This window comes from Pseudomonas lijiangensis, from assembly GCF_018968705.1.
GTDB lineage: Bacteria > Pseudomonadota > Gammaproteobacteria > Pseudomonadales > Pseudomonadaceae > Aquipseudomonas > Aquipseudomonas lijiangensis.
On record NZ_CP076668.1, the window covers coordinates 57,672 to 282,576 of the forward strand.

Below are 224,905 nucleotides of genomic sequence, written 5' to 3' on the forward strand. Positions count from 1 at the left end.
GGCCCAGGATCAAGGCCACGATGGCGACAAGGATGAATACGGTTTTCTGGGTTCGAGTCATGGTTTCAACAGTAGGTAGTGATCTGCGAGCAGGGCAACGAACAGCAGGAACAAGTAATGGACAGAGTACTTGAAGGTGCCGATTGCCGCGTGCGGTCGAGTGCCACGGTACAGCACACGGCTCCAGTGCAGGAAGCGCAAACCCAGCAGTGATGCACAAATCAGATACGCCGGGCCGCTCATGTGAATCGCATAGGGCAGCAGACTGACCGCGAACAGGATGCAGGTGTACAGCACGATATGCACTTTGGTGTAGTGCTCGCCATGGGTGATCGGCAGCATCGGGATACTCGCCCTGGCATATTCGGCCTTGCGATGGATGGCCAGCGCCCAGAAGTGTGGCGGGGTCCAGGCGAAGATGATCAGCACCAGCAACAGAGGCTCGGCACTCACCTGTCCGGTCACGGCCACCCAGCCCAGCAAGGGCGGCGAAGCGCCGGCCAGCCCGCCGATGACGATGTTCTGCGGCGTGGCCCGTTTCAGAAAGCCGGTGTAAATCACGGCGTAGCCCATCAGCGACGCCAGGGTCAGCCAGGCGGTCAGCGGATTGGTGAATGCCAGCAGCAGAAACTGCCCGAGCAGTGTCAGCAGCAAGGCCAGAACCAGGGCGTTTTCCGGCGCAATCCGTCCCTGGGCAATCGGTCGGTTATGAGTGCGAGCCATCAGCGCATCGATATGCCGGTCCACCACATGGTTGATAACGGCGGCACTCCCCGCGCACAACCCGATGCCCAGATTGCCGAACACCAGAATCGTCCAGGGCACGCTGTTGTGGCTGGACAGCAGCATGCCGACCAGCGAGGTCATCAACATCAGCGTCACGACTTTGGGTTTGGTCAGCTCCAGGTAATCACGCCATAGCGCCTGACGTTCCTGACTCAATACACTCATGGCAGTGTGTCCTTCTTCGCCGACAGCACATTGGCCCATGAGGCCGCCAGACGGGCTCGCTCAGGGTTGCGCCGTTCGCTGCCGAGGGCTGCACGTGTACGAAAATTGATCAGTGTCAGGGTCAGCAGCAAACCCGCGCCTCCCGCGTTGTGAGCCATCGCAACGGGCAGGTGCAGGTTCAGCAGCACATTGCCGAACCCCAGGCCGATCTGTATCCCGAGGGTCAGCACCAGCAGTTTTGCCAGCCCCTTGAGCCCGGCGCGTTTGAGCTGCCAGGCCAGGGTCAGCAGTGCGCAGGTCACCAGCAGTGCGCCGAAGCGATGGGTCAGATGAATTGCGGTGCGCGCTTCGTTGTCGAGTTTGCCGCCCAGATAATCGGGGCCGATGTGCTGGGTCAGGTGGAAACCGTTGGCGAAGTCCGTTTCCGGCCACCATTGCCCTTGGCAGGTGGGCAGGTCGGTGCAGGCCAGCGCTGCATAATTGGCACTGACCCAGCCGCCCAGGGCGATCTGTAGCGTGACCAGCCCCAGCCCCAGCGCCGCCAGGCGTTTCAGGCGCGTGGGCACGTGTGGCAATGGCGCGAAGGCACCACTCAGGCGCAGTGTCAGCAGGAACAGCAGACTCAAGGTGGCCACGCCTCCCAGCAGATGCGCCGTGACCACTTGCGGCCAGAGTTTGAGGGTCACGGTCCACATGCCGAAAGCCGCCTGAACAAAGACCACGGCCACCAGCAGCAAAGGCAGTTTCAGCGGTTGCCCGGCCAGATGGCGACGCTGCCAGGCTTTTATGGCCAGCCACAGAATCGTCAGGGTCAGCCCGCCCGCGAAATAGCGATGCGTCATCTCGCTCCAGCCTTTTCCTGCATGCACCGGAGCGTCTGGAAAGTGCAGTTGCGCATGAGCCAGTTGCCGCTCGGTGGCGGGCACGCCGATGAATCCGTAACAGCCCGGCCAGTCAGGACAACCCAGGCCGGCATGGGTGAGCCGTGTATAAGCACCGAGTAGCACCACGAACAACGCCAGCAGCGTGGCAAGCAAGGCGATACGAAATCCGGGTCGGGTCATGACGACCTCCCTTTATCCGATGTTCGACAGTTTCAGGAGTTGGCGCAGGTCGATCAGCAGGTCCTTGCCGTTGACCCTGGCGTCATAGCGCAGCACAAGGTTGCCGTGTGGGTCGACGATCCACAGCTGCGGCGCATCGTCGGGCGCCAGTTTCCGGTAGCGGACAACATCCAGCGGATAGCGCTGCAGTTGTGGATAGTCCAGGCGAAGCGTCTCGGCATACTCGTCACTGAGCGGTGCATTCGTGGCCAGGGCATGGCTGGCCCGTGTGGCATCGCGACCCAGGCCGATCTGGATCTGCCGCGCCAGATACACCAGTTGCTGGCAGTCGGCATTGCACTGCCCCGGCGCGCTGACCAGCAATTGCCAGCGCGGCTCATCGGCCTGGACACCCAGATCGGTGCGGCTCAGGCCGTTGCCGATCAACTGGCCGTGATAACTGCGACTGTCCGGCACCCAGAAGTTGAAGCGGTACATGCTGGTGGCCAGAATCATGGGGCCGACAGCCACCAGCACCAGGACCAGCAGTTGCAGACGTCCTCGTCTTCGCTTGCGAGAGTCAGGTGCGCCGACGGGGTTCATGGTTGCTCCCATGGGGCTCTTCCTCCGTTTTCCTGTTGCGCCAGCCCCAATACAGACTCAGACCGAGCAAGGCCGTGGCCAGGGCAAACCACTGCACGGCATAGCCCACATGTTTTTGCGGATCGATCGCCACCACCGGCCAGTCAACGCGATACGCCGCACTGCCCGGCTCAAGCCGCAATTCGTTTGGATAGCCCCGGCGATCCAGCGCAGCCCAGAGTGTTTGTGGCGTGACGGCGGTCACCAGTTTCGGCCACGAATCGCTCAGCGCATCGGCTTGCAGATGAAAGCTTTCGCCCAGAGGGACATGGACCCAGGCCGTCAGATCCTGCGGCTGGCTGGGGGTGGTGAATGCTGGCGGCATGCGCCGGTCCGGCCAGGGCAGCCAGCCACGATTTATCCACAGCCATAACCCGCTGGGCTGGTCCTGGAAGGGCTGGAGCAATTCGACACCGGCCTTGCCGTCACGGGTGCTGTTATCGAGCAGCAGGCTGTGGGCTGCATCGAAACGTCCCTGCAAGTGCACGCGCCTGTAGGCGGGGTCTTCGGCATCCAGCAGGCGGGCGATATCGACGGGTTCGGCCGCCTGGCGTTCGGCGTGATGAGCGAGAATCACGCGCTTCTCTTCGGCCCGGTTCAATTGCCAGAAACCGAGCATGAGCAGCAGCGGCAGCACCGCCAGAATCAGCAGCACAGGTCCCGAACGCCGGATCAAGCGGTTCATCCCGTCGCCCGTTCCGGCATCAGGGCCGTGCCTATACTCCATTGCATCATGGCGATTGCTCCTGGAGTTTTCTCATGCTCAAAGCAGCGATTGTTCTTATGTTGGCGGCCACCATCACCTGCCTGTTCAGTGGCCTGTTCTTTCTGATCAAGGACGACAACCAGTCGACCCGGCTGCTCAAGGTCCTGGCCCTGCGGGTCATTCTCGCCGCTCTCACCCTGGCGCTGATCACCTGGGGTTTCTACAGCGGTCAGCTGGTGTCACATGTGAGCTGGTAACGGCCTCACAAGACATACACAAAGGTGAACAGGCCGACCCACACCACATCAACGAAGTGCCAGTACCAGCTCGCAGCCTCGAAACCGAACTGATGCTCGGCATCGAAATGCCCGCGCAGAATCCGCATCAGCATCACAAACAGAATGATCGTGCCGATGGTGACGTGGGCGCCGTGAAACCCGGTCAGCATGAAAAAGGTCGCGCCATAGATCCCGGAGCCCAGAGTCAGGCCAAGCTCTTGGTAGGCATGGACGTACTCTTCAGCTTGCAGGATCAGAAAACTGCAGCCCAGCAGTACGGTGACGGCCAGCCAGCCTTTGAGTGCGCCACGATGGGCCTTTTTCAAGGCGTGGTGGGCAAAGGTAATGGTCACGCTGGAGCTGACCAGCAAAATGGTATTGATCAGCGGCAAATGCCACGGATCGATGACGCCCTTGGGCGGCGGAAACAGTTTCGGGTCAGGGTTTTCCAGCAGCGGCCACTGGAACTGAAAGTTCGGCCACAGCATGTTCGAGATGCCGTTGGAGCCCTCTCCGCCCAGCCACGGGCCGGTCCAGACCCGCACGTAAAACAGCACGCCGAAGAAGGCCATGAAAAACATCACTTCGGAAAAGATGAACCAGACCATGCCCCAGCGAAACGAGCGGTCCATCTGCGCGCTGTACATGCCGGCCCGTGCTTCCTTGACGACCGCACCGAACCAGCCAGCCATCATGTAGGCCACCAGCAGACCGCCCACGAAAAAGATCAGCGGTCCATTGGATTCGGGCCGTCCTGCCTTCAGGTCGTTGAACCAGGTGCCCAGGCCGAACATCGTGACCAGCAGGGCCAGCGTGGCAATGATGGGCCATTTGCTTTGCGCCGGAACGTAATAATGCTCATGGGGCGTAGCCATTTGAGCGTCTCCTTCAGCCACCGTTTTTCACGACAGGCAGAACGGGCGGCTGGCGTGCAGTGATATCGAACAGCGTGTAAGCCAGAGTCAGGTGTTTCACTTCCTTGGGCAGGTCGCGGTCAACGATGAAACGGACCGGCATTTCGATCTGTTCTCCCGGTTGCAGCATCTGCTGGGTAAAGCAGAAGCACTCGGTCTTGTGGAAATAGGCTGCCGCCTGACCGGGGGAAATGCTGGGCACTGCCTGGGCCGTCATCGCCTTGTCGGTGGGGTTGCGAGCGATGAAGATCATTTCGTTGACCGCACCGGGGTGGACTTCGACTTCATCGTTGCGAGGGTGAAACGCCCAGACCATGTCCACCGCATTGGTGGAGATGAACTGCACGCGCACCCGCCGCTGCTGATCAATCACCTGAGAGCCCTGATATTGCCCGCCGGTCTTGCCATTGATGCCAAATGCCCTGCACATCACGTCATACAGGGGCACCAGAGCGAAACCAAAGGCAAACATCACCACCACTATCAGCAGCAGGCGAGTGACGAGGCCTTTGATCGAATGCACGTTGCTCATGTCGGTACTCACTTCACTTCGGGCGGTGTGCTGAAGGTGTGATAAGGCGCGGGCGACGGCAGCGTCCACTCCAGCCCGTCCGCGCCATCCCAGGGCTTGGCTGGCGCAGGCGGGCCGCCGCGAATGGTCTTGATCACGATGAACAGGAAGAACACTTGCGTCGCCCCAAAGGTGAAAGCCCCGATGGACGACACCATGTTGAAGTCCGCGAATTGCAGGTTGTAGTCCGGGATGCGGCGCGGCATGCCCGCCAGGCCAAGAAAGTGCATCGGGAAGAACGCCAGGTTCATGCCGATGAAGGACAGCCAGAAATGCAGCTTGCCCAGGGTTTCGTCATACATGTGCCCTGTCCACTTGGGCAGCCAGTAATAGGCCGAGGCAAAAATGCCGAAGATCGCCCCCGGCACCAGTACATAGTGGAAGTGCGCCACCACGAAGTAGGTGTCCTGATACTGGAAGTCGGCGGGCGCGATGGACAGCATCAGCCCCGAAAATCCGCCAATGGAAAACAGGATCACGAACGCCACGGCGAACAGCATGGGCGTCTCGAACGTCAACGAACCCTGCCACATGGTACTGACCCAGTTGAACACCTTGACCCCCGTCGGTACGGCGATAAGCATCGTTGCATACATGAAGAACAGCTCGCCCACCAGAGGAATGCCCACCACGAACATGTGGTGCGCCCACACGATGAACGACAGAAAGGCGATGCTCGCCACGGCGTAGACCATTGAGGTATAGCCGAACAACGGCTTGCGCGAGAACGCGGGAATGATCGAGCTGACCGCCCCGAAAGCCGGCAGGATCATGATGTACACCTCGGGGTGGCCGAAAAACCAGAACACATGCTGGAACAACAGTGGATCACCGCCCCCTGCAGCATTGAAGAAGCTGGTCCCGAAATGGATATCCATCAGCATCATGGTCACGCAGCCGGCCAGCACCGGCATGACCGCGATCAGCAGAAACGCCGTGATCAGCCAGGTCCAGACGAACAGCGGCATCTTCATCAGAGTCATGCCCGGGGCCCGAAGATTGAGAATGGTCGCGACTACATTAATGGCGCCCATAATTGAGCTGATACCCATCATATGAATAGCGAGAATAAAAAACGTCACGCTTTCGGGTGCGTAAGTTGTCGAAAGAGGCGCATAGAAAGTCCATCCAAAGTTGGGTCCGCCGCCCGGATGGAAGAGTGTTGAAACCAATAACAGGAAAGCAGCAGGCAACAACCAGAAGCTGAAGTTGTTCAGGCGCGGCAAGGCCATGTCCGGTGCACCGATCATCAGTGGAATCATCCAGTTGGCCAGGCCGACGAAGGCGGGCATCACCGCCCCGAAGACCATGACCAGGCCATGCATGGTGGTCATCTGATTGAAAAAGGCCGGCTCGACGATCTGCAGGCCCGGCTGGAACAGTTCGGCGCGAATCACCATGGCGAACGAGCCGCCCAGCAGGAACATGGTGAAACTGAACCACAGGTACATCGTGCCGATGTCCTTGTGGTTGGTGGTCAGCACCCAGCGCATCAGGCCCTTGGCGGGGCCGTGGGCATGGTCGTGGCCTGTTCCGCCATGGTCATCGATCACTGCACTCATGTTTCAGTCTCCTGCGCGCTCATTGCTGTGACTGCTTGAGGGCCAGCACATCTTTGGGGCTCAGCATGTCGCCCTTGTCGTTACCCCACGCATTGCGCTCGTAGGTCACGACCGCTGCGATATCCACTTCTGAAAGCTGTTTGCCGAAGGCTGCCATGGAGGTTCCGGGCTTGCCGTTGAACACGATGTTCAGATGCCCTTCGAGGGGGCCGGTGGCGATCGGCGAACCCTTGAGCGCCGGGAACAGAGGCGGCATGCCCTGCCCTTCAGGCTGGTGACAGGCAGCACAGACGGTGTGATAGACCTTGTCGCCATGGGCGATGAGTTCTTCCCGGGTCCAGTTCTTGTCGGTCAGTTCCTTGAGCCGGGCGCCTTCTTCCTTGCGCTCGGCCAGCCAGGCCTGGTAATCCGCCGTGGACTTGGCTTCTACCACGATGGGCATGAAGGCATGGTCCTTGCCGCACAGCTCGGTGCATTGGCCGCGGTAGATGCCGGGCTTTTCGATGCGGGTCCAGGCTTCATTGACGAACCCTGGAATCGCGTCGCGCTTGACCGCGAAAGCCGGCACCCACCAGGAGTGGATCACGTCGGCTCCCGTCACCAGAAAGCGGATCTTCTCGCCAACCGGCAGCACCAGTGGCTGATCGACTTCCAGCAGGTAATGTTCGCCCTTGGTATCGCGATTCTGGATCTGGTCGGTGGAGGTCGCCAGGTTGCTGAAGAACTCCACATCCTGCCCCAGGTATTTGTAGTGCCACTTCCATTGATAGCCGGTGATCTGGATATCCACATCCGATTCGGTGGCGTCATACATGCTGATCAGGGTGCGGGTCGCGGGGATCGCCATGGCGACCAGAATCAGGAAGGGGACGAGGGTCCAGAGAATCTCGACGGTGGTGTTTTCGTGGAAGTGGGCGGCTTTCTGCCCAAGGGAGCGTCGATGCATGAGCATCGACCAGAACATGGCGGCGAACACCACCAGACCGATCACCACACAGATCCAGAAAATGGTCATGTGCAGATCGAATACCGCGTTGCTGACGACAGAAGCGCCAGGCGACATATTCGTTGTCCAGGCTGCATGCACCTGAACAGATATCAGCCACAACGCAAAGCCCATCCAGACGCATGGACGTCGCTTCATCGCGGGGTCCCCCCAGGCTCTTGTTATCCGACAGACTCGGTCTGCGGCCAAGGAGCGGCTTGCGAATTCACTGACATCATGCCCAGGGTAGCCAGGTCTACAGCGTTGCGGTCTCAGCCAACGTCCTTCACAGCCGAGTATAGACATAGCCCCGAAGTGCGCAACGCGAGGCCACTACCACTCATATAGATGTATGAAGACTGATTTAAAAAACGTGATAATGCGCCAAAACAGGGCTTTTAATAACCAATACACATAAATGTTACTTAGTTATGAAAAATGCGTCTTAGGGATTCAGCCAATCAGGCTAACGTATGACTTCCCCTAATAACTACCTGGTTTTAAGCCTTCAGGAGCCTTCATGAACACCGCCGCATTGCGCGAGCAGATTCAGCGTGCACATCAACACGAAGCCGAAACAGGCCAATTGCTAAAACAGCTGGAAACCCAATTACCTCATCTGCATCCCGCTATAGATCTACCGGATGTCGATGCAAAAGGTGTTCTGACACGCTTCGTATCTGCCTACATCGAACTGGTACCGGACCTGCTGGACGCCGCTCATGAGGTTGCAGTTCAGGCGGGTATCGAAGGACAGATCAAACCTGTCCTGAAGATTGCCGAACACTTTTTCACGACCCCGCCAGCCATCATGGACGGCCATGAAGGGCTCGACAGCCTGCTGGATGAAGCGTATCTGGCGCATCGTCTGGTGGAAGAGGTGAATGACCTCTACATCAAGCATTTCGGCCAGCCGCTGATTCCGTCGAATACAGTCGTTGCCAGCGTGATTGCCCATCAGTTGATCGGCGAAGAGTTTGCCAACCAGCTCGATGAAGCGGTGCATCATGCCGTTGACCAATTGCTCAATGAAGAGAGTTTTGCGCTGGAATCGGTCGAGACCTATCGGGATCGCCTTGGCAGCGCTGACACAGAAGCCGCCTGGAAACGCTGGCCATGCCTGTCACGCCAATTGGGCATCGGCCTGGAGCTTGATCGTCCCCAGGCCTGATGCTATCGGTCTTGATCGTAATGCCTTTACAGGCAAAAGAGGATTAGTCGGCAGGCGCTCCGCTGTTTCGCGAAGCCGCCCACCGCTGACGCGAGCTACCTGGCAGCAGCTCCGATTCCGGTTGTCGTATACACCCGCCCTTCCAGGCGACGCTTCAGGCCCCGTGACTCAATCATCAGTTTCGTCCCCTGAGCGGCATTGGCGCGCCCCCACTCTTCCAGCAATTCCAGGCAAGAGTGATCGATATAGGTCAGGTTGTTCAGAGGTACGTGCACGGTGCTGCCTTGAGGAATGCTGCCCAGTACTTTGGTCAGTGCCGGAACCTTGAGGAAAGTCGCCGCACCTACCAGACGCAATTCCATTTCACCCTCGGCCTCCAGTTGAACCAGGCTGATCTTCAGGCGCGAAGCCTTGAGTGCCAGCTTGACCAGAGTCAGACCGAAACCAACCAGTACACCGGTCAGCAGGTCAGTGAAGATGATCGACGAAGCCGTGGCTGCGTAGATGAACATCGGCATGCGTCCATAACGGCCCAGGCCACGAAATGCCTTCAGGTCTACCAGCTTGAGGCCCGTGTACACCAGCACACCCGCCAGACTCGCTACCGGAATGCTCTGCAGTACGCTCGACAGAATCAGTACGAAAGCCAGCAGCCACAGGCCGTGGAAAATCGCCGAGAATCGGGTCGTTGCACCTGCCTGAACGTTTGCCGAGCTGCGAACGATAACGCCGGTCATGGGCAGGGCACCCACCAGACCACACAGCATGTTACCTACGCCTTGTGCGCTCAACTCCTTGTCGAAGTCAGAGCGTGTGCCGCTGTGCATGCGGTCGACGGCAGCGGCCGAGAGCAGCGTTTCGGCACTGGCAATGAAGGCCAGGGCGATGGCGGCAATCAGGATCGTCGGGTCAGTGAGGTTCATGAGGTCCGCAGGGCGCAGCCAGTCGATGGCATCGGCCAGATTGTCAGGAACCTCTACGCGCTTTACATCCAGCGCCATGATGAGGCTGATGCCTGTTGCAAGACCGACACCCAGCAGTGCTCCCGGAATGAAACGCAGCGACTGTGGGCGGATTTTTTCCCAGGACCACATCACCAGCATGGTTCCCAGCCCCAGCAGGCCTGCCTGCATGGCCGAACCCGGTCCGATGGCCTGGACCAGCGTTGCAGGGAATGCCACCAGATTATCCAGCCCGGACGGTTTAGGACCGCTATCGAACATCACATGCACTTGTGAAAGGACGATCAGCACGCCAATGCCGGCCAGCATGCCGTATACAACGGCCGGTGCCGTGACCCGGAACCAGCAGCCGAGCTTGAAGCGTCCGGCCAGAAGTTGAAGCAGGCCGGCCAGCAGAAGAATCGGGCCAAGCATGGCCATTCCATGCTCACGTACCAGCTCGAATACCAATACGGCCAGACCTGCGGCAGGGCCACTGACCTGCAAGGGCGACCCCGCGATCCAGCCAACCACCAGACCACCGATGATGCCAGTAATCAATCCCTTGGCCGGAGGCATGCCTGAAGCAATTGCAATCCCCATGCACAGTGGCAGGGCAACCAGGAACACCACCACGGAAGCGAGGAGCTCCCGTGGTAAGACGGATTTCAGTTCTGTAGTACCCATGATGCTTCTCCGGGATCTCTTCAGACGTAACAAAGCCTGGCGGCGCGCATCCTGCGCAACCGCCATAGGCTCAAAGAGGGGGTTTACCGCCAGTCGTGAATCAAATCATGCGACTAGAAGCGTGGCTTCGGGGTAGCCATGGGTGTCGGACCCTCGCCATCGAGTGGCAGGAATGCATCCCGGTCCGAGTCGTAAGCCAGAATTTCACTGGTTTCGATGTTGTAGACCCAACCGTGGATGAACAACTGACCGCTGGCCAGTTTGGACGCAACAGAAGGGTGGGTACGCAGGTGTTGAAGCTGAGCGATCACGTTTTCCTGAGTCAGGACGTGCATGGTTTCCTTTTCGCTGCCGCAACTGCAATTGTTCTCTACAACCGTACGGGCAACTTCTGCATGACGCAGCCAGGCTTTGACCGTAGGCATTTTATCGAGGCTATCAGGGTTGAGCACGGCACGCATTGCGCCGCAATCGGAGTGCCCGCAGATGATGATGTGCTGCACGCCCAGAGCCGAAACCGCGTACTCAAGGGCTGTTGAAACACCGCCGTTCATCTGGCCGTAAGGCGGAACGACGTTACCGACGTTACGAGTGACGAAAAGATCGCCTGGAGAGCTCTGGGTAATGAGTTCTGGCACGATGCGCGAGTCTGCGCAGGTAATGAACATGGCGCGAGGCGATTGTGCCGTGGCCAGTTTCTTGAACAACTCTTCCTGCTGTGGAAAGACCTCATGACGAAAATGCACGAAGCCACTCACGATTTGCTGCAACGCTACCTCAGCACTATTCAATGCAGGCTGCTCACTGGCTGAGGTAGCCGACTGCTGTTTATCCATGTCTCTCATGTCTTCGTCCTCTGACGGATTGATGTGGATTATTCATGTTTTTTCTAACCGGAATCGGACCTGAGCCCTCTTGTCTGGCATAGCGAACAAGTCCATTGAACGCTATCGCGGGCATCACTCCGATTTACAGATTAGCGACTCAAGCTTAAGTGAAACTGAATGCGACAGCTCTAGAACGCCATTTCCTGCATTTAAAGGAGTGACATCTGCCCTCCCGGTGGGCAAAAAGCGTTGCAGTCCAGATGAAAACTCTCACGACGATTGAGGCCTAAACGTGCAGTCGCTATCGCGTAACGCCTTGCCAGGAGATCAGCAAAAGGCCCTTCGCCCCGCATGCGTGACCCGAACTCGCTGTTGTAGACCTCACCGCCACGGCTTTGACGTATCAGACTCATAACATGTTCCGCACGTTGCGGATAATGTGTTTTAAGCCACTCGTCGAACAACGGCGCCACCTCCAGAGGCAGGCGCAGCATCACATAGCTCGCGCTCTGTGCGCCGGCTGCCCTGGCTTCAGTGAGCAGGGCTTCAAGTTCGCTGTCGTTGATCATTGGAATCATCGGCGCGCACAACACACCTACCGGCACGCCTGCCTGGCGCAACACCCGAATCGCTCGCAAACGAGCCTTGGGTGCAGCGGCCCTGGGCTCAAGAATGCATTTGAGTTCGTCATCCAGCGTAGTCAGGCTGATGAACACCGACACCAGATTCAGCTTTGCCATTTCGGCCAGCAGATCGAGGTCGCGCAGAATCAGCGAGCCTTTGGTGATGATGGACACGGGATGACGATAGCGCAGCAAGACCTCAAGGGTTGCGCGGGTGATCCGGTGTTCGCGCTCGATCGGCTGATACGGATCAGTATTGGCCCCCAGCGTGATCGGCGCACAACGGTAGCCGGGTTTGGAAAGCTGCTGCTCCAGCAGGGCCGCCGCATTGGTCTTGACGATCAGCTTGGTCTCGAAATCCAGCCCCGGTGACATGTCCCAATAGGCATGGCTGGGTCTTGCGAAACAATAGATGCAGCCATGCTCACAGCCGCGATAGGGATTGATGGAACGATCGAAGGGAATGTCCGGCGAGGTGTTGCGGGTGATGATGCTCTTGGCCGTTTCAGGGATGATCTGCGTGCCCTGGGTCAGCGGAACCTCCTGATACCAGCCATCGTCCTCGGCGACGGACCGGCTGGGCGCAAAGCGGTTGTGCGGGTTGGTGGCGGTGCCACGGCCGCGGATCGGAGGTGTGCTGACCATGAGGAATGACTCGGATACTGTTTATTCATACAGTACAGCAAAATTCATTTCTGTCCTGAAAAAATCCTCCTTCGCTGACAGACGGGCGGTTTCAGAATCCGCTTCAAGGGGATGTGGACAACTTTTTAAATTCGATTTTAAAGCCTGTAACAATAAGCGGGTTTCACTGTGGATCTTATTCATTTATTAATTTGCGCCGTGGCCCTCATGAGGAGTGGCTCTTACAACCCTTGGGTCCATCTAGTTGGATCCTGAACATACTGAAAAGGATTTCAGTCTTGAATACGCTCTCTGCCTTTGCGTCCCTGATCGGGGCGTCACTACTACCACTGGCCATGACATCGGCTCATGCCGCCAACTTCTCGGACACCAGCAAGCCGTTCGATCAATACCACTGGGTTACAACCCATAACTCTTACGAGAAAATCAATCAGAACCTCGCGGAACTACCCCGTCAATTGTCCGATGGCGTCCGTGGTTTCATGCTGGATCTTTATACCGATAAAAAGCCCGGGTTCAACCGCATCAAAGTGTGTCATAAAACGATTGCGTGCTATGGGCCCTTGGGTAATCAGCTTAAAAACGAGTTCATTCCGTTTCTGAGGAATAACAAGTCAGAAGTTGTGACTCTATTTTTCGAAACTTATGTCAGCCGCGACGATATGCAGGAAGTCTTCAATGCAATACCCGAGCTTGCAGACTTCTCGTTCAATCCGGCGAATTTTGATAACTCGGGCTGGCCAACCCTGGCAGCCATGGCCCAGAAAAATAACCGCCTTATCATGATGACCGATAAGCGTGAAGTCAGTGGTCAGTATCGGGTCGGGGGCAAGACCATTACCGTCCTGTTCGATAAAGACTGGTTGACGCAGAACAAGTGGGACACCTTGGGAAGTGTGGCTTCCAGTATTTATGCGGCACACAACTTTTCCTGTCCCACACGCTGGTCAGACGTCCCTCTGGGTACCCAAAAAGTCGCCAACTCTACAGGCAAGCAGTGGAACCGCCTGTTTCTGATGAACCAGTTTCATACCGTCACTTCAACCATTCCTGACTCTGCCAAGTACGACAATAACCTGACGTACCTGATGCGGCGTGCAGCCAACTGCGGGAGTGAGCCGAATTTCATCGGCATCAATAATTACAGGAACGGCGACGCCTTTGCCTATGCGCGGACCTTGAGTCAGGGCGGCATTTATTTATGGGAAGGCTCTAATGCCGACAGGAAAAGAGACACCGTCTGCGCCATTCCAAGCGGCTCCCGGACTCTTATTCTCCCGACTCAAGGTTGTGAAAACGATGAGGCTCAATCCATGTCGCTATCGGGCGTCACCCAAGGCACCCGGATCACGGTATTCGATAATGGCGGTGGCAGCCGCGAAGATGATTACGCCATTATCGACGTGAAACGAGACATTGGAATCAAAGAACATGTTGTGGTTTCAGGCTTTGAACAGAATCGCAATAACGCTGACTATAAAATAATTTATGTTCGCAATAATGGCCTGAATGGAAGTATTTCCCGTATAGAAGTCAGTCGAACGCCGGGTGACTTCTCTGATGCGGCCATTGCATTTTATGAAGGCAATAACCTCGAAAAAAATCTCGACTGTACGGTCCCTTTCAATCGTGTGCATAACGTCAAGATGAAAAGTAACGGCTTTGGTTGTTCAAATGATGAATTTCGCTCTGCCCGAATCCTGAAAGCCAAAGCGGGCACGTCTTTTTCTCTGGTGGGGCATCCTTATGGCGATTTCTCTCAGGGCCGAACACTTATTACCATCAAACGCGATATTAAATGGCCTGTCACTATTCGGGGCTTCAATACCTCTTATGAAAACAACGATATAAAGGTTGAAGCCAGCAAATCGATTGATGGCAAAATCTCGTTTGGTTATTTCAATGGTAAACAATAAGGCGAAAGGAGAAGCGGCCCCCGCTCCCGTTTCAACGCCAGAAGCTTAAATGACACGGGAAGCACTTGATCAGGTGCTTCCCGTTTTGTCATCAGGCGTTCAACTCGGATCTACCGGCTTCTTCAACTTCGGATTCGGGAAGAACTGCACGCCCTGCACCTTTGGATCGGCAGGTTTTGGCGCAGCCTTGTTGACCCGTGTTCCCAGCTCTTTGGGAATCGACAGACCCTGCTCATTGAGCGTATCGCTGTAGCCGCAGCCCACGCATTCGCGATGGGGCACGTCGTCCTCGCTCCACATCTTCAGCTTGTCAGGCTCGCTGCACGCCGGGCAGACAGCCCCGGCGATGAAGCGCTTCTTGGTAATGACTACCGGTGTATCGGTCATGCTGCCGCTTCCTCACTCAAGCCACTGTGACGCAAGAGTGCGTCAATCGAAGGCTCGCGTCCGCGGAAATCGACGAACAACACCATCGGCGCCTGGGAGCCGCCACGGGCCAGGATGGCTTCGCGGAAGGCACGGCCAGTCTCGGCGTTGAGTACACCGTCTTCCTCGAATCGGGAGAACGCATCGGCGGACAGCACTTCGGCCCATTTGTAGCTGTAGTAACCAGCTGCGTAACCACCCGCGAAGATGTGCGCGAAGCTGTTCGGGAAGCGGTTATAGGCTGGCGGACGCATCACCGAGACTTCATCGCGGATGCCTTCAAGCACATCCAGCACGCCACGACCGTCGCCATGGGTAGCATGCAGCTCGAAGTCGAACAGCGAGAATTCCAGCTGACGGACCATCATCAGGCCCGACTGGAAGTTCTTGGCGGCGAGCATTTTTTCCAGCAGGTCCTGAGGCAGCGCTTCGCCGCTCTCGTAGTGACCGGAAATCAGGGCCAGGCCTTCAGGCTCCCAGCACCAGTTTTCCATGAACTGGCTTGGCAGCTCGACCGCATCCCACGCCACGCCGTTGATGCCCGAGACACCGGCATGTTCGACGCGGGTCAGCAGGTGATGCAGGCCATGGCCGAACTCGTGGAACAGGGTGGTGACTTCATCGTGGGTCAGCAAGGCAGGCTTGCCACCCACGGCTGGCGTGAAGTTGCACACCAGATTCGCCACCGGATTCTGCAGGCGGCCTTCGGCGGTACGGCGACGGTCGCGAGCGCCATCCATCCAGGCGCCGCCACGCTTGTTGGCGCGGGCATACAGGTCGAAGAAGAAACGCCCGACGTGCTGGCCGTTTTCCTTGATCTCGAAGAGGCGCACATCCGGATGCCAGGTATCGAAGCCTTTCTGTTCGGCGATTTCAATGCCGTACAGGCGCTGGACGATGGCGAACAGGCCGCTCAGCACTTTGTCGATCGGGAAGTAGGCACGCAGGATTTCCTGGGAAACGCTGTAGCGCTGCTCGCGCAGTTTTTCGCCATAGAAACCGCTGTCCCAGCTTTGCAGATCCGGGCAGCCCTGTTCGGCGGCATACGCCTTGAGCTGCTTGAGGTCCTGTTCGGCAAAAGGCTTGCTGCGTTTGGCCAGATCCCGCAGGAAGCTCAGTACCTGATCGCTGGACTCGGCCATCTTGGTGGCCAGGCTCAGTTCGGAGAAGCTGGCGAAGCCCAGCAGTTGTGCCAGTTCCTGACGCAGGTCGAGGATCTGGGCCATGACCGGGCCGTTGTCGTTCTTGCCGGCATTCGGGCCTTGATCCGAGGCGCGGGTGCAGTACGCCGCGTAGACTTCTTCACGCAGTGCGCGGTCTTCGGCGTAAGTCATTACCGCGTAATAGCTAGGGAATTCCAGGGTAATCAGGAAGCCTTCCAGATCCTTGGCCTTGGCGGCAGCCGCCATCTGTTGCTTGGCCGAATCGGTCAGACCCGCGAGGGCGGATTCGTCAGTGACCAGTTTGGTCCAGGCCTGGGTGGCGTCGAGCAACTGGTTGGAGAACTGGCTGCCCAGCTCCGACAGCTTGCTCTGCACTTGGGCATAACGCTTCTGCTGCTCAGGCGGCAGGTCGATGCCCGAAAGGCGGAAGTCGCGCAGGGACTGTTCCAGGATGGTCTTCTGGCCGACGTCGAAGTTGGCCGCTTCCGGGCTGTTGGCCAGGGCTTCATAGGCCTGGAACAGCGCGCGGTTCTGGCCCATTTCGGTGGAGTAGGCGCTCAGTGCAGGCAGGCACGACTCGTAGGCTTCACGCAGCTCGGCGCTGTTGCAGACGGCGTTCAGATGGCTGACCGGGCTCCAGGCGGCGCCCAGGCGGTCATTCAATTCATCCATCGCCAGTATCAGACCGGCCCAGGTGGGGGTCGAACCCTGCTTGGCAAGAATGTCGGCAATCGCGGCGCGGTTATCGGCCAGGATCTGCTCGATGGCAGGTTTTACGTGCTCGGCACGGATCGCCGAGAAAGGAGGCAGGTCGTACGATTGCAGAAGAGGGTTGTTCGCGCTCACGGTTTTGCACCTTGGCTGGAAGAAACACTCATGCATCTTAATTACAATCGACGCCGACCGCAGCACTCAAACCTGAATCGCGCCTCTATCACCCGTAAAGAAGGAGTCTATCGTGGCCATTCGCAAGTTCCAGGACCACACCCCAGCCCTTGGCGAGCGAGCATTCGTCGATCATTCGGCGGTGGTGATCGGCGATGTCGAGATCGGTGCAGACAGCTCCGTCTGGCCACTGACCGTGATCCGCGGCGACATGCACCGCATCCGTATCGGTGCCCGCACCAGCGTGCAGGATGGCAGTGTGTTGCACATTACCCATGCGGGACCTTTCAACCCTGACGGTTTTCCATTACTGATTGGCGACGAGGTAACTATCGGCCACAAGGCGATGCTGCATGGTTGCACCATCGGCAACCGGATTCTGATCGGCATGGGGACGACCATCATGGACGGCGCGGTGGTCGAGGATGAGGTCATCATCGGCGCTGGCAGCCTGGTGCCGCCCGGTAAAGTGCTGGAAAGCGGGTTTCTGTATGTGGGGCGTCCGGTCAAGCAGGCCCGGCCTCTCACTGAAAAGGAAATTGCCTTTTTCCCTTATAGTGCGAGCAATTACGTGAAGCTCAAGGATCAGCATCTGGCCGAAGGTTACGACCAGCCCTGAGTTATCCACAGGCCCTTTACGCACTACTGGCGAGACTTCATGCATTACCAGAATATTCTGTTCGACCTCGACGGCACACTGACCGACCCGCGTCTGGGGATAACCCGTTCTATCCAGTTTGCCTTGGCGAAGCTGGGGATCGACGAGCCGGACATCACTCGGCTTGAACACTTCATCGGCCCTCCATTGCTGCAGGCGTTCATGCAGTTCTATGACATGGACGAAGCCCGTGCCTGGGAAGCCGTGGGTTTCTATCGCGAGCGCTTCAAGGTGACCGGGCTTTATGAGAATCAGGTATTCGATGGCGTGCCCGAGTTGCTTGAAACCTTGAGTGGCCAAGGCCGAACGCTCTATATCGCGACCTCGAAGCCCTGGGTGTTCGCCCGTGAAATCGCCCGGCACTTCGACTTTGCCAAGTATTTCAAAGTGATTTACGGCAGTGAACTGGATGGCACCCGCACCGATAAAGTGGAGCTGATCGCTCATCTGCTGGAGCAGGAAGGCCTGGGCCCCAAACAGACCCTGATGATCGGCGACCGCAAGCACGATCTTATCGGCGGCCTGCGCAACGGTCTGGATGTGGCGGCCGTGGGTTATGGCTTTGGCAGCCATGAGGAACTGACGGCGCAGTCACCGACCTATCACTTTGTGACCATGGCCGAGATGCGTGAGGCCTTTCGCGAATGAATTCGCTCCTACGGCCGTTGGAGCGAATTTATTCGCGAATCTGAAGTCTCTGCAACCTGGCCTTGCGTTCTACGACAGGCAGCGAACCCAGCTTCTCCACCGCCTCAAAGAATGCTACCCAATCCCCATTCACCTGTCTGAACAGCGCCTCAAAGGCTGGCACCCACTGGTCATAGAGCCCGAAAGGCAGCAGCTTGGCGTTGTTCATCGGTGAATTGATCCAGCCGTCGAAGCGTTTGTCGCCGCCCCATTGCTCGTCACGCACCTGCCGGTATTCACGGCGCAAGCGCTCGAATTCGGTGGCTTTGCGCGCGCGCATGACCTCGGTTGTCAGCGGCTGACGATACAGCGCTTTGAGCCGTTCCCGTGTGTCGAGCACCAGGCGAATGAACTGATCCCGGCGTGTGGACTGCGAAACGTTTTCCGGCGGCAGACCCCGTGCTGCACGCCACTGGCGAGTGCCTTCCTGCTCCACGAAGCTGGCGTAGGACTCATTGAACTCGGTGTCGTCCTTCACATAAAAGCGCTGATGCGCCAGTTCGTGAAAGATCAGCGTTGCCAGTCGTTCATCACCCCAGCCCAGCATGGAACTGAGGATTGGGTCGTTGAACCAGCCAAGGGTCGAATACGCCTCGACGCCGCTCATGTACACATCCTTGCCGGCCTGACGCTGCAAGGCTGCCTCGCCACGTGCCCCGCCCTGGCTGTAATAACCGCGATAGGCCACGCAACCGGCAATCGGAAAGCAATGAATGACGGGGTCCAGCGAGAACTCATCGGTCGCGAATACGTTCCACACTACATAAGGACGGCCCAGATCGGCGTACAGGCGATAGCTCTTGTTGTCCGGCAGATGCAGGTGGGCGCTGGCGAAGGTGCGGGCCTGCTGGGCGTATGCCAGGCGCTGACGCAGTTTCGGGTCACGGCCGGGGTCGGCGATGATCTTCTCGACGGGCTCCCGCGCCTGCAACAGTTGCAGCTGACCACTGGCCAACTGGCCGTAATACGAGAGGCTGGAGCATCCACAGAGCAAAACCATCGTCGCTATCGGCAAACTGCGCCAGAGACGTACAACATCGAGTCGTGGCATACACGGCCTTCAATACAGGGATAGAGCGCGTTATGCAGGACAGCCAGGGTGTTACGCAACTATCATCTTCATCCGTCCATCTGCGGAGCCTGACATGCGCCCGATAGTCTTGATGCTCGCCTTCGGCACCCTTGTCGGGTGCATCACGCCTTTACCTGCCGTCGATCCTGCCATGGCCTGGGTCGATATGCGCACCACTACCGGCAGGCTGGTGATGGCGGACAAGCTCGATGGCAAGAATACCGAGGATGGCCGCTACTTTCAGGTTACTCCCGGCCGTCATGAGCTACAGATACGCTTCGATTATGAATATCGCTCAGGCGGGCTGGGCCTGATCAGTGACGACTACACTGATATCACCTGTTTCATCGATATCGAGTACGACCACTTTGCCGCCGGGCAGCGTTACATGATCGATGCCCGCGTCCTGGCCAACGACATCACGGCCAGGCTTTTCGACGCCGAGCGCAAGGTGGTGGCCGAGCAGGGTGATATTCACTGCATCTGATCAGCTGTCGTTTCTCTGGTAGATGATCTTCTGGGTACCGTTGTCGCAGCTCCCCACTACCATGTTCTGGTCGTGGACTTCCGCGTTGGGGACGATTTCCAGCGTGTAGGACGTGACGTTGTTGGCCTGGATCTTGGCCTCGATCTCGTCCTTGAGCTCTTCGCAGGATTTTGGCGCAGCCAGTGCGCTGGTCGTCAGCAGGATGCAACTGATGGTCAATGCAAAACGTTTCATGGCCGATTCCTTCGATAGGACGCACAGCGTTTTCTCTGTGCAGTGTCCTTCATACGACCGTCCGTCCCCGCATCTGGTTCTGGCAGGCAAAAAAATGACCCGCACAACCGGGTTGTGCGGGCCTGCGGGGTCACGCTATCGATCAGCCGAGCAGCGTGGCATCCAGGGTGATCTTGGCATTCAGTACCTTGGAAACCGGGCAGCCTTCTTTGGCTTGTTTGGTCAGTTCATCGAACTGCTGCTGGCTGGCACCAGGCACCTTGGCCTTGAGCACCAGATGCACGGCCGTGATGGAAAAACCGCCGCTGTCCTGGTCCAGCGTCACTTCGGCCTGGGTATCGATGCTTTCGGCTGTGAAGCCGGCGTTTCCGAGAATCATCGACAGGGCCATGGAGAAGCAGCCGGCATGAGCCGCGCCGATCAGCTCTTCAGGGTTGGTGCCTTTACCGCCTTCGAAGCGGGCCTTGAAGCCATAAGGTGCTTCGCGCAGGACGCCTGTTTCAGTGGAGATATGACCAAGACCGCTTTTGAGATCACCTTCCCAGTGCGCTGATGCTTTCTTGACGATGCTCATGATGCCTCCTGTTGAAATCGGTAATGTTCAAACGTAGCCAAGTTTCTGAGGATAGACGGCTTTGGAAAGTTCAACGGATAAGTCCTAGTGTTTTAGTAGGTCTTTTTTGGGGGTTGCCATTGAAAAGCAGCGCTTGCGCCCGCACTGCTGTTTCATCATGGGCTCAGCCCAACACATTTCGAGGAGAAGCAGCGGCCTATGAAACGTTTGCCGGATGTAAAGATTTCCACCCTGGACCTGGTGCCCGTGCGCCAGGACAAAGGTCCCGCAGACTCACTGCGCAATTCCCTGAACCTGGCTCAGCATGTCGAGAAGCTGGGCTATAACCGCTTCTGGGTTGCCGAGCACCACAACATGGACGGCATCGCGAGTTCTGCGACTTCTGTGCTGTTGGCCTACCTGGCGGGCGGCACGTCGACGATTCGCGTGGGGGCTGGCGGCGTCATGCTGCCCAACCATGCTCCGCTGGTGATTGCCGAGCAGTTCGGCACCCTGGCCAGTCTCTATCCCGGTCGTATCGACCTGGGCCTGGGACGCGCACCGGGCTCGGACCAGATGACGGCCCGGGCATTGCGTCGCGAGCGCTCCGGCAGCGCCGATGATTTCCCCGACGACGTCACCGAACTGATGGACTACCTGGGGCCGCGTACGCCTGATCAAAAAGTGATCGCTGTGCCGGGCTCAGGCACCAATGTGCCGATCTGGTTGTTGGGGTCGAGCCTGTTCAGTGCGCAACTGGCCGGGATGCGCGGGCTGCCTTATGCCTTTGCCTCGCATTTCGCGCCGCGCTACATGCATGAGGCGATTCGCGTCTATCGCAATCACTTCCAGCCTTCCGAAGTGCTCGACAAACCTTATGTGATGCTGGGTGTGCCGTTATCTGCCGCCGACACCGACGAGCGTGCCGAGTACCTGGCGACGTCGGTCTACCAGCGCATTCTGGCGCTGATGCGCGGGCATAGCCTGGTGCAGCGTCCGCCGGTCGAATCCATGGACAAACTGTGGTTGCCCCACGAGCGAGAGGCCGTTGCGAGTTTCCTGGGGCTGGCGATGGTGGGCGGTCCTGAAAAGATCCGCGCCAAGCTGGATGTGCTGCTGGAGCAGACCGATGCCGATGAGTTGATCTTCACCTGCGACATGTACGAGCACGAGGACCGCTTGCGATCGTATGAAATCCTGGCGCAGGTCGCGCAGGGATAAATGTGGGGCCGGATTTATCCGGGAAGGCGGTGCTGGTGATTGAATGACTTTGTGGGAGGCAGCTTGCTGGCGACTTCAGCGCACGACGCAGAATATCTGCCGGTTGCAGGCTTTTTTCGCCAGCAAGCTGCCTCCCACAAGTTTTGTATGTGCCTTGACTGTGTGCGGACCCGGGTCAGTTGCGGGTGTAGATGAGCTTGTGGGTGCCCGCTGCGCAGGTGCCTACGATTTTGCGATCCTTCACCTCTTCGTTCGTGACGATTTGCAGGGTGTAGGATTTCACATTGAGCGACTGGAGCTTCGCATCAACTTCCGCTTTCAGTTCTTCGCAATTCTTGCCCGCTGCCATGGTGGTTCCTGCAAAGCTCAGCAAGGCTGCTACCAATAGAAACTTCTTCATCAATGACACTCCCTCGTGTTGACAAATTCCAGGCACTCCAAAATGAAGCGCGCAATGGCAACTGCCACGCAGTGATGCGCGGCAGAGGTCTCTATCTGTAGCGGAATTTATGGCAAACGGCCAGTTAAAAGCTTCAGAACCTGTCAGCTATTGGCAATCCGAAAGCCGACCTTGAGGGTCACCTGATAGTGCGCAACCTTGCCGTTTTCGATGTGCCCGCGGGTTTCGGTCACTTCGAACCACTCCAGGTACTGAAGGCTCTTGCTGGCCTCTGCAATCGCATTGTTGATGGCATCTTCAATACTGGTGGTAGACGAGCCAACCAGCTCGATCTTCTTGTAGGTATGGTGATCACTCATGGCAGTTCTCCTTGGTAGCCTTCAGAGGCGCAGCAATGGCGGCGCTTAAAGGTTCTGTCAGGAAAAGGCAGAGAAAAGTTCAGCACTTTGCACAAATACCATCGCACTTTCCAAAAAGCCTGGAGTCGGAAACAACACACCTACTCACCACAGCAGGAGAAATACCATGGCTAGCAATTCACTTCGTAAAGCCTCGTTGCAAAGCATGGAAGCGGAGATCGAGAGCCTTCTCAAGTCTTTGGAAAGCCTCAAAGGTGATGCTTCCGAGGAATCGCGCAAGACGCTGAAAAGCCTCAAGGCCAATGCTGAAAATGCGTTGAGCCATTCGCGTCATCTGCTCAGCGATCTCTACGAGGACGTGAAGGTCAAGACTCGTGAAAACGCAATTGCCACGCGTGACTATGCCCAGGAACATCCCTGGACCACCGCGGGTGTTGCAGTCGGGGCTATCGGCCTGCTTGCTGCCTACCTGTTGATCAAACGCGGCGACTGATCATTTTTTGATCGGCTCTATGGAGCGCTCCAGCTCGTTTTTCAACCATTGAGCCAACTGCTGCGCCCGACCGTCTACAGCGCGTCGGGGCACCCAGAGTGCAAGTCGTGCCGGGGTTTCGCTGAAACCCCAGGGTGCCGCCAGGCGCCCGGCCCGCAGGTCATCCGTGACCAGCGGCTCGGGCGCAATGGCAATGCCCAGTCCTGCCACTGCGGCCTCCAGCAAATAATACAAATGCTCGAAACCCTGACCGTAACGTAGCGCCTGCGGATCGATCCCGTTTTGCAGCGCCCAGCTTGGCCAGGCTTGCGGGCGTGATGTGGTCTGCAACAGGGTTTCGCTCGACAGCGCTTGAGCCGGAGCCTGCCGCAATGCCTCGAAACGGCTGAAGCGTGGACTCAGCACCGGGCCGATACGCTCGCTGGCCAGCTCGAAAACCTGCATGTCAGCCGGCCATGGCGGTTCGGCAAAGACCAGCAGCGCATCCAGACCGGGTCGGCGTGGGTCCAGATCGCCCTCGCCTGCCGAAAGATGCAGGCGCAGGTCCGGCAACTCGGCATTCAGACGTCCCAGTCGCGGAATGAACCAGCGTGCCAGCAGGCTGCCTGAACAGCCCAGCACGAACGGAGCATCCGCACTGCCCTGGCTCAGCTCGGCGCACACATCGCGCAGGCGGTCGAAAGCTTCTCCGCTGACTTCGCGCAAACGTACACCGGCATCTGTGAGTTTCAGGCCGCGCCCGTCCTTGCTGAAAAGGCTGACACCCAAATGTTCCTCCAGCGCTTTCAGCTGGCGGCTGACCGCACCGTGGGTCACATGCAGCTGTTCTGCTGCCTGACTGACGCTGCCCAGGCGGGCGGTGGCTTCAAAGGCGCGCAAGGCATTGAGGGGAGGAAGGTCGCGGCTCATGGTATCTGTGAGTTTTCCTGACAGGTTGTGGCGATCTTATCGGTTTTCATCCGGGCGTGCGCTGGTTAAAGTGAGCCCATTGCCGATACGGCTCAACCCATTCGCCCAAGACTGCAACTGGAGCCCCCATGACCCAGACCCACTATCGCAGCGGCCCTGACGCCAACGGCCTGTTCGGCTCATTTGGTGGACGCTACGTGGCTGAAACCCTCATGCCGCTGGTGCTTGACCTGAACCGCGAGTACGAAGCCGCCAAGGCCGATCCTGAATTCGCCGAGCAACTGGCCTACTTCCAGCGCGACTATGTCGGCCGCCCGAACCCGCTGTATTTCGCCGAGCGCCTGACCGAGGCCTGCGGCGGCGCAAAAATCTACTTCAAGCGTGAAGAGCTGAACCACACCGGCGCGCACAAGATCAACAACTGCATCGGCCAGATCCTGCTGGCCAAGCGCATGGGCAAGAAGCGTCTGATCGCGGAAACCGGTGCAGGCATGCACGGCGTTGCCACGGCCACCGTCGCCGCCCGTTTTGGCCTGCCTTGCGTGATCTACATGGGCGCGACCGACATCGAGCGTCAGCAGGCCAACGTGTTCCGCATGAAGCTGCTGGGCGCCGAAATCGTGCCGGTCACTTCCGGCACCGGCACCCTGAAAGACGCCATGAACGAAGCCCTGCGTGACTGGGTGACCAACGTCGAAGACACCTTCTACCTGATCGGGACCGTGGCGGGTCCACACCCGTATCCGGCGATGGTTCGTGATTTCCAGTCCATCATCGGCAAGGAAACCAAGGCCCAGATGCACGAGAAGGAAGGACGTCTGCCGGACAGTCTGGTGGCGTGCGTGGGCGGTGGTTCCAACGCCATGGGCCTGTTCCATCCGTTCCTCGATGATGCCAGCGTGCAAATCATTGGCGTCGAGGCCGGTGGTCACGGCATCGGCACCGACAAGCACGCAGCCAGCCTCAACGGCGGCGTCCCCGGCGTATTGCACGGCAACCGCACTTACCTGCTGCAGAACGAAGACGGCCAGATCGCTGACGCCCACTCGATTTCCGCCGGCCTGGACTACCCGGGCATCGGCCCCGAGCACGCCTACCTGCATGAAGTGAAGCGCGCCGAGTACGTCAACATCACCGACGAAGAAGCCCTGCAGGCTTTCCATCAATGCTGCCGACTCGAAGGCATCATTCCGGCCCTGGAAACCGCCCACGCCCTGGCCGAAGCCATCAGGCGTGCTCCTACCCTGAGCAGTGACCATCTGATGGTCGTGTGCTTCTCCGGTCGCGGTGACAAAGACATGCAAACCGTAATGAGCCACATGGCCGCTGCTGAACAGAACCAGGAGAAGTCGGTATGAGCCGTCTTGAGCAACGTTTCGCCCAGCTGAAAACCGAAGGCCGTGCGGCACTGGTGACTTTCATCACCGCTGGCGACCCTGGCTATGACACTTCCCTGAAAGTCCTCAAAGGACTGCCAGCGGCTGGCGCTGACGTGATCGAGCTGGGCATGCCCTTCACCGATCCGATGGCCGACGGTGTCGCGATTCAGCTGGCGACCCTGCGCGCCCTGGACGCTGGCCAGACGCTGCTGAAAACCCTGCAGATGGTCAGCGAGTTCCGTACCGAAGACCAGACCACACCTATCGTGCTGATGGGTTACTACAACCCGATTCACCGCTTTGGTGTGGACGCTTTTGTCGCGGCTGCCAAGGATGCCGGGGTGGACGGGCTGATCATCGTCGACCTGCCGCCCGAGCACGACGCCGAGCTGGCCACGCCTGCCCAGGCTTCGGGTATCGATTTCATTCGCCTGACCACGCCCACCACCGATGACGCACGTCTGCCACGTGTACTGGAGCGCAGCTCCGGTTTCGTCTACTACGTGTCCGTCGCCGGTGTGACCGGTGCCGGTTCGGCCACCACCGAGCACGTCACCGAAGCCATTGCACGGCTGCGTCGCCATACCAGCCTGCCTATCAGTGTCGGTTTCGGCATCCGTACGCCGGAGCAGGCCGCTGCTATCGCGCGTCTGGCCGATGGCGTGGTGGTCGGTTCGGCGCTGGTGGACAAGATCGCTACAGCCAAATCGCCTGAAGAGGCTGTGGATGGTGTGCTGAGTCTGTGTGCCGCGCTTGCGAACGGTGTGCGCCAGGCTCGTCACGCCTGAAGGTAAAGTTCCTGATACAGAGGAATCAATACGCCATTAGCTATTCTATGTAGCGAGACACAAGGGTTCATGACCAAGGTCCTGAACCCTTTTTTGAGCCATTGAATACTGAGGTAAACCTTCATGAAACTGCCAAGCCGTTTTATTGCCGGTCTGGGTATCTTGCTGATCGGTGCCAGTCCGCTGTTGCAGGCTGCACCACCGGATCAGCGTGACGGTCGTGATGACAATCGGGGTGGTCAGCACCAGGGGCCGCAGAACAATGGCGGGCCCGGTGACCGTGGTAATGGCGGCAACAAAGGCAATGGTAATCCGGGCCATCAGGACAAGCGTGGCGGCAATCGCCCACCTCAGGACTTTGGTCAGGTTCGCCAGACCTTCCAGCAGCACCGTGATGTGATCGGGCGAGGCCAGCCGCTGCCGCCGGGTGTACGCATCGTCAAGGGTAAACCCCTTCCGCCCGGCTATGGCAAACGTCTGGACGCCCGTTCGTTGCAATACCTGCCGCGTTATGACGGTTACGAGTGGCGTCGCATGGGCACCGATGTGGTCTTGATCGCCGTGGGCACAGGTATCGTCTACGCTATCCTCGATGGCGTACTGAATTGATTCAGTAGCATATGCGAAAGGGGCTGCCTGCTGCTGACGGCAGCCCTTCAGGGTCATCAATCAGGGCTTGATACGCCTGAAATTCTTTTTCATGGAACTATCTGCCGTGACGTCTAAATTAGGCGCTCATCGTAGAAAAGGACCCTGAAAATGCTTGTCTTGAACAAGGAAGTTGGCCACTCGCTACAACGTGACAAGTTTGCAAATGTTCTAGGCAGCGATTTTAGTCTGTACGGTCATTTCGCCGATTTCATCCGGCTCACCAAGAGCTGGGAGAACATGGAAGAAGACAAGTACTACGGGCAGGCCGATGCAGGCATGCGGTTTCGCCGCTATAGCGACTTTGAGTACAACCCTGTCACTCGCGACCTGCGCCAACTCGAGCATCGAGCTTATGTCCAGTCCACTGCCCATAACCGCTACGTTGGCGGTATGGAGCGGCACTTTCAGGACTTTTCCGAAGAAGTCATCGCCTCACCGGTGGTGCGCAGCCTTATAGACCTGGATTTCGAAGTCTATAAGCACGTACTTCCGCCGGAGCTGCACAGCAAGGTCTGGCAATGCCAGATCCATCAGATCCGTATCGAGATCAAACCGGGCAAGACGCTGGAAATCACTCCCGAAGGCATCCATTGCGATGGTTACCCTTTCAGCGGCGTTCATTTCTGGGGCAAGCAGAACGTCGAGGGCGCCCAGAGCCGACTGTACAACACTCAGGAAGAACAACTGGCGGCACTCACCTACGATGAAGTGCTGGACACCACTTTCTTTCTGGACCGGGAAATGCGCCATTACGTAACGCCTGCCAGCAATCGCGACCCGCACAAAATGGCCTATCGTCAGATCATGGCTATTTCATTTTCCTTGCCGGGGACGTCTTTTGACATTGTTCGCTGAAAATCTCGAACCTGCAGAAATAGCCCTTCTCAAGCGAGCGACTTATCAGGATGCCGCACTGCTGGAGAGTTTTTTCCGGTCCTTCAAGGAAGTTGCTTTCTGCCAATGGCAGGACACCAAATGCCTGCAGCGGATCCTGACCCGCGAAACCACCATCGCCTATCTGGCCAAGGACGCCAAAGGTGATGTCGTGGGTGCGGTTCTGGGTGGGGTATTGGGGACTCGCGGAACCATCAATCATCTGGCGGTCAGCCCCGAGTATCGTGGTCAGGGCGTCGGGCAGTGTCTGGTGGATGCAGCCACCGCAGATATGAAGCGCCTCAATGTGCGACGCATGTTCCTGTTCGTCGACGGCGATAATCTGGTGGGGCGCAATTTCTGGAATAGCCTGGGTTTTCATGAACCCAAAGGCGAAATCACTTGCGAGAAAGACCTTTGAGCAAGCTATCGATCGATCAAACCATGCCGGTTCCCAAGCAGAAATCCAGTGCGTTTGCCGAAGCCAGCCCGGTCGTGGCCGGCTACTTTGCCGTGGCCTTCGTGTTCGGGCTCATGGCGATCAATGCGGGCTTTCCGCTCTGGCTGCCGGTCGCGATGTGTCTGTTCGTGTATGCCGGTGCTTCACAGTTCGCCGCCCTGGCGCTGATGAGCGCGGGGGCTTCGCTGCCGACCATCATCCTCACGACCTTCCTGATCAATGCCCGGCACATGCTGATGTCGGTGTACATGGCCAAGGCCTTGCGCGCCCTGAAGCTGAGCCGCCTGGAGCGCTTCTGCTATGGCGCGCAACTGACCGACGAGTCGTTTGCCTTCCACAGCGTGCGGCTCGGCAAGGACAAGCCGGTCACGGCCCGTTACCTGATCGGTTTCAACCTCTACTGCCACACCGCGTGGGTAGCCGGTGGCCTGATCGGTGCCCTGTGCGCGCAATATGCGGCGCATCTGGTGAGCTACAAACTCGACTACGCCTTGAGCGCCATGATGCTGTATGTGCTGGTTTCGCTGTGCGATACCCGCAAGAAGCTTATTGCGGCACTGGTGGCCGTGGTTGCCATGGGCGGGCTCAGCCTGCTGGGCGATTCTGCCTTTAACGTATTTATCGCCACACTTCTGGGTTGCGGAGCCGGACTATGCCTGAACAAACGTTCCTGATTCTGGCGGTGGCGGCGATGGTCGCCGTCACGCTGCTGCCACGCACATTGCCGTTGCAGGTCAATACCGAACACTGGCCGGACTTTATCGCCAAGGCGCTGGAATACCTGCCCGTGGCGATCGTTGCCGCCATTACCGTAACGCCGCTGCTGATCAAGAACCAGCAACTGCAACTGGATCGTCCCGAGTTTCTTGCCGCGATCCCGACGCTGTTATGCGCATACCTGAGCAGGAATCTGTTTCTCAGTGTGGCGCTGGGTGTGGCGGCCTACATTGCTATCAGCGCTGTCCTGTAATGCCGTGTGGACGACGTAATTCAGGGCCTGGCATGACAGGCTCGAATTGTTCACCACCAGATGCACTTCCAGCGAGTCCTCGAAGCCGGGCACGATGGTCAGGCCGCTGTGTTCGGCAACGCTCCTGGATACCAGGCCAATGCCGTCCAGCTGCCTGATCAGGGAAAGCGTCAGCGTTTCGCTGCCCGAGTACACAATACTGGGCGGCTTGCCTTTCTTGGGCGTGCCACCGGCAATGAAGCGCTGGAAGCTTTCGGAGTACGGGCAACTGCTGCTGGGGCGAACCTGGAGCTTTTCGTTGAGCGAAGACAGCGGCGTATCCTTCGGCCCGCAATGCACGCCCACGACCTGGACCTGCACGAAGGGTAGAAGAACGCTGGGCCTTATGGATTGCGGCCCGATCAGCACGGCCATGTCGAAGCTCTCGTGATTGAGCTTGCTCAGGTTCTCCACCGACTCGGCGTAGCTGAACTCCAGCTGGCAATCGTCGAAGGCCTCGATCATGCGCGCCACGATGCAGCGGTTGACCTCACTCGACAAGGTGCTGTTGAGCGCAACCCGCAGGATCCGCGAGGACGACACATTGAGCGCGGCCACCTTGTTGTCCAGTTGCCGGGAAGCTTCCAGCACCTGTTCCATGTAGGGTTCAAGTTCCTGGCCTGCACTGGTCAGGGTCAGGCCCTTGTTGGAGCGCTTGAAAAGCTTGAAGCCAAACTGCGCTTCGACCTTGTTCAACTGCGCGGCCAGTGCCTGGACACTGAGGCAGCAGATTTCGGACGCGGCGGTCAGGGAGCCGCACTGGGCGACTTGCATGAGATTTTTCAGAGTGCGAATGTCCATGTGACGACATCTCCACGGGATAGCGCTATTGGATTCAAACATTACCGACAAAACACTGCTGAAGCCATTTGCCTGAAGTGGAAGTCACCCTTCCATGACCTGGAACATCTTCACTGCTTATAGCGGAGCAGGTTATACACAGCACCGTGTTTCCATGAGCATGCGGTTCAGGCCTTGAATATGGAGACATCAAGGGGCCGGATTTCTCCCATCCAGATGGCGTGTTCGGTGTGATCCTTCAACTCATCGCCCGTGAGCGGGTGGACAAAGACCACCAGATCGTTTCGATTGAGTGCCAGCCACAACATCACATCGGCAAACTGCGAGTGCCCGAACGCCAGTTGGCAGCTCCAGTCCGGATGCGGCCCTACCAGTCGCTCGTGAACCCTTCCCATCTGCACATCAAACTTCGCCGTGGCGGCTTCGCACAAGGCCCGCGCCAGCCCGATGGTCCGGGCATCGAAATAAATGTGGGCGTGATAGCCCTGAACATCCTGCATTGCCAAGTCCTCCCTGATTCAAGATTGCTCCCAGTTATCCACAGATAAGGATCAAACCGCAATCGATGGTAGCGGTTTGCCAGTTAATGAGTCTCCACTAAGTGCCTGTTCACTGGCCAGCCAGTCGACAAACTGCTGCACGACCTGCAGCCGCCGCTTGCGCTGGGGCAGGACCACGTAATAGCCACAGGCGGAAATCGCCGTGGCCGCGATGGGGCGGCACAACAGGCCCTGATCCAGCAGATCGTCCACCAGATGCCGCCAGCCAATGGCAACGCCCTGCCCGGCAATGGCGGCCTGGATCAGCAGCGTGTAATTGTCGAAGCGCAATTGGCCGGGCGCCGGGGCCTGGGGAATATTGAGTGCCCGAAATACACCTGCCCAGTCGAACCAGTTGTTGCTGCCCTCGCTGCGCAAATGCAGCAGTGCAAACTCACGCAGGACTTCATTGGGCAAAGGAGTTGCCCGGCCGGCAAGCAGTTGCGGGCTGCACACCGGAAACACTTCTTCGCTGAATAACCAGCGGCTTTCACCCTGCTTGAAACGCCCGTCCCCGAACAGCACCGCCACATCGATATCCGCGCTGAGCATGCTGTGGCTGCGTTCGCTGGTCACCAGACTGACGTCCACATCCGGGTGGTGCTTGTGGAAGCGATGAAGGCGCGGCATCAGCCAATAGGAGGCGAATGCAAAGTCGGTCGCCACCTGAAGCACTTCGTTCTGCTGTCGTTCGGTAATCGCGACCAGCCCGCTTTCAATGGACTGCAACCCGCTCTGCACATGGCTGAAGAGAACTTCCCCGGCTTCGGTCAGTTCGATCCCACGATAGACCCGGTCGAACAGACGGATCGCCAATTGTTCTTCCAGACGCTTTATCTGCTGGCTGATCGCAGGCTGGGTCGTTCCCAGCTCCATGGCTGCCGCCGTGAAACTGCGCAGGCGGGCTGCTGCTTCAAAGGCTCGCAGCAGATCCAGAGAGAGGTCACCGAGGGCTTCAAACATAAGCTGTGCTTATCCTAGGCATTGTTTTGTGTGGGCTTTACCACAAATCTGCATATCTTCATCCTCGAATACAGCATTTTTCGTATAACCGCCAACTATGGGATGTCGCGATTACATGAAGCGCAAAAATATTCTGTTCATCATGGCCGATCAAATGGCCGCGCCAATGTTGCCGTTCTACGCACCGTCTCCCATAAAAATGCCCCACCTGAGTCGCCTGGCTGCCGAAGGCGTGGTGTTCGACTCGGCCTACTGCAACAGCCCGTTGTGCGCGCCCTCGCGTTTTACTCTGGTCAGCGGCCAGCTCCCGAGTCGGATCGGTGCCTATGACAATGCCGCGGATTTTCCGGCGGACATCCCGACGTATGCCCACTACTTGCGTAGCCTGGGTTACAAGACCGCGCTGTCGGGCAAGATGCATTTCTGCGGCCCGGACCAGTTGCACGGCTACGAGGAGCGGCTGACCAGCGACATCTACCCGGCCGACTATGGCTGGGCAGTGAACTGGGACGAGCCTGATGTTCGCCCAAGCTGGTATCACAACATGTCGTCGGTGCTTCAGGCCGGGCCGTGCGTGCGCACCAACCAGCTGGATTTCGACGAAGAAGTGGTCTTCAAGGCCCGCCAGTACCTGTTCGATCATGTTCGCCAGGACGGTGACGCGCCGTTTTGCCTGACGGTTTCCATGACCCATCCTCACGACCCGTACACCATCCCCAAGCGTTACTGGGATCTGTACCGCGACGAAGACATTCCGCTGCCGGTGGCCCATGCCGATCAGGAGGCGCTGGACCCGCATTCCCAACGTTTGCTCAAGGTTTATGACCTGTGGGACAAGCCGCTGCCTGTGGACAAGATCCGCGATGCCCGTCGCGCCTACTTCGGCGCCTGTAGCTATATAGACGATAACGTCGGCAAACTGCTGCAGACCCTCGAAGAAACGGGCCTGGCCGAGGACACCATCATTGTGTTCTCCGGCGACCATGGCGACATGCTGGGCGAGCGCGGCCTCTGGTACAAAATGCACTGGTTCGAGATGTCGGCGCGGGTGCCGCTGCTGGTTTACGCGCCGGGTCACTTCAAGGCGGGCCGCGTCAGCGCTTCGGTGTCCACCGCCGACCTGCTGCCGACCTTCGTCGATCTGGCTGAAGGCCAACTGGACAGCGGCCTGCCACTGGACGGACGTTCTCTGTTGCCGCACCTGCAAGGCGAAGGTGGCCACGACGAGGTATTCGGCGAATACATGGCCGAAGGCACCACCAGCCCCTTGATGATGATTCGTCGGGGCGCCTACAAATTCATCTACTCGGAACAGGACCCGTGCCTATTGTTCGATGTAGATAACGATCCAAAGGAACAGGAAGAACTGAGCCAGTCGCCAGTCCATCAACAGCTGTTCACTGATTTTCTGGCCGAAGCTCGCGCCAAATGGGACATACCGGCGATACACCACCAGGTGCTCGCCAGCCAGCGTCGTCGGCGTTTCGTCGCCCGCACACTGGCCATCGGCAAGCTGAAGAGTTGGGATCACCAGCCACTGGTCGACGCCAGTCAGCAGTACATGCGCAACCATATTGATCTGGACGATCTGGAGCGCAAGGCACGTTATCCACAACCTTGAACCCTGCCATCACCGAGAAAACCAAAAGGGTCACATCCATGAATAAGTTATCCACAGCACTGGCGGTCGGTGTCATGACGTTCGGCAGCCTGGCGGCGCATGCCGCTGACCAGAGTTGCAGCACGGTAAGAATGGCCGACCCTGGCTGGAGCGACATTGCTGCCACCAACGCCATTACCGGGTTGCTGCTCGATGGCCTGGGTTACAAGGCCAAGGTCGATACCCTGGCGGTGCCGATTGCCTTTGGTGGCCTCAAGGACGGTCAGCTGGATGTGTTTCTGGGTAACTGGATGCCGGCGCAACAAGGTTTCTACGACAAGTTCGTGGCCACCGGCGACGTGACCCAACTGGCCAAAAACCTGGAAGGCACCGAATTCACCCTGGCCGTGCCCGATTATGTGTGGGAAGCAGGCGTGCATGACTTCGCCGACCTGAACAAATTCGCCGACAAGTTCAGCAAGAAAATCTACGGCATCGGCTCCGGCGCGCCAGCCAACCTGTCGCTGCAGGACATCATCAAGAAAAACGAATTCGAGTTGGGCGGCTGGAAACTGGTGGAGTCCAGCGAACAGGCCATGCTGGCCGAAGTGAATCGCAACGTGAAGAGGAAAGCCTTCGTCGTCTTCCTGGGCTGGACACCGCATCCCATGAACGTGCAGATCAAAGGCATGCACTACCTCAAGGGCGGCGAGAAATACTTCGGTGAAACCGGTTCGGTCTACACCCTGACCCGTAACGGTTACGCCGAAGCCTGCCCGAATGTGGGCAAACTGCTGACCAACCTGAGTTTCACCCTGGAAATGGAAAACAGCATCATGGCCGAGGTGGCGAACAAGAAAGTCAGCAACGCCGAAGCTGCCAAAGCCTGGATCAAGGCCAACCCGGCTGTTCTGGACAAGTGGCTCGATGGCGTGAAGACCATTGATGACAAGGATGGATTGGCGGCAGTAAAAGCCAAGCTGTAACGCCCGTTTCAGAGCGTGGCTATCGAGCTATTCAATTGAGTGCGCAAGTGCCTGCGTACTCAATTTATCGGTCAAATATGTTGCTGAATGTATGGCCGATGACTCTCCCCTCTGGCCAGTCCCGGGCCGGTTTTTCCCACGGCCGAACGGCCTGTTTTCACACACCCAGACGACCGTCGATCCAATAATTTCGACGCAATTGCGCTCGACACTCCACTGGAGCATGCCCTTGCGACTTTTCCCCTTGCCAGGCTGGAGGCGACGTTCTAGCCACTTTGGGAGGCAATAGGGACAACTTTTTTGTGTCGTTATTAGATACGAATTCTCATTTACGTATGCCGATTCGGCATGAGGTAGTCGTTTATGGCATTAGACGTACCTGAGTGCCATGGGAATAGTTGCGCCTTTTTTCGCCTGCTATAGAGCATGAATGCTCGTTTGCAGGGACCTTTTCTGGGTGTTTCCGGTTTCGACACTGCCTCTGGAAAAAGCAGTTTCAGCATGTCGGTTCTGGATATGTCCAGCCACTAAAAACAAGGGTAAATGAATGAAGAAGGCAAAGCTGAGTCTGGCCTGGCAGATTCTGATTGGACTGGTACTGGGGATTGCCCTCGGTGCGTTGCTCAACCACTTCAGTGCCGAGAAGGCCTGGTGGATCAGTAATATCCTGCAACCAGCAGGCGATATCTTCATTCGTCTTATCAAAATGATCGTGATCCCGATCGTGATTGCCTCTCTGATCGTCGGCATTGCCGGTGTGGGCGACGCGAAGAAGCTGGGTCGCATCGGTCTCAAGACCATCATTTACTTCGAAGTCGTCACCACCATCGCGATTCTGGTCGGTCTGGTTCTGGCCAACGTGTTCCAGCCAGGCGCGGGCATCGACATGAGCACCCTGGGCACGGTCGATATCTCGAAGTATCAGCAGACCACGGCTGAGGTGCAGCACGATCACGCCTTCATCGCGACGATCCTCAACCTGATCCCTTCCAACATCTTCGCGGCCATGGCTCGCGGCGAAATGCTGCCGATCATCTTCTTCTCGGTTCTGTTCGGCCTGGGCCTTTCCAGCCTGCAGGCAGAAGTCCGTGATCCGCTGGTGAAGATGTTCCAGGGCGTCTCGGAAACCATGTTCAAAGTCACCCACATGATCATGAACTACGCCCCGATCGGCGTATTCGCTCTGATCTCGGTGACCGTCGCCAACTTCGGTTTCGCTTCCCTGCTGCCGCTGGCCAAGCTGGTGATCCTGGTTTACGTGGCCATCGCCTTCTTCGCTTTCGTGGTTCTTGGTCTGATCGCCCGCATGTTCGGCTTCTCGATCATGAAGCTGGTCCGCATCTTCAAGGACGAGCTGATCCTGGCCTACTCCACCGCCAGTTCCGAAACGGTCCTGCCGCGTGTGATCCAGAAGATGGAAGCCTACGGCGCGCCGAAAGCCATTTGCAGTTTCGTGGTGCCGACCGGCTACTCGTTCAACCTCGACGGTTCGACCCTTTACCAGAGCATCGCGGCCATCTTCATTGCCCAGCTGTACGGCATCGATCTTTCGATCGGTGCGCAGATGATGCTGGTGCTGACCCTGATGGTCACCTCCAAGGGCATCGCGGGCGTTCCGGGCGTGTCCTTCGTGGTACTGCTGGCTACTCTGGGCAGCGCGGGTATCCCGCTGGAAGGTCTGGCGTTCATCGCCGGTGTCGACCGCATCATGGACATGGCGCGTACTGCACTGAACGTGATCGGCAATGCCCTGGCGGTATTGGTTATCGCTCGTTGGGAAGGCATGTACGACGAAGCCAAGGGCCAGCGCTACTGGAATTCCCTGCCGCACTGGCGCAGCAAGGACCCGGTTCCTGCTGCCACTCCGCTCGCTGACTGATCGCTGATCGGTTGCACCGACAAACCCCGGACTTTCCGGGGTTTGTCGTATCTGCTGCTCCCGATTGTTATCATCGCCGCATCTTGTGAGGGACATATCCGATGCTCAATGGCTTGTGGCTTGGTTTTTTTGTCGTTGCGTGCGTATCTGCCATGGGGCAATGGCTGATTGGGGGCAACGCCGGTATTTTTGCCGCGATGGTCGAAAGCATCTTTGCGATGGCCAAGCTGTCGGTCGAAGTGATGGTGCTGCTGTTCGGCACGCTCACGCTCTGGCTGGGCTTTCTGCGCATTGCCGAAAAGGCCGGGATTGTCGACTGGCTGGCCAAAGTGCTGGGGCCGCTGTTCCTGCGCCTGATGCCGGAAGTGCCACCAGGCCATCCTGCGCTGGGCCTGATTACCCTCAACTTTGCCGCCAACGCACTGGGCCTGGATAACGCCGCCACGCCCATCGGGCTCAAGGCGATGCGCTCGCTGCAGGAGCTGAACCCCAGCCAGACAGTCGCCAGTAATGCGCAAATCCTGTTCCTGGTGCTCAATGCCTCGTCCCTGACGCTGCTGCCGGTGACGATTTTCATGTATCGCGCACAGCAAGGCGCGCCGGACCCGACGCTGGTGTTCCTGCCGATTCTGCTGGCCACCAGCGTATCGACCATCGTCGGCCTGCTGTCGGTGGCGTTCATGCAGCGCCTGCGTCTGTGGGACCCGGTGGTGCTGGCCTATCTGATTCCGGGCGCGCTGCTGCTCGGTGGCTTCATGGCTTTTCTGGGCACGCTGTCGGCGGCGGCACTGGCCGGCCTGTCTTCCATCCTCGGCAACCTGACGCTGTTCGGCCTGATCATGCTGTTCATGATCATTGGTGCGCTGCGCAAGGTGCAGGTCTATGAGGCCTTTGTCGAAGGCGCCAAGGAAGGGTTCGACGTTGCCAGGAACCTGCTGCCGTATCTGGTGGCGATGCTCTGTGCGGTGGGTGTGCTGCGGGCTTCCGGTGCACTGGACTTCGGTCTTGAAGGCATCCGCCATCTGGTGGAGTGGCTGGGCTGGGACACACGTTTCGTCGATGCCCTGCCGACTGCCATGGTCAAGCCTTTCTCCGGCAGTGCGGCACGTGCGCTATTGATCGAAACCATGCAGACCCAGGGCGTGGACAGCTTTGCTGCACTGGCCGCTGCCACGATTCAGGGCAGTACCGAAACCACCTTCTATGTACTGGCGGTGTATTTCGGCGCGGTGGGCATCCAGAGGGTTCGGCATGCGGTGGGCTGCGCCCTGCTGGCCGAGTTCTCGGGTGTCGTCGCTGCCATTCTGGTCTGCTACTGGTTCTTCGGCGCGACCGCGACCTGATTCGTCATTGCGCAGCCGGCGCTTCGGGTGCTGGCTCCGGTGCAGGTTTCTCCTGTTGCTGCTCCGGTTCGCTCTTCTGCTCTGGAGCCGGTTGCGGCTCAGGCTTTTCATCATCGCCGCCCGGTTTGAGCTTGATCAGCCTGCCGGTTGGCCGTGTAACTGCCGGTTGATCGGTATCGGTGACTTCAAAGCGCAGCACACCGATCATTTGCCCGTCTTCGGTGAGGACCCTGATCTGCCAGCGCCCCACCACGTCCTTCGGGAAGTTCTGCTTGTGGGTCCAGGCACGATAGCCTTCCTTGCGCCCGCCGTGGATATCCAGCGCGATGCGCTCCACTTCCTGGCCGTCACGTCGCCAGACATGGTAGATGCGTTCTTCAAGACCACGCGGGGCATTGATGGCGGTGTAGGCGTACAAGCCGTCACGGCGTAGCTGCGTGGCGCTTATCTGCTTGATGCTCTCGCCCGGTGTGCGGTTCTTGTTGTCGAAGTCGGTGCTGATGGCGACTTCGGTCAGCCACAAGGTGGCGGGCGGTACCCAGGAGCGCAGCAGCCAGCCTGCGCTGCCCACCGCCAGCGTCACGGCAATGACCGCCACGCCGCGTCGCCAGGTATTGATCGGAAAGCTGGAGGCCAGGCTGGGGAAGGACAGCAGCATGGCGATGCCCAGTGCCAGTTTGTAACTTTCTGACGTGGTCAGGTTGAGAATGATGGGCAGGGCCGTGAGCAGTGCCGCGAACAGCGTCAGGGTATGCAGGGCCATGAACAGCCAGCGGCGTGGCGCCAGCCATTTGTAGTACAGCGGGTCGATGATCGAGATCAGGCCTGCGGCGCCCAGCAAGGCCGTGAACACCAGTTGCCCGCTGTTCCAGGTCGTGGTGACGAAGAAGAACGGCAGCACGAAAAACAGGCTTTCCTGGTGGATCAACTGCGTACCGTAACGCAGCAGGCCCTGAGGTATTTCCCGGCCGAACTTCTTGCTGAACAGCCTCACCACGCTGTTTTCGATCATCAGCCACAGCCAGCTGATCAGCATGACAACCGCGATCCAGGTCGCCAGCCCCGCCTGACGGTCCACCAGAATGAAACTGCCGATCCCGGAGATGAAACCACCTGCCGCAATCACCCCCGGATAGCGTCGTATCAATCCCAGGGTGCGGGTTACGTAGGAGTTCCAGTCAGGCATCTTGGCAATTCACTTTCATCGGCTTTAAAACCCCGGCAGCATATCAATGCCAGTTTCTGTGTAAATACCGTGCTGCCTCGATCACTTGCGAAGACGCTTGCGCACTCGCCAGAACACCAGCAGCCCGATCAGGCCGACAACCAGCGCGGCCAGCCCATACAAATCGTCGTAGCTCAGCAATGATTTCTCGACCCGCCAGTAACCGGGTTTGGCCAGCAACTGGCGCATGGCGTGATTGGCGGTGTCCAGGCTCACGGCCTTGATGCGTTTGACCGGGTCGACAAAGCGCCCGTTTTCATAGTCATTGAGCGCGCCCCAGTAATAATCGGCCAGCGCACTGTTGCCCTGCACTGCCCACGCCTGCCTGGCGATGGCAGCCTGTTGCAGGCGGGCGAAGGTGGCCGGTTGCATGCCTTCCTTGTTCAGGCGCTTGATCAGGTTGCGGATGCTTTGCTCGGCCTCATTGATGTCATCGCGTTCAAGGTCGGCATTGAGGCTCATGAAGCCCACATCCCCGAACACTTCGCGATCGGCCGAAGGCCCATAGGACAGGCCGTGCTTGAGGCGCAATTCCGTGTAGAGCGCCCAGTCCAGATAAGCCTCGACCAGTTCCCATGTCTCGTCGTGCTGCTTCTCCAGCTGCGGCTCGGTGAAGGTCAGGTGCAGGCGTGCGCCCTCGCCCAGCCAGTTGCGTATCAGAGTGCCCGAAGCCTCGGCCGTGCCATTGCTTTCTGCAAGTGGCGGGTGCTCGATGGGATCGGTGGGGTTGAGTTGCCCGTACGTACGCTCCAGATAGGCGGGCAGCAACCGGTCGAGATCGCCCACCACGATCAGCGTCATATTGTTGGGGGCGTACCAGCTCGCGAAGACATCCTCGACCTGCTCCAGGGTGATGTCGTCCACCTGGGGGCGCTCGGCACATTTGAGTCCCAGTTCCACCGCCAGCTGGTTGCTTGCGCCGGTGCCGGACTCGCGACGATCGAGCAGGCGCTGCAGATGAGAAAAGTGGCCGCCGTCCTCGCGCTCGACGATGCGTTTGACCTCGTCGAAACGGCTTTGCAGCAGTTCGGTGTTGGTCAGCACCTCCAGCAGGAGGTCCAGCACCTTGCGCTGGTTGCTGGCTGGCGCCTCGATCACGAACGTTGTATCGGTGTTGCTGGTGAACGCATTCCATTCGCCGCCCAGAGCCTGCATGCGCTCCTCGAGGCCGCCTTCGCCGCTGTCGTCTATGCCGCTGAACAGCAAGTGTTCCAGCAAGTGCGGCAGTTCCTTGTCCTTGCAGGCGAAGTCATCGAAGCCGATGCCGACCACCAGCCGAATCGCCACATGACCTTTTTCATAGCCCGGTTTGAGCAGTACTTGCAGGCCGTTGGGCAACAGATAGCCCTCGACCTGAAGACGATCAAGGGCCAGCGAAGGGAGAGAACTCAGAAGCAGACAAGCGAACAGCAGGCAACGCATAAAGCAGCTTTCCTTGCGGGCCGGTATGTTTAACAGACTTCGCGTTGCCGGGTACGTTCACACCGATTGTTCTTGAATGCTCTCGCTCGACAAGGCTCCGGTATCGGCTGCTCCCAGCACCGCGTAGGCGCTGCTGCAGAATAGCGAGTTGAGGCGTTTCATGTCGGCGATGAGTTCAAGGTGCAGTGAGCTGGTTTCGATGCTCTGTACGACCTTGCGTTGCAGGCGGCTGACATGGGCATGGGCCAGACGACGCTCCAGCGCCCTGAAACGGCGTTTTTCCCTGAGCAACTGGCGGGCGCTTTCTTCGTCCGAACTGAGAAAGACCGACAAACCAAGACGCAGGTTGGACTGTAGCTGGACATGCAGGTCGGCCAGTTCTTCCAGGCCGACTTCCGAGAACGAGCGACGCTGGGAGGTCTTCTGCTGCTGGATCTTGCGCAGCATGCGTTCGATCAGGTCGCTGGCCAGCTCAAGGTTGATGGTCAGTTCGATGATTTCCGCCCAGCGCCGGTTGTCGTGCTCGCCCAGCTCTTCACGGGGCATCTGCGCCAGATACAGCTTGATCGCGCTGTAGAGCGCTTCCACGTCGTCGTTCAGGCGACGAACTTCCTGAGTGACAGCCGTTTGCGTGCCCCGCAGTACCGCAAGCATCGAGCCCAGCATGCTTTCGATCAGGTCGCCCATGCGCAGGGTTTCGCGCACGGCATTGGCCAGCGCCAGAGTGGGTGTCGACAAGGCTGCGAGGTCCAGATGCCGTGCCTTGGCCGGGCCGTTGGTTTCGGCCTGATAAGGCAGCAAGATGGCGCACAGGCGTGCCATCGGGCCAACGGTGGGCAGCATCAGCAGGCAGCGCGCGGTGTTGTAGATCAGGTGAAAGCCGATGACCAGTTCCTGAGCCCTGAAACCCAGGGAAGAAAGCCAGTGAACCAGCGGGTCGAGCACCGGAATGATCAGCAACAGACCCAGCAGCTTGTAGAGCAGGCTGCCCAGCGCCACTTGCCGACCGGCGACGTTCTGCATGCTGGTGCTGAGAAAGGCCAGCAGCCCACTGCCGATATTGGCACCGATCACCAGACCGATTGCGACCGGCAAGCCGATGACATCGGCACCTGCAAGCGTGGCCGTCAGCAACACCGCTGCCAGACTGGAATAGGAAATCAGCGCGAACAGAGCGCCCACCAGTGCATCTAGCATCAGGTCGCCGGTCAGTGAAGCGAACAGCACTTTTACCCCGGAGGCCTGGGTGATGGGCGCCGTTGCGCTGACGATCAGCTCCAATGCCAACACGATCAGGCCCAGGCCTATGGCGACCCGGCCCAACTGGCCAGCGCGTGTCTGCTTGCGCGACAGAAAGAAAATCACGCCCAGGAAAATCAGCAGCGGTGAAAGCCAGGACAGGTCCAGTGTCAGCACCCGGGACATCAGTGCCGTGCCCACATCGGCACCCAGCATGATTGCAAGCGCCGGTGTCAGGGTCATCAGGCCCTGGCCCACGAACGACGTCACCAGCATGGCGGTGGCGTTGCTGCTCTGGACCATGGCCGTTACCAGGATGCCTGCGATAAACGCCAGAGGTCGTTTGGACATGTTCTCGCTGAGGACACGGCGCAACTGGGCACCATACACCCGAAGAATTCCGGTACGCACGATATGCGTGCCCCAGATCAACAGGGCCACGGCGGATAGCAAATCGAGCAGGGTCAGCATACTGAGAGCCCCCTGAGACAAGCCCCATTCAGGGCAAAGGATTGAAGATGCAGCGTGTAGCGAGCGGAAATTTTCTATGACGCTCTACTAAAGCTTGTAGTCGGCCTTTGGCCTTGGCGCCAGCATCGCACAGGCACTGGTCCATTGAAATAAAACTGTCATAAATCAGCGGATTGACGTCGCTAATGGAACAGCGGCAGGAGTCTTGACGGTGGGGGCGCCGCCAGCGGTCAGGCTGGCGGCGAGGTGAAGCGGGTAATTAAACGCTGCTGACCAGCGGGAAGACACCCAGCAGCAGTGCCGCGATCAGGATGCTGATACAGACCAGGATCGCCCATTTCAGGGTGAAACGCTGGTGATCACCGAAGTCGATACCGGCCAGTGCTACCAGCAGATAGGTCGATGGCACCAGCGGGCTGAGCAGGTGAACCGGCTGGCCGACGATCGAGGCGCGAGCCATTTCCACCGGCGTGATGCCGTAATGGGCAGCCGCTTCTGCGAGTACCGGCAATACGCCGAAGTAGAACGCATCGTTGGACATGAAGAAGGTGAACGGCATGCTCGCCAGAGCAGTGATGACGGCCAGATAAGGGCCCATCGCTTCCGGGATCACAGCCAGCAGGCTTTTGGACATGGCGTCGACCATGCCGGTGCCGGTCAGGATGCCGGTGAAGATACCGGCGGCGAAGATCAGGCCGACCACCGACAGAACGCTACCGGCGTGTGCGGCAACACGGTCTTTCTGGTCCTGGAGTTTCGGGTAGTTGATGATCATCGCGATACTGAACGCGATCATGAACAGGACTGGCAGAGGCAGCAGGCTCATCATCAGGGCAACCATCAGCGCCAGAGTCAGGGCACCGTTGAACCAGATCATCTTCGGACGACGGGCATCCGGGAACTGCGAAACACTGATTTCGCTGTGATCGATTTCATCGCCTTGCAGGTGCAGTTCACCCAGACGGGCGCGCTCACGTTTGCCGTAGAAGTAGGCAATGACCAGGATCGCGATTACACCGGCGAACATGGCTGGAATCATCGGTACGAAAATATCCGAGGCATCGACATGCAGGGCGCTGGCTGCGCGAGCAGTCGGGCCGCCCCATGGCGTCATGTTCATCACACCGCCAGCCAGAATGATCAGGCCTGCCATGATGCGCGGGCTCATGCCGACACGGCTGTAGAGCGGCAGCATGGCGGCAACGCAGATCATGTAAGTGGTCGCGCCGTCACCGTCCAGGGAAACCACCAGCGCCAGTACGGCAGTGCCGACCGAAATGCGCATCGGGTCGCCTTTCACCATTTTCAGGATCTTGCGCACGGCCGGGTCGAACAGGCCCGAGTCGATCATCAGGGCGAAGTAGAGAATCGCGAACATCAGCATGACGCCGGTTGGCGCCAGCTTGGTGATGCCAGCCAGCATCATGGGGCCGATCTGCGGACCGAAGCCGCCGAACAGGGCAAAAATGATCGGTACGATAATCAGGGCAATGAGCGCGGTCATGCGCTTGCTCATGATCAGGTACATGAACGCAATAACCATGGCGAAGCCAAGGAAAGTCAACATAGGAATACTCCAGACGTAATACGGCTACAGAACGTTGAAACGAACGAATCAGCTCAGCAGAGGCAATACGTGGAGGGGAGGCGCAAGGAGGGTATGAATCGGGGTAGGAACAAGCATCGTAATCACCATTTATTTTTGTTAATTGGGCCGAAAACTGTGTTGAGCACGTTTCCTGGCTAGCCGGTCTTTTGCCGGTGGTGAGCTGATCCTAATTGCAGAAGCTTTCACTTACCTTTCAATGGTGAACGGGATTCGCGAATAAATTCGTTCTCACATACAGCATGTGGGAGCGAATTCATTCGCGAAAAAGCCGGTTACTGGGAGAACTGAGACGCCAGCTCACGCAACATGGCTTCGGCTTCCAGAACCTTTCTGACAGATTCGTTGGCCTTTTCACGGGTCAGGCCCAGGCGTTCGAACAACTCGTCCGGGATTTCCTGCTGAGGGCCCGAACCGACGCCGTTGGCACGCAGCAAGCGGACCGCCAGGAAGATCAGGTTGGCATATTCGCAATGCTTGCCCGCGTAGTGCGGGTCATGCTGGAAGCGCAGCGCCGTGGACAGTTCGTCCGGCATGTCCCAGTAGCGCATCAGCCAGGCACCGATCTGCTCGCGGCTGATGCCCAGCAAGTGATGCTCGACATAGCTGTGATGCAGATGCGGGTTGACCTCCAGTTGACGGCAGATCAGCGAGAAATGCGGCGGGAACACGTGTGCCAGCAGCAGGTAGCCGAAGTTGTGCAGCAGGCCGGCCAGATAGGTCAGGCCGCCTTCCGGGCGTTTGGCGCGTGGAATGGCGCGGGTCAGGCCTTCGATGACCGCAGCGGTGTAGATCGACTGTTGCCAGTAAGGCGTTGTCTGCTGTGGATGATCCTTGGGCAGACTAAGGGTCTTGCCCAGTGCCAGGCCCAGCGCCAGATTGATGACCAGATCGAAACCCAGCACGCGGACGATGGCGTCTTCGACCGAGCGAATCTTGCCTGTCGAGGCGTAGTAAGGCGAAGCGGCCCAACTCACGACCTGAGCGGCCAGCGCCGGGTCGGTTTCAACCACGCCGGTAATGTCATCGATGGTTGCGTCAGGGTCGACACGCAGCTTGATGATCTTCTGCGCAGTCCCAGCCAGCGGTGGAATTTCCAGCGTCGCTTCCAGACGTTGCTGGATGCGTCGTGCCGTGAAGGCATGCATGGCCTGGGTGATTTCCTCGCGGTCGTCATCGGGACGATCGAGGTTGGGATGGATGCCGCTCAACAGTTCGCCAAAATGCGCTGCACTGGCCTTGCTCAGCATGCCCCTGAAGTCTTCGCTGTTGATTTCCAGCAGAACGCCCGGTTCGCCGGAGCCAATCAGTAACGCAGGTTCCTGCAGGAGGCGATCGTCATACAGGCAGGGAGAACTGGTCAGGGCTGGCAAGCCCGGCAGGGCATGCAGGTTGTGCTTGGCGAGCATGCGCAGGAGGCGATCATGGGGCACGGCTGCCAACTGGCGACCGGTCAACTCGGTGATCCGGTTGAGGTCCAGCAACTGGCTCTGCGGGTACAGGATCAGCAGTGCGCCAACAGCGTCTTCGACCAGCACGGCCTGGACTTTTCGCGATGCCGACAGGCTCGCGTCATCCACGACTTCGTTATAGGAGATGGCCAGTTTTTCAAGCAGTTGCCGGATTACCGACGGGGCTTGGTGAGAGTCATCGACGTGGGCAACTTCTGTCATGGTCTTTGTCCGTTTTCCTACAGTGTCGGCAGTATAACCAGCTTATTTGTTTTGGGCCGCATGCGCTTCCCAAAGCGTTGCCTGCGTCACACCTGACCGTATTGTTGACCGTGCCTCAACCAGCGTTCGAGCAAGGGGCTGACATGCTGTGGCCAGCGCTCCAGAAGCGCGTGGGCCGCATCTCGCACGGCAGGTAGCAAATCGGCATCACGCATCAGGTCAGCCACCTTGAATTGCAGGAGGCCCGTTTGTCGGGTTCCCAGCATTTCACCCGGTCCCCTCAGTTCCAGATCCTTTTCGGCGATGACGAACCCGTCATTGGTTTCCCGCATGATGCCCAGGCGTTGCCGGCCGATTTGTGAAAGTGGCGGGTGGTAGAGCAGCACGCAATGGCTGACGGCGCTGCCGCGCCCTACTCGTCCACGCAACTGGTGTAGCTGGGCAAGCCCGAGACGCTCGGGGTTTTCGATGATCATCAGGCTGGCGTTGGGCACATCGACGCCGACTTCGATGACCGTCGTCGCCACCAGCAATTGCAGGGCGCCCTGTTTGAACTCGGCCATGATGGCCGCTTTTTCCGCAGGCTTCATGCGCCCGTGAATCAGCCCGACCCGCAACTCGCCCAGTGCACTGCTCAACTCCTCGAACGAAGTTTCGGCGGCCTTGCAGGTCAGTTCTTCGGATTCTTCGATCAGGGTGCAGACCCAATAGGCCTGGCGGCCTTCTGCACAGGCGGCTCGCACCCGCTCGATGACTTCGATGCGACGGCTGTCGGCCACAAGGACCGTGTTGACCGGTGTGCGCCCTGGCGGCAGCTCATCGAGGATCGAGGTATCCAGGTCGGCATAGGCACTCATGGCCAGGGTTCGCGGAATGGGGGTCGCGGTCATGATCAACTGATGCGGACACATCATGCCGCCCACGCCTTTCTTGCGCAGGGCCAGACGTTGCTGGACGCCGAAGCGGTGCTGTTCGTCGATGATGACCAGCGCCAGATTCTTGAACTGCACTTCATCCTGGAACAGTGCATGAGTCCCCACCACCATGGGCGTGCCGCTGGCGATCTGTTCCAGTGAGGTGGCCCGTGCCTTGCCCTTGAGCTTGCCTGCCAGCCAGGCTACGCCCACGCCCAGCGGTTCAAGCCAGCGCTGGAAGTTGATGTAGTGCTGTTCGGCGAGGATCTCGGTCGGCGCCATCAAGGCAACCTGATAACCGGCTTCCAGTGCCTGGAGTGCTGCCAGTGCGGCGACGACGGTCTTGCCCGCGCCCACATCGCCCTGAATCAGGCGCAGCATGGGCTCTGGCTGACTGAGGTCGTAGGCCACTTCCTTGCCGACCCGCTGCTGCGCGCCGGTGGGTGGAAAGCCCAGATTGGCCAGGAACTGTTTGGGCAGTTTCTTCGCCAGGGGCAAGGCCGGTGCATGCTGCGCACGCAGGCTTTCCCGCAGCCGTTGCTGGGAAAGCTGATGGGTCAGCAATTCTTCAAATGCCAGACGGTGTTGCGCCCAGTGGTGGCCCAAGGCGAGTTCTTCGATGTCGGCATCGGCAGGCGGGTGGTGAAGATAGCGAATCGCATCGTCCAGCGGAGCCAGCTGGTAGTCACGAGCCAGTTCTTCGGGCAGCCAGTCCGGCAGGCTTTTGGGGCCGAGCATCGCCAGACTTTGCTGGCAGAGCTGACGCAGGCGTTGCTGGGTCAGGCCTTCGGTGGTCGGATAGATCGGTGTGAGGGTCTGCTCGACAGGCGCGGGTTCGTCGCCGGTCAGCGCGCGGTATTCGGGGTGGTAGATTTCCAGGCCCGAAGCGCCGGGTCTGGCTTCGCCAAAGCAGCGCAGGTGAGTCCCGCGCTTCATGCTTTCCTTCTGGGCGTTGCTGAAGTGATAGAAGCGCAGGCTGACAACGCCTGTGCCGTCACCCAGTCGCACCAGCAGGCTGCGGCGCTTGCCCATGACCACATCGGCGCCGCTGACCACACCTTCGATCACCGCATCCTGGCCAGGACGCAGCGCGCCGATAGGGACAATGCGGGTCCGGTCCTGATAACGCAGCGGCAGGTGAAACAGCACATCCTGCAGGTTTTCCAGGCCCACCTTTGCCAGCTTTTCAGCCATGGCCTCGCCGACGCCCTTGAGCGCCGTGACCGAGACTTTGGAAAGCTCGCTCATTTTCTCTGCCTAGCTTGCTTCTGTTTTTGGACGAGCCACTGAACACAGGCGTACGGAGTCAGCAAGAATCTCGATTGCCTTGGGCCTTGGGAAACTGGCGCGCCATGCGATGGCGACCGTACGGAAAGGTACGGGGGCCGTCAGCGGGCGAACTTCGATGACGCCGGGAGCGTAATGGTGACTGTCCACTGCCGACAGCGGCAGGATCGAGATACCCAGCCCCGAGGCGACCATATGGCGAATGGTTTCCAGCGAGCTGGATTCAACGGTCGTATGCCGGGCGCCTTCGCCGCCCTTGGTCAGCGTCGGGCAGGCTTCCAGGACCTGATCGCGGAAGCAGTGACCCTCGCCCAACAGCAACAGGCTCTTGTCGTTGAGCGCCGAGGCATCGATGGACGTTTTCTGGGTCCATGGATGGTCGGCGGGCATCAGAACCGAGAAGGGCTCGTCGTAGAGTGGCAGGGTCAACACATCGGCTTCGTTGAATGGCAAGGCGATGATGACCGCATCCAGCTCACCGTTGCGCAGCTTGTCGCGCAGGACGTGAGTGAAGTTCTCTTCGATATACAACGGCATCTGCGGGGCGACCCGGTGCAGTTGCGGGATCAGATGGGGAAACAGATACGGGCCGACGGTGTAGATGGCGCCGACTTTCAGCGGTGCCGTCAGCTGGTTCTTGCCCGCCTGGGCCAGCTCGCGGATGCCTTGTGCCTGCTCCAGCACCTTTTGGGCCTGGGCAACGATGCCTTCACCGACAGGCGTCAGACGTACAGCACTCTTGCTGCGCTCGAAAATCAGCACACCCAGTTCATCTTCGAGCTTTTTAACGCCCACCGAGAGTGTGGGCTGGCTGACGTGGCAGCGTTCGGCGGCGTGGCCGAAATGCTGCTCTTGAGCAAGCGTAACGATATAGCGCAATTCTGTAAGGGTCATAACGTGCGTCCATGAAGTTGCGGCCCCAGCATAGCGGGTGCAATCGATAGACGCACGTTATCAGAAGCACTCATGAGTAACAAAAGCGTTATTCAGCGTTTATCCAGGGAATAAACGAAAGGTGCCAGGATCTCGATCGTGCCGTTGTTCAGGGTTTCCGCTGGCGGTTTCGGCAAGGGTTGAGCACGACGGATCATCTCCATGGTGGCTCGGTCCAGTGCCGGACTGCCTGAAGTGCTGGCAATCGAATAGGACAGGACATTGCCTTCCGCATCGACCACGAAGCGCAGACGGGCTACCCCTTGCATGCCGCGACGGCGGGCATCTTCGGGATACTTCTTGTACTTGCTCAGGTGCCGTAGCAGGTCGCTCTGCCAGCTTGGCAATGCCGTGCTGGGTGGAGACGGCGGGCTGGGCGGTGCCTGTGGTGCAGCCGATTTCTCGGGCGGAGCCGTTGTCGGCGGGGTGTCCACCGGTTTTTCGGCAGCCGGTTTCTCCTGTGGAGGCTCAGGCTTTTTCTGCGGCTTTGGCGGCTGCGGTTTTGGCTTGGGCTTTTCCACTTTTTTGGGAACCGCGATTTCCGGCTTTGGCGCCTCGACCAGATCCGGCAACGGGACTTCTTCTTCCGGTGCTGGCGGTTGCGGCGGCTGAACGACTTGGGGCGGTGGTGGCGGTGCGAGTTCGGGCAAAGGTGCCAGTTCGACCATCATGGCGGCCGGCGGCAGCTCGATGGCCTGGGATGCTGGCCAGCGGAGTGCGACGATCACCGCGATGGCATGCACAGCCAGCACCAACAACAGACTACCGCTATAGCGCGTCAGTGTTTGGCGCGTACTGATCATTTTTTACCAACCGTCTCAAGGCCAACCAAACCGACTTTCAGGTAGCCGGCACCGCGCAGGGTGTTCATGACGTCCATCAGATCGCCGTAATCCACGCCCTTGTCGGCCTGGAAGAAGATGGTGGTGTCTTTCTTGCCCTTGGTCCGTGCATCCAGTACCTGGCCAATCTGCTCGCGAGTGACTTTCTCTTCGCCCAGGTACAGGCTCTTGTCAGTCTTGACGCTGAGGAAGATCGGCTTTTCGGGCCTGGGTTGCGGTGTGGCGGTGGACGCTGGCAGATCGACCTTGATGTCCACGGTCGCCAGAGGTGCCGCTACCATGAAGATGATCAGCAGCACCAGCATGACGTCGATGAACGGCGTCACGTTGATTTCATGGTTCTCGGCGAGATCGTCGCCGCCTTCGTTAAGATGCAGGCCCACGTCTTAGCCCACCTTTACCATGTGCGGTTGCTGTTGGTTGCGGTCGGTTTCAGGCAGGTGGTCCAGGTCGCGGCTGACCAGCAGCAGAACCTGAGCGGATGCGTCGGAAACCTGAGCCTTGTAGCCAGCGATGGAGCGGGCGAAGACGTTGTAGATCACGACCGCAGGAATGGCGGCAACCAGGCCCAGTGCAGTTGCCAGCAGGGCTTCGGCGATGCCGGGTGCAACCACGGCCAGGTTGGTGGTCTGGGTCTTGGCGATGCCGATGAAGCTGTTCATGATGCCCCACACGGTACCGAACAGACCGACGAAGGGTGCGGTCGAACCGATGGTGGCGAGCATGCCGGTGCCGTTGCTCATGTTGCGGCCACAGGCAGCGACCAGACGCTCCAGACGGAAGCTGACACGCTCCTTGATACCTTCGCGCTCGCGGCTGTTGGCCGAAAGACGCATTTCTTCCAGGGCGTCATGGACCAGCAAGTGAGCCAGCGTGCCCTCCTTGTTGGCGCTCTGGCTGGCGTCGCTCAGGGAGCGGGCCTTTTTCAGGCCGGCGATTTCAACCCGCAGACGACGCTTTGCGCCCAGCAGCTCGAAGCCCTTGGCGATCCAGATGGTCCAGGTGATGATCGAGGCGATGACCAGACCGATCATCACTGCTTTTACGACGATATCGGCGTTCTGGTACATGCCCCATGGCGACAGGTCGTGAGCCATGCCCAGGCCGCCTTCTTCAGCGACAGGTTCCAGAGTGTCGGCAGGCGCAACGGCTTCAGGCTGGGCAGCAGGTGCGGTGGCTGGAGCTGCGGCAGCCGCTTGTGGTGCCGGGGTGGCCGGGGCTGTCTGGTCAGCGAGAGCGACAGGTGCGAGCATCAGGCTCAACACAAGGGCAGCCACACCACGCCATGCACGTGGCAGGCGAGGTAGCTTGGTTGGCGAAGCGGGTGATTGAATACGTGTCATGCTGGCCTGACCTGAAATGGAAATAGTGATTGTCCCGGGACGTCGTTCTGGAGGCTCGACGAGAGTGCGGGGACAAATGGACGGGTATTATTGCAAATCGTTCTTGTTAGCAGAAGTAATACTGTATCTTTTTTTCAATAAATAGCATCAGGCGCTCTTATTCCTGATTATTTTTCGGATTTATCCGTCGTTACGTGGAGGTATCAGGTGTCAGCTCCTTCTCTTCTGATCGCTGGTTGTGGCGATATAGGTTGTCGTCTTGCCACCCGATTGCTGCCTCTTGAGTGGCGGATCCATGGCTTGCGACGTGATACGTCCCAGTTGCCCGAAGGCGTGATTCCGGTGAAAGGCGATCTGTTCGACTGGCTGGAGCCACAGGACTGGCCGACAGAGTCCATCGACTATCTGGTGTATTGCGCCACGCCCACGCAAAGGGACGAATACGGTTATCGACGTGCCTACGTCGAAGGTCTGTCCCATGTCTTGAGCTGGATGAAGCAGCACGGCCAGCAACCCAAGCGGGTGTTCTTTGTCTCCAGCAGCGGTGTCTACGGGCAGCAACAGGGCGAGTGGGTCGATGAAACCTCGGTAACCGAGCCGTCAGGCTATACCGGCACGGTGATGCTGGAAGCCGAGCAGGTTGCCCTTGGCAGCGGTTGGCCCGCGACTGTGGTGCGCCTGACGGGGATTTACGGTCCAGGCCGCAACGACCTCTCCAATCGCGTGCGTCAGGGCCATAGCGTGCGTGTCGATCCGCCGGTCTATGCCAACCGTATTCATGCCGACGATGCGGCGGGGCTGCTGGCTTTTCTGTTGGAGGCCGATGCCAAGGGAGTGGCGCTTGAGGATTGCTACCTGGGCGTCGATGACGATCCGGCTGCGCTGGCCGATGTGGTGGCCTGGATCCGCGAATACCTGGGCGTGACCGAATGGTCTGAGGATGTGAGCGTGCAACGGGTGGGCAGCAAGCGATGCAGCAATGCCAGAGCGCGGGCGCTGGGCTGGGCACCGGAGTATGCGGATTATCGTGCGGGGTATGCGGCGTTGCTGGGGTAGTGCGAAGCAGGCCCGCTCATCTTGATGGTCGGGCCTGTCTTCACGGGTGCATCACTGCTGCTCAAGCAGCCAGCGACGCTCGCCTGGACGCAGTTGAGGCATCTCGCCTGCGCCAGCCGCGTTGACGGCCTGGAAGATTTCCAGTTGCTTGCCTTTGCGGGCAAATATCCACGGGCTGCCCTGCTCGTTCTTTTCCAGCCACATGCTGTCGTATTCGCCGCTCATGGCTGCACAATCGCCCGCCAGACACAGGGCGTAACGATCGTTTTCAGGAAGGCCCTGCACGCTGCCATCCGGCATGAACTGCACGACGCTGCCCTGGCCATCGCCACTGACGATGGTCCATTTGCCACCCATGTAGGCGCCATAAAGGGCTCTTTCAAAGCTGCTGCCTGATGGAGCGCCTTCCGGAGCCGGGTTTTTCGGCTTCTCGAAATGCTGTTCCGGGCCGGATTCGCTGGCGGCCTGAACAAGGTGGTCGCCCTTGATGCTCAGGTTCTCAGAGAAACTGCCGTAGAAATTGACGTTCAGCTTGCCGTCGGCAGCGCTGGAAATCTTGCCTTCGCCCAGCTCGAAACCGTTGGAATAGATGGCCTGATTGGCCTGGGTGTTGACCTGCCATTCCAGGTTCGGACCGTTGGCAAGTAGGGCTTCGCGCAGGTTGCCGCCTTTTACGGCAGCGTCGATGGCGCTCTGGTTGATCCAGGTACCGTCGGGGTTGCGGTCGGCATGGCTGGCGCAGCCAGTCAGGATGGCGGCCAGCAGTGAGATGGCGAGCGCGGAGCGCATAGCGGAGTCCTTCCTTTGCAGGGAGCGGAGCGGCTGGCGCTCCGCCGGGATGATTTATTCGATGACGAGAATCGCGTCCATTTCTACCTGGGCGCCACGTGGCAGTGCGGCAACGCCAATGGCGGCGCGGGCCGGATAAGGCTGCTCGAAGTATTTGCCCATGATCTCGTTGACCTTGGCGAAGTTGCCCAGATCGGTCAGGAAGATGTTCAGCTTGACGATGTCCTTGAAGGAGCCACCGGCTGCTTCAGCGACAGACTTGAGGTTCTCGAAGACCTGAACGATCTGGGCTTCGATGCCTTCGACCAGTTCCATGCTTTTTGGGTCCAGAGGGATCTGACCGGACATGTAGACGGTATTGCCAGCCTTGATTGCCTGGGAGTAAGGGCCGATGGCTGCAGGGGCCTTGTCGCTGGTGATGACAGTCTTGGTCATGAAGAACTCCTGATGATGGGGTGGCTAGGCGCGCATGCGGGTGATGCGTGTCACTCCTGCCAGGGCGCGCAGTTTCTTGATCACGCGGGCCAGATGCACGCGGTCGTGAACGCTGACGACCAGTTGGACAACGCTGATGCGACCATCGCGCTCGTCCATGCTGATCTTTTCGATGTTGCCGTCGGCGGCGTTGACGCTGCTGGCCAGCAGGGCAATCAGGCCGCGCTGGTGTTCCAGCTCCACGCGCAGCTCGACATTGAACTCGCCAGTGACGTCCTTGGCCCAGGACAGCTGGATGCATTTTTCCGCGTTATGGCGGATTTCGCTGATATTGCGGCAGTTGTCCAGGTGCACGACCATGCCCTTGCCTGCGGACAGGTGACCGACAATCGGGTCGCCGGGGATCGGTGTGCAGCACTTGGCGTAACTGAGTACCAGACCTTCGGTACCGCGAATCGCCAGCGGGCCTTCGGGGCTTGGCAACTGTTCGCCTTCGCCCAGCAGGCGGCGGGCGACCACATAAGCCATGCGATTGCCCAGGCCGATGTCTTCGAGCAGGTCTTCCAGCACCTCGACGCGGTATTCGTTCAGCGCCAGCTGGATGCGCTCGGGAGCGATCTTGTCCAGAGTGCTCTCGAAGCCGTTGAGTACCTTGTTCAGCAGGCGTTCGCCCAGGCTGATGGACTCGGAGCGACGTTGCAGTTTCAGGGCATGGCGAATATGGGTGCGTGCCTTGCCGGTGACCACGAAGTTCAGCCAGGCCGGATTCGGGCGTGCGCCCGGTGCGCTGACGATTTCGACGGTCGAGCCGCTTTGCAGCGGTTCGGAAAGCGGTGCCAGCCGACGGTTGATCCGGCAGGCGATGCAGCTGTTGCCGACATCGGTGTGGACCGCATAGGCGAAGTCCACTGCCGTGGAGCCTTTGGGCAGCTCCATGATCCGGCCTTTTGGCGTGAAGACGTAGACCTCGTCCGGGAACAGGTCGATCTTCACGCTTTCGATGAATTCCAGGGAGTTGCCAGCGCGTTGCTGCATCTCCAGCACACCTTTGACCCACTGACGGGCGCGGGCGTGGGTGCCCTTTGGCTGCTCGTCGTCGGTGGATTTGTACAGCCAGTGCGCGGCAATCCCGTTGTTGGCCATTTCTTCCATTTCCCGGGTGCGGATCTGGATTTCAATGGGCACGCCATGCATGCCGAACAGCGTGGTGTGCAACGACTGATAGCCGTTGGCCTTGGGGATTGCGATGTAATCCTTGAAGCGACCGGGCAGCGGCTTGTACAGATTGTGTACAGCGCCCAGCACGCGATAGCAGGTGTCTACCTTGTCGACGATGATGCGGAAGGCGTAGACATCCATGATCTCGTTGAAGGCGCGACGCTTGCCGCGCATCTTCTTGTAGATGCCATAGAGGTGTTTCTGCCGTCCGCTGACTTCGCCTTCGATTCCGTCCACGGCCAGACAATGGCTCAGGGACTCTTCGATCTTGTTGACCAGTTCCTTGCGATTGCCACGGGCGCGCTTGACCGCCTGATGGATGCGCGAAGAGCGCATGGGGTACATGGCCTTGAAACCCAGGTCCTCGAATTCGATGCGAACGCTATGCATGCCCAGCCGGTTGGCGATGGGTGCATAGATTTCGAGGGTTTCCTTGGCAATGCGGCGGCGCTTCTCGCCGGACAGGACTTCCAGCGTGCGCATGTTGTGCAGGCGATCAGCGAGCTTGACCAGGATCACGCGAATGTCGCGTGCCATGGCCATGGCCATTTTCTGGAAGTTTTCAGCCTGGGCTTCGGCCTTGGTCTCGAAGTTCATCTGGGTCAGCTTGCTGACCCCGTCGACGAGTTCGGCCACGGTTTCGCCAAACTGGAGGCTGAGTGCTTCCTTGGCGATACCGGTGTCTTCGATCACGTCATGCAGCATCGCGGCCATCAGGCTCTGATGGTCCATGTGCATGTCGGCGAGAATGCTTGCGACCGCAAGCGGGTGCGTTACGTAGGCTTCGCCACTGCGACGGCGCTGGCCGTCGTGGGCTTGTTCGGCGTAGTAATACGCTCGGCGGACCAGATTGACCTGGTCCTTGCCAAGATAGGCCGAAAGGCGGTCGGCGAGTGCGTCTATACTCGGCAAGGCGTTACTCCTTGCGCGTGGCTTTTACACTGCGTCGAACCACATCGCCCCGGCATAGGCTTAGACGGCCTCGCTGGACTCGTCCTCGAACGCTGCGAACAATGGTTCATCTTCAACGATTTCAGCTTCTGCGATGACAGAGTAATCCATCAGGCCAGCTGCGATTTCACGCAGGGCAACGACGGTAGGCTTGTCGTTTTCCCAAGCCAGCTTGGGTTCCTTGCCGCCAGTAGCGAGCTGACGCGAACGCTTGGTAGCGAGCATGACCAGCTCGAAGCGGTTATCGACGTGTTCCAGGCAGTCTTCAACAGTCACGCGGGCCATGGGTATTCCTCGTAGCAAATGCGTATGCGCGGTGCCCGGATGGGCGAGCGGACTCGGTAGTTTACAAGCGGTTAGCCACAAGCTTCAAGCGGCACGCCGAAGGGTGAACGTTGCGGGCAGGCGTCAGTGCATGCCCGCAAGGTCGGTTCAGGCCAGTAACTCATTGAATAACAGGCTGTATTTCTCTTCCTGATGCTCCAGGCTGAGCCGGTTGGCGCGGAAAATGGCTTTCAGGTCTTCCAGTGCATGGGCGAAGTCATCGTTGATCACGATGGACTCATATTCCTTGTAATGGCTCATTTCGCTGACCGCTTCGCGCATGCGGGCGTCGATGATCTCGTCGCTGTCCTGGCCGCGGTTGGTCAGGCGCTGGCGCAGTGCCTGCTGGGTTGGCGGCAGGATGAAGATCGAGCGCGCGTGGGGCATCTGCTTGCGAACCTGCTGGGCGCCCTGCCAGTCGATTTCCAGAATCAGGTCGTGGCCTTCGTCCAGAGTCTGCTGCAGATGGCTTTGCGACGTACCGTAGAGGTTGCCGAAGACTTCTGCCTGCTCAAGGAAGTCACCGTGCTCGATCATGCGCTGGAATTCGGCACGATCGACGAAGTGGTAGTTCACGCCATCGACTTCACCCGGGCGTTTGGCGCGGGTGGTGTGGGAAACCGAAACGCGGATCTGTTGCCCGGAGTTTTTTTCCGAGTCGTCGATCAGTGCCTTGACCAGGCTGGTCTTGCCTGCGCCGGACGGGGCGGAAACGATGTACAGGGTACCGGTACTGTGGGTCATGTCAGGTTCAGCCTTACTCAATGTTCTGCACTTGTTCACGCATCTGCTCGATCAAAACCTTGAGGTTGACGGCGGCTTGGGTACTGCGTGGGTCGAAGGCCTTGGAGCCTAATGTGTTGGCTTCGCGGTTGAGCTCCTGCATCAGGAAGTCCAGGCGACGGCCTGCCTGTCCGCCGGTCTTGAGCACGCGACGCACTTCCGTGACGTGTGTACTCAGGCGGTCCAGCTCTTCCGCGACATCGCTTTTCTGCGCCAGCAGAACCATTTCCTGTTCCAGGCGCTGAGGATCCAGCTCGGCCTTCATGTCGGCAAAGCGGTCCGTGATTTTCTGCCGCTGGGTGGCCAGCATCTGTGGCACCAGTGTGCGCAGGGTGGCGACTTCCTGGGTGATGGACGTCAGGCGCTCATCGAGCAGCCTGGCCAGATCCGCGCCTTCGCGACCGCGACCGTTCTTCAGTTCGGTCAGGGCTTCGTTGAACAGCTCAAGGGCTGCGCTGTTGAGGGCCTGCGGGTCCGTGGCATCGGCCACCAGCACGCCGGGCCAGGCCAGGACTTCCAGAGGATTCAGGGCGGCGGGCTGCTTGATCAGGCCCGCGACGGCTTCAGCGGCGGCAATCAGTTGCTTTGCACGGTCGCGATCCACCTGCAGCGGTTTGCCGGCGGTTTCCTCGACGAAGCGCAGGGTGCACTCGACCTTGCCACGGGACAGGCCCTGGCGCAGCGCTTCGCGAATCGCGCCCTCCAGGTCCCGGAAGGATTCCGGCAGACGCAGGTGAGGCTCGAGGTAGCGATGATTGACCGAGCGTAGTTCCCAACTCAATGTGCCTTGAGTGCCTGCCTGTTCGACGCGGGCAAAGGCCGTCATGCTGTGCACCATGGAAGTACCTCTTGTATTCGGTCCATGAACGCGGCCGCGCTGCAGTCATGGAAGTCGTGAAAGCCGACAGGTTGCAAAGGCGCAGGATTGTAGCGCAGTGCGGCGCAGGCTCCCAATCCGCGAGTGTGACAAGCAATGCAAGGCATTATCCTTTTCGTCGCTTCGCGCTGGAGAACCCGGTTCCAGAGCCTTTGAACCATTCGGTATCGGTATTGCGACTTTTAGATGTGCCCAGCCTTGGTTGTGACCTCTATAATGCTCGGCAGTTTTCCGTCCCAGTACAGGTATTCCAGATGAAACGTCCAAGTGGTCGCTCTGCCGATCAGCTCCGTCAGGTCCGCATCACCCGCAATTACACAAAGCACGCCGAAGGTTCTGTGCTGGTGGAGTTCGGTGACACCAAAGTGATCTGCACGGTCAGCGTCGAAAATGGCGTACCACGCTTTCTGAAAGGTCAGGGCCAGGGTTGGCTGACTGCCGAATACGGCATGCTGCCGCGTGCAACCGGTGAGCGTAACCAGCGCGAAGCCAGCCGTGGCAAACAAGGCGGCCGTACGCTGGAAATCCAGCGTCTGATCGGTCGTTCCCTGCGTGCTGCTCTGGACATGTCCAAGCTGGGCGACGTGACCCTCTACGTCGACTGTGATGTGATCCAGGCCGATGGCGGGACGCGCACTGCTTCCATCACCGGCTCCATGGTTGCACTGGCCGATGCCCTGAAAGTGATCAAGAAGCGCGGCGGCCTCAAGGGCGGTGACCCGCTCAAGCAGATGATCGCTGCCGTTTCCGTTGGTATGTATCAAGGCGAGCCAGTGCTCGACCTGGATTACCTGGAAGACTCCGCTGCCGAGACTGACCTCAACGTGGTCATGACCAGCGCCGGTGGTTTCATCGAGGTTCAGGGTACTGCCGAAGGCGCGCCATTCCAGCCAGAAGAGCTGAATGCAATGCTGGCGCTGGCTCAGAAAGGCATGACAGAGTTGTTTGAATTGCAGCGTGCCGCACTGGCCGACTGAATCGTGCAGTAACAAGGAGCCGCAAATGAGTGACAGCCAGTTTTCCAAACCTGCTCGTGAAGTACGTCAATGGGCCATGTTCTGTCATTTTTCGGCTTTCTTCGGGCTGGTCTTCCCGTTCGGCAATCTGCTGGGGCCGCTGATTATCTGGCAGCTCAAGAAGGACGCCGATTCGTTCCTGGATGCTCAGGGCAAGGAAGCGCTGAACTTCCAGATCACGGTTTCGATTGCCTCCATCGTCAGCATGCTGCTGTTCGTGGTGGTCATCGGGATTCCGCTGCTGGCACTGGTCTGTATCGGTGCGATGGTGTTGACGGTCATTGCGGGGATCAAGGCCAATGACGGTCGGGACTACCGCTATCCGTTTACCTGGCGTGCGTTGAAGTAACGATCCGGCACGAAACCCGTCAGTCGCTTCCTGCGCAGGAAGCGGCTGACGTGGCTGGCTTCATCAGATCTTGAAGCTGTCTACCAGTTGCTTCAAGCGTCCTGCCTGTTGCGACAGCGCCGCACAGTCCTTGAGGGTTTCATTGAGGTTGGCAACGCCCTGTTGATTGAGGCTGTTGATCTGGTTGATATCCACGTTCAAGGTTTCCACCACGGCGGTCTGCTCTTCAGTGGCCGCAGCGACTGACTGGTTCATACCGTCGATTTCGCCAATGCGCCGGGTAACGTCGCGCAGACGGTTGCCTGCCTGATTCGCCACTTCCACGCTGTCCTGGCTGGAGGTCTGACTCTCGTTCATGTTCACGACCGCCTGCTGCGAACCGCTTTGCAGCTCGCCGATCATCTTGTGGATCTCATCGGCGGACACCTGGGTGCGATGCGCCAGGTTGCGCACCTCATCGGCTACCACGGCAAAGCCGCGGCCCGCATCGCCGGCACGTGCTGCCTCGATGGCCGCGTTGAGCGCCAGGAGGTTGGTCTGCTGCGAGATACCCTTGATGACGTCCAGAATGTGCCCGATGTTGTCGGTGCTGGCATTGAGGGTTTCGATCCTGGAGCACGAGTCGCTGATCTTGCTCGACAACTCGCTCATGGAGCTTATGGTCTTTTCTACCACGATGCGGCCGTCTTCGGCCTGCTCACGGGCTTCGCTGGCCTGGACAGAGGCGTCGGAGGCATTGCGGGCAATTTCCTGAGTGGCAGCACCCAGTTCGTTGATCGCGGCGGCAACGCTGTTGGTGCGGGCGCTTTGCTCGTCGAAGCCTGTGATCGAGGCGTTGGAGGATTCCACCACACGTCGCGACAGGTCATGCACCTGAACCGTTGCCGACGACACTTCGGCAATCGAGGCATGGACACGCTCGACAAACTGGTTGAAGGCGCCGCCAAGCTGGGCGAATTCGTCCTGGCCCTGAATGTTCAGGCGACGAGTCAGGTCACCTTCACCCTGGGCGATATCTTCCATCGCACGGCCCATGTCGGTCAGTGGACGCATCAGCGCACGGATCAGCAGGCTCAGCAGCAAGGCAATCACGGCCACTGCAATGAGTACGGCGACCAGCGCAGAGCTGCGGAACTGGCTCAGAGGTGCATAGGCCTTGTTTCTGTCGATGCTCAAGCCGATATACCAGTCGGCCGACGGCAGGCCGGTGATCGGGGTGAAGGACAGGATGCGCTCCTGGCCATTGAGGGTCACTTCACGCAGACGCTTGTCCAGGGTCAGGGTCTGGCCTGGATAAATGTCCTTGAGGTTCTTGAGGACCTGATCCTTGTCCGGGCTGACGATGACCTGACCGTCGCCGCTCACCAGGAAGGCGTAGCCGATACCGCCGAACTCGACGGAGTTGATGATCTTGACCAGCGTATCGAGGCTCAGGTCGCCACCGGCCACGCCGGAAACCTGACCGCCTGATTTGATCGGGCTGGCGATAGTCACCACCAGGCCGCCTACCGAAGCGAGGTACGGCGCACTCAGGATGCTCTTGCCGGCGTCGATGGTGGATTTGTACCAGGGCCGTTGACGTGGGTCGTAGCCGGCCGGCATTTCGACATTTGGTCGTTGGGTGAACGTGCCCTTGCTGTCACCGACATACGTGAACTGGAAAGTGGACACCAGCGAGGACTGGGACACCAGACCGCTGAGGTCTGTCCCGACACCCTGGAAGGCAACGTCCTGAGCGAGGTTTTCCAGAACAAGAATGCGCCCGCTCAGCCAGTTCTGAACACTGCTGGCGGTCAACTCCCCGGCCTGCCCTACCGACGTCTCGAGATTCTGACGAATAGTCGTGCGTTGCAGGTAATCGTTATAAAGCGTGAACAATGCGAATGCCAATACCACGACACCCGATGCTGCTAACAGAATTTTATGACGGAACTTCAAGGTCATTACTATAAATCTCGGCAGAAACAATAGGTTGGATGTTCGGGTAGTTTGTTTTTATAGAGGCGTTCTATTCGCTATGCCTAAAGTACTATATACCCACATGCTAATGGTGGACTTTTTGGATCCATTATACGCAGATTTTTGACGTCTTTTTTATGACAGGGTATGACGAGTGCCATACTCTGAATGCCTTTATAACCGTGCTCTTGAGCGAATGAAAGCTTCGTGAAAGCCTGGCGAATATTTTTCAACTTTTATCGATTTTTTATTTCAGTCAGGCAGTGATCTGCCGATAGTGTCATTACGTATTGCCCTCGCTGCGGCCTAAAAGAACAACCTACCAGCGGCCACAATTTTAAACTTGACGATCCCGGAGAAAGTCGATGAGTAGCTGGTTTGCCAACATCAGCGTAAATATGAAACTGGCCCTCGGGTTCGGTCTGGTACTTGTTTTTACTGCCATTCTTGCCTTGACGGGCTGGACCAGCCTCAGCGGGCTGATCGCTCGCAGCAACTGGATGAGCGACATCACTTCGCTCAATTCCCAGCTGACCAAGCTGCGGGTGACGCGCCTGCAATACATGGTGGCCAACGGTGACGAAAAGGTCGCCGAAACCGTTCAGGTCTCCCTGGATGCTTTCAAGAATTATCAGGAAAAACTGCTCAAGAGCTTCAAGAGCCCTGAGAACGTCAAGCTGCTTGAAAAGCTGGGGGCGGTGATCAGCGATTATCAGAAATCCCTGAACAACATGCGCAATGGCTACAGAACCAGCATCGCAATGCGTGCGGAAATGGGCGTGCATGCGGTCAAGGGCGCAGCCCTGATCGATCAGATTCTGGCGGACGTCAAAAAGCTGGACCCTGCCGATGAAACCCGTTTCAGCCAGTATGAAAGCGTCGTCGCGACCAAGGAAGACATGATGCAGGTGCGGTATGAAGTCCGTGGCTATGCCGCCGACATCACACCTGAAAACGAACAGAAAGCCGTCGGCCAGCTGGACGACGCCATCAAGGGCCTGACTGGGCTCAAAGCCACTTTCAGCGACACCCATGGTGATGTTCTGAAGCAACTGGAAACGGCGCTGGGCAACTACCGCACCGCACTTCAGGGCTTCAAGACCGCCAATGCCGATATCACTCAGGCCCGTAAGGAAATGACCGTACAAGGCCAGGACATCGTCAAGATCAGTGAAGACATGTATCAGCTTCAACTGGATCGTCGTGACATGGAGAGTGAACAGGCTCGCAACATGCAGATTGGCTGCACGGTGCTGGCGCTGTTGCTGGGCATTCTGGCTGCGGTGCTCATCACCCGTCAGATCACCCGTCCTCTGCAGGAAACCATGGCTGTTGTAGACCGCATCGCTTCGGGCGATCTGTCGCAGACCATCGTGGTAACCCGTCAAGACGAGTTGGGCGTGCTGCAACAAGGCATCCAGCGCATGGGCACGACCCTGCGCACACTGATTAGCGGGATTCGCGACGGTGTGGCCCAGATTGCCAGCGCTGCCGAAGAGCTGTCGGCTGTGACCGAACAGACCAGCGCCGGGGTCAACAGCCAGAAAGTCGAGACCGATCAGGTGGCGACTGCCATGCATGAAATGTCGGCCACTGTTCAGGAAGTTGCCCGCAACGCCGAACAGGCTTCGCAAGCGGCTTCCAATGCCGACCGCGAAGCCCGCGACGGCGACAAGGTGGTGGGCGAGGCCATTGCGCAGATCGAACGTCTGGCCACTGAAGTGGGCCGTTCGGCTGATGCCATGAGCGAGCTGGAGCAGGAAAGCGACAAGATCGGCAAGGTCATGGACGTGATCAAGGCCGTTGCCGAGCAGACCAACCTTCTGGCCCTCAACGCGGCCATCGAGGCGGCACGTGCGGGTGAAGCCGGTCGTGGTTTTGCGGTGGTGGCCGACGAGGTTCGTGGCCTGGCGCAACGTACCCAGCAGTCCACCGAGGAAATCGAAAACCTGGTGGCAGGTCTGCAGAATGGCACTCGTCAGGTGTCGAGCATCATGCTCAGCAGCCGCGAACTGACCGCCAGCAGTGTTTCGCTCAGCCGCAAGGCCGGGGCATCGCTGGGCAATATCACCCAGACCGTGTCCAACATTCAGGCCATGAACCAGCAGATCGCCGCTGCTGCCGAAGAGCAAAGTGCCGTGGCCGAGGAAATCAGCCGCAGCATCATCAACGTGCGTGACGTTTCCGAGCAGACCGCTTCGGCCAGTGAAGAAACCGCGGCTTCCAGCGTCGAGCTGGCTCGTCTGGGTGGCCAGTTGCAGATGATGGTCAGCCACTTCCGCGTCTGATACATCCCGCTTCACTCTTGAGCCCGGCCTTTGCCGGGCTCAGTTCTTTCTGGCTCCAGCCTCTCTATCTCAAGCTTTTGCGCCCGCCTGCGTGAATGAAAATTTGCGCACTTATAAATGGCCTGTGGCCATCCTTTCTGTTATTCATGTAATCATCTGTATCAATTTACTGGTTCGATCCGCCCACTTACTGGACAACCGGTTGCGGTTCAACGCGCCCGGACGAGCGTTCAGGAAATCGAAGGAATGTCATGAATACATGGTTTGCGAACATCAGTGTGAAATTGAAACTGGCACTGGGCTTTGGTGCGGTGCTTGTCTTGACGTGCCTCATGGCCCTGACGGGCTGGAGTGGTCTGGGTAGCCTGATTGAGCGCAGCGATCGTGTTGCCGACATCATGGGGCTCAACGCCGACATGAGTGAGCTGCGCCTGAGGCGTTTGCAATACGTGACCGAGAACGGCGATGAAAAGATGGGCGATGTCGCTCAGGGCCTTCTCAACCATCTCAAGGAAAAGCACAACACACTGCTGGCGCTTTTTACCTATCCGGGTAATCAGGAAAAGCTCCAGGAGATGAGCAAACTCACCGCCGACTACCAGCAGTCGTATGACCGGATGCGTGAGGCTTACCGCGCCGATGCTGCGTTACGTAAAACCATGGGTGTCCACGCCGTCAAAGGTGCAGAAATCATCGGCAGGATCATCGACGACGTGCTCGCCATGTCGCCGGATGACGAGCGCCGCTTCGGGCGCTACCAGGCAATTCTGAAAGCCAAGGAAAACCTGGCCCTGATTCGCTATGAAGTGCGTGGCTACACCGGCAACCCCAACGAAACCACGGAAAAGAACGCCTATCGCCAGCTCGAGACGGCCCTGCAAGGCATGGAACCTCTCAGGGCTGCTTTCAATGGCAGTTATGGCGACGAGTTCAAGCAACTGGAAAGCGCAATCGTCAGCTATCGCCAGGCTGTGGATAACTTCAAGGCGGCGAATACGGCGATCAGCACGGCTCGCAAGGAAAACACCGCGCAAGGTGTGGAGATGGCCAAAGTCAGCGAGGCGCTGTATCAACTTCAGGCTGTTCGTGGCGCTGAAGACAGTGAGCATGCCCGCAACATGCAGATCGGCGGCACCGTGCTGGCTCTGGTTCTGGGCATTCTGGCGGCGCTGATTATCACCCGCCAGATCACCGGTCCCTTGCAGGACACGCTGGTTGACGTGGAGCGTATCGCGTCGGGCGATCTGTCACGCAACATTGCCGTGACGCGCCGCGATGAGCTGGGTGTTCTGCAACAGGGCGTACAACGCATGAGCGCTACCCTGCGCGACCTGATTGTCGGGATTCGTGATGGCGTGACGCAGATTGCCAGTGCAGCCGAGCAGTTGTCGGCAGTGACCGAGCAGACCAGTGCCGGGGTCAACAATCAGAAGGTCGAAACCGATCAGGTGGCCACGGCCATGAATGAAATGTCGGCCACCGTCCAGGAAGTGGCGCAAAACGCCGAACAGGCTTCCCAGGCAGCATCCAGTGCCGACCGCGAAGCCCGCGACGGTGACCGGGTCGTGGGTGAGGCGATTGCCCAGATCGAACGCCTGGCTTCGGAAGTGGGACGTTCGGCTGAAGCGATGAGCGAGCTGGAGCAGGAAAGCAACAAGATCGGCAAGGTCATGGACGTGATCAAGGCTGTGGCCGAACAGACCAACCTGCTGGCCCTCAACGCGGCCATCGAGGCAGCACGGGCCGGCGAAGCAGGCCGTGGGTTTGCGGTGGTGGCTGATGAAGTGCGCGGTCTTGCACAACGCACCCAGCAGTCCACCGAGGAAATCGAGAGTCTGGTGGCCGGCCTGCAGAACGGTACTCGTCAGGTGTCGGGCATCATGCTCAACAGCCGCGAGCTGACGGCCAACAGTGTCACGCTCAGCCGCAAGGCGGGTGCATCATTGGGTAGCATTACCCAGACCGTCTCCACGATCCAGGCCATGAACCAGCAGATTGCGGCGGCCGCCGAACAGCAGAATGCCGTGGCCGAGGAAATCACCCGCAGCATCATCAATGTGCGTGACGTGTCCGAGCAGACGGCTTCCGCCAGTGAGGAAACCGCCGCTTCCAGTGTCGAGCTGGCGCGTCTGGGCGTTCAGTTGCAGACGATGGTCAGCCGCTTCCGGGTCTGACAGGTATAGCCCGGGACTTGCGGGTCCCGGGACTTTTCAGCTGAGCCGGTTGATGGCCTCGACGTACTGGTTGACGGCTATCTGGTCGGCCTTGCGTCTTCCGGCTTCCAGAAAGGCCTGGAATTTCTCGCTCTCGAATAACTGATCGACGTCCTGACGGATCTTTTTCTGTGCGGAATAAGGTATCGCTGTAACGCCCTCTTCCACTTCATAGGCATTCTCCAGCACCTCGACCAGTTTGGAGCGAAGTTTCCCCATGCCCCGGCCACTGGCGACCCGTTTGTAAGTGGACAGGAAAAAGGTTTCGCCACGGCCCGGCCCCTTTTTCGGAACATAGGCGACGGCACACAGGCCAGCCCCACTTCTCTTGCGCCAATGTGCCGTTGCACTTTCGCTCAGTTGCAGGACGTCGTCCCGCATCCAGGCATGGCCACTGTGGATCAGGTGAATGATTGCAGCATCCAGGGCACGCCGTGTACCGCCAAACCGCAAATCGGTGAAGCGTGCCGAGACCAGTATCTTTTTATTTTTCAGGACGCGAACGATCCAGACCCTACCTCGTGTTTCACGAGTGATACCGCGTGGAACGCTATAGGTCACATCATCGACGATCTTGTCGTAACACCTGAGTCCTGAAATGTCGATTTCAGCGGGTGTATTCATGGGTGTGATCAGCTGTGCCAGTGGGAAGTTAAATGCCGAGAAGTAGATAAAATCATGCTCTAGTAACACTTTCATTACTGTCAGTAAAGTTAACAGTGTTTCATGTAGCCGTTAATTAACACTGCAACTTTCATGGGGCAGTCATTGATATGGAATTCTTCGGCCTGCTGAACTTTACTGTAGCGCATCAGCCGTGTCCGATAACCATTCTGCGACGCTCAGGCAAACTTCATGACGACTCACGATCTCATTACTCCTGTGCTCAGGACTGCTGTCGTTATCCCCAGCTTCAAGGTAAAAGACCACATACTGGATGTCATCGCCGGCGTGGGTGAAAGCGTCAGCCGGATTTATGTAGTGGATGATTGTTGCCCTCAGGGCTCCGGCCATGAAGTCGAACAGCACTGTGCGGATCGGCGGGTCAGGGTGATATTCAACCCCGTCAATCTGGGCGTCGGAGGCACGGTCATGGTGGGGTACGCCGCGGCTCTGGCAGACGGTATGGATATCATCGTCAAGGTGGACGGCGACGGGCAGATGGATCCGGCGTTGATTCCCGGCTTTATCGCGCCGATACAGAGTGGCGAAGCGGACTATACCAAGGGCAATCGTTTCTTCAATCTGGAAGAAATATCCCGCATGCCCGGCCTGCGTATTTTTGGTAACACCACGTTGTCCCTGATGAATAAACTCTCATCGGGATATTGGGACCTTTTCGATCCGACCAACGGGTATACCGCTATTCACAGTGATGTTGTCCGGCACTTGCCGATGAACAAGATCAGCCCGCGTTACTTCTTCGAAACCGACATGCTGTTTCGTCTTGGCACCCTGCGCGCAGTGGTGGTGGATATTCCAATGAGTGCCCGATATGGCGATGAAGTCAGTAACCTCAAGGTCTCTGCGATTCTGGGCGAGTTCATTGGCAAACACCTGCGCAATATGTTCAAGCGCCTGTTCTACAACTACTACTTGCGGGACATGTCACTGGCGTCCTTTGAACTTCCCCTTGGCTTGCTTCTGCTGATATTCGGTACGGTCTTCGGGATCTTTCATTGGGGGCTTTCCCTGCGCACCGGTATTGCGACGTCGCCCGGAACAGTCATGTTATCGGCGCTGCCCATACTGGTCGGTATCCAGTTCATCCTGGCCTTTGTCGGCTACGACATTCAGTCCGTCCCCAGGCGCCCGATTCATTTGCAGAGAAGATTCCTCGGTCGGGAGCTCTAGCATGGCGATCTATCTCGCGGCGCTGGCCTGTGTGCTGGGGATCTCCATCGGCCAGGTGCTCTTCAAGATGACGGCGCAGACGTTTCGTCAGAACGGTGACCTGCTCGACCCGGTCATGCTCGGCTGGTTTTTTCTGTCGCTGTTCCTGTACGGCATTACCACCATTGCCTGGATCTGGGTTCTGCAAAAGGCCGAACTGGGCAGGATCTATCCGTTGATGGCCCTGGCATTCGTGATTGTGCCCATCGCCAGCCACTTCATATTCGGTGAGCGGTTCCACATTCAGTATTTCGTCGGCGTGGCCACCATCATGACCGGGATCGTTATCACGGCCTGGGCATGAAGAGCGGGAGCTGAAGACAATGAACCTTACGTTGATCAAGCTCATCATTGTGGCGGCCATACTCGGGCTTGCACTTTGTTTCATCAGGACAGGGTGGCTCAGGCGCAACCTCAAGGCCCGGTTGAATACCGACCTGCCGGAGCACATGCTTTTCAGTGGCTGCGTACTGATCGTTTTCATGCTGTTCACGGCACTGGGGTTGACCGGCTCTTCCCTTGATCTGGGTGTGCGGCAGTCGTCTTTCATCGAGTCGGACATGACGAGGGTCTGGGGGCACGAGCAGCCGATACGCAGCGATGAGTGGCTGGTGCTCACGCCCATGGCCATCGCCCAGTCCCAACATGTGCCTCGCTATCCCGTGGTCAACGACAGGCTCGGGCTGGATGGTCAGAACATGCTGGTGACGGGGATGACCGGCCTGCCGGTTGCCCACGTGTCGTCCCTGGCCAAGCCGGCTATCTGGGGGTTCTTTGTCTTCGATCTCAAAAGGGCGCTGGCCTGGTACTGGTGGTTTCCGGTGTTTGGCTGTTTCCTGGCCCTTGCTCATGTCCTGCATACCCTTTCGCCGGGTCGCTGGCGGCAGAGCTTTTTGTTCAGTCTGTTGTTCGTCTCTGCGCCCTATGTCGTTGCCTGGTCGTTCTGGCCAGCCTATGCGGTGTTTTTCCCCTGTATTGCCTTGCTCTGCCTGCTGAAGATTCTCCAGCCGCGAAGGCGCTGGACGCTGGTGCCCCTGAGCATACTGGCGGGATTGGCCATCGCCGGTTTCGTCCTGCTGCTGTATCCGCCGTGGCAGGTGACGATCGGCTATGTGTTCATTGCATTGATCGTCGGTATCGCTATACGTGATCGGTTGCACAAGAACCTTACGCTCGAATCGATATTGGCGCTGGTACTGGCCTTGGCAGTGGCGGGTTTTCTCTTGGGAAGCTGGTGGCTGAGCGCACGCGAAGCCATCGAGGCCATGATGAATACCGTTTATCCCGGCCAGAGAAATCTGGAGGCGGGAGGCGATGTCACCTGGCAGGCTCTGCTCAAGGGGTATACGAATATCGTGACCCTGCAACGCAACGAGTCGCGGCCGGTCAATCAGAGTGAGATGGCCTCTTTCTACTACTTTTTCCTCCCCTTGGCCGCGCTTTTTATCCTGCGTGCCCGGCAACGATCCCTGACGGCTCTGGAAGTCGCCGTGGCACTCATGATCGGTTTCATCCTGTTCTACATGCTGGCGGGTATGGGGCAAACGCTGTCGACCTTTTTTCTGTGGTCATACGTGCCAGCCAAAAGAGCCGATCCTGCCTTGGGGCTGGCCTGCCTCATACTGACGCACTTGATGGTCCGCCCGGCTCGAAAACACTTCTCTGTTCTCGATAACACGGCTATCGCGATGTTCGGCCTGGCGCTGGTCTGGGCTGCCCTGGTTTATGCCGCCGTTCGTACATTCGATGAACCGCTGCTGTCAGGTGCGAATGCGCAGATTGTCATCGGTCTGATATTCATGGTCATTGCGTGCAGTTACTTCCTTCTGAACGGGAGGCAATACGCATTCCTCGGGCTTGGGCTAGGGCTGTCGCTGGCGACCACAGCAGGGTTCCATCCCCTCTCCATTGCGCCCCTTTACCTGAAAAGCCCGCAGGCTCAGGCCCCGATCCTCATCCTCGCCTCACAGGTCCCGGCGATGTTTTTATTCGCCTCGGGGCGTCAGGTGGTTAATGGCGTTTTCTACTATCCCCAGAACCGCCTGTGGCAACAGCTGGACCCTGGCGGGCGAGACGTGTCGCTCTACAATCGCTACCAGCACCTCATATTCACAGGCCAGACGGCTGTCGAGGATGTGCAGATAAGCGTGCCGCATCCGGATATAGTCAAGGTCCAGGTCAACCTGCAACATCTGGACTTCAACCGCACGGGCGCGGGTGTGGTCATCGCTCCGGAAAGCGAGCAGGTGTTGCTGAGTCAGAACCCCACGCTGTCGTTCGAGCGTACCGAAAAAGGCTGGTCGTGGTTTCGGGCAAGGCAGACACCCAAGTAGGAGTAATGCCGATCAGTCAAGGCATACTGAAGTCACTTGTGGGAGGGGCCTTGGCCGCGACAGCCAGTTTGAAGACGCTGAAAATGTGTTGTCTGTAAGTGAGGTCGCGGCCAAGGCCCCTCCCACGGATTGAGCGGAGCGCCGCCCGATTCCCACTGCTTAGATGTACTGATCACTCTTCAAGGCGTGGAGGCCAGGCCAGGCTGAAGTCCAGTTGGTCCAGTGTCAGGTTCGGGTTGTAGGCAGGATCGGTTTCTATCTCCGGCCAGCGTGTGTGCATGTAAGCCACTTCCTGGCTGAATCGCGCCTGCTTTTGCGGGGAGTCTTCAAAGCCACGGGTTGCCGATTCGTGGTGATACAACTCGGCAAAAGGCGTCCACAGATTCACATACCCGGCCTCTTTGACCCGCAGGCAGAAATCGACGTCGTTGAAGGCTACCTTCAGGTTGGCTTCATCAAGGCCCTTGACCTGCTCGAAGATGGATTTGCGAATAACCAGGCAGGCCGCGGTCACCGCCGAGAACTCCTGAATCAATACGGCACGCCCGAAATAACCATGTTCACCTCGGGGCAGGAATTTATGCGAGTGATTGGCTATACCGCCAATGCCCAGAATGACGCCGCCATGCTGCAGCCGGTCATCGGGAAACCATAGCCGTGCGCCCACTGCTCCGACCTCCGGCTGCAAGGCCAGGGCGACCATTTCATCCAGCCATTCGGGGTTGATGACTTCGATATCGTTATTGATCAAACCCACCAGTTCACCGCGTGCCAGCCTGACGGCCTGGTTGTTCAGCGCGGAATAATTGAAAGGTCCGTCATCCCTGAGCACTGTGATGTTCGGCTGTTCGCTGAGGTGCTCGAAATAGGCCAGGGATTCGCTGTCGTCGGAGCTGTTATCCACCACGATGATTTCATACGGGCCGTAGTGGGTCAGGTTCTGGATGCTGTCGATGCACTGTTTGACCAGTGAGCCAGCGTTACGGGTGGGAATGATCAGGCTGACCAGAGGGTTGTGCTTCGGCAACCGGTAATGCACGCGGTACATCCCGATGGGCAGCAACTCGGTCCAGCCAGCGCGCCCGGTACGTTGCAGGTGTTCGTCCAGGGCTTTTACGCCAGCCAGCGCCGCATAGGGTTTTTCATCGGTCGCCATGGCGGTGCTGCCGGCGTGAATGCGCCAGTGATAGAGCACGCGGCTGATATGAATGATCTGTTCCCGGGAAAGCTTTTCGCTGCAGCGCAACGCCAGGTCGTAATCCTGAGAGCCCTCGAACTTCACCCGGAAGCGTCCCACATGCTCGACCAGATCACGCCGATAGACGCCCAGGTGGGAAATCATGTTCTGCGAGCGGAACAGGAATTCGTTCCAGTCAGGCTTGAAGTAAGGCGCACTGCGTTGCCCCTTTCGGTCGATCTTGTCTTCGTCCGAATAAAGGATGCCGACATCCGGGTGCTCGATGATTTTACGGGCCACCCAATACAGCGCGTGCTCGGGCAGCAGATCATCGTTGTCCATCAGCGCAATGAATTGACCCTGTGCGATATCGAGAGCCGAGTTGCTGGCTTGCGATATATGGCCATTCGTACTTCGGAATATGACCTTGATCTTCGGGCTCTGCAGCTCTGCCTGTTTCAGAAACTCCTGCACCGCCGGGTTGCTGGAAGCATCGTCGGCAATGCACAGCTCCCAATGGGGATACAGCTGGTTTCTGATGCTGTCGAGGGCTTCGCGCAACAGGTCCAGCGGTGGGTCGAAGACCGGCATGATGACCGAAATCAGTGGTGGGCTTTCCCAGGTGCCGATGTGCCGGGCGATTTCCTGGCGGTCATCGTCATCGAGTGTGTCGTACTGCCTGATCCAGGCTGCATAGTCACGGCGGTCCGGTGCTGGTTCGACCTCAACCCTTTCAGGTCCTGTGCCCGTGTCATTCAGGAACCAGCGCATCCGCGCCAGCAACCCCTGCAGACCATGTTCCTGCAAGACGCTGGCGGCCCGATTGGCGGTTTTCCTGAAACCGCCGCCCCGCCGCACCAATGCCGGCAGATGCCTGGAAAGCTGTACCAGGCGACGGGCCGCAATGACCGAGTGGCGCAGCGGCGCTGCCAGCCTGCGGCTATAGGAACCTTCAAGCTCGCGGATACGCAGGTTCAAGGTATGGATGCGGGTGTCTTTTTCAATCTGCTGATTGAGCAGTGCGTTTTCCAGACCGGCTATGAGTGCCTCGCGGCCATTGGTCAGGTGCGCATGGTCCTTGAGCAGGCGCTCGACGGTCTGGGCGGTATGTTGTTTGCCATCGCAGACATTCTGCTGGATCAGGTAAGTGGTGCTCTCCAGCTCATTGATGCGCAGGGCCAGGGTCTGCATCTGCTCATGCAGAGGCTCGAAGGCTGTTCGCAGCGAAGACTCCTGTTCAATAGCCCAGTTGCGATTCTGGTTGATGCGTCTGGCGATCACTTCGTCGGTGTAGAGCACCAGATCCAGCCTCAGGACCAGGGCGCGCAGGTCGGTCAGTTGCGACAGATCGATCGGCAGCTCCAGATAAGGATCATCGTCCAGGCAGACAAACAGCACGGACAAGCCCGACTTCTCGATTTCCATGAGGCCCGACACCGAAGGCAGCGAAGCAACATCGCCATCCCAGGACCAGATTTCCGTTTGCGCCTTGAGGATCCGCAAGTTATCCACAGAGAAGGAAATATGGCGGTCCACAGGGTCAAGCCTGAGCCTCTTGGGTGGTGTTTTCAGGTTTTTCAGGGAAAACTGCAACTGTTGATGGCCGGGAAGTACCTCGATATCCAGGGCATAGTCTTCCCGGAAATTACCGAACTCATCGCTGTAGTACAGCTTGGCCAGAACCTTGGATTGCGCAGGTTCTGCCCGTGGATTGATGATCTGCTCGGGTTCCCAGTTCAGGAAGTGGTCGGCTCTGATGCCGGTTACAAAGGCCTGGAACTCTGCCTCTTTTTCGATGAAGACCTCCAGCTCCGGCAGCGGTATTTCCAGACCTGCATGGCGCAGGCTGTGAATGATGAACTGACGTCGGGTCAACGGCATGACGCCGGGGCAGAACGGCATGGCGCTGGCGATCAGCAGCAACAGGGCGCGAATCAGCAGATGCCCGAGCAGCACGCCCTCCTGGACATCCCATTCGATATCGATCAGGGCCGGGTGGTTTTCAGCGTCGAGCAGAATATTGTGCGGCACCGCATCGATAAACAGTCCGGGCAAGCGTTCGTCGAGGGTGTTCAGAGAGGCTGCATGGCCTTGCTCTTCAAGCAAGGTTTCGAGTGCCTTCAGATAACGCGAGATGAAGGCTCCGAAGTCCTTGAGCGTCCAGTCGGGTGCGCTGGCGATATTGAGGAATTGCTGGCTGAGCGCCTGCCCGCGTCGATATCGGTCGACATGGGAAAGCACATGTCGGTAAGCGCCCTCTTCGTCGATGACCGTTTCTGCGCGCAAGGGCTCATGTCGCACCTCGATGCCGTCATCCGTTTCGATAAACAGCGTTTGCTTGCAGTAGCCGGGTTTTCTGCTGACGTTGTAATGACCTGCGAGCAGGTCAGGTGGCACAACGCTCGACGTCGAGGATGAGGCGGCGACCAGAAAGGAATTGGCCAGCTCCATCCCCAGCCCGTTGCTGACGATCACCGGCCAGGCCCGTTCCAGATTGAACAAGGGCGCGCCGGGTAACTGAGGGTCTTTTCTGGCGTTCTGCCAGGCCAGGGCTGCGGCATCGAAGCTGCCCGACTCAAACCCGCGCTGGGTAACGATGGAGTTGGGCAATTTGTAATCAGGCATTGGAAACAGGAATTGCGAGCGGCTGAAGCCCGCCTCTTCAAGCAGCGCCATCAGGCTCTTGCGGCCGAACGTCTCGGGGTCGTGGTCGTTGTAGCGACCTTCGATGCCATACATCGGGCTATTGAGATGATCTTCCGGTGCGCCGGCGAAGTACTTGAGGCCCAACTGGTTTTCAATGGCGAGCAGCAGCACGCCATCGGGTTCCAGCAGGTCCTTGACCCGTTTGAGCATGTTCAAGGCTGCATCGGATTGCTGGCTGAACATGCTGGCGTATTCCAGAACGCCGATCAGGGTGACGACATCGAAACCATGGGGCGGATTGAACTGGTCGAAGCGCTCGGCCACTACTGTGACGTTGTCCAGATCCCGTGTGCGGCTCGCGGCTATTGTGGCCCGGCGCAGACTGCCTTCCAGGCTCAGCACGCTGGCGCCGCTTTCCCCCAGATAACGGCTGATGGCGCCACAGCCTGCGCCGATTTCCAGTACTCGCCCTGACAGAAGATGGCTAAAGGGGCGCAGGATATTTCCACGCGCCCGGCCCAGGTGGTACAGCGACGGCCAGTCCGTGCAATGCCTGCTCAGTTCGCCGGACAGCACCGACAAGTCCACGGCGTCACGGATGATCTGCGCCAGGCGCTCTTCGCTTTCGTCACCGTCGCTGTAGGCAAGCCCCTGATAGTCGGGGCGCGCCCATACCCGGGTGGTTTTGTCCTGGCGATAACCGCTTTGTTCAAGGTCGATCATGGGTGGTTTACCTGGTCGAAATCCATCGTGACGGCGAGATCGACCAGGCCGAACAGCGTGCTGGTCGGGGCGACAACGAAGTGAATGGAGTCATAGCGCCGGTCATGGGGAACGATGTCCTCCCCTTCGCGGGAGGCGACACCTATCGAGATGAAGTAGTCGCCACTGGCCAGGCGGTTGGTGAATTTCATACAGGCCTTGAGCCGTGATCCGCCGTTGTACAGGTCCTGGCTGGAGGCGCAGCCCAGCAGGTAAGAGTTGGTGCCGTAGACGGTGACGCCTTCCTTGGTCTTTATCGTGAAACCCAGCACGGGGTTGCTGATCGTGCGGTTGAAGCAGATGGCCAGGTGCAGCACCACTTCGTCACCCGGCTCGATGCTGGCTGGGAATTCGCGCCCGTTGGCCGCCAGGTGAAAGTCCTGAAGGCTGGCAGCACCATCGCCCCAGCGATATTCATGGGGGTTGAAACCGGCACGTGAGCTGTAGGCGTCGTGCTCGAAGCTCAGGACGGGGTCGTGATCATGTCTGGCGGTCTGGAGCGGGGCCTGTTTTTTCGGCAGCTCAGGCTCGTCACGCCGGTCGCGGCCGAACAGCAGGTCCATGTAGCGATTGATGACCGGTCGCGAGGCGCCGATCATTTCCACATGGCCCCGATCCAGCAGGATCGCCCGGTTGCAGTGAGTCACCACCTGTTCACTGGCATGGGTTACCAGCAGAATGCTGGTGCCGTTCTGTTTCAACTGCCGCAGCCGCTCGAAGCACTTGGCCTGGAACTTCGCATCGCCCACCGACAGGGCTTCATCGACAATCAGCACCTGCGGATCGACCTGTGCCTGGACTGCAAACGCCAGGCGCACCGCCATGCCGCTGGAGTAGGTCTTGACCTGCTGATCGATGAATTCGCCGATATCGGCAAAGTCGGCAATGGCACTGAAGCGCCGGTCGACTTCTTCGCGATCCAGGCCCAGCACCGAGGCATTCAGATAGACGTTTTCCCGGCCCGTGAACTCGGGGTTGAAGCCCGATCCCAGCTCCAGCAGCGCCGCGACCCGTCCCTGGGTCTGGACCGAGCCGCCCGTGGGTAGCAAGGTGCCGCAGATGATCTGCAGCAGGGTCGATTTTCCGGAACCGTTGCGCCCGACCACCGCGACCGTTTCGCCTCGTGCGACTTCAAAGTCGATATTGCGCAGCGCCCAGAACTCCCGGCCATAGGTTCTGGCAGGCAGGCCCAGCATTGACTGCACTCTGGGGACCAGCGAATGCAGCAGCCGGTCCACGGGTTTGTCGTAGGAGTAAAAGCACTTGGATACATCGCGTACGCTGATGGCGATTTCATCAGAGGACATCGGCAAACCCTTTGCGAGTTTTTTGAAAGAACCCGAAGCCCAGCGCCGCGAATCCGAAGCCGATCAGCATCGCCAGTGCCAGGCTGTCCCACTGTGGCCAGAGCCCGAACAGCAGGACGTTGCGGCTTTCTTCGATGATGTAGGTCAGCGGGTTGAGCTTCAGCCAGGGTTGATACACCTCCGGCAAGGCGGCCACTGGATAAAGCACGGGCGACAGAAACAGCAGGACGGTGGTCAGCACGCCAATGAATTGACCGACATCGCGCAGGTACACGCCCAGCGCTGCCAGTAGCCAACTGAACCCGAGTGTTGCGAGCAACAGCGGCAGCAGGACCAACGGAAAGGTAATGACGGTCGCATACAACGTATGAGTGAGAAGAAATTGCGCCAGCAGCAGAACGGTCAGGCTGATCAGCGTATGAAAGATGGCTGAACCCAATGTCACCACTGGCAGGATTTCCAGCGGGAACAGGACCTTCTTCACGTAGTTGCTGTTGGAAATAATCAGCGAAGTGGACCGGTTCGCGCATTCGGCAAACAAGCCATGAACAATCATTCCCACGAACAGCAGAATGGCAAAGTTTCCCTTGCCGGTTTCCTGCCCTGTCCAGCGGGCCTGGAATATTTCGGAGAACACGAAGGTGTAGACCGCCAACATGAGCACGGGATTAAAGAACGACCACGCAATCCCCATGACCGAGCCACGGTAACGCCCGATAACATCGCGTCGGGTCATCGTGAGAATGAGCTGGCGGTGATTCCACAGGCTGCGAACGAGTGCCACAGGACTTGCTGCGGGGACCAGATGGGGGTTGAGCATTCGGGCTCCCTTGTGCCCTTTTCGCGAATGAATTGCTCCCACACAGGCGCGTGGGAGCGAATTCATTCGCGAAAAGACATTCACATCACATTAATGACCACCGCCATCAGCAATCCCAGATTGCCCAGCCTTGTCTGGCGGTAAAGATCGGTGCGCCTGAAACTTGCCAGGCGTGCGGCAAGCGAAGGGGAACGCAGCGCCTTGAGCTGTTCCAGCAAGTCGCGGCTGTCGTCGGTCAGGTACAGGATGACCGCTTCCAGTGCGGCGATATGGGTGGTGTTCCAGTCCCTGAAGCGTCCCTTGAACAACTGACGGATGCGCACGATCCGGGCTTTCCAGCCTGCGTTCGAGCCCACCAGATTGCTGTCGTGCTGGCGATAGCGCACGTAAGGGGTCGGGTCGTAGCGCACCTGCCCGCCGACGCCGGTGACCAGCAGATAGGCCCACCAGTCATGGGACACGATATCCAGCGACAGCAGCCTCAGATGCTCGGTGGCATCCTGAAGCAGACAGCGGGCCGCGTGGTTGAAGACCATGGTGTTGCCGCCGCCGATGTTCTGCACCAGAGCATTGGCGAAGGACGGCGGTCGCTGAAACAGTGGTGAGCAGCCAAGCACTTCGCCCTGTTCGCTGATCAGTGTGGTGCGTCCCAGATAAATCGCCGGTTCGTCATGGGGGACGCTTTGCAACCAGCCGACGGCCACCTGCAACTTGTTTTCGTCCCAGATATCGTCCTGATCACACCAGGCATAGAAGTCGGCCTGTAATGTGCGATTGCGGGTAAAGGACAGGAAGTTGTGCGCGAACCCACAGCCAGGCCCACGCCACACTTTTATTTTCTCTGGCCCCCACAAATCCTGGTAATGACCCGCTATATCCAGGGTGTCATCGCTGGAACCATCGTCCGATATCGCAATGAACCACGACGTCCAGCGCTGGTTTTTTATGGAGTCCAGCTGTTGGGGCAAAAAACGCTGGCCATTGAAAGTGCATAGCAGAATGGCGACCTGTGGGGAGTCATGTTGTTGCGGTGTACCGGATAACGGTGATCCTGAACTTTCTTCAAAGATGGCTACCGCCTCTGAAATCGCTTCAGCGGCATTCAGTGTGGTGGGAGGCGTCAAACCTTCAGTGACAAGCGAACTACCATGAATATGACTTGAGCGTCCTTTTGCAGGATCGTCGATCATTTTCAGGGCCTGGGAACCGGGTGGCCGTTTACCGCTGTAAGCCAGTGTGGCAGGCCCTTGGATACAGTGCCTTTTGAGGCGATGGGTGGTTGATGTTTTTATTATTCAATCAATAAAAACAGGGGGCTGTTTCATGCCTGAAACATGAACGCTTGTTTGCACTACGCCCTCATGAGAAATATTGCGTGGCGTGGCTTATTTTCTTTCATGCATGTACAGCGTATCGAGCTCCAGGATGGTGAAATACCCGCTGCCGTCAGCTTGCCAGCCGCCGGTATCGATATGAAATACATTGCCCAGAACTTCTGGTTGCCGCACCAGCGTATGGCCCACGATCAGTGCCCGCAGATCCGGTATGCCGCTGGTGTCTCCCGAGCGCAAGCGCATGCGTGACCACAGGCATGACTTGCGCAGTTGCGAGAGTCCTGGCAACTCCTCGCGCACTACCGCGCTCATCAGGTCCCAGGTGGGTAGCGGGCAACACGCATGCACGATGCCGATCAGGCCGTCTGCGGTTTCCACTTCCAGTGCCAGCGGCATCCGGTAAAAGCGTTCGGCGAAGTGCAGCTGTTTTTCATCGGACAGTTCCAGAAACCAGCTCGCGCCATTGGCGACATACTTTTGATAGTCCAGCGGCTGGCCTTCCACATGCTCGATGGCCAGGGCTTCATGGCTGCCCTGTACGGAGAAGAACCAGGGTTGTTCCAGCCATTCGACAGACAAGTGACTTTGCGGACCGCGATCGATCAGATTGCCTGTGCAGAACAGGCGGTCGATGACTTTATCGAAGCCAATTTCATCCAGAACGCCCTGCAATCGGGCGAAATGTCCATGGATATCGCCAACCGCGAAATCGCGTCCGACAACGTTGATATCGAAATGCCGAAAACTGTTCATCACTGTCCTGTGTGCAGATGATGTGACGGTGTCATTGGTCCCGACATGACTTGATCGAATTGCTCCTTCCATCGGTCCGGCTATCCTGTGCCGATGCGTTGACAAAGCGGGCCATGCTGTAAATACTCCATGTTGTACGACAACATATAACAATAACAAGCAAGGAGTCTCTCATGACCACAGCTCGTCATACTCAAAATCCCTTCAACCGCCTCCTGCTAACAGGTGCGGCAGGAGGCCTGGGCAAGGTGTTGCGCAAGACACTGAAGCCTTATGCGAAAACGCTCAGACTCTCCGATATCGCGGAACTCGAGCCTCCTGTTGATAGTAGTGAAGAAGTCCAGAGATGTGATCTCTCTGACAAACAGGCCGTACACCAACTGGTGGAAGGCGTCGATGCGATCCTGCATTTCGGCGGCGTTTCAGTCGAACGTCCCTTCGAGGAAATCCTCGGCGCCAATATCGCCGGCGTGTTCCATATCTACGAAGCCGCCCGCCGTCACGGCGTCAAACGGGTGATCTTCGCCAGCTCCAACCATGTCATCGGCTTCTACAAGCAAGACCAGGTCATCGATGCCCATGCCCCTCGTCGCCCGGACGGTTACTACGGTCTTTCCAAGTCCTATGGCGAAGACATGGCCAGTTTCTACTTTGATCGTTACGGCATAGAAACTGTGAGTATCCGCATCGGCTCTTCGTTCAGTGAACCTCAAAACCGTCGGATGATGAGCACCTGGCTCAGCTACGACGATCTGACTCAACTCCTGGAACGCGCCCTGTATACGCCGGATGTCGGCCATACCGTGGTGTACGGGATGTCAGACAACAAGACCGTGTGGTGGGATAACCGACTGGCCAGCCATCTGGGGTATTCCCCCAAGGACAGCTCCGAAGTATTCCGCGCCAAGGTCGAAGCCCAGCCGATGCCTGCCGCCGACGATCCGGCCCGCATCTATCAGGGTGGCGCCTTTGTCGCAGCAGGGCCTTTCGGCGACGAATAAACATCGCTCTTTCAATCGGAAGACTTCATAGAGATCCGAATTGCCATGGATGCTGAACTGATCTTCGATGCCCGCAACGCCACGGGTGAAAGCCCTGTCTGGAGTGTTCGCGAGCAAGCGCTTTACTGGGTCGACATACCTGCCGGACGTTTGTACCGCTGGAATGCCGCCGACAGCCGCACCCAAAGCTGGAAAGCCCCGCAGATGCTGGCCTGCATCGCTGCCCACAGCAGTGGCGGCTGGATCGCCGGGATGGAAAGCGGGCTGTTTCACCTGCAGCCCGGCGAAGGCGAAAGCCTGACCAGCACCCTGCTGGCTGGCGTCGAGCATGGACAACCCGGCATGCGTTTCAATGATGGTCGCTGCGACCGTCAGGGCCGTTTCTGGGCAGGCACCATGCTGCTGGACATGGCCGCTGGCGTGCCTGCCGGGGCCTTGTATCGCTACAGCGCCGGACAGCAGCAACTGAATGCGCAATTGCACGGCTACATCGTTCCCAATGGTCTAGGGTTCAGCCCTGACGGCAAAACGATGTACCTGTCCGACTCCCACCCCAGCGTGCAGAAAATCTGGGCGTTCGATTACGACACGGACAGCGGCACCCCTCATGACCGCCGTCTGTTCGTGGACATGAACGACTATCCGGGCCGTCCCGATGGCGCGGCAGTCGACAGCGAGGGCTGTTACTGGATCTGCGGCAACGATGCCGGGCTGATCCATCGGTTCACGCCACAGGGCAGGCTCGACCGCTCCGTGACCGTCCCGGTGAAAAAACCAACCATGTGCGCTTTTGGTGGTTCAGGGCTGGATACCCTGTACATCACGTCCATTCGCCCGGGTGGCGATATCGGCGACCAACCTCTGGCTGGCGGCGTGTTTGCCTTCAGACCCGGCGTGACCGGGCTTGAGGAGCCGATATTCCAGAGCTGACCTGCCGACACTGAAAATCCCGTAGCACCGACCAAAAACAAAAAAATCGGAGAACTCCATGGATTTCAAACGCAAGCTCCTCCTCACCGTATTGCCGTTGGCCTTTTGCTTCTCGAACGCCGCCCTGGCGGAAATAAAGATCAAATTCGCTGAAATACACCCTACCGGTTACCCGCCGGTGGTCGCCGAACAGAACATGGGCAAGAAGCTTCAGGAACAAAGCAACGGCGATATCAGCTTCAAGATGTTCGCCGGTGGTGTGCTGGGCTCGGAGAAAGAAGTGATCGAGCAGGTCCAGGCCAACGCCATCCAGATGACCCGGGTCAGCCTGGGTATCGTGGGCCCGGTCGTACCGGATGTGAACGTGTTCAACCTGCCGTTCGTGTTCCGTGATCATGAACACATGCGCGCCATCATTGACGGTGAGATCGGTCAGGAAATCCTCGACAAGATCACCAACTCGAACTTCAACCTGGTGGCCCTTGCCTGGATGGATGGCGGTACGCGCAACCTGTACACCAAGAAGCCGGTCCGGCAGATATCCGACCTCAAGGGCATGAAGATCCGGGTGCAGGGCAATCCGGTGTTCATCGACACCATCAATGACATGGGCGGCAACGGCATCGCCATGGCCACGGGCGAGATTTTCAGTGCCCTGCAGACCGGCGTGATCGACGGCGCAGAAAACAACCCGCCGACCCTGCTGGAACACAACCACTACCAGAACGCCAAGTTCTACACCCTGACCGAGCACCTGATCCTGCCCGAGCCGGTGGTGATCTCCAAGGTAACCTGGGAAAAGCTCAGCCCTGACCAGCAGGCGCTGGTGAAGAAGCTGGCTCGCGAAGCCCAGATGGAAGAGCGCGTGCTGTGGGACAAGAAGTCGTCCGAGGCCGAAGCGAAACTCAAGGCCAACGGCGTGGAGTTCATCACCCTGACGCCTGAGCAGAAGAAGGCTTTCTACGATGCCACGCAACCTGTGCGCGACAAATACGGCGCGCCGTACAAGGATCTGATCAGTCGTATCGAAGCCGTCAAGACCGATGCCACCAAGGTCGGTGCCAACTAAGCCCATTCGATAATGCCGCGCAGCGGGCTAAAGCCCGCTCGCCTCGGTTGTGGTGAGCCCCATGAAAAATACGCTACTGCGCATTAACGACGTGCTTTACCGGATCTGCATCGCGATTGCCGGCCTGTCGGTACTGACGATGAGCCTGATCATTCCCTGGGGCATTTTCGCCCGCTACGTACTGGGCAGTGGCTCCAGTTGGCCGGAACCCACCGCGATCCTGCTGATGGTGGTATTCACCTTCTTCGGCGCGGCCGCCAGCTACCGTGCTGGTGCGCACATGGCGGTATCGATGGCCACTGAACGCCTGTCGCCGCAGATGCGCAAGTATGCTGCTGTGCTGGTGCAGATCCTCATGGCGGTGGTGTGTGTATTCATGACCATCAAGGGGTTCAAGCTCTGTGCGACGACCTGGAATCAATACCTCGGTGAGATGCCGTCCCTGCGGGTGGGGATTTCCTACCTGCCCATTCCGCTCGGCGGCATCCTGACCCTGATCTTCGTGCTGGAAAAAATGTTTCTGGGGGATCAAAGCCACCGCCGTGTCGTGCGCTTCGATCTGTTGGAAGAAAGTGAAGAGGCCGCCTGAATGGACGCTTTTATATTGCTGGGAAGCTTCATCGCGCTGATTCTCCTGGGCATGCCGGTCGCGTATGCCCTGGGCCTTTCAGCGCTGATCGGGGCCTGGTGGATCGAGATTCCCTTCGATGCGCTGATGATTCAGGTGGCAGGCGGTGTGAACAAGTTTTCGCTGCTGGCGATCCCCTTCTTCGTGCTGGCTGGCGCAATCATGGCCGAAGGCGGAATGTCCCGGCGACTGGTGGCGTTTGCCGGTGTGCTGGTGGGGTTCGTGCGTGGCGGTCTGTCGCTGGTGAATATCGTTGCTTCGACCTTCTTCGGTGCTATATCGGGTTCGTCCGTGGCCGATACCGCCTCGGTCGGTTCGGTGCTGATTCCGGAAATGGAGCGCAAAGGTTATCCGCGTGATTTCTCCACGGCCGTGACGGTCAGCGGTTCGGTGCAAGCCCTGCTGACACCGCCCAGCCACAACTCGGTGCTGTACTCGCTGGCAGCAGGCGGAACGGTGTCCATCGCTTCGCTGTTCATGGCCGGCATCATGCCCGGGCTGTTGCTCAGCGCAGTGCTGATGGTGCTGTGCATGATTTTCGCCCGCAAGCGCAATTACCCCAAGGGCGAAGTCATTCCGTTGCGTCAGGCATTGAAGATTGCCGCCGATGCACTCTGGGGCCTGATGGCCATGGTCATCATCCTGGGCGGAATCCTGAGCGGGATTTTCACGGCGACCGAGTCGGCTGCGGTTGCCGTGGTCTGGTCGTTCTTTGTCACCATGTTCATCTACCGCGATTACAAATGGCGCGACCTGCCCAAGCTGATGCACCGGGCGGTACGGACCATTTCCATCGTCATGATCCTGATCGGTTTTGCCGCCAGCTTCGGTTACATCCTGACGCTGATGGAAATCCCCATGAAGATCACCACGGCTTTCCTGACGCTGTCGGATAACCGCTATGTGATCCTGATGTGCATCAACGTCATGCTGCTGTTGCTGGGCACGGTGATGGACATGGCGCCGCTGATTCTGATCCTGACCCCGATCCTGCTGCCCGTGATTACCGGTATCGGTGTCGACCCGGTTCACTTCGGCATGATCATGCTGGTCAATCTGGGGATCGGACTGATTACACCGCCGGTGGGCGCGGTGCTGTTCGTCGGTGCTGCGGTGGGCAAGGTCACTATCGAAGCCACAGTCAAAGCGCTGCTGCCGTTCTATCTGGCGCTGTTCATGGTGCTGATGATGGTGACTTACATTCCTGCCATTTCACTGTGGCTGCCAAGCGTGGTGCTTTAAGGCAGGAGGTTTTGCAAGGAAGGTTGTGCGGGATGAGCCACACAACCTTCTTGTGCTTATAAAGGCAAAATAACAAGCGTTGAAGCACCGCTCACCTTGGTGACGCCCGAAGGCTGGTTGCAATCGTTGTTCAAGATGGATTTGAGGTTCACAAGCGTGAAAAGGGTTTGTGCTTTGGCCCCCTTGTAACGCCCGTCTGTGATAGTGCCATTGCCGGTGATCGTAGTATTCAAGTTACCGGTATTTTCTATCTGCGCCGTGAATGCGTAGGTGCTGGTGGCTCCATCGTTCCAGTTGATGACCCATGTGATAGTGGGTGTTTCCAGGAAAAACGATTTGCAGGAAAAGGTCGCTTGAAAGCTTTGCTCGGATGTTGCGCTGGCGCCTAAAGGGAGCACGCAGGCTGCCCAATTGCTTTTCGTCGAAACAGTGATGGTTTGTGCCGTGTTTGTCAGGCCCGGCGACCACTCTGCCGTGTGGGTACCTGTGCATTCAGCCAGATTGATAGCCTCTGCGCGGCCAGGTACAACAAGCAGACTCGTGCCGACGATGAACATCAGCAAAAGTGTCAGCCTGAGCAGCGCGCTTTTCATTGGCGGATGGGAAAAGTGGATGTCCATGAGAACCCCCGCAGGGATGAATTGAAGTAACGTCCTGACGTTCTAGGTTAATGACCGTGTCGCGCCTGACTACTGACAGAAATCATAGTGGCTTAGACAGGTTTGAAATAAACTCCTCGCCTTTGATCAGATTCAGTCCTTGCTTACTTTTCGCCACTACGGGCTGCACCAGTCCGTGGCAGACGGCTATGATGACAATCAGGTAAAAATACTTTTTCCCGGCAGTTCATCTTGTGATCCGTTCTGGTCCAGGTTGCGTAACACTCAGGCAACCCGACCCATTCCAGACAACGGCGACCAGAAGGTGATCATGAGCAGCATTGCCCGCATCAGGACCTTCCGTCACGTGTCACCTTCGTACAGCGACTCGCCAATCACCCGACTTTGGATCGATGAAGTCACCGCTGTGGCCCGTAGTCAGGACCGCGACAGCTTCATGCGCATCTACGATCACTTCGCGCCCCGTCTGTTGCGCTATCTGACGGGGTTGAAAGTGCCTGACGGACAGGCCGAAGAGCTGATGCAGGAAGTGCTGCTCAAGTTGTGGCACAAGGCCGAGTCCTTTGATCCGGCCAAGGCCAGCCTCGGAACCTGGCTGTTCCGTATCGCGCGCAACCTGTATATCGACAGCGTGCGCAAGGACAGCGGCTGGGTCGTGGTGCAGAACTCGCTGGAACAACTCGAGCTTCTGGAGGCACCTGCCGACAGCTCCCTCGATTACAGCCAGCGCCAGGAAAAACAACTGAACATGGCCATCCAGAACCTGCCAGCCGATCAGGCCAGGGTTTTACGGATGTCCTACTTTGAAGCGCTCAGCCATCGAGAGATCGCTCAACGCCTCGGCATGCCTCTTGGGACTGTGAAGTCATGCCTGCGTCTGGCCTTTCAAAAGCTGCGTTCCAAGGTCGAGGAGTCATGATGAGCCCCGTCCATCATCCTGATGAAGCCACCCTGGTCAGCTACGCCTCGGGTGCGCTTGCACAGACAATTTCTCTGGTTGCCGCCGCTCATTTTGAACAGTGTGCGGAGTGTCGTGATCGCCTGCGCCATGCAGAACGCATCGGCGGTTTGCTGATCCAGCAATACAGCGCAGCCGTGGAGCCCGCCAAGGGACGCGATGCCATGCTTGCCCGCCTGGGTGAGCCGCCTCGTGCCGATGTACAGGCCGAGCCTGTCGTTCAGAGTCCGGACTTGCTACCCGTTGCCCTTCACGCCCATTTTGGCCGCTACCTGAGCGAGCAGCCCTGGAAAACCCTGCTTCCCGGTGTGCAGCGGGTTCGTGCCAAGGGCTTTGAGCAAGGCAACCTCATGCTGCTGAGAATCGCTCCCGGTGTCAGCATGCCGCTGCACAGCCATGAGGGCAGCGAAATGACACTCGTGCTCCAGGGTTCCTATCACGATGAACTGGGCGAATACCGGCCCGGAGACCTCGCCGATCTGGATAGCGATACGCAGCACCAGCCTACGGCCAACGGCGATGAATATTGCATCTGTGTAATGGGCACCGATTCCCCGCTGCGCTTCCAGGGCCTGGTTGCCCGGATGCTGCAGCCGATTTTCGGGATCTGAATATTCGCGAATGAATTCGCTCCCACTGTAGGAGCGACTTCAGTCGCGAAGGGACCCTAGCGCCTGATCTGCACGCCCAGCGATTCCAGCGCCGCCCAGTAGCCGGGATAGGTCTTGCCGACGCAATCGGGGTCGAGAATCCGGATGCCTGCGATCTTCAGGCCCGCCAGGGCGAAGCACATGGCGATTCGGTGGTCGGAATGGGTGTCGATCAAGGCATCGACGGTCTGACCGCTCAGTGCCGGGTTGGCATGAACCAGCAGATCGTCACCCTCTTCTACCGCCAGCCCCGGCGCGATGGCACACAAGCCGTGGGACAGCGCCGAAATGCGGTCGCATTCCTTGACCCGCAGGTTGGCCAGGCCGACGAAGCGCACCGGATGATTGTTGAACGCCGCCAGCACCGCCAGCGTCGGAATCGCGTCCTGCATCTGCGAGCCATCGATCACGGCTGGCATGTTCGGAAAGCTGTCGATGATCTGGCTGGCCAGTGCATCGGGCTGGGTGAACTCTTCAGTGGCGACACCCAGGTCGATCTTGCCTTCGGTCAGCACTTGGGCGGCCCACAGGTAAGTGGCCGCCGAAGCGTCAGGTTCGATATGGAAATCCGTGGCCTGATAACCGGTGGCCGAGACTTTCCAGGCCGCATCGCCAATCGCTTCGACTTCAGCGCCAAAGGCTTTCATGGCCGCCAGGGTCAGGTCCACATAGCCGCGTGCGCCGATTTCGCTGCCGGTCAGGGCCACTTCGATCGGACCTTGCCCGCAGGCGCCGGCCATCAGCAAGGCCGAGACGTACTGGCTGGAAAGATTGCCGTCGATTTCGATACGCCCGGCGGCCAGGCCGCCCAGGCCCTTGATCGTGACGGGCGGGCAACCGGTCGGCGCGCTGACCTGTACGCCCATGCGCTGCAAGGCATCGACCAGCGGGCCGATAGGACGCTTGCGCATGTACTCATCGCCATCGACGATGAATTCACCTTCGAAGTTGGCCAGTGCAGCGGTCAGGAAGCGGGTCGCGGTGCCGGCATTGCCCAGGAACAGCGCCTGTTGCGGAGCTTGCCAGTGACCGGAACTGGTGACGACGAAGGTGCTGTCATCCGGTTCATCGACCTGGACGCCCATCAGGCGCAGGGCTTCGGACATGACGCGGGTATCGTCACTCTTCAAGGCACCTGTCAGGCGACTCGTCCCTTTTGCCAGGCCAGCCAGCAGCAACGCACGGTTGGTGATCGATTTGGAGCCCGGCGGGCTGACGCGCCCGACCAGAGGGTGCTCGACAGGCAAAACAGTGAGTGTGGATTGAGGTCGCATGATGTCCCTGAACGTCACCGGAAAAATCGCGATCCTAGCACGAGCAGGAGCCGGGCCGCAGCCTGATGGCGGCCCTTGTTCCTGTGGCGATTAACCGTTGGCAGGCTGGCTGTCGGAGAGCTGCTTGAGCGCTGCCTGCAATTGATGCCGGTTGGTGGCCACGTCCGTCACGTCGTAGATCACCAGACAGATCTGGTTGATCTCGTTGTTGGTCGCCCGCAGCGGAAACATCGTGGTGTTCTGGTACATGAATTCTTCCTGCCCGGTGATGGGCTGGTAGTTCTTGAAACGCACCAGATAAGGTCGCTGCTCCCAGATCGTGAAAGCCGGCGTGCCGAGGGTCACGACATTCTCGACCTTCTTGCTGAACCACTGCTGGTTGACCTCGGGAAACAGCTCGAAGAACGTCTTGCTGGTCGCCTCGTATGGCGTCACGCCAGAGCGGTTCTCCATGAAGGTATTCCAGACCATCACCCGGTAATCCCGGTCCAGGACCACGATGCCGACGTCGATGTTCTGGGTGACGGCCAACAGCCAGTGCAGCTCGTTGATATCGATATGGCTCATGGGGTCAGCTCATCATGTAGGCAAGTTTGCGCGTCAGCAGTTCGACCGAGTCTTCGGTGAACAACATCAACAGATCGAAGTGAATGTTGTGGCCTTCGATGTTGTAACTGATCTCCACCGCGAGAGTCTTCTTCCAGCGCTTGCTGTTGACGCGAATCAGGTCATCGATCCCGCCCTGAGCGCCCAGAATCTGAGGGTGTCCCTGGGAGAAAGCGATATCGATCTGCTCGGCAATCCCGCTCAGGCAGGCGCCAATCAGGACCGTGGACAGGTCCAGCAGCATTTCCATGTCGGTGTAGTCAGGCGAGTCGCGCTGCATCAGCTGAGACATGTCGGAGAGTTCCGAGTCATGGAAAATCAGCAGTGCTTCGCCGGAAATGCCGCCGCCGATATAGCCCTGGCACACCGCCGTGAGACGCTGGTCGCGATGGGCATCGGCAAGGGCCATATGCAGCTCACCGACTTCGAGCATGTTGACGTTGGGGACCGGCAATTGCACGAATACGCCCAGCACCTTGGCCAGCAAGGCCGCGGCACGGCCCATGGCGACGTTGATGGTTTCCCGGAAGGCATCCTGGAAACTGATGGCGCCATCCTTGAGTGGCACAACGGCGGTTGGCACCTTGGTCGGCTCGCCCATCAGGCCCAGCCGCACAAGGGTCTGCTTGAGTTCGTCGGGGTCGGCGGGCTTTTTCAGGAAGGCCAGTGCGCCAAGTTCCATGACACGCCGGACCGCTTCATCCTGAACGTCGCCGGAAACCACGATCACCTTGGCTTCAAGGTTTTCTGCACGAATGGCAGCCAGCGCCTGATAGCCATCCATCACGGGCATGGTCAGGTCCAGCAGTACGACCTCACCCAATCCATTGCGAACGGCACCCAGCCCTTCGAGTCCATTGGTTGCCATCGTGACCGATACACCCCAGTCCTCAGGCAAGGCTCGCAATAGTTGCTTGCGAGCCATGTTGGAGTCATCGCAAATCAGCAGCGGAATCATGGACATTCATTGTTTCTCACTACAAAAGTTTCAGGCTGACGGCAGCAGAGTATCAATACGTCCGATTGCCTTCACGAAAAAACGGGCCGGAGCGTAACCTGTAAAAACCCCTTTGATACTTCGACACAGAACCTGTTAGTCCCTTCTTGCCCTGCTGTAACGACTTTCATGCAATAACTGTGCGCGTGGAAGCCTGATGGATCGGCGCCTGTTCAATGCAGCAGGCCTTGCAGCACCTGAGATTGCGCTAGAGCACAGGTTCAATATAGCAGGGCAGGCAAACTGATATATACCTCAATGACATAATCATTTATCGACGCTTTTTCCTGAATATTGAGCCAATAAAAAGAGCATGAACTTTCCTGTTGAGTGTGTGGTTTTTCAACCGTCTGTCAGCGTTATGTATGACAGAGCAATGATCAAGTGATATAGCTAGTCACTATCAGTAGATGGAAGGATTCTGTCATGCCTCTGGCTATTCGCGACTATTACCCAACCCCCGCTCAGGAGGAAGACTTCTGGCAAAGACTGGGCGTGCCTCCCCGTGGCGCGCAGTTGTACAACGCCTTGCGTGCCGGGTTGCCCTACGAAGTGTTCGAGCGACTGGCCAGCTACACCGACCTGAATCGCTCTACCCTGGCCGAACACTTGGGGATTGCGCCCGCAACACTGCAACGGCGCCTCAAGGTGCGTCAGTTCAATGCCGAGGAAAGCGACCGGCTGTTTCGCCTGGCGGCCATCTACAAGGCCGCAATGGACCTGTTCGAAGACGACACCGAAGCCACCCGCCGCTGGCTGACCAAGCCGGTCTACGGGCTGGGTCAGCGCAGGCCGCTGGAAATGCTCACCACCTCGGCAGAGGCCCAGGCCGTGCTGGACCTGATCGGTCGTCTTGAGCACGGGGTCGTTGCGTGATCCATGTCTATCGTCTGGTAAAACGCAAATGGCTGGCTCAGGCTTTCGACGGCGAAGGTGCAAAGCTCTACGGTGGACGCTGGAACAGCAAGGGCCAGGCCTGCGTGTATTGCGCCGGCAGCGAATCGCTGGCGTTGCTGGAGGTGCTGGTCCATCTGGATAACTCCAGCATGATCCAGCACTACGTCATGCTTGAACTGCTGATTCCCAAGGACCGCATTCTCAAGGTTCGTCCCGATACCCTGCCTGCAGACTGGCGCGAAGAGCCCGCTCCGGCCTCTACCTCGTCTTTCGGGGATGCATGGCTGGAGTCGGGTCAGAGTCTGGCGCTGGCGGTGCCCAGCGTGATCGTGCCACGCGAGTTCAACTACCTGCTGAATGTGCGCCATTCGTCCTTCAAGACCATCGTGGCCAAGGCCATGGAGCTGGATTTCGAGGTAGATAGCCGACTGGCTTAGCCCGAAACCTTCACCCCACGGCCTGTACTGCGCAGAAGCCTACTTCTGCGCAGGCTCGCCATCCTGAGGCAAGGGCTTGTCCTTGGGCCACAGGAGCCAGATATTGCCCTTCTGCTTCATGTCTCCGGCCAGATGCCCGGCTTCTTCGCCCGTGCCCCAGAACAGGTCGGCGCGTACTTCCCCGGCAATCGCACCGCCGGTGTCCTGAGCCGCTACCGGCCTAACCAGACTGCTGCCGTCAGGACGTGTGGTCGACAGCCATAGCAGGCTGCCCAGTGGAATCACCTTGCGGTCGATGGCCACACTGTAACCGGCGGTCAGCGGCACATTCAGCGACCCTCGTGGCCCTTCTTTGCTGTCCGGATTACGAGTGAAGAACACATAACTGGGGTTGCTGGCCAGCAGTTCGGAAATCCGCTGCGGATTGGCCTTTGCCCAGGCGGCGATGGTGCCCATGGTCACGTCTTCTTTCTTCAATTCGCCCTGCTCCACCAGCCAGCGGCCAATGGCGCGGTAAGGGCGACCGTTCTGATCGGCGTATGCCAGTCGCGCTTGCGTACCGTCTGGCAAGCTGACCCGCCCGGAGCCCTGAATCTGCAGGAATTGCAGGTCCATCGGGTCGGTCAGCCAGGCGATCACGGGCGCATTCAGCCCTTGTTCGTTGATGGTTGCAGCATCGTCATAAGGCTTGAGTACTCGCCCTTCAAGCCGACCGCGCAGACGCTTGCCCTTGAGTTCCGGATAGATACTTTCCAGATTGACCACGATCAGATCGTCGGGGACGCCATAGACCGGGACCGAAGCCTGGGCGGTCTGGGTCAGGCTGCCGGGGTATATGGGTTCGTAGTAGCCGGTAATCAAACCGTCGGCGCTGCCGCCATCATTGCGCAGGCTGTAGACCTGCAGATTGGCTTGCAGAAAGGTGCGTATATCCGTCGCGCCCGGACTGGCTGGCAGGCTGGCCGCCGCGGTGCAGGTGTCGGCCCACACCGGATCGGCCTTGAGTCGGGTACACGCGCTGCGCCAAGAGGCAAAACCGGCCAGCAGGTCGCTGTCGGAAACGACCGGCAAGGCTTCCCAGGTGGTTTTGTTGTATGAAGTATGAGGTGGAGTGGTCTTGGCCGGCTTCTCGGAGACATCACATGCCGTGAGTAACAGGGCCAGCGGTACAACCAGCGCCAGACCTTTGCGCGATTGTCTGGAAAACAGAGTCATCAGTGGACTTTCCTTTGACAGGCTGCCCGATGCGTCGGCATGCGGGCAGCGTCATGATCTAAAGGGAGCCATTGTGGCTCAAGTCCGTTTCTGTATCGAGTTACACTGTTATTACCTTATTTCAATTGATTGGCGAACTGCCCGACCGCTCCCACCACCTGCTTGGCGCCTTCCTGGATCTCGATAATCACCGAGCCCGCCTCGTTGGCCAGCGCCAGGCCCTGTTCTGCCTGGTCGCGACTGTTGACCATTCCGCGCACGGCCTCATCGGCCAGGTTCTGGTTCTGCTGCACGACGCTGACGATCTCTTCAGTGGCCGCGCTGGTGCGTCCTGCCAGTTGCCGTACTTCATCGGCCACCACTGCAAACCCGCGGCCCTGCTCGCCAGCCCTTGCCGCTTCGATGGCTGCGTTGAGTGCCAGCAGGTTGGTCTGCTGGGCGATACCGCCGATGGTCTGCACGATGGAGCTGATCAACAGCGATTGCTTGCCGAGCGCTTCAATGCCCGATGAGGCCGATTGCAGTTCATCGGAGATTTTGTGCATGGTCTGGACGGTGTTCTGAACCACCGCTGCCCCCCGCTGGGCGCTGACGTCGGTCTGTTGAGAAATCTCGAAGGCGATACTGGCGGCCTTGCTGACCTCTTCCTCACGCAACACCTGATCCGTCACGACAGTGGCGAACTTCACGATCTTGTAGAGTTTGCCTTGGGCATCGTGAACCGGGTTATAGGTCGCTTCCAGCCACACGACCCTGCCAGCGCTGTCCAGACGCTTGAAGCGCCCGGCCACGAACTCGCCGCGGTTCAGGGTGGCCCAGAAATCCTTGTATTGACTCGATGAACTGTCGTGCGGTTCGCAGAACATGCTGTGATGTTTGCCCTTGATCTGCCCCAGGTTGTAACCCATGCCCCGCATGAACTGGTCATTGGCAACCAGTACGTGACCGCCCAGATCGAACTCGATCACAGCGGTGGAACGCAGCAATGCCTGGATGAAGGCCGAGTTTTCGGCGGCAGTCTCGACGGTCTGGGTGATGTCCGAGCCGTAGCACTTGATTTCCAGAAGCTTGCCGCTCTCATCCATGATCGGTTGCCACATGGCGCGAATCCAGGCCAGGCTGCCGTCAGCTCTCAGAAAACGGTAGCTGTCGTAAGCCGACTCACCTTTTTGCACCGCAGCCACCAGGTTGCGGTAACAGTCGAGCTGTTTGACGTAGGCCGGTACCAACTGGTCCATGTTGCGCCCCACCAGTTGCTCGGCGGAATAGCCCAACATTTTGAGAAAGTTAGTGTTGGCGTTGGTAATACGATAGTTGGCATCCACTGTTATGGACACCATTCGGGCGTCCATACCCCGTTGCATCTGTCTATACATCGATAACTCGGCTTGTTGCGCCTGTAATTCCTTTTTCAAGCTGGTATTGAACATAGGGGCTACACCAACAGTGATGGATATTCAGTGCTATCGACTGAAAGCGTAGAAGGGTTAATGCTCTTCGTCAGGTGACAGTGGGAAAAATTTCGGGCTGAACTCGGGCAGTAAAAAAAGCTCTGATAGTGACCCGCGAGTCCCATTTCAGGACAAAGCCGGATACTCGGGCTAGCCTGCTTGCAACGGCTCCAGAAAGCCTGTCTTTCAAGCTCCAATGCTTGCCAAAAGCCACTGAGGAAGCTCCACGATGCAGCGCATCCTGATCACCGGCGCCAACGGTTTCGTTGGGAAGATTCTATGTGAGAGCCTGCAGAGCGCCGGTCATCACGTGATTGCCCTGATAGGCAACACTTCGCCTGCGCCCTCCCATGCCGACCAGTACCTGCAATGCGACATTCGCGATGCCGAGGCTCTGGAGCAGGCAATTGCCGAAGCTGCGCCCACCCATGTCGTGCACCTGGCTGCCATTACCCATGTGCCGACCAGCTTCAAGGAGCCGCTGCTGACCTGGCAAACCAACGTCATGGGCAGCGTCAACCTGCTCCAGGCCTTGCAGAACAAGGCGCCCAAGGCATTTGTGCTGTTCGTCAGCTCTTCGGAGGTCTACGGCGGCAGCTTCAAACAGGCGATTCCCCTGACGGAAAGCAGCCCGTGCCAGCCGCTCAATCCTTACGCCGCCAGCAAACTGGCTGCCGAAGCCGCGGTCAACGAGTACTTCCGCCAGGGCCAGCCGGGCATTATCGTGCGCCCTTTCAATCATATCGGCGCACAACAGTCGCCCGACTTTGCCACGGCGTCCTTTGCCCGCCAGATCGCGCTTGTCGAAGCCGGCGAGCAGGCGCCCTTATTGAAGGTGGGAAACCTGCAGGCCGAACGCGATTTTCTTGATGTGCGGGATGTCTGCAACGCCTACATCGCGCTGCTGCAACTGGCCGACAGGGATGGCGACTATCCGCGCTGCTTCAATATCTGCAGCGGTCAGCCGCGCAAGATGCAGACGATGCTCGACCTGCTGCTGGCCATGAGTTCCAGAGACATTGAAGTGGGTGAAGATCCAGAGCGCATGCGCCCTTCGGATATCCCCAGCGCAGTCGGCGATAACTCGGCCATCCGCAATGCCATCGGCTGGCAACCCGGTATCGACCTTCAGGAAACCCTCGCCGCGCTGCTGGATTACTGGCGTGCCGAGGTAAAAGCGGCTCGCTGAGGAATCCGTCCCCGAATGCCAAGGCACTCGGGGGCGTCAGGATCGATCAGAACGAAGTGCCGTTCCTGTTGCGCTTCAGATCGGTTTCCACCATCAACTGGCAGAGTTGTTCCAGGTTGGTACTGGCTTGCCAGCCCAGCACTCGCTTGGCCTTTTCAGGGTTGCCGATCAGCAGTTCGACTTCTGCCGGGCGATAGAACTTCGGGTTGACCCGGATCACGGTCTTGCCGGTGCGGGTGTCGATGCCGTGCTCGTTATCGGCGCTGCCTTTCCAGTCCAGATGGATGTCGACGGCCTTGAACGCCATGGACACGAAGTCGCGAACGGTTTCAGTGCGATTGGTGGCCAGCACGAAAGTGTCCGGCTCGTCGGCCTGCAACATGCGCCACATGCCTTCGACATATTCCTTGGCGAAGCCCCAGTCCCGCTTGGCGTCCATGTTCCCCAGCTCAAGCACGTCCTGCATGCCCAGGGAAATACGCGCCACGGCATCGGTGATCTTGCGGGTCACGAACTCTTTGCCGCGCAACGGAGATTCGTGGTTGAACAGAATGCCGCTCGCACCAAAGATGCCGTAGGACTCGCGATAGTTGATGGTCATCCAGTGCGCATACAGCTTGGCCACGCCATAAGGGCTGCGCGGGTAGAACGATGTTTCTTCAACTTGCGGAACCTGCTGCACCTTGCCGAACATCTCCGAGGTCGAGGCCTGGTAGAAGCGGATCTTCGGATTGACGATGCGGATGGCTTCCAGCAGGTTGACTGCGCCAAGCCCGGTAATTTCGGCGGTGGTCAGCGGCTGGTCGAAAGAAACCCCCACAAAGCTCTGGGCTGCAAGGTTGTAGACTTGTGTCGGTTCGGCTTTTTGCAGGAGGCGAATGCTTGAGCTCAGATCCGTAAGGTCATGCTCGACCAGATGCAGATTGGGATGGTTAGTGACTCCAAGCTCCTCAAGCCGCCAGAAGGTGACTGAGCTGGTACGACGATAGGTACCGTAGACCTTGTAGCCTTTTTCCAGCAGCAATTGAGTCAGATAGGCGCCATCCTGGCCCGTGATGCCTGTGATGATGACGGATTCTTTCGGTGCATTCATGTCTGGTTTCCGGTCTGGGAGGCTGGTCCTGCTGTGTTGCATAGCCATGTGTTCATGCTCTCGGCGATACCTGCCATTCCTGCACAACAGGTTTTAGCCAAACTGAAGTCACTACTATAGATCGGAATTGGAACTGCACGCGGGCGTTGTGGAGTATCCAGTTATTACGCATAAGAAAAATGCCCGTATCTTGCGATACGGGCATTTTCTCTATCGACCTGCAACGGCCCGGTTTTCATGGGGACCGGGTGGCCGGATCAGATCGTCAGGGTCCAGTCGTAGTCCACGATCAGCGGCGCATGCTGCGAGAAGCGTGGCTGACGCGGCAAGCGAGCACTGCGCACGAAGCGACGCAGACCCGGCGTCAGGATCTGATAGTCGAAGCGCCAGCCCAGATTCAGCATCTCGGCCTGTTCGCTGTCAGGCCACCAGCTGTACTGATCGCCTTCGCGGTTGACTTCGCGCAGGGCATCGACATAACCCATGGTGCCGACAATCTCGTCCATCCAGGCACGTTCCGGTGCCAGGAAGCCGGGAGATTGCTGGCTGTCACGCCAGTTCTTGATGTCGAGCTTCTGCTGCGCCACATAGAACGAGCCACAGTAGATGTATTCGCGACGCTTGCGGCGTTGCTTGTCCATGTACTTGGCGAAGTCGTCCATGAGCTTGAATTTCTGATTCAAGTCTTCGTCCCCGTTCATTCCCGACGGGAAAAGCAGGGTTGCAATACTGACTTTATCGAAATCTGCTTGCAGGTAGCGCCCGTAGCGGTCGGCTGTTTCAAAGCCCAGGCCGCTGATTACCGCCTTCGGTTGCAACCGCGAATACAGCGCCACGCCACCCTGGGCAGGAACTTCGGCTTCGCAGGCATAGAGGAAGTAGCCATCCAGCTGAAAAGCCGGATCATCCAGTTCAAAGGTGGAGGCGCGGGTGTCCTGTAGACAGATGACGTCGGCATTCTGCGCTTGCAGCCAACTGAGCAAACCACGCTCGACTGCCGCTTGAATGCCATTTACGTTCACACTGATGATCCGCATAAATGGCCCCAAAAATCACGTGCGTGTATGATACCCGAGCTCTACCTATTTAGCTAAATCCGTGGTATTCGGGGCTTTTTTCATGCAGGCGTATCAACGCGATTTCATTCGTTTTGCCATCGATCGCGGGGTTTTGCGCTTCGGTGAGTTCACTCTCAAGTCCGGGCGCACCAGTCCGTACTTCTTCAATGCCGGTCTGTTCAACAGCGGTTCGGCCCTGTCTCAGCTGGGGCGTTTCTACGCCGCGGCGGTGGTCGACAGCGGCATTTCCTTCGACGTCCTGTTCGGGCCAGCCTACAAGGGTATTCCCCTGGCGGCCGCGACAGCCGTGGCTCTGGCTGAACATCACGGCATCGATCTGCCCTGGTGCTTCAACCGCAAAGAGGCCAAGGCACACGGCGAAGGCGGCAGTCTGGTGGGCGCTCCGTTGACCGGCAATGTGCTGATCATCGACGACGTCATCACCGCGGGCACCGCGATTCGCGAGGTCATGCAGATCATCAAGGGCCAGGACGCGACAGCGGCCGGTGTCCTGATCGCGCTCAACCGCCAGGAACGCGGCAATGGCGAGCTTTCGGCCATTCAGGAAGTCGAGCGTGACTTTGGAATTCCGGTGGTGAGCATCGTATCCCTGAATCAGGTTCTACAATTCCTTGCAGACGATCCTCAACTCAAGCAGCACTTGCCTGCGGTTGAAGCCTACAGGGCGCAATACGGGATCTGACAAGGGGCGTGTATGGCTGTCGCTCGTATCGACATGCGTCTGCTGAGTGTTCTGGCGCTGTGGCTGTCACTGGGTGTTTTTGCGCCCGTGACGGCTCATGCCGCCGATCCTGACGCGCTGTTCTATCGCTACATCGACAGCCGTGGCGTGACCGTCCTGGATCGCCAGGGTGTACCGCCGGAATATGTCGCCAAGGGTTACGAAGTGCTCAATGCCCGCGGGCGAGTGGTACAGACCGTCCCTCCCGCACCGACTGCCGAAGAAGTCCGCAAGGCGGCAGCCGACAAGCTCCAGGCCAATGCCGATGCGCAGTTGCTGAGTCTCTACAGCAGCGTCGAAGAGGTGGACCGCGTCAAGGCCCGCAGGCTGGCCGAGCTGGATGCCTTGATCGGCGTGGCCCAAGGCAATATCCAGGGGCTCAACGCCCAGCAACGCAACCTTCAGAGCCAGGCTGCCGACCTTGAACGCGCAGGCCGTCCCATCCCCCAGGTTCTTATCGATCAGTTGAACGATGTGCAGGACCAGCAACAGCGAATCCAGGCCGATATCACCCGCTACCAGAGCGCCCGCGTACAGGCCGAGGCAAGCTTTGCCGAGGACCGGGCGAGGGTGGAGAAACTGCTCAGGTAATGTGGCGTCTGGCGTTTTCGCGAATGAATTCGCTCCTACAGCGGCCGGGTGGGAGCGAATTCATTCGCGAAGGTGCTTCAACTCCGTCTGTTGGAGGCGGCGGTATCAAGCATCTGGTCAATCACCCCCTGAGCCTGACTGATCAAGTGCATTGAGGCCATGATCAGGTCTCGCTGCTGGCCATTCAACGCATCGCCACCTTCATAGGCAGTCGCACCCGCGCAGCGCAACAGGTCTGATACATGAGCCAGTTGGGTTTCATGGCAATCGATAGTGCTGTCTGGGGACGACAGCCCAAAAACAGGTGGGTCGGGAACAAGTTTTTTAACCATGGTGTAACTCCTGATAATTAAAGAAGCCAACACCTTCGCTGCTAAACGAGTGGGTGGTAGCCATGCGCGGGTTAGCAGACCGGTTATCAGGAACCCGGCGCACCCGAAGATGCCCCACGCACGGCCACCATAACGCAGGGTCGCAAAAGCACCTTGTGTAATGGGAGCGCTGTACGCCTGATAAGAACGGGCTGCTAAACCCCATCGCTGAGTTTCAGCGACCGACGCAGACTAGTGACCGAAATAGACAGGCGCAAGCGGTCGCGATTGTCTCGGAAGTTTCACTCAAGAGAAAGAGAGGCATCTTGCAATCAGGAGTTGGGCGTTGGCTTTTGTCGCACGTCTGGCGTTTTCGCGAATGAATTCGCTCCCACAGCGGCCGGGTGGGAGCGAATTTATTCGCGAATAGGTTATTCACAGCATAAAAAAGCCCCGCCAACGCAAGCTGGCAGGGCTTTGGTGTCGCTTTTCGCAATCAGTGACGCTTGCGGTTGGTGATCAGCGTGCCGACGCCGCTGTCGGTGAAGATTTCCAGCAGTACGGCGTTGGGAACGCGACCATCTATGATGTGCGAGCTGTGAACGCCGCCCTGGACCGCTTCCAGCGCGCAACGGATCTTGGGCAGCATGCCGCCGTAGATGGTGCCGTCGGCGATCAGGCTGTCTACCTGTTCGGTGGTCAGGCCGGTGAGGACTTCACCCTGCTTGTCCATCAGGCCGGCGATGTTGGTCAGCAGCATCAGTTTTTCGGCCTTGAGGGCTTCTGCAACCTTGCCTGCAACGAGGTCGGCGTTGATGTTGTAGGACTCGCCATCCGGGCCGACACCAATCGGTGCGATGACCGGGATGAAGTCGCCCTTGACCAGCATGTTCAGCAGTTCCGTGTTGACGCCCACGACTTCGCCGACATGGCCGATGTCGATGATTTCAGGCTTGGTCATTTCCGGTGTCTGGCGGCTGACGGTGAGCTTGCGCGCACGAATCAGCTCGGCGTCTTTACCGGTCAGGCCGATTGCGCTGCCGCCATGACGGTTGATCAGGTTGACGATGTCCTTGTTGACCTGGCCGCCCAGGACCATTTCCACCACGTCCATGGTCTGGGCATCGGTGACGCGCATGCCATCGATGAAGTGACTCTCGATGGACAGGCGCTTGAGCAGATCACCGATCTGAGGACCGCCGCCGTGAACGACCACCGGGTTGATGCCTACCGCTTTCATCAGCACGATGTCACGCGCGAAGCCGGTTTTCAGCTCCTCGCTTTCCATGGCGTTGCCGCCGTACTTGATTACCAGCGTCTTGCCGACGAATCGGCGAATGTAAGGCAGCGCTTCGGATAGAACCTTGGCTACATTAGAGGCGGCATCACGGTCGAGGGTCATTCAGGGCTCCTGTCAAAAGGGAAAACAATCAGAACGGAAGTTCGAGATCCGGTGCAACTTTCTTGATCTCGGTGTGGAAAACATCCTTGATGCGCTGCAGCTCGGCTTCGGTTTCAGCTTCAAAACGCAACACCAGTACAGGTGTGGTGTTGGAAGCACGTACCAGTCCCCAGCCGTTCGGATAGTCCACGCGCACACCGTCGATGCTGGTCAGTTTGGCGTCGCCCCACTGGGCATCTTTCTCAAGGGCCTCAATGATGCTGAACTTGGTGACATCGGTCACCTTAATGTTGATCTCAGGCGTCGAAATGTCGTTCGGGAAGGTCTCGAACAGGTCTTCGGCGCTCCGGGATTCCTGGCTGAGGATTTCCAGCAGGCGCGCAGCACTGTAGATACCGTCGTCGAAACCGAACCAGCGCTCCTTGAAGAAGATGTGGCCGCTCATCTCGCCAGCCAGCAGCGCGCCGCTCTTTTTCATCTCTTTCTTGATCAGGGAGTGGCCGGTTTTCCACATGACCGGACGACCACCGTGCTCGCTGATCAGCGGCGTCAGGCGACGGGTGCATTTGACGTCGAAAATGATGTCGGCGCCCGGATTGCGCTTCAGCACGTCCAGAGCGAAAAGCATCAGCAGGCGGTCCGGGTAAACCACGTTACCCTTGTTGGTCACCACGCCCACGCGGTCGCCGTCACCGTCGAAAGCCAGACCCAGGTCTGCACCTGTTTCCTTGACCTTGGCGATCAGGTCTTCGAGGTTTTCCAGCTTGCCCGGATCCGGGTGGTGGTTGGGGAAGTTGCCGTCGACTTCCGCGAACAGGGAAATCACTTCACAACCCAGGGCTTCGATCAGTTGCGGGGCGATGACACCGGCAGCGCCGTTGCCGCAGTCGACCACGACTTTCAGCTTGCGGGCCATCACGATGTCGTTCTTGATCTGCTGGAAGTAGCGATCAAGGATGTCGACCTTGGTGATGCTGCCTTTCTGGAAAGTCAGGTTGTTGGTCTTGATACGCTCGTGCAGCGCCTGGATCTGCTCGTTGGCCAGGGTGTCGCCAGCGATGACGATCTTGAAACCGTTGTAGTCCTTGGGGTTGTGGCTACCGGTCAGCATGACGCCGGTCTTGCCGGCCAGCACATTGGCCGCATAGTAAAGCGCAGGGGTCGGCACAAGGCCTACATCGCTGACGTGGCAGCCGCTGTCGTGCAGGCCTTGAATCAGCTGTTGCACCAGTTCAGGACCGGAAAGGCGTCCGTCGCGCCCAACGCTGACGTTCGGTTCGTTCTGGGCCAGGCTTTCAGAGCCGATGGCCCGGCCGATCCAGTAAGCCGTTTCAGCATTGAGGGTATCCCCGACCACGCCGCGGATGTCATAGGCGCGGAAGATGTTGTCGGGAAGAGTTGGTGCCGTGGATTCTTGACTGCTCATAACTGGGGGATGCTCCGATCTCAGGAAGTCCTGGTTTTCGTCGAGAAGGTCGATATCAAGAATATCGGTATCTTGAAACAGCGGATCGGTCCATTGGGTGTCAGGTGCCGCGAATGGGGTCGAAACACTGTTTCTTGCACTGTTTGCGGTGTCTGCTTCCTCGCTTGCGACCAGATGTTGCTGGCCGCGAGGCGAAAAGCGTGCAAGGGCCTGAGCCAGGCTGTTGAGTGCTTCAAGGCTCAAACCGAAGGGTTTGACGGCTTTTCCGTCAGAGAGTTCTTGAAGCAGCTGATTCAGTTGCCGGGCATCCTCGCCAATGCGCCGTTGCAGAGCCCTTTCATTAAAGTGCAGACCCAGTAATGCGCCAGTCAGAGCAATGATCGCCGCCAGTAGCAGGAGCAGCAGGGAAGGTGAAGCAGTCAATGATGAGCCTGGGGTGAATTCGAGTTTCCAGTTGGCATGGCCGGTATCGAAACTTGTTGCCTTGCCGCCACCGGCGTCCCCGCGTTGCAGGAAGATCTGCTCCTGGCCGGTGCCGAATTGCTGGCTCAGGACGACTTTTCCGGCATCGGCAGGCATGGCGGGCAAGGCGTTGATCAGGCGTTGCGGATCGAACGCCAGCAGCAGGGTGCCAAGGACCGGTTGATTCGGATCGGCCCGCACCGGTGCGGCGCTGTAGATCACCCAGCGTTCGCCGAGTTTACGGGCTTCGGGCGGTGCGACCTGGCCCTGGGCTGCGTCGTTCAGCATATCCAGAGTCGCAAAGCTCACTGGCAGCGAGCCTTGGGGATCGACGTCATTCAGGCCCTTCGGGTCGATTCTGGCGCCGATCAGGCCGTCCCACTTGAGTTGCCGTTGCAGTGCCGCCAGCGCTGCGGTGTCCTTGTTTTGCAAGGCTTGTACGAGTGCGGCACCGGAGGCTGCGGCCTGGGTGTCGGCGCTCATCTGCTTGAGAGCCTGATCCACAGCCGAGGCCTGGCTGCTGCCCCAGGCCTGGGTGAGCGGACTTTGTTGCTGGGGATTGTTCGACAGCGCCAGCCATACCAGCACCGTTGCGCACAGCAGGCCGACGAGGGCAGGGATGAGGCCGGGAAGCAGACCTTGCAGGCTGGCAGCCGGAAGCGGGTTGGCGGCGGTTACCGATTGCTTTGACACGTTTTGACTGCCTTTCACCCGACCTCTCCTGCGATTCGTCCTGAAACGGGATGATCTTCCTTAACGGCGAGCGATCAGTGGCTGCCGGAGTGACCGAAACCACCAGCGCCACGCTGGCTTGCATCGAACTCTTCGACCAGCTCGAAGCGGGCCTGAACCACCGGTACCAGCACCAGTTGAGCGATGCGTTCGCCGATGGAGATCTTGAATGCCGTCTGCCCGCGGTTCCAGCAGGAGACCATCAGTTCGCCCTGGTAATCGGAGTCGATCAGGCCGACCAGATTGCCCAGCACGATGCCGTGTTTGTGACCCAGGCCCGAGCGCGGCAGGATCATGGCTGCCAGGCCCGGATCACCGATGTAGATCGACAGGCCGGTAGGGATCAGCAATGTCTGGCCCGGTTCGAGGATGGTGTCTTCCTTGAGCATGGCGCGCAGGTCGAGGCCGGCCGAGCCTTCTGTGGCGTAGGCCGGGAGCGGGAATTCGTTGCCGATGCGAGGGTCGAGGATCTTTGCTTGTAGAGCGTGCATTCGTAGTTAAACCTGATTCATGCGTTCTGCGATAAAGGTGATCAGCTGGCGGGCAATCTTGGCCTTGCTGGTCTGGGCGAAAAGCGTTGCGTGCAACGCCCGGTCAATCACGCTGCAGGCGTTTTCCTCGCTGTTGAAGCCGATGCTGGGGTTGGCCACATCGTTGGCGACGATCAGGTCGAGGTTCTTGTCCTTGAGCTTGCGTGCAGCATAGTCGAGCAGGTGTTCGGTCTCGGCGGCGAAGCCGACACTGAAAGGACGATCCGGGCGGGTGGCGATGGTGGCCAGAATGTCCGGGTTGCGGACCATCTGGAGCAACAGGCCGTCACCGTTTGCAGGATCTTTCTTGAGTTTATGTGGGGCGATGACTTCCGGGCGGTAGTCGGCCACGGCTGCGGAGGCGATGAACAGGTCGCAGGGGATCGCGGCTTCACAGGCGGCCAGCATGTCGCGGGCGCTGACCACGTCGATGCGCGAGACGCGGTCCGGTGTCGGCAGGTTGACCGGGCCGGTAATCAGCGTGACACGGGCTCCCGCTTCCACGGCGGCTTCGGCCAGGGCAAAGCCCATCTTGCCGGAGCTGTGGTTGGTGATGTAGCGCACCGGGTCGATGTTTTCCTGGGTCGGACCTGCGGTGATCAGCACGTGTTTGCCGGTCAGTGTCAGGCGCTGGAAACAGTCCGCGGCGCACTGGGCAAGGTCGTTGGCTTCGAGCATGCGACCGAAACCCACGTCGCCGCAGGCCTGGCTGCCGGATGCCGGGCCGAAGACGCGGAAACCGCGGTCTTCGAGCTGGCGGGTATTGGCCTGCACCGACTCGTCGCGCCACATGGCCTGGTTCATGGCCGGGGCAATGGCGACCGTTGCGTCGGTGGCCAGGACGATGGTGGTCAGCAGGTCATTGGCAATCCCTTGTGACAGACGAGCGATCAGGTCGGCCGTGGCCGGGGCCACGAGGATCAGGTCCGCCCATTTGGCCAGCTCGATATGGCCCATCGCGGCTTCTGCAGCGGGGTCCAAAAGGTCCATGTGTACGGGGTGCCCGGAAAGGGCCTGCATGGTCAGAGGGGTGATGAACTCGGCGCCACCCTTGGTCATGACGACACGCACTTCTGCGCCGTGATCGCGCAACCGGCGAACCAGTTCGGCGCTCTTGTAGGCTGCGATGCCGCCGCCGACGCCCAGAACGATGCGTTTTCGATACAGCCGCTGCATAGACCTGCCTTTTTGGTCGAGTGAGTCCGCGACGGCGATGACGCCTCCCCAGGCCAGGTCGCCGCGCAAAAAAGATGGGCTAAGATAGCACAGCGACCGCACCGGAACAGCGGCGCCACACACATGGAGGTGGTATGAGTATTCGCAATTGGCCTGCGTCCGAACGCCCGCGTGAGCGTTTGCTGGAATCGGGGGCGCAAAGCCTCTCGGACGCCGAGTTGTTGGCTATCTTTTTACGGACCGGCGTGGCCGGAAAAAGCGCTGTAGACCTGGCGCGTCATCTGTTGAATCAATTTGGCAGCCTCAGGGCGCTGCTGGAGAGCGATCTGGGCAGATTCAGCTCGCATCTGGGGCTTGGGCCGGCGAAATTTGCCCAGTTGCAGGCGGTGATGGAGATGTCGCGTCGGCACATGGCTGAAACATTGCGTCGCGATTCAATCCTGGAAAGCCCGATGCAGGTGCGCAGGTATCTCAAGGCCATCCTTCGCCAGGAGCCGCATGAAGTGTTTGGCTGCCTGTTTCTCGACAGCAAGAATCGCGTCCTGACATTCGAGATACTGTTTCACGGGACGATCAACGCCGCGTATGTGCATCCGCGACAGGTCGTCAAACGCGCCATGGTCCACAACGCCGCCAGCCTGATCCTGTGCCACAACCACCCTTCAGGCATCACCGACCCCAGCCATTCCGACATCGAACTGACCAAGCGCCTTAAACAGGCGCTGGCGCTGATCGATGTGAGGGTGCTGGATCATGTGATCATCGGCGACGGAGAACCGTTGTCGATGGTGGAAATGGGGCTGGTGTAGGGCTTGTTCGCGAATGAATTCGCTTGTGTCTTTGATCAGGGTAATGTCTGGGGTGAGAGGGGTGGATGGCAAGCTGACCATTCGCGGTGCCCAGAGCACGTGTGGGAGCCAAGCTGCCATCCACTCTTCCCGCTTTGGCTCAAAGCTCGAACAGTTGACTGAGTCCGACCTCGAACAACAAGCGTGAGCCAGGCCAAAGCGCCTCTCACTCTTTATCCTAGAGGTTTTACTCATGTCCGCCTATGCCGGAATTGATGTTTCCAAGGCCACGCTGCAGGTTGCACTGTTTCCCAAAGCAGATGATCTCTGCGTGCCTAACACCGAAGAAGGTCTCGCCAGCATCGCTGAGTACCTCAGCGCCCATCAGGTTGAACGTGTTCTTGTTGAGGCCACCGGGGGTTACGAGAGACTGTCGGTAAAGCTGCTGGCTAATGCCGGGTTCAAGGTCCAGCGTATCAACCCTGTCCGCTCACGCCAGTTCGCGCTGGCCATGGGCAAGCGCGCCAAGACGGACCCGATCGACGCGCAAATGCTGGCCATGTTCGCCTCCAGCCTGGAGGAAAAGGGTTTCGCCAAGCCTGACGAGGAACGCGAAGTCCTGCTTGAACTGGTCAACGTGCGTAGCAACCTGCTTCAACAACGCGATGACAACCGGCGCCGTATCAAACAGGCCGTACTGCCCTGCGTGGTGGAAATCTACCTCGCGTTGGAGGCCAGCCTTAAAGTGCAGATCAAGTCGGTGGATCAGCTTGTCGCTGCACAAACCCGCCGGGTCGACTCAGAACTGCTGCAACGGCTAGAGGCTGTAAAGGGCGTGGGCGCTGTGACAATCGCCAGCCTCTTCTGCTACCTGCCCGAGCTGGGCGACCTGAGTCGTGGACAAATCGCAGCGTTGGCCGGCGTGGCACCGTACAACAACGACAGCGGTACCAAGACCGGGAAGCGGCAGATCTACGGTGGGCGGTCGAAACTACGCCGTGCGGCCTACATGTGTGCGCTGGGGATGGTGCGCTACAACTCCGATTTCAAGGAGCGTTATGCGAGGCTGCGTGCCAAAGGCAAGTGCGCGAAAGTGGCCCTGGTGGCCTGCATGCGGGTGTTGCTGATTCGCCTGAACGCCATGGCGCGCGACGGAACACCATGGCGTGATCAGGTGGTTTGAATGGGGGGCGGGCGTTGCCCGCCATCGCGGAATCTATCCGCGATGACCTCATGAAAATGCCCGTTCATCGGGGAGTGATGAAAGACAGTTGGCTCCCACAGACGGGGTGGGAGCGAATTCATTCGCGAAGCCTCACAAGCCGCTTACTTCACCTTCACCTTGTAGAAGTCCTGGCGCCCGAACGGGCTGACTTCATAGCCGGTCACATCCTTGCGGGTCAGGGTGGCGGCGGTCGGGTGGGCCAGTGGCAGCCAGAGGGCCTGCTGCTGGATCTGTGCCTGGGCCTGTTGGTAAAGCTTGCTGCGCTGGGCCTGATCGCTGGTGGATTTGCCGTCGCTGATCAGCTTGTCCAGGGCCTTGTCGCAATAGCGGGCAAAGTTGGTGCCCGATTGCACGGCAGCGCAGGAGAACTGCGGCGTCAGGAAGTTATCCGGGTCGCCGTTGTCACCTGCCCAGCCCATGAACAGCAGATCATGCTCGCCCGCCTTGGCGCGCCGAATCAGCTCGCCCCATTCGATGACCTTGATCTCGGCGTCGATGCCGATCTGCTTCAGGTCCGACTGCAGCAACTGTGCACCCAGGCTCGGGTTGGGGTTCAGCAGACTGCTGGAAGGGCGGGTCCAGATGGTGGTCTTGAAGCCATTCTTCAGCCCGGCCTCGGCCAGCAACTCCTTGGCTTTGGCGACATTGTGCGGATAACCCGGCAGATCCCTGGCGTAGCTCCAGGTATTGGGCGGGTAGGGGCCGTTGGCAGTTTCTGCGGTGTCTTCAAACACGGCTTTCAGGTAGTTGGCCTTGTCGAAAGCCAGGTTTACGGCCTGACGCACTTGCGGCTTGTCGAATGGCGGGTGCTGGCTGTTGATTGCCACGAACGCGGTCATGAAGGCTTCGTTCTTTTCCACCTTGAGCGCAGGGTCCTTGCTGGCTTCCTGAATATCCAGCGGCTTGGGCGAAAGCGCGATCTGGCATTCGTCCCGGCGGATCTTCTGCAGGCGCACGTTGGCGTCCGGCGTGATGGCGTAAATCAGCGTGTCGCTTCCAGGCTTGCCTGCGAAGTAATTTTCGTTGGCTTCGTAACGCACCACGGCATCTTTCTGGAAGCGCTTGAAGACAAATGGCCCTGTGCCGATGGGCTGGCTGTTGAGTTTTTCCGGGGTGCCGGCTTTCAGCAACTGGGCGGTGTATTCAGCCGAGTAGATCGACGCGAACCCCATGCTCAGGGTCGCGAGAAAGGTCGAGTCTGCATGGTTCAGGACAAAACGCACGGTGTGCTCGTCCGGCGCTTCGATCGTCTTGATGAGGGCTGGCAACTGCATGGACTGCGCATGGGGGAAGCCGCTCTGGGCAATCTTGTGCCAAGGGTTCTGCGGATCGAGCATGCGCTTGAAGCTGAACACCACGTCCTCGGCGCTGAATTCGCGACTCGGAGTGAAATAAGGCGTGGTGTGGAATTTAACCCCGGAGCGCAGTTTGAAGTCGTAGGTCAAGCCGTCGCTGGAGACGGTCCACTCTTGGGCAAGGCTGGGGACCAGTTTGCCGCTCTTGGCATCGAAATCCACCAGGCGATTCATCAGCACGTCGGCCGAAGCGTTGGTGGTTGTCAGCGAGTTGTATTGCACGACATCGAAGCCTTCGGGGCTGGCTTCGGTGCAGACCACCAGGTTCGATGCCTGGGAAATGGCCGGGAATAGTAGTGGGGCCAGTAAAAAGGGTATTGCAGCAAGACGCATGGCGAAATTCCTGTAGGTTCAGAAAGTGTCCATCTGCCGGCGCAGTCTGGTGAGAGGCTTGATTCGCCACACTAGACCATGTGCTTGCCCAGAACAATCGCCATGGCGCGACGAGCGGTCAATTTGCCAGTGTGCCCGTGATAGCTTGAGCGCGGGGCCTGAGAGTGAACATTCCTGAGGCTTAAAGTGGATTGCTTGTTGTTGCATCAAAGGCTTTCTGGTATAAAGCAGCGCTCTTTTCTAGGGGCCCGGTTCCTTCACTGTAGGTGTAGCCGGTAAGACCCTTAAAGAAACGCGGCGCCTGGCGCCAAATGACTGAGAGATTAAGCGGCCAACCCATGCCGGGTTGGGCATGTGGTTTTAGAGGGCTGAGGCATGTCGAGAGTCTGTCAAGTTACTGGTAAGGGTCCAGTAACCGGGAATAACATTTCCCACGCAAACAACAAAACCCGTCGTCGTTTCCTGCCAAACCTGCAGCATCATCGCTTCTGGGTTGAAGGCGAGAAGCGTTTTGTTCGTCTGCGCGTATCTGCCAAAGGCATGCGTATCATCGACAAGCGTGGCATCGAAGCTGTGCTTGCTGATCTGCGCCGCGACGGCAAAATCTAAGGAGATAATCATGCGTGAATTGATTCGTTTGATCTCGAGCGCCGGTACTGGTCACTTCTACACTACCGACAAGAACAAGCGCACGACTCCGGACAAAATCGAAATCAAAAAATTCGATCCGGTTGTTCGCAAGCACGTGATCTACAAAGAAGGCAAAATCAAGTAATTGATTCTGTCTCCTGCAAAAAAGCCCGCATCGCTGCGGGCTTTTTTGTGTCTGGCTTATTGGCGGTATCAGCCAAAAGTGAAACTCGAAATCAGACCTGCCTGATCTGTATTGATCTGGACACGGTTCAGGTCGAATTCCCTGGTGCTGAAGTCGCCCGGCCCCAGAACGCGGGCGCGGTCGGTCAGCTCGCTGATGTAGGCTTTGAGGCTCGGAAGGTAGCGGGTACCAATCAGGTATTGGAGTGATTGAGTGATTTGTTCGTTAGTCATTTTCATAGTCCTTTATGAGTAATGTCCGAATTGGACGCCCCTAGAGTTGCGAATCCGGAAGCCCTCGCAGCGTTACTTATTTATATCTTTCTCTTCAAAGACCACATAAATCTTGCGGCATGTTTCCAGGACCTCCCAGGTCCCTTTGAAGCCTGCCGGAATCACGAACCGGTCGCCGGCCCGCAAGGTCTTGGCGCGGCCTGCCTCATCACGCAGCACTGAAACGCCCTGCACGATCTCGCAATATTCATGCTCGGTGTAATTGACCCGCCATTGCCCCGGCGTACCTTCCCACACACCTGCATTCATTTGCCCGCACGGGCTGTTGTAATGGTTGTAGATTGTCTGTTGCGGATCGCCCTTGAAGACTTTTTCGGCTGCGGGACGATAGTGCTCGGCGGTCGTAGCGGCTTCGCTGAAATCGACAATGCTCTCGATGCTCATGTGTTCACCTGGCGCTGAAAAGTGATGCTGGTTGGATAGCCGGCAGCCCTGATAAGTGCCGCGCGGCTAAAAATCATCGTTGAATAAAATCAACATAAGCAGCCAAAAATGGCAATTTTTGTCAAATATATTGGAATTGCGAAGGTGCTGGTTTAGGGTGGCGGATGCTTCAGGCTGAACTCGCAGGCTCGGAATCGAGTCCTTGATGTTCCATAGCCGCGCAACGACCATCAAAAGGAGGACATGCGTATGACGACCCTGACTCATGCTGACTGGGAAAAACGTGCCCAGGATTTGAAGATAGAAGGCCGCGCCTTCATCCATGGCGAATACACCGCCGCCGCTTCAGACGCCACTTTTGATTGCCTGAGCCCCGTTGATGGCCGCTTGCTGGCCAAAGTCGCCAGTTGCGATGCCGCCGACGCCCAGCGCGCCGTAGACAGTGCGCGCAGCGTATTCAACTCCGGTGCATGGTCGCGTCTGGCGCCGACCAAGCGCAAGGCCACGATGATCCGCTTCGCAGGCCTGCTGAAAAAACACGTCGAAGAACTCGCTCTGCTTGAAACCCTGGACATGGGCAAGCCGATCAGCGACTCCTTCAATATCGACATTCCCGGCGCCGCCCAGGCGCTGAGCTGGAGTGGCGAGGCCATCGACAAGCTGTACGACGAAGTCGCCGCCACGCCCCATGATCAGTTGGGTCTGGTAACCCGCGAGCCAGTGGGCGTTGTAGCCGCCATTGTGCCGTGGAACTTCCCGCTGCTGATGGCCTGCTGGAAGCTGGGGCCTGCGCTGTCCACCGGTAACTCGGTGATTCTCAAGCCTTCGGAAAAATCGCCGCTGACTGCCATCCGCATCGCGCAACTGGCGATTGAAGCTGGCATTCCGGCGGGTGTGCTCAACGTGCTGCCAGGCCATGGTCATACCGTGGGCAAGGCTCTGGCCCTGCATATGGATGTGGATACCGTGGTGTTCACCGGTTCGACCAAGATCGCCAGACAATTGATGGTCTACGCGGGCGAGTCGAACATGAAGCGTGTCTGGCTTGAGGCGGGCGGCAAGAGCCCGAATATCGTCTTTGCCGACGCGCCGGACCTGCAGGCCGCAGCCGAGGCGGCAGCCAGCGCCATTGCCTTCAACCAGGGCGAAGTCTGCACGGCCGGTTCGCGACTGTTGGTCGAGCGCTCGATCAAGGATCGCTTCCTGCCGCTGGTGATCGAGGCCCTCAAGGCCTGGAAACCAGGCAACCCGCTGGACCCGGCGACGACTGTCGGTGCGCTGGTCGATACCCAACAGATGAACACGGTGCTGTCGTACATCGAGGCCGGTCACGCCGATGGTGCCAAACTGGTTGCGGGCGGCAAGCGCATCCTGGAAGAAACGGGCGGCACTTATGTCGAGCCAACCATTTTCGATGGCGTGAACAACGCCATGAGAATCGCCCAGGAAGAGATCTTCGGACCGGTACTGTCCGTCCTGACCTTTGACAGCGCCGAAGAAGCGATCCAGATCGCCAACGACACGCAATATGGCCTGGCTGCGGCGGTATGGACCTCGAACCTGTCCAAGGCGCATCTGACAGCCAAGGCATTGCGGGCCGGTAGTGTGTGGGTCAACCAGTATGACGGCGGCGACATGACCGCTCCGTTCGGTGGTTTCAAGCAATCGGGCAATGGCCGCGACAAGTCGCTGCATGCGTTCGATAAATACACCGAACTGAAATCGACCTGGATCAAGCTGTAAACCTGGTTTTGTAAGGCTTTAATCTATGGGAGGGGCCTTGGCCTCTCCCACAAGTGACAGGTTTGCCCAAGTTTTATTGAACACTTCTTGACCCGTCGGAGCAGGGAAATGCGTTGGGGTACATATTTCGCCGTGCTGGCCTCTGTCTTGAGTGTCGGCCTGGCGGTGGGCGTCAGCATGCCGCTGGTGTCATTGCGGCTGGAAAGCTGGGGCTATGGCACGTTTGCCATCGGGATCATGGCGGCGATGCCTGCCATCGGGGTGCTGCTGGGCGCCGGGCTTGCGAGCCGACTGGCCTCACACTTCGGTACTGCGAACCTGATGCGTCTGTGTCTGTGGGCCGGTGCGTTTTCGGTCGGTCTGCTGGCGCTGTTGCCCTATTACGGGGTCTGGCTGGTCTTGCGCCTGATGCTGGGCGTTATCCTGACCATCGTTTTCATTCTGGGTGAAAGCTGGATCAACCAGTTGGTGATCGAGCGTTTGCGTGGGCGTCTGGTTGCGCTCTATGGCAGTTGCTATGCCCTGAGCCAACTGGCCGGGCCGCTGTTACTGGGTGTGATCGGCACCCAGGCCGATTATGGTTTCTGGATCGGCGTGGCATTGCTGGTCAGTTCGCCCTTGCTGTTGCTGGGGCGCAGCGGGGCTCCGAATACCGAAGCCTGCTCGGTGACGTTCCGGGATTTGCTCGGCTTCTGCCGTGGCATGCCCGCCATCGCCTGGGCGGTTTCACTGTTTGCCGCCTTCGAGGCGCTGATCCTGACGCTCTTGCCGGTCTACAGTCTGCGTCAGGGCTTCACGCCGGAAGTCGCCTTGATGATGGTCAGCACCGTGGTCGTCGGTGATGCGCTGCTGCAATTGCCCATCGGGCTGCTGGCTGATCGTGTCTCGCGTCGTGCCCTGTTCTCGGGGTGTGCGGTTGCTCTGCTGGCTTCCAGCCTGATGATTCCGTTGCTGATCGATACGGTTCTGATCTGGCCGCTTTGGGTGCTGTTTGGCGCCAGTGCGGGAGGCCTGTTCACCTTGTCGCTGATTCTGATCGGCGAGCGCTATCGCGATGATGCACTGGTGCGCGCCAATGCCCATGTGGCCCAGCTCTGGGGGATCGGCTGCCTGGTCGGGCCGCTGGTGGCGGGTGCCGGCAGCCAGTGGGTCAGCGGCCATGCCTTGCCGTTGATGATGGCGGCCGGGGCATTGGGGCTGGTGATTCTGTCGTTGCGAAACAATGCCTTTGGCGGCGCGCAAAAGGTGGTCGCTTAAAGCATCTTTTCCAGGCCAATGGCCTTGCTGACCCAGGAATTCATGCGGCGCCACCAGCCGCCTGGTTCCTTGTGCAGGGTGTGCATCTGGCCGTTGTCTTCGGTGACCCACACCACCTGGCCATTCTCCAGTTTCACCTCATAACTCAGGTTCGGGGCCATGCCTTGCAGGGTCAGTTCGCGCAGTTCCTCGGCCAGTTGCGGGCTGTCCACCAGTACGCCGACTTCGGTGTTCCACAGCACTGAGCGCGGGTCGAAATTGAACGAGCCGACAAAGATTTTCTGTCGGTCGAAAATCATCGCCTTGCTGTGCAGGCTTGAATCGGAGCTGGTGAGGAACGAGCTTCTTTTGAACAGATGCGGACCGCTGCCGGTGCTTCCCGTGTCGCCGGGCTGGCGGCGCAGTTCGAAGAGTTTCACGTCGTGTTCCAGCAGTGCCTTGCGATAAGGCGCATAGCCGCCATGTACCGCTGGCACGTCGGTGGCCTCCAGTGAGTTGGTCAGCAGGCTCACGGATACGCCAGCGTCCGCACGGTTGGTGAGGTACAGCAAGCCTGCCTCGCCCGGCACGAAGTACGCCGAAATCAGCATCAGTTCCTGGTGTGCCTTCAGCAGCTCGGGAGCCAGTTGCGTCGTGAGCAGCAGATGCGGATCGGGTTCCCCTCGCGCCAGGACCTTGGTCGGCGCGTCCCACAAGGCCTGGTTATGGGCCCACGTCAGTTCGTTGAGCCAGGTGTTCAGGCTGGGCCGGGTCTTGTAGCTCATCAGGCGCTCATACAGGGCCTTGTGCTGCTGATGGGCCTCTTCCAGAGACTTGGCCAGGCGTTTGCGAGCCTTCGCCAGGTCTTTGGTGGTGGGCAGGATGTACATGAACTCATCGATGGGTTTGCTCAGCGTGCTGTTCCAGTACTGATCGAAACTGTGCCCCAGTTGCTCGGCCACCGGACCGACGCTGAGCATGTCGATATCGGTGAAATTCATATTGGGTTCGGCATCGAAGTACTCGTCGCCCAGGTTGCGCCCGCCGACGATGGCCACGCTGCTGTCGGCCAGCCACAGCTTGTTGTGCATGCGCCGATGTTGCTGCGAGAGGTTCATCAGGCGCCCGACACTGCGGGTCACGCCGGTTTCACGGCCCAGGTTCTGCGGGTTGAACAGACGGATCTGGATATTCGGATGAGCGGCGAGGGTGGCGATGGGCTGATCGAGGCCGTCGCTGGTGGTGTCATCCAGCAGGATCCGCACACGAACCCCGCGATCTGCAGCCTTGAGCAGCTCATCGATCAGGATGCGCGTACTCAGGCCGTCATGGGCGATGTAGTACTGCAGATCCAGGCTGCTTTTGGCACTGCGGATCAGCTCGGCACGGGCCATGAACGCATCGGTGCTTTCGGGCAGCAGGCGAAATCCCGAACGCCCTTCATGGGGCATTGCCAAGGCCTGGATCGAGCGTCCGAACTCGGACGTTGAAGGCGCCAGGACCTGGCTCGGCTCGTTGGGAACGCTGAGGTGCGTGCAGCCACTGACGCTCAGCGCAACCAGCAGGCAAAGGGGCAAGGCCCATGATGTCTTCAAATTTTTTGTCCGTCAGGCAGGTTTCGCATGCGATATGACCCTGAAATGACGGAAAGATTTTCAGGTTTCAGTCGGTTTGTGCACTCATTTTCGCAATCATCATGCCGATCGTGCGTACAGCGTTCTCGATTTCCGGTGTCGATTTGGGGGCGAAGTTCATGCGCAGGCAGTTCCTGTATTTCCCGGACGCCGAGAAAATACTGCCCACAGCGATCTGCACATCGTATTCCAGCAAGGCACGATTCAGACGCAATGTGTCGAAGTCTTCCGCCAGTTCCACCCACAACATGAACCCGCCCTGAGGCCGGCTGACCCGTGTGCCTTCAGGGAAATAACGCATGACCCAATCGATCATCTGGTCGCGGCTGCGCTGGTATTGCGCCCGCATGCGCCGCAGATGCGGCTCGAAGTGGCCGCCCTGGAGGAATTCGGCAATCGCCAGTTGCGGCTGGGGTGCTGTGGAGCCGGTGCCGATGTATTTCATGTGCAGCACACGCTCCAGATAACGCCCCGGCGCGACCCAGCCGACGCGCAGCCCTGGAGCGATGCTCTTGGAGAACGAACTGCACAGCAGGACGCGGCCATCTTCATCGAAGGACTTGATGGTGCGCGGGCGAGGGTAGTTGAAGGCCAGGTCGCCATACACGTCGTCTTCGATGATCGCCACGTCGAAACGCTGGGCCAGTGTCAGCAAGGCCCGTTTACGTGCTTCGGGCATCACGTAGCCCAGAGGATTGTTGCAGCTGGGCGTCAACTGTATGGCCTTGATTGGCCACTGTTCCAGCGCCAGTTCCAGGGCTTCGAGGCTGATGCCGGTGATCGGGTCGGTGGGGATTTCCAGCGCCTTCATGCCCAGGCCCTTTAGGGTCTGCATGGCGCCGAAGAAGCTGGGCGAGTCCACGGCCACGATATCGCCCGGTGAGCAGATGGCGCGAATGCTCGCCGACAGGGCTTCGTGGCAGCCGGTGGTGATGATCAGGTCGTTGGCGGTGAGGTTGCAGCCTGAGTCCAGAAGCAGCCGCGCAATCTGTTCGCGAAGTGTATGGACGCCATGGATATTGTCGTAATACAGACCGGGCATGCTCTGTTTGCGGCTCAACTGGCTGAGCGAGCGCATCAGTGGTTTGAGCGTCGGGCTGCTGATATCCGGCATGCCGCGGCCTAGCTGGGTGATCGCATGGGCAGGCGAGACGCGAATCAGGTCCAGCACCTGTTCCCACTGGGAGATATCCACCGGTCGTTGAACCGGGCGGCCCACCGCCGGGAGTGCCGGTGCCTTTCTGCTGGCAGGCACGAAATAGCCGGACTTGGGTTTCGGAGCCGCCAGCCCGCTGTCCTCAAGCACACGATACGCCTGTTGCACGGTGCTCAGGCTGACGCCATGTTCAAGGCTCAGCGCCCGTACCGACGGCAAGCGGTCGCCCGGGCGATAGAAGCCGTTTTCAATGCGTGAGCCAAGCAGTTCGGCGAGGTTGACGTAGAGCGTCATGGCGTACTCTGGAATGTTGTGGGCCGGGGAAGCAATACAGATTGGGCAAAAATATAGCATTCAGTGCTGATTCTGACTTGTCTGTATGGAAATAAATAATGTTTTTTGAATCTGTAATGGTTTTCCGGGACGCGCCATCATGGCATCACACCAAAACATGATGGAGGGTTGAAAAATGAACGGGCTCAGCGATGTGCGTCTAGCGCTTCACAGCCATGAACTGCAGGAGAAGAGTCTGGCGGGCAACGCCAGTGCGAACTCACAACCCTGCATGAGCCGCTGGGCGCTGTATCGTCATCGTTGGACCACCCGTCATGCGCTGCTGAAGCTGACCGAGGATCAGCTTCGCGACATCGGGCTCGATGCCGGGCAGGCCATGGCCGAAGCCATGAAGCCCTTCTGGAGGATGTGAGTCAGCGCAGTTCCTTGAGCCGATGCCAGAGCATTCCCAGCGCCAGTAATGGCGAGCGCAGATGCTTGCCGCCGGGGAAGGTCATGTGCGGGACCTTGGCAAACAACTCGAAGCCATCGCTGTGCTGACCGGCGATGGCCTCGGCCAGTAACCGGCCTGCCAGGTGAGTGGCATTGAGCCCATGACCCGCATAGGCCTGGGCATAGAACACGTTCGGCTTGTCTTTGAGCTGACCGATCTGCGGCAGTCGGTTGGCGCCGATGCCGATCATCCCGCCCCATTGAAAATCTATCTTTACGCCAGCCAGTTGCGGAAAGACTTCCAGCATCTTGGGCCGCATGTAGCCCGCGATGTCCTGCGGGTCGCGCCCCGAGTAGTGACAGGCGCCACCGAACAGCAGGCGTCGGTCGGCGGATAGCCGGTAGTAATCCACCGTTACCCGCTGGTCACAGATCGCCATGTCCCGTGGGATCAGCTCGGCTGCCTGTGCCGCGCTCAAGGGCTCGGTCGCAATGATGTAGCTGCCTGCGGGCAGGATCTTGCCGCCCAGTTCCGGGTTCAGGTCATTCATGTAGGCGTTGCAGCACAGCACCAGCGTCCTGGCCTGTACCGAGCCCGAGGCGGTATGCACCTTGACCTGCGGGCCGTAGTCGATGCGGGTCACGCCCGAATGCTCGAACAGCCTGACCCCCAGCGCCTGGGCAGCGGCAGCTTCGCCCAGCGCCAGGTTCAAGGGATGCAGATGCCCGGAACCCATGTCGATCATGCCGCCGACATAGCGATCCGAGCCTACGACGCTGTGCATCTGTTCCGGCTGGACCAGTTGCAGGCTGTGGCGATAACCCAGGCTGCGCAATTCTTCGAGTTCTTCAGCGAAGCCGGCAAAGTCACGGGGCTTGTTGGCGACATCGCAGTAACCCCATTTCAGATCGCAGTCGATGCCATGGCGTTCGACCCGCTGGCGGACGATCTCCACGGCCTCGATCCCCATCAGCTTGAGCTGGCGCACGCCGTCATGGCCGATGACCGAGGTGAACTGCTCAAGGTCATGGCCGACGCCACGGATCAATTGCCCGCCATTGCGTCCGCTGGCGCCCCAGCCGATTTTTCGGGCTTCGAGCAGGGCCACGCTCAAACCACGTTCGGCCAGTTCAATGGCCGTGTTCAGCCCGGAAAATCCGCCGCCGACCACGCACACATCCACCGTCAGTTCACCTTGCAGCGCAGGGTAATCCGCTTGCGGATGGCTGCTGGCGGCATAGTAAGAGGCGGCATGCGGGTTGTTTTGAACGCGGGCGTTCATGGAGTGATCCTGTTGGCGGCGTTGAATATCAGCAGGGAGGATAAGCCGCTGTCATGCACCTGCCAACTGAGGCAAAATTCCATCACTGTGTCCGGGTGGTCGATTCAATGAGCTGCAACCGTGAAAAAATCCGCGATCTGCGGCGCCAGATTCCTTCTTTCGAGTGCGTGCCTGGCTGCCACGATTGCTGTGGTCCGGTGACCACTTCACCCGAAGAAATGTCGCGCCTGCCCCGCAAGACCGCCGCCGAACAGGAGGCTGCGCTGAACGAGCTGAACTGTGTCCACCTCGGTCCCAATGGCTGCACGGTGTATGACGAACGCCCGCTGATCTGCCGTCTGTTCGGTACCACCCAGACCCTGCCATGCCCGAACGGGCGACGACCTGTCGAGCTGATTCATCCTCGGGTCGAGAAACAGATCCATGAGTACATGGCTTCTACCCGGCAGGTGCTGGTTTAACCCCCGTAGGAGAAATACCGATCATTCAGGCGATAAATTACTTTGTGGGAGGCAGCTTGCTGGCGACTTCAGCGTACAAACGCAGAATATCTGTCGGCTTTGAGGCCTTTTTCGCCAGCAAGCTGCCTCCTACAAGTTTGTGTGTACCTTAACTGATCGCTACGTGCTCAGTCTGCAATCGGCAGGTTCAGGCTCTCTTTCACTTCTTCCATCACGATATAGCTCTTGGACTCCCGCACATGGGGCAGTTTGAGCAGGATGTCGCCCAGCAGCTTGCGGTATGAGGCCATTTCCGAGATGCGGGCCTTGACCAGGTAATCGAAGTCGCCCGATACCAGATGGCACTCCAGCACATGGGGCAGCTTCAGAATGGCCCGGCGAAATTCATCGAAGGTGTCGCCTGACTTGTAATCCAGGCTGATTTCCACGAATACCAGCAGGCTGGCCTTGAGGTATTGCGGGTTTAGGCGGGCGTTGTAGCCCATGATGATGCCTTCGCGCTCCAGTCTGCGAACCCGTTCGGTGCAGGGTGTGGTCGAGAGCCCGACCCGCTCGCCAAGCTCCGTGAACGAGATTCTTCCGTCTGCCTGGAGGATGCGCAGGATATTGCGGTCGATCTTGTCCAGCTCACGTTTTGACTGGTGTTGAGTGCGCACAGGCAGTTTCCCCTCTACGAAAGCGTTCTTTGCCGAGAATTAGCGCTGAATATACGCATATATACAGTGAGATACACTGCTCGATGCTCAATATACTGCACACAATCCTGCTTTAAACTTCAAATGTCAGCGGATATCCGCGATGAGGCTGTCGACATGCGTGTTCTGGTACTTGGTGGTGGCGTAATCGGTACAACCAGTGCCTATTATCTGGCTCGGGCGGGTTTCCAGGTCACTGTGGTGGATCGTCAGCCAGCCGTTGCCATGGAAACCAGTTTTGCCAACGCCGGCCAGGTATCGCCAGGCTACGCATCGCCATGGGCTGCGCCCGGTGTGCCGCTCAAGGCGATCAAGTGGCTGCTGCAGCGTCATGCGCCGCTGGCCATCAAGGCCACGGCGGATATCGATCAATACCTGTGGATGGCGCAGATGCTGCGCAACTGCACGGCCAGCCGCTATGCCGTGAACAAGGAACGCATGGTGCGCTTGTCCGAGTACAGTCGCGACTGCCTTGACGAACTTCGCCTTGAAACCGGTATCGCTTACGAGGGCCGGAGCCTGGGCACTACCCAGTTGTTCCGCACCCAGGAGCAACTGGACAACGCCGCCAAGGACATCGCCGTGCTCGAACAGTCCGGCGTGCCTTACGAACTGCTGGACCGCGAAGGCATTGCCCGGGTCGAACCGGCACTGGCCGGCGTCACCAACATTCTGAGCGGTGCGCTGCGCCTGCCTAACGACCAGACCGGCGACTGCCAGCTGTTCACTACCCGTCTGGCGGAAATGGCCGTCAAGCTGGGCGTCGAATTCCGTTACGGCCAGTCCATCGAACGCCTCGACCATACGGGCGACCGTATCAATGGCGTCTGGATCGATGGCAAGCTCGAAACCGCAGACCGTTATGTGCTGGCGCTAGGCAGCTACTCGCCGCAATTGCTCAAGCCGCTGGGCATCCGCGCACCGGTCTACCCGCTCAAGGGCTATTCGTTGACCGTGCCGATCACCAACCCGGACATGGCACCGACCTCGACCATCCTCGATGAAACCTACAAGGTCGCCATCACCCGTTTCGACAACCGCATCCGCGTCGGCGGCATGGCTGAAATTGCAGGTTTCGACCTCTCGCTCAACCCTCGGCGTCGCGAAACGCTGGAGATGATCGTCAACGACCTCTATCCTCAGGGCGGCGATCTGACCCAGGCCGGTTTCTGGACCGGTCTGCGCCCGACCACGCCCGATGGCACACCTATCGTGGGTGCAACGCCATTGCGCAATCTGTTCCTCAATACCGGCCACGGAACACTGGGCTGGACCATGGCTTGCGGCTCCGGGCGTTTGCTGGCCGACCTCATGGCGAGCGAAAAACCCCAGATCAGCGCTGCAGGTCTCGATATTTCTCGCTATGGCAGTACCAAGGAGAGTGCAAAACATGTCCATTCAGCGCCAGCTCACCAATGAGCGCATGAGTCAGATCGTCGTCCACAATGGCACCGTTTATCTGGCGGGTCAGGTGGGTGACGACATGGCGGGCGGTATCGAAAAGCAGACCCGTGAGACGCTCGACAATATCGAGCGCCTGCTGGATCTGGCGGGCACCACCAAAAGTCGCATCCTGTCCGTCACGATTTACCTGAAGGACATCGATGCCCACTTTGCCGGCATGAACAGTGTCTGGGACAAATGGCTCCCCAAAGGTGTCGCGCCGGCGCGTGCGACGGTCGAAGCCAAACTGTGCGAGCCGGAAATCCTGGTCGAGCTTTCAGTGGTTGCTGCGTTGCCATAACCGCAGAAGATTCATTCGCGAAGGCCGACCACATACTGCAGGGATGTGTTGGGTAGGTGCTTCGCGAATGAGTTTTACATCATGAATTTCAATTTCTCCTGAGTCAGAACTATCTTCCCATGCGTCCAGCCCGCGCCCTGATTGATCTTCAAGCCCTGCGTCACAACTACCGACTGGCCCGCGAAGCGACCGGCGCCAAAGCCCTCGCCGTCATCAAGGCCGATGCCTATGGCCATGGCGCGGTGCGTGTCGCCCAGGCACTGGAGGCCGAAGCCAACGGTTTTGCCGTGGCCTGCATCGAAGAGGCGCTGGAGCTGCGCGAAGCCGGTATTCGTGGCCCCATCCTGCTGCTGGAAGGTTTTTTCGAGGCCGACGAACTGCCGCTGATCGTCCAGCATGACCTGTGGTTCGTCGTGCATTCCCAGTGGCAACTGGAAGCCATCGAAAAGGCCAGTATCGGCAAGCCGCTGACGGTGTGGCTCAAGCTCGACACCGGCATGCATCGGGTCGGTTTGCATCCGTCCGAATTTCAGGCGGGCTATCAACGCCTGCTGGCGACCGGCAAAGTGGCGAAGATTGTCCTGATGAGCCACTTCGCCCGTGCCGACGAGCTGGGGTGTTCCCGTAGCGACGAGCAGATGGCCGTGTTTGAAGCCGCCCGTCAGGGGCTGGTCGCTGAAATCAGCCTGCGCAACTCACCAGCCGTTCTGGGCTGGCCGCATATCCCCAGCGACTGGGTACGCCCCGGCATCATGCTCTATGGCGCTACGCCCTTCGATCAGTCACAGGCGCTGGCCGACAGGCTGCAGCCGGTCATGACCCTGGAGTCGAAGATCATCGGTGTGCGCGAACTGCCCGCTGGCGAGCCTGTGGGGTATGGCGCCATCTTCGTTACCGAGCGCCCGACCCGTGTCGGTGTGGTCGCCATGGGGTATGCCGATGGTTATCCGCGTCATGCGGCCACTGGCACGCCAGTCTGGATCGATGGCAAGCCGAGTCGCCTGCTGGGGCGGGTTTCCATGGACATGCTTTGCGTTGACCTGACCGATCTGCCTCAGGCCGGGCTCGGGAGTCATGTCGAGCTGTGGGGCAAGAACGTGCTGGCCAGCGATGTGGCGGCGCATGCTGGCACCATTCCTTACCAGATCTTCTGCAATCTGCGGCGCGTCCCGAGGGTCTACTCACCAGAGTGAGCCCGCTGGCCGGGTTAAAAGTCCGAGGTGTTGTAAATACTGAACGCTGTTGCCATCATGGCGTTCATCTCGACTTTAACCTTACCGAACCAGGGGGAATGCCGCATTGGACGTCGGTGAACGACTGCAATCCATTCGCAAGCTCAAGGGCCTGTCCCAGCGCGAACTCGCCAAGCGGGCAGGTGTGACCAACAGCACCATTTCCATGATCGAGAAAAACAGCGTCAGCCCCTCGATCAGTTCCCTGCGCAAGGTGCTCGGCGGGATTCCCATGTCCATGGTCGAGTTCTTTTCCGAAGAGCTCGAACCGGAAAACCCGACTCAGGTGGTCTACAAGGCCAGCGAGTTGATCGATATCTCGGACGGTGCCGTGACCATGAAACTGGTGGGCAAGTCGCATCCTGGCCGAGCCATCGCCTTTCTCAACGAAATCTATCCGCCAGGCGCTGATACCGGTGAAGAGATGCTGGTGCATGAAGGCGAGGAAACCGGAATTCTGGTTGAAGGACGACTGGAGCTGGTCGTCGGTCTGGACACCTACATCCTCGAAGCAGGCGACAGCTACTATTTCGAGAGCACCAAGCCGCATCGATTCCGCAATCCGTTCGATGTGCCGGCGCGACTAATCAGCGCAGCCACCCCGGCCAATTTTTGACCACACGTAGCGCAATCGCCTCATGTACGCGGGCTGGCTGGCCAGACACCCCTTGAATGGACTTACGCGCTAATAACCATTCTTTCTGTAGGGGTGTTTCGGCTCCAAAGGCTAGTCGCTATAATTCGCCAGCCTGCCAGACCGTGGTCGCGGGCGTGATTAGTCACCATGAGGGTGTAAGCGTGAACCTGATAAACAAGATACTGGCAGTGGCTGCCATGTTGGCTTTTTGGGCATTCAACGCTCAGGCAGCGACGAATGATGAAATCGCCAAACGACTTGAGCCGGTCGGGCAGGTCTGTGTTCAAGGCAAGGAATGCGCAGGTATTGCAGTTACCGCATCAGCCGGTGGCGGCAGCGCGAAATCCCCCGACGATGTAATCGCCAAACACTGCACCGCCTGCCACAGCGTCGGCTTGCTGAATGCGCCCAAGATCGGCGATACCGCCGCCTGGGATGAGCGAGCCAAAAAAGAAGGCGGCCTGGACGGCCTGCTGGCCAAGGCCATCACCGGCCTCAACGCCATGCCGCCCAAAGGCACCTGTGGCGACTGCACCGATGAAGAACTCAAAAGCGCCATTCAGAAGATGTCGGGTCTCAAGTAAGACTGACGGTCAGACCTCCACAGGATTGCGCCACGAAGGTGTTTGTAGGAGCGGATTTATCCGCGAGACAGTATTGAAGTCGATGCATTTTCTTTGAATGTATCGGCCTCTCGCGAATGAATTCGCTCCTACAGCAGTAGCCTCACAGGCTCAGTATTCAGCATATTTGCAGCACTTTCACGAGAACATGGGTCCAACCTCCACCAGCCACAACCCCGGAGAGTTCGGATGCCCAGGTCCTGTTCCATTGAGCAAGCCGTCGATCATGTGCTCGCGCAGTTGCCCGAGCATATTCACATGGGCATGCCTTTGGGGTTGGGCAAGCCCAATCGGTTCGTCAATGCGTTATACGAGCGCATCAGTCAGCTTCCCGAGCGGCAACTGACGATTTATACGGCGTTGAGCCTGGGGCGCCCGCCCGCGGGTGAGGGGTTGCAGGGGCGTTTTCTGGAGCCATTTCTGGAGCGGGTGTTCGGGGATTATCCTGAGCTGGAATTTCTGTCGGCACTGCGTCGTGACGATCTGCCGCCGAACATTCACATTCAGCAATTCTTCATGCAGCCGGGCAGTCTGCTCAGCAGCGAAGCGGCCCAGCAGAGTTACGTCAGCAGCAATTACAGCCATGCGGCCCGAGACATCAATGCCAGTGGCCTGAACCTGATTGCGCAACTGGTCGCTCACGATGAGCAACGGCCTGGCAAGTTGAGCCTGAGCTGCAACCCTGATGTGACCCTCGATCTGCTGCCGATGGTCGCCAAGCGACGGGCCGCGGGCGAGACGATTCTGATGCTGGGCCAGATCCATGCCGATCTGCCCTATATGCCTGGCGATTCCGAGCTGGATGCCGATGCCTTCGATCTGCTGCTGGACGAGCAGGAGCGCAGCGTCCTGTTCTCGACGCCCAATATGCCCGTGGGCTTTCAGGATCATTTCATCGGTCTGCATGCCAGCACCCTGGTTCGCGATGGCGGCACCTTGCAGATCGGCATCGGCTCCATGGGCGACGCACTGACCGCCGCGCTGCTGGCCCGACAGGCCAACAACGAAACCTACCGTGAGTTGCTTGCCGAACTGAACATGAGCAACTGGCAGACCCTGATTGACCGCGAAGGCGGCATCCAGCCTTTTGCCAGCGGGCTTTACGGATGCAGTGAGATGTTCGTCAACGGCCTGCTGGTACTGGCCGACGCTGGCATTGTGCGGCGCAAGGTCTATGCCGATATCGAGTTGCAACGACTGGCTAATCTGGGAACCCTCGATGAAAGCGCTCACCCGGATGGCGTCGTGCTGCATGGCGGGTTCTTCCTCGGCCCGCTGAGTTTTTATGAGCGCTTGCGTGAGTTGCCCGCTGAGCGACTGGCGCAGTTCAACATGAGTGCCATCAGCTACATCAACGAGCTATACGGCAACGAAGAGCTCAAACGCCTGCAACGTCGGGATGCGCGCTTTATCAACAGCGCTTTCACCATGACCCTGATGGGCGCGGCGGTGTCCGATCAACTGGAAGACGGGCGTGTGCTCAGTGGCGTCGGCGGGCAATACAACTTCGTTGCCCAGGCCCATGCGCTGGAAGATGCACGTTCGATCTTGATCCTGCGCAGTTGGCGAGAGTCAGGCGGTGAAATCAGTTCCAATATTGTCTGGGAATACGGTCATGCGACCATTCCCCGGCACCTGCGCGATATCGTCGTGACCGAGTACGGGATTGCCGACTTGCGTGGTCAGACCGATGCGACGGTCATCGAGCGACTGCTGAATATCTGCGACTCGCGCTTTCAGAACGGCCTGATCGAACAGGCGCAAAAGGCTGGCAAGCTGCCGAAAGGCTTTCACCTCGACCCGCGCTTTACCCAGAACACGCCCGAGCGCCTGAAGGACATCGCGTCCCGCTATCCGGCGCTGTTCACCGAATATCCGCTGGGCTGCGATTTCACTGCACGAGAGCGGGATTTGTTGCGCGCCTTGAACTGGCTCAAGAGCAAATTCAAGCTCACCGAGATTCTGGAACTGGGCAAGGCCACGCTCGATGCGCCCGAGCCTTCGGCCTATATCGAGCACCTGCAGCGCATGCAGCTCGACGATCCCCAAGGCATCAAGGAAGAACTGTATCAGCGTCTGCTGCTGGCCGGGTTACACAACTCTGCCGGATCAACGTTCTGAATGTTGCTCAGAGGACTGCCTTGAGTGCGCTGAACACCAGCATGGCTGCGGCAATCCAGGCTGCAATGGCGAACAGTTGCTGCAAGCGCGGTCCGGCGAGATAGCCGCTGACCTGCCTGCCGCCTATCAGGCCGATGATCGCTCCTGCCGCGAAGGGCGCGCCGATGCTCCAGTGCATCACGCCCGCCACGGAGGCGCTGATGACGCTGCCGGTGGAGACCAGCGCGATGACTGCCAGTGACGTGGCGACGACGCTTTTCATGTTCAGGTCGCTGTAGCGGGTCAGCGCCGGGATGATGACAAAGCCACCACCGACTCCGATCAGTCCCGACAGCAGTCCTGCCGTCATGCCGGTGAGTGTCAGAGCCCGAAGGCAGGGCATCGTCCAGCGCAACCTGCCTTGCAGCGGGTTGAGCACGCAGGGCAGGACTTCCTTGCGGCAGGCCGGTGGTCCGTATTTCAACTCGCGGGTGGCCTTGAGAAAGATCCGTCCGCAGGCGTACAGCATCACAACGGCGAAGATCAGCGCCAGCGGCGTATTGGGCAAGCGATGAGCGAACCACAGGCCTACAGGCGACACGAGCACACCGATCCCGGCGATATAGAGTGCGGCACGGTAGCGGACAATGCCCTGCTTCAAGCCCAGGACCGCCCCGACTGCGGCAGCCAGACCCACGGCCAGCAAGCCCACAGGCGCGGCCTCGACCATGGTCAGCCCCAGCCCGAAAACCAGCAGCGGCACAGCCAGAATGCCGCCACCTGCACCGGTCAGTGCCAGTATTGCGCCAACGATCGCCCCCAGGCCTGCGCCCAGCAGTTGATGTTCATCCATGTTTTACGGCAGCCTGTTGCGGTCTGGCCAGCCATTCGCGACCCTTGAGCATGCCCTGCCAGTAAAGCGATGGCAGCACGCGCTCTTTCAGCCACCAGGCCAATTGTGTCGGTTGGCGACCATCGAGCAGCCAGAGCGGAAAGCTGGGAGCGACCTTGCCGCCGTAGGTGAATTCAGCCAGTACAATCCTGCCCCGCTCTACGGTGAGCGGGCATGATCCATAGCCGTCATAAACAGCCTGTCTTGCTGAGCGGCCCAAGGCAACCAGCACATTGATCGCAACCACCGGAGCCTGTTTTCGGGCGGCCGCTGCGGTTTTGGCGTTGCTGGTGTTGGTGGCATCGCCCAGGCAGAAAATATTGCTGAAGCGGCGATGCATCAGTGTGGCCGGATCGACATCCAGCCAGCCCGCGGCGTCGGCCAGAGGGCTTGAGCGAATGAAGTCCGGCACTGTCTGGGGCGGCACTACATGCAGCATGTCGAAGCCCTGCTCGACGGTTTCGCTGGTTCCGTCTGCCCGGGTCTGGATGAAGGTAGCGCGTCTGGCTGGCCCGTTCACGGCCACCAGTCTGTGCCCGAACTCCAGGTCGATCGCATAGCGTTCGACATATTCCATCAAGGCCGGCACGTAGTCCGGCACCCCGAACAGCACGGCTCCGGCGTTGTAGAACCGGGTATTGATCTGTTCCAGATGGCCGGACTTGAGCCAGTGATCGCAGGAGAGATACATCGCCTTCTGGGGCGCTCCGGCGCATTTGATCGGCATCGGCGGCTGAGTGAACAGGGCTTGCCCGCCCTTGAGCCCTTGAACCAGCTCCCAGGTATAGGGGGCCAGATCATAGCGATAGTTGGACGTTACTCCGTTGCTCCCCAATGTTTCGACCAATCCCTCGATGGCCGCCCAATCCAGCTTCAGGCCTGGACAGACCACCAGTTGCTGGTAACCCATGCTGCGCCCATCCTCCAGTTTCACGGCATTGCCATGAGGATCGAAGCTTGCCACGGCTGCCTTGATCCATTTCACACCTTTGGGGATCAGCGAAGCCATGCTGCGGGCTGTCGATGACGGCTGGAACACCCCGGCACCGACCAGCGTCCAGCCTGGCTGGTAATAGTGGGTGTCAGCCGGATCAATGATGGCGATATCCAGCGATGCATCGCGAGCCAGCAGGCTTGCTGCGGTCGAGAGTCCGGCGGCTCCGGCCCCGACGATCACTATCTGGTGGGCAGGGGAGGTCAGGCTCATATCAGGTTTCCAGATGCATGGCAGCGATTCAAAGAACGTTAAGCGGAATTTTCAGGTAGCTGACGCCGTTGTCTTCCGGCGCGGGGAAGTGGCCGCAGCGCATGTTGATCTGCACCGACGGCAGCATCAGGACCGGCATTTCCAGGGTCGCATCCCGAGCCTCGCGCATTGCGACGAAAGCGTCTTCGTCGATGCCTTCGTGCACATGGATATTGTTGGCGCGCTGCTCGGCAACGGTGGTCATGTATTGCAGCTCGCGGCCATTGGGCAGGTAGTCATGGCACATGAACAGGCGGGTTTGTGGCGGCAGGCTCAGGATCCGGTGAATGGAGCGATACAGCGTTCGCGCATCGGCGCCGGGGAAGTCGCAACGGGCTGTGCCGTAATCGGGCATGAACAGCGTATCGCCGACGAACGCGACTGTTTCGTCGCCGATCTGTACCAGATAGGTCATGCAGGCAGGCGTATGCCCGGGTGTATGCAGCGCCCTGGCCTCAAGAGATCCGATGGAAAATACGCCATCGTCATCGAGCAGCACATCGAACTGGGCTCCGTCCCGTGCGAAGTCCTCAGGGGCATTGAACAGTTTACCGAAGACCTGCTGCACGGACGTGATGTGGCTGCCGATGGCGATCTGTCCGCCCAACTGCCGTTTCAGGTAGGGCGCTGCCGACACATGGTCCGCATGGACATGGGTTTCCAGTATCCACTGCACCGAAGCGTCCAGAGCCCTGACCCGTTCGATCAGGCGGTCGGCTGACTCGGTGCGGGTGCGCCCGGACTTCGGGTCGTAGTCCAGCACGCTGTCGATCAGCGCGCACTGCTTGCTGGCCAGGTCCATCACCAGATAACTGATCGTCCATGTATGGCTGTCGAAGAGGCCTTCGACATACAGCCTTTCCCCAATGATCATTGTGGTCTCTCCGTGGCCGTAAATGGCTGTTACCTGTGCAAGCGTAGACAGGCAGCGTGGACGTTCTACTTGAACGTCACCACGCCGTTCGCCAGCGACTCCACGCGTGCCAGGGATTCAACGCGATAACCCTGCGCATCCAGTTCGGCACGACCGCCCTGAAAGGACTTCTCGATCACGATACCCAGCCCGGCCACCTTGGCGCCTGCCTGCTTGATGATCGAGATCAGGGCTTGGGAAGCTTTGCCGTTGGCCAGGAAGTCATCGATGATCAGTACGTTGTCGTTGCTGTTCAGGTGCCGTGGCGAGATGGCGACGGTGCTTTCGACCTGCTTGGTGAAGGAGTAGACCGTAGCCGACAGCAGGTTTTCAGTCAGGGTCAGCGACTGATGCTTGCGGGCGAAGATCACCGGCACGCCGAGGTTCAGGCCGGCCATCACTGCCGGAGCGATGCCCGAGGCTTCGATGGTGACGATCTTGGTGATGCCTGCATCCGCGAACAGCCTGGCGAACTCGTCACCGATGGCTTTCATCAGTGCCGGGTCGATCTGATGGTTGAGAAACGCATCGACCTTCAAGACCTGATCGGAAAGTACGATGCCTTCTTCGCGAATTTTCTTGTGCAGTGCTTCCACTTCGGTTCCTTGGGTGCGCCAGTGCGCAATAGTTGATCGTTTTCTGTTCAGGTTTCAGCGCTTGAGCATGGCGCGTATGTCCGCCAGGGCCGTATTGCCGCGCACGGCCTTTACTTCGGTTGGCGTATCGTCGTTGCCTTCCCAGGCCAGATCGTCCGGTGGCAGCTCATCGAGAAAGCGGCTTGGCGCGCAGTCGATGATCTCGCCGTATTGCTTGCGCTTGGCGGCAAAGGTGAACGCCAGCGTCTGTCGTGCGCGTGTGATGCCCACGTAGGCCAGACGGCGTTCTTCCTCGATGGTGTCGGCCTCGATGCTGGAGCGGTGCGGCAGGATTTCTTCTTCCATGCCCATGATGAACACGTAAGGAAATTCCAGGCCCTTGGAAGCATGCAGGGTCATCATCTGCACGCCTTCGGCACCGTCTTCCTCTTCCTGCTGGCGTTCGAGCATGTCGCGCAGGACCAGCTTGCCGATGGCCTCTTCGATGGTCATGCCGCCGTCTTCGTCTTTTTCCAGGGTGTTCTTCAGTGCCTCGATGAGGAACCAGACGTTGCCCATGCGGTAGTCGGCGGCCTTGTCGCTGGAGCTGTTCTGGCGAATCCAGTTCTCGTAATCGATGTCCATGACCATGCTGCGCAGTGCCGCGATAGGGTCGTTCTGCGCACATTGCTGGCGCACGCCGTCCATCCAGCGTTTGAAGCGTTGCAGGCGGTCGGTATAACGGCTGTCCAGGTGTTCGCCCAGACCGATTTCCTCGGTGGCGGCGTACATCGACACCTTGCGCTCGGTGGCGTAGTTGCCGAGTTTTTCCAGGGTCGTGGAGCCGATTTCCCGGCGCGGCACGTTGATCACGCGCAGGAAGGCGTTGTCGTCGTCCGGATTCACCAGCAGGCGGAAGTAGGCCATCAGGTCCTTCACTTCCTGGCGGCCGAAGAAGCTGTTGCCACCTGACAGGCGATAGGGAACCTGATGGTGCTGCAATTTCAGCTCGATCAGCTTGGCCTGATAGTTACCGCGATAGAGGATGGCGAAATCGCTGTAGGGCCGGTCGGTGCGCAAGTGCAGGGTGAGGATTTCCATCGCCACCCGCTCGGCTTCGGCGTCTTCGTTGCGGCAGCGGATCACGCGGATCTCGTCGCCGTGACCCATTTCACTCCAGAGTTGTTTCTCGAAGGCGTGCGGGTTGTTGGAGATCAGCACGTTGGCGCAACGCAGGATGCGGCTGGTGGAGCGGTAGTTCTGCTCCAGCATCACGACTTTCAGGGACGGATAGTCTTCCTTGAGCAGCATCAGGTTTTCCGGCCGCGCACCACGCCAGGCATAGATCGACTGGTCGTCATCGCCTACGACCGTGAACTGGTGACGGGTGCCGATCAGCAGTTTGACCAGCAGATACTGGCTGGCGTTGGTGTCCTGGTATTCGTCCACCAGCAGGTAGCGGACCTTGTTCTGCCACTTCTCCAGAATGTCGGCGTGTTCCTGGAACAGCTTGACCGGCAGCAGGATCAGGTCGTCGAAGTCCACCGCGTTATACGCCTTGAGCGTGCGCTGGTAGTGGGTGTAGACGATGGCGGCGGTCTGTTCCTTGGGGTTGCGGGCATTGGCCAGCGCTTCGGGCGGCAGGATCAGGTCGTTCTTCCAGGCGCCGATCATGTTCTTGATTTCGTCGACGCCATCGTCGCCCGAATACTCTTTCTGCATGATGTCGGTCATCAGGGCCTTGACGTCGGTTTCATCGAAGATCGAGAAACCGGGCTTGTAGCCCAGCCGCACATGCTCCTTGCGGATGATGTTCAGGCCCAGGTTGTGGAACGTCGATACCGTCAGGCCGCGACCTTCGCCACCGCGCAGCAGCGTGCCGACCCGCTCTTTCATTTCCCGGGCGGCCTTGTTGGTAAAGGTCATGGCCACGATGTACTGCGCACGGATGCCGCAGTTCTGGATCAGGTGGGCGATCTTGCGGGTGATCACGCTGGTCTTGCCGGAGCCTGCACCGGCGAGCACCAAAAGAGGGCCGCCGACATAGTTCACGGCTTCCTGTTGCCGGGGATTGAGTCGGGACATGACGGTATGGGTAGTCTGTTGCGAAAAAGGTCGGGCATTTTAACAGGCCCGCGCATTTATGCAGCGCTCATCGTTGAACGGCAGGGACAGCTATCTAATTTTTTTGTTTTTGTTACATTTGCCGAATCGCGAATGTGCGTCTACCAGTCAACCCTTTCGTTTGGTTGGTAATCGGTTTTTCCTTTGCAGTTAAGGAGTTAGCGTGCCTGTGCCTGTCGAGCCCCTGAGATTGCTGCTGTTGGCCCGAGAATCTGCATGGCTGGCGCTGTTGAGCAATTGTCTGGCATCGCTGGGCGATGAGGTCATTTTGTATCAGGCCGCTGACTGGGATGCCTTCCAGAAGCAGCCTGACAGTCCGCGTCCTTCCTTGCTGCTGACCACTCCCGAGCTGCAACCTCCTGCCACAAGTTGCCTGTTGCCGACGGTAATGTTGCTCGAAGAGGAACCGCTCGTCGCACCGATCGGGGCCAGCGACTGGCTGGTCCGCGAAAGTCTGACAGCCGATACCCTTCGCCGCTGCCTGCGCCATGTCCGTGAGCGCGGCGCGCTGGAAGACACCCTGCAACGCCTGGCCGGCCAGGACCCGCTGACCGGTATCGCCAACCGACAGGGTTTTCAGACGTTGCTGACAGCCCGTCTGGCCGAAAAAACCGGTTTTGCCCTGGGCCACCTGGACCTCGACAACTTCCGCCGCGCCAACGATGCCTTGGGCCATCAGGCCGGTGACCGGTTGATCCTGCAGGTGGTGGCGCGACTCAGGAACCAGCTGGACATCGGGGACCAGATCGCCCGTCTGGGCGGTGACGAGTTTGCTTTGCTGATCGACACCCGCCATACGCCCGAACGTGCGGCACAACTGGCCGAACGCATTACCGATGCATTGTCCGAACCCTACTGGATCGATGGTGAAAGCCTGTTGCTCGGCTGCAGCCTTGGCATCGCTCATTCACAGTCCGAAACCGGCGCCGACGCCTTGATGTGGCACGCCCATATCGCCATGCGCCAAGCCAAGAGTCTTCAGGGTTGTACCTTCCGTTTCTTCGACCACACCATCAACCGCAACGCCCGCAGCCTTGCGGACCTTGAGGCCGAACTGCGCAAGGCCTTGCGCACTGACGAACTTGAGCTGCATTACCAGCCGCGCCTGTGCCTGGAAAGCGGTGCGGTGGTGGGGCTGGAAGCATTGGTGCGCTGGCGCCACAGCGAGCGAGGGCTGTTACTGCCCAGCGAGTTCGTGCCTCTGGCCGAGCAGAGCGGCATGATCGTGCCGTTGGGTTACTGGGTCATTCATCGGGCCTTGCGGGACATGCAGGCTTTGCGCGACCGGGGTTTTGCGCCGTTGCACATGGCGATCAACCTGTCGTTCAGGCAGTTTCAGGACAGCCAGCTTCTGCCGACCCTCAGCCGCCTGATCACCGAGCATGAAATCGACGCGCGCTGGCTGGAATTCGAGCTGACCGAAACGTCGGTCATGCGCAGCAGTGAGCAGGTGCGGCAGATCATGGAAGCGCTGCGCCGATTGGGTGTGCGTTTTTCCCTGGATGACTTCGGCACCGGTTTTTCTTCCTTCATGCACCTCAACAGCCTGCCGATCGAACTGCTCAAGATCGACAAAAGTTTTGTCGGTGAAATGGAGCCGCGTGAGGAAAATCGCAAGCTGGTTCACGCAATGATCAACCTGGCCCATAACCTGAGCCTGGAAGTGGTGGCCGAAGGTGTGGAAACCCCTGAGCAACTGGCGCTGCTGCGCAGCTTTGGTTGCAATCAGGTGCAGGGTTACCTCATCAGCCGACCGTTGCCGATGGCTGAACTGGTTGACTACCTGGAGCGGCCGACAGGCGCGCACCCCTCCGCGAAAAAGGTGTAAAGCCCGGCCTATCCGCTTACATCAAGGATGAATGGCGCCCAGATTGTCTTGCGGCTCCTGCCTGGATTTCACCTTAATCAACCGCGCGGTCTTCTTCTCGAAGGCATAGGTCAGCGCCACAGCCGAACACAGCAGGCCCAGCGCCAGCCCCCACCAGACACCCTCTGCGCCCAGATCGGTCGAAAAGGCCAGCAGCCATGCCGCAGGTGCTGCCACCAGCCAGTAGCAGACCAGCCCGATCAGAAAGGTGGTCTTGGCGTCCTTGAGCCCGCGAATGGCGCCCATGGCGATGGTCTGCATGCCGTCCAGCAGCTCGAACCATGCCGCAATGGCCAGCAGCTTTACCGCCAGGATCACGATCTCGGTGAACGCCGGGTCATCGAGGTCGAGAAACAGGCCGATGACCTGATGAGGCGCGAGCCAGAAAAGTATGCCGAACATCAGCATCACTGCCCCGCCAAACGAAATGCCCAGTCGCCCGGCAGTACGAGCCATCAATACATTGCCCGCACCGTAATGCTGACCGATGCGCATGGTGACGGCGTAGGAAATCCCGACCGGAATCATGAACGCCATGGACACGGTCTGTACGGCGATCTGATGCGCAGCCATCTGCGTGCTGCCCATGGCTCCCATGCAAAACGCTGCAAAAGTGAACAGGCCCACTTCCACGGCGTAGGTGCCGCCAATTGGCAGGCCGAGGTTCCAGAGCTCTTTAAGATGGCTGCGGGATAACTGCCACAGCCCTTTGCGAATCGGATAGGCCGCATAAGCAGGATGGCGGCGGATATGCAGGGCAAGCGCCAGAGCCATGCAATTGGTCACTATGGCCGTGATCAGCCCGATGCCCATCAGGCCCAGATTCGGCAGCCCGAACCAGCCATGGATCATCATGTAGTTGAGCGCAAAGTTGGCCCCGGCTCCGGCCAGGCTGATGGTCATGACCGGGCCTGCACGCCCAAGGGCACTGGTAAAGCCGCGCAAGGCCATGAACGTGAGCAGGCCGGGAAGCGCCAGCGGCAGGGTGGTCAGGAACTGAGTGGCCATATGGACGTTGACTTCGGTCTGGCCAAACCTGAGCAAAACCGGCTCAAGGTTCCACAACAGCAGCGCAGCCACCAGCGCCATGCCCCATGCCAGCCACAAACCGGCCTGAGTCAGCCGGGTCGCACCCTCTGCATCGTTTGCGCCGTGACGAATCGAAACCAGCGTGCCGACTGCCGCCATCACCCCCACACAGAAAAACGAAACAAAGCTGTAGGTAGCTGCGCCCAGACCGCCGCCCGCCAGGGCTTCAGGCCCGATCTTGCCCATCATCACGGTATCGGTGAACACCATCAGCATGTGCGCCATCTGCGATGCGATCAACGGCCCGGCCAGGCGCAGGATGATCCAGAGTTCTTTGAGGGCAGGCTGTTGCATGATGGAAAGGCTCTACTTCAGGTGTACTGATGGGCTGCACATTCTCGGCATTCAAGCGCTCAAGCACAAAGCGATAAATCCGATCATCAGCATGATTAAAACTCATGCGAGTATATTTGGCGTACAGTGGCACATTATTGTGTGGGATATATTCATATGCCTCGTAGTCTTCCTCCGTTATATGCATTGCGCGCTTTTGAAGCGGCTGCTCGGCATACCTCGTTCACGCGAGCGGGAGAAGAACTCTCGATTACCCAAAGTGCTGTCAGTCGTCATATTCATACGCTCGAAGAGTACTTTTCCTGCCGACTGTTTCAGCGTAATGGCCGCAACTTGCAGCTCACTGAAGCCGCTCGTGCCTTATTGCCCGGAATCAGGGACGGTTTTCAGGCGCTTGAGCGTGCCTGCAGCACGTTACAGGCTGAAGAAGGCATATTGCGCATGAAGGCGCCGTCGACCCTGACCATGCGTTGGCTATTGGCGCGGCTCAGTCGTTTTCGTCATCTTCAGGTAGGCAACGAAGTCCAGTTGACCAGCGCCTGGATGGATATCGACGCCGTAGACTTCTCGCAAGAACCTTTCGATTGTGCCGTCCTCCTGAGTCGCGGGCATTTTCCGCCGGACTGGGAGTCGACCCTGTTGTTTCCGGAGTTTCTGATCCCGGTCGGTGCCCCTGCCTTTTTGCAGGATCCGCCCTGGGATGTCGAACGGCTGGCCAGTATCGAGCTGCTGCACCCGACACCGGATCGGCGTGACTGGCGCACCTGGCTGAACCGCATGGGGCTGGCGGACAAGGTTTCGCTCAAGGGCGGTCAGGTTTTCGACACCCTGGAGCTGGGCATGATCGCGGCTGCCCGAGGTTACGGGCTGTCGATGGGCGATTTATTGATGGTTGCGGAAGACGTGGCACAAGGTCGTTTGAGCCTGCCCTGGCGCACTGCAGTATTCAGTGGCGAGAACTATTATCTGGTCTGGCCAAAGACGAGGCCCGGTCTAGAGCGGTTACGACGGTTAAGTGACTTCCTGCAGAGTGAGGTTCAGGCGATGGAGTTACCGAAAGTCGAAATACTTAAATAGTGGTGGCGGTTGGGCGATTTGCCATCTGTTTGCTAATATCCGCTTAGCTGACTCAAGTATTTCACTTGCGCGCCGACGTTACTCTTGAAAGGCCGTTTGTTCAAAACGGTTCAATCTCAAATCCTATTAGAATTTTGCTGGATGGTCGGCCAGGGAGTTGGCAAACCCGATAATTCAGCCTGGAGCCTTTATGTCCAAGCCCCGTGCCCGGATTGCCTCGCAACTCGGTATTGCTTTGGCTGTGATTCTTGCGGTGGTGATAAGCGGCAGTACTCTTTTCGCTTTGCGATCTCTGGACGCTGCCAACCTTGTCATCCGTGAAGAACACATGTCCAGTGAGGCTCGCCTGCTCGCTGACCAGCTCAACACTTTTCACAGCACCTTGCGTGACAGCACGCAGCGCCTGAGCGGGCTGTTTGAAAAGCGTTTTTCTGGCGGCCTGAGCCTGCAGACCGACAAGCCAGTCACCGTGGCCGGGACCCAGACTCCGGGTCTGTATCTGGGTGATACGCCCCTGAACAACGACTTTACCGAGGTCGACGAATTTCGTCGTCTGACGGCAGGTGTCGCCACCATTTTCGTGCGCAGCGGCGATGACTTCATTCGTATCAGCACGTCCCTGAGCAAACAGGACGGCACTCGCGCCATCGGCACCGTGCTCGATCGCAAAGGCCCGGCCTATGAGCGCCTGATGGCCGGTCAGGGTTATGTGGGCAAGGCAGTGTTGTTCGAACGCTACTACATGACTCAATACAGCCCGGTTCGTGACAGCGGCGGCAAGATCATTGCTGCTCTGTTCGTCGGTTTCGATTACACCGACGCGCAGAACGCCCAGTTTGAGAATCTCAGAAACTTCCGCATCGGCAAGACCGGTTCGCTGGCATTGCTGGACGAGCAAAGCCGCTGGCTGGTCGCGCCAGCTGGCGCCAAGTCCCCGGAGAGTGCAGCCAAGTCTGTAGCTGATGTAGTCAAGCAGCCTGGCAAAGGCCTTTTCTGGCACGATGGCGAGCAGGACTTCTACAGCGTGGGTCAGCCCTTCAGCGGCGGACCATGGACTGTAATGGCCAGCATGCCAAGGGACGAAATCAGCGAAGTGACCTGGAGCGTGGGTACCAAGCTGGCCATTGGCAGCCTGTTGGCGATGCTGATCGCGGTGAGCAGTGCCATCTGGCTGCTGCGCAGCAAACTGCGTCCATTATCCGAACTGGTACGTCAGGCCGATGCCCTGGGATCCGGGGACCTGAGTGTGCGCCTGAATGTCTCCAGCCACGATGAAATCGGGCAACTGGCGGGCAGCTTCAACAAGATGAGCGAAGCCTTGTCGAACATGGTTTCCCATATCCGTACTGCGGCTCAGGAAGTGAGCACTCGTGCCCATGCATTGTCCGGCCTGTCGGGCGGCGCTTATGAAGGCATGGAGCAGCAGTCCGGTGAAATCACCAGCATGGCCGGCGCGGTTGAAGAATTCAGCGCGACCTCTCTGAACATCGCTGACAACATGAAGAACACCGAGCGTCTGGCGCAGGAAAACGCGCAGCAGACCCGCATCGGCCGTACCTCCATGGATGAAGCCTCGTCTGCGCTGCAACAGATCGCAAGCTCGCTGAACAGCACCGCCACCGTGATCGACACCCTGGGGCAGCGTTCCCAGGAAATCGGCAGCATCGTCGGTGTGATTACCTCGATTGCCGACCAGACCAACCTGCTGGCACTCAACGCAGCGATCGAAGCGGCTCGTGCCGGTGAACAGGGTCGCGGTTTTGCCGTGGTAGCCGACGAAGTCCGAAGCCTCGCTTCGCGTACCCGTCAGGCCACCGACGAAATCTCCGGCATGATCGCCAGCATCCAGCAACAGACCGGCAACGCCATCAGCACCATGCAGCAGGGCAACGTCCTGATGCAGGACGGCCTGTCGCGTAACGCCAAGGTTGCAGCTGCACTGGCCCAGATCGACGAACAAAGCCGCTCCGCCGGCCATCAGTTCGCCGCAATCACCACGGCCACGCAAGAACAAAGCAGCACCGCCACCATGCTCAGCAGCAACCTGCAAAGCATCGCCATGGCCAACAGCGAACAGCGCGAAGTGGTCTCCAACCTGGCAATCACCGCCCAGGAACTCAACTCCCTGGCGGCTGAACTGCGCCAAGAGGTTGATCGCTTCCGGTGATTGGTTTTTCGCGAATGAATTCGCTCCTACAGCCCGTGGGCGAATTTATTCGCGAACGGCTTCACGCCAATAATCGTCTCCACCACGGCGTCGCCTTCCCGACACCCTGACGTGACTGCTCCAGCAGAATCTCAGGCATGTCCCGCAGGCGTATCCATGGCTCGCTCTGCCAGTTCAGCAAACTCATCGACACGCCCGGCCAATGCATCAAACTCAGCGTTGGGCGTTGCGATGTGGGTGCCTGATCCATATCTCGCAACGTGGGCACGACATGGTGCTCCAGCCACTCACGCAACGGCCCGTTATGTGGCGCGTGATGATAGATCAACAAGGCGTAAGCCCCCGATTCGCTGACCATCAACGTTTCCTGCGTATCCTCATAACGTTTGAGCCACAGGGTTTTGCGCTGATCCGGCGCGAGCTTGCGAGTTCGGTATTCATCCAGAAAAATTCCCATCAAATGACCGAGGTCACGGGCGCAGAACCATGTCTTGTCTTGCAGGCGGATGGCGTGCAGATGGGCTTTGTGGCGGATGAAGAGGGTGGGGGTATGGGGTTGATTTATGGACTTATCCAAGAGCGCTTCTCCTAATGTGAAGCTGCCGCTTTTCGTCGCCAAACGATAAGGTGGCAGCTGTATGCAGGTTGGCGAACCGGCAAGGAGCGACCGGCAGACCCGAAGATCTCCCGCACACAGCGGCCATAACAAAATACAGGCGCAAATATGCCTGTTTTATATGGTCAGCGGTATGCCTCCTTAACCAGATCGCCAAATCCAGTAGCTGATTATTCAGCCGAGCAAGAGATTAGTGCTGTGCTTACCCAAGGGCTATCGGGGTTAAGCATGGCGTCTTCATGGATATATCTGTTCGTGTTGTAAGACCGATCTTTGGAGGTATTGCTTACTAGAATAGGTGTATCGGTCCCACTTCTTGGAGACTCTCCGAATTGTGGGAGGGGGCTTGCCCGCGACAGCGATCGAACCAACAAAACAGCCCTTGAAGACTCAAATCGTTTCATCACTTTGAGCCGAACAAGATAGGTGGCAGTTGTATGCAGGTTGGCGAACCGGTATGGACACCCGGCAGACCCGAAGGTCTCCCACACACAACCGCCATAGAAACCGATCTCAATTACTGGAAGGCCGATACTGCAACGCCTCGGCCAAATGCCTGCGATCAATCGCATCTTCCTGCTCCAGATCCGCCAGGGTTCTCGCCACTTTCAGCAACCGGTGCGCGGCCCGCAGCGACAAGGTCAACCGCTCGCAGGCCGTTTCCAGCCAGTTTTCATCCGCTGCCGACAACGGACAATGCTCGCGCAGCCCAGGCAGATCGAGAAAGGCATTGGCGCAGCCCTGGCGTCGTTGTTGGCGATCACGGGCTTTTGCCACCAAGGCAGCGGCGCTGGCAGTGTTATCGCCGGTTTGTGGTGTCGGGTTGAGGGCAGTGGCTTCCCGGGCGACAGTCAGATGCAGATCGATCCGGTCCAGCAACGGGCCTGACAGTTTGTTGCGATAGCGCTGGATCTGCTCGGTCGAACAACGACACCGCCCGGTGGGCTCACCCATATAACCGCACGGGCATGGGTTCATGGCCGCGACCAGTTGAAAGCGCGCCGGGAACCGTACCCGGTCCCGAGCCCGGGAAATCACGATATGGCCTGACTCCAGTGGCTCGCGTAAAACCTCCAGAACCCGGCGGTCGAACTCGGGCAACTCATCCAGAAACAAAACGCCGTGGTGGGCCAATGTTATCTCGCCAGGTTGAGGACGACTGCCACCGCCCACCAACGCCGGCCCCGACGCCGAGTGATGAGGTTGCCGAAAAGGTCGTTGCGGCCAACTGCTCAGCGGCACCTGACTGGCCACCGATTGAATCGCCGCCACCTCCAGCGCTTCGTATTCATCCAGCGGTGGCAATAGACCGGGCAGGCGACTGGCGAGCAGGGTTTTGCCCGTACCCGGTGGGCCGCTGAAAAGCAGGTTGTGCGCCCCGGCCGCAGCAACCACTAATGCGCGCTTGGCGGCGGTCTGGCCCTGAACCTCGCTCAGATCCGGATAAGGCTTGGGCTGATGCAAAAGCCCGCTGCTCTGATAAGGCGGGATGGGTGTGCGCCCATTGAAATGCGCGACCAACTCCAGCAGATGATTCACCGCAATGACCCGCAGCCCCGAAGCCAGACACGCCTCCTCGGCATTCGCCGCCGGTACGATCAGCGTACGCTCCGCCGCCCTGGCCGCCAGCGCCGCAGGCAACACCCCCTGAATCGACCGAATCGCCCCGGACAACGCCAGCTCGCCCAGACACTCCACCTCCTGCAATGCCAGCAACGGCAACTGCCCACTGGCCCCCAGCAACCCCAACGCAATGGCCAGATCAAACCGGCCGCCATCCTTAGGCAAATCCGCCGGAGCCAGATTGAGCGTGATCCGCCGCGCCGGAAAATCCAGCCCCGAATTGAGAATGGCGCTGCGCACCCGATCCTTGCTTTCCTTGACCGCACCTTCCGGCAAACCGACCAGCGTCAGGGTTGGCAGGCCGTTGGCCAGATGGGCTTCGACCGTAACGGCAGGTGCTTCCACGCCAACCTGGGCGCGACTGTGGACGATGGCGAGAGACATGATCTTCCTTGATAACGAAAGCCGCTTCCTGCGGTGTTGGGAAGGATAGATGGGGTTTGGGTGGGGTGGGAGGGTGGGGTTTTTGCTGGTTGTGTCCGTGTGTAAGGTTTCTGGGGCAAGTTTTTCATTCGCGTGTTTAGATGCCACTGCGGTGGCTCGCATCAGTTATGAGGTTATGTAATCAGTGATGCGTTGCTGGAAGAGCATGTTGAACGTGATCGACCTCCTCTTGCCTCCCTTCTGACAGAAACGGATCTTCAAGGCCATCCGTGTCAACCCCGAGGCATCATGGCCTCCACGGGCAGGCCGTGGCATCGGTTGAGCTCCGAGTTACCAAGAAGCAGCGCTCTCAGAATCGGCTAAAGCAGATGCTTACAGAAGCTCTCTTTTAAGCTTCTCCGCCCACAACTGCAACCTTGGACGCGGCCGCCCATAGCGACGGTTGCTAGCTGATATCCACAGTGAGGAGTACAACTAGGGAGACGTGCTCGCCCAGCTAGTCTGTCTGCTTGCTAATGTGTTCTCCTAAGCGGAGCCGCTTATGAACCGCTCGGGCATTGCAAAGCTACACCCAACCACTTAACGAAGATTACGCGCCGTAGTCTGCGATCATTAGATAACTATATTTTAAAGCCAGGAGGGCACATGAAAAAAAGTAACTCTAGGAATCATCACTACATCTCACAGGTAGAACAGCGCTTGAATGCGATTGACAAAACTGTAAAGCCAGAGAATCAACGCATTTATAAATTCAGCGTCCTGTCACACGTACCTGCTCAGATAAAAAACAACGACGCGACAGGGGTAAAAATCGAAAAAAATTTATCCCGAAAAGACCTATATGCACTCAAGACACTTGACGAAGGCGGGCAACATAATCTTGAAGACGCATTTTCAGCCTACGAAGACGGAATTTCTAAAATTACAAATTCACTTCTCAAAAAGATTGAAGACCCAGCAGCAGTAAATTTCGAAAATGAACTATTGCGCTTATACTGCCTAAAGTTAATAAACGTCATCAGAAACCCACACTGCATAAAAAGAACACTTGAGATGTTTAGGGAGCTGCATGGCGTATTACCTGGAAATGAGGTGCTGAAAGCTCACTTCATATCCCTTGACGGGGCCAATCGACCTCAAGTGGCACGCATATGCTCTGAATTTAATATATCAAAAGATGAGTACCTATCTTGGCTTAAATTAATATACCTACTAATTCTGCAACCCTTAGACCAAGGGCTGAACCTCATCGAGCACCTGATCAAGAGCGTTTTTGACAACAAAAATATATCCAAAGATTTTCACATATACCAATATAAAGACGACTATCAGGACGCAGGAGTTCTGATTTGCGACAGAGGGCTGATAGATCAGCAGCACATCGAAGGCGCTCAACTTCAAATGTTTAATTTGGATGCAAACACCTTCGTGACGGTGTTATTTGTCGATATTATCAATCAGAAAATAATCCCCATGCCTCCGGAATTTTCTGAGCTAAATTTCGGACAGGCAAATGTCGCAAAAATAAGTATCAAAAAAAATGATCTAGCCTCATTAGAGAGATACAACAATCTCTGTGTGGCAGTGGCACATTCGAATGTTTACTGCTCCAGCGCAAACCCTTACGGTGTGGTTGTGTAAGGTGTTGAGCCTTATGAAATTTCTTAATTAACAACCCAATGTAAAAAATTACCCCCCCCCTTCCACCAGAATTTTCCGAGATCAGCTGTCAGGGCAGCATCTATGGAGTTTCTTAGGGTGACTTCTGCCACGCTGAGCAGCGGGTAAAGTGCTGCGCAAACATGTGAATTCCATAGGTACGCGCCAACCAGTTCTGCGTCGTTTTGTGTAGAAAATACTTTGCTGTAGCTAGCAATTCTGTGTGAGCTGATCAGCTCATCAATCAGCAACGGCCTATACTGGATGTTGTGCGGCATACTCAGACTTCCCTCTCTGCGAGGCGCCTGTATAAAGTTGGGTTGACACGACTGTCAACTGCTCATAGCATTGCTCTACAGGTTGGCAATGAGCTCCAATGAGCGAAAGTTTACGACTCACTGCAAAGACCACGAAACACCTACCCCGGCCTCGAGCCGGGGTTTTCGTTTCTGGACAGTAGTCAATCAGCTGATATCTGAGGCGTTTTCTATGCCCATGCTCACGGCAGCCCCGCCGAGAGTTGTGGAGCCGCGTTTACAGCGACGGTGTCCGTTCTTTTTGCGGATATCCAATGCTTGGCGACGAGGATGCACTGCTCCTGAACCTTTCATCCCCCTCTCGTAAAGTCTTCTGAACACCCAGCTCCCGCACCGGTCACTCTCCATTCAACCCAACCAGAATGGAAACCACGACTTTTGCCAAGAATTCTGACTTCCCAGACCGCAGACGCAAGCAGCAATGCCACTGAACACGACGCCAAGATGTTCGGCTCCCCCAAGGACCGTCTGGATTTCTATCGAAAGGAGATCCAGTACGAAACCACGATCCTGGCCAACCGGACAGATGCCTACCTGACGGCGCAATCCTTTCTGGTGATTGCTTTCGCATCCTGCATGGCGAATCTCAATCCGGAGTGGGGCAAGTTGTTCACGTTATTCGTGCCGCCATTTCTGGCGTTGTTGGGGGCGATGAGTTCGTTGAATGCCTGGCCGGGGATTCGTGCGGCTTACGAGATCATCGATCACTGGCATTACAAGCAAAGCGAGTTGTTGCGCAGTGAGCCGATCATGGGCATCGCGTATGACGAGTCGCCGCTGTTCAACGAGCATGAGTCAACGCACAAGGGTTATCGCAAGGCGCTGCTGTTTTCGATGCGTACGCCCTGGATTTTTGCAGTTTTCTGGATTCTGCTCGGTGGTTGGGCGGTCTTTATTCAGGTTGTGGGGTTTGCGGGTTGATACCCCGATCCTGACCAGCAGCCCCAATCTTCTCTTCCATCTCCGCCACCTTGGCCTCCAGCGCCTCAAGACGAGCGCGCGTACGGGCAAGTACGGCCATCTGGCTGTCGAATTCTTCGCGGCTCACCAGATCCAGTTTGCTGAAGCCGCTTTGCAGCAGGGCTTTGAACTGGGTTTCGAATTCGTTGCGGGGTAGCGGAGTCTCGCCGTTGAACAGGCGGGAGGCGTGGCCACTCAGGGCGTCGAGGAAAGCTTTGGGCGCGAGCATGATGATTTTCCTGTATCAGATGGGCGGCAGTGTAGCACGCAGCATCTATAGTCATTTTCAGGGCACCGGCGATGCACAGTTATTGAGCGTGGGGGCGTGCACGAGTGCACTGTAGTTGTGCGTTGCGTGGTGACCAAAACGGGTCAGATGGCTGAAAAAGTGCTCAAGGCCCTGTATTTGATGAATATTCACGAGATGGCAAGCTTTCTGCTTAATGGCTTGTGACCCATGCACTGATGCAGTCGCTGTGACGAATGCAGTGCGGCAGGCGGAGCGGGGATGTGTTTCGTCAGAAGCGGTTTTCTGGAGTTGGTCGGGCCTTTAACTGGCCGCCGACGCGTTACAAAGCCAGGCACTGCGCTTAGACTTGAGTCGGGTTTGTTTTCCTGGGGCAAGTCCACCAATTCGGGAGAAAGTTTTCATGAAGCTAGTCACTGCCATCATCAAGCCGTTCAAACTGGACGACGTGCGCGAGTCGCTGTCCGAAATCGGCGTGCAGGGCATCACTGTTACCGAGGTCAAAGGTTTCGGTCGCCAAAAGGGACACACCGAGCTGTATCGCGGTGCTGAATACGTAGTCGACTTCCTTCCAAAAGTGAAGATCGACGTCGCTATCGATGACAAGGATCTGGATCGCGTCATCGAGGCCATCACCAAGGCTGCCAACACCGGCAAGATCGGGGACGGCAAAATTTTTGTTGTGAATCTGGAACAGGCTATACGCATCCGTACCGGCGAAACCGATACCGACGCCATTTAAGCCGCCAAACCCCACGCCCCAGGAGTAAACAATATGACTCTGCGTCAATTCGCAGGGCTAGGAGCCCTGTTGTCCCTCGTAACCCCTGGCCTGGCCATGGCGGCGGACGAAGTGGCAGCCCCCGTTCTCAACTCAGGTGACACCGCCTGGATGCTGACAGCCACCGCGCTGGTGCTGTTCATGACCATCCCGGGTCTTGCCCTGTTCTACGGCGGCATGGTCCGCTCCAAAAACATTCTTTCCGTGATGATGCAGTGCTTCGCCATTACCGGTCTGATCAGCATCCTGTGGGTCGTCTACGGCTACAGCCTTGCGTTCGACACCACGGGCATGGAAGCTGGCGTCGTCAACTTCAACTCCTTCTTCGGCGGTCTGGGCAAGGCGTTCCTGGCGGGTATCACGCCTTCGAGCATCACCGGTGCTGCGGCCTTGTTCCCTGAAGCGGTGTTCGTCACCTTCCAGATGACGTTCGCCATCATCACTCCAGCCCTGATCGTCGGTGCTTTCGCAGAACGCATGAAGTTCTCCGCGATGCTGATCTTCATGGGTATCTGGTTCACTCTGGTCTACGCGCCAATCGCCCACATGGTCTGGGGCGGCGTCGGTGGCCTGATGTGGGACTGGGGCGTTCTGGACTTCGCTGGCGGCACTGTCGTGCACATCAACGCCGGTGTTGCTGGTCTGGTTGCCTGTCTGGTGCTGGGCAAGCGTAAAGGCTTCCCGACCACTCCGATGGCTCCGCACAACCTGGGTTACACCCTGATCGGTGCTGCCATGCTGTGGATCGGCTGGTTCGGCTTCAACGCCGGTTCCGCTGCTGCTGCAAACGGCACTGCCGGTATGGCCATGCTGGTTACCCAGATTGCTACCGCTGCTGCTGCACTGGGCTGGATGTTCGCCGAGTGGCTGACGCACGGTAAGCCAAGTGCCCTGGGTATCGCTTCGGGTGTGGTTGCCGGTCTGGTTGCCATTACTCCGGCTGCCGGTACCGCAGGCCCGATGGGTGCCCTGATCATCGGTCTGGCCTCTGGCGTGATCTGCTTCTTCTGCGCTACCAGCCTGAAACGCAAGCTGGGCTACGATGACTCCCTGGATGCATTCGGCGTTCACGGTGTCGGTGGTATCGTCGGCGCGATCCTGACTGGCGTGTTCGCTGCTCCTGCACTGGGCGGTTTCGGTACTGTGACCGACATCGGCGCTCAAGTCTGGATTCAGTTCAAGGGCGTAGCCTTCACCGTCATCTACACCGCAATCGTGACCTACATCATCCTCAAGGTGCTGGACGTTGTCATCGGTCTGCGTGTGACTGACGAAGAAGAGTCTGTGGGTCTGGACCTTGCGCAACACAACGAGCGTGGCTACAACTTGTAATCAACCGTAGCTGCAGAAAAATGCCCGGTCTCCCCGGGCATTTTTTTTATCCTGACTTTGTGAACCATCCGCGCATTAGAGCTTCCATTGTCTGTGTCGTTAGCGATGATTGCGGCTTGTCGTGGCAGTGGCCTTAATGCTGTCATGGGCATGATCGTTAACTTGTGGATCAGCTTGTTTATTGCGCGCTTTGCTTTTTTCTCAGTCGAGTTAGAATGCGCGCCGAACGTGCGGAGAACGGTATGTGGCATCAATCCAGAATCACCCTCCGGGCAAGGCCCCGCGGGTTTCATCTGGTGACGGACGAGATACTTGCAGGTTTGCCTGAACTGCGTGGTTGTCGAGTCGGATTGCTGCATTTGTGGCTGCAACATACCTCGGCCTCGTTGACCGTCAACGAGAATGCCGACCCGGCTGTACGTCGCGATTTCGAACGCTTTTTCAGCCGTCTGGTCCCAGAGGGTACTGCCGGATATGAACATGACGACGAAGGTCCTGACGATTTGCCGGCGCATTTCAAGGCCAGTTTGTTAGGCTGCCAGTTGGTTTTACCGGTAACGGCTGGGCGATTGGCGTTGGGCACCTGGCAAGGTGTTTATCTGGGTGAGCATCGAGATGCTGGCGGTGCTCGCAATGTCCTTGCAACCCTTCAGGGTGAATGGACATGACCGCTGGTTTCAGCGGTGTTGAATTTTTTCCGACAGCCTTCGATTTTCAGGGTTGCTGGGCTATAACTAATCTGCTTTCGCAAGTCATGAGGTAGAACATGAGCGACGACGACAACGATAACGACGATCTGGTAGACGATCTGGAAGGTGAGGAAGACGGCGAGGAGCTTGCTGCTGCTCCTGAAGACGACGCTGCCGACTCTGATGATGGTGCTGAAGTCTCGGCTACACCTGCCAAGGGCAAGTCCAAGGCTGCAGTGTCGGTCGATGAGCTTCCCAGTGTAGAAGCCAAGAACAAAGAGCGTGATGCTCTGGCCCGTGCGATGGAAGAATTCCTCGCCCGTGGTGGCAAGGTGCAGGAAGTGGAGGCCAATGTGGTCGCCGATCCGCCCAAGAAGCCGGACAACAAATACGGTAGCCGCCCTATCTAAGGGGACAATGACCGTATGAGAAAAAGCCCGCTGTCGCTGCGGGCTTTTTCTTGGGCGATGCTTTTTGTAGGAGCGAATTTATTCGCGAATAAGCGGAGCGCCGCCCGATTGCTCCTACAGGCGTTTCAGGATCTCGGGCAACTGGTCCAGGCTGTGGATCTCGGCATCCGGTCTTTTCTCGGACTCCCAGACCTTGCCTTGCGGGTTGTACCAGATGGCGCGCAGGCCGGCGCGCTGGGCGCCTTCGATGTCGTCGCTGGGGTGGTCGCCGATATGGACGGCGCTCCCGGCATCGCTATTGCCACGCTTGAGCGCTTCCAGAAACGGTGCCGGGTCGGGTTTGCCGATGCCCAGGTCTTCGGCGCACAGGGCGAAGGCGAAGTAGTCTGCCAGCCCCAGGCGGCGAACATCGGCATTGCCGTTGGTGATGACGCCCAGGGTGAAGGTCTTGGCGAGGATTTCCAGTGTCGGCTGCACTTGCGGGAATATCTGCACCTGATGCCTGGCATGCAGGAACACTTCAAAACTCTCGTCAGCCAGCTCCTGTGCCTGTGAAGCGTCATAGCCTGCGTCCTGCAGGGCATGAAACAGCACCCGGCGCCTCTGGGCACTGATGCGGTGCTTGAGGGTCGGTTCGGCTTCGATCAGGCGTGAGCGGATTTCCCACAGGTGTTCGATCGGCAATGGTCCGAGCAGGGGTGCATGCTCGCCCAGCCAGTTGCGCAGCACCGTTTCGGCACTGGCGATGGCCGGGGCCGTGTCCCACAGGGTGTCATCGAGATCGAAAGTGATGAGTTTAATCATCGGCAACTCCTTTGCGCCTTGCGCGGGGGTGGGCGCTGTCGTACACGCTGGCCAGATGCTGAAAGTCCAGGTGGGTATAGATTTGCGTGGTCTTGATGTCGGCGTGGCCAAGCAGTTCCTGCACGGCGCGCAGGTCCTGAGAGGACTCCAGCAGATGACTCGCGAATGAGTGGCGCAGCATGTGCGGGTGCAGGTTTTGGCCCAGCTCGCGTTCCCCGGCGGTCTTGAGCCGTTTCTGGATCGCTCTTGGCCCCAGTCGCCGGCCTTGCTGGCTGACGAATACCGCATCGTCCTGCGGATTGGCCAGAGCGCGCAGGGGCAGCCAGGTTTCCAGGGCCTGACGGGCCTTGCTGCCCACCGGAAGCACGCGGGTCTTGCTGCCTTTGCCGAGTACCTGGACCAGCCCGTCGCTCAGGTCCAGTTGATCGAGATTCAGGCTCGTAAGCTCCGACAGGCGTAACCCCGAGGAATACAGCAGCTCCATGATGGCCTGATCGCGATGGGCCAGGAAATCGTCCTCGACTGCGCCGTCCAGAAGTTGCGAAGTGCGGTCGGTGTCGAGGGTCTTGGGCAGTCGCCGCTCGCCTTTGGGCGGCGCCAGGCCATTGGCCGGGTCATGCTCGCACAGGCCTTCGCGACACAGGTATTTGTAGAGCCCGCGCACCGCCGACAGCATGCGCGCCAGGCTGCGTGAAGACTGGCCTTGCTGGTGCTGGCGGGCAGTAAAGCTACGCAGAAGCTGGATATCCAGGTCTGCCCAGTTTGAAACGCCTGCCTTCCTGCTGAATTCGAGCACCTTGTTCAGGTCGCGTCGATAGGCATCCAGCGTATGAGGCGACACCTGACGCTCACTGCGCAGGTGAGTGCAGTAGGCGTCCAGATGCTGTTCCATGCCTAGCGAACCGAGCGTAGCGAATGAGTGAAGCGTGGCAGCAGGCGGCTCAGAACGTCGGCGATATAGCTGAGGAACAGGGTGCCGACCGAGCTTTTATAGTGCTGCGGATCGCGGCTGCCGATGGCAAGTACGCCGTGCAGGCCCAGATGGTTCAGGGTCACGATGGCGGTGGAGCCCACTTCCTTGCTTTGCTCTTCGCCGAACAGGAACGTCAGCTCATGCTCGCGCAATGCACCGCACACGGTTTTCTCGCCGATCAGGCCGCCAATGGCCTTCTGTGCATCGGCGCTGCTGACCCAGCGGCCCACGGGCATGGGGTTATCGCTGAACAGGACCAGGCTGACAAAGGGCACCTTGAATTCCTGGCGCAGGCTGTCTTCCACCGCGATGATCAGTTCATCCAGGCTGGTGGCGTCCATCATGGCGAGGTTGAGGCGTCGGGTTTTCTCGAACAGACGGTCGTTGTCGCGGGCTACATCCATCAACTGCGAGAGCCGATGACGCATTTCGATATTGCGTTCACGCAGCAGCTTGAGCTGACGCTCGACCAGCGAGACGGTATCGCCGCGCTGGTGAGGGATACGCATCGACACCAGCAATTCGTCGTGCTCGGCGAAGAAATCCGGTTGTTTGAGCAGGAAAGCGATAACCGCCTCTGCTTCAAGGTTTGGCACTGCGCTATCGGCAGGCGATTCGCTGGTGTTGTCGGTTGAAGCCGGAGGCTGATCGGTCATCGCATTTGCTCACTCATAGACGAACTTGGCCTTCGTAAACCCGTACTGCCGGGCCTGTCATCATCACAGAATGCCCCGGACCGGCCCACTCGATGGACAGGCGTCCGCCGGGCAGATCGATCAACAGAGGCGAATCCATCCAGCCCTGGCTGATGGCCGCTACGGCAGCAGCACATGCGCCGGTGCCGCAGGCCTGGGTTTCACCCGCGCCGCGCTCCCAGACGCGCAATTGTGCGCGCTGACGATCGATGACGTGAAGAAAACCCACATTGACCCGTGCCGGGAAGCGCGGGTGATGCTCGATCTTCGGACCCAGTTCATGCACCGGCGCGCCGTTGATGTCGTCCACCCGCAGGACCGCATGGGGATTGCCCATGGACACCGCAGCCAGCTCGACGTTCTGGCCGTCGACATCGACGTTGTAGCTCAGTGCCTGAGCGGGGGCCGTGAACGGAATGTCCTGTGGGGCCAGGCGTGGCGGACCCATGTCGACGCTGATCTGCCCGTCGTTGCGCACATCCAGTTCGATAATGCCGCTCTTGGTCTCGACCCGGATCTGGCGCTTGGCCGTCAGGCGCTTGTCCAGCACGAAGCGGGCGAAGCAGCGCGCACCGTTGCCACACTGCTCCACTTCGGAACCGTCGGAGTTGAAGATCCGGTAACGGAAATCCACGTCCGGATTGCTCGGCGCTTCGACGATCAGCAACTGGTCGAAACCGATGCCGGTATGCCGGTCGCCCCATTGTTTGGCGTGCTTGGGCAAGATATGCGCGTGCTGACTCACCAGGTCCAGGACCATGAAGTCATTACCCAGCCCATGCATCTTGGTAAAACGCAGCAGCATGGGTTTACTCCGGCAGCAGGCTTTCGCCAGCGAACAGCTCGGTCACGGTTTCGCGACGACGCACTTCAAAGGCTTGTGAGCCATCCACCAGTACTTCGGCGGTACGGCCACGGGTGTTGTAGTTCGAACTCATGACGAAACCATAGGCGCCCGCCGAGTGAACAGCCAGCAGATCGCCTTCAGCCAGAGCCAGTTCGCGGTTCTTGGCCAGGAAGTCACCGGTTTCGCAGATCGGGCCGACGATGTCATAAGTGCGTGCTGCGCCATCGCGTGGGCGCACGGCAGTGACATCCATCCAGGCCTGATACAGCGCCGGACGGATCAGGTCGTTCATGGCCGCATCGACGATGGCGAAATCCTTGTGCTCGGTGTGCTTGAGGTACTCGACCCGAGTCAGCAGCACGCCGGCATTGGCCACGATGAAGCGGCCTGGTTCGAACATCAGCCCCAGGTCACGTCCTTCAAGGCGCTCGCGCACGGCCTTGATGTAATCGGCCGCCAGTGGTGGCTCTTCGTCGCGATAACGCACGCCCAGGCCGCCGCCCAAGTCGATATGACGCAAGTGAATGCCGCAGTCGCCGAGGCGATCCACCAGATCCAGCAGGCGGTCCAGTGCATCGATGAAGGGCTCCAAGGTCGTCAGTTGCGAGCCGATATGGCAGTCGACACCCAGGACTTCCAGGTTCGGCAGTTGCGAGGCGCGAACGTAGACGTCTTCGGCATCCGCGATGGCGATGCCGAACTTGTTCTCTTTGAGGCCGGTGGAAATGTACGGGTGAGTGCCCGCATCCACATCCGGATTGACCCGCAGGGAGATCGGCGCACGAACATTCAGTTCGGCTGCCACGACCTGCAGGCGCTCGAGTTCGTCGGTGGACTCGACGTTGAAGCAGTGCACGCCGACTTCAAGAGCGCGGCGCATGTCTTCACGGGTCTTGCCGACACCGGAGAACACGATCTTCTCGGCTTTGCCACCGGCGGCCAGCACACGCTCCAGTTCGCCACGGGATACGATGTCGAAACCGGCGCCAAGACGCGCCAGGACATTGAGTACGCCCAGGTTGGAGTTGGCTTTCACGGCAAAACACACCAGATGCGGCATGCCGCTCAGGGCGTCGGCGTAGGCACGGTATTGGGCTTCGATGTGAGCGCGGGAATAGACATAGGTCGGCGTGCCGAAACGTTCGGCAATGGCAGACAATGCTACTCCTTCCGCGAACAGCTCACCGTCGCGATAGTTGAAGGCGTCCATGTAATTCCCTTAAAGATGCTTGTGCGATTGCGATTTGGCTTGTTCGTCGGATGATTTGGTGTCATCGGGCAGGTAGAGCGGGCCTTTCTGGCCGCACGCAGTGACAAGACAAGCGACCGCGACGAGCGCAGCAAGCGAAGAGATCAGGCGCTTCATGGCGAAATCCTTTGTAAAAGCATTAATTGCGCCCGAGTATACCGGCCACCCGGCGGCTTGCCTATGCAGGTTCCCACCCGTCCGGCGGGCCTTTGACGTTATCGCTGGATATGAACTGTTGCAGGGCGCGTCTGGCGGGTATGTTTTGCATTTGCCTTGCGGCGTCCGTATCTTGCGACCCTGTGCCATAAGCAGAAAATTTTTCGAGGGTCCCGTAATGAGTTTGACCGAAGCCCGTTTTCACGATCTGGTGGATGCTACCCAGCAAGCGCTGGAAGACATTTTCGATGAGAGCGATCTGGATCTGGACCTTGAAAACTCTGCTGGCGTACTGACCGTAAAGTTCGAGAACGGCACCCAGCTCATCTTCAGTCGTCAGGAGCCGCTGCGTCAGCTCTGGCTGGCAGCGCGTTCGGGTGGCTTTCATTTTGACTACGACGAAGAAACCAGCCGCTGGGTATGCGACAGCAGCGACGAGTTGCTGAGCGAGATGCTGGTACGCATTACTCAGGAGCAGGCTGGCGTCGAACTGGATTTCGACGAGATCTGATCGTGACCGATAACACCACGCCCGCACCTGCCCGGCCACCCAAGCCGCTGTTCAGCAACGTCAGCCCTGCCGTGCCTTCGCCCTGTGTCAGCCTGTGTCGGCTCGACGAGCAGAAAGTCTGTCTGGGCTGCTTTCGCCATGTAGAAGACATTCGCGAATGGCGCTCGGCTGACGATGATCGACGCCGTCAGATTCGCCACAGCGCCGACCAGCGCCGGGAGCTTGCCCAGGAAAACCGCATCGCGGGCTAACGCCCTGTCGGGTTGTGTATTTATTCGCTGATGTTAATGTCAGAACCTGCTTCTCTAGATAGAGAGGCCTGTCAAAACCCCGCCGGATCGGCGGGGTTTTGCTTTTGTTGCGCAGAAAAAAGGAGACTGCCCGAATCATGAACACCGCACCTTCCATTATCCTCACCCGGCTCGATGTCCAGCGTCTTGAGCGCCTTATCGACAGCCAGACGCAGTCCAGCCCCGGCATCGAGGCCTTGCAGGCCGAGCTGGACCGTGCCGAACAGATCGTCGGTCACGATGAAGTGCCTGCCGGGCTGGTCACCATGAATTCGCGTGTGCATTGCCGTGAAGAGGGCAGTGGCAAGGACTATCACCTCAAGCTGGTCTACCCGCAGGACGCGGGCGCCGAAGGGACGGTTTCGGTACTGGCACCGGTAGGCTCGGCCCTGCTGGGCCTGCAGGTCGGCCAACACATCGACTGGCCCGCACCGGGCGGCAAGACACTCAAACTCACCCTGCTGGCGGTGGAATATCAGCCGGAGGCGGCGGGAGAATATCTGTAGGAGCGGATTCATCCGCGAAGAGGGCGGCAGGCTTTAGCTACAAGCTACAGCCGCTATTTTTTCGCGAATGAATTCGCTCCTACGCAGAGCCTGATTCCTCCATTGCCTCATTCAACGCCTTTTCCAACTCTGCCTTGTGGCGCAGGAACAGGATGCTTTGTCCGTGGCCATCATCCAGCAGGCCGGAGAGGTCGAGGTCGGTGATGTAGCAGCGATAGCGTTGCGGTTCCTGGCGGCGTTCGAGGATTTGCTGGGCGACCACGGCAAACAGTTGGTCGCCATGCTCCAGTTCCGAGAACTCGCTGTTGTCGCAATACAGCGTGACGTTCAGCTGGCCCGGCGAGGTTTCTTCGATAATCGCCTGCACGTCGTAATACGGTTTGTCCGCAGCGGTCGGTGCCGGGCGGGGTTCGATGCGTCGGGCGCGGCCTGTGCCTGATGGCAATACCTGGTAATACAGCATGTCCAGCAAGACAGGTTCTGCCGGGTTATCCAGTGGCAGCGATGCGCCGCGTCGATAGACCAGTGAGTGGAAGAAGCGCTGCAAGGGCAGCAACAGGCTCTGTTCGTCGTGATACGGCAAGCGCTGGTGCCAGAGCGCGTTGTGTTCGTCGAGCACATACAGGTCGGCGTCCGGCTCGTTGACTCGATAGAACACCTGAATGCACTCCGGCTGCCCATGGGGCAGGATCAGCGCCAGGTCGTGATCGTCCAGGGCTTGCGGGTCCAGATGCAGCGGGCTGTAGAGCGGTGATTCCTCGCCCAGATAATTGAACAGCCCCGGCAGGCTGTTGACCACCACATGGCCCACTTGGCCGGGCGTCATTTTCAGTACGTGATACTGCTGTTGCACCTGAATCAGGTAGCGATGGTTCAGGCCTCTGGCGAGCAGCAGTTGGGCGGTATTGATCAGTTCTTCGACCCGCTGTGCGATGGCCGGAGCACGGTTATGGCAGAAGCAGCGCACACGTATGCGTGGCTGGACCTCGCCTTCGGGCAGGTTGCTGAGCAGTTCGCTCATGCAGTCGAGCAGGGCGTGAGGCCCGTCGTAGCGGCTGACCAGTGTTTCATTCCAGCTATTGAGGGTGATCTGGTCCAGCGTCAGCACCAGATTTTCCCGCACGCCAGCATAACTGAGCGAGTCGGTGCGCTCGGTCGTCATCAGGATATTCAGCTCGCGATGGTGCCTGAGCGGGTCGACGCCCACGTTCACCAGCAGCAATATTTCATTGGGCACACTGGGTTTGAGCAGGTATTCGTCGCTGACTTCGCTCAGTGGCAGCGGGATCGTCTGCTGCAGGGCGCCCAGCAGATTGAACAGCTCGAACTCGCTCAGGTCGCTTGAGCCCGGATGCAAGGCCAGTCGAGTGCTGGTGTCTATCACGCCGTTGCGATGGCACCAGGTCAGCAGCTCAAGCAGTTCGCGGCTTCGCTTGATGGGCGAGAAATTCTGCCATTCATGGGTGCCCAGGTTGCCGTTGTACAAGGCCCACTGGTTTTTCCCCGGTTCGCGCTTGTTGGGAGAATGGACCAGGGTCAGAGTATCTTCGGCCAGATCGGGTGCTATGCCAGGGTTGATGAACTCGACCTTGCCTGCCTTGCGTTCGAAGGCGGCATACAGGCGTCGGCCCAGTACGCTGACGTCACGGGCCGTGATGGCATTGGGGGCGTTTTGCGTACGGGCGAACTGCACCAGGAAGCGATAACTGTAATTCAGCTCATTGACCAGCGAGCGGCGCTCGTGAGCTACCTGCCGGACTTTCCACTGACTGCGACTGTCCAGCAGCGCCAGTTGGCGCTCATCCCAGCCCCATTCCCGGGTCAGGCGCTCCAGCAGCAGACGTTGCCAGCCATTGCTGCGCTGACGGGCCGGGCCGGTGAGCTTTTTGTTGACCTTCAGGTACAGGCTGCGACGTACCAGCTCCAGTCGCTCCGATTCGCCGCGGGCCAGCAGATGCTCTTCGATCCGCTGGTACACGACCATGTAAGGGTCCAGTTCGTCCAGATCCAGTTTGTTGGCGAAGACGGCCTGCTTGAACCGCAGGCTCAGGCACTGAACGTTGGGGTGTTCGCTGGAGTAGACCTCGATCAGCAACAGTTTGAGGACGGACTTGTAAGGCGACTCGATGCCTTTGAACAGTTGCCAGAGCCCTGCGCCGATGAATTCACCGGGCGGAATGCCGGTCATGGGGCCAAGGTCGAGCACTTCGTTGGCGCGAATGAAGCGCTTGGACAGCAGCGTGTGGGTGTACTCGGCGTAGCGTTCTTCTTCATAGACCGGCACCAGCCACCACATCGGTGTGCGGCCAGCGAGCCAGATGGCGGTGCGGTAGAACTCATCCAGCAGCAGGTAGTGCTGGCTGGTGCCGCAGTCGTCGGAACTGAGCTGGGTGTCTCGATCCCCGGCCCGGAAGCGTTGCGGGTCGATCAGAAAGAAATGCGCCTCTGCGCCCATGGACGCTGCCCAAGTTTCCAGTGCCTGACATTTTCTGCGCAGTTCTGCGATGGCTTCCGGGGCCAGATCCGAATCGTGGCAGACCCAGACGTCCATATCGCTCTGTTCGGCCTGGGCCACGGTTCCGAGGCTGCCCATCAGGAACAGACCGTGGATGGGCTGTGGCGGATTGCCGTGGCGGGCCTTATAGGAAAAAGATCGGGTCAGCCGCTGCGCTTCTGCCAGCGCCTGGGCGTCCGGCTCGTAATGGGAGACGCCAGCAGGCGTGCTGCTGGAAACGTAGCCGGGCAGCAGCGGGTGATTGACATGAAAGCACAGCGGCAACAGCGTCAGCACGCTTTGCTGGCGAGTCGAAAGCCCTTCCATGGCACGGGCATACCGCCCGTCATTGAGAGTCAGGAAGCGGTTACGTAACTGGCTGAGCACCTTGCGGTCGATGCCCTCATCCAGATCGGGACGAATTTCGGGATTACGCGTCATCGCAACTCAAGCATCTGGCCTGTGCAGGCGTTGAAGTGGTTAGCAGATGGCGAAGAAGACTACAGCCCAAGAGGATACATGCACGGTAGGGTTATTATTCTGACGCCGGTTTTTTATCGGCCTACATTCCCATAAATGGAGGGCCCGCTGCACCTTTTTGTTTGCGCGGCAGGCCCGGATGTCAGCTATTCAAGGCAAAAGCAAAGCGAAGTGATGCGGCTTTTCAGGCGGCCTCTTCGGAGACGTTCAGGATGGTCAGCAGCGATTGGGCATGCTCGGCGGCTTCAAGCCCGAGGCTGGTCAGATAGCCACCATCGACTTGGGTGGTGAGGCCTTTTTCAAAAAGTCTTTTGGCAGCCGCAATGGCTGTCGGGGCGGCCACATGGTGGACTTTAAGCCCTTCCTGGGTGTTACCCAGATTGAACAGTGCAAGGATTTCCAGTTCGGCAACCAGCTCAGGGGTATACGACATAAGGACTCCAGACTTTTATAGTTGGCTGGATCGTGAGGGTTACAGAATCGACAAGGCTGTTTGACACGTCGGTTCTGTATGACCGTTAACGCCAGCTTGCAGGAAAGCCCCTATGGATTGATTGGCAGAGGGGCCTTTGCAGTGTAGCCAGTGCCTGGAATCTTTGCAGCATATCTCTTGCCGGAATATCGCAAGTCAGGCTTCGGGCGGCAGTTCCGGCAAGGCGCGCAGGGCGGTTTCATACCACTGGGTATTGAATGGCCGGTCTTCTTCGAGCATGGCGTCAATCTCGATGGCCAGCACATGAGCCATCAACTCGAGGATGTCTTCACGCTCATAGCCAACCAGCGTCAGCTTGTTGTAAGTGGCCTTGGCGGCAGGTGGGTTATCCGCCTCGATCTGGTTTTCAATCGCTTCGATCAGGGTCGAAGCAGTGAACTCTTCTTCATCGTTATCGATTGTGTCAGTCATGGTAAATCCTCTGTGAGGCGGGTAGTTTAACTGGATTCTTTTACCGGTGTCGGCTTCGGTGAGGCCTGTCTGTCAGAACGGTCTTTAAGTTGTGTGAGAGGTACTTAACCCACTGACATTTCAGGACAAATATATAAAAGTACCGCCACACACAACTTAATGGTCATGGAGGCCGACGTGCTGAAGCTTTATGGTTTTGCCGCAAGCAATTATTTCAACATGGTCAAGTTGGCGCTGCTGGAGAAGCAGCTACCTTTTGAAGTGATTGCGCTGCATGGATGCCAGAATCCCGAGGTACTGGCGATCAGTGCACGAGGCAAGGTGCCAATACTGGAAACCGACCAGGGTTTCATCAGTGAGACGGATGTCATCCTGCGTTACATCGAGGAAACCCAGCCCGGTCGGGCGCTGCTTCCCGAGGACCCATTCTCCCGTGCCCAGGTCTGGACCATCGCCAAGGAAATCGAACTGTATATCGAGTTGCCAGCGCGGCTTTGCTACGTCGAAGTGATCTTCGGTGGGCGGCCCACTCCCGAGGACCTCAAGGCCAAGGCTCGCCGGGACTTGCTCAAGGGGTTCCGGGCCTTGGCCCAGCGTGCCCGTTTTGCACCCTATGTGGCGGGCGAGAACTTCACTCTGGCGGATCTGTATTTTCTTTACAGCGTCGACCATGCCCAGCAAGTCGCTGAGAAACTGTTCGGTCTTGATCTGTTGCAGGATATGCCGGGTGCGCGGGCTCTGCTTGAGCATCTGGCACTCAATCCGAATGTGCAGCGGGTAGCGGCGGACAGGGAAGCTGAATGGCCAGCATTCCTGGAGCGTGTCCAGGCGGTGGCGCGCAAGGCAGGGTAGATAAGGGGCTGCTCCGTCGCGGCCAGGTGGGCCGGCCGCGACGGCGACAGTTTTAGCGGTTTTCCAGCAATGCCTTGCCACGAACCACGGCTGCCCGGACTTGCTCCGGAGCGGTGCCGCCAATGTGGTTACGGGCATTGACCGAGCCTTCCAGGGTCAGTACGGCAAATACGTCCTGCTCGATCTGATCGCTGAATTTACGCAGTTCTTCCAGACTCATTTCCGCCAGATCCTTGCCGGTTTCCACGCCGTATTTCACGGCATGACCGACGATTTCGTGGCAGTCACGGAATGGCAGGCCGCGGCGCACCAGATAGTCCGCCAGGTCGGTGGCGGTGGAGAAACCGCGCAGCGCCGCTTCACGCATGATGGCGTGCTTCGGCTTGATGGCCGGGATCATGTCGGCAAAGGCACGCAACGAGTCACGCAAGGTGTCGGCAGCGTCGAACAGCGGCTCCTTGTCTTCCTGGTTGTCCTTGTTGTAGGCCAGTGGCTGGCCTTTCATCAGGGTCAGCAAGCCCATCAGCGCACCAAACACGCGGCCGCTCTTGCCACGAACCAGTTCCGGTACGTCCGGGTTCTTCTTCTGCGGCATGATCGAACTGCCCGTGCAGAAGCGGTCCGGAAGGTCGATGAACTGGAACTGGGCGCTGGTCCAGAGCACCAGCTCTTCGGAGAAGCGCGACAGGTGCATCATGGCAACCGAAGCGGCAGAGCAGAACTCGATGGCGAAGTCGCGATCCGAGACGCCGTCCAGGGAGTTGCCGCCTACGGCGTCGAAACCCAGCAGCTTGCAGGTCAGCTCGCGGTCGATCGGGTAGGTGGTGCCTGCCAGTGCGGCGCTGCCCAGTGGCATGCGGTTCAGGCGCTTGCGGCAGTCGACCAGACGCTCGTAGTCGCGGCTGAGCATTTCGAACCAGGCCAGCATGTGGTGACCGAACGTCACTGGCTGGGCGGTCTGCAGGTGAGTGAAGCCCGGCATGATGGTTTCGGCTTCACGTTCGGCCTGCTCCAGCAGCCCTTTCTGCAGGCGCGTGATTTCGCTGAGGATCAGGTCGATTTCGTCACGCAGCCACAGGCGGATATCGGTGGCGACCTGATCGTTGCGGCTACGGCCGGTATGCAGCTTCTTGCCGGTGATGCCGATGCGGTCGGTCAGACGCGCTTCGATGTTCATGTGCACGTCTTCCAGGTCGACGCGCCACTCGAAACTGCCGGCTTCGATCTCGCTCTGGATGGTTTTCAGGCCATCGATGATGGTGTCGCGCTCGGCTTCGGTCAGGACGCCGACCTGAGCCAGCATCGTAGCGTGGGCGATAGAACCCATGATGTCGTGACGATACAGGCGTTGATCGAAGGTGACGGAGGCCGTGAAGCGCGCGACGAAGGCGTCGACGGGCTCACTGAAACGGCCGCCCCAGGACTGGTTGGTCTTGTCGGTGCTCATGGATTCGCTCGTTGCTCTGCTGAAAGTGGCGTGCCCGCTTCGTGGCACAAGGGCGTCGGCGATGATAACAGGTTGTTGCTTTTTTATTCTCGGATGGCTTGCCGCTGACGATGCCAGGGACGAGACTGGGCCTATGTGAGAGGACCTATGAAACCCGATTCCAGAACGACTCCCGGCAAGGATTTTTTCCTGCCTGAACTATGCTTGCCGCAGACGCTGCTGGTGCTCATTGTGCTGGCCGAACTGCTGGTGCTGGTCATGGTGCTGCTCGAACCCATGAGCCAGGGGTTCGATTGGGTGTGCCTGGCGCTGATGTCGATGTTCGTGCAGTGGATCGTCCTGCTGTCGGCGGCCCTGCTGTGTGGGCTTCGCCCCTGGCTGGCACGTCTTTCACCGGGGCTTGCAGGTATTCTCAGCTGCATGCTGGTAGTGGGTCTAACCTTGTTGTGTACGGCGGTGACGGATGTCTGCCAACTGACCGGCAGGATTTCGCCGGGCAGCATGGTCGAGCGCTATATCCGCTATTCGTTGATCGCGTTGATCATGTCTGCGCTGATGTTGCGCTACTTTTATCTGCAGAGTCAGTGGCGCAAGCAACAGCAGGGTGAACTGAAGGCCAGGATCGAATCGCTTCAGGCCAGGATTCGTCCGCATTTTCTGTTCAACACGCTCAACAGCATTGCCAGTCTGGTGGCCAGCAATCCGGTCAAGGCCGAGCAGGCCGTACTGGATCTGTCGGACCTGTTTCGCGCCAGCCTGGCCAAGCCCGGAAGCCTGGTGACCTGGCACGAAGAACTGGCTTTGGCGAAACGATATTTATCGATTGAGCAATATCGTCTCGGCGAGCGTCTACAGTTGGACTGGAGGGTGAGCGCAATTCCTGATGATTTGCCCATTCCCCAGCTGACATTGCAGCCATTGCTGGAAAACGCCTTGATCTATGGCATTGCCCCGCGCATCGAAGGGGGCATAGTTACAGTCGAGGCAGACTATGAAGGGGGAGAGTTCATATTGTGTGTCAGCAATCCCTATGAAGAAGTTGCCACACGGCAGACTTCCAACGGTACTCAACAGGCCCTGTTGAATATAGGTGCACGTATTACGGCACTTTTTGGCCCGCACGCCAGTCTGAGCGTGGAGCGCCGTGATGGTCGTCACTACACCTGTCTACGCTATCCTTGTGCGAGACTCACGCAGGAAGCCAGAGCAATATGAATGTCCTGATCGTTGATGACGAACCCCTGGCCCGCGAGCGACTGAGCCGATTGGTCGGTGAAATCGAGGGTTACAGGGTACTTGAACCCAGCGCTACCAATGGCGAAGAAGCTTTGGCGCTGATTGAAAACCTCAAGCCAGATGTCGTGCTGCTCGATATCCGCATGCCGGGTCTCGACGGTCTTCAGGTCGCGGCGAAACTGTGCGAGCGTGAAACTCCGCCCGCTGTCGTCTTTTGTACTGCGCACGACGAATTTGCACTGGACGCCTTTCAGGTCAGTGCCGTCGGTTATCTGGTCAAACCTGTGCGCCCCGAGAATCTCGTCGAGGCGTTGAGAAAAGCCGAGCGACCCAATCGCGTGCAGTTGGCCGCGATGACCCGTCCGGCTGCCGAAACGGGCAGCGGTCCGCGCAGCCATATCAGTGCGCGAACCCGTAAAGGCATTGAGTTGATCCCGCTGGATCAGGTGATCTTTTTCATTGCCGACCACAAGTACGTCACCCTGCGCCATGAAGGCGGCGAAGTGCTGCTGGATGAACCGCTCAAGGCGCTGGAAGACGAGTTTGGTGACCGTTTCGTGCGTATCCATCGCAATGCGCTGGTGGCACGGGAGCGGATCGAGCGTTTGCAGCGCACGCCACTGGGGCATTTCCAGTTGTTCCTCAAGGGCCTCAATGGCGATGCCTTGATCGTCAGCCGTCGGCATGTCGCCGGTGTACGCAAGATGATGCAACAGCTTTAAGGTACGAAAAGTGGCTGCCCTCGCCGCAAGTCCAGCAGGATGTCGAGCCGTTGTGGAGGCCCCTGGTTCGGGCGGGGGACGCTTTAGCCACTGTCATTTCGTTGATCCGGGTCATGAAGCCGATTTTACTTTTTGAGTCAGCGCTGAAGTCGTTCCGGTTGTGCTGTTATTATCCGTCGCACTTATCAAGCACGGATTGATCCATGTCTTCTCGCGAAATCCGCATTGCCACCCGTAAAAGTGCGCTGGCCCTCTGGCAGGCCGAATATGTCAAAGCCAGGCTCGAACAGGCTCATCCTGGCCTGATCGTGACGCTGGTGCCCATGGTCAGCCGTGGCGATAAACTGCTCGACTCGCCGCTGTCGAAAATCGGCGGCAAGGGGCTGTTCGTCAAGGAGCTGGAAACGGCGCTTCTGGAAAACGAAGCCGATATCGCCGTGCATTCCATGAAAGACGTGCCGATGGATTTCCCCGAAGGCCTTGGGCTGTTCTGCATCTGTGAGCGCGAAGATCCGCGTGACGCATTCGTTTCCAACAACTTCAGCAGTCTGGAGCAGCTTCCTGCGGGCAGCATCGTGGGCACGTCCAGCCTGCGACGTCAGGCTCAACTGCTGACACGTCGTCCAGATCTGGAAATCCGGTTTCTGCGCGGCAACGTCAATACCCGGCTGGCCAAACTGGATGCCGGTGAGTACGACGCAATCATTCTTGCTGCCGCCGGCCTGATCCGTCTGGGCTTTGAAGATCGCATCACTTCGGCCATCAGTGTCGAGGACAGCCTGCCTGCCGGAGGGCAGGGCGCCGTCGGGATCGAGTGCCGTAGCGCCGATGCCGACATTCACGCATTGCTTGCGCCGCTGCATCATGCCGACACCGCTGTGCGCGTGATTGCCGAGCGAGCGCTGAACAAACACCTCAACGGTGGCTGCCAGGTGCCTATCGCCTGCTACGCCGTTCTGGAAGACGATCAGGTGTGGCTGCGCGGCTTGGTGGGTGATCCGGCTGGCGGTCTGTTGCTGCATGCCGAGGCTCGCGCACCGCAGACATCGGCCCAGGCGCTGGGTGTGCAGGTCGCCGAAGACTTGCTGGCCCAGGGCGCAGGGCAGATTCTCAAGGCTGTCTATGGCGAGGCTCGGGACGAATGAGTACCTGGCGTCTGTTGCTGACCCGTCCCGCCGAAGAGTCGGCAGCGCTGGCCAGGGTGCTGGCCGATAACGGCGTGTTCAGCAGCAGTCTGCCTTTGCTTGAAATCGAGCCGTTGCCCATTCCTCCCGAGCACCGCTCGAAAATTTTCGATCTGCCTCTCTACAGCGCGGTCATTGTGGTCAGCAAGCCAGCGGCTCGTCTCGGGCTGGAGCTGGTGGATGAAATCTGGCCGCAACCCTTTGTCCAGCCCTGGTTCAGCGTAGGCGCGGCGACCGGGCAGATTCTGCTCGACTATGGCCTGATCGGTGTTAAATGGCCCGAGCAGGGTGATGACAGCGAAGCCTTGCTTGAGCTCCCTGAGTTGCAGGACGCTATCTCCATACCGGGCAGCCGTGTGTTGATCATGCGTGGGGATGAAGGACGCGAGCTGTTGGCAGAGCGTCTGCGCGAGCAAGGTGTTAGTGTCGACTACTTGCCGCTGTACCGCCGTTTTCTGCCACAGTATCCGCTTTCGACCCTTTCACAGCGCGTCGAATCGGAACGCTTGAACGGGCTGGTGGTCAGCAGTGGGCAGGGTTTTGAACATCTGCTTCAGTTGGCAGGTGATGCCTGGCCGAAACTGGCCGGGTTGCCTTTATTCGTACCGAGCCCCAGGGTTGCCGAAATGGCACGTGCCGCCGGGGCTCAAACCGTGGTTGATTGTCGTGGCGCGAACGCTGCGGCGTTGCTGGCCGCGTTGCGGGATCAGCCTCAGCCTGTCGTCAAGGCGTATTGAGCGACGAGTTGTCGTTCATGCGACTACGCCCAAATGCAAAGGATGGATACGTGAGCGAAACAGCCTTGCCTAAAGATGAAGAATCGGTGTTGAAAACATCGACATCCACACCTGATCCAGTGCGCCCGGTGCGTACCGGTAGCCGCAGCAATGGTCTGGTGATCCTGGCCTTGTTGCTTGCCGTTGCAGGCGTTGCCGTCGCCGGTTGGGGGGTGTGGCAACTGCGCATGCTGCAGGAAGGTCACTTGCAGCAGCGAGGACAGGTCGAAGGCATCGCCCAGCAGACTCGGCTCCTGACCGAGAATGATCAGGAACTGAGTGCCCGCCTTGCTCAATTTCCACCTGTTGATCAACTGGAAGACAGCCGTCGTCTGGTTGCCCAGTTGCAGGGCGATCAGCAGCGTCTGAGCCAGCGTCTGGAAACCGTGCTCGGCGCAAGCCGCAAGGACTGGCGTCTGGCCGAGGCCGAGCATCTGCTGCGTCTGGCCAGTCTGCGCCTGTCGGCGTTGCAGGATATCAACAGCGCACAGGCGCTGGTTCAGGGCGCCGATGAGATTCTGCGCGAACAGGATGATCCGGGTTCGTTTGCCGCTCGCGAGCAACTGGCCAAAAGCCTGGCAGCGCTGCGCAGTATCGAGCAACCGGACCGTACCGGCCTGTTCCTGCAGCTGGCTGCCCTGCGCGACCAGTCCGTTCAGCTCAACAGGCTGGCGCCCGAGTACGAAGATAAAGGCGAGCCGCTCCTGGGCGTGACTCCGGACAAGAACGACGACAGTTACTGGTCCCGCTGGTGGAGCCACATTTCCCATTACTTCCGCATCGACTTCAACGCCGACAAGGACATTCGTCCGGTACTGGCTGGCCAGAGTCTGGCTCAGGTCCGCCTGGCTCTGAGCCTGGCAATCGAGCAGGCGCAATGGGCCGCGCTCAATGGCGAGCCGAAGGTCTACACCCAATCGTTGCTGGAGGCCAAGAGCGTCCTGATGGGCAACTTCAATCAGGATGAACCACAGAGCAAGGTGATCGGCGAGCGTCTGGATACCCTGATCAAACAACCTGTTTCGGTAGTGACGCCGGATCTGGCTCAGAGCCTGAGTGCAGTCCAGGCCTATCTTGAACGTCGTCATGCATCCGGTCAGCCTGCCGAGGCTCGGGGGATCAGCCCATGAAGCGTGTCTATGTGCTGCTGTTCATTGCCATCGCTGTTGCAGCGCTGATTGGTATCGCGATTGCCGAGCACTCCGGCTACGTATTGATCGCCTATCAGAACTTCCGCTATGAATCGAGCCTGTGGGCAACCCTTGGCCTGTTCGTGGCGATTCTGTTGCTGATCTTCCTTGCCCGGCTTCTGATCACCTTGCTCACAACATCCGGTGGTGTGGTCAATCCATGGTCGCGTCGCAATCGCCGCCGTCGGGTGCAACTGGCAATCGAGCAGGGGCAGATGGATCTTGCCGAAGGTCGCTGGTCCAGCGCACAGCGTCATCTGCATCGCGCCGCCGAAGCCGATCCCCAGCCGTTGCTGTATTACCTTGGCGCTGCACGTGCTGCCAACGAGCAGGGCCGCTACGACGAGTGTGACAGCCTGCTGGAGCGTGCTCTGGAGCGTCAGCCCCAGGCGGAGCTGGCGATTGCCCTGAGTCACGCGCAACTGCAACAGGACCGTGGTGACACCGATGGTGCGCTGACCACCTTGCAGGCCATGCATGAGCGCCATCCGCACAACCCGCAGGTGCTGCGCCAGTTGCAACGTCTTTATCAGCAGCGAGGCGACTGGTCCGAGCTGATCCGGCTGCTGCCCGAACTGCGCAAGGACAAGGTGCTGCCGCCCAGGGAACTGGCAGAGCTGGAGCGCCGTGCCTGGGGCGAGAATCTCACCCTGGCGGCCTATCGCGAAGAAGGTGATGGCGCCCTGACCGGGCTGCCTTCGCTGGAAAAAGCCTGGAAAGACCTCACCTCTGCCCAGCGACAGGAGCCGCAACTGGTACTGGCGTATGCCGAGCAGTTGCGTCGTCTGGGGGCCGAAGCCCAGGCCGAAGAGGTGCTGCGAACAGCGCTCAAGAAGGATTACAACAGTCATCTGGCGAGGCTTTACGGTCTGGTGCGCGGCAATGACGAATCTAAGCAATTGCAGGTTGCCGAGGCCTGGCTCAAGCATCATCCCGATGATCCGAGCCTGCTGCTGAGCCTGGGCCGTATCTGTCTGCAGGCCCGCCTGTGGGGCAAGGCCCGTGATTATCTGGAGAGCAGCCTGCGTTTGCAGCGCAACCCGGAAACCTGTGCCGAACTGGCTCGCCTGCTGGCCCGCTTGGGAGAGACCGATCGCAGCAATCAGCTGTTCCAGGAAGGTCTCGGGATGCTCGATGAGCGCTTTCTGGCTCGTCCGCTTCCTGCGTTGAGCAGTACCTGAGTCTGACGTCGTGAAAGCCCTTTTTCAGGGCTTTCACGCCTTAAACTCCTCGCCAGTTCAGGGATTGGATTGTTCCTACGTTCATTGGTAAAAAATCTCCCCGATCTGGTGTTTTCTTTCACCTGCAAACAGCGAAGCATCCGTACTTCGTCGCCTTGAAAGCGTTGTGTGCTTTCCTCTACCGTAACTGTCTCGTCTCATTCGTTACGGATTTGCCATGTATCTGGCCCGCACGCGTACCTTGTTCTTCCTGGCATTCATCGCAAGTGCACTGATCATTGGCGCTACCCTTTATCTGCAGCATGCGTTTGGCCTGATCCCCTGCATCCTTTGTCTCATACAGCGAGCGTTCGTCATCGGGTGTGGCCTGGTCTGTCTGATTGCGGCCATTCACGCGCCCCAGGAAGCCGGCTGGCGTCGTTATTGCGTGGTCTTGCTGGCACTGGCGCTGCCGGGTGCCCTGGTGGCGGGTTTTCATATATGGCTGCAGACCGCGTCGGTCGAAGAGTTGATGCCTGTCGTGACTCAATACCAGCATTTGCTCAATGCATTTTCTCTCGAGAACGTTAGCGAGCCTTCGCACAGCGGTACTTACCTGTGCGCCGAAATCAATTGGTCACTGTTCGATATCACTCTTCCCGAGTGGAGCCTGCTGGCTTTTGTGATCCTGTGCCTGCTGGCGTTGTACCCACTTTTCAGTGGGTTACATCGCTGGATGTCCGTCGATACTGACGCAGGGTATTAAACGCTTGTATGAACTTTCTCTCCTGCGTACCTTGATGGCCTTGTCGTGCGGGCATAATCTGAGCCGCACGCGTCATTGGGAGTATGCTGTCCTGACGCTTTTACAGGCTCGGTTCTTGCGATATTGTAAGGCCAGCACAGGACCGCATGCCCCTTAAGGGAAGAGAGAACATCATGCTGGAAAGTTGTCGCAATACTCAGGAACGCTGGGGTGGCGTCAATCTGTTGATTGATCGCTGGCTCCAGGACCGTCATGAATTGATTCGAGCCTATGACGTTCTCGGCGACACGCCCGGGCAACTGGCCGCGGATCGTGGTGCGCTGCTGAAGTTTTGTGAAATCCTGGTCGACTACGTTTCGGCTGGCCATTTCGAAATCTACGAGCAGCTCAACAGCGAAGCTCAGGCGTTCAACGATGAGCGCGGGCTTGAACTGGCCGATACGATTTATCCGCGTCTGGAAGGTATCACCAAGCTTGCTCTGGCTTTCAACGACCGCTGCGAAAAGGGCGATTGCTCCAACGGCGCAGGGTTTGCCAATGAGTTCAAGACGCTGGGTGGGCTGTTGCATGAGCGCTTCGAGCTGGAAGATTGCCTGATCGAAGTCCTGCACAACTCCCACAAGGAAGAGGCCGCTTCTCAGGCCTGATTCATTCCTGTCGTGTTGCCAAGGGTGCGTTCGCACCCTTTCGCATTTCAGGGCGTCGGTTACTGCGAGACAGCGACCAGCTCGATTTCAAAAACCAGCGGCGTGAACGGATCGATCAGATCGCCTGCGCCTTCTGCGCCATAGGCTTGGGCGGAAGGAATCACCAGACGCCACTTCGCGCCTACCGGCATGCCTTGCAGGGCCGTGGTCCAGCCACTGATCACGCTGTCGAGTCGAAACCACTGCGGTTGAGTGCTCTGATCGAAGATCGTGCCGTCGGGCAGGCGTCCGACATAGCGCACTTCGACACGGCCATTGGCTTCAGGCTTGGGACCGGTGCCCGGAGTCAGTTCCGTCATCAGAATGCCGTCGGCCAGCGTCTTCACGCCGGGCTTGGCTTTCTCGCTGTCCATGAAACGACGCTCTGCTGTCAGCGCTGCCTCGCTCTGGGCGTCGGTGCCCGAGGCTTCGGCTTGCGCGAGGGCTGCATCATGCTCCCTGAGAATCTGGTCGATGCGTTCTTGCTTGAGCGCCAGCGGCTTGCCTTGATAAGCCTGCTTCAAGCCTTCTACCAATGCCTTCAGGTCCAGGTCCGGGACCTCTTGATGCAGACGCTCACCCAGGCTGGCACCCAGACTGTACGCGAGATCGTGAGAGTCCTGCGCCGGTGCGGTTTCACCTGCATGCGCCAGAGGAATCAAGAGGAACAACGACGTTAACAGGTAGCGCGACATGAATGCTCTCCGGCCCGGGAAGTCAGCGATTATGCCAGTGCGAGGGCGTGCGGTGATGACTCCTGGCAAGAGAATTTTGTATTGCCCCTGTAGCAGTTGCATCAATGATTTGTGCTCGTATGCAACAGGGTGCGTCCGGCGCTGTCAAGATGCCCTAGCGGCACTGCGGACAGAGGTCTAGTATGGGCCGCAATTTCGTCAGCCAGGAGGTAAGTCATGTCGGCCAAAAAGAAGCCAGTAAACACTCCATTGCACCTGCTCCAACAATTGTCGGGCAGCTTGCTCGAACATCTGGAAGACGCCTGCTCCCAAGCCTTGTCCGATGCCGAGAAACTGCTCGCCAAGCTTGAAAAACAACGTGGTAAAGCGCAGGAAAAACTGCACAAGTCCCGCACCAAATTGCAGGATGCTGCGGCTGCCGGCAAGGCAAAGGCCCAGACCAAGGCCAAGAATGCCATTGCAGAACTTGAAGACTTGCTCGACGCACTCAAGGATCGCCAGACCGAAACCCGCACTTACATCCTGCAGCTCAAGCGCGATGCTCAAGAGAGCCTGAAGCTTGCCCAGGGCGTTGGTCGCGTCAAAGAGGCGGTCGGCAAGATTCTGGACACTCGCGCAGCCAAGCCTGCTGCACCTGCCAAGGCTCCTGCTGCAAAAACCGCTGCTGCAAAAACCGTGAGCAAGACACCTGCTGCCAAGGCGCCAGCCAAAGCTGCGGCCAAGCCAGCTGCGAAACCGGCTGCCAGGGCTGCATCTGCTGCCAAGCCTGCCGCCAAGCCAACAGCCGCGAAAACTCCGGCTGCTGCCAAGCCAGTGGCTGCCAAACCTGCGGCGACCAAGGCTCCTGCTGCCAAGGCTCCAGTAAAAGCCGCGGCTAAAACCGCTGCTGCCAAACCTGCCGCCGCCAAAGCGACTGCCAAGCCGGTTGCCAAACCTGCAGCGAAACCCGCAGCCAAGCCAGCAGCAACCAAAGCACCGGCAGCGGCCAAACCTGCTGCCAGCAGCGCTGCCAAACCAGCGGCCAAAGCACCTGCCAAAACTGCCGCCAAGCCAGCAGCCAAGCCCGCCGCAAAACCGGCAGCCAAACCTGCTGCCAAGCCAGCGGTAAAAACGGCTGCCGCCAAACCGGCCACGCCAGCACCGGCTGCTACTCCAGCCGCTGCACCAGCCGCACCGGCTGCAACTGCTCCATCGACAGCCAATAGCGTCACGCCTAACACGGCGTCCTAAGGCTGATCCGCCGCGACGCGCAGCCTCTGCAGCGCGTCGCGGTCCTTGTCGGCGGCTTCTGCGGCCAGCCCGTTCAGCCAGCTCTGCAAGTCCTCTGCCTCATCAACTGTCCAGTCCTGCGTCAGTGTCTGCAATCGTGCGAGCAACTGCTGCTCGGCTTCCAGTTCCAGCGCTTTCACCCGTTCACGCAACGATCCCAATGCCGGGTCGAGTCGCGCCGCGTCACGCCATTGCGTGCGCAATTCCCTGAGAGGGCGCACGACGTCGTCGTGCCATGGCATCGCCAACTGTCCGATTTCCTGTAATCGCCGGGCATCACATTTCACGCCGCGTTTGCCCAGCCAGACACCCAGAAGCACCATGCACACATTGGCCCCGTTGGTTTGCAGGCGCAGGCAGGCCTCTTCGACGCCGGGTCTGGCATAGAAATCGAGGGTGAAACTCCAAAGGTCAGAAGGCATAGTGAGCTACCTGTTTGAGACGAAGCTGGTAGACTCCGCCGCCATTATGATTCGACTTCAAAGCCTTACCTTACAGCGTGGTCCGCAACGTCTGCTAGAAGACGCCGAGCTGACCCTGCACGCCGGCCAGAAAGCCGGTCTGATCGGTGCCAACGGCGCCGGTAAATCCAGCCTCTTCGCTTTGCTGCGCGGTGAACTGACGCCTGACTCCGGCGACTGCCTGCTGCCTGCCGATTGGCGTATCGCACACATGCGCCAGGAGGTCGATACCCTTGAGCGTCTGGGTGTTGACTACGTTCTGGACGGCGACCTGCGCCTGCGAGAGGTTCAGCGTCAGCTCGCTGAAGCCGAAGCCGCCCAGGACGGTGCCGCCCAGGCGCGGCTGCATGCCGAACTCGACAGTGCCGATGGTTATACCGCCGATGCCCGCGCCCGCAAACTGCTGGCGGGCCTGGGGTTCACCAACGAGCAGATGGAACGTCAGGTCGGCAGTTTCTCCGGTGGCTGGCGGATGCGCCTGAACCTGGCGCAGGCCCTGATGTGTCCTTCGGACCTCTTGCTGCTCGATGAGCCGACCAACCACTTGGACCTGGACGCCATTCTGTGGCTGGAAGACTGGCTCAAGAGCTACCCCGGCACCTTGCTGCTGATTTCCCACGACCGTGATTTCCTTGATGCGGTGGTCGATCACATCGCCCATGTCGAGCAGCGCAAGATCACCCTCTATCGCGGTGGCTACAGCGCCTTCGAGCGTGCCCGTGCCGAACGTCTGGCCCAGCAGCAACAGGCCTACGAGAAGCAGCAGGCGCAACGTGCGCATATGGAAAAATACATTGCGCGCTTCAAGGCCCAGGCCACCAAGGCCCGTCAGGCACAGAGCCGGATCAAGGCCCTTGAGCGCATGGAAGAGCTGTCCGCCGCCCATGTGGATTCGCCATTCAACTTCGTTTTCCGTGAGTCCGACAAAATCTCCAGCCCGTTGCTGGATCTGTCCGAAGCACGTCTGGGCTATGGCGAAAAGACCATCCTGGAGAAGGTCAAACTGCAACTGACGCCGGGTGCGCGCATCGGTCTGCTGGGGCCTAACGGCGCGGGTAAATCGACCCTGATCAAAAACCTCGCGGGCGAGCTTGAGCCCTTGGGTGGCCGTCTGGTGCGGGGTGAAAACCTCACGGTTGGCTATTTTGCCCAGCATCAGCTCGACTCTCTGGATGCCAAGGCCAACCCCTTGCTGCATCTTCAGCGTCTGGCACCTACCGAGCGCGAGCAGACACTGCGCGACTTCCTCGGCGGCTTCGACTTCCGTGGCGCTCGCCTGGACGAGCCGGTGGTGAATTTCTCCGGTGGTGAAAAGGCGCGTCTGGCACTGGCCCTGATTGCCTGGGAAAAACCCAACCTGTTGCTGCTCGACGAACCGACCAACCACCTGGACCTGGAAATGCGCCTGGCGCTGACCATGGCCCTGCAGGAGTTCAGTGGCGCGGTACTGGTGGTTTCCCACGATCGGCATCTGCTCAAGAGCACCACCGATGACTTCCTGCTGGTCGCCGATGGCCGGGTGCAGGAGTTCGATGGCGATCTGGACGACTATACGCGCTGGCTGGCTGACTACCGTTTGCGCAATGCGCCGGTCAGCAACACACCGGTCAACGCCGACAAGACCGACAAGAAAGCCCAGCGTCAGCAGGCGGCAGCCTTGCGTCAGCAACTGGCTCCGCACAAGCGCGAAGCCGACAAGCTGGAGCGTGAGCTGGGAACCCTGCACGAGAAGCTGGCCAAGGTCGAAGAAGCCCTGGCCGACAGTACCAACTACGAGGCTGCCAACAAGGACAAACTGCGCGATCTGCTTGCGGAACAAGCCAGGTTGAAGACGCGGGAGTCCGAGCTGGAAGAGGCCTGGATGGAAGCGCTGGAGCTGCTGGAATCAATGCAGGCCGAACTGGAAGCATTGTCGTAATTGAAGTGAGGGGCTGATGGACTTTTTCGGGTTGACGCTGACGGCCTACTGGATCGAACCGCTCTGGCTGGGCGTGCAGATCCTGTTGATTCTGTTGGCGGGTTACGTACTGCAGCGGGTAATCGGCCGTTTTCTGACGGGCCTGGGCGAACGTTATCCGCTGCCGCCGGAGCTGCTGGTGCCGGTGCGTGGCGGTTTGCGCTGGCTGATCATGGGCAGCGCGTTTGTCGTTGTCCTGGGCCGACTCGGCGTTTCTGCCACGGTACTGTGGACTGCGTTGTCGGGCTTTGTCGCGGTAGCCGCCGTCGCGTTCTTCGCGATGTGGAGTGTGCTGTCCAACCTGCTCTGCGCCATTCTGATCTTCACCATCGGCCCTTTCCGCATCGGCGATGTGGTTGAACTGGTCGAAACACTCGACAAACCCGGCGTCAAAGGCCGGGTCGTCGCCATCAACCTGATGTTCACTACCCTCATCGAAATGCCCGAGGCGGGTGGTGCGCTGGTGCAAGTGCCCAACAGTCAGTTCTTCCAGAAAGCGGTTCGCCGCTGGCGGGGCAGCGATATCGTCCCGCAGGTGATGATTGAGAAGCCGATGGGCGAGCAGAAATAATTAGTCATCAATTGCATTACGCACTAAGTTAGCAGCTATCGGGCTTTGCTGGACTTGAGGTGTGTGATGGCGCTTGAAACGTGGCTGGCTTTTTTTGCCGCTTGCTGGATTATCAGTTTATCTCCCGGGGCAGGCGCCATTGCGTCGATGTCCTGTGGCCTGCAATACGGTTTCTGGCGCGGCTACTGGAATGCGCTGGGCCTGCAGATCGCCCTGGTGGTGCAGATCGCGATTGTCGCGGCGGGTCTGGGCGCTGTACTGGGCGCCTCCGAACTGGCATTCAATCTGATCAAATGGTTTGGTGTGGCCTACCTGGTTTATCTGGGGATCAAGCAATGGCGGGCGCTGCCTGGCGATCTGTCCGATGAGTCGGCGATTCGCCCGATCGGCAAGCCGTTGAGCCTGGTATTGCGTGGCTTTCTGGTCAACATCAGCAACCCCAAGGCGCTGGTGTTCATGCTGGCGATCCTGCCGCAGTTCATCGACCCTGCCGAACCGCTGCTGGCTCAATACGTGATCATAGCCTTGACCATGGTGGCCGTGGATTCAGTGGTGATGGCCGGTTACACCGGCCTTGCGTCCCGCGTACTGCGCCTGCTGAAAACCCCGAAACAACAACGCCGCCTGAACCGCACCTTCGCCAGCCTGTTTGTAGGGGCTGCGGGCTTTCTGGCGACACTTCACCGCGGAACTGCTTGAAACCTGTAGGAGCGAATTCATTCGCGAGACGTCATTGAAGGCGACATTTTTCGCGAATGAATTCGCTCCTACGGACTCAACGCAAAATCCGTGGCGCTTCGTCGCGTGGCAGGTTCTGCTGGATGGGCTGTTCGGTGTATTCCACTTCTCCACGCAATTGCTCACGCAACTGACGCGCCACGTCGACGCCGATCGACTTTGAGGCATCGCGTACCACGCGACCCCGGTTCATGGAAATCTTCACGTCCCGGCTGTTGACCAGCTTGGTGTCCTGGCTTTCGCCCATGGCGGTAAAGGCCGAGGTGATTTCGTAGGTGCGGGTGTTGATCAGGCTGAAATCACCGACCACTGTCAGCCCCATAATGGCCGAGTAGCTATTGGTATTGGCAATTTCGCCTACGTCCTGGCGAAAGTCGATGTCCGACAGTGCGCCGAACAATACGTAGTCAGCACCTTTGAAGTGGCCGCTCTTGATGCGTGCGATGACGTCGTACACATCTTCTTTGGAGCCGGTCTTGTAAGGCGTGCCCTGCACCAGCTGGAACAGCCCGGACTTCAGGATCTCGCCCCTGATGTCACCGCTGAATTTCTGCAGTTCACTCTGTTCGATGTAGCTGGTGCGGGACTCGTATTCTTCATAGCTCGACGAGCCGCTTTCGCTGTAGTAGTTGGCTCTCATGTCGCTTTTCGCCGAAACGGTGTGGATGTATTGCTCCACACGTTCCTGATAGGCCATGCCTGTCACGGCGATCTTTGGGGCTGCCTGAACCGAGAAGGCGCAGGCCAGGCCGATAATGCCAATCCATGCACGCATCACTCAGCGCTCCGTGGTCTTGCGGATTTCTTTTTCGTCCATCCACTCTGCCAGGCCGCTTTCGACATCGATCAGTTGCAGGCTGAATTTGTAGAAGACGTCCTTGTAATCCTCGCTGCGCTTGACGATGGAGCTGATCGAGCCTTCCAGGCGGTATTTGGCGGCGATCATGTTGCCGGTCTTGGCGACAGTGCTCTGCTTGTACAGGCCGCTCTGGTTCTGCAGCTTGAGCTGGTCGACCTGGCTCTGCATCTCGGTGTTGTCGCTGGCGAAACGGGCTACGCCGCTCTTCATCAGTTGGGTCTTGATGGTGGTGGTGATTTCGCGAGTGTCGATGTACTCGCTGGTCTTGTTCTTCACATCGTAGACCTGAACCACCGGACGGCCTTGCAGGATGCCGGACTGTGCCAGCGAGCGGGTCATGCTCTCGGCGATCATCTGCAGGTCGGTGGAGCCGAATTCGTTGGTAATCGTTTCGACTGCCTTGGTATCGCCATAACTGATGTTCTTGCTGCCAAGAACCGGAGAGTTATTGGCGCAGCCGCTGGCCAGCAGGGCGAGGGCGGCGATGGAGCAAAGACGTGTAAACAGCATGTGTGGACTCTTCTGTGAGCGTAACTGGGCGTGGATCAAGGCGTGTTGATTTCAAGACGGAAATCGGTTGCCCGCGGATTGGGTGCGATAGCTGGCAGCGTGGTGCTTTGCGAGCCATAGATCATCAGGCTTTTCCAGGCTTCTTCGTCTGCGACAGGAAAACCATCGTTACCCAGCCACGCGAAGCGGTAGTACATCGTCTTGTTGCGGCTGCTGGTGTTGGTCAACTGAGCCTTGACGGTCAGGAAGCCATTTTCCCGAGCCACACGCATGGCGCCGACTTCAATGCTTTTGATGTCGCCAAGTGCGACCACTTTACTGGCTGCGCTGCCCGGAGCCGGAGGTGGCGGGGTTGCGCAGCCTGCGAGCAGGGCCAGCGCCAGTGCGCCGAAAATCTTGATACGCATGGGATATCTCCGTTCAGGGTTGTTTGACGGCAAGGGCTTGCGGGATATTCACGGGAGTAACCTGGGCCGCGAGGCCATTGGTGAATACCTGATTGCCCAGGGCGCGCAGGGTGACGACCTGATAGCGCTGATCGACCTTGACCTGCACATGCGTGCCGCCCAGGGTGCTCGGCAATACCACCTGATGCATGCCCGGCGTCAGACGCAGTCGTGCCACCAGTGTGTTGTCCGGCAAGGTGCGCCAGGTGCGGGTGTCAGCACCCTCGGTAATGGCCGAAGCGATACCGACTGCCAGACCGGCCAGCGGGTTGACGTCGTTGAGCTGTTTTTGCGCAACGCCACGGGTGATGGCGCGCAGCGTGGTGCGCACGATGATGCCTGGCATGTCGTCGCGAAGGGCGCGGCGCGACATGTCAGTGGTGCTGTTGAGCAGCGTCAGGTTGAGCGGCTGGCCGTCCAGGGTGATCTGGGTGACGATCGGGGTGCTGGTATCCGGCTTGATGACCGGGAATGACAGCGGCGTGATGACCAGATTGCCGCTGATCGGCAATGGCAGCGGGATATTTACCGAATCACGGGCTGGAGCAAAACCGCTCTGGACCACGAGCAGTACTTCGCTGCTGCCATCCTTGCTGGCCGCCGCGTCGAGATCGGCCAGGGATTTTTCCAGCAATGGAGTGTTGGGGCGCAGTTCTGCGGCCTTGCGATAGCCCGGCGCGGCGAGGTCTTTTTCCCCCAGGGCTTCGTAGACGAAACCTGCCAGATAATGGCTGAACGCACTCTGGTAGCTGTTCTTCAGACCAACGACTTCGGGCGCGTCCAGTGACTCGACCGGGTAGCCCTTGAGGTCCTTGAACTGGTTTTTCACGCCCTTGCTTTCGGCTTCCTGCTCGCTCTTGAAGTATTCCTTGTCGCGCAGGTTGGCGATCACGGCTTCACGTTCGTGGGTCTTCTTGATTTCGGTACGGGCACCGTCGAAATCGTTCTGGCCCAGCAGGTTGAGCGCCATCTGGGTGGTCAGCATGACCTTTTCATAGTCATAGCCTTCGTAGCGACGCACCTTGTCGTTGATCAGGAAGCTGCCGAACTGGGCGAGGTATTTGTCGGTGTCGAACTTGACCGCTTCTTCCCACTTGAACACCACCTGATCGGCTGTGCGCCAGGCCGCCTGACTGCCGGCGAAATCGCCCTTGGAGCGCAGCAGTTCGCCTTTCTCGAAGTAATAGAGCAGGTCTTTGTTTTCGCCGGTGTTGTTTTTTTCCAGTGTGCCGAGGGCGGCATCGACATTGCCGCTGGCCAGTTGCTGGTTGGTTTCCTTCAGTTCGGAGTCATAGCTACGGAAGACGGAGCACCCTGTCAGCAGAACAGAGGCGACCAGCGCAGAGGCGGTCAGAAAACGGGAGGGCATGATGATTTCCATTCTGTAGCCGAAGGCGGCTACGTAAGTCCATTTGGACAAGCAGCAAAGTGCTGCATGAGTATGTGTCTCTTCCATCTGCTGGAAAAAGCCGTGGGATTATAGGTCGGGTTTTCAGGCTGGCAATGGCATTTTGATGTCATTTGGCGCGATTGTTTTTGGCTGGCTGCAATCGACACTATTTGGGCAGGAGAACGGCCTTCTGGGCCGTCATCGCGCTGTCTCGGGTTTTTAGTAATGTTTTGTCACAAATATCGGGGTCGAGTATTGAGTCGAGGCAGATGGACAGGAACAATGCAGCGCATTGAATTCCTGTCGAGATCGTTTCATGCCTCTGCATTCCCGTTTCATGGCCTGGCTGTTGGTGCCGCTGCTTGCGCTATGCAGCTTCGGCCTGCTGGCCGACCCCGTCGATGGCGCTGCCCAGGCGCTGCATCTGCTGGACTATATCGGCGCTGACTACCCGGCCACCGTCGCTGACGGCAAGGTCGTCGATGAAGCCGAATACCGGGAGCAGGTCGAGTTTCTCGACGCATTGCAGGGCCTGATCGTTGCCTTGCCGCAGCGTGCCGAGCGCGATGCGCTGGAGCAGGGGGTTGCAGCCCTGAAAGACGCGGTGAGCACACGTGAGGATGGCGCGCTTGTCGCTCGTCAGGCCCGGCAACTGGGCGCACGGCTGGCCGTCGCCTATGAAGTCAGTCAGGCACCGATCATTACGCCAGACCCTGCTCGCGGTGCGCCGTTGTATGCGCAGAACTGCTCGGTCTGTCATGGCGATACCGGTGCCGGCGATGGCCCGGCCGGTATTGGCCTGGAGCCCGCGCCTTCAGACTTGCGTGATGCGTCACGGCTGGATCGCCTGAGTCTCTACGACCTCTACAATACGCTGGGGCTGGGCATCAGCGGCACAGACATGCCGGCCTTTGCCGACCAGCTCGACGACCGCCAGCGTTGGGATATCGCGACTTACATTGCGAGCTTCAGTGCGCAGCCGGTGAGCACGCCAGCCAAGACCTTCAATCTGGCGGATCTGGCACGTCAGACGCCTGCAGAGGTCAGTGCCGCCGAAGGCCCTGAAGCCGCCGCGACATTCCGTGCCCAGCGTGCGCAGCCGCCGCAGGTCCAGCGTGGCCCGGCGCAACTGCTCGATTACACCAGTACCACTCTGGATAAGAGCCTGGCGGCGTACAGCGCGGGCGACCATGAACAGGCTTACGACCTGTCGGTTGCGGCTTATCTGGAAGGTTTCGAACTGGTCGAAAGCTCGCTGGATAACGTCGATGCCAACGTGCGCAAAGACACCGAAAAAGCCCTGATGGCTTACCGGCAGTCATTGCAGGACGGTCTGCCGCTGGCCCAGGCGGCGCAGAAGCTGGAGGCCGCCAAGGCCAAACTCAAGGAATCCGCAGCCCTGCTGGGCAACGATGGCCTGAGCGTTTCCCTGAGCTACATCTCCGGCCTGCTGATTCTGCTGCGCGAAGGTCTGGAAGCGATTCTGGTACTGGCAGCGATCCTGGCGTTCCTGCGCAACACCGGCCAGCAATCGGCAGTTCGCAGCGTCAACGCGGGTTGGGGCCTGGCGCTGCTGGCGGGCCTGGCGACATGGGCATTGGCGGCTTACGTCATCGATGTCAGCGGCGCGCAACGTGAACTGCTGGAAGGCGCGACGGCGCTGTTCGCCAGCGTCATGGTGCTGTGGCTTGGTGTCTGGATGCATGACCGTCGTCATGCCGATGCCTGGCAGGATTATGTGAAGAGCAGTCTGGTTGGCGGTGGCGGACGTTTCGGTTTTGCAGTGCTGGCGTTCTTCTCGGTCTATCGGGAGCTGTTCGAGGTCATTCTGTTCTACGAAACCCTGTGGCTACAGGCAGGACCTGCTGGACACAACGCCGTACTGGCCGGCGGCGCCACGGCGCTGGTGCTGTTGGTGGGTCTGGCGTGGGTGATCCTGCGCGGTTCGGCAAAACTGCCGCTGTCCCTGTTCTTCGGCATCAACGCCGCGCTGCTGTGCGCGCTGTCGGTGGTGTTCGCCGGGCATGGCGTCAAGGCATTGCAGGAAGCGGGGATCTTCGGCACGCGTCCTGTGCCGTTCTTCGAGTTCGACTGGCTGGGCATTCACGCCGATGCGTATTCGCTGGGCGCGCAGGCAGTTGCGCTGCTGGCGATTGCGGTGTTGTACGGGCGTAGCCGGTTTAGGGGCTAGCTTTAAGTCAAAAGCTACAAGCTACAAGCTACAAGCTACAAGCTACAAGCTTGAGGCTTAAAGCTTGTAGCTTGCCGCTTACTTGCTATCCGTCTTCTTCTGAAGATCGACCGGAGCTTCGACGTCTATATCGGATGCCGCTGTCGAGGCGCAGCAGAGTTTTTCCTGGCGGGCGATGCGGGCGTTCTTGAGGCGGCGGCGCAGCCACAGGGCCAGGCCGAGCAGGAGCAGGCCGCCCAGGACCCAAAGCTCGTACTTCTTGATGTTGCCCAGCAGGCCTTCCATCACGGCACCGAAATGGTAAGCCGCCGAGCCCAGGGCCGCAGCCCAGATCGCGGCACCGATGCCGTTGAGCACCAGATAGCGCAAAGGCGGGTAGCCGGACATGCCGATGGCCACGGGCATGACCGTGCGCAGGCCGTAGACGAAGCGGAAGCTCAGCACCCAGATATCCGGATGTTTGCGTACCAGCCTCAGTGCCTTGTCGCCCATGAGCTGCCATCGTGGCTTGCGTGCAAGCAGTTTGCGGCCGTGCCTGCGCCCCATGTAGTACCACAGCTGATCGCCCGCGTAACTCCCGCAGAAAGCCACGAGAATGACCATGTTGAGGTCCATGTATCCACGGAAAGCCAGAAATCCGGCAAGAACCAGGATGGTCTCGCCTTCAAAGAAGGTTCCCAGGAACAGGGCAAAGTAGCCGAAATCGTTCAAGAAATTCTGGAGCATTGTCTGGATGCTGGCGAAATGAACGCGCAGCCTAACTCGCCTAGGACAATCATGAAAGTGTCGATATGTGTCTCGACGTTAAAGATTCCTACAACCACAATGTCCCGTCCTTGTTGTAGGCCTTTTCTGCGGCCCACCGTCGCAGGTCACACTATGACTGTCACACATTGGTCATAATGGCGGCTTATAACTGTCGCGCTTGCCCGCGTATGCGGGCTACAGGAGTCTCGCCGTGAGCTTTACCCCCGCAAACCGCCTGTTTCCTCTCACTCGCCTGCGCCGTAATCGTCGCGACGACTTTTCTCGTCGACTGGTTCGCGAAAATGTACTGACCGTCGATGATCTGATTCTTCCCGTATTCGTACTTGATGGTGAAAACCGTCGGGAAACCATTGCCTCGATGCCTGGCGTCGAGCGTCTGACTATCGATCTGCTGCTGCAAGAGGCTGAAGGCTGGGTTGCGTTGGGGATTCCGGCGCTGGCGCTGTTCCCGGTGACGCCACTGGAGAAAAAATCTCTGGATGGCGCCGAAGCCTGGAACCCGGACGGTATTGCCCAGCGTGCGACTCGTGCGTTGCGTGAGCGTTTTCCAGAGCTGGGTGTGATCACCGATGTTGCGCTGGACCCGTTCACGACCCACGGTCAGGACGGCATCATTGATGAAGAAGGCTATGTGCAGAACGACATCACTGTCGACGCACTGGTGAAACAGGCGCTGTCCCATGCCGACGCCGGTGCCCAGGTGGTTGCGCCTTCGGACATGATGGACGGTCGCATCCAGGCCATTCGTGAAGCCCTGGAACTTGCCGGGCACGTCAATGTCCGGATCATGGCTTATTCGGCGAAATACGCCAGCGCCTATTACGGTCCGTTCCGTGATGCGGTAGGTTCTTCACTGAACCTGGGCAAGGCCAACAAGGCGTCCTATCAGATGGACCCGGCCAACAGTAACGAAGCATTGCATGAAGTGGCCGCCGACCTGGCTGAAGGCGCGGACATGGTGATGGTCAAGCCGGGCATGCCTTATCTGGATATCCTTTATCGGGTCAAGGATGAGTTCAAGGTCCCGACCTTTGTCTATCAGGTGAGCGGCGAGTATGCGATGCATATGGCTGCGATCCAGAACGGCTGGCTGAGTGAGGGTGTGATTCTCGAATCCCTTACCGCCTTCAAACGCGCAGGTGCTGATGGCATTCTTACTTACTTCGCCGTCCGTGCTGCTCAACTGTTAAAAGGGCAATAGCCTCACAGGAACACTCATGAATACCGAAGGACTCACCGAAGCCACTGTTGAAGTCGATGTTCAGGAGGCTGCGCCAGTGGTGGAGCCTGAAATTGAAACCGTTGCAGCCGTCATCGAGACGCCTGCTTCTACGGCACCCGCAATCGTCGTCCCGAACCTGGACGACAGCAGCCTGTATATCCACCGCGAACTGTCACAGTTGCAGTTCAATATCCGGGTATTGGAACAGGCTCTGGATGAGTCCTATCCGTTGCTGGAACGGCTGAAGTTTCTGCTGATCTTCTCCAGCAACCTCGATGAGTTCTTCGAGATTCGTGTCGCAGGCCTCAAGAAGCAGATCACCTTCGCCCGCGAACAGGCGGGTGCCGATGGTCTGCAACCGCATCAGGCCCTGGCCCGGATCAGCGAGCTGGTTCATGGTCATGTGGATCGCCAGTACGCGATCCTCAACGATATTCTGCTGCCGGAGCTGGAAAAGCATCAGGTCCGGTTCATCCGTCGTCGCTACTGGACGACCAAGCTCAAGACGTGGGTCCGTCGCTATTTCCGCGATGAAATCGCACCGATCATCACTCCTATCGGTCTGGACCCTACGCACCCGTTCCCGTTGCTGGTCAACAAGAGCCTGAACTTCATCGTCGAGCTGGAAGGTATCGATGCCTTCGGTCGTGACTCGGGTCTGGCGATCATTCCGGCACCGCGTCTGCTGCCTCGTATCATCAAGGTGCCGGAAGATGTGGGCGGAGTTGGCGACAACTACGTGTTCCTGTCGTCGATGATCCATGCTCACGCCGATGACCTGTTCCAGGGCATGAAGGTCAAGGGCTGCTACCAGTTCCGCCTGACCCGTAACGCCGACCTGGCGCTGGACTCCGAAGACGTGGAAGACCTGGCTCGCGCCCTGCGCGGCGAGTTGTTCTCGCGTCGTTACGGCGATGCGGTACGTCTGGAAGTGGCGGACACCTGTCCCAAGCATCTGTCGGACTACCTGCTCAAACAGTTCAACCTGACCGAGTCCGAGCTGTATCAGGTGAACGGCCCGGTGAACCTCACGCGCCTGTTCAGCATCACCAGCCTGGACAGCCACCCGGAGCTGCAATACACACCGTTCACGCCAGCGATTCCCAAGCTGCTGCAGAACAGCGAGAACATTTTCAGCGTGGTGAGCAAGCAGGACATCCTGTTGCTGCACCCGTTCGAGTCCTTCACCCCGGTCGTCGACATGCTGCGTCAGGCCGCGAAAGACCCGCATGTCCTGGCCGTGCGTCAAACCCTGTATCGCAGCGGCGCGAACTCGGAAATCGTCGACGCGCTGGTAGATGCGGCGCGTAACGGCAAGGAGGTCACGGCAGTGATTGAATTGCGCGCCCGCTTCGATGAAGAGTCCAACCTGCAACTGGCCAGTCGCTTGCAGGCAGCCGGTGCGGTGGTGATCTATGGTGTGGTCGGCTTCAAGACCCACTCCAAGATGATGCTGATCCTGCGCCGCGAAGGCGGTGAGATCGTGCGTTACGCGCACTTGGGGACCGGCAACTACCACGCGGGCAATGCTCGTCTGTACACCGACTACAGCCTGCTGACCTCCGACGATGCCTTGTGCGAAGACGTCGGCAAACTGTTCAGCCAGTTGATCGGCATGGGCAAGATCCTGCGCATGAAGAAGCTGCTTCACGCGCCGTTCACCCTCAAGAAAGGCATGCTCGACATGATTGCCCGCGAGACGCAATTCGCGCTCGACGGCAAGCCTGCGCACATCATCGCCAAGTTCAACTCGCTGACCGATCCGAAGATCATCCGGGCGCTCTACAAGGCCAGTCAGTCAGGTGTGCGCATCGATCTGGTGGTGCGTGGCATGTGCTGCCTGCGTCCCGGCATTGCCGGTGTCTCGCACAACATCCATGTGCGTTCGATCATCGGTCGCTTCCTGGAGCACACGCGGGTCTACTACTTCCTCAATGGCGGCGACGAACAGATGTTCCTGTCCAGTGCCGACTGGATGGAGCGCAACCTCGACAAGCGCGTCGAGACCTGCTTCCCGGTGGAAGGCAAGAAGCTGACTCTGCGGGTGAAGAAGGAGCTGGAGAGTTATCTGACCGACAACACTCACAGCTGGCTGTTGCAGCCTGACGGACGTTACGTGCGCAGCACGCCGACCGGTAACCAGAACGCTCGAAGCGCCCAGGCGACCCTGCTGGAGCGCCTGAGCATTCCGGTACTCAGTGTGCAGTAAAGACGATACCGACCCGGGTCAGCCACTCCGCTTCCAGCGCGAAGTCGGCCTGGGTCAACTGGTTGTTTTCCAGCCAGCCTGCCGGGAATTCAGCGTCCAGATTCGGGCCGTCGGCACGCAGGATCACACGTGGCATCTCCTGGGTGCCACGAATGTGATGGAACAGAATCGCAAAGCGCAGCAACACGCACAGGCGAATCAGCTTGATGCCTTCATCGCCGAACTCGGCGAACTTGTCCTTGGGAATATTGCGACGATGACCGCGCACCAGCAGCGCGAGCATTTGCTGGTCTTCGCGTGAGAATCCGGCCAGATCCGAGTGCTCGATCAGGTAGGCGCCGTGCTTGTGGTAGTGGTAGTGGGCGATATCGAGCCCCACTTCATGCACCTTGGCGGCCCAGCTCAGCAGCTCGGCATAGATTTCGTCTTCCAGGTCCCAGGCTTCGGCGACTTGCTCCAGGGCATGCAGCGCCTTGCGCTCCACGCGAGCGGCCTGTTCCAGATCGACGTGATAGCGATCCATCAGCGAGCCGAGGGTGCGCTCACGCACGTCTTCATGGTGATGACGGCCCAGCAGGTCATACAGCACGCCTTCGCGAAGTGCGCCTTCGCAATGGTCCATGCGCTTGAGTTCCAGGGCGTCGAAGATCGCTTCCAGAATCGCCAGACCGGCCGGGAAGATCGCACGACGGTCGGGTTTGATGCCGTCAAAGTCGATCTTCTCGATGTCGCCCAGCTTGAACAGTTTGCGCTTGAGCCACGCCAGACCCTCGGCGTTGACTTCGCCCGAACCGTAGCCGTTGGCCTTGAGCGCCACGCCAATGGCCCGAATGGTGCCGGACGAGCCGATGGCTTCATCCCACTTCAGACGGTGCAGGGCGTGTTCGATGCTCATGATTTCAAGACGTGCCGCAGTGTACGCCTGGGCGTAACGGGCCGGTGTGACCTTGCCGTCCTTGAAGTAACGCTGGGTGAAACTCACGCAGCCCATCTGCAGGCTTTCGCGCAGCAGTGGCTCGAAGCGCTGACCAATGATGAACTCGGTGCTGCCGCCGCCGATATCGGCCACCAGACGCTTGCCCGGAGTGTCGGCCAGGGTGTGTGAGACGCCGAGATAGATCAGGCGCGCTTCCTCGCGGCCGGAAATGACTTCCACGGGGTGTCCCAGGATCTTTTCGGCGCGATGAATGAATTCGTTGCGGTTGCGTGCTTCACGCAAGGCATTGGTGCCCACGATCCGCACGGCGCCCAGTGGCAGGCCGTTGATCAGTTGGGCGAAGCGCTTGAGGCAATCGAGCCCGCGCTGCATGGACTCTTCGTTGAGCTGGCGCTCGTCATTGATGCCCGCCGCCAGCTGAACCTTTTCACCCAGGCGCTCAAGTATGCGGATCTCGCCCTGATTCGCCTTGGCAACGACCATATGAAAGCTGTTGGAGCCCAGGTCGATCGCTGCGATCAGGGAAAGATTCTTGGCTTTGGTGTGCGGCATGATCAAAATCTCGTTCGATAACCGCGCCATCCTGCCACGATCCATGCCTGTCGCCAACGTATCAGGCGCGTGAACCGCTCTGTGGGCCTTGTTCGCGAACGAATTCGCTGACTACTTCTCTTCCACCGATCCGATGAAATTCGCCAGTTCCGGGGTTTTCGGATTGGCGAACAGCTCTTTAGGGGCGCCCACTTCATGAACCTTGCCCTGGTGCATGAAGACCAGCTTGTCGCCCACTTCGCGGGCAAAGCGCATTTCGTGGGTCACCATGATCAGGGTCATGCCGTCGGCCGCCAGCTGGCGCACGACGCTGAGCACTTCGTTGACCAGTTCCGGGTCCAGCGCCGAGGTGATTTCATCGCACAGCAGCACCTTGGGTGACATCGCCAGGGCCCTGGCGATGGCCACGCGCTGTTGCTGACCGCCGGACAGACGATCCGGGAAGGCGTCGAACTTCTCGCCCAGCCCGACACGCTCCAGCATCTGTCTGGCCAGTTTTGCCGCTTCGGCCTTGGGCACTTTCTGTACGACCTGAGGGGCGAGCATGACGTTTTCCCCCACGCTCAGGTGCGGGAACAGGTTGAACTGCTGGAACACCATGCCGACCTTCTGCCGCAAGGTGCGCAGGTCGGCGCGGGCGGCGTCCAGGTACTCGCCGTCGACTTCGATCACGCCATCGTTGATCGACTCCAGCCCGTTGAGCGTGCGCAGCAGCGTGCTCTTGCCCGAGCCACTGCGACCGATGATCGCCACGACCTGGCCTTCCTCGACAGAAAGGTCGATGCCTTTGAGTACGTGATGGTCGCCGTAGTATTTATGCAGGGCGGAAATTCTAAGCAGAGGCATGCAGTCTCCTTTCCAGATGGCGCGCACAGAGCGACAAGGGGTAGCAAAGGATGAAGTAGCCCAGGGCAACGAAGCCGTAGACCATGAAGGGTTCAAAGGTAGCGTTGGCCAGCATGCTGCCGGTCTTGGTGAGTTCGGTGAAGCCGATGATCGAGGTCACGGCCGTGCCCTTGACCACCTGGACCGAGAAGCCGACCGTCGGCGCGACGGCGATGCGCAGTGCCTGTGGCAGGATCACGTAGCGCATCTGCTCGATGGGCGTCATCGCCAGACTGGCGGATGCTTCCCACTGGCCTTTCGATATCGACTCGACGCAACCGCGCCAGATCTCGGCCAGATAGGCGCTGGTGAACAGCGTCAGTGCCAGCGCAGCAGCGGCCCAGGGCGAAATATCCACACCCATCAGGGCCACGCCGAAGAACACCAGGAACAACTGCATCAGCAGCGGTGTGCCCTGGAACAGCTCTATATAGAGATTCGCGGCGACCCGTGGCCCGGTTTTGTCCGAGATACGCATGACCATGACCAGCAGACCGATCAGCCCGCCGCCGACAAAGGCCACCAGCGAGAGGGCTACTGTCCATTGCAGGCCTGTCAGCAGGTTGCGCAGGATGTCCCATAGGGTGAAATCCATCAGCGGCTCCTCGATAGGTAGCGACGCCCGACCCAGGCCAGCAATTGCCGGATCAGCAACGCCATGCACAGGTAGACCAGCGTGGTGACGATGTATGTCTCGAAGGCGCGGAAGTTACGCGACTGCAGGAAGTTGGCGAAAAAGCTCAATTCTTCGGTGGCGATCTGCGAGCAGACCGACGAGCCGAGCATGACGATGATGATCTGGCTGCTCAGTGCCGGCCAGACCTTGCTCAGCGCCGGAGCCAGCACTACGTAGCGAAAGGCTTCGTAGCGGTTCATGGCCAGAGCGGCGGCGGCTTCCAGTTGTCCCTTGGGGATCGCCTGAATGCCGGCGCGGATGATCTCCGTCGAATAGGCACCCAGGTTGATGACCATTGCCAGGATGGCTGCCTGCCATTCGGAAATCTGCACGCCCAGGGACGGCAGGCCGAAGAAGATGAAAAACAGCTGTACCAGAAACGGTGTGTTGCGGATCAGCTCGACGTAGATGCCGAAGATCGTGGCGAAGGGCTGGATTTTCCAGGCCCTCACGACCGCGCCAACGATGCCCAGGCTGACCCCGAGCAAAGTGCCAATGGCCGTCAGTTCCAGCGTGAACAAGGCCCCGCGCAGCAAGAGATCAGCGCTTTGCAGGACCGGTGTAAAGTCGAATTGATAAGCCATTGGCGGATCCTGTGATCAGAAAGCAGTGATCAGAGATCGGCTGGCAGCGGTTGCTTGAGCCAGGTCACAGAGGCTTTTTCCAGCGAACCGTCAGCCTTGGCGGCATTGAGGATTTCGTTGACCTTGCCCAGCAGCTCGGGCTGACCCTTGTTCACGCCGACGTAGACCGGCGAATCCTTGAGTTTCACTTTCAGGGCCGGAATGCGTTTCGGGTTGCGCTCGCTGATGGCGACCATGACCACGTTACCGCTGGCGATCAGGTCGGTCTGGCCAGCCAGGTAAGCGGCGATGGTCGAGTTGTTGTCTTCGAAGCGCTTGATGGTTGCGCCTTCAGGAGCGACGGCGGTCAGTTCGATATCCTCGATGGCGCCACGGGTCACGCTGATGGTCTTGCCCTTGAGGTCGCTGATTTCCTTGACCGGCGAGTCAGGTGGACCGAACACCGCCAGGTAGAACGGCGCGTAGGCGCGGGAGAAGTCGATGACCTTCTCGCGATCCGGGTTCTTGCCGAGGCTGGAGATCACCAGATCGACCTTGCCGGTGGTCAGGAACGGGATGCGGTTGGTGCTGTTGACCGGTGTCAGTTCGAGTTTGACCTTCAGTTTGTCGGCCAGCAGTTGCGCGGTGTCGATATCCAGGCCGCGCGGTTTCATGTCCGGACCCACAGAGCCAAACGGCGGGAAGTCCTGAGGTACAGCGACTTTCAGAGTGCCGCGCGCTACGACGTCATCCAGGCCGTTGGCGTGGGCAGGGGCCTGGCTCAGCATCAGGCTGGCAAACAAGGCAGTAAGCAGTGCGCTGTAACGCTTGGTCATGGGAAATCTCCGAACGGAACGAAAGATGTTGGCTTGTCCCCTAGTGCACAGCCCATGCCACTCAGGCTGTTTGCGCCATAAGTCGGGCTTTGCGGACGGTATTTGGTCTTACTGGTCTGAACAGTTGGCGGATCGGATGCCCTGCTTTGGCGCGCCTGAAAGCCACGTCGCCCCAGCGCTGGGCGTCGCTTGCCGGATGGTGTAGATGGCGATAAAAGGAGTTTTTACTGGACTGACTGGCCTGAACAGTGATGCCGCAGAATGCCCTCGCAGTACCTGAATCGGCCCTCCGGGCAATTCGTAAACTGATTGCCGAGCAAGGTTACAAACCTGGCGACAGCCTGCCTTCGCAGCGGGATCTGGCGGTATTGCTGGGCGTCAGTCGAGCCTCGCTGCGCGAAGCCCTGTCGTCGCTCAGTGCCTTGGGAATTGTCAGTGTGCAGCCAGGCAAGGGCGTGTTCATTCAGTCGATTTCTGAACCAGAACAGCGCACGGCCGGTTTTTCCTGGCCTTTCGACGCACGGGTTTCTCCGGCCGATACCTTTCAGTTGCGCTATGCGCTGGAAGGCTTTGCTGCGGGGCTTGCCGCTGTGACCCTGACTGCCGACGAGCGGGATGTGCTGGAGGACAATGTCGAAGCCATGCGTCTGGAGTTGCGTGCCGGGGATTTCGAGGCGGCAGCCAGGCTGGATTTCGAGTTTCATCGGCATATTCTGGTCGCCAGTGGTAATCAGGCCATGCTGGGCATTGTGACGGCGGGTGCAGATATCTTCCTCGAAAGTCAGAAAATGCCCTTCATTCGTGCAGGAAGAGTCATGGAAACCTGGCAGGAACATCGCAAGATTTTGCGCGCCCTTTCCCGACATGCTTCAGGTCCTGCGCAGAAGGCCATGCAGGAACATATCCGTGGTGCGGCACTGCGCACGGGGATTGTTTTTGTCTCGCCCGCCAGCTAAATACGGGGTTATAACCATATTCATGGCTTCCCATAGCCAGACTCAATGAGCCGCGGCTTCCTGAATGCCATAAGGCCCGCTATGATGGGCGTCGTTTTTAGCCTACGACCTCGGAGATCTCCATGAGTAGCGACCTGATCAAACACGTCACCGACGCCAGCTTCGAAGCCGATGTCCTCAAGGCTACCGGCCCTGTGCTTGTTGACTACTGGGCTGAGTGGTGCGGCCCATGCAAGATGATTGCACCCGTTCTGGACGAAATCGCCAGCACCTACGAAGGCAAGCTGACCGTTGCCAAGCTGAACATCGACAACAATCAGGAAACCCCGGCCAAGCATGGCGTGCGCGGTATCCCGACGCTGATGCTGTTCAAGGACGGTAATGTCGAAGCCACCAAAGTAGGCGCCTTGTCCAAGTCGCAATTGGCTGCCTTCATCGACGCCAATCTTTGATGTTTTTAAAGCCCCGCGAACAGCGGGGTTTTTTCTGGCTTCGTACTAGACGCCTGGAAAATCAAGTGGTACATTCGGCCCCGCAATGGATTCTCCATTGCCCCCTGCTAGCCGTCGCCGACGCTCTCCTTTTCGATTTAGTACGCGATCCTGTCGCCTTCTCTGCGGCGCGGCCTCATTAAGCCAAAAGCTTAATTTCCCTTCATACATGATTACGTCATTCCCATATGAACCTGACTGAACTCAAGCAAAAGCCGATTACCGATCTGCTCGAAATGGCCGAACAGATGGGCATAGAAAATATGGCCCGTTCGCGCAAGCAGGATGTGATTTTCTCCCTGCTGAAAAAGCACGCCAAAAGCGGCGAGGAAATTTCTGGTGATGGCGTGCTGGAGATCCTCCAGGACGGCTTCGGCTTCCTGCGCTCTGCAGACGCTTCCTATCTCGCTGGCCCGGACGATATCTACGTCTCGCCAAGCCAGATCCGTCGTTTCAACCTGCGTACCGGCGACACCATTGTTGGCAAGATCCGCCCACCGAAAGAAGGCGAGCGTTACTTCGCACTGCTCAAGGTCGACACGATCAACTTCGATCGTCCGGAAAACGCCAAGAACAAGATTCTGTTCGAAAACCTGACGCCGCTGTTCCCGAACGTGCGCATGAAGATGGAAGCCGGTAACGGTTCCACCGAAGACCTGACCGGTCGTGTGATCGATCTGTGTGCACCTATCGGTAAAGGCCAGCGTGGCCTGATCGTTGCTCCGCCAAAGGCGGGCAAGACCATCATGCTGCAGAACATCGCGTCGAACATCACTCGTAACAACCCTGAAGTTCACCTGATCGTTCTGCTGATCGACGAGCGTCCGGAAGAAGTAACCGAAATGCAGCGTACCGTACGCGGCGAAGTGGTTGCTTCCACGTTCGACGAGCCGCCAACCCGCCACGTGCAGGTTGCTGAAATGGTGATCGAGAAGGCCAAGCGCCTGGTCGAGCACAAGAAGGATGTGGTGATCCTGCTCGACTCCATCACCCGTCTGGCTCGCGCCTACAACACCGTGATTCCAAGCTCCGGCAAGGTACTGACCGGTGGTGTCGATGCTCACGCTCTCGAGAAGCCAAAGCGTTTCTTCGGTGCTGCGCGTAACATCGAAGAAGGCGGCTCGCTGACCATCATCGCCACCGCGCTGGTTGAAACCGGCTCGAAGATGGACGAAGTGATCTACGAAGAGTTCAAGGGTACGGGCAACATGGAGCTGCCGCTGGATCGCAAGATCGCAGAGAAGCGCGTGTTCCCGGCCATCAACATCAACCGCTCCGGCACCCGCCGTGAAGAGTTGCTGACTGCTGATGACGAACTGCAACGCATGTGGATCCTGCGCAAGCTGCTGCATCCTATGGATGAAGTCGCTGCCATCGAGTTCCTGGTCGACAAGCTCAAGCAGACCAAGACCAACGATGAATTCTTCCTGTCGATGAAACGCAAGTAACTGACAGGTTGAACAGAAAATGGCGTCCTTCGGGGCGCCATTTTTTTTGATGGTCGTCTGGGGAAGTAATGCTGATCAGTTAATACACAAACAAAATGTGTAGGAGGCAGCTTGCTGGCGAAAAGGCCTTGAAACCGGCAGATATTCTGCGGCTGTACGAGGAAGTCGCCAGCAAGCTGCCTCCCACGAATGACATTCATGTCTTTGGCCCAGAATAAATTCACTCCTGTGCCTGCTCATGGCTGCCACGAATCTGCAGAGCAGGTACGATGTGCACCTATTTGAATAAGTGGCCAGGTTAATGAAATTCAAGGACCTAAGGGATTTCGTGCAGCAGCTTGAGCAGCGCGGAGAGTTGAAACGCATTCAGATGCCCATTTCCCCTGTGCTGGAAATGACTGAAATCTGCGACCGCACGCTGCGCGCCAAAGGCCCGGCCCTGCTGTTTGAAAAGCCGGTCGGTTTTGACATCCCGGTGCTGGGCAACCTGTTCGGAACGCCGGAGCGGGTCGCCATGGGCATGGGCGCCGAATCCGTCGACGAGCTGCGGGAAATCGGCAAGTTGCTGGCCTTCCTCAAGGAGCCGGAGCCGCCCAAGGGCCTTAAAGACGCCTGGTCAAAGCTGCCGATCTTCAAGAAAGTCATCTCCATGGCCCCCAAAGTGGTCAAGGATGCGCCGTGCCAGGAGATCGTCATCGAAGGCGATGACGTCGACTTGAGCATGCTGCCTGTCCAGACCTGCTGGCCTGGCGACGTTGCGCCGCTGATCACCTGGGGCCTGACGGTTACGCGCGGTCCGAACAAGGAACGCCAGAACCTGGGCATCTATCGCCAGCAGGTGATCGGTCGCAACAAGGTCATCATGCGCTGGCTCAGCCACCGCGGCGGCGCGCTGGATTTCAAGGAATGGTGCATCAAGCATCCCGGCGAGCCGTTCCCGGTAGCCGTTGCCCTGGGCGCGGACCCGGCGACCATTCTGGGGGCCGTGACGCCTGTGCCTGACAGCTTGTCCGAGTATGCGTTTGCAGGCCTGCTGCGCGGTACTCGCACCGAACTGATCAAGTGCCGTGGCAACAACCTGCAAGTGCCTTCCAGTGCCGAAATCGTTCTTGAGGGCGTGATCCATCCCGGTGAAATGGCCGATGAAGGTCCTTATGGCGACCACACCGGTTATTACAACGAAGTGGACAGCTTCCCGGTGTTCACCGTCGAGCGCATCACCCATCGCATCAAGCCGATCTACCACAGCACCTACACGGGCCGTCCGCCGGATGAGCCGGCGATTCTGGGCGTGGCGCTGAACGAAGTGTTCGTGCCGATCCTGCAAAAGCAGTTCCCGGAAATCGTCGACTTCTACCTGCCGCCCGAAGGCTGTTCCTATCGCATGGCCGTCGTGACCATCAAAAAACAGTACCCGGGCCATGCCAAGCGCGTGATGCTGGGTGTCTGGTCGTTCCTGCGACAGTTCATGTACACCAAGTTCGTTATTGTCACCGACGACGACATCAACGCTCGCGACTGGAACGACGTGATCTGGGCCATCACCACGCGCATGGACCCCAAGCGCGACACGGTCATGATCGAAAATACGCCGATCGATTACCTGGATTTCGCTTCACCGGTTTCCGGTCTGGGTTCCAAGATGGGGCTTGATGCGACGCATAAATGGCCGGGCGAAACCACACGCGAGTGGGGCCGGGCTATCGTCAAGGACGAGGCGACGACACGTCGGGTCGATGAAATCTGGAATCAACTGGGAATAGATTGATGCGTGTAACGTTGCAGCCGTCGGGTGCAGTGCTGGAAACTCTGCCGGGCGAGCGGATTCTCGATGCTGCACAGCGCCTGGGCTATGAATGCCCCCAGAGCTGCCGCAACGGTAATTGCCATGTCTGCTCGGCGCTGCTGGTGCAGGGGCGCGTGAAACAGGCCAGTGATGAGCTGACCCACGGTGAAATCTATACTTGTCTGGCAGAGCCGCTGGAAACCTGCGAAGTGCTGTGGGATGCGGTACTGCCCCTTGGTCAGTTGCCGGTGCGCACGTTTGCCTGCCAGCTCAGCGAGTGCGTTGAAGTGGGCGGCGATGTCTGGCGGGTCGGCCTGAGGGCTCCAGCTGGCAAGCTGCCTCGCTATCACGCCGGGCAATACCTGATGCTCGAGCGCGAGAACGGCGAAAAATCCGCCTTCTCGCTGGCTTCGGCGCCTCACAAGGGGCGTGACCTGGAATTGCATGTGCTGGTCCGTGAGGCCAGTGCCCGCACGCTGATCGAACAGCTTCAACGCAATGCCATGGCGCGGGTCGAGCTGCCTTTTGGCGATACCCATCTTGCCGATCTGCCCGACGGTCCGCTGGTACTGATTGCGGCTGGCACGGGCATGGCGCAGATGAGCAGCCTGATCGAGCATTGCCGAGCCAAGGGCTTCAGCCATCCGGTGCATCTGTACTGGGGCGTGCGCCGTCCCGAGGACTTTTACGAAATCCGTCAGTGGGACGAATGGGCAGCGCTGCCGAATCTGTTCCTGCACAAGGTCGTCAGTGATCTGTGCGGCTGGGAAGGGCGCTGCGGGATGTTGCATGAAGCCGTACGCGATGACATCAGCGACCTGTCCTCGATCCATGTCTACGGCAGCGGCTCGCCGGCCATGATCTACGCGACTCTGGATGCCCTGGTCGGTGCCGGAATGGACGCTCATCAGATGCGTGCCGATGTCTTTGCCTACGCGCCTCGTCCCTAGCTTCTGACTGGCGGCCTTGTAACTGGATTGCAATTTTTTTCAATCGCTTATAGCTTATGGCGATGAAGAGCATCGGCAGATGCTTCTCGCAATGCAGGCTCGGTCCTGCAGCAGCACCCGTACCGCGATACCTTGACGCCGCTCATCCATGAGCGGGTCCTCAAGGCTCGGTTATGACTGACAGTCAGGCTGTCAGGGAGGCAAATGGACAATCCAATCAATGAATTGGCGGCGGCCGTGCATGACGGCCTTGGTCTGAAATATCCGCCAGTAATCGATCTTGGCCCGCAACTCACCCGCGAGCAATTGCTCGCCTCGATGAACGCCACCCTGCGACTTCACAAGGGCGGCCCTGTCTGGCTGTTCGCTTATGGCTCGCTGATCTGGCGCCCTGAATGCAAGGCCGTCGAACGTCAGCGCGCACGGGTGTATGGCTACCATCGCGGCTTGTACCTGTGGTCCCACGAACATCGCGGCACGCCGGAAGTGCCAGGCCTGGTATTCGGTCTGGACCGTGGCGGTTCCTGCACGGGATTCGCCTACCGCTTGCCGGATGAATGCCTTGAAGACTCACTGTTCGCGCTCTGGCAGCGCGAAATGCCTTATCCCTCTTATCGCCCGCACTGGCTGAGCTGCCGTCTTGAAGATGGCACGCAGGTTCAGGCTTTGGGATTTGTGCTGGAGAGGCATTTGCCCAGCTATGCGGGCAACCTGCCGGACAGTGTGCTGAGCCAGGTGCTGGCCAGCGCGAGCGGGCGTTATGGCACGACCCGCGAGTACGTCGAGCAGACCGTCAGCGCCCTGCGCAGCCACGCCATGCCAGATCTGAATCTGGAGGCGCGGCTGAAGCGTTGCCGGTCCAACCCGGTTACGCTTTGACTCAGGCTTCCCGAGACGTGCTGGCAACCTGTTTGTGACGTAGCGTTGGCGCAAGGAACGCCATGGCCAGGATGCATGCGCCGATCAGCAGCACAAAACCGCCATCCCAGCCGAAGTGATCAACGGTGTAGCCCATTGCCGCGCTTGCCGCGACCGAACCGCCCAGATAACCGAACAGCCCTGTGAAACCTGCCGCAGTACCGGCTGCCTTCTTGGGTGCCAGTTCCAGTGCCTGCAGACCGATCAGCATTACCGGGCCATAGATCAGGAAGCCGATGGAAACCAGAGCGATCATGTCGACGGTCGGGTTGCCTTCCGGGTTCAGCCAGTACACCAGCGTGGCGATGGTCACCAGGAACATGAACACCATGCCGGTCAGGCCGCGGTTGCCCTTGAAGATCTTGTCCGACATCCAGCCGCACAGCAGCGTGCCCGGAATACCTGCCCACTCGTACAGGAAATAGGCCCACGAGGTCTTGTCGACCGTAAAGTGCTTGGCTTCTTTCAGGTAGGTCGGTGCCCAGTCCAGCACGCCATAGCGCAGCAGATAGACGAACACGTTAGCCAGGGCGATGTACCACAGCAGTTTATTGCGCAGCACATATTTGACGAAGATTTCCTTGGCGCTGAATTCTTCTTCATGGCTGGCATCGTAGCCTTCCGGATAATCGTTCTTGTAGTGCTCGATGGGCGGCAGGCCAACCGATTGCGGGGTATCGCGCATGGTTGCGAAGGCGAAGACTGCCACCATCAGAGCCACGGCTGCCGGCACATAGAATGCGGCGTGCCAGTCGTTGGTCCAGCCCATGCCCAGCAGGAACAGCGGGCCGATCAGACCACCGCCCACGTTATGCGCCACGTTCCAGACCGAAACCACACCGCCGCGCTCTTTCTGCGACCACCAGTGCACCATCGTTCGCCCGCTCGGCGGCCAGCCCATGCCCTGTGCCCAGCCGTTTATGAACAGCAGCACAAACATGATCGTGACACTGGACGTCGCCCAGGGCGCGAAACCGAAAATGAACATCACCCCGGCCGACACCAGCAACCCGAACGGCAGGAAATAGCGCGGGTTGGAGCGGTCCGAAACCAGCCCCATCAGGAATTTCGACAAGCCGTAGGCAATCGCGATGGCCGACATGGCAACACCCAACTGCCCGCGTGTGTAGCCTTCCTCGATCAGGTAAGGCATCGCCAGGGAGAAGTTCTTGCGCAGCAGGTAGTAACCGGCATAACCGATGAAAATACCGGCGAAAATCTGCCAGCGCAGACGGCGGTAAGTGCTGTCGACCTTTTCTTCAGGCAGGGGTGCCAAGTGCTTGGCAGGACGGAAAAACGCAAACATGCAGACGCTCCGGGTTTTTATTTTTTGCGAAAGCGAATATTACATTTTCGTTACAGAAAAAAGCAGCGCTTTTTCTGAAAGGTGAGTGGGAAATGTGAGGCTGTTCGTGTTCTTTTTTGAACATCCGGGTTTGGTAGTGATAACTAACGCTGGCGGCCTGTCAGCGGGTTCTTGATCCTTATCGCATTGAGCCGCGTCCCTCTATCCTCTCCTCGTGTTCCCGACACGACGTTCCCGGTTATGAAAAGGCCGTGCGAGAGAGGTCTGCACGGCTTTTTTGACAAGCTGCTTTGTCACTATTTATAGAGCACATCCTGAGGTTCGATTTTCAAGTAACCCTTGAAGTCGAAGCCTTGTTCATCCTTTTTCAGAAAATGCTCCAGTGTTCTTACCGAGGTTGCCTCCGCATCGGTTTTCAATGCACCCGTTAACGGTGTGCCTGTCCTTTTTGCTGCCGCTTGGTAAGCGGCAAGTACGAAGTGTGAGCAAAATGCACCCTGGATTCGGGGCGTATTTTCAAACGCCTGGTCTCCATATTTATCGCTCGCATCCTTGGCGCCACTCTTGAAGTTAGAGTTTCTTACGACGCTCAATACACATTTGAGTTTTGAGTAAGGAATCGTCTTGTCTTCGCTCCAGACTTGCCCAATCTGGGCGGCCCAGTCGCCCAGATTTTTATCCTTGGGCGAGTACACCTTGTACAACCCCTGTTGCACTGGACCCGAAGATGACGAAAGTTGAGCGCCGCCTCGCATTTCGACGATCTCTGATTCGCCTTTTCCTTTTGCCTCGGCCTTGCCCGGATTATTTGGTGTTTTCGACCACATGACGGCATGTACCAGAGCCGAGTCGCCTTTGTTATGGCGCAGTAGAGAAAGAGAAGGTAAAAGCTGTCCGGTTTTTATTATTTTATGAGTGAGTGTTGTGTTGTCAGGTTGATCCATCAATATGAGAATATCTCCTGCTGAAAGATCGCTTTTTTTAAGTTTTTCATTGAAGACGGCTGTGGTGCCCTGCACACCGCTTGCTCCTCGTTTGGTGCGGTCCTTCAGCTCAGGATTTGTGTCTTGGGCAGAAGCCCTGCTTGTGGAAGCTCCAGCAGTCCCTGTGGTTGCCGGTGGGCTTGATTCGGCCTGGTAGCCTGATAAAGGTGTATTAGTGTTTCCAACGCGCATGAGAGTTCTCCATAGTTATTTCTACGCGTTGTAGGTGGTTCTCCTACGTCCAGCGGTTCCTTTTATGAAAACGGAATTTATTTCTTTTTGTTTTTGAAATGCTCGGAAATGATTTTCTATTGAGTTCGGGCTGTTGGCAGGTAATAGCAGAGTCGTTTTCATTGCGACGGCATGTTGGGCTTTCGCGAATAAATTCGCTCCTACAATTTGTGTGGGAGCGAATTTATTCGCGAAGACTCAGGCCGCCTGGCTCATCTTCAGAACCTCATCAAAATGGACGCTGTCGGACAGGTTCGCATGCGGTTGGAGCGCCTCATGAAACGCCATGATTGCCGCCTCGATGCTTGCCCCAAGATTGCTCAGTGCCAATGTGATCTGCTGACTGGTTTCTGGTCCCGGAACCCACGCTACTGATTGATTGGTAACCTGCGGTTGGTTATCAACGGCCTTATCCTGCGCCTGACGTGTGGCCAGTGCTTGTGCAGCCTCCTCGACCTGACGGCGTGCAAGCGCCAGAGCGGCCTGTTTTGCTTCTTCGATCTGACGCCTGGCCAGTTCGCGAGCCTCTTCTTCGGCCTTGATCCGCGCAGCCTCTTCTGCGGCGCGCTGTGCCTGGAGGCGAGCGGCTTCGGCTGCCTGGCGCTGGGCTTGCTCGGCTACAAGTCGGGCTTCAATCTCCTTCATCCTGGGCTTGAGTTCATTCAGGAAACGGTTGGACTCCAAAAAGAAATGGGCATTAATACTCATGGAGTAGGGATCCATTGATCGTATACCCGGCATATTGCGAAGTTGCTCGCTGAGCTCCAGATCTTCCTTACTCCAAGGGGTTCCGCCAAAATTTGCAACTGCCGCATTAACGTGTTCTTGCGCCAACCCAGCACGTTTGCTGTTAATGAGCTGGTCGGCAGCAGTGCAATATTGCCTGATGACTTGCAGTTCACTGAGCCCGTTCGTGTTGCCAGCTTGTGCTGTCAGCTCTGTTTTTAGAAAGCTCGGTAGCTTATTAAGGTAGTTTTGAAATTCTTCCATGATTGCTTTCTCTTGTTGGAGTGTTGTCATTGATGGTCATCGGGTGCTTTGAATCCCGGTTTTCCATTCTGGGCACGCCACTTTTTTACTGTTTCCAGAATCCCTTGAGCCGTGTCGATCTCCGGGTAATAAATCAAATCTGAGCCGTCAGGATGCCCCGTTATTTCTGTAAAGTGCTCCAGTAAAAGGCGAGTGTGTCTTTCAAATTCTTTCCCGGGAAGTTTTCTAGGGTTGGTGAATTCGTTGATAAGATCTAGAAAATCTTGTTCTGTGTAATCTTCCAGTTTTCTTTTGAGGTTCATTGCAATCTCCTGTGATGTTCAATGTGCTGCTTGGGTGGAAGTACTCTCAAGTTGTCAATGTCGTAGACACCTCCGCCGTTTGCTATTTCATATTCATGATGAATTTCAAACGTTTTCCGTCTTCCCACTTGATCCGCCTGCCTTGGTTGGGGAGCACGTCCTGACTTCATAAGCGCAAGGTTGCGATGGGAAAATTGCCCTTGAAGCTCTGGGTCGCGGGCTATCGCCTTCCAGATTTCTTCTCGTAATCTGCCAAAACTACTGAACTGCCTACCCCGCAACTGATCCGCAATCTGCGAAGGAATGGGAGCCCCTTGCGCACGGGTGCTTTCGCCTAGCCAGGTGCCTGTTACCGGTTTTCCGTATCCTGTAGCGACTCCCGGAATAGTCCGTGGGTCCTTGAAAAGCAGATACGTGTCAGGCAGTCCGGAGCCTGGCGGGAATACCAGGATGTAATCGTCGGGGTCGTCATTGACGAAGCTCGGCAGTTCGTCAGCGCGTGCGCCCTGTGGCGATACATCCACGCCAGGGTCGACCGGCAAGACCGGTTTCTGGCCCGGGAAACGGGTGGAGCTGTCTGCCGGTTGTTGAATTGGAGTCCAGACCAGCGCTGGCCGGGTATCGCCGTCACGAATAAATTCGTAGGTATTGTTCTGAGCGTTGTACGTGAAATTTCGGACACGAACTTTGGTGCCGACTTTTACGCCGTCCGCCGCCACCCACTTGGCGACTGATTGTTGCCCGTCATCCGCCATGACCAGCCGGTGCGGAACATCAATGCTGCCCTTGACGCTGGCAACGTATTCCATGTCCACATCAGGTGGCAGGTTGAGCTGCGCAGCAGGGCTTGCAACGATTGTGGGTGTACGTTCGGCATCGCCTAACGTAGGCGAGTACAGTGCCAGGGCAACTCCGGGGTTAAGCTTCAAACGGCTGATTGCCGTTTTGATGAATATCTCTTTAGCGATCTGTCCGGCCTTCTCCAGTGCTTCGGAGGGGCTGGAGGTGCTCGATGGCGTGATTGCCGACCACAAGCGCTCTGCGCCTGCTCGTGTTGATGGAGCGGTGTTATGGCTGGCTTGAGACACCCGTGCATGACGCTCGGATAACTCCGTGGAACGCTGTTCCAGAAATGCTGCCGACTCAGCGAGCAGCCTGGCTTCATGCTCATTGTTGACGGCATCCGTCCAGGCCTGATGGGCCTGTTGAGCGCGCTGCGGATTGCCCTGGCTGCGGGATTCCAGATAATAGCGATACTGCTCCGGTGTGCTGGCCGACAGTACTTCGCCATACGTCAGTGTCTTGAGGTTGCGTTGTTCCAGCTCGGCCTGTTTGCCGGCCAGCAAATAGTTGATCCGGGACTTTTCCTGAAGGATCAGATCCGCAAGCTGTTGGCTGGTCGGGTTGCTCGACAGAGGTTCGAGGTCAGTTTGAATCTCGCCTAGCAGCGCGGCGGGTAGCCCAGGAGCAGTCTGTTCGTAACGCAGGGCAAGATCAGATTTGATTGTCTGCTGAGTCTGGGCGAGGTCGCTGATTGTTTGCCGATAGGCCTGCTCGCGCTGGGCTTGAGCTGCGGCTTGAGCGCGTGCGTGCTCTGCGGCTTGTGCCTGCGCATGGGCCTGAGCGTGCGCTTGCTGTTCAGCTTTGGCCTGAGCTTCTGCAGCAGCACGAGCCTGGGCGGCCTGTTGCCGGGCTTGGGCGTGCAATCGTCGACGCCGTTTTCTACGTTTTGAAGAGCCCGTATTCGTGAAGCTCCGGTCAAAGAAACCGGTGTTTTGAGGCGCAGGATTGCTACTGGGCGATATGTTTACCGTTCCAGTTGTTGTGTCATGTAATACGTTGGTTTGTCGCTTCCTTCGCGTAGCCATACAATTCTCCTTGTTTGTATGGCTGAACGTTACGAATTAGATGATGGGTGATGCGGTATATGTATGTTGTTTTAGAGGGGGGTAAGTTTTTTCGATTTAAGCGTCTGTCAGATTTTTTGGAGGAGCGATAAATATTTATTATTGGTTGTAATTTCGCGAATAAATTCGCTCCTACAACGTGTGTGGGAGCGAATTCATTCGCGAAACTGGATAGTGAAATAACCGCCCGATCTGCAAGTTTAATTTCACAACTTCCCAGGTTTAACCTGCTTTCACCCAATCGCTACAACAACCTTCCCCACCGCACTCCTTTTCCCCAACACTTCAATCGCCTCTGCCCCTCTTTCCAGCGGATAAACCTGCGATACCAGTGGTTTCAACTTTCCTTCTGCATACCAGCCAAACAGTTGCTTGAAGTTCGCGGCATTGTCTTGAGGTTGTCTTTGTGCGAAAGAGCCCCAGAACACACCGACCACTGATGCGCCTTTCAACAAGGCGAGGTTTACAGGCAGTTCGGGGATGCGGCCGCTGGCGAAACCGACGACCAGCAGGCGGCCATTCCAGGCGAGGGTACGTACGGCCTGGTCGAAGAGGTCGCCGCCGACCGGGTCGTAGATGACGTCGACGCCGTTGCCTGCCGTCATGCGTTTCACTTCGTCCTTGAGGCTGGTTTCGCTGTAGTTGATGAGTTCGTCTGCGCCGGCATTGCGGGCGACTTCGAGTTTTTCGGCGCTGCTGGCGGCGGCGATGACCCGGGCACCCAGGGCTTTGCCGATTTCCACGGCGGCGAGGCCCACGCCGCCTGATGCGCCGAGCACCAGCAGGGTTTCGCCGGGTTGCAGGTTGGCGCGTTGTTTGAGGGCATGCATGGAGGTGCCGTAGGTCATGCTGAAAGCGGCGGCGGTGGTGAAGTCCATGGATTCGGGAATCGGCAGTACGTTGTAGCCCGGTACCGCAACCTGTTCGGCGAAGCTGCCCCAGCCGGTGAGGGCCATGACCCGGTCGCCGGGTTTGAGGTGGGTTATCTTTTCACCGACCTGCGAGATGATGCCTGCTGCTTCGCCGCCGGGTGAAAAGGGGAAAGGCGGCTTGAACTGGTATTTGCCTTCGATGATCAGCGTGTCCGGGAAGTTGACGCCTGCAGCCTGTACATCGAGCAGGATTTCGTTCTTCTTGATGACGGGGCTGTCGACGTTTTCCAGGACCAGGGTGTCGGCAGGGCCGAAGGCTTTGCACAGCAGGGCTTTCATCGGGCTATTCCTTTTCCGGTAATGGCCGATAAGGTCGGATATGCAGGTTTTCGGGTCAATGAGCATGGCCCGGCCTTATAAGCGTGTATAAGCTGTAACCTACGCGGGCAACCCGTATTAAGGAGTGGACTGTGAAAGCGTGGATCTTGATGTTGTTGGCCTTGTCGTTGCCTGCCCTGGCGCAGGAAGAAGCCAAAGAAGGTGAAGGCGAGCCCAAGGCGGCTTATGTGTCTCTGACGCCTCCGTTTGTGGGCAACTATGCCCTTGATGGCGGCCCGAAGTTGCGCGTCTACAAGGCTGATATCGCCCTGCGCGTTACCGGCGCCGATGCCCAGGCGGCGGTCAAGCGTAATGACCCGCTGATCCGTAATCTGCTGGTTGCCCTGTTTACCCAGCAGACCGTCGATTCCATGAGCAGCGCCGATGCGAAGGAAAAGATTCGTCAGGAAGCACTCAAGCAGGTCCAGCAGGTAATGACCAGCGAAGAGGGCAAGCCGATCGTTGAAGACTTGCTGTTCAACAACTTTATCGTTCAGTAACGCCCTCAGCGCAGTGCTAGGATCGCCGACCATTGTTCGGCGGTCACGGGCATCACAGACAGTCGGCTGCCTTTCTGCACGAGAGGCAGTTGTTCAAGCGTCGCCTGTTGTTTCAGGTAACCCAGCCCCAGCACTTTCGGGAAGATTTCCACGAAGGCGACATCGATTGCGCTCCATGGATTCTTGTCGGCGCTGGCCTTGGCGTCGAAGTAGTGACTTTCCGGCTCAAGGGCCGTGGGGTCCGGGTAGGCCGCCTCGATAATCCTGCCGATACCGGCAATCCCCGGCTCCGGGCAACTGGAGTGATAGAAAAAGAACTCGTCCCCCACCGCCATGCTGCGCAGGAAGTTGCGGGCCTGATAGTTGCGCACGCCATCCCAGCGGGTTTGGCCGAGGCGTTGCAGGTCACTGATCGAGAGTTCGTCGGGTTCTGACTTCATCAGCCAATAGGCCATCGGGTGTTCTCCATGGAAATACACAACTTGGGGATGTTTTTATGACAAACCGACAGTCGGTTGGGGCCACTATTTGCGTACTGGTTCACGTTATCGCAAAATGCCGCCCTTTTAAGCACCTTGCTGTTACATGGCCTTTACGAAGAGTGGCTGTTGGCAGCGATTGATTTGTCGAAGGAGGGCAGTCAATGAAACGCAAGCCGGATTTACTGTGGGTTTTAGTGGCATTGTTCGGCTTGGGTATCGTGACTACCGGTTATGCGCAGAGCTTGTGGACCAACAAGGTCGATGCGCCTGTCGAGATCACTCAGCAGCAACAAAAGGTCCCCGGTCGGTATTGATGTTTTAAGCTTCTTTCTTTTCCGGGGGCTATGCCTGTAGCTCCCGTCGCGTCACTTCCCTTCCTGTTGTGCCAGATACCAGCGTTTGTCCGATACCGTGCCTTGCAACGGTACATCCCAGCTTGCCTGTGCGAGCCGTTCGACTTTCTGGCATTCATGGGCCAGACCCAGCAGCAGCGGTTTTTTCCAGGTTTTTCTGCGCGCCAGATACGCCAGGCTGCGGTCATAGAAACCGCCGCCCATGCCGAGGCGTCCGCCTTCTTCATCGAATCCGACCAGAGGCATGAGAATCAGATCCAGCGCCCATATCCTGCGTTGCCGTGCGCGGTTGATGCGCGGCTCCGGGATGCGAAAACGGTTGGGGATGAATTTCTCGCCAGGGCGCACGCGCTGGAAAACCATCCTGGTGCGTGGCCAGGCATTCAACACCGGCAGGTAAGTCGCCTTGCCCCGGCGTTGTGCGGCCCGCAGCAAAAGTCGTGGATCGATCTCGCCGTCCATGGGCAGATAAAGCGAGACATGCCGGGCGCGGCGAAACAGGGGATGTTGTGCCAGTTGGCGATACAGACCGCGAGCGGCTGCGCGTTGCTGGGCAGGACTCAAGGCACGACGCGCCTTGCGTAGCTGGCGGCGCAGTTGCGGGCGTGTGAGTGTCGGGTTGCTGGTCATGAGCGCAAGGTCATGCAGGCTGATCCGTGAGGTTGAAACCAGGTACGGAATCGACATTGCCAGACAGCTGGACTGGCAATGGATTGAATGAGGACTCCCCGACGAACCGCTGTCGGTGTAGCCCTTGAACCCGAAAGTTCAAGGTGGTGATTGCAGGAGGTCTTAAGGCTTTCCGTCAAGCGGACATGCACACCGACCCCAACGTGCAACCCCCGTGGTTGTGCGTATCGGCTCAGGGACATGACCGACTGGCAAGCACTCCAGGGAGCGGCGCAAGTATACAGAAACGTCTGCAAATAATCAGCTACGAGGTGAATCGGGTGTTGTCGGAGTGTCTGTGGACAGCGCCAGATCGACTCTTTCCAGCAGGTCGCGCACCTGTTCGCGGGTCGAACCGCTGGTTTGCACGTCAGGCAGATTCTGTTTGTGCAGCAGGTCGTGAGTGATGTTCAGGGCAGCCATGACCGCAATGCGGTCTGCGCCGATCACTTTGCCGCTGCTGCGGATTTCACGCATCTTGCCATCCAGGTAGCGGGCGGCGCTGACCAGGTTGGTGCGCTCTTCCTGAGGGCAAATGATCGAATATTCCTTGTCGAGGATTTGAACGGTAACGCTGTTGCCATTACTCATGAGTCTTGCTCCAGGGCCTTGAGGCGCGAAATCATGGACTCGACCTTCTGCCGGGCGATTTCGTTCTTTTCGATGAGGTGGGCGCGTTCCTCGCGCCAGGATTTTTCCTGAGCTAATAGGAGTGCATTTTGGCTTTTAAGTTGCTCGGTGTGCTTGAGCAGCAATTCGAGCCGGTTCATCAGGGCTTGCAGATCGGTGTCTTCCATTGTTTTCCACTGAATACTTTCTGATGAATGGCACGGAGTCAGGTAACGCCACTGCCTCTAACCGCCGTGTTGATGATCTTGTTGCGCGGATAGTCTAGGATACAAGGCCTTCATTCTAGACATTGCGCCGTTTGGCGACTAGCTGCCCATGCCCATTCAGAATTCTCCGTACAAAGCATTTGCCACTCTGCTCAATACCAGTGGCCATCCGGTTTCCCCTGCCGAACTGCACGGCCTGTTGCTGGGGCGCAGTTGTGCCGGTGCCGGCTTCGATAGCGAAGGCTGGTTTGCCGATGCTTCCGTACTGCTTGAAACCGAGCCTGAAGACAACGTTCGCCAGGCGCTGATCGGCCTGCAGGAGATGGTCAAGGGCGAACTCACCAGTGATGACATGACGGTCGTGCTGTTGCTGCCCGGCGATGACGAGCCGCTGGCCGAGCGCGCTGCTGCACTGGGCCAATGGTGCCAGGGTTTCCTGTCGGGCTTTGGCCTGGCGGTTGGAGATGCGGTGCTGAGCATCGAAGCCACTGAAGTGTTGCAGGATCTGGCGGCCATCGCTCAGGTTCAGGATGCACTTGAAGAATCCGAAGACGGCGAAAGCGATTACATGGAAGTCATGGAATACCTGCGCGTCGCACCACTGCTGCTGTTCACCGAATGCAGCAAGGCCGTTGCGCCACAGCCCAAGCCTTCCCTGCACTGATTGCCCATCACGGCGCGCCGGCAGGGTTTCTACAGACCTGACCGGCTCGCTCCACCAAGGGACCCCGTCTGCCCATGATCTCTATCCCGAAGTCCGAATACGCCCGTCGACGCAAGGCCCTGATGGCCCAGATGGTGCCCAACAGCATCGCCATTCTTCCGGCCGCGGCTGTTGCGATTCGCAATCGTGATGTCGAGCATGTCTACCGGCAGGACAGCGACTTCCAGTACCTGAGCGGCTTTCCCGAGCCTGAAGCTGTGGTGGTGCTGATTCCGGGGCGTGAATATGGCGAGTACGTGCTGTTCTGTCGTGAGCGCAATCCGGAGCGCGAGTTGTGGGACGGGCTGCGCGCCGGTCAGGAAGGCGCCATTCGGGATTTCGGTGCCGACGATGCCTTCCCGATCAACGACATCGACGACATCCTGCCGGGCCTGATCGAAGGGCGCGAGCGGGTGTATTCGGCCATGGGCAGCAACCCTGAATTCGACCGGCATCTGATGGAGTGGATCAATACGATTCGCTCCAAGGCCCATCTGGGGGCGCAGCCGCCGAACGAGTTCGTTGCGCTGGATCATCTGCTGCATGATATGCGCCTGTATAAATCGGCAGCGGAAGTGAAGGTCATGCGCGAGGCTGCGCAGATTTCCGCTCGTGCCCACATCCGGGCGATGCAGGCCAGCCGTGCCGGGTTGTATGAGTTCAGCCTGGAAGCCGAGCTGGACTACGAGTTTCGCAAGGGTGGGGCAAAGATGCCGGCCTACGGGTCCATCGTCGCTTCGGGCCGCAACGCCTGCATCCTGCACTATCAGCAGAACGACGCGCCGCTCAAGGATGGCGATCTGGTGTTGATCGACGCCGGTTGCGAGATTGATTGCTATGCCAGTGACATCACCCGCACTTTTCCGGTGAGCGGGAAGTTCTCGGCAGAGCAGAAGGCGATCTACGAACTGGTGCTCAAGTCTCAGGAAGCGGCGTTCGCGGCCATTGGCCCCGGCAAGCACTGGAACCAGGCACATGAAGCGACGGTCAGGGTCATTACGGCCGGGCTGGTTGAGCTGGGCCTGTTGCAGGGCGATGTAGACGAGTTGATCGAAACTGAAGCGTACAAAGCGTTCTATATGCACCGTGCCGGGCACTGGCTGGGCATGGATGTGCATGACGTGGGCGAATACAAGGTCGGCGGTGAATGGCGAGTGCTGGAGGTGGGCATGGCGCTGACCGTGGAGCCGGGGATTTATGTCTCTCCCGACAATCAGAACGTCGCGAAAAAATGGCGAGGTATCGGTGTGCGAATCGAGGATGACGTAGTGGTGACCAAGAAGGGGTGTGAAATTCTTTCCGGTGGCGTGCCCAAGACTGTCGCTGAAATCGAGGCCCTGATGGCCGCTGCACAGGCTCAGGTCGCATGAGCCGCTTCAATCTTGCCATCATCGGTGGCGGTCTGGTGGGTGCCAGCCTCGCTCTGGCCTTGCAGGCGGGCGCAAAGGCGCGCGGCTGGAAAATCGTCCTGATTGAACCTTTTGCTCCCGGCGATAGCTATCAACCCAGCTACGATGCACGCTCTTCGGCGCTGTCGTTTGGTGCGAGGCGTATTTATGAGCGCCTTGGCCTGTGGCAGCAGATCACCCGTCGTGCCGAACCCATCTTGCAGATTCAGGTGTCCGATCGCGGGCGTTTCGGCGCGACCCGTCTTGCCGCCATGGAAGAAGGCGTGCCGGCGCTGGGTTATGTGGTGGAAAATGCCTGGCTTGGCCAATGCCTGTGGGCGGGGCTGGATCGTGAAGTCGTGACATGGCGCGTGCCTGCCGAGGTCAAGCACATGCAGGCCCTGGCCGACGGCTATCGATTGACCCTCAATGACGAAACCGAACTGGAATGTGATCTGGCGGTGTTGGCCGATGGTGGCCGCTCCAGCCTGCGCGAACAGTTGGGGATTGGCGTGCGCGAACGCTCCTATGATCAGAGCGCCCTGATCGCCAACATCACCCCGAGCGAAGCCCATTGCGGACAGGCGTTCGAGCGCTTCACCGATGACGGTCCCATGGCTCTGTTGCCATTGCCGGAAAACCGCTGCGCGCTGGTCTGGACCCGCAAGGGCAACGACACTCAGCGGCTTGCGGCGCTGGATGACCGCAGCTTCCTCAGTGAACTGCAGAATGTATTCGGTTACCGCCTGGGCACCTTGCGTCAGGTCGGTTCGCGGCATGTGTATCCGCTTTCCCTGGTGGAAGCCGAAGAGCAGGTTCGTTCGCATCTGGTCGTGCTGGGCAATGCCGCCCACAGCCTGCACCCGATTGCCGGTCAGGGTTTCAACCTGTCGCTTCGTGATGCCGACGCTCTGGCTGAATCATTGCTGGAAAGCGATAAGCTGCCGGGCGACCTGTCGACCCTGCTGGCCTATCGTGAACGGCAGCGCCTCGATCAACAGATGACCGTGGGTTTTTCCGACAAGGTAACCCGGCTGTTCGGCAGCACGCAGCCTGTGGTCACCGCAGGCCGCAACCTGGGGTTGCTGGGGCTGGATCTGCTGCCACCGGCCAAGCGCTGGTTTGCCCGTCAGGCCATGGGTCTGGGGACTCGATCCGATGTGTGATCCACGAACTTTCAGAACACGGCCACGGCCGCAAGCGAGAACGATCTAAGCATGGAAACCCGCGCAGATGTGCTGATTGTCGGAGCCGGAATGGTCGGCAGCGCCCTTGCATTGGCCCTGCAAGGCAGCGGCCTGGATGTGGTCGTGGTCGATGGCGGCCCGCTGAGCGTCAAACCCTTCGATTCGCAATCGTCCTTCGAGCCCCGCGTCAGTGCTCTGTCGGCAGCCAGCCAGCGGATTCTGCAGCGCCTTGATGTCTGGGAAGGCATCGCCGCCCGTCGCGTCAGCCCTTATGGGCAGATGCATGTGTGGGACGGAAGTGGCACTGGCGAAATTCATTTCTCGGCATCCAGCGTGCATGCCGAAGTGCTGGGGCATATCGTCGAGAACCGTGTGGTGCAGGACGCTCTGCTGGAGCGGCTGCACGACAGTGATATCGGTTTATTGGCCAATGCCCGTCTGGAGCACATGCGTCATTCCGGCGACGACTGGCTGCTGACCCTGGCCGACGGTCGCCAGTTGCGTGCGCCGCTGGTCATTGCTGCCGATGGTGCCAATTCGGCCGTGCGCCGTCTGACAGGCACACCGACCCGGGAATGGGATTATCTGCATCACGCCATCGTCACCAGCGTGCGAACGGCGGACTCTCATCGCAAGACCGCCTGGCAGCGTTTTACCGACGATGGCCCGCTGGCGTTCCTGCCGCTGGAGCGCGAAGGCGAGCACTGGTGTTCCATCGTCTGGTCGGTGACGCCGCTTGAGGCCGAGCGCCTGATGGCGCTGGATGACGAAACCTTCTGCCGCGAACTGGAGCGGGCTTTCGAGGGCCGTCTGGGGCAGGTGCTGGCTTCTGACCCGCGAGTGTGTGTGCCGTTGCGTCAGCGTCATGCCAAGCGTTATGTCGCGCCGGGGCTGGCGCTGATTGGCGATGCCGCCCACACCATTCACCCGCTGGCCGGTCAGGGCGTGAACCTGGGCTTTCTGGATGCGGCGGTACTGGCTGAAGTGTTGCTGCATGCTGCCGAGCGTGGCGAGCGTCTGGCCGATGTCCGTGTGCTCGGTCGTTACGAGCGCCGCCGCATGCCACACAACCTGGCCCTGATGGCGGCCATGGAAGGTTTCGAGCGCCTGTTCCAGGCCAACCCGCTGCCGCTGCGCTGGCTGCGCAACACCGGCCTGAAGATGGTCAACCAAATGCCGGAAGCCAAGGCCATGTTTGTGCGTGAAGCGTTGGGATTGTCCGGCGAACTCCCGGAGCTTGCCCGCCTGTAGGAGCACGTGTTGTCAGGTCAGCTCGGTTGTGGGAGGCAGCTTGCTGGCGACAGGGCCGTTGAAGCCGATAAACAATCGTTGACTTCACTGTCCCCGTCGCCGGCAAGCCGCCTCCCACATGACTATGAGTCATGCGCCATATCGGGCTTGAAACATTCGGTAACGCCTCGGGCGGCTGTTCGATTGTGATCGAAAATGGGATTAACTACCATTTCGCCTCATTTTTCGAACGCGAGAGACTCCCATGCAGGCTAGCAAGCGTCTTCTGGCTGCTTTGACACTCACAGTGCTCGGCAGCACTGCCCAGGCCGCTGACGAGGTCGTGGTGTATTCATCGCGTATCGATGAGCTGATCAAGCCGGTCTTCGATGCCTACACGGCCAAGACCGGGGTGAAGATCAAGTTCATCACCGACAAGGAAGCCCCGCTGATGCAGCGCATCAAGGCCGAAGGCGAAAACGCCACGGCTGACCTGCTGCTGACCGTCGATGCCGGTAACCTCTGGCAGGCCGAGCAGATGGGGATTCTCCAGCCGTTCACCTCGCCGGTGATCGACGCCAATATCCCGCCCCAATACCGTTCGTCCAGCCATGCCTGGACCGGCCTGAGCCTGCGGGCGCGGACCATCGCCTACTCGACGGATCGCGTCAAACCTGCCGAACTGAGCACTTACGAAGCCCTGGCAGACAAGAACTGGGAAGGGCGCCTGTGCCTGCGCACGGCCAAGAAAGTTTATAACCAGTCCCTGACGGCGACCCTGATCGAAACCCATGGCGCCGAAGCGTCCGAGAAGATTCTCAAGGGTTGGGTCAATAACCTGTCCACCGATGTGTTCTCCGATGACATTGCGGTGCTTGAGGCCATCAATGCCGGGCAATGCGACGTCGGTATCGTCAACTCCTATTACTACGGTCGCCTGCACAAGGATAATCCCGACCTGGCAGTGAAGCTGTTCTGGCCGAACCAGTCGGATCGCGGCGTACACGTCAACCTGTCGGGTATCGGTCTGACAAGACATGCACCACACCCCGAGGCCGCCAAGGCGCTGGTTGAATGGATGACGGGCCCTGAGGCACAAGCCATCTTCTCCGGCATCAACCAGGAATTCCCGGCCAATCCGAAAGTCGCGCCATCGGCAGAAGTCGCCAGTTGGGGCACGTTCAAGGCTGACACCATTCCTGTCGAAGTGGCAGGCAAGCGTCAGGCCGAAGCAATTCGCATGATGGATCGCGCTGGCTGGAATTGATTTAATACCGCTACACCCTGTGGGAGAGAATCGGGCGGCGCTCCGCTTATTCGCGAATGAGCGGAGCGCCGCCCGATTCTCTCCCACAGCTTTTTCATGATTTTCGAGAATCCTCCTTGGCCCATCCCGTCCAACGTCGCTGGTATCCCCTGGTTTTTGCCATCGCCGCTCTGGTGCTGTTGCCGCTGAGTGTGTTGTTGCTGTCGTGGGAGACCATCGACCGGGAGATCTGGTCCCATCTGCTGGAAACCCAGATGGTTCGCCTGCTGAGCAATACGCTGATCCTGGTACTGGGGGTTGGCGTCGGTGTCACGGTGCTGGGCGTCAGTCTGGCGTGGCTGACCAGCCTCTGTGAGTTTCCCGGCAGGCGCTGGCTGGACTGGGCCTTGATGCTGCCGTTCGCGATTCCGGCGTATGTGCTCGCCTTTGTCTTTGTCGGCCTGCTGGATTTCTCCGGTCCGGTGCAAACCCTGATGCGGGAATGGTTCGGCAGCGGCCTGCGACTGCCTCGTGTGCGCTCCACGGGCGGGGTGATCATCGTTCTGGTGCTGGTGTTCTATCCCTATGTCTATCTGCTGGCGCGCACGGCATTCCTGGCTCAGGGCAAAGGTCTGATGGAAGCTGCGCGGGTGCTGGGGCAATCGCCGTTGCAGGCTTTCTGGCGGGTGGCGCTGCCCATGGCGCGTCCGGCAATCGGCGCCGGTGTGGCGCTGGCGTTGATGGAAACCCTGGCGGATTTCGGCGCGGTGTCGGTATTCAACTTCGATACGTTCACCACCGCGATCTACAAGACCTGGTACGGGTTCTTCAGCCTGTCCAGCGCAGCGCAACTGGCGAGCCTGTTGTTGCTGGCGGTCATGGTGGTGCTCTATGGCGAACGCCGCGCTCGTGGAGCCAGCCGCACGACCAATGAGCGACCGCGAGGCAAGGCGCTCTATCACCTGCGGGGTGTTAAAGCGCTGGCTGCCAGTGGTTGGTGCGGGCTGGTTTTCATCTGCGCCTTTGCCGTGCCCATGCTGCAGTTGGTCGTCTGGGTCTGGCAGAGGGGACGTTTCGATCTGGATGAGCGTTATACCGGCCTGATCCTGCATACCCTCTATCTGGGCGGTATTGCTGCGCTGATAACCGTCGGTGTGGCGCTGATTCTGGTTTTTGCACGACGCATGGCGCCTACTCCGGTGATTCGCTCCAGCGTGAGCCTGGCCAATCTCGGCTATGCACTGCCCGGTTCGGTACTGGCCGTTTCGATCATGCTGGCCTTCAGTTATCTGGACCGGCAACTGGTGATCCCGCTTTCCGGATGGCTGGGCGGAGCTGGCAAACCTTTGCTGCTGGGCAGCCTGTCGGCTCTGGTGCTGGCCTATCTGGTGCGCTTCATTGCAGTGGCTTATGGGCCGCTGGAAAACAGCCTGTCGCGGATTCGTCCTTCGCTGCCGGAGGCTGCTCGCAGTCTGGGTGTCAGTGGGCCAAAGTTGTTTTTCAAAGTGTATCTGCCGCTGCTGGTGCCGGGTGCATTGAGCGCGGCGCTCCTGGTCTTCGTCGACGTGCTCAAGGAGATGCCTGCCACCTTGCTCATGCGTCCTTTTGGCTGGGATACCCTTGCTGTGCGTATCTTCGAGATGACCAGCGAGGGTGAGTGGGCGCGTGCGGCACTGCCTGCCTTGACGCTGGTGCTGGTCGGGCTGTTGCCCGTGATCGGGTTGATCCGGCGCTCGGCGCGTCAGATTGGTTAGTCACTCCCCATACGGCTACAATGCGCCGCAATCGGTGCGGTCTGTCAGACCGTTCGGCGCGCTGTCATTTGCTGCATACCTCTATTCACGAGGGGCTTGCCTTTGATCTGCCTGTCCGCACCTTCGCCACGCCCGGAAGGAGAAACCCATGGGACAGCGTACCCCACTCTTTGACCTGCACCTCGCGCTTGGCGCGAAGATGGTCGATTTTGGTGGCTGGGACATGCCGTTGCATTACGGATCGCAAGTCGAGGAGCATCATCAGGTACGCCGCGATTGCGGAGTGTTCGATGTCTCTCACATGCATGTGATCGATGTCATGGGCAGTCAGGCAAAGGTCTGGTTGCGTTACCTGCTGGCCAACGACGTAGAACGGCTGAAAAGTCCGGGACGTGCGTTGTACAGCGCCATGCTCGATACCCGTGGCGGTATCGTCGACGACATGATCGTCTACCTCACCGCCAGCGGCTATCGCCTGGTGGTCAATGCGGCAACCGGCGCCAAGGACATGGCCTGGATGCAATCGCACCTCACCGGTTTCGATGTGCAACTGATCGAGCGTACAGGGCTGTCCATGCTGGCAATTCAGGGGCCGCGGGCCAGAAGCCGGATTGCCGAACTGGTGTCCAGCGCTCGCGCCGAAACCATTCATCAGCTCAAGTATTTTGAAGCCCGTGACGATGGCGACTGGTTCATTGCCCGCACCGGCTACACCGGTGAAGACGGTCTGGAAATCATGCTGCCAGCTGAACAGGCTCCCGGTTTTTTCAACGATCTGGTCGGCGCGGGCATTTCCCCTGTCGGTCTGGGCGCACGAGACACATTGCGTCTTGAGGCCGGCATGAACCTGTATGGCCAGGACATCGACGAAAACGCTTCGCCGCTCGTCTCGAACATGGCCTGGACCATTGCCTGGGAGCCGGCAGAGCGTGATTTCATCGGTCGCGATGCACTGGAAAGCGAACGTGCCGCAGGCGTAGCCTCGAAACTGGTGGGGCTGGTGCTCGAAGAGCGCGGCGTGTTGCGGGCGCGTCAGGTCGTGCGTATCGCAGAAATTGGCGAAGGAGAGATCACCAGTGGTAGTTTCTCTCCTACGCTAAGCAAATCGATTGCCCTGGCACGTGTTCCGATGGCGACTGGCGACCGGGCCGAAGTCGAAATCCGCGGCAAATGGTATCCGGTGCGTGTAGTGCAGCCAGCGTTTGTACGTCATGGCAAAACCCTGATCTAACCTATCTGGCGGGTTTTCCGCTGACTCGATGTAGAGGATGACTAAATGAGCAATATTCCCGCCGAACTGCGTTTTGCCGAAAGCCACGAATGGGCGCGTCTGGAATCCGACGGCACGGTAACCGTGGGTATTTCCGATCATGCCCAGGAAGCGCTGGGCGATGTGGTGTTCGTCGAACTACCGGAAGTGGGCAAGGTGTTCGCCGCCACTGACGCCGCAGGCGTGGTCGAGTCGGTCAAGGCGGCTTCCGATATCTACTCGCCTGTTGCGGGCGAAGTCATTGCGGTCAACGAAGAACTGGCCGACGCTCCGGAACTGCTGAACAGCACGCCTTACGAAGCCTGGATCTTCAAGCTCAAGCCAAGCGATGCTACCGCCGATCTGGCAAAACTGCTGGATGCTGCAGGCTACAAAAACGCCATCGGCGAGTAACCCCGAGGCAAAAAAATGCCGCTCGAAAGAGCGGCATTTTTCATGGGGCCAATTACTGGTTTTCGGCAACCAGGTTCTTGGCCAGGATCGCGTTGGCCAGCTCCATGTCAGTGGCTTGCAGGCCAGGATTGTCAGTGCGTACCTGCTGGATAGCCGCTTCCAGGAATGGACCGCGAATGCCGCCATTGCTGGCGACGAAGCTGCCTGCGTCATCCTGAGCGGCGACGATCAGCTTGTGATCCTTGAAGGTCAGGTAAGTCGAACCGGTGGTGGCACCGGAAGAAATCACATTACGCCAGAAACCGTCGGCCATCGCTGAACCGACCGGAAGTGACAGTAAGGCACATGTGATGACAGCATGTTTGAGGCGCATGGTGTTACTCCGACTGTGGTTGTTCTGAAGGGTTGGATAGCCGGAGTAGGTGTTGAGTTCAATCCGGATGATGGGCCTCGACCTTCAGGATGGCCCCATCCTGACCAATGACCTTTACCAGACGGCCTTCGCGCGTCTGGTCCGATAACGGGCGTAAGCCCGTTTCTAGCGCTGTTCGCTCTGTGGCGTGACCCGCAGCACTTCCTCCAGTGTCGTCAGCCCCGCCGAGACTTTTTGTGCGCCGGACAGGCGCAGGCTGCGCATGCCTTCCTTGAAGGCCTGGCGGCGCATGGCGGTCAGGTCCAGGTCGGCGCTGATCAAGGCTTTGACGCTGTCGGACATTAGCATGATCTCGTAGACGCCTGCTCGTCCACGGTAACCTGTTTCACGACATTCCACGCAGCCTACTGCCTGATGCGCGCCGCTCGGCACCGGAGCCTGCCAAGGGCGTGTCAGGGTCTGCCAGTCGGTTTCGTTCAGGTTGATCGGAGCCTTGCAATGCGGGCACAAGGTACGCACCAGACGTTGCGCCATGACGCCAAGAATGGTGGCCTTGAGCAGGTAATGCGGGACGCCGAGTTCCAGCATGCGGCTGATGGCGCTGGGGGCGTCGTTGGTGTGCAGGGTCGAGAGCACCAGGTGGCCGGTCAGCGCGGCCTGAATCGCCATCTCAGCGGTTTCCAGGTCACGAATCTCGCCGATCATGATGATGTCCGGGTCCTGTCGCATCAGGGCTCGCACACCGCTGGCGAAAGACAGGTCGATATTGTGCTGGACCTGCATCTGATTGAAGGCGGGTTCCACCATCTCGATGGGGTCTTCGATGGTGCACAGGTTGACCTCGGAGGTCGCCAGCTTCTTGAGTGTGGTGTAGAGCGTGGTGGTCTTGCCCGAACCGGTCGGACCGGTGACCAGAATGATGCCGTTGGGCTGATTGGTCATGCCCTGCCAGCGTCGCAAGTCATCGCTGGAGAAGCCCAGTTGATCGAAATCCTTGAGCAGCACTTCGGGGTCGAAGATCCGCATCACCATTTTTTCGCCGAACGCGGTGGGCAGGGTCGAGAGCCGCAATTCCACTTCGCCGCCGTCGGGCGTGGTGGTCTTGACCCGACCGTCCTGAGGCTTGCGCTTTTCCGCGACGTTCATCCGGCCCAGGCTTTTCAGGCGGCTGACCACCGCCATGGTGACCTGTGACGGGAACTGGTAGACGTTATGCAACACGCCATCGATACGAAAGCGCACGGTGCCTTGCTCCCGGCGTGGCTCGATATGGATATCGCTGGCGCGTTGCTGGAAAGCGTACTGGAACAGCCAGTCCACGATATTGACGATATGCGCGTCGTTGGCGTCGGGCTCCTGATCGCTGGCACCCAGCTTGAGCAGTTGCTCGAAGTTTCCCATGTTGCTGGTTTTCAGATCTGTCGCATTGGCACCGCTGACCGATTTCGCCAGTCTGAAGAACTCTACCGTCACACGCTGGATATCGACGGGATTGGCCACCACGCGCTTGATGGTCAGCTTCAGCACATGGGCAAGGTCTTCTTCCCAGGCGCGCACGTAAGGCTGCGCGCTGGCAATGGTCACGGATTCGCGATCCACGGCCACGGCGAGGATCTTGTGTCGCTGGGCAAAGGCGTACGACATCAAGGGCATGACGGCCGCGACATTGATTTTCAGTGGATCGATACGCATATACGGCTGGTCACATTGCTGTGCGAGCCAGTTGGTCAGGGTTTCCAGGTCGAGCTTCTTGCCTGCGCGCTTGAGGTCATCGAACTGCAGGGTCGCAATGAACTCCAGTGGATGAAGCTGGATATTGGCCGCGCTACGGCGCTGGGTGAGGGCTGTTTCTGCATCGTTCTGACTCAGGACGCCTTGGGCGACCAGATCACGTAGCAGGTCGTTCAGATCGAGCCAGCGATCCTGTGACGATGGGGCGAGGACTGCCATGCGCGCTCCTTGAGGCAATTCATCATCGGACGATGAGCAAGAATAGCCCTCAAGCGTGACAGTGTTGAGCCCTCTGTGCGACCGGGAATTACGAATGTTTGCGAGACACTTCAGCCAGCGACCAGTGCAACATGCTGATGAGCGGCTTGCGGGGCGTGGATTTGTTCCAGTTCCACCGAGCATACATCGATCAGATTGCGCATTTTTTCGCCAATCACCTGAGCTCGATGCCAGCTCAGCCCGTCGACTGTGACATCAATGGCCATCAACCCGTCCTGCCGTGAAACAATGGCGTTCTGCGGTGTCAGGTATTGCATGGCAAACAGATTGAGTACCTGACACAGCAGAGCCGGTTCTGCCTCGGCCAGAACCTGATAGCGCGCGCAGCAGGACGTTGTGGCGGGTGACCAGGTGTCTGGGCGAAGTTCCGGTGCTGCAACGGCTTCGAGGTTGGGCATACTGGCCTCTCCTGTATTGAATGGAGGAATTCTTGCACGCCGAAACGGAAATTTCTGGTCTATGATCAATAGGTTTAGGCTTTTTTGGAATTGTTAATGCGCAATATGGATTTTAAAGGGATTGTTTATGCAAGTTGAGCTGGATGCTTACGACCGCAAGATATTGGCATTGCTGCAAGAGGATGCCTCGCTCTCCAGTGCCCAGGTTGCAGAGAAAGTGGGTTTGTCGCAGTCGCCCTGCTGGCGGCGTATACAGCGGCTGAAGGATGAGGGCGTGATACGGCGCAATGTGACACTGCTGGACCGCAAGAAAATCGGCCTCAACACGCAGATCTTTGCCGAGGTCAAACTCAACGCCCACGGGCGCTCGAACTTCACCGAATTCACTGATTCGATCCGCGGCTTCCCTGAGGTGCTGGAGTGTTACGTGCTGATGGGCTCGGTGGATTTCCTGCTGCGCATCGTGACGTCGGATATCGAGGCGTATGAGCGGTTTTTCTTTGAAAAACTGTCGCTGGTGCCGGGGATTCAGGAAGTGAACTCGACCGTGGCGTTATCCGAGATCAAGTCCACAACCAGTTTGCCGATTGTGAAGTAGTTTTTTTCGCGACTGAAGTCGCTCCCACGTGGGAGCCAACTGTCTTTCATCGCTCCCCGATGAACGGGCATTTTCATGATGTCATCGCGGATAGATTCCGCGATGGCGGGCAACGCCCGCCCCCCATTCAAACCACCTGATCACGCCATGGTGTTCCGTCGCGCGCCATGGCGTTCAGGCGAATCAGCAACACCCGCATGCAGGCCACCAGGGCCACTTTCGCGCACTTGCCTTTGGCACGCAGCCTCGCATAACGCTCCTTGAAATCGGAGTTGTAGCGCACCATCCCCAGCGCACACATGTAGGCCGCACGGCGTAGTTTCGACCGCCCACCGTAGATCTGCCGCTTACCGGTCTTGGTACCGCTGTCGTTGTTGTACGGCGCCACGCCGGCCAAGGCAGCGATTTGTCCACGGCTCAGGTCGCCCAGCTCGGGCAGGTAGCAGAAGAGGCTGGCGATTGTCACGGCCCCCACGCCCTTTACAGCCTCTAGCCGTTGCAGCAGTTCTGAGTCGACCCGGCGGGTTTGTGCAGCGACAAGCTGATCCACCGACTTGATCTGCACTTTAAGGCTGGCCTCCAACGCGAGGTAGATTTCCACCACGCAGGGCAGTACGGCCTGTTTGATACGGCGCCGGTTGTCATCGCGTTGTTGAAGCAGGTTGCTACGCAAGTTGACCAGTTCAAGCAGGACTTCGCGTTCCTCGTCAGGCTTGGCGAAACCCTTTTCCTCCAGGCTGGAGGCGAACATGGCCAGCATTTGCGCGTCGATCGGGTCCGTCTTGGCGCGCTTGCCCATGGCCAGCGCGAACTGGCGTGAGCGGACAGGGTTGATACGCTGGACCTTGAACCCGGCATTAGCCAGCAGCTTTACCGACAGTCTCTCGTAACCCCCGGTGGCCTCAACAAGAACACGTTCAACCTGATGGGCGCTGAGGTACTCAGCGATGCTGGCGAGACCTTCTTCGGTGTTAGGCACGCAGAGATCATCTGCTTTGGGAAACAGTGCAACCTGCAGCGTGGCCTTGGAAACATCAATTCCGGCATAGGCGGACATGAGTAAAACCTCTAGGATAAAGAGTGAGAGGCGCTTTGGCCTGGCTCACGCTTGTTGTTCGAGGTCGGACTCAGTCAACTGTTCGAGCTTTGAGCCAAAGCGGGAAGAGTGGATGGCAGCTTGGCTCCCACACGTGCTCTGGGCACCGCGAATGGTCAGCTTGCCATCCACCCCTCTCACCCCAGACATTACCCTGATCAAAGACACAAGCGAATTCATTCGCGAACAACCGTCACATGCGCAGCAGGACTTTCCAGGCGCGGCTCTGGAACACAGTCAATGCCTGATGGACACGAGCGTCGAGCACTTCGTCGCTGATGTCCTGATGGGCCAATTGTTCAAGTTTGTTCAACTCGCCATACAGACGATCCAGTTCCGGCAGGTCCAGCGCGCCACGTGCCCAGTGCAGCCACGCCTGGATGCGCTCGATGCGTGGCAATTGCTCGGCCAGGTCTTCGGGTTGTTGCTGGTAGCGGCCCAGTTGCAGAGCGGTCGCTTCGTCGGCGAGCAGGCGCGGCAGCCAGCTCGCCAGCAGTGCTGCGCCCTGGCGGTTGCCGCGGTTGCTGCGCTCGGCGGTCCAGCTGCGGTTGAGCAGCCAGCGCGAAGTGTTCAGCGAGAACTCGCCCCAACGGGTGTCCAGCAACTCATCGAGAAATTGCTCGTGAGCCGCGCCGCGTACATCTTCATCTTCCTGACCGGCCTGCACCAGCGGGCGCCAGTCTTCCAGCAGGGCATCCAGCGCGGTCCGCAGTTGTGCGGTAGAAGCGCGAGGCGCGGCCTGGCCCAGGCTGCTGGTCAGTGAACGCAGTTCGCCCAGCAACTCGACCCATTCCTGCAGCAGACGCCAGTGGCCGTTGAAGCGATATTGCTCGGCCAGACGCTGGCTGCTGCCCAACAGATGCCAGGCCAGCGCGGCATAGGCGTCGTCCAGCGGTGTTTCGGCGTCCAGTTTCGGTGCCGGCAGGCTCAGGGAGTAGCTGTTGGCATCGAACAGGCGATAGCCGCGTTCGGCCTTGCTGATATCGCAGGGCATCAACGGCAGGGTGGCGGCCAGTTCAGCGGCCAGTTCCAGGAGCGCGGCAGATTCGCCTTCGCGCAGCTCAAGTTCCAGCTCGCAGATTTCTTCTTTCTGCTTGCCGGCCACGACCTGACCCAGGTCCAGAGCAGCCTCGATCACGACCTTGGTCTTGCCACGGCCCCAGGAGATTTCTGCCTTTTCACGAATGAAGTCGGTGGTGAACAGTGGCTTGATGGTTTTCTTGTCCAGATCCGCCAGTTGCTCGGGCCAGCAGTCGCCTTCGAGTTTTTTCAGGTCCAGCTTGGCCTTGGGCAGATCCCAGTTGAATTCGTTGCGCTCGGACAGGCCGGCTACGCTCTGGCCACGGGTCTTCATGGTCTGAATGAGACGATCGCCGTCGCGACGGATGCGCAGAGCGACCTTGGCCCTGGCCAGATCACGCTCAGGGGTGTCGAAATACTGGTTCGACAGCTCGATACGCTCCCAGCCACTTTTGTTGCGTTTCTTCAACAAGGGGTGCTCGCGCAGTGCAATGAGGGTCTCGCGGCTGACGCGGAGTTTGATTTCTGTTTCTTTTTGCATGGCCGGGAAGTCCAAACGCTGATGCTGATGACGGGAGCGCAGCCAATGATTGACGGCTGCTGAGGGCGGCAGTGTACAGGACATGGCTCGCAACGGTTTATTCCGCAGGTGCTATGGCCCTATGATGGTCTGTGTTCCGTCCCGATTACAGGAAGCATACATGCCCTTGCCGTCCATGAAAGATCAGTTCGCCGCGTTGATTGCCGTGCCTTCGGTGAGCTGCACCCAGCCTTCGCTGGATCAATCCAACCGTGCGGTGATCGATCTGTTGGCGGGGTGGCTGGGCGATCTGGGGTTTGCCTGCGATATCCAGCAGGTTTCGCCGGGCAAGTTCAACCTGCTGGCGACTTATGGCTCGGGCCCCGGCGGGCTGGTGCTGGCCGGACACAGCGATACCGTGCCTTTCGATGAAGCGCTGTGGAAAACCGATCCGCTGAAACTGACCGAAGTCGATGGCCGCTGGGTCGGGCTGGGCAGTTGCGACATGAAAGGCTTTTTCGCGCTGGTGATCGAGGCCGTGCGCGGCCTGCTCGATCAGCCGTTCAAGCAGCCGTTGCTGATTCTTGCCACCTGCGACGAAGAAAGCTCCATGGCCGGCGCCCGAGCTTTGGCCGAGGCCGGTCGGCCGCTAGGGCGTGCAGCGGTGATTGGCGAGCCCACCGGGCTCAAGCCGATTCGCCTGCACAAGGGCGTGATGATGGAGCGTATCGAGATTCTCGGGCGCAGCGGCCATTCCTCTGACCCAAGCCTTGGCCACAGCGCGCTGGAAGCCATGCATGACGCCATCAGCGAACTCAAGGGGCTGCGCCAGCAATGGCAGCGCGAATACCGCAACCCGCAGTTCAGCGTGCCGCAACCGACCATGAACTTCGGCTGCATCCATGGTGGCGATAACCCGAACCGGATTTGCGGCCAGTGCTCCCTGGAGTTCGACTTGCGCCCATTGCCGGGCATGGACCCCGATGCGCTGCGCGCTGCCATCCGGCAAAAGCTGCAACCGCTGGCCGAGCTGCATCAGGTGCAGATCGATTACGCGCCCCTGTTCCCGGAGTGCGCGCCGTTCGAGCAGGCAGCGGATGCGGAACTGGTTCGCATTGCGGAGCGTCTGACAGGTCATACGGCTGCAGCAGTAGCATTTGGCACCGAAGCGCCTTATCTTCAGCGCCTTGGCTGCGAGACACTGGTTCTGGGCCCTGGCGACATCGCCTGCGCGCATCAGCCGGGTGAATACCTTGAAATGTCACGCCTGGAGCCTACAGTGCTTCTGTTGCGTCAGCTGATTCAGCATTATTGCCTGAGCCCTCAGTAAACCGGGCCAGACACAACCCCATAGAGAAGGAGATTGCGCGTGTTGCCAAGCCTGTTCCGACGATAACCACCACAGCGTTGTGCGTGTTTCTGTCTTTCGTCCATTCTTTTACAGGCTCTTTCGGTTATGCCCGATTACGTTAACTGGCTTCGTCACGCGTCTCCTTATATCAATGCCCACCGCGATTGCACCTTTGTCGTCATGCTGCCCGGCGATGGTGTCGCGCACCCCAATTTCGGTAACATCGTCCACGACCTGGTGCTGCTGCACAGCCTGGGCGTGCGGCTGGTGCTGGTCCATGGTTCGCGTCCGCAGATCGAAAGCCGTCTGGCCCAGCGCGGCCTGACACCGCGTTTCCACCGCGACATGCGCGTGACGGATGCCGAAACGCTGGAGTGCGTGATCGATGCGGTAGGGCAACTGCGTATTTCCATCGAGGCGCGCCTGTCCATGGACATGGCGGCTTCACCGATGCAGGGCTCGCGCCTGCGGGTGACCAGCGGCAACGTGGTCACGGCCCGTCCTATCGGTGTGCTTGAGGGTGTCGATTATCAGCACACCGGCGAAGTGCGCCGTGTCGACCGCAAAGGCATCAACCGCCTGCTGGACGAGCGTCACATCGTGCTGCTGTCGCCATTGGGCTATTCGCCGACGGGCGAGATTTTCAACCTCGCCTGCGAAGACGTCGCGACCCGTGCGGCCATCGACCTTGCGGCGGACAAACTGCTGCTGTTCGGTGCCGAAACCGGCCTGCTGGATGAACAGGGCCGTCTGGTGCGTGAACTGCGCCCTCAGCAAGTGCCTGCGCATCTGTTGCGTCTGGGCAACAACTATCAGGCCGAGCTGCTGGATGCTGCTGCCGAAGCCTGTCGCGGCGGTGTGGGCCGCAGCCATATCGTCAGCTATGCCGAAGACGGCGCACTGCTGAACGAGCTGTTCACCCGTGATGGTGGCGGTACGCTGGTTGCGCAAGAGCAGTTCGAGCTGGTGCGTGAGGCGGCCATCGAAGACGTGGGCGGCCTGATGGACCTGATCACGCCGCTGGAAGAGCAGGGGATTCTGGTGCGTCGCTCCCGTGAAGTGCTGGAGCGCGAGATCCAGCAGTTCAGTGTGGTGGAACGCGAAGGGCTGATCATTGCCTGCGCGGCGCTCTATCCGATTGCCGATTCCGAGGCGGGTGAGCTGGCGTGTCTGGCGGTCAACCCGGAGTATCGCCACGGCGGACGCGGGGATGAGTTGCTGGAGCGTATCGAAAATCGTGCCAGGGCCCTGGGCTTGAAGACGCTGTTCGTCCTCACCACTCGCACCGCACACTGGTTCCGCGAGCGCGGCTTTGAACCCAGCACCGTCGACCGCCTGCCCAGCGCACGGGCGTCGCTTTACAACTATCAGCGTAATTCGAAGATCTTCGAAAAGGCGATTTGAAGCCTTGCGAATGAACCGGCTCCGGCGCAAGGCCGGAGCGGGTTCATTCGTGAATGCCTAATAGCCTTGCCCGCGATCCACTTGCCCTTCCATCGACTCGCCCCGCTCGAACCGACGAATGTTTTCCAGCAAGCCTGCAAATGCGCTTTCCGGTTGGGTCATGGCGGCGACATGGGGTGTCAGCAGGATGTTCGGGTGTTTCCAGAACGGGTGATCGCTGGCAGCCGGCTCCTTATGCAGCACATCCAGCACGGCGGCGCTGAGCTGGCCGCTGTCCAGCGCGGCCAACAGGTCGTCTTCCACCAGATGCTTGCCGCGACCCATATTGATCAGCGCCGCGCCTTTGGGCAGGTGCTTGAAGAGTTCGCGGTCGAGGATGCCTTCGGTCTGTTCGGTCAGGGGCAGCACGCACAGCAGGATGTCGCATTGCGCCAGGAACGCGGGGAGTTGTTCAGGTCCCGCATGGCAGTCGACGCCTTCAATGCGATGCTCACTGCGCGCCCAGCCTGACAAGGCAAAGCCGAACCCTTTCAGGCTCGCGAGAATATGCTGCGCCTGCAACCCGAGCCCCATGACGCCGATGCGCCGTTTATGCGCCGGAATCAGCGGATGAGCCTGCCAGCGGCCTTCGATCTGCTGCTGACGATAGCGCAGCATTTCACGATGCAGGGTCAGCACGGCGAAGCAGGCGTATTCGCACATGCCGTGGCTGATACCGGGGTCCAGCAAGCGCACCACCGGCAATGACTTCGGGATACGGCTCAGGTCCAGTTGATCGACACCTGCTGACAGCGCAAACAGCACCTTGAGGTTGGGGAGTACCTGTTCCAGGTCGTCGGGAGCCAGCCAGGCCGCCAGGTAATGGATGTCCTGCGGGTCGCCGATGTCAGGCCAGGTGCGCCACTCGATATCGGGCGCGTGCTCGGCGAACAGGGCTTTCCAGCGCTCGCTGCGGGCAGGATCGGCTTTATAGAGCAGGGCAGGCATGGGCATTTCCTGAGCGTGAAAGTGGGCCTTCATCATGCCTCAAGACTGGAGCAGGATCTGTTGAAAGCGCCACCGCAAAAGGGCCGCGCAGCCTGTAAACAGAGCGTTGTGCAGCAGATTGCATGGCCAGAAGGAATCTGCCGTTTGCAAGGGTGAAAACAGTGGATATGGGCATCTGGAGGGGCAAGTTCGGCGTAGATCGTTTCGCTGAACGCTTAACCTGAACAGCATCGCAATCACGTGCCGATTGCCCGGCCCACTACAGGTAAAGCCATGAACAGCAAAGTCGACGAAACACCTCATCTGCTCCGTCAACGCGATCAGTTCGTACCCCGTGGCGTGGTCACTGCTCACCCGCTGGTCATCGATCGTGCGCAGGGTTCCGAATTGTGGGATGTCGATGGCAAGCGCTATCTGGACTTCGTCGGCGGCATCGGTGTGCTGAACATCGGCCACAATCATCCGAATGTCGTCAAGGCCGTGCAGGGCCAGTTGGAAAAGGTCACCCATGCCTGCTTTCAGGTGGTTGCCTACCAGCCTTACGTGGAACTGGCCAAGCGCCTGAGCAACCTGGTGGCCGGTGATAGCGGCATCGACCACAAGGCGGTGTTTTTCACGTCCGGTGCCGAAGCGGTCGAGAACGCGGTGAAAATTGCCCGCGCCCATACCAATCGCCCGGCGATCATTTCGTTTCGGGGCGGCTTCCACGGTCGCACCTTGCTGGGCACGACCCTGACCGGCATGAGCCAGCCCTACAAGCAGAACTTCGGGCCGCTGGCGCCGGAAGTGTTCCACACCCCGTACCCCAACGAATACCGTGGCGTCACGGGTGAAATGGCCCTGGCTGCGCTGCATGAATTGCTGGCGACACAAGTTGCGCCGGATCGCGTGGCGGCCATCATCATCGAGCCTGTGCAGGGCGATGGCGGTTTTCTGGCTGCGCCAGTCGAGTTCCTGAAAGCGCTGCGGGCCTTGACCGAGCAGCATGGCATTGTCCTGATTCTCGATGAAATCCAGACCGGTTTTGGTCGTACGGGCACATGGTTCGGTTTCCAGCACGCCGGCATTCAGCCGGATCTGGTGACCGTTGCCAAAAGCCTGGCGGGCGGTCTGCCGCTGTCGGGTGTTGTCGGGCGTGCCGAAATCATGGATGCACCGCTTCCGGGCGGCCTGGGCGGCACCTATGGCGGCAATGCTCTGGCCTGCGCCGCAGCCCTGGCGGTAATCGATACCTACGAACAGGAAAAACTGCCGGAGCGCGGCGAGCAACTGGGCCACTACCTGCGTGCCGGCTTGCTCAAGCTTCAGTCCCGCTATTCCTGCATTGGTGACGTACGTGGTCCCGGTTTCATGCTGGCGATGGAAATCGTCAAGGACGATGCTGCGCGCAGCCCGGATGCCGATCTCAATCAGCGACTGATCGATCAGGCCCGTATCGGCGGCCTGCTGGTGATCAAGTGTGGCGTCTATCGCAACGTGCTGCGCTTCCTTGCGCCCCTGGTGACGACTGAAGAGCAGATCGACGAAGCCCTGACCATCCTCGACGGGGCCTTGGCACGAGTATTGAAGTCGAAGTAGTCGCTCAAGCCCGGCCGCGCAGGTGTTCACACTGCGTGGCCGTGGGTACTGAATGTTTAATGGAGGCTTGACCTGTCATGGCGCTGACTGATTACCGGGCACTGTTGATCGACTGCGATGAAGTTCTGGTGGACCGCGATTCCGGTGTCTGGTCGGCGTTGCAGCCATTGCTGGAACACAGCACCGGCAAACCCGACAGGGAGCAGGTGCTGGCGGCATTCGCTGAGGCCGTGAGTGCGCTTTATCCGCGTTTCGGCGAGCTGGGGTTCAGTGGTCTGCTGTGTTTTGCCCATCGACAACTGGCCGAGCGTTTCGGCGCAAGGGTCACCTGGGAAGAAGGCATGGCTTTCGCGCGTTCGGTGGACACCTGGACGCTGTTCGAGGATGCGCCGGGTGCCATGCTGTACCTGCGCAAGTTTTACCGACTGCTGGTTTATGCCGACCGCGATGCTCAGGATCGCAATGCCTTGTGCGAGCGTCTTGGGCTGGAACCCGACAGCCTGTTGTCGCTGACCACGCACCCGCTGGATGACACGACCTGGCTGGCCGAGATGGATCTGCACCCGAGTGAAACCCTGCTGGTGTCACGGCCTCCCGCGTCGGCGCTGGGCAACGGCGGCCTGTGCCTGATTCGTCGCGACCGTGCCGAACATCGTCAGCCTTGCCCCGCCGATCTGTGTATCAACAGCATGGCCGACCTTGTGGCGCAGCATCAGTTGTCTTTAAGGCGCTGATTTTGCTAGAAGAGAGCTTTGGTGAACGGCAATGAAGAGGTAGCTGATGGAAGGCCTGGTCAAACTGGATCGTATTGATATCAATATCCTGGTCGAGCTTCAGAAAGACGGTCGCATGACCAACGTCAGCCTCGCAGATGCTGTAGGCCTGTCAGCCAGCCCTTGCCTGCAACGGGTCAAGCGCCTGGAATCGGCCGGTTATATCTCCAGCTACAAGGCTCACCTGAACCTCGCGAAGATCACCGAATCGGTCACGGTGTTCACCGAAATCTCCCTCAGCGACCACAAGCGCGAAGACTTTGCCAAGTTCGAGGCCAATATCCGGCACGTGGACGAAGTGCTCGAATGCCATCTCATCAGTGGCGGCTACGACTATCTGGTGCGCTTCATGACCCGCAGCATCCAGCACTATCAGGAAGTGATCGAGGAGTTGCTGGACAAGAATATCGGCATCTCCAAGTACTTCAGCTACATCGTCATCAAATCACCTGTCATGAAAGACGGTGTGCCTTTACGCAAGCTTTTGCGTCATTGATGGCTAAAGGCCAACAATCGAGTTGCGCAACGTCACCGATTTGACACATTCTGTTGCGTCTCATCTAGTTGTCCGATGACTTGGCCGGTCTTTTGCTGCGCCATGGAGCTTGCCGTCTGTTGTCTGGTCCTCTCATAAGGAAGTGTTTGATGCCTTCAGCTCCTCGTTTTCTTGAGCATTACCGCAAGGCCGATCGCATCATGCTTGGCCTGATCTGGCTGCTGTTTGTGTATTCGATCGGATTGGCGTTCTGGCACGACACCTTCACTCAGGCAATGCTGGTGGGCGGTGGCACTGCATTGGTGCTGACTGCACTGTATCGAGCCATCGGCGGCAGCCGTTTGATGCGCTGCTGCTTTGGCGTCGGCCTGATGATTATGGCGGCCCTGCACATCAATCAGGCCCAGGGAGTGGTGGAAATCCACTTCGGCATCTTTGTATTCCTGGCCGTACTGACCTTCTACCGCGACTGGCTGCCGATTCTGGTTGCAGCAGCCGTGATCGCCGTTCATCACGTTGTATTCCACGTCCTGCAGCATTCGGGCTTCCCGGTGTATGTCATGCACCATGCCAGTGGCTGGGGCATGGTGATGGTGCATGCCGTCTATGTAGTGGTAGAGACGGCGATCCTCATGTACCTCGCCGTTCAGAACCAGGCCGAGGCCGTCGAGAATCAGGACATGCTCGACAAAATGCTCGCCACCGCTTTGCAGCTCACTACCGATGCGCGGGTTGGTGAAAAAGCCGGCAGGGTTTCCCTTACCCAGCGCTTCGAGAGTTTTCTGGCGCAGATCACCGGGCTGGTGGATGGCGTGGTCCGTGATACTCGCGGCCTTGGCGAACTGGGCCATGACTTGGCCAGGGCCAGCGGCACACTGGAAGCCGGAGCGCAGCATCAGTTGACTGAAATCGCCCGCATGAGTGATGCGATGCAGCGCATGGGCGGCGCCATGAACGATATTTCCGGGCATGTCGCCCAAGCTGTTCAGCGTGCTGGCGATGCCCACGAACAGGTGACGCACGGGCGTGAAAGCGTCGGTCGGGCGCAAACTGAAATCACCCGGCTGGCCGAGCGTATCAACACCACCGATGAAACGGTGCAGGCCCTTGCCGAGCAGTCGGAGCAGGTTGGCAAGGTGCTGGATGTGATTGGCAGCATCGCCGAACAGACCAACCTGCTGGCACTCAATGCCGCCATCGAAGCCGCCCGGGCTGGCGAGCAGGGCCGTGGTTTTGCCGTCGTGGCCGATGAGGTCCGTAACCTGGCCCAGCGCACGGCTTCGTCCACCAAGGAAATCCAGGTCATCATCCATGACCTGCAACAAGGCAGCCGCCAGGCTGCCACGGCCATGCAGGACAGCCTCGAAGATGTCGGGCGCTGCGTCGAAAACAGCCAGCGCGCATCCGAATCGCTGCGCGCCGTGGGTGACGGGATCGGCCATATCACGCAACTCAACGGCCTGATTGCCACCACCACTGACGAGCAGTCCACGGCAAGCCGGGAAATCGCCGATCAACTGCGCTCGGTACAGAACATCGCCGAAGACACCGCCGCCAATATCGACGTGCTGACCCAAAGCAGCCAACGCTTGCCCCCGTTGGCCATGCGACTTGAGGCGTTGGGCAAGACCTTCAACCGATAGGTTTCATGCGAAGACCAGTCCCGATGACCGCAGCAGTTCCTGTGTATAGGGCTGCTGTGGCCTGGCAAAGATCTCTCGTGAAGGGCCTTGCTCGACCACCTTTCCGTCCTTGATGACGATCAGGTCATGCGCCAGTGCATGAACCACTGCCAGGTCATGGCTGATGAACAGATACGTCAGGCCGTGGCGAATCTGCAGGTCGCGCAGCAAGGCGACGATCTGTTTCTGCACCGTGCGATCCAGTGCCGAGGTGGGTTCGTCCAGCAGAATCAGATCCGGTTCAAGCACCAGCGCCCGGGCAATCGAGATGCGCTGGCGCTGACCGCCGGAGAATTCATGAGGGTAACGATGACGGGTGGCCGGGTCGAGCCCGACTTCCTGCAGGACCCGGATGACCGTCTGCTCGCGCTCCTCGGCAGTGCCGATCCTGTGGGTGACCAGTCCTTCGGCAATGATCTGTTTCACGGTCATGCGTGGGCTGAGGCTGCCGAACGGATCTTGAAAGACCACTTGCAACTGGCGCCGCAAGGAGCGCATCAGGTGCTGACTATGCAGGCTCAGTTCCTTGGTGCCGAAGCGGATGCTGCCTTCGGAATCGACCAGGCGCAGGATCGCCTGGCCCAGGGTCGATTTGCCCGAGCCGGACTCGCCGACGATGCCCAGCGTCTTGCCTTTGAGCAGTTCAAAACTCACCCCATCCACAGCCTTGATGTAGCGAGGGTCGCGTTTGAACCAGCCTTTGCTCAACGGGAACCAGACTTTCAGGTCCTGTACCGACAGCAGGGTGTTGCGATGGGTAGAAGGCACCGGCTCGCCGTCAGGCTCGGCGTTGATCAACAGGCGACTGTAAGGGTGCTGCGGGTGGTCGAACAGGGCCTGGCAGTCAGCCTGCTCGACGATCTGCCCTTCACGCATCACACAGACCCTCTGGGCTATGCGGCGTACCAGATTGAGGTCGTGGCTGATGAGCAGCAATGACATGCCCAGGCGCTGTTGCAGGGACTTGAGCAGTTCGAGGATCTTCACCTGCACCGTCACATCCAGCGCCGTGGTGGGTTCATCGGCAATCAGCAGGTCAGGCTCGTTGGCCAACGCCATGGCGATCATGATGCGCTGGCGCTGACCGCCGGAAAGCTGATGAGGGTAAGCCTTGAGGCGCGCGAGCGGGTCACGGATGCCCACCAGGTCCAGCAGCTCAAGCGTCCGGTCCCGGGCGGCCTTGCCCTTGAGCCCCTTGTGGGTGATCAGGATTTCGCCAATCTGTTTCTCGACCGTATGCAGCGGGTTCAACGAGCTCATGGGCTCTTGAAAGATCATCGCCACCCGGTTGCCGCGCAGGCTGCGCAGTTGCTTGTCACTGGCACTCACCAGGTCCACGCCGTCGTAGCGGATCGTACCCTGGGTGCTGACGGTCTTTGCCGGCAGCAGGCGCAGGATCGAGTGGGCCGTGACGGATTTGCCCGAGCCGGACTCACCCACCAGCGCCAGGCATTCGCCGCGCCGGATATCGAGGCTGACACCATGCACCACTTCGTGG

219 protein-coding genes, 1 other RNA gene and 2 pseudogenes (2 of these 222 only partly in view) are annotated in these 224,905 nt (G+C 58.8%); 105 read left to right on the forward strand and 117 right to left on the reverse strand.

Annotation, left to right across the window (positions count from 1 at the left end; translation table 11 throughout):
* The 5 genes in view from KQP88_RS00250 to KQP88_RS00270 are tightly spaced (at most 12 nt apart) and all read right to left on the reverse strand, a layout consistent with a single transcriptional unit that may run on beyond the window.
* On the reverse strand, positions 1-61 hold the start of the coding sequence (locus KQP88_RS00250) for an SCO family protein (RefSeq protein WP_216704532.1). It extends 572 nt beyond the left edge of the window; 61 of the gene's 633 nt are visible here — the first part of the coding sequence; it begins with the start codon at positions 59-61; its stop codon lies off the left edge, out of view.
* The gene (gene cyoE / locus KQP88_RS00255) at positions 58-951 is read right to left on the reverse strand and encodes a heme o synthase (protein ID WP_216704533.1); all 894 of its coding nucleotides are present in this window, start codon (positions 949-951) and stop codon (positions 58-60) included. The genes KQP88_RS00250 and cyoE overlap by 4 nt, the downstream gene beginning before the upstream one ends.
* Entirely contained in the window at positions 948-2,015 is a 1,068-nt protein-coding gene (locus KQP88_RS00260; RefSeq protein ID WP_216704534.1) for a COX15/CtaA family protein, read from the reverse strand. Before KQP88_RS00260 ends, cyoE begins: the two co-directional genes overlap by 4 nt.
* A gap of 12 nt (positions 2,016-2,027) precedes the next feature.
* On the reverse strand, positions 2,028-2,609 hold the full coding sequence (locus tag KQP88_RS00265; RefSeq protein WP_216704535.1) for a hypothetical protein: 582 nt from the start codon (positions 2,607-2,609) through the stop codon (positions 2,028-2,030).
* A complete protein-coding gene (locus tag KQP88_RS00270) occupies positions 2,575-3,321 on the reverse strand; it encodes an SURF1 family protein (protein ID WP_253950533.1) in 747 nt (248 codons plus the stop codon). The genes KQP88_RS00265 and KQP88_RS00270 overlap by 35 nt, the downstream gene beginning before the upstream one ends.
* 74 nt (positions 3,322-3,395) lie before the next feature.
* Here KQP88_RS00270 and KQP88_RS00275 point away from each other — a divergent pair, with 74 nt between their 5' ends.
* Positions 3,396-3,599: a twin transmembrane helix small protein gene (locus KQP88_RS00275; RefSeq protein ID WP_200994334.1), complete on the forward strand. Its 204-nt coding sequence runs from the start codon at positions 3,396-3,398 to the stop codon at positions 3,597-3,599.
* 5 nt (positions 3,600-3,604) lie between these two features.
* Here the strand turns inward: KQP88_RS00275 and KQP88_RS00280 are convergent, their stop codons facing one another.
* Genes KQP88_RS00280 through coxB form a run of 4 tightly spaced genes read right to left on the reverse strand, consistent with a single transcriptional unit; the run spans position 3,605 to position 7,811 of the window.
* Entirely contained in the window at positions 3,605-4,495 is an 891-nt protein-coding gene (locus KQP88_RS00280) for a cytochrome c oxidase subunit 3 (RefSeq protein WP_216704537.1), read from the reverse strand.
* A gap of 13 nt (positions 4,496-4,508) precedes the next feature.
* Positions 4,509-5,066 carry a cytochrome c oxidase assembly protein gene (locus tag KQP88_RS00285; protein WP_216704538.1) on the reverse strand — a complete coding sequence of 186 codons (558 nt, stop codon included), beginning with the start codon at positions 5,064-5,066 and terminating at the stop codon, positions 4,509-4,511.
* An 8-nt stretch (positions 5,067-5,074) separates the two neighbouring features.
* Positions 5,075-6,667 carry a cytochrome c oxidase subunit I gene (ctaD, locus tag KQP88_RS00290; RefSeq protein ID WP_200994337.1) on the reverse strand — a complete coding sequence of 531 codons (1,593 nt, stop codon included), beginning with the start codon at positions 6,665-6,667 and terminating at the stop codon, positions 5,075-5,077.
* A gap of 19 nt (positions 6,668-6,686) precedes the next feature.
* Positions 6,687-7,811 carry a cytochrome c oxidase subunit II gene (coxB, locus tag KQP88_RS00295; RefSeq protein WP_216704539.1) on the reverse strand — a complete coding sequence of 375 codons (1,125 nt, stop codon included), beginning with the start codon at positions 7,809-7,811 and terminating at the stop codon, positions 6,687-6,689.
* Positions 7,812-8,172: 361 nt separating this feature from the next.
* On the opposite strand from coxB, the gene KQP88_RS00300 reads away from it, so the two are divergent.
* Complete coding sequence (locus tag KQP88_RS00300; protein WP_198723549.1) at positions 8,173-8,823, forward strand: hypothetical protein; 651 nt, start codon at positions 8,173-8,175, stop codon at positions 8,821-8,823.
* 95 nt (positions 8,824-8,918) lie between these two features.
* Here KQP88_RS00300 and KQP88_RS00305 read toward each other — a convergent pair whose 3' ends face one another.
* From KQP88_RS00305 to KQP88_RS00315, 3 genes are all read right to left on the reverse strand, one after another.
* Positions 8,919-10,451 carry a SulP family inorganic anion transporter gene (locus tag KQP88_RS00305; protein ID WP_200994339.1) on the reverse strand — a complete coding sequence of 511 codons (1,533 nt, stop codon included), beginning with the start codon at positions 10,449-10,451 and terminating at the stop codon, positions 8,919-8,921.
* A 113-nt stretch (positions 10,452-10,564) separates the two neighbouring features.
* A complete protein-coding gene (locus tag KQP88_RS00310; RefSeq protein WP_200994340.1) occupies positions 10,565-11,296 on the reverse strand; it encodes a carbonic anhydrase in 732 nt (243 codons plus the stop codon).
* A 191-nt stretch (positions 11,297-11,487) separates the two neighbouring features.
* The gene (locus KQP88_RS00315; protein ID WP_198723543.1) at positions 11,488-12,546 is read right to left on the reverse strand and encodes a PA0069 family radical SAM protein; all 1,059 of its coding nucleotides are present in this window, start codon (positions 12,544-12,546) and stop codon (positions 11,488-11,490) included.
* 278 nt (positions 12,547-12,824) lie between these two features.
* On the opposite strand from KQP88_RS00315, the gene KQP88_RS25170 reads away from it, so the two are divergent.
* On the forward strand, positions 12,825-14,462 hold the full coding sequence (locus tag KQP88_RS25170; RefSeq protein ID WP_236249935.1) for a PI-PLC domain-containing protein: 1,638 nt from the start codon (positions 12,825-12,827) through the stop codon (positions 14,460-14,462).
* Between the two features lie 99 nt (positions 14,463-14,561).
* Here KQP88_RS25170 and KQP88_RS00325 read toward each other — a convergent pair whose 3' ends face one another.
* Complete coding sequence (locus tag KQP88_RS00325) at positions 14,562-14,849, reverse strand: YheV family putative zinc ribbon protein (protein ID WP_200994341.1); 288 nt, start codon at positions 14,847-14,849, stop codon at positions 14,562-14,564.
* On the reverse strand, positions 14,846-16,897 hold the full coding sequence (gene prlC / locus KQP88_RS00330) for an oligopeptidase A (protein WP_253950534.1): 2,052 nt from the start codon (positions 16,895-16,897) through the stop codon (positions 14,846-14,848). Before prlC ends, KQP88_RS00325 begins: the two co-directional genes overlap by 4 nt.
* 112 nt (positions 16,898-17,009) lie before the next feature.
* Between prlC and KQP88_RS00335 the strand changes: the two genes are divergently transcribed.
* Together KQP88_RS00335 and KQP88_RS00340 are read left to right on the forward strand one after the other, a co-directional pair.
* Positions 17,010-17,555, forward strand: a complete 546-nt coding sequence (locus tag KQP88_RS00335; RefSeq protein ID WP_025257836.1) for a gamma carbonic anhydrase family protein — start codon at positions 17,010-17,012, stop codon at positions 17,553-17,555.
* A gap of 39 nt (positions 17,556-17,594) precedes the next feature.
* Positions 17,595-18,242: an HAD family hydrolase gene (locus KQP88_RS00340; RefSeq protein ID WP_216704541.1), complete on the forward strand. Its 648-nt coding sequence runs from the start codon at positions 17,595-17,597 to the stop codon at positions 18,240-18,242.
* Positions 18,243-18,270: 28 nt separating this feature from the next.
* On the opposite strand, the gene KQP88_RS00345 is transcribed toward KQP88_RS00340, so the two are convergent.
* Positions 18,271-19,332 carry an aminopeptidase gene (locus tag KQP88_RS00345; RefSeq protein WP_216704542.1) on the reverse strand — a complete coding sequence of 354 codons (1,062 nt, stop codon included), beginning with the start codon at positions 19,330-19,332 and terminating at the stop codon, positions 18,271-18,273.
* Between the two features lie 94 nt (positions 19,333-19,426).
* Between KQP88_RS00345 and KQP88_RS00350 the strand changes: the two genes are divergently transcribed.
* Positions 19,427-19,840 (forward strand): PA0061/PA0062 family lipoprotein, encoded by a 414-nt coding sequence (locus KQP88_RS00350; protein ID WP_216704543.1) that lies wholly within the window; start codon positions 19,427-19,429, stop codon positions 19,838-19,840.
* On the opposite strand, the gene KQP88_RS00355 is transcribed toward KQP88_RS00350, so the two are convergent.
* A complete protein-coding gene (locus KQP88_RS00355; RefSeq protein ID WP_025257840.1) occupies positions 19,841-20,074 on the reverse strand; it encodes a DUF1161 domain-containing protein in 234 nt (77 codons plus the stop codon). It abuts the gene before it with no gap.
* 142 nt (positions 20,075-20,216) lie between these two features.
* On the reverse strand, positions 20,217-20,648 hold the full coding sequence (locus KQP88_RS00360) for an OsmC family protein (RefSeq protein WP_200994346.1): 432 nt from the start codon (positions 20,646-20,648) through the stop codon (positions 20,217-20,219).
* A gap of 198 nt (positions 20,649-20,846) precedes the next feature.
* Here KQP88_RS00360 and KQP88_RS00365 point away from each other — a divergent pair, with 198 nt between their 5' ends.
* Positions 20,847-21,848 (forward strand): LLM class flavin-dependent oxidoreductase, encoded by a 1,002-nt coding sequence (locus KQP88_RS00365; protein WP_216704544.1) that lies wholly within the window; start codon positions 20,847-20,849, stop codon positions 21,846-21,848.
* Between the two features lie 175 nt (positions 21,849-22,023).
* Here KQP88_RS00365 and KQP88_RS00370 read toward each other — a convergent pair whose 3' ends face one another.
* Both KQP88_RS00370 and KQP88_RS00375 read right to left on the reverse strand, forming a co-directional pair.
* Complete coding sequence (locus tag KQP88_RS00370; protein ID WP_198723519.1) at positions 22,024-22,248, reverse strand: DUF1161 domain-containing protein; 225 nt, start codon at positions 22,246-22,248, stop codon at positions 22,024-22,026.
* A gap of 143 nt (positions 22,249-22,391) precedes the next feature.
* Complete coding sequence (locus KQP88_RS00375) at positions 22,392-22,607, reverse strand: dodecin (protein WP_200994348.1); 216 nt, start codon at positions 22,605-22,607, stop codon at positions 22,392-22,394.
* A gap of 166 nt (positions 22,608-22,773) precedes the next feature.
* On the opposite strand from KQP88_RS00375, the gene KQP88_RS00380 reads away from it, so the two are divergent.
* Positions 22,774-23,100 (forward strand): DUF883 family protein, encoded by a 327-nt coding sequence (locus tag KQP88_RS00380; protein WP_200994349.1) that lies wholly within the window; start codon positions 22,774-22,776, stop codon positions 23,098-23,100.
* Here the strand turns inward: KQP88_RS00380 and KQP88_RS00385 are convergent, their stop codons facing one another.
* Positions 23,101-24,009: a LysR family transcriptional regulator gene (locus KQP88_RS00385; RefSeq protein ID WP_216704545.1), complete on the reverse strand. Its 909-nt coding sequence runs from the start codon at positions 24,007-24,009 to the stop codon at positions 23,101-23,103.
* A 128-nt stretch (positions 24,010-24,137) separates the two neighbouring features.
* Here KQP88_RS00385 and trpB point away from each other — a divergent pair, with 128 nt between their 5' ends.
* The 7 genes from trpB to KQP88_RS00420 all read left to right on the forward strand — a co-directional run bounded on the left by trpB (position 24,138) and on the right by KQP88_RS00420 (position 29,130).
* Positions 24,138-25,367 carry a tryptophan synthase subunit beta gene (gene trpB, locus KQP88_RS00390; RefSeq protein WP_200994351.1) on the forward strand — a complete coding sequence of 410 codons (1,230 nt, stop codon included), beginning with the start codon at positions 24,138-24,140 and terminating at the stop codon, positions 25,365-25,367.
* Complete coding sequence (trpA, locus tag KQP88_RS00395) at positions 25,364-26,176, forward strand: tryptophan synthase subunit alpha (protein WP_200994352.1); 813 nt, start codon at positions 25,364-25,366, stop codon at positions 26,174-26,176. Before trpB ends, trpA begins: the two co-directional genes overlap by 4 nt.
* A gap of 123 nt (positions 26,177-26,299) precedes the next feature.
* Entirely contained in the window at positions 26,300-26,785 is a 486-nt protein-coding gene (locus tag KQP88_RS00400; RefSeq protein WP_200994353.1) for an anti-virulence regulator CigR family protein, read from the forward strand.
* A gap of 150 nt (positions 26,786-26,935) precedes the next feature.
* Positions 26,936-27,682, forward strand: coding sequence for a 2OG-Fe dioxygenase family protein (locus KQP88_RS00405; RefSeq protein ID WP_200994354.1), 747 nt, complete (start codon positions 26,936-26,938; stop codon positions 27,680-27,682).
* A gap of 61 nt (positions 27,683-27,743) precedes the next feature.
* Entirely contained in the window at positions 27,744-28,121 is a 378-nt protein-coding gene (locus KQP88_RS00410; RefSeq protein WP_025257849.1) for a GNAT family N-acetyltransferase, read from the forward strand.
* A 23-nt stretch (positions 28,122-28,144) separates the two neighbouring features.
* Positions 28,145-28,834, forward strand: a complete 690-nt coding sequence (locus KQP88_RS00415; RefSeq protein ID WP_038400123.1) for an AzlC family ABC transporter permease — start codon at positions 28,145-28,147, stop codon at positions 28,832-28,834.
* Complete coding sequence (locus KQP88_RS00420) at positions 28,813-29,130, forward strand: AzlD domain-containing protein (protein ID WP_074569063.1); 318 nt, start codon at positions 28,813-28,815, stop codon at positions 29,128-29,130. The genes KQP88_RS00415 and KQP88_RS00420 overlap by 22 nt, the downstream gene beginning before the upstream one ends.
* Here KQP88_RS00420 and KQP88_RS00425 read toward each other — a convergent pair.
* The 3 genes from KQP88_RS00425 to KQP88_RS00435 all read right to left on the reverse strand — a co-directional run bounded on the left by KQP88_RS00425 (position 29,047) and on the right by KQP88_RS00435 (position 31,472).
* Entirely contained in the window at positions 29,047-29,970 is a 924-nt protein-coding gene (locus KQP88_RS00425) for a LysR family transcriptional regulator (protein ID WP_216704546.1), read from the reverse strand. The genes KQP88_RS00420 and KQP88_RS00425 overlap by 84 nt on opposite strands.
* Before the next feature lie 167 nt (positions 29,971-30,137).
* Positions 30,138-30,470 carry a DOPA 4,5-dioxygenase family protein gene (locus tag KQP88_RS00430; RefSeq protein ID WP_216704547.1) on the reverse strand — a complete coding sequence of 111 codons (333 nt, stop codon included), beginning with the start codon at positions 30,468-30,470 and terminating at the stop codon, positions 30,138-30,140.
* Positions 30,471-30,521: 51 nt separating this feature from the next.
* Positions 30,522-31,472 (reverse strand): choline sulfate utilization transcriptional regulator, encoded by a 951-nt coding sequence (locus tag KQP88_RS00435; protein WP_216704548.1) that lies wholly within the window; start codon positions 31,470-31,472, stop codon positions 30,522-30,524.
* A gap of 115 nt (positions 31,473-31,587) precedes the next feature.
* Here KQP88_RS00435 and betC point away from each other — a divergent pair, with 115 nt between their 5' ends.
* From betC to KQP88_RS00455, 4 genes are all read left to right on the forward strand, one after another.
* Positions 31,588-33,093, forward strand: a complete 1,506-nt coding sequence (gene betC / locus KQP88_RS00440; protein ID WP_216704549.1) for a choline-sulfatase — start codon at positions 31,588-31,590, stop codon at positions 33,091-33,093.
* A gap of 38 nt (positions 33,094-33,131) precedes the next feature.
* Positions 33,132-34,058, forward strand: a complete 927-nt coding sequence (locus KQP88_RS00445) for a choline ABC transporter substrate-binding protein (RefSeq protein ID WP_200994358.1) — start codon at positions 33,132-33,134, stop codon at positions 34,056-34,058.
* Positions 34,059-34,605: 547 nt separating this feature from the next.
* Positions 34,606-35,937 (forward strand): glutamate/aspartate:proton symporter GltP, encoded by a 1,332-nt coding sequence (gltP, locus tag KQP88_RS00450; RefSeq protein ID WP_216704550.1) that lies wholly within the window; start codon positions 34,606-34,608, stop codon positions 35,935-35,937.
* Positions 35,938-36,038: 101 nt separating this feature from the next.
* Positions 36,039-37,280 (forward strand): nucleoside recognition domain-containing protein, encoded by a 1,242-nt coding sequence (locus KQP88_RS00455; RefSeq protein WP_198723484.1) that lies wholly within the window; start codon positions 36,039-36,041, stop codon positions 37,278-37,280.
* A gap of 4 nt (positions 37,281-37,284) precedes the next feature.
* On the opposite strand, the gene KQP88_RS00460 is transcribed toward KQP88_RS00455, so the two are convergent.
* The 10 genes from KQP88_RS00460 to exbB form a co-directional block, all read right to left on the reverse strand.
* Positions 37,285-38,466 carry a DUF5924 family protein gene (locus tag KQP88_RS00460; RefSeq protein ID WP_216704551.1) on the reverse strand — a complete coding sequence of 394 codons (1,182 nt, stop codon included), beginning with the start codon at positions 38,464-38,466 and terminating at the stop codon, positions 37,285-37,287.
* A gap of 81 nt (positions 38,467-38,547) precedes the next feature.
* The gene (locus KQP88_RS00465; protein WP_200993695.1) at positions 38,548-39,927 is read right to left on the reverse strand and encodes a M16 family metallopeptidase; all 1,380 of its coding nucleotides are present in this window, start codon (positions 39,925-39,927) and stop codon (positions 38,548-38,550) included.
* A 57-nt stretch (positions 39,928-39,984) separates the two neighbouring features.
* Positions 39,985-41,637: a Na/Pi cotransporter family protein gene (locus tag KQP88_RS00470; protein ID WP_200993694.1), complete on the reverse strand. Its 1,653-nt coding sequence runs from the start codon at positions 41,635-41,637 to the stop codon at positions 39,985-39,987.
* A gap of 259 nt (positions 41,638-41,896) precedes the next feature.
* The gene (locus tag KQP88_RS00475) at positions 41,897-43,204 is read right to left on the reverse strand and encodes a CitMHS family transporter (protein ID WP_200993693.1); all 1,308 of its coding nucleotides are present in this window, start codon (positions 43,202-43,204) and stop codon (positions 41,897-41,899) included.
* A 314-nt stretch (positions 43,205-43,518) separates the two neighbouring features.
* Entirely contained in the window at positions 43,519-44,916 is a 1,398-nt protein-coding gene (locus KQP88_RS00480) for an aminoacyl-tRNA deacylase and HDOD domain-containing protein (protein WP_216704552.1), read from the reverse strand.
* Between the two features lie 86 nt (positions 44,917-45,002).
* The gene (recG, locus tag KQP88_RS00485; RefSeq protein WP_216704553.1) at positions 45,003-47,078 is read right to left on the reverse strand and encodes an ATP-dependent DNA helicase RecG; all 2,076 of its coding nucleotides are present in this window, start codon (positions 47,076-47,078) and stop codon (positions 45,003-45,005) included.
* A gap of 9 nt (positions 47,079-47,087) precedes the next feature.
* The gene (locus KQP88_RS00490) at positions 47,088-48,011 is read right to left on the reverse strand and encodes a hydrogen peroxide-inducible genes activator (protein ID WP_198723468.1); all 924 of its coding nucleotides are present in this window, start codon (positions 48,009-48,011) and stop codon (positions 47,088-47,090) included.
* 92 nt (positions 48,012-48,103) lie between these two features.
* Positions 48,104-48,853, reverse strand: coding sequence for an energy transducer TonB (locus KQP88_RS00495; protein WP_025257873.1), 750 nt, complete (start codon positions 48,851-48,853; stop codon positions 48,104-48,106).
* Positions 48,850-49,275, reverse strand: a complete 426-nt coding sequence (exbD, locus tag KQP88_RS00500) for a TonB system transport protein ExbD (protein WP_200993690.1) — start codon at positions 49,273-49,275, stop codon at positions 48,850-48,852. Before exbD ends, KQP88_RS00495 begins: the two co-directional genes overlap by 4 nt.
* Before the next feature lie 3 nt (positions 49,276-49,278).
* Complete coding sequence (gene exbB / locus KQP88_RS00505) at positions 49,279-50,235, reverse strand: tonB-system energizer ExbB (protein WP_216704554.1); 957 nt, start codon at positions 50,233-50,235, stop codon at positions 49,279-49,281.
* Positions 50,236-50,442: 207 nt separating this feature from the next.
* Here exbB and KQP88_RS00510 point away from each other — a divergent pair, with 207 nt between their 5' ends.
* Positions 50,443-51,291 (forward strand): SDR family oxidoreductase, encoded by an 849-nt coding sequence (locus KQP88_RS00510; RefSeq protein ID WP_216704555.1) that lies wholly within the window; start codon positions 50,443-50,445, stop codon positions 51,289-51,291.
* 51 nt (positions 51,292-51,342) lie between these two features.
* Here KQP88_RS00510 and KQP88_RS00515 read toward each other — a convergent pair whose 3' ends face one another.
* The 6 genes from KQP88_RS00515 to KQP88_RS00540 form a co-directional block, all read right to left on the reverse strand.
* The gene (locus tag KQP88_RS00515; protein WP_200993687.1) at positions 51,343-52,080 is read right to left on the reverse strand and encodes a hypothetical protein; all 738 of its coding nucleotides are present in this window, start codon (positions 52,078-52,080) and stop codon (positions 51,343-51,345) included.
* A gap of 54 nt (positions 52,081-52,134) precedes the next feature.
* Positions 52,135-52,515, reverse strand: coding sequence for a RidA family protein (locus KQP88_RS00520; RefSeq protein WP_025257877.1), 381 nt, complete (start codon positions 52,513-52,515; stop codon positions 52,135-52,137).
* A 24-nt stretch (positions 52,516-52,539) separates the two neighbouring features.
* Positions 52,540-54,645 carry a bifunctional GTP diphosphokinase/guanosine-3',5'-bis pyrophosphate 3'-pyrophosphohydrolase gene (spoT, locus tag KQP88_RS00525; protein ID WP_025257878.1) on the reverse strand — a complete coding sequence of 702 codons (2,106 nt, stop codon included), beginning with the start codon at positions 54,643-54,645 and terminating at the stop codon, positions 52,540-52,542.
* 60 nt (positions 54,646-54,705) lie between these two features.
* Complete coding sequence (gene rpoZ, locus KQP88_RS00530; RefSeq protein ID WP_117163837.1) at positions 54,706-54,969, reverse strand: DNA-directed RNA polymerase subunit omega; 264 nt, start codon at positions 54,967-54,969, stop codon at positions 54,706-54,708.
* 147 nt (positions 54,970-55,116) lie between these two features.
* Positions 55,117-55,752, reverse strand: a complete 636-nt coding sequence (gene gmk / locus KQP88_RS00535) for a guanylate kinase (RefSeq protein WP_216704556.1) — start codon at positions 55,750-55,752, stop codon at positions 55,117-55,119.
* A 13-nt stretch (positions 55,753-55,765) separates the two neighbouring features.
* The gene (locus tag KQP88_RS00540; RefSeq protein WP_216704557.1) at positions 55,766-56,629 is read right to left on the reverse strand and encodes a YicC/YloC family endoribonuclease; all 864 of its coding nucleotides are present in this window, start codon (positions 56,627-56,629) and stop codon (positions 55,766-55,768) included.
* A 293-nt stretch (positions 56,630-56,922) separates the two neighbouring features.
* Between KQP88_RS00540 and rph the strand changes: the two genes are divergently transcribed.
* Positions 56,923-57,645 carry a ribonuclease PH gene (gene rph / locus KQP88_RS00545; protein ID WP_025257882.1) on the forward strand — a complete coding sequence of 241 codons (723 nt, stop codon included), beginning with the start codon at positions 56,923-56,925 and terminating at the stop codon, positions 57,643-57,645.
* 25 nt (positions 57,646-57,670) lie between these two features.
* Positions 57,671-58,033: a DUF4870 domain-containing protein gene (locus KQP88_RS00550; RefSeq protein ID WP_216704558.1), complete on the forward strand. Its 363-nt coding sequence runs from the start codon at positions 57,671-57,673 to the stop codon at positions 58,031-58,033.
* 63 nt (positions 58,034-58,096) lie between these two features.
* Here the strand turns inward: KQP88_RS00550 and KQP88_RS00555 are convergent, their stop codons facing one another.
* Positions 58,097-59,977, reverse strand: coding sequence for a methyl-accepting chemotaxis protein (locus KQP88_RS00555; RefSeq protein ID WP_216704559.1), 1,881 nt, complete (start codon positions 59,975-59,977; stop codon positions 58,097-58,099).
* A 515-nt stretch (positions 59,978-60,492) separates the two neighbouring features.
* Here KQP88_RS00555 and KQP88_RS25475 point away from each other — a divergent pair.
* The 3 genes and pseudogenes from KQP88_RS25475 to KQP88_RS00565 form a co-directional block, all read left to right on the forward strand.
* A pseudogene (locus tag KQP88_RS25475) lies at positions 60,493-61,374 on the forward strand (methyl-accepting chemotaxis protein); the annotation flags it as partial.
* 201 nt (positions 61,375-61,575) lie between these two features.
* Positions 61,576-62,280: a methyl-accepting chemotaxis protein gene (locus KQP88_RS25480; RefSeq protein WP_404823052.1), complete on the forward strand. Its 705-nt coding sequence runs from the start codon at positions 61,576-61,578 to the stop codon at positions 62,278-62,280.
* A gap of 251 nt (positions 62,281-62,531) precedes the next feature.
* Positions 62,532-64,454, forward strand: coding sequence for a methyl-accepting chemotaxis protein (locus KQP88_RS00565; protein ID WP_216704561.1), 1,923 nt, complete (start codon positions 62,532-62,534; stop codon positions 64,452-64,454).
* 36 nt (positions 64,455-64,490) lie between these two features.
* On the opposite strand, the gene KQP88_RS00570 is transcribed toward KQP88_RS00565, so the two are convergent.
* Positions 64,491-65,117, reverse strand: a complete 627-nt coding sequence (locus KQP88_RS00570; protein ID WP_216704562.1) for a hypothetical protein — start codon at positions 65,115-65,117, stop codon at positions 64,491-64,493.
* Positions 65,118-65,348: 231 nt separating this feature from the next.
* Between KQP88_RS00570 and KQP88_RS00575 the strand changes: the two genes are divergently transcribed.
* The 3 genes from KQP88_RS00575 to KQP88_RS00585 are packed head-to-tail and all read left to right on the forward strand — an operon-like array spanning position 65,349 to position 68,719.
* Positions 65,349-66,347 (forward strand): glycosyltransferase family 2 protein, encoded by a 999-nt coding sequence (locus tag KQP88_RS00575; RefSeq protein ID WP_216704563.1) that lies wholly within the window; start codon positions 65,349-65,351, stop codon positions 66,345-66,347.
* 1 nt (position 66,348) lies between these two features.
* The gene (locus KQP88_RS00580) at positions 66,349-66,690 is read left to right on the forward strand and encodes an EamA family transporter (RefSeq protein WP_122320442.1); all 342 of its coding nucleotides are present in this window, start codon (positions 66,349-66,351) and stop codon (positions 66,688-66,690) included.
* A gap of 19 nt (positions 66,691-66,709) precedes the next feature.
* Positions 66,710-68,719 (forward strand): DUF7657 domain-containing protein, encoded by a 2,010-nt coding sequence (locus KQP88_RS00585; RefSeq protein ID WP_216704564.1) that lies wholly within the window; start codon positions 66,710-66,712, stop codon positions 68,717-68,719.
* Positions 68,720-68,891: 172 nt separating this feature from the next.
* Here KQP88_RS00585 and KQP88_RS00590 read toward each other — a convergent pair whose 3' ends face one another.
* The 5 genes from KQP88_RS00590 to KQP88_RS00610 form a co-directional block, all read right to left on the reverse strand.
* Positions 68,892-73,265, reverse strand: coding sequence for a glycosyltransferase (locus tag KQP88_RS00590; RefSeq protein ID WP_216704565.1), 4,374 nt, complete (start codon positions 73,263-73,265; stop codon positions 68,892-68,894).
* Positions 73,262-74,611, reverse strand: coding sequence for an ABC transporter ATP-binding protein (locus KQP88_RS00595; RefSeq protein ID WP_216704566.1), 1,350 nt, complete (start codon positions 74,609-74,611; stop codon positions 73,262-73,264). The genes KQP88_RS00590 and KQP88_RS00595 overlap by 4 nt, the downstream gene beginning before the upstream one ends.
* Complete coding sequence (locus tag KQP88_RS00600; RefSeq protein ID WP_216704567.1) at positions 74,601-75,431, reverse strand: ABC transporter permease; 831 nt, start codon at positions 75,429-75,431, stop codon at positions 74,601-74,603. The genes KQP88_RS00595 and KQP88_RS00600 overlap by 11 nt, the downstream gene beginning before the upstream one ends.
* Positions 75,432-75,511: 80 nt before the next feature.
* Entirely contained in the window at positions 75,512-76,621 is a 1,110-nt protein-coding gene (locus KQP88_RS00605) for a glycosyltransferase (protein WP_216704568.1), read from the reverse strand.
* A 195-nt stretch (positions 76,622-76,816) separates the two neighbouring features.
* Complete coding sequence (locus KQP88_RS00610; RefSeq protein ID WP_200993680.1) at positions 76,817-77,518, reverse strand: metallophosphoesterase; 702 nt, start codon at positions 77,516-77,518, stop codon at positions 76,817-76,819.
* A 173-nt stretch (positions 77,519-77,691) separates the two neighbouring features.
* Here KQP88_RS00610 and KQP88_RS00615 point away from each other — a divergent pair, with 173 nt between their 5' ends.
* The 5 genes from KQP88_RS00615 (at position 77,692) to KQP88_RS00635 (ending at position 82,388) form a co-directional block, all read left to right on the forward strand.
* On the forward strand, positions 77,692-78,519 hold the full coding sequence (locus tag KQP88_RS00615) for an NAD-dependent epimerase/dehydratase family protein (RefSeq protein WP_122320439.1): 828 nt from the start codon (positions 77,692-77,694) through the stop codon (positions 78,517-78,519).
* A 45-nt stretch (positions 78,520-78,564) separates the two neighbouring features.
* Positions 78,565-79,449, forward strand: a complete 885-nt coding sequence (locus KQP88_RS00620) for a glucurono-1,5-lactonase (RefSeq protein ID WP_216704569.1) — start codon at positions 78,565-78,567, stop codon at positions 79,447-79,449.
* A gap of 58 nt (positions 79,450-79,507) precedes the next feature.
* The gene (locus KQP88_RS00625) at positions 79,508-80,518 is read left to right on the forward strand and encodes a TRAP transporter substrate-binding protein (protein ID WP_200993678.1); all 1,011 of its coding nucleotides are present in this window, start codon (positions 79,508-79,510) and stop codon (positions 80,516-80,518) included.
* Positions 80,519-80,579: 61 nt separating this feature from the next.
* Entirely contained in the window at positions 80,580-81,107 is a 528-nt protein-coding gene (locus KQP88_RS00630) for a TRAP transporter small permease (protein WP_198723436.1), read from the forward strand.
* The gene (locus tag KQP88_RS00635; protein WP_095067370.1) at positions 81,108-82,388 is read left to right on the forward strand and encodes a TRAP transporter large permease; all 1,281 of its coding nucleotides are present in this window, start codon (positions 81,108-81,110) and stop codon (positions 82,386-82,388) included.
* A 56-nt stretch (positions 82,389-82,444) separates the two neighbouring features.
* Here the strand turns inward: KQP88_RS00635 and KQP88_RS00640 are convergent, their stop codons facing one another.
* Entirely contained in the window at positions 82,445-83,008 is a 564-nt protein-coding gene (locus KQP88_RS00640; RefSeq protein ID WP_236249427.1) for a hypothetical protein, read from the reverse strand.
* A 406-nt stretch (positions 83,009-83,414) separates the two neighbouring features.
* Between KQP88_RS00640 and KQP88_RS00645 the strand changes: the two genes are divergently transcribed.
* Together KQP88_RS00645 and KQP88_RS00650 are read left to right on the forward strand one after the other, a co-directional pair.
* Entirely contained in the window at positions 83,415-83,927 is a 513-nt protein-coding gene (locus tag KQP88_RS00645) for a sigma-70 family RNA polymerase sigma factor (RefSeq protein ID WP_025257901.1), read from the forward strand.
* Positions 83,927-84,577, forward strand: coding sequence for a ChrR family anti-sigma-E factor (locus tag KQP88_RS00650; RefSeq protein ID WP_216704570.1), 651 nt, complete (start codon positions 83,927-83,929; stop codon positions 84,575-84,577). Before KQP88_RS00645 ends, KQP88_RS00650 begins: the two co-directional genes overlap by 1 nt.
* Positions 84,578-84,633: 56 nt before the next feature.
* Here KQP88_RS00650 and KQP88_RS00655 read toward each other — a convergent pair whose 3' ends face one another.
* The 3 genes from KQP88_RS00655 to KQP88_RS00665 all read right to left on the reverse strand — a co-directional run bounded on the left by KQP88_RS00655 (position 84,634) and on the right by KQP88_RS00665 (position 87,460).
* Positions 84,634-85,890: a 3-phosphoshikimate 1-carboxyvinyltransferase gene (locus KQP88_RS00655; protein ID WP_198723433.1), complete on the reverse strand. Its 1,257-nt coding sequence runs from the start codon at positions 85,888-85,890 to the stop codon at positions 84,634-84,636.
* 90 nt (positions 85,891-85,980) lie between these two features.
* Positions 85,981-86,457 (reverse strand): PAS domain-containing protein, encoded by a 477-nt coding sequence (locus tag KQP88_RS00660; protein WP_025257904.1) that lies wholly within the window; start codon positions 86,455-86,457, stop codon positions 85,981-85,983.
* A gap of 4 nt (positions 86,458-86,461) precedes the next feature.
* Entirely contained in the window at positions 86,462-87,460 is a 999-nt protein-coding gene (locus KQP88_RS00665; RefSeq protein ID WP_025257905.1) for a response regulator, read from the reverse strand.
* A 459-nt stretch (positions 87,461-87,919) separates the two neighbouring features.
* Between KQP88_RS00665 and parS the strand changes: the two genes are divergently transcribed.
* Positions 87,920-88,369, forward strand: coding sequence for a type II RES/Xre toxin-antitoxin system antitoxin (parS, locus tag KQP88_RS00670; protein ID WP_025257906.1), 450 nt, complete (start codon positions 87,920-87,922; stop codon positions 88,367-88,369).
* Positions 88,366-88,827 carry an RES family NAD+ phosphorylase gene (locus KQP88_RS00675; protein WP_025257907.1) on the forward strand — a complete coding sequence of 154 codons (462 nt, stop codon included), beginning with the start codon at positions 88,366-88,368 and terminating at the stop codon, positions 88,825-88,827. Before parS ends, KQP88_RS00675 begins: the two co-directional genes overlap by 4 nt.
* A gap of 39 nt (positions 88,828-88,866) precedes the next feature.
* Here KQP88_RS00675 and mltA read toward each other — a convergent pair whose 3' ends face one another.
* From mltA to KQP88_RS25490, 3 genes and pseudogenes are all read right to left on the reverse strand, one after another.
* Positions 88,867-90,042 carry a murein transglycosylase A gene (gene mltA, locus KQP88_RS00680; RefSeq protein WP_216704571.1) on the reverse strand — a complete coding sequence of 392 codons (1,176 nt, stop codon included), beginning with the start codon at positions 90,040-90,042 and terminating at the stop codon, positions 88,867-88,869.
* A 116-nt stretch (positions 90,043-90,158) separates the two neighbouring features.
* Positions 90,159-90,731 (reverse strand): methyl-accepting chemotaxis protein, encoded by a 573-nt coding sequence (locus KQP88_RS25485; protein WP_253950631.1) that lies wholly within the window; start codon positions 90,729-90,731, stop codon positions 90,159-90,161.
* A gap of 12 nt (positions 90,732-90,743) precedes the next feature.
* Positions 90,744-91,472: pseudogene (locus tag KQP88_RS25490) on the reverse strand (PAS domain-containing protein); the annotation flags it as partial.
* A 250-nt stretch (positions 91,473-91,722) separates the two neighbouring features.
* On the opposite strand from KQP88_RS25490, the gene KQP88_RS00690 reads away from it, so the two are divergent.
* Complete coding sequence (locus KQP88_RS00690) at positions 91,723-92,682, forward strand: GDP-mannose 4,6-dehydratase (protein WP_095067361.1); 960 nt, start codon at positions 91,723-91,725, stop codon at positions 92,680-92,682.
* 46 nt (positions 92,683-92,728) lie between these two features.
* Here KQP88_RS00690 and gmd read toward each other — a convergent pair whose 3' ends face one another.
* Together gmd and KQP88_RS00700 are read right to left on the reverse strand one after the other, a co-directional pair.
* Positions 92,729-93,775 carry a GDP-mannose 4,6-dehydratase gene (gmd, locus tag KQP88_RS00695; RefSeq protein WP_216704573.1) on the reverse strand — a complete coding sequence of 349 codons (1,047 nt, stop codon included), beginning with the start codon at positions 93,773-93,775 and terminating at the stop codon, positions 92,729-92,731.
* A 257-nt stretch (positions 93,776-94,032) separates the two neighbouring features.
* Positions 94,033-94,812, reverse strand: coding sequence for an exodeoxyribonuclease III (locus tag KQP88_RS00700; RefSeq protein WP_025257912.1), 780 nt, complete (start codon positions 94,810-94,812; stop codon positions 94,033-94,035).
* Positions 94,813-94,894: 82 nt separating this feature from the next.
* On the opposite strand from KQP88_RS00700, the gene pyrE reads away from it, so the two are divergent.
* Together pyrE and KQP88_RS00710 are read left to right on the forward strand one after the other, a co-directional pair.
* Positions 94,895-95,536 (forward strand): orotate phosphoribosyltransferase, encoded by a 642-nt coding sequence (gene pyrE / locus KQP88_RS00705; protein WP_095067392.1) that lies wholly within the window; start codon positions 94,895-94,897, stop codon positions 95,534-95,536.
* Between the two features lie 33 nt (positions 95,537-95,569).
* Complete coding sequence (locus KQP88_RS00710; protein WP_095067391.1) at positions 95,570-96,166, forward strand: DUF4124 domain-containing protein; 597 nt, start codon at positions 95,570-95,572, stop codon at positions 96,164-96,166.
* 77 nt (positions 96,167-96,243) lie between these two features.
* Here the strand turns inward: KQP88_RS00710 and KQP88_RS00715 are convergent, their stop codons facing one another.
* The 5 genes from KQP88_RS00715 to coaBC form a co-directional block, all read right to left on the reverse strand.
* Positions 96,244-96,498, reverse strand: coding sequence for a DUF6124 family protein (locus KQP88_RS00715; RefSeq protein WP_216704574.1), 255 nt, complete (start codon positions 96,496-96,498; stop codon positions 96,244-96,246).
* Positions 96,499-96,973: 475 nt separating this feature from the next.
* Positions 96,974-97,879 (reverse strand): acetylglutamate kinase, encoded by a 906-nt coding sequence (gene argB / locus KQP88_RS00720; RefSeq protein WP_025257915.1) that lies wholly within the window; start codon positions 97,877-97,879, stop codon positions 96,974-96,976.
* Positions 97,880-97,907: 28 nt separating this feature from the next.
* A complete protein-coding gene (locus KQP88_RS25430; protein WP_318287300.1) occupies positions 97,908-100,478 on the reverse strand; it encodes a phosphomannomutase/phosphoglucomutase in 2,571 nt (856 codons plus the stop codon).
* Positions 100,479-100,534: 56 nt separating this feature from the next.
* On the reverse strand, positions 100,535-100,990 hold the full coding sequence (dut, locus tag KQP88_RS00730; protein ID WP_200993675.1) for a dUTP diphosphatase: 456 nt from the start codon (positions 100,988-100,990) through the stop codon (positions 100,535-100,537).
* Between the two features lie 6 nt (positions 100,991-100,996).
* Positions 100,997-102,205: a bifunctional phosphopantothenoylcysteine decarboxylase/phosphopantothenate--cysteine ligase CoaBC gene (gene coaBC, locus KQP88_RS00735; RefSeq protein WP_198723417.1), complete on the reverse strand. Its 1,209-nt coding sequence runs from the start codon at positions 102,203-102,205 to the stop codon at positions 100,997-100,999.
* 134 nt (positions 102,206-102,339) lie between these two features.
* Here coaBC and radC point away from each other — a divergent pair, with 134 nt between their 5' ends.
* On the forward strand, positions 102,340-103,014 hold the full coding sequence (gene radC / locus KQP88_RS00740) for a RadC family protein (protein WP_200993674.1): 675 nt from the start codon (positions 102,340-102,342) through the stop codon (positions 103,012-103,014).
* A 232-nt stretch (positions 103,015-103,246) separates the two neighbouring features.
* Positions 103,247-104,176, forward strand: coding sequence for an IS110 family transposase (locus KQP88_RS00745; protein WP_216704575.1), 930 nt, complete (start codon positions 103,247-103,249; stop codon positions 104,174-104,176).
* Positions 104,177-104,319: 143 nt separating this feature from the next.
* Here the strand turns inward: KQP88_RS00745 and KQP88_RS00750 are convergent, their stop codons facing one another.
* The gene (locus KQP88_RS00750; RefSeq protein WP_216704576.1) at positions 104,320-105,906 is read right to left on the reverse strand and encodes an ABC transporter substrate-binding protein; all 1,587 of its coding nucleotides are present in this window, start codon (positions 105,904-105,906) and stop codon (positions 104,320-104,322) included.
* A gap of 375 nt (positions 105,907-106,281) precedes the next feature.
* Here KQP88_RS00750 and rpmB point away from each other — a divergent pair, with 375 nt between their 5' ends.
* Together rpmB and rpmG are read left to right on the forward strand one after the other, a co-directional pair.
* A complete protein-coding gene (gene rpmB / locus KQP88_RS00755) occupies positions 106,282-106,515 on the forward strand; it encodes a 50S ribosomal protein L28 (protein WP_025257921.1) in 234 nt (77 codons plus the stop codon).
* A 10-nt stretch (positions 106,516-106,525) separates the two neighbouring features.
* Positions 106,526-106,681: a 50S ribosomal protein L33 gene (rpmG, locus tag KQP88_RS00760; protein ID WP_007894709.1), complete on the forward strand. Its 156-nt coding sequence runs from the start codon at positions 106,526-106,528 to the stop codon at positions 106,679-106,681.
* 68 nt (positions 106,682-106,749) lie between these two features.
* Here rpmG and KQP88_RS00765 read toward each other — a convergent pair whose 3' ends face one another.
* Positions 106,750-106,953: an I78 family peptidase inhibitor gene (locus tag KQP88_RS00765; RefSeq protein WP_200993672.1), complete on the reverse strand. Its 204-nt coding sequence runs from the start codon at positions 106,951-106,953 to the stop codon at positions 106,750-106,752.
* A gap of 72 nt (positions 106,954-107,025) precedes the next feature.
* A complete protein-coding gene (locus tag KQP88_RS00770; protein ID WP_200993671.1) occupies positions 107,026-107,397 on the reverse strand; it encodes a cupin domain-containing protein in 372 nt (123 codons plus the stop codon).
* A gap of 249 nt (positions 107,398-107,646) precedes the next feature.
* Here KQP88_RS00770 and KQP88_RS00775 point away from each other — a divergent pair, with 249 nt between their 5' ends.
* Both KQP88_RS00775 and KQP88_RS00780 read left to right on the forward strand, forming a co-directional pair.
* The gene (locus tag KQP88_RS00775) at positions 107,647-109,140 is read left to right on the forward strand and encodes an aldehyde dehydrogenase (RefSeq protein WP_216704577.1); all 1,494 of its coding nucleotides are present in this window, start codon (positions 107,647-107,649) and stop codon (positions 109,138-109,140) included.
* Positions 109,141-109,248: 108 nt separating this feature from the next.
* On the forward strand, positions 109,249-110,397 hold the full coding sequence (locus tag KQP88_RS00780) for an MFS transporter (protein ID WP_095067358.1): 1,149 nt from the start codon (positions 109,249-109,251) through the stop codon (positions 110,395-110,397).
* Here the strand turns inward: KQP88_RS00780 and KQP88_RS00785 are convergent.
* On the reverse strand, positions 110,394-111,971 hold the full coding sequence (locus tag KQP88_RS00785) for a phospholipase D family protein (protein WP_216704578.1): 1,578 nt from the start codon (positions 111,969-111,971) through the stop codon (positions 110,394-110,396). The genes KQP88_RS00780 and KQP88_RS00785 overlap by 4 nt on opposite strands.
* Positions 111,972-112,038: 67 nt before the next feature.
* Complete coding sequence (locus KQP88_RS00790) at positions 112,039-113,460, reverse strand: aminotransferase-like domain-containing protein (RefSeq protein WP_200993669.1); 1,422 nt, start codon at positions 113,458-113,460, stop codon at positions 112,039-112,041.
* 175 nt (positions 113,461-113,635) lie between these two features.
* Between KQP88_RS00790 and KQP88_RS00795 the strand changes: the two genes are divergently transcribed.
* Entirely contained in the window at positions 113,636-113,872 is a 237-nt protein-coding gene (locus KQP88_RS00795; protein ID WP_200993668.1) for a DUF1127 domain-containing protein, read from the forward strand.
* Between the two features lies 1 nt (position 113,873).
* Here KQP88_RS00795 and KQP88_RS00800 read toward each other — a convergent pair whose 3' ends face one another.
* A complete protein-coding gene (locus KQP88_RS00800; protein ID WP_216704579.1) occupies positions 113,874-115,175 on the reverse strand; it encodes an NAD(P)/FAD-dependent oxidoreductase in 1,302 nt (433 codons plus the stop codon).
* Positions 115,176-115,282: 107 nt separating this feature from the next.
* Between KQP88_RS00800 and KQP88_RS00805 the strand changes: the two genes are divergently transcribed.
* Complete coding sequence (locus tag KQP88_RS00805) at positions 115,283-115,636, forward strand: YkgJ family cysteine cluster protein (protein ID WP_200993666.1); 354 nt, start codon at positions 115,283-115,285, stop codon at positions 115,634-115,636.
* Positions 115,637-115,803: 167 nt separating this feature from the next.
* Here KQP88_RS00805 and KQP88_RS00810 read toward each other — a convergent pair whose 3' ends face one another.
* A complete protein-coding gene (locus KQP88_RS00810; protein ID WP_025257931.1) occupies positions 115,804-116,292 on the reverse strand; it encodes an Lrp/AsnC ligand binding domain-containing protein in 489 nt (162 codons plus the stop codon).
* 156 nt (positions 116,293-116,448) lie between these two features.
* Between KQP88_RS00810 and dadA the strand changes: the two genes are divergently transcribed.
* The 6 genes from dadA to KQP88_RS00840 all read left to right on the forward strand — a co-directional run bounded on the left by dadA (position 116,449) and on the right by KQP88_RS00840 (position 122,688).
* Entirely contained in the window at positions 116,449-117,750 is a 1,302-nt protein-coding gene (dadA, locus tag KQP88_RS00815; protein WP_198723400.1) for a D-amino acid dehydrogenase, read from the forward strand.
* Positions 117,722-118,075, forward strand: coding sequence for a RidA family protein (locus tag KQP88_RS00820; protein ID WP_198723399.1), 354 nt, complete (start codon positions 117,722-117,724; stop codon positions 118,073-118,075). The genes dadA and KQP88_RS00820 overlap by 29 nt, the downstream gene beginning before the upstream one ends.
* A gap of 119 nt (positions 118,076-118,194) precedes the next feature.
* Complete coding sequence (gene alr / locus KQP88_RS00825) at positions 118,195-119,268, forward strand: alanine racemase (RefSeq protein ID WP_216704580.1); 1,074 nt, start codon at positions 118,195-118,197, stop codon at positions 119,266-119,268.
* 106 nt (positions 119,269-119,374) lie between these two features.
* Entirely contained in the window at positions 119,375-119,923 is a 549-nt protein-coding gene (locus tag KQP88_RS00830; protein WP_025257935.1) for a cupin domain-containing protein, read from the forward strand.
* A gap of 182 nt (positions 119,924-120,105) precedes the next feature.
* On the forward strand, positions 120,106-120,528 hold the full coding sequence (locus tag KQP88_RS00835) for a c-type cytochrome (protein WP_200993664.1): 423 nt from the start codon (positions 120,106-120,108) through the stop codon (positions 120,526-120,528).
* Between the two features lie 228 nt (positions 120,529-120,756).
* On the forward strand, positions 120,757-122,688 hold the full coding sequence (locus KQP88_RS00840; protein WP_216704581.1) for an acetyl-CoA hydrolase/transferase C-terminal domain-containing protein: 1,932 nt from the start codon (positions 120,757-120,759) through the stop codon (positions 122,686-122,688).
* Positions 122,689-122,695: 7 nt separating this feature from the next.
* On the opposite strand, the gene KQP88_RS00845 is transcribed toward KQP88_RS00840, so the two are convergent.
* From KQP88_RS00845 to rep, 5 genes are all read right to left on the reverse strand, one after another.
* Positions 122,696-123,520 (reverse strand): sulfite exporter TauE/SafE family protein, encoded by an 825-nt coding sequence (locus KQP88_RS00845; RefSeq protein ID WP_216704582.1) that lies wholly within the window; start codon positions 123,518-123,520, stop codon positions 122,696-122,698.
* Positions 123,513-124,766, reverse strand: coding sequence for an NAD(P)/FAD-dependent oxidoreductase (locus tag KQP88_RS00850; protein ID WP_216704583.1), 1,254 nt, complete (start codon positions 124,764-124,766; stop codon positions 123,513-123,515). Before KQP88_RS00850 ends, KQP88_RS00845 begins: the two co-directional genes overlap by 8 nt.
* A 28-nt stretch (positions 124,767-124,794) precedes the next feature.
* Positions 124,795-125,679 carry an MBL fold metallo-hydrolase gene (locus tag KQP88_RS00855; RefSeq protein WP_216704584.1) on the reverse strand — a complete coding sequence of 295 codons (885 nt, stop codon included), beginning with the start codon at positions 125,677-125,679 and terminating at the stop codon, positions 124,795-124,797.
* A gap of 65 nt (positions 125,680-125,744) precedes the next feature.
* Positions 125,745-126,314 (reverse strand): xanthine phosphoribosyltransferase, encoded by a 570-nt coding sequence (locus KQP88_RS00860; RefSeq protein ID WP_095067353.1) that lies wholly within the window; start codon positions 126,312-126,314, stop codon positions 125,745-125,747.
* A gap of 54 nt (positions 126,315-126,368) precedes the next feature.
* Entirely contained in the window at positions 126,369-128,378 is a 2,010-nt protein-coding gene (gene rep / locus KQP88_RS00865; RefSeq protein ID WP_095067352.1) for a DNA helicase Rep, read from the reverse strand.
* Positions 128,379-128,580: 202 nt separating this feature from the next.
* On the opposite strand from rep, the gene KQP88_RS00870 reads away from it, so the two are divergent.
* Positions 128,581-130,245 (forward strand): putative bifunctional diguanylate cyclase/phosphodiesterase, encoded by a 1,665-nt coding sequence (locus KQP88_RS00870; RefSeq protein WP_216704585.1) that lies wholly within the window; start codon positions 128,581-128,583, stop codon positions 130,243-130,245.
* A 21-nt stretch (positions 130,246-130,266) separates the two neighbouring features.
* Here the strand turns inward: KQP88_RS00870 and KQP88_RS00875 are convergent, their stop codons facing one another.
* Positions 130,267-131,667: a NorM family multidrug efflux MATE transporter gene (locus KQP88_RS00875; protein WP_216704586.1), complete on the reverse strand. Its 1,401-nt coding sequence runs from the start codon at positions 131,665-131,667 to the stop codon at positions 130,267-130,269.
* A gap of 156 nt (positions 131,668-131,823) precedes the next feature.
* Between KQP88_RS00875 and KQP88_RS00880 the strand changes: the two genes are divergently transcribed.
* Together KQP88_RS00880 and KQP88_RS00885 are read left to right on the forward strand one after the other, a co-directional pair.
* The gene (locus KQP88_RS00880) at positions 131,824-132,744 is read left to right on the forward strand and encodes a LysR substrate-binding domain-containing protein (protein ID WP_216704587.1); all 921 of its coding nucleotides are present in this window, start codon (positions 131,824-131,826) and stop codon (positions 132,742-132,744) included.
* Between the two features lie 190 nt (positions 132,745-132,934).
* A complete protein-coding gene (locus KQP88_RS00885) occupies positions 132,935-134,911 on the forward strand; it encodes a methyl-accepting chemotaxis protein (RefSeq protein WP_216704588.1) in 1,977 nt (658 codons plus the stop codon).
* A 61-nt stretch (positions 134,912-134,972) separates the two neighbouring features.
* On the opposite strand, the gene KQP88_RS00890 is transcribed toward KQP88_RS00885, so the two are convergent.
* Positions 134,973-135,488 carry a BRO-N domain-containing protein gene (locus KQP88_RS00890; protein WP_216704589.1) on the reverse strand — a complete coding sequence of 172 codons (516 nt, stop codon included), beginning with the start codon at positions 135,486-135,488 and terminating at the stop codon, positions 134,973-134,975.
* A 552-nt stretch (positions 135,489-136,040) separates the two neighbouring features.
* Complete coding sequence (locus tag KQP88_RS00895) at positions 136,041-137,534, reverse strand: YifB family Mg chelatase-like AAA ATPase (RefSeq protein ID WP_216704590.1); 1,494 nt, start codon at positions 137,532-137,534, stop codon at positions 136,041-136,043.
* Between the two features lie 645 nt (positions 137,535-138,179).
* On the opposite strand from KQP88_RS00895, the gene KQP88_RS00900 reads away from it, so the two are divergent.
* Positions 138,180-139,175, forward strand: a complete 996-nt coding sequence (locus tag KQP88_RS00900) for a hypothetical protein (RefSeq protein ID WP_216704591.1) — start codon at positions 138,180-138,182, stop codon at positions 139,173-139,175.
* A 23-nt stretch (positions 139,176-139,198) separates the two neighbouring features.
* Here KQP88_RS00900 and KQP88_RS00905 read toward each other — a convergent pair whose 3' ends face one another.
* Positions 139,199-139,471, reverse strand: a complete 273-nt coding sequence (locus KQP88_RS00905) for a hypothetical protein (protein WP_253950535.1) — start codon at positions 139,469-139,471, stop codon at positions 139,199-139,201.
* 417 nt (positions 139,472-139,888) lie between these two features.
* Between KQP88_RS00905 and KQP88_RS00910 the strand changes: the two genes are divergently transcribed.
* Positions 139,889-140,431, forward strand: coding sequence for a hypothetical protein (locus KQP88_RS00910; RefSeq protein WP_216704592.1), 543 nt, complete (start codon positions 139,889-139,891; stop codon positions 140,429-140,431).
* Here the strand turns inward: KQP88_RS00910 and KQP88_RS00915 are convergent.
* Positions 140,403-140,699 carry an accessory factor UbiK family protein gene (locus KQP88_RS00915; RefSeq protein WP_216704593.1) on the reverse strand — a complete coding sequence of 99 codons (297 nt, stop codon included), beginning with the start codon at positions 140,697-140,699 and terminating at the stop codon, positions 140,403-140,405. The genes KQP88_RS00910 and KQP88_RS00915 overlap by 29 nt on opposite strands.
* Before the next feature lie 421 nt (positions 140,700-141,120).
* On the opposite strand from KQP88_RS00915, the gene glnK reads away from it, so the two are divergent.
* From glnK to sutA, 4 genes are all read left to right on the forward strand, one after another.
* Entirely contained in the window at positions 141,121-141,459 is a 339-nt protein-coding gene (glnK, locus tag KQP88_RS00920; RefSeq protein ID WP_002555808.1) for a P-II family nitrogen regulator, read from the forward strand.
* 33 nt (positions 141,460-141,492) lie between these two features.
* Positions 141,493-142,830 (forward strand): ammonium transporter, encoded by a 1,338-nt coding sequence (locus KQP88_RS00925; RefSeq protein ID WP_216704594.1) that lies wholly within the window; start codon positions 141,493-141,495, stop codon positions 142,828-142,830.
* 242 nt (positions 142,831-143,072) lie between these two features.
* A complete protein-coding gene (locus KQP88_RS00930) occupies positions 143,073-143,498 on the forward strand; it encodes a secondary thiamine-phosphate synthase enzyme YjbQ (protein ID WP_200993702.1) in 426 nt (141 codons plus the stop codon).
* Positions 143,499-143,596: 98 nt separating this feature from the next.
* Positions 143,597-143,929, forward strand: coding sequence for a transcriptional regulator SutA (gene sutA / locus KQP88_RS00935; protein WP_025257954.1), 333 nt, complete (start codon positions 143,597-143,599; stop codon positions 143,927-143,929).
* Positions 143,930-144,043: 114 nt separating this feature from the next.
* Here the strand turns inward: sutA and KQP88_RS00940 are convergent, their stop codons facing one another.
* From KQP88_RS00940 to lptM, 6 genes are read right to left on the reverse strand one after another with little or no spacing between them, the layout of a single operon-like run.
* Positions 144,044-144,733 (reverse strand): HAD family hydrolase, encoded by a 690-nt coding sequence (locus tag KQP88_RS00940; protein WP_216704595.1) that lies wholly within the window; start codon positions 144,731-144,733, stop codon positions 144,044-144,046.
* Positions 144,726-145,625 (reverse strand): tyrosine recombinase XerC, encoded by a 900-nt coding sequence (gene xerC / locus KQP88_RS00945; RefSeq protein ID WP_216704596.1) that lies wholly within the window; start codon positions 145,623-145,625, stop codon positions 144,726-144,728. Before xerC ends, KQP88_RS00940 begins: the two co-directional genes overlap by 8 nt.
* 2 nt (positions 145,626-145,627) lie before the next feature.
* The gene (locus KQP88_RS00950; RefSeq protein WP_198728165.1) at positions 145,628-146,362 is read right to left on the reverse strand and encodes a DUF484 family protein; all 735 of its coding nucleotides are present in this window, start codon (positions 146,360-146,362) and stop codon (positions 145,628-145,630) included.
* A 13-nt stretch (positions 146,363-146,375) separates the two neighbouring features.
* A complete protein-coding gene (dapF, locus tag KQP88_RS00955) occupies positions 146,376-147,206 on the reverse strand; it encodes a diaminopimelate epimerase (protein ID WP_025257958.1) in 831 nt (276 codons plus the stop codon).
* A 4-nt stretch (positions 147,207-147,210) separates the two neighbouring features.
* Positions 147,211-148,458: a diaminopimelate decarboxylase gene (lysA, locus tag KQP88_RS00960; RefSeq protein WP_200993646.1), complete on the reverse strand. Its 1,248-nt coding sequence runs from the start codon at positions 148,456-148,458 to the stop codon at positions 147,211-147,213.
* A 9-nt stretch (positions 148,459-148,467) separates the two neighbouring features.
* Entirely contained in the window at positions 148,468-148,614 is a 147-nt protein-coding gene (gene lptM, locus KQP88_RS00965) for an LPS translocon maturation chaperone LptM (RefSeq protein WP_038399723.1), read from the reverse strand.
* 217 nt (positions 148,615-148,831) lie between these two features.
* Here lptM and cyaY point away from each other — a divergent pair, with 217 nt between their 5' ends.
* The 3 genes from cyaY to rnk all read left to right on the forward strand — a co-directional run bounded on the left by cyaY (position 148,832) and on the right by rnk (position 149,960).
* Complete coding sequence (gene cyaY, locus KQP88_RS00970) at positions 148,832-149,164, forward strand: iron donor protein CyaY (protein WP_025257960.1); 333 nt, start codon at positions 148,832-148,834, stop codon at positions 149,162-149,164.
* A 2-nt stretch (positions 149,165-149,166) separates the two neighbouring features.
* Positions 149,167-149,415 (forward strand): DUF1289 domain-containing protein, encoded by a 249-nt coding sequence (locus tag KQP88_RS00975; protein ID WP_216704597.1) that lies wholly within the window; start codon positions 149,167-149,169, stop codon positions 149,413-149,415.
* A gap of 137 nt (positions 149,416-149,552) precedes the next feature.
* The gene (rnk, locus tag KQP88_RS00980; RefSeq protein ID WP_216704598.1) at positions 149,553-149,960 is read left to right on the forward strand and encodes a nucleoside diphosphate kinase regulator; all 408 of its coding nucleotides are present in this window, start codon (positions 149,553-149,555) and stop codon (positions 149,958-149,960) included.
* A gap of 79 nt (positions 149,961-150,039) precedes the next feature.
* On the opposite strand, the gene KQP88_RS00985 is transcribed toward rnk, so the two are convergent.
* The 3 genes from KQP88_RS00985 to KQP88_RS00995 form a co-directional block, all read right to left on the reverse strand.
* Positions 150,040-152,895: a class I adenylate cyclase gene (locus tag KQP88_RS00985; RefSeq protein WP_216704599.1), complete on the reverse strand. Its 2,856-nt coding sequence runs from the start codon at positions 152,893-152,895 to the stop codon at positions 150,040-150,042.
* A 223-nt stretch (positions 152,896-153,118) separates the two neighbouring features.
* Positions 153,119-153,367, reverse strand: a complete 249-nt coding sequence (locus KQP88_RS00990; protein ID WP_025257964.1) for a TIGR02647 family protein — start codon at positions 153,365-153,367, stop codon at positions 153,119-153,121.
* Between the two features lie 195 nt (positions 153,368-153,562).
* The gene (locus KQP88_RS00995; RefSeq protein ID WP_117163738.1) at positions 153,563-153,838 is read right to left on the reverse strand and encodes a hypothetical protein; all 276 of its coding nucleotides are present in this window, start codon (positions 153,836-153,838) and stop codon (positions 153,563-153,565) included.
* 177 nt (positions 153,839-154,015) lie between these two features.
* Here KQP88_RS00995 and KQP88_RS01000 point away from each other — a divergent pair, with 177 nt between their 5' ends.
* On the forward strand, positions 154,016-154,690 hold the full coding sequence (locus KQP88_RS01000; protein WP_200993642.1) for a glutathione S-transferase family protein: 675 nt from the start codon (positions 154,016-154,018) through the stop codon (positions 154,688-154,690).
* Between the two features lie 52 nt (positions 154,691-154,742).
* Here the strand turns inward: KQP88_RS01000 and argH are convergent, their stop codons facing one another.
* A complete protein-coding gene (argH, locus tag KQP88_RS01005; protein ID WP_025257967.1) occupies positions 154,743-156,137 on the reverse strand; it encodes an argininosuccinate lyase in 1,395 nt (464 codons plus the stop codon).
* A gap of 147 nt (positions 156,138-156,284) precedes the next feature.
* Between argH and KQP88_RS01010 the strand changes: the two genes are divergently transcribed.
* From KQP88_RS01010 to rsd, 8 genes are all read left to right on the forward strand, one after another.
* Entirely contained in the window at positions 156,285-157,352 is a 1,068-nt protein-coding gene (locus KQP88_RS01010; protein ID WP_200993640.1) for a sensor histidine kinase, read from the forward strand.
* Positions 157,349-158,095 carry a LytR/AlgR family response regulator transcription factor gene (locus KQP88_RS01015; protein ID WP_025257969.1) on the forward strand — a complete coding sequence of 249 codons (747 nt, stop codon included), beginning with the start codon at positions 157,349-157,351 and terminating at the stop codon, positions 158,093-158,095. Before KQP88_RS01010 ends, KQP88_RS01015 begins: the two co-directional genes overlap by 4 nt.
* Before the next feature lie 203 nt (positions 158,096-158,298).
* Positions 158,299-159,240, forward strand: a complete 942-nt coding sequence (gene hemC, locus KQP88_RS01020; protein ID WP_198728159.1) for a hydroxymethylbilane synthase — start codon at positions 158,299-158,301, stop codon at positions 159,238-159,240.
* Positions 159,237-160,016, forward strand: a complete 780-nt coding sequence (locus tag KQP88_RS01025) for a uroporphyrinogen-III synthase (RefSeq protein ID WP_200993639.1) — start codon at positions 159,237-159,239, stop codon at positions 160,014-160,016. The genes hemC and KQP88_RS01025 overlap by 4 nt, the downstream gene beginning before the upstream one ends.
* Before the next feature lie 50 nt (positions 160,017-160,066).
* The gene (locus tag KQP88_RS01030; RefSeq protein ID WP_200993637.1) at positions 160,067-161,185 is read left to right on the forward strand and encodes a uroporphyrinogen-III C-methyltransferase; all 1,119 of its coding nucleotides are present in this window, start codon (positions 160,067-160,069) and stop codon (positions 161,183-161,185) included.
* The gene (locus KQP88_RS01035) at positions 161,182-162,426 is read left to right on the forward strand and encodes a heme biosynthesis protein HemY (RefSeq protein WP_216704600.1); all 1,245 of its coding nucleotides are present in this window, start codon (positions 161,182-161,184) and stop codon (positions 162,424-162,426) included. The genes KQP88_RS01030 and KQP88_RS01035 overlap by 4 nt, the downstream gene beginning before the upstream one ends.
* A gap of 217 nt (positions 162,427-162,643) precedes the next feature.
* Positions 162,644-163,171 carry a disulfide bond formation protein B gene (locus KQP88_RS01040; protein WP_216704601.1) on the forward strand — a complete coding sequence of 176 codons (528 nt, stop codon included), beginning with the start codon at positions 162,644-162,646 and terminating at the stop codon, positions 163,169-163,171.
* A gap of 173 nt (positions 163,172-163,344) precedes the next feature.
* Positions 163,345-163,818, forward strand: a complete 474-nt coding sequence (gene rsd / locus KQP88_RS01045; protein WP_216704602.1) for a sigma D regulator — start codon at positions 163,345-163,347, stop codon at positions 163,816-163,818.
* Positions 163,819-163,877: 59 nt separating this feature from the next.
* Here the strand turns inward: rsd and KQP88_RS01050 are convergent, their stop codons facing one another.
* Positions 163,878-164,552 carry an FKBP-type peptidyl-prolyl cis-trans isomerase gene (locus tag KQP88_RS01050; RefSeq protein ID WP_095067334.1) on the reverse strand — a complete coding sequence of 225 codons (675 nt, stop codon included), beginning with the start codon at positions 164,550-164,552 and terminating at the stop codon, positions 163,878-163,880.
* Between the two features lie 216 nt (positions 164,553-164,768).
* Between KQP88_RS01050 and KQP88_RS01055 the strand changes: the two genes are divergently transcribed.
* Positions 164,769-165,782 carry an AlgP family protein gene (locus KQP88_RS01055; protein WP_216704603.1) on the forward strand — a complete coding sequence of 338 codons (1,014 nt, stop codon included), beginning with the start codon at positions 164,769-164,771 and terminating at the stop codon, positions 165,780-165,782.
* Here the strand turns inward: KQP88_RS01055 and KQP88_RS01060 are convergent.
* Positions 165,779-166,243 (reverse strand): TIGR02444 family protein, encoded by a 465-nt coding sequence (locus KQP88_RS01060; RefSeq protein ID WP_216704604.1) that lies wholly within the window; start codon positions 166,241-166,243, stop codon positions 165,779-165,781. The genes KQP88_RS01055 and KQP88_RS01060 overlap by 4 nt on opposite strands.
* A gap of 46 nt (positions 166,244-166,289) precedes the next feature.
* Here KQP88_RS01060 and KQP88_RS01065 point away from each other — a divergent pair, with 46 nt between their 5' ends.
* The 3 genes from KQP88_RS01065 (at position 166,290) to KQP88_RS01075 (ending at position 169,509) form a co-directional block, all read left to right on the forward strand.
* Entirely contained in the window at positions 166,290-168,200 is a 1,911-nt protein-coding gene (locus KQP88_RS01065; RefSeq protein ID WP_216704605.1) for an ATP-binding cassette domain-containing protein, read from the forward strand.
* Positions 168,201-168,216: 16 nt separating this feature from the next.
* A complete protein-coding gene (locus KQP88_RS01070; RefSeq protein WP_025257980.1) occupies positions 168,217-168,810 on the forward strand; it encodes a mechanosensitive ion channel family protein in 594 nt (197 codons plus the stop codon).
* A gap of 66 nt (positions 168,811-168,876) precedes the next feature.
* Positions 168,877-169,509, forward strand: a complete 633-nt coding sequence (locus KQP88_RS01075; protein WP_200993630.1) for a LysE family transporter — start codon at positions 168,877-168,879, stop codon at positions 169,507-169,509.
* A gap of 76 nt (positions 169,510-169,585) precedes the next feature.
* Here KQP88_RS01075 and KQP88_RS01080 read toward each other — a convergent pair whose 3' ends face one another.
* From KQP88_RS01080 to KQP88_RS01095, 4 genes are read right to left on the reverse strand one after another with little or no spacing between them, the layout of a single operon-like run.
* A complete protein-coding gene (locus KQP88_RS01080; protein WP_216704606.1) occupies positions 169,586-170,323 on the reverse strand; it encodes a penicillin-binding protein activator LpoB in 738 nt (245 codons plus the stop codon).
* 3 nt (positions 170,324-170,326) lie between these two features.
* Positions 170,327-170,914 carry a penicillin-binding protein activator LpoB gene (gene lpoB, locus KQP88_RS01085; RefSeq protein WP_200993701.1) on the reverse strand — a complete coding sequence of 196 codons (588 nt, stop codon included), beginning with the start codon at positions 170,912-170,914 and terminating at the stop codon, positions 170,327-170,329.
* Between the two features lie 38 nt (positions 170,915-170,952).
* Positions 170,953-171,324 carry a YcfL family protein gene (locus KQP88_RS01090; RefSeq protein ID WP_117163721.1) on the reverse strand — a complete coding sequence of 124 codons (372 nt, stop codon included), beginning with the start codon at positions 171,322-171,324 and terminating at the stop codon, positions 170,953-170,955.
* A gap of 13 nt (positions 171,325-171,337) precedes the next feature.
* Positions 171,338-172,732 (reverse strand): COG3014 family protein, encoded by a 1,395-nt coding sequence (locus KQP88_RS01095; RefSeq protein ID WP_200993627.1) that lies wholly within the window; start codon positions 172,730-172,732, stop codon positions 171,338-171,340.
* Positions 172,733-173,069: 337 nt separating this feature from the next.
* Here KQP88_RS01095 and KQP88_RS01100 point away from each other — a divergent pair, with 337 nt between their 5' ends.
* Positions 173,070-174,944: a cytochrome c/FTR1 family iron permease gene (locus KQP88_RS01100; protein WP_216704607.1), complete on the forward strand. Its 1,875-nt coding sequence runs from the start codon at positions 173,070-173,072 to the stop codon at positions 174,942-174,944.
* Positions 174,945-175,022: 78 nt separating this feature from the next.
* On the opposite strand, the gene KQP88_RS01105 is transcribed toward KQP88_RS01100, so the two are convergent.
* Entirely contained in the window at positions 175,023-175,670 is a 648-nt protein-coding gene (locus KQP88_RS01105; protein WP_200993623.1) for a DedA family protein, read from the reverse strand.
* A 232-nt stretch (positions 175,671-175,902) separates the two neighbouring features.
* Between KQP88_RS01105 and hemB the strand changes: the two genes are divergently transcribed.
* Complete coding sequence (gene hemB / locus KQP88_RS01110; protein ID WP_025257988.1) at positions 175,903-176,913, forward strand: porphobilinogen synthase; 1,011 nt, start codon at positions 175,903-175,905, stop codon at positions 176,911-176,913.
* A 16-nt stretch (positions 176,914-176,929) separates the two neighbouring features.
* Positions 176,930-179,143, forward strand: a complete 2,214-nt coding sequence (ppk1, locus tag KQP88_RS01115) for a polyphosphate kinase 1 (protein WP_216704608.1) — start codon at positions 176,930-176,932, stop codon at positions 179,141-179,143.
* Here the strand turns inward: ppk1 and ppx are convergent.
* The 5 genes from ppx to KQP88_RS01140 all read right to left on the reverse strand — a co-directional run bounded on the left by ppx (position 179,130) and on the right by KQP88_RS01140 (position 183,592).
* Positions 179,130-180,632 carry an exopolyphosphatase gene (gene ppx, locus KQP88_RS01120; RefSeq protein WP_216704609.1) on the reverse strand — a complete coding sequence of 501 codons (1,503 nt, stop codon included), beginning with the start codon at positions 180,630-180,632 and terminating at the stop codon, positions 179,130-179,132. The genes ppk1 and ppx overlap by 14 nt on opposite strands.
* Positions 180,633-180,743: 111 nt before the next feature.
* Positions 180,744-181,478, reverse strand: coding sequence for an amino acid ABC transporter ATP-binding protein (locus tag KQP88_RS01125; RefSeq protein WP_216704610.1), 735 nt, complete (start codon positions 181,476-181,478; stop codon positions 180,744-180,746).
* Complete coding sequence (locus tag KQP88_RS01130) at positions 181,465-182,115, reverse strand: amino acid ABC transporter permease (RefSeq protein WP_198728173.1); 651 nt, start codon at positions 182,113-182,115, stop codon at positions 181,465-181,467. Before KQP88_RS01130 ends, KQP88_RS01125 begins: the two co-directional genes overlap by 14 nt.
* Positions 182,112-182,777 carry an amino acid ABC transporter permease gene (locus KQP88_RS01135; RefSeq protein WP_198728143.1) on the reverse strand — a complete coding sequence of 222 codons (666 nt, stop codon included), beginning with the start codon at positions 182,775-182,777 and terminating at the stop codon, positions 182,112-182,114. The genes KQP88_RS01130 and KQP88_RS01135 overlap by 4 nt, the downstream gene beginning before the upstream one ends.
* A 29-nt stretch (positions 182,778-182,806) precedes the next feature.
* The gene (locus tag KQP88_RS01140; RefSeq protein ID WP_200993616.1) at positions 182,807-183,592 is read right to left on the reverse strand and encodes a transporter substrate-binding domain-containing protein; all 786 of its coding nucleotides are present in this window, start codon (positions 183,590-183,592) and stop codon (positions 182,807-182,809) included.
* A 251-nt stretch (positions 183,593-183,843) separates the two neighbouring features.
* On the opposite strand from KQP88_RS01140, the gene KQP88_RS01145 reads away from it, so the two are divergent.
* The 6 genes from KQP88_RS01145 to KQP88_RS01170 all read left to right on the forward strand — a co-directional run bounded on the left by KQP88_RS01145 (position 183,844) and on the right by KQP88_RS01170 (position 190,102).
* Complete coding sequence (locus KQP88_RS01145) at positions 183,844-184,548, forward strand: FadR/GntR family transcriptional regulator (RefSeq protein WP_025257995.1); 705 nt, start codon at positions 183,844-183,846, stop codon at positions 184,546-184,548.
* Positions 184,549-184,670: 122 nt separating this feature from the next.
* A complete protein-coding gene (trxA, locus tag KQP88_RS01150; RefSeq protein WP_200993614.1) occupies positions 184,671-185,000 on the forward strand; it encodes a thioredoxin TrxA in 330 nt (109 codons plus the stop codon).
* Positions 185,001-185,227: 227 nt separating this feature from the next.
* Positions 185,228-186,487 carry a transcription termination factor Rho gene (gene rho, locus KQP88_RS01155; RefSeq protein WP_025257997.1) on the forward strand — a complete coding sequence of 420 codons (1,260 nt, stop codon included), beginning with the start codon at positions 185,228-185,230 and terminating at the stop codon, positions 186,485-186,487.
* Between the two features lie 301 nt (positions 186,488-186,788).
* Positions 186,789-188,255, forward strand: coding sequence for a 4-hydroxy-3-polyprenylbenzoate decarboxylase (gene ubiD, locus KQP88_RS01160; protein ID WP_216704611.1), 1,467 nt, complete (start codon positions 186,789-186,791; stop codon positions 188,253-188,255).
* Positions 188,255-189,223 carry a CDP-6-deoxy-delta-3,4-glucoseen reductase gene (locus tag KQP88_RS01165; RefSeq protein WP_216704612.1) on the forward strand — a complete coding sequence of 323 codons (969 nt, stop codon included), beginning with the start codon at positions 188,255-188,257 and terminating at the stop codon, positions 189,221-189,223. The genes ubiD and KQP88_RS01165 overlap by 1 nt, the downstream gene beginning before the upstream one ends.
* 204 nt (positions 189,224-189,427) lie before the next feature.
* Complete coding sequence (locus KQP88_RS01170; protein ID WP_216704613.1) at positions 189,428-190,102, forward strand: gamma-glutamylcyclotransferase; 675 nt, start codon at positions 189,428-189,430, stop codon at positions 190,100-190,102.
* 1 nt (position 190,103) lies between these two features.
* Here the strand turns inward: KQP88_RS01170 and glpT are convergent, their stop codons facing one another.
* The 6 genes from glpT to KQP88_RS01200 form a co-directional block, all read right to left on the reverse strand.
* A complete protein-coding gene (gene glpT, locus KQP88_RS01175) occupies positions 190,104-191,447 on the reverse strand; it encodes a glycerol-3-phosphate transporter (RefSeq protein WP_200993609.1) in 1,344 nt (447 codons plus the stop codon).
* A gap of 296 nt (positions 191,448-191,743) precedes the next feature.
* Positions 191,744-192,622 carry a hypothetical protein gene (locus KQP88_RS25185; RefSeq protein ID WP_236249899.1) on the reverse strand — a complete coding sequence of 293 codons (879 nt, stop codon included), beginning with the start codon at positions 192,620-192,622 and terminating at the stop codon, positions 191,744-191,746.
* 237 nt (positions 192,623-192,859) lie between these two features.
* Positions 192,860-193,651 carry a hypothetical protein gene (locus tag KQP88_RS01185; RefSeq protein ID WP_216704614.1) on the reverse strand — a complete coding sequence of 264 codons (792 nt, stop codon included), beginning with the start codon at positions 193,649-193,651 and terminating at the stop codon, positions 192,860-192,862.
* A gap of 26 nt (positions 193,652-193,677) precedes the next feature.
* Positions 193,678-193,953 (reverse strand): bacteriocin immunity protein, encoded by a 276-nt coding sequence (locus tag KQP88_RS01190; RefSeq protein ID WP_216704615.1) that lies wholly within the window; start codon positions 193,951-193,953, stop codon positions 193,678-193,680.
* The gene (locus tag KQP88_RS01195) at positions 193,950-195,659 is read right to left on the reverse strand and encodes an S-type pyocin domain-containing protein (protein WP_253950536.1); all 1,710 of its coding nucleotides are present in this window, start codon (positions 195,657-195,659) and stop codon (positions 193,950-193,952) included. The genes KQP88_RS01190 and KQP88_RS01195 overlap by 4 nt, the downstream gene beginning before the upstream one ends.
* 434 nt (positions 195,660-196,093) lie before the next feature.
* Positions 196,094-197,071 (reverse strand): NADPH:quinone oxidoreductase family protein, encoded by a 978-nt coding sequence (locus KQP88_RS01200; RefSeq protein ID WP_216704617.1) that lies wholly within the window; start codon positions 197,069-197,071, stop codon positions 196,094-196,096.
* A 131-nt stretch (positions 197,072-197,202) separates the two neighbouring features.
* On the opposite strand from KQP88_RS01200, the gene KQP88_RS01205 reads away from it, so the two are divergent.
* Entirely contained in the window at positions 197,203-197,610 is a 408-nt protein-coding gene (locus KQP88_RS01205; RefSeq protein WP_025258004.1) for a flagellar basal body-associated protein FliL, read from the forward strand.
* 5 nt (positions 197,611-197,615) lie between these two features.
* Here the strand turns inward: KQP88_RS01205 and KQP88_RS01210 are convergent, their stop codons facing one another.
* Positions 197,616-198,065 (reverse strand): EVE domain-containing protein, encoded by a 450-nt coding sequence (locus KQP88_RS01210; RefSeq protein ID WP_200993602.1) that lies wholly within the window; start codon positions 198,063-198,065, stop codon positions 197,616-197,618.
* Between the two features lie 188 nt (positions 198,066-198,253).
* On the opposite strand from KQP88_RS01210, the gene KQP88_RS01215 reads away from it, so the two are divergent.
* Positions 198,254-198,406: a hypothetical protein gene (locus KQP88_RS01215; RefSeq protein WP_198728135.1), complete on the forward strand. Its 153-nt coding sequence runs from the start codon at positions 198,254-198,256 to the stop codon at positions 198,404-198,406.
* 51 nt (positions 198,407-198,457) lie between these two features.
* Here KQP88_RS01215 and KQP88_RS01220 read toward each other — a convergent pair whose 3' ends face one another.
* From KQP88_RS01220 to KQP88_RS01235, 4 genes are all read right to left on the reverse strand, one after another.
* Positions 198,458-199,075 carry a 5-formyltetrahydrofolate cyclo-ligase gene (locus KQP88_RS01220; RefSeq protein WP_216705865.1) on the reverse strand — a complete coding sequence of 206 codons (618 nt, stop codon included), beginning with the start codon at positions 199,073-199,075 and terminating at the stop codon, positions 198,458-198,460.
* Between the two features lie 91 nt (positions 199,076-199,166).
* Positions 199,167-199,345, reverse strand: a non-coding RNA gene (ssrS, locus tag KQP88_RS01225) — 6S RNA.
* Between the two features lie 30 nt (positions 199,346-199,375).
* Positions 199,376-199,705, reverse strand: coding sequence for a cell division protein ZapA (locus KQP88_RS01230; RefSeq protein WP_200993601.1), 330 nt, complete (start codon positions 199,703-199,705; stop codon positions 199,376-199,378).
* A complete protein-coding gene (locus tag KQP88_RS01235; RefSeq protein ID WP_117163697.1) occupies positions 199,702-199,911 on the reverse strand; it encodes a TIGR02449 family protein in 210 nt (69 codons plus the stop codon). The genes KQP88_RS01230 and KQP88_RS01235 overlap by 4 nt, the downstream gene beginning before the upstream one ends.
* A gap of 148 nt (positions 199,912-200,059) precedes the next feature.
* Between KQP88_RS01235 and KQP88_RS01240 the strand changes: the two genes are divergently transcribed.
* The 8 genes from KQP88_RS01240 (at position 200,060) to gcvH (ending at position 209,121) form a co-directional block, all read left to right on the forward strand.
* Positions 200,060-200,614 (forward strand): YecA/YgfB family protein, encoded by a 555-nt coding sequence (locus KQP88_RS01240; protein ID WP_200993600.1) that lies wholly within the window; start codon positions 200,060-200,062, stop codon positions 200,612-200,614.
* A 74-nt stretch (positions 200,615-200,688) separates the two neighbouring features.
* Positions 200,689-202,023 (forward strand): Xaa-Pro aminopeptidase, encoded by a 1,335-nt coding sequence (gene pepP, locus KQP88_RS01245; RefSeq protein WP_216704618.1) that lies wholly within the window; start codon positions 200,689-200,691, stop codon positions 202,021-202,023.
* Positions 202,020-203,207, forward strand: a complete 1,188-nt coding sequence (gene ubiH / locus KQP88_RS01250) for a 2-octaprenyl-6-methoxyphenyl hydroxylase (protein WP_216704619.1) — start codon at positions 202,020-202,022, stop codon at positions 203,205-203,207. Before pepP ends, ubiH begins: the two co-directional genes overlap by 4 nt.
* Before the next feature lie 51 nt (positions 203,208-203,258).
* The gene (locus KQP88_RS01255) at positions 203,259-204,479 is read left to right on the forward strand and encodes a 2-octaprenyl-3-methyl-6-methoxy-1,4-benzoquinol hydroxylase (protein WP_216704620.1); all 1,221 of its coding nucleotides are present in this window, start codon (positions 203,259-203,261) and stop codon (positions 204,477-204,479) included.
* Positions 204,480-204,723: 244 nt separating this feature from the next.
* Positions 204,724-205,725 carry an extracellular solute-binding protein gene (locus KQP88_RS01260; RefSeq protein ID WP_216704621.1) on the forward strand — a complete coding sequence of 334 codons (1,002 nt, stop codon included), beginning with the start codon at positions 204,724-204,726 and terminating at the stop codon, positions 205,723-205,725.
* Positions 205,726-205,841: 116 nt separating this feature from the next.
* Positions 205,842-207,458 (forward strand): ABC transporter permease, encoded by a 1,617-nt coding sequence (locus KQP88_RS01265; RefSeq protein ID WP_216704622.1) that lies wholly within the window; start codon positions 205,842-205,844, stop codon positions 207,456-207,458.
* Between the two features lie 148 nt (positions 207,459-207,606).
* Positions 207,607-208,689: a glycine cleavage system aminomethyltransferase GcvT gene (gene gcvT, locus KQP88_RS01270; RefSeq protein WP_200993593.1), complete on the forward strand. Its 1,083-nt coding sequence runs from the start codon at positions 207,607-207,609 to the stop codon at positions 208,687-208,689.
* Positions 208,690-208,734: 45 nt separating this feature from the next.
* Complete coding sequence (gene gcvH / locus KQP88_RS01275; RefSeq protein ID WP_025258016.1) at positions 208,735-209,121, forward strand: glycine cleavage system protein GcvH; 387 nt, start codon at positions 208,735-208,737, stop codon at positions 209,119-209,121.
* A 52-nt stretch (positions 209,122-209,173) separates the two neighbouring features.
* Here gcvH and KQP88_RS01280 read toward each other — a convergent pair whose 3' ends face one another.
* From KQP88_RS01280 to KQP88_RS01290, 3 genes are all read right to left on the reverse strand, one after another.
* Positions 209,174-209,494: a DUF2388 domain-containing protein gene (locus KQP88_RS01280; RefSeq protein WP_216704623.1), complete on the reverse strand. Its 321-nt coding sequence runs from the start codon at positions 209,492-209,494 to the stop codon at positions 209,174-209,176.
* Positions 209,495-209,659: 165 nt separating this feature from the next.
* Positions 209,660-211,444, reverse strand: coding sequence for a GspE/PulE family protein (locus tag KQP88_RS01285; RefSeq protein WP_025258020.1), 1,785 nt, complete (start codon positions 211,442-211,444; stop codon positions 209,660-209,662).
* A gap of 110 nt (positions 211,445-211,554) precedes the next feature.
* Positions 211,555-211,902 carry a hypothetical protein gene (locus tag KQP88_RS01290; RefSeq protein WP_200993591.1) on the reverse strand — a complete coding sequence of 116 codons (348 nt, stop codon included), beginning with the start codon at positions 211,900-211,902 and terminating at the stop codon, positions 211,555-211,557.
* Positions 211,903-212,029: 127 nt separating this feature from the next.
* Between KQP88_RS01290 and KQP88_RS01295 the strand changes: the two genes are divergently transcribed.
* Positions 212,030-212,500, forward strand: a complete 471-nt coding sequence (locus KQP88_RS01295; protein WP_025258022.1) for an Lrp/AsnC family transcriptional regulator — start codon at positions 212,030-212,032, stop codon at positions 212,498-212,500.
* 127 nt (positions 212,501-212,627) lie between these two features.
* Here KQP88_RS01295 and KQP88_RS01300 read toward each other — a convergent pair whose 3' ends face one another.
* A complete protein-coding gene (locus KQP88_RS01300; protein ID WP_216703852.1) occupies positions 212,628-213,557 on the reverse strand; it encodes an IS110 family transposase in 930 nt (309 codons plus the stop codon).
* A gap of 232 nt (positions 213,558-213,789) precedes the next feature.
* Positions 213,790-215,157, reverse strand: a complete 1,368-nt coding sequence (locus KQP88_RS01305) for a CYTH domain-containing protein (protein WP_216704624.1) — start codon at positions 215,155-215,157, stop codon at positions 213,790-213,792.
* Between the two features lie 160 nt (positions 215,158-215,317).
* On the opposite strand from KQP88_RS01305, the gene argE reads away from it, so the two are divergent.
* Both argE and argA read left to right on the forward strand, forming a co-directional pair.
* Positions 215,318-216,466 (forward strand): acetylornithine deacetylase, encoded by a 1,149-nt coding sequence (gene argE, locus KQP88_RS01310; protein ID WP_216704625.1) that lies wholly within the window; start codon positions 215,318-215,320, stop codon positions 216,464-216,466.
* Positions 216,467-216,592: 126 nt separating this feature from the next.
* Positions 216,593-217,891: an amino-acid N-acetyltransferase gene (gene argA, locus KQP88_RS01315; RefSeq protein WP_025258025.1), complete on the forward strand. Its 1,299-nt coding sequence runs from the start codon at positions 216,593-216,595 to the stop codon at positions 217,889-217,891.
* Between the two features lie 57 nt (positions 217,892-217,948).
* Here argA and KQP88_RS01320 read toward each other — a convergent pair whose 3' ends face one another.
* Positions 217,949-218,878: a 2-hydroxyacid dehydrogenase gene (locus tag KQP88_RS01320; protein ID WP_216704626.1), complete on the reverse strand. Its 930-nt coding sequence runs from the start codon at positions 218,876-218,878 to the stop codon at positions 217,949-217,951.
* A gap of 273 nt (positions 218,879-219,151) precedes the next feature.
* On the opposite strand from KQP88_RS01320, the gene gabT reads away from it, so the two are divergent.
* The 4 genes from gabT to KQP88_RS01340 all read left to right on the forward strand — a co-directional run bounded on the left by gabT (position 219,152) and on the right by KQP88_RS01340 (position 223,368).
* Positions 219,152-220,456, forward strand: coding sequence for a 4-aminobutyrate--2-oxoglutarate transaminase (gabT, locus tag KQP88_RS01325; RefSeq protein ID WP_095067325.1), 1,305 nt, complete (start codon positions 219,152-219,154; stop codon positions 220,454-220,456).
* Positions 220,457-220,533: 77 nt separating this feature from the next.
* Positions 220,534-221,190: an HAD family hydrolase gene (locus KQP88_RS01330; protein ID WP_200993587.1), complete on the forward strand. Its 657-nt coding sequence runs from the start codon at positions 220,534-220,536 to the stop codon at positions 221,188-221,190.
* A gap of 46 nt (positions 221,191-221,236) precedes the next feature.
* Positions 221,237-221,725, forward strand: a complete 489-nt coding sequence (locus KQP88_RS01335) for an Lrp/AsnC family transcriptional regulator (protein WP_002555947.1) — start codon at positions 221,237-221,239, stop codon at positions 221,723-221,725.
* Between the two features lie 149 nt (positions 221,726-221,874).
* Positions 221,875-223,368, forward strand: a complete 1,494-nt coding sequence (locus tag KQP88_RS01340) for a methyl-accepting chemotaxis protein (protein ID WP_216704627.1) — start codon at positions 221,875-221,877, stop codon at positions 223,366-223,368.
* 3 nt (positions 223,369-223,371) lie between these two features.
* Here the strand turns inward: KQP88_RS01340 and KQP88_RS01345 are convergent, their stop codons facing one another.
* Positions 223,372-224,905 carry the 3' portion of an ABC transporter ATP-binding protein gene (locus tag KQP88_RS01345; RefSeq protein ID WP_216704628.1) on the reverse strand. The gene runs 50 nt beyond the window's last position, so 1,534 of the gene's 1,584 nt are visible here — the last part of the coding sequence; the start codon falls outside the window, past its right edge; the stop codon is at positions 223,372-223,374.

Excerpts from the sequence above, each read along its gene's own strand:
- dapF (WP_025257958.1), bottom strand. The coding sequence starts at position 147,206 with ATGCTGCTGCGTTTTACCAAGATGCATGGGCTGGGTAATGACTTCATG.
- dut (WP_200993675.1), bottom strand. The coding sequence starts at position 100,990 with ATGCACGCTCTACAAGCAAAGATCCTCGACCCTCGCATCGGCAACGAA.
- KQP88_RS01215 (WP_198728135.1), top strand. The coding sequence starts at position 198,254 with ATGAAACGCAAGCCGGATTTACTGTGGGTTTTAGTGGCATTGTTCGGC.
- dadA (WP_198723400.1), top strand. The coding sequence starts at position 116,449 with ATGCGTGTTCTGGTACTTGGTGGTGGCGTAATCGGTACAACCAGTGCC.
- KQP88_RS00800 (WP_216704579.1), bottom strand. The coding sequence starts at position 115,175 with ATGAACGCCCGCGTTCAAAACAACCCGCATGCCGCCTCTTACTATGCC.
- rsd (WP_216704602.1), top strand. The coding sequence starts at position 163,345 with ATGCTGGAAAGTTGTCGCAATACTCAGGAACGCTGGGGTGGCGTCAAT.
- KQP88_RS01090 (WP_117163721.1), bottom strand. The coding sequence starts at position 171,324 with ATGCGTATCAAGATTTTCGGCGCACTGGCGCTGGCCCTGCTCGCAGGC.
- KQP88_RS25480 (WP_404823052.1), top strand. The coding sequence starts at position 61,576 with ATGTCGGCCACTGTTCAGGAAGTTGCCCGCAACGCCGAACAGGCTTCG.
- argA (WP_025258025.1), top strand. The coding sequence starts at position 216,593 with ATGCCCGATTACGTTAACTGGCTTCGTCACGCGTCTCCTTATATCAAT.
- KQP88_RS00350 (WP_216704543.1), top strand. The coding sequence starts at position 19,427 with ATGCGCCCGATAGTCTTGATGCTCGCCTTCGGCACCCTTGTCGGGTGC.
- KQP88_RS00315 (WP_198723543.1), bottom strand. The coding sequence starts at position 12,546 with ATGGTCAGCACACCTCCGATCCGCGGCCGTGGCACCGCCACCAACCCG.
- KQP88_RS01025 (WP_200993639.1), top strand. The coding sequence starts at position 159,237 with ATGAGTACCTGGCGTCTGTTGCTGACCCGTCCCGCCGAAGAGTCGGCA.
- KQP88_RS00345 (WP_216704542.1), bottom strand. The coding sequence starts at position 19,332 with ATGCCACGACTCGATGTTGTACGTCTCTGGCGCAGTTTGCCGATAGCG.
- KQP88_RS00855 (WP_216704584.1), bottom strand. The coding sequence starts at position 125,679 with ATGATCATTGGGGAAAGGCTGTATGTCGAAGGCCTCTTCGACAGCCAT.
- KQP88_RS00550 (WP_216704558.1), top strand. The coding sequence starts at position 57,671 with ATGAGTGACAGCCAGTTTTCCAAACCTGCTCGTGAAGTACGTCAATGG.
- KQP88_RS00415 (WP_038400123.1), top strand. The coding sequence starts at position 28,145 with ATGCCGGTTCCCAAGCAGAAATCCAGTGCGTTTGCCGAAGCCAGCCCG.
- KQP88_RS00995 (WP_117163738.1), bottom strand. The coding sequence starts at position 153,838 with ATGACTGACACAATCGATAACGATGAAGAAGAGTTCACTGCTTCGACC.
- KQP88_RS01080 (WP_216704606.1), bottom strand. The coding sequence starts at position 170,323 with ATGCGTGCATGGATTGGCATTATCGGCCTGGCCTGCGCCTTCTCGGTT.
- KQP88_RS00665 (WP_025257905.1), bottom strand. The coding sequence starts at position 87,460 with ATGTCCATGATTCCGCTGCTGATTTGCGATGACTCCAACATGGCTCGC.
- rep (WP_095067352.1), bottom strand. The coding sequence starts at position 128,378 with ATGTCCCGACTCAATCCCCGGCAACAGGAAGCCGTGAACTATGTCGGC.
- KQP88_RS00790 (WP_200993669.1), bottom strand. The coding sequence starts at position 113,460 with ATGACGCTCTACGTCAACCTCGCCGAACTGCTTGGCTCACGCATTGAA.
- KQP88_RS00650 (WP_216704570.1), top strand. The coding sequence starts at position 83,927 with ATGAGCCCCGTCCATCATCCTGATGAAGCCACCCTGGTCAGCTACGCC.
- sutA (WP_025257954.1), top strand. The coding sequence starts at position 143,597 with ATGAGCGACGACGACAACGATAACGACGATCTGGTAGACGATCTGGAA.
- KQP88_RS00540 (WP_216704557.1), bottom strand. The coding sequence starts at position 56,629 with ATGGTGCACAGCATGACGGCCTTTGCCCGCGTCGAACAGGCAGGCACT.
- KQP88_RS01330 (WP_200993587.1), top strand. The coding sequence starts at position 220,534 with ATGGCGCTGACTGATTACCGGGCACTGTTGATCGACTGCGATGAAGTT.
- gcvT (WP_200993593.1), top strand. The coding sequence starts at position 207,607 with ATGGGACAGCGTACCCCACTCTTTGACCTGCACCTCGCGCTTGGCGCG.
- cyaY (WP_025257960.1), top strand. The coding sequence starts at position 148,832 with ATGAGTTTGACCGAAGCCCGTTTTCACGATCTGGTGGATGCTACCCAG.
- gabT (WP_095067325.1), top strand. The coding sequence starts at position 219,152 with ATGAACAGCAAAGTCGACGAAACACCTCATCTGCTCCGTCAACGCGAT.
- KQP88_RS01040 (WP_216704601.1), top strand. The coding sequence starts at position 162,644 with ATGTATCTGGCCCGCACGCGTACCTTGTTCTTCCTGGCATTCATCGCA.
- KQP88_RS01015 (WP_025257969.1), top strand. The coding sequence starts at position 157,349 with ATGAATGTCCTGATCGTTGATGACGAACCCCTGGCCCGCGAGCGACTG.
- KQP88_RS01255 (WP_216704620.1), top strand. The coding sequence starts at position 203,259 with ATGGAAACCCGCGCAGATGTGCTGATTGTCGGAGCCGGAATGGTCGGC.
- hemC (WP_198728159.1), top strand. The coding sequence starts at position 158,299 with ATGTCTTCTCGCGAAATCCGCATTGCCACCCGTAAAAGTGCGCTGGCC.
- KQP88_RS00430 (WP_216704547.1), bottom strand. The coding sequence starts at position 30,470 with ATGCAGGATGTTCAGGGCTATCACGCCCACATTTATTTCGATGCCCGG.
- KQP88_RS01170 (WP_216704613.1), top strand. The coding sequence starts at position 189,428 with ATGGACAATCCAATCAATGAATTGGCGGCGGCCGTGCATGACGGCCTT.
- rpmG (WP_007894709.1), top strand. The coding sequence starts at position 106,526 with ATGCGTGAATTGATTCGTTTGATCTCGAGCGCCGGTACTGGTCACTTC.
- gmd (WP_216704573.1), bottom strand. The coding sequence starts at position 93,775 with ATGAATGCACCGAAAGAATCCGTCATCATCACAGGCATCACGGGCCAG.
- KQP88_RS00465 (WP_200993695.1), bottom strand. The coding sequence starts at position 39,927 with ATGCGTTGCCTGCTGTTCGCTTGTCTGCTTCTGAGTTCTCTCCCTTCG.
- KQP88_RS00435 (WP_216704548.1), bottom strand. The coding sequence starts at position 31,472 with ATGTTTGAAGCCCTCGGTGACCTCTCTCTGGATCTGCTGCGAGCCTTT.
- mltA (WP_216704571.1), bottom strand. The coding sequence starts at position 90,042 with ATGACTCTGTTTTCCAGACAATCGCGCAAAGGTCTGGCGCTGGTTGTA.
- KQP88_RS00385 (WP_216704545.1), bottom strand. The coding sequence starts at position 24,009 with ATGAGCCGCGACCTTCCTCCCCTCAATGCCTTGCGCGCCTTTGAAGCC.
- gltP (WP_216704550.1), top strand. The coding sequence starts at position 34,606 with ATGAAGAAGGCAAAGCTGAGTCTGGCCTGGCAGATTCTGATTGGACTG.
- xerC (WP_216704596.1), bottom strand. The coding sequence starts at position 145,625 with ATGGAACAGCATCTGGACGCCTACTGCACTCACCTGCGCAGTGAGCGT.
- KQP88_RS00655 (WP_198723433.1), bottom strand. The coding sequence starts at position 85,890 with ATGCGACCTCAATCCACACTCACTGTTTTGCCTGTCGAGCACCCTCTG.
- argE (WP_216704625.1), top strand. The coding sequence starts at position 215,318 with ATGCCCTTGCCGTCCATGAAAGATCAGTTCGCCGCGTTGATTGCCGTG.
- KQP88_RS00905 (WP_253950535.1), bottom strand. The coding sequence starts at position 139,471 with ATGCCGCACAACATCCAGTATAGGCCGTTGCTGATTGATGAGCTGATC.
- KQP88_RS00565 (WP_216704561.1), top strand. The coding sequence starts at position 62,532 with ATGAATACATGGTTTGCGAACATCAGTGTGAAATTGAAACTGGCACTG.
- KQP88_RS01260 (WP_216704621.1), top strand. The coding sequence starts at position 204,724 with ATGCAGGCTAGCAAGCGTCTTCTGGCTGCTTTGACACTCACAGTGCTC.
- KQP88_RS00270 (WP_253950533.1), bottom strand. The coding sequence starts at position 3,321 with ATGAACCGCTTGATCCGGCGTTCGGGACCTGTGCTGCTGATTCTGGCG.
- KQP88_RS00750 (WP_216704576.1), bottom strand. The coding sequence starts at position 105,906 with ATGCGTCTTGCTGCAATACCCTTTTTACTGGCCCCACTACTATTCCCG.
- KQP88_RS00260 (WP_216704534.1), bottom strand. The coding sequence starts at position 2,015 with ATGACCCGACCCGGATTTCGTATCGCCTTGCTTGCCACGCTGCTGGCG.
- KQP88_RS00445 (WP_200994358.1), top strand. The coding sequence starts at position 33,132 with ATGAATAAGTTATCCACAGCACTGGCGGTCGGTGTCATGACGTTCGGC.
- KQP88_RS00985 (WP_216704599.1), bottom strand. The coding sequence starts at position 152,895 with ATGACGCGTAATCCCGAAATTCGTCCCGATCTGGATGAGGGCATCGAC.
- KQP88_RS00460 (WP_216704551.1), bottom strand. The coding sequence starts at position 38,466 with ATGCCTGACTGGAACTCCTACGTAACCCGCACCCTGGGATTGATACGA.
- trpB (WP_200994351.1), top strand. The coding sequence starts at position 24,138 with ATGACCCAGACCCACTATCGCAGCGGCCCTGACGCCAACGGCCTGTTC.
- KQP88_RS01335 (WP_002555947.1), top strand. The coding sequence starts at position 221,237 with ATGGAAGGCCTGGTCAAACTGGATCGTATTGATATCAATATCCTGGTC.
- KQP88_RS00280 (WP_216704537.1), bottom strand. The coding sequence starts at position 4,495 with ATGGCTACGCCCCATGAGCATTATTACGTTCCGGCGCAAAGCAAATGG.
- KQP88_RS00370 (WP_198723519.1), bottom strand. The coding sequence starts at position 22,248 with ATGAAGAAGTTTCTATTGGTAGCAGCCTTGCTGAGCTTTGCAGGAACC.
- KQP88_RS00710 (WP_095067391.1), top strand. The coding sequence starts at position 95,570 with ATGCGTCTGCTGAGTGTTCTGGCGCTGTGGCTGTCACTGGGTGTTTTT.
- KQP88_RS00700 (WP_025257912.1), bottom strand. The coding sequence starts at position 94,812 with ATGCGGATCATCAGTGTGAACGTAAATGGCATTCAAGCGGCAGTCGAG.
- KQP88_RS01145 (WP_025257995.1), top strand. The coding sequence starts at position 183,844 with ATGCCGCAGAATGCCCTCGCAGTACCTGAATCGGCCCTCCGGGCAATT.
- KQP88_RS01200 (WP_216704617.1), bottom strand. The coding sequence starts at position 197,071 with ATGAAAGCCCTGCTGTGCAAAGCCTTCGGCCCTGCCGACACCCTGGTC.
- pyrE (WP_095067392.1), top strand. The coding sequence starts at position 94,895 with ATGCAGGCGTATCAACGCGATTTCATTCGTTTTGCCATCGATCGCGGG.
- KQP88_RS00930 (WP_200993702.1), top strand. The coding sequence starts at position 143,073 with ATGTGGCATCAATCCAGAATCACCCTCCGGGCAAGGCCCCGCGGGTTT.
- KQP88_RS00580 (WP_122320442.1), top strand. The coding sequence starts at position 66,349 with ATGGCGATCTATCTCGCGGCGCTGGCCTGTGTGCTGGGGATCTCCATC.
- KQP88_RS00925 (WP_216704594.1), top strand. The coding sequence starts at position 141,493 with ATGACTCTGCGTCAATTCGCAGGGCTAGGAGCCCTGTTGTCCCTCGTA.
- KQP88_RS01290 (WP_200993591.1), bottom strand. The coding sequence starts at position 211,902 with ATGCCCAACCTCGAAGCCGTTGCAGCACCGGAACTTCGCCCAGACACC.
- KQP88_RS00475 (WP_200993693.1), bottom strand. The coding sequence starts at position 43,204 with ATGTTGACTTTCCTTGGCTTCGCCATGGTTATTGCGTTCATGTACCTG.
- trpA (WP_200994352.1), top strand. The coding sequence starts at position 25,364 with ATGAGCCGTCTTGAGCAACGTTTCGCCCAGCTGAAAACCGAAGGCCGT.
- betC (WP_216704549.1), top strand. The coding sequence starts at position 31,588 with ATGAAGCGCAAAAATATTCTGTTCATCATGGCCGATCAAATGGCCGCG.
- KQP88_RS00365 (WP_216704544.1), top strand. The coding sequence starts at position 20,847 with ATGAAACGTTTGCCGGATGTAAAGATTTCCACCCTGGACCTGGTGCCC.
- KQP88_RS00780 (WP_095067358.1), top strand. The coding sequence starts at position 109,249 with ATGCGTTGGGGTACATATTTCGCCGTGCTGGCCTCTGTCTTGAGTGTC.
- KQP88_RS00490 (WP_198723468.1), bottom strand. The coding sequence starts at position 48,011 with ATGACCCTTACAGAATTGCGCTATATCGTTACGCTTGCTCAAGAGCAG.
- KQP88_RS00990 (WP_025257964.1), bottom strand. The coding sequence starts at position 153,367 with ATGTCGTATACCCCTGAGCTGGTTGCCGAACTGGAAATCCTTGCACTG.
- KQP88_RS00765 (WP_200993672.1), bottom strand. The coding sequence starts at position 106,953 with ATGACTAACGAACAAATCACTCAATCACTCCAATACCTGATTGGTACC.
- KQP88_RS01285 (WP_025258020.1), bottom strand. The coding sequence starts at position 211,444 with ATGGCAGTCCTCGCCCCATCGTCACAGGATCGCTGGCTCGATCTGAAC.
- KQP88_RS00775 (WP_216704577.1), top strand. The coding sequence starts at position 107,647 with ATGACGACCCTGACTCATGCTGACTGGGAAAAACGTGCCCAGGATTTG.
- KQP88_RS00495 (WP_025257873.1), bottom strand. The coding sequence starts at position 48,853 with ATGATCAGTACGCGCCAAACACTGACGCGCTATAGCGGTAGTCTGTTG.
- glpT (WP_200993609.1), bottom strand. The coding sequence starts at position 191,447 with ATGTTTGCGTTTTTCCGTCCTGCCAAGCACTTGGCACCCCTGCCTGAA.
- lysA (WP_200993646.1), bottom strand. The coding sequence starts at position 148,458 with ATGGACGCCTTCAACTATCGCGACGGTGAGCTGTTCGCGGAAGGAGTA.
- KQP88_RS01135 (WP_198728143.1), bottom strand. The coding sequence starts at position 182,777 with ATGGCTTATCAATTCGACTTTACACCGGTCCTGCAAAGCGCTGATCTC.
- KQP88_RS00940 (WP_216704595.1), bottom strand. The coding sequence starts at position 144,733 with ATGATTAAACTCATCACTTTCGATCTCGATGACACCCTGTGGGACACG.
- recG (WP_216704553.1), bottom strand. The coding sequence starts at position 47,078 with ATGAGCGAGCTTTCCAAAGTCTCGGTCACGGCGCTCAAGGGCGTCGGC.
- radC (WP_200993674.1), top strand. The coding sequence starts at position 102,340 with ATGAGTATTCGCAATTGGCCTGCGTCCGAACGCCCGCGTGAGCGTTTG.
- KQP88_RS00305 (WP_200994339.1), bottom strand. The coding sequence starts at position 10,451 with ATGGGTACTACAGAACTGAAATCCGTCTTACCACGGGAGCTCCTCGCT.
- KQP88_RS00885 (WP_216704588.1), top strand. The coding sequence starts at position 132,935 with ATGTCCAAGCCCCGTGCCCGGATTGCCTCGCAACTCGGTATTGCTTTG.
- rnk (WP_216704598.1), top strand. The coding sequence starts at position 149,553 with ATGAACACCGCACCTTCCATTATCCTCACCCGGCTCGATGTCCAGCGT.
- KQP88_RS00745 (WP_216704575.1), top strand. The coding sequence starts at position 103,247 with ATGTCCGCCTATGCCGGAATTGATGTTTCCAAGGCCACGCTGCAGGTT.
- KQP88_RS01305 (WP_216704624.1), bottom strand. The coding sequence starts at position 215,157 with ATGCAAAAAGAAACAGAAATCAAACTCCGCGTCAGCCGCGAGACCCTC.
- ppk1 (WP_216704608.1), top strand. The coding sequence starts at position 176,930 with ATGAATACCGAAGGACTCACCGAAGCCACTGTTGAAGTCGATGTTCAG.
- KQP88_RS00850 (WP_216704583.1), bottom strand. The coding sequence starts at position 124,766 with ATGAGCCTGACCTCCCCTGCCCACCAGATAGTGATCGTCGGGGCCGGA.
- KQP88_RS01095 (WP_200993627.1), bottom strand. The coding sequence starts at position 172,732 with ATGCCCTCCCGTTTTCTGACCGCCTCTGCGCTGGTCGCCTCTGTTCTG.
- rpoZ (WP_117163837.1), bottom strand. The coding sequence starts at position 54,969 with ATGGCCCGCGTGACTGTTGAAGACTGCCTGGAACACGTCGATAACCGC.
- KQP88_RS00640 (WP_236249427.1), bottom strand. The coding sequence starts at position 83,008 with ATGGACATCCACTTTTCCCATCCGCCAATGAAAAGCGCGCTGCTCAGG.
- KQP88_RS25185 (WP_236249899.1), bottom strand. The coding sequence starts at position 192,622 with ATGCGCGTTGGAAACACTAATACACCTTTATCAGGCTACCAGGCCGAA.
- rho (WP_025257997.1), top strand. The coding sequence starts at position 185,228 with ATGAACCTGACTGAACTCAAGCAAAAGCCGATTACCGATCTGCTCGAA.
- KQP88_RS00275 (WP_200994334.1), top strand. The coding sequence starts at position 3,396 with ATGCTCAAAGCAGCGATTGTTCTTATGTTGGCGGCCACCATCACCTGC.
- KQP88_RS00715 (WP_216704574.1), bottom strand. The coding sequence starts at position 96,498 with ATGGTTAAAAAACTTGTTCCCGACCCACCTGTTTTTGGGCTGTCGTCC.
- KQP88_RS00600 (WP_216704567.1), bottom strand. The coding sequence starts at position 75,431 with ATGCTCAACCCCCATCTGGTCCCCGCAGCAAGTCCTGTGGCACTCGTT.
- KQP88_RS00875 (WP_216704586.1), bottom strand. The coding sequence starts at position 131,667 with ATGCAACAGCCTGCCCTCAAAGAACTCTGGATCATCCTGCGCCTGGCC.
- KQP88_RS00595 (WP_216704566.1), bottom strand. The coding sequence starts at position 74,611 with ATGTCCTCTGATGAAATCGCCATCAGCGTACGCGATGTATCCAAGTGC.
- lptM (WP_038399723.1), bottom strand. The coding sequence starts at position 148,614 with ATGAAGCGCCTGATCTCTTCGCTTGCTGCGCTCGTCGCGGTCGCTTGT.
- KQP88_RS00455 (WP_198723484.1), top strand. The coding sequence starts at position 36,039 with ATGCTCAATGGCTTGTGGCTTGGTTTTTTTGTCGTTGCGTGCGTATCT.
- KQP88_RS00900 (WP_216704591.1), top strand. The coding sequence starts at position 138,180 with ATGAAAAAAAGTAACTCTAGGAATCATCACTACATCTCACAGGTAGAA.
- KQP88_RS00520 (WP_025257877.1), bottom strand. The coding sequence starts at position 52,515 with ATGACCAAGACTGTCATCACCAGCGACAAGGCCCCTGCAGCCATCGGC.
- KQP88_RS00590 (WP_216704565.1), bottom strand. The coding sequence starts at position 73,265 with ATGATCGACCTTGAACAAAGCGGTTATCGCCAGGACAAAACCACCCGG.
- KQP88_RS01235 (WP_117163697.1), bottom strand. The coding sequence starts at position 199,911 with ATGGAAGACACCGATCTGCAAGCCCTGATGAACCGGCTCGAATTGCTG.
- KQP88_RS00310 (WP_200994340.1), bottom strand. The coding sequence starts at position 11,296 with ATGAGAGACATGGATAAACAGCAGTCGGCTACCTCAGCCAGTGAGCAG.
- gcvH (WP_025258016.1), top strand. The coding sequence starts at position 208,735 with ATGAGCAATATTCCCGCCGAACTGCGTTTTGCCGAAAGCCACGAATGG.
- KQP88_RS01185 (WP_216704614.1), bottom strand. The coding sequence starts at position 193,651 with ATGGAAGAATTTCAAAACTACCTTAATAAGCTACCGAGCTTTCTAAAA.
- KQP88_RS01070 (WP_025257980.1), top strand. The coding sequence starts at position 168,217 with ATGGACTTTTTCGGGTTGACGCTGACGGCCTACTGGATCGAACCGCTC.
- pepP (WP_216704618.1), top strand. The coding sequence starts at position 200,689 with ATGATCTCTATCCCGAAGTCCGAATACGCCCGTCGACGCAAGGCCCTG.
- cyoE (WP_216704533.1), bottom strand. The coding sequence starts at position 951 with ATGAGTGTATTGAGTCAGGAACGTCAGGCGCTATGGCGTGATTACCTG.
- KQP88_RS01220 (WP_216705865.1), bottom strand. The coding sequence starts at position 199,075 with ATGACCAGCAACCCGACACTCACACGCCCGCAACTGCGCCGCCAGCTA.
- coaBC (WP_198723417.1), bottom strand. The coding sequence starts at position 102,205 with ATGCAGCGGCTGTATCGAAAACGCATCGTTCTGGGCGTCGGCGGCGGC.
- KQP88_RS01055 (WP_216704603.1), top strand. The coding sequence starts at position 164,769 with ATGTCGGCCAAAAAGAAGCCAGTAAACACTCCATTGCACCTGCTCCAA.
- KQP88_RS01240 (WP_200993600.1), top strand. The coding sequence starts at position 200,060 with ATGCCCATTCAGAATTCTCCGTACAAAGCATTTGCCACTCTGCTCAAT.
- KQP88_RS00420 (WP_074569063.1), top strand. The coding sequence starts at position 28,813 with ATGCCTGAACAAACGTTCCTGATTCTGGCGGTGGCGGCGATGGTCGCC.
- KQP88_RS00300 (WP_198723549.1), top strand. The coding sequence starts at position 8,173 with ATGAACACCGCCGCATTGCGCGAGCAGATTCAGCGTGCACATCAACAC.
- KQP88_RS00585 (WP_216704564.1), top strand. The coding sequence starts at position 66,710 with ATGAACCTTACGTTGATCAAGCTCATCATTGTGGCGGCCATACTCGGG.
- KQP88_RS00690 (WP_095067361.1), top strand. The coding sequence starts at position 91,723 with ATGCAGCGCATCCTGATCACCGGCGCCAACGGTTTCGTTGGGAAGATT.
- coxB (WP_216704539.1), bottom strand. The coding sequence starts at position 7,811 with ATGAAGCGACGTCCATGCGTCTGGATGGGCTTTGCGTTGTGGCTGATA.
- rpmB (WP_025257921.1), top strand. The coding sequence starts at position 106,282 with ATGTCGAGAGTCTGTCAAGTTACTGGTAAGGGTCCAGTAACCGGGAAT.
- KQP88_RS00620 (WP_216704569.1), top strand. The coding sequence starts at position 78,565 with ATGGATGCTGAACTGATCTTCGATGCCCGCAACGCCACGGGTGAAAGC.
- KQP88_RS01230 (WP_200993601.1), bottom strand. The coding sequence starts at position 199,705 with ATGAGTAATGGCAACAGCGTTACCGTTCAAATCCTCGACAAGGAATAT.
- KQP88_RS00555 (WP_216704559.1), bottom strand. The coding sequence starts at position 59,977 with ATGACCTTGAAGTTCCGTCATAAAATTCTGTTAGCAGCATCGGGTGTC.
- ppx (WP_216704609.1), bottom strand. The coding sequence starts at position 180,632 with ATGCCGCACACCAAAGCCAAGAATCTTTCCCTGATCGCAGCGATCGAC.
- KQP88_RS01340 (WP_216704627.1), top strand. The coding sequence starts at position 221,875 with ATGCCTTCAGCTCCTCGTTTTCTTGAGCATTACCGCAAGGCCGATCGC.
- KQP88_RS00820 (WP_198723399.1), top strand. The coding sequence starts at position 117,722 with ATGTCCATTCAGCGCCAGCTCACCAATGAGCGCATGAGTCAGATCGTC.
- KQP88_RS01065 (WP_216704605.1), top strand. The coding sequence starts at position 166,290 with ATGATTCGACTTCAAAGCCTTACCTTACAGCGTGGTCCGCAACGTCTG.
- parS (WP_025257906.1), top strand. The coding sequence starts at position 87,920 with ATGCCTCTGGCTATTCGCGACTATTACCCAACCCCCGCTCAGGAGGAA.
- KQP88_RS01105 (WP_200993623.1), bottom strand. The coding sequence starts at position 175,670 with ATGCTCCAGAATTTCTTGAACGATTTCGGCTACTTTGCCCTGTTCCTG.
- KQP88_RS00915 (WP_216704593.1), bottom strand. The coding sequence starts at position 140,699 with ATGCTCGCGCCCAAAGCTTTCCTCGACGCCCTGAGTGGCCACGCCTCC.
- exbB (WP_216704554.1), bottom strand. The coding sequence starts at position 50,235 with ATGACACGTATTCAATCACCCGCTTCGCCAACCAAGCTACCTCGCCTG.
- KQP88_RS01190 (WP_216704615.1), bottom strand. The coding sequence starts at position 193,953 with ATGAACCTCAAAAGAAAACTGGAAGATTACACAGAACAAGATTTTCTA.
- KQP88_RS01100 (WP_216704607.1), top strand. The coding sequence starts at position 173,070 with ATGCCTCTGCATTCCCGTTTCATGGCCTGGCTGTTGGTGCCGCTGCTT.
- KQP88_RS01165 (WP_216704612.1), top strand. The coding sequence starts at position 188,255 with ATGCGTGTAACGTTGCAGCCGTCGGGTGCAGTGCTGGAAACTCTGCCG.
- KQP88_RS01125 (WP_216704610.1), bottom strand. The coding sequence starts at position 181,478 with ATGCCTCTGCTTAGAATTTCCGCCCTGCATAAATACTACGGCGACCAT.
- KQP88_RS01050 (WP_095067334.1), bottom strand. The coding sequence starts at position 164,552 with ATGTCGCGCTACCTGTTAACGTCGTTGTTCCTCTTGATTCCTCTGGCG.
- KQP88_RS00340 (WP_216704541.1), top strand. The coding sequence starts at position 17,595 with ATGCATTACCAGAATATTCTGTTCGACCTCGACGGCACACTGACCGAC.
- KQP88_RS00570 (WP_216704562.1), bottom strand. The coding sequence starts at position 65,117 with ATGAATACACCCGCTGAAATCGACATTTCAGGACTCAGGTGTTACGAC.
- trxA (WP_200993614.1), top strand. The coding sequence starts at position 184,671 with ATGAGTAGCGACCTGATCAAACACGTCACCGACGCCAGCTTCGAAGCC.
- KQP88_RS00660 (WP_025257904.1), bottom strand. The coding sequence starts at position 86,457 with ATGAGCCATATCGATATCAACGAGCTGCACTGGCTGTTGGCCGTCACC.
- KQP88_RS00895 (WP_216704590.1), bottom strand. The coding sequence starts at position 137,534 with ATGTCTCTCGCCATCGTCCACAGTCGCGCCCAGGTTGGCGTGGAAGCA.
- KQP88_RS01140 (WP_200993616.1), bottom strand. The coding sequence starts at position 183,592 with ATGACCAAGCGTTACAGCGCACTGCTTACTGCCTTGTTTGCCAGCCTG.
- KQP88_RS00805 (WP_200993666.1), top strand. The coding sequence starts at position 115,283 with ATGAGCTGCAACCGTGAAAAAATCCGCGATCTGCGGCGCCAGATTCCT.
- KQP88_RS00630 (WP_198723436.1), top strand. The coding sequence starts at position 80,580 with ATGAAAAATACGCTACTGCGCATTAACGACGTGCTTTACCGGATCTGC.
- KQP88_RS00325 (WP_200994341.1), bottom strand. The coding sequence starts at position 14,849 with ATGACCGATACACCGGTAGTCATTACCAAGAAGCGCTTCATCGCCGGG.
- KQP88_RS00480 (WP_216704552.1), bottom strand. The coding sequence starts at position 44,916 with ATGACAGAAGTTGCCCACGTCGATGACTCTCACCAAGCCCCGTCGGTA.
- argH (WP_025257967.1), bottom strand. The coding sequence starts at position 156,137 with ATGAGCACCGACAAGACCAACCAGTCCTGGGGCGGCCGTTTCAGTGAG.
- KQP88_RS00770 (WP_200993671.1), bottom strand. The coding sequence starts at position 107,397 with ATGAGCATCGAGAGCATTGTCGATTTCAGCGAAGCCGCTACGACCGCC.
- glnK (WP_002555808.1), top strand. The coding sequence starts at position 141,121 with ATGAAGCTAGTCACTGCCATCATCAAGCCGTTCAAACTGGACGACGTG.
- KQP88_RS00880 (WP_216704587.1), top strand. The coding sequence starts at position 131,824 with ATGCCTCGTAGTCTTCCTCCGTTATATGCATTGCGCGCTTTTGAAGCG.
- alr (WP_216704580.1), top strand. The coding sequence starts at position 118,195 with ATGCGTCCAGCCCGCGCCCTGATTGATCTTCAAGCCCTGCGTCACAAC.
- gmk (WP_216704556.1), bottom strand. The coding sequence starts at position 55,752 with ATGACCCACAGTACCGGTACCCTGTACATCGTTTCCGCCCCGTCCGGC.
- KQP88_RS00400 (WP_200994353.1), top strand. The coding sequence starts at position 26,300 with ATGAAACTGCCAAGCCGTTTTATTGCCGGTCTGGGTATCTTGCTGATC.
- KQP88_RS00845 (WP_216704582.1), bottom strand. The coding sequence starts at position 123,520 with ATGGATGAACATCAACTGCTGGGCGCAGGCCTGGGGGCGATCGTTGGC.
- KQP88_RS00615 (WP_122320439.1), top strand. The coding sequence starts at position 77,692 with ATGACCACAGCTCGTCATACTCAAAATCCCTTCAACCGCCTCCTGCTA.
- KQP88_RS00470 (WP_200993694.1), bottom strand. The coding sequence starts at position 41,637 with ATGCTGACCCTGCTCGATTTGCTATCCGCCGTGGCCCTGTTGATCTGG.
- KQP88_RS00375 (WP_200994348.1), bottom strand. The coding sequence starts at position 22,607 with ATGAGTGATCACCATACCTACAAGAAGATCGAGCTGGTTGGCTCGTCT.
- KQP88_RS01295 (WP_025258022.1), top strand. The coding sequence starts at position 212,030 with ATGCAAGTTGAGCTGGATGCTTACGACCGCAAGATATTGGCATTGCTG.
- KQP88_RS00285 (WP_216704538.1), bottom strand. The coding sequence starts at position 5,066 with ATGAGCAACGTGCATTCGATCAAAGGCCTCGTCACTCGCCTGCTGCTG.
- ubiD (WP_216704611.1), top strand. The coding sequence starts at position 186,789 with ATGAAATTCAAGGACCTAAGGGATTTCGTGCAGCAGCTTGAGCAGCGC.
- KQP88_RS01300 (WP_216703852.1), bottom strand. The coding sequence starts at position 213,557 with ATGTCCGCCTATGCCGGAATTGATGTTTCCAAGGCCACGCTGCAGGTT.
- KQP88_RS01060 (WP_216704604.1), bottom strand. The coding sequence starts at position 166,243 with ATGCCTTCTGACCTTTGGAGTTTCACCCTCGATTTCTATGCCAGACCC.
- KQP88_RS00795 (WP_200993668.1), top strand. The coding sequence starts at position 113,636 with ATGAACGGGCTCAGCGATGTGCGTCTAGCGCTTCACAGCCATGAACTG.
- KQP88_RS01035 (WP_216704600.1), top strand. The coding sequence starts at position 161,182 with ATGAAGCGTGTCTATGTGCTGCTGTTCATTGCCATCGCTGTTGCAGCG.
- KQP88_RS00360 (WP_200994346.1), bottom strand. The coding sequence starts at position 20,648 with ATGAGCATCGTCAAGAAAGCATCAGCGCACTGGGAAGGTGATCTCAAA.
- KQP88_RS00425 (WP_216704546.1), bottom strand. The coding sequence starts at position 29,970 with ATGGACATTCGCACTCTGAAAAATCTCATGCAAGTCGCCCAGTGCGGC.
- argB (WP_025257915.1), bottom strand. The coding sequence starts at position 97,879 with ATGACCCTCGACCGTGATGCCGCCTCTAATGTAGCCAAGGTTCTATCC.
- KQP88_RS01010 (WP_200993640.1), top strand. The coding sequence starts at position 156,285 with ATGAAACCCGATTCCAGAACGACTCCCGGCAAGGATTTTTTCCTGCCT.
- KQP88_RS00950 (WP_198728165.1), bottom strand. The coding sequence starts at position 146,362 with ATGACCGATCAGCCTCCGGCTTCAACCGACAACACCAGCGAATCGCCT.
- KQP88_RS00605 (WP_216704568.1), bottom strand. The coding sequence starts at position 76,621 with ATGATCGACGATCCTGCAAAAGGACGCTCAAGTCATATTCATGGTAGT.
- KQP88_RS00635 (WP_095067370.1), top strand. The coding sequence starts at position 81,108 with ATGGACGCTTTTATATTGCTGGGAAGCTTCATCGCGCTGATTCTCCTG.
- KQP88_RS01320 (WP_216704626.1), bottom strand. The coding sequence starts at position 218,878 with ATGCCTGCCCTGCTCTATAAAGCCGATCCTGCCCGCAGCGAGCGCTGG.
- KQP88_RS01280 (WP_216704623.1), bottom strand. The coding sequence starts at position 209,494 with ATGCGCCTCAAACATGCTGTCATCACATGTGCCTTACTGTCACTTCCG.
- KQP88_RS00355 (WP_025257840.1), bottom strand. The coding sequence starts at position 20,074 with ATGAAACGTTTTGCATTGACCATCAGTTGCATCCTGCTGACGACCAGC.
- KQP88_RS00840 (WP_216704581.1), top strand. The coding sequence starts at position 120,757 with ATGCCCAGGTCCTGTTCCATTGAGCAAGCCGTCGATCATGTGCTCGCG.
- KQP88_RS00405 (WP_200994354.1), top strand. The coding sequence starts at position 26,936 with ATGCTTGTCTTGAACAAGGAAGTTGGCCACTCGCTACAACGTGACAAG.
- rph (WP_025257882.1), top strand. The coding sequence starts at position 56,923 with ATGAAACGTCCAAGTGGTCGCTCTGCCGATCAGCTCCGTCAGGTCCGC.
- KQP88_RS00265 (WP_216704535.1), bottom strand. The coding sequence starts at position 2,609 with ATGGGAGCAACCATGAACCCCGTCGGCGCACCTGACTCTCGCAAGCGA.
- KQP88_RS00515 (WP_200993687.1), bottom strand. The coding sequence starts at position 52,080 with ATGCGCTCCGCGCTCGCCATCTCACTGCTGGCCGCCATCCTGACTGGC.
- KQP88_RS01210 (WP_200993602.1), bottom strand. The coding sequence starts at position 198,065 with ATGGCCTATTGGCTGATGAAGTCAGAACCCGACGAACTCTCGATCAGT.
- ubiH (WP_216704619.1), top strand. The coding sequence starts at position 202,020 with ATGAGCCGCTTCAATCTTGCCATCATCGGTGGCGGTCTGGTGGGTGCC.
- KQP88_RS00380 (WP_200994349.1), top strand. The coding sequence starts at position 22,774 with ATGGCTAGCAATTCACTTCGTAAAGCCTCGTTGCAAAGCATGGAAGCG.
- KQP88_RS01075 (WP_200993630.1), top strand. The coding sequence starts at position 168,877 with ATGGCGCTTGAAACGTGGCTGGCTTTTTTTGCCGCTTGCTGGATTATC.
- KQP88_RS00610 (WP_200993680.1), bottom strand. The coding sequence starts at position 77,518 with ATGAACAGTTTTCGGCATTTCGATATCAACGTTGTCGGACGCGATTTC.
- KQP88_RS00625 (WP_200993678.1), top strand. The coding sequence starts at position 79,508 with ATGGATTTCAAACGCAAGCTCCTCCTCACCGTATTGCCGTTGGCCTTT.
- KQP88_RS00575 (WP_216704563.1), top strand. The coding sequence starts at position 65,349 with ATGACGACTCACGATCTCATTACTCCTGTGCTCAGGACTGCTGTCGTT.
- ctaD (WP_200994337.1), bottom strand. The coding sequence starts at position 6,667 with ATGAGTGCAGTGATCGATGACCATGGCGGAACAGGCCACGACCATGCC.